Below are 228,045 nucleotides of genomic sequence, written 5' to 3' on the forward strand. Positions count from 1 at the left end.
CCGCGCCCGGACCCGCACCCGGAGCCACCCCCGCTGCCGCGCCCACCCTGCCGCCCGGCCGCGGCGAAGAGGGCAGCCCCGCCGCCACGGGCCGGGCTACGGAGCAGCCCTCAGCCCCCGGCGACGCCACCAGCGACGCCCCCGGACCCACCCCCGGACCCACCCCCGGCCCAACCGCCGGGCCAACCGCCGGACCCACGCTCGCCGACCTCTTCGCCGAGGCCGCCCGCCGCCACCCGGGCCGCATCGCGCTGCGCGACGGCGCGCTGAGCCTGACCTACGCCGAGCTCGACGCCGAGACCAACCGCCTCGCCCACCACCTGATCGCCGAGGCGGCGACCAGAAACCTCGCCCCCCGCACCCTCGGCCCCGACCATATCGTCGCCCTCGCCGCCGACCGCTCCGCCGCGATGATCACCGGCCTCCTCGCCATCCTCAAGACCGGCGCCGCCTACCTGCCCCTCGACCCCGACCATCCCGACGAACGGCTCGCGATGATGATCGAGGACGCCAACCCAACCCTCATCCTCGCCGACGCAAAAACCGCATCCCGCCTCGAACCAATCACAAAAACCCCCATCACCACCCTCACAACCAACACATCCCACCACCCAAACACTCACCCCAAAACCCGAACCACAAACCAGAACCTCGCCTACCTCATCTACACCTCAGGCTCGACAGGAAGACCAAAGGGCACGATGGTCAGTCATCAGTCCGTCGTCCGGCTGTTCTCGGCCACCGATCACTGGTTCGGCTTCGGGCCCGGCGATGTCTGGACGCTTTTCCACTCCTTCGCCTTCGATTTCTCGGTCTGGGAGATTTTCGGCGCGCTCTCGCACGGAGGTACGCTTGTGGTGGTGCCCTGGGCCACCTCGCGCGATCCCGCCGCCTTCGAGCGGCTTTTGGTCGAGGAAGGCGTGACGATCCTCAACCAGACGCCTTCGGCCTTCCAGCAGCTCGTCGCCCACCGGACGGGCCGCGCGGCGCCGAAGCTTGCGCTGCGCCGCGTGATCTTCGGCGGCGAGGCGCTGAACCGGGCGGCGCTTTCGCCCTGGTTCGCGGCCGAGGGCGACACAGGCCCGCAGCTTGTGAACATGTACGGGATCACCGAGACCACCGTCCATGTCACCTATCAGCCGCTGACCGCCAACGAGACCGCGCCGAACGCCATCGGCGGGCCGATCCCCGATCTGGAAATCCGCGTCCTCGACACCGCGCTGGAGCCCCTGCCGCCCGGCATCCCCGGCGAGATCTACGTCGCGGGTCCGGGGCTGGCGCGCGGCTATCTGAACCGGCCCGACCTGACGGCGGAACGGTTCCTGCCCGACCCCTACGGCCCGCCCGGATCGCGTATGTACCGCAGCGGCGACCTTGCCCGTCGCCGCCGGGATGGCGGATATGACTATGTCGGGCGCGCCGATCAGCAGGTGAAGGTGCGCGGCTTCCGGATCGAGCTTGGCGAGGTCGAGGCGGCGCTCGCCGCCATTCCGGGCGTCCGGGCCGCACATGCGGCGGCGCGCGACGGGCGGCTTCTGGCCTGGCATGTCTCGGACCTTGGCGCCGACGATCTGCGGGCGGCGCTTGCCGACCGGCTGCCCGCCTATATGGTGCCGCAGGCCTTCATCGCGGTCGAGGCGCTGCCGCTGACTGTGAACGGCAAGGTCGACCGCACGGCCCTGCCCGACCCGTCCGGCGCCGAACCGGCGGCGGAAATCGTGCCGCCGCGCACGCCGACCGAGGCGGCGCTCGCGCGTATCTGGGCCGAGGTTCTCGACCGGCCGGCGGTTGGCGTGACCGAGAATTTCTTCGCCGCGGGCGGGGATTCGATGCGCGCGGTCACGGTCGCAGCCCGGGCACGCGAGGCGGGCCTTTCGCTGAGCGTCGAGGCGATCTTCCGCCATCAGACCGTTGCGGCGCTGGCGACGCTGGCGGCTGCGGCGCCCGCCGCCACCGCACCGACCCTGTCCAGAGAGGATCGCGCCCGTCTGCCCCAGGGAGCGGAGACCGCCTGGCCAATGACCCGGCTGCAGCTTGGCATGCTCTTCCATGGCGCCGCCGAGGCGGCGTCTGGCCTCTATCACGATGTCTTTTCCTTCCGGCTGCGCCTTGGCTGGAACGAGGCGCATTTCCGGTCCGCGCTGAGGCTTCTCGTCGCGCGCCATCCGGTGCTGCGATCCTCATTCGACCTGCAGCGTTTCGCGCGCCCGATGCAGCTCGTCTGGGCGGACGTACCGCTGCCGGTCGAGGTCGCCGACCTGACGGCGCAGCCACCTGAGGCCCGGCAGGCGCGGATCGAGCGTGATCTGCAGGCCGAGCGTGCGCGCCCCTTCGTGGCCGAAGAGGCGCCGCTTCTGCGCGTGATCGTCCATGTGCTGGATGCTGACGATGTGCAGATCACCCTGAGCTTCCACCACGCGATCCTCGATGGCTGGAGCGTCGCGGCCCTGCAGGCGGAACTTCTCGATCTCTGGGCCCGGATCGGGCGCGGCGAAAACCCCGCGCCGCTGCCCCTGGCCAATGACCCGTCGGTCGCGGCCCATGCCGAAGAGGCCGCACTCGCCTCGGGCGCGGCCCGCGCCTTCTGGGCCGATGCGCTCGAGGGGCATCGGCTGCTTGAACTGCCGCCTGCCCAACCGGCCGCAGCGGGCGCGCCGCGTCACGGCTCGCTGCCCGTCGCGCTTGATGCGGGCCTCGCGGCCGGGCTGGAAGCGCGTGCCAGAGAACTTGGCGTACCGGTCCGGACGCTGCTGCTTGCCGCACATATGAAGATGCTGTCGGTCTGGGGCGGCGCAAGCGATGTCACCACCGGCCTTGTTACCCACACGCGCCCCGAATGCACCGATGGCGAGCGGATGCTGGGGCTCTTCCTCAACAGCCTGCCGCTCAGGCTGACACTCGGCACCGACAGCTGGCGCCTGTTCGCCGCGCGCCTGTTCGAGGCGGAGCTTGGCCTTGCCGCGCACCGTTTCTATCCGCTCGCCCAGATCGTCGAGGACCATGGCCGCGCCATGCTCTTTGATGTGGTCTTCAACTTCATCAACTTCCATGTTCTGGACCGCGCGCTCACCGCAGCCGGGACCGACGCACCCGATCTGGTCGATCATTCCTCTTTCGAGGCCACGAATTTCGCGCTGACGCTGCATGCGGTGCAGCGCGGCAGCACCTTGTCGCTCAACTTCGCCTTCGACCGCGCCCGGATCGACGAGACGACCGTCCGGCGTATGGCCGACACCTGCCTCGCCGCGCTGCGGATGGTCGCCGAGACGCCCGACAGTTCGGTCGCCGACATGCCTGCGCTTTCCGGCACGGATCGCAAGCTGCTCGAAGGCTGGAACGCCACGCAGACCGTCTATGCCGACGCCGACACGACCCTCACAGCGCTGATTGAGCGGGCGGCGGCGGGCCACCCCGACCGGACAGCCCTGCGGTTTGGAGGCGGGGCGATGGATTTCGCCACCCTGAACGCCCGCGCCAACCGGCTGGCGCATGCCCTGCGCGCGCGCGGTGTCGGGCCCGACACGCCCGTCGGCCTGGCGGTCGAGCGGTCGTTCGAGATGATCGTGGCCATCCTCGCCATCCTCAAGGCGGGCGGCGCCTGGATGCCGCTGCCGCCCGATTATCCCGCCGAGCGTCGCGCGATGATGATCGAGGATGCCCGGCCCGCTTTGATCCTCGCCCAGCCGCATCTCGCCGGTATCCCGGGCGCCGAGGTGATGCTTCTGGGGCCGGATCACGAGCCGCAGGACCAGCCCGACACCAACCCCGATCCGGTCGCCGGGCCTGATCATACCGCCTATGTGATCTTCACCTCCGGCTCGACCGGCCGCCCGAAAGGCGTGGCGGTTCCCCACCGGGCCATCGTCAACCGGCTGCTGTGGATGGGCGAGGCCTATGGCTTCGGCCCCGACGACCGGGTGATGCAGAAGACGCCCATCGGCTTCGACGTATCGGTCTGGGAACTGATCCTGCCGCTGATGTGCGGCGCCACGATGGTGATCGCCGCCCCCGAAGGCCACCGCGACACTGCCTACCTGTCGCGCCTGATCCGGGAGGAGGCGGTGACGGTGCTGCATTTCGTGCCGCCCTTGCTCGACGTCTTCCTCGACGCCGGGGATGCGGGCGCCGCGGGTTCGCTCCGCGCGGTCTTCTGTTCGGGCCAGGCGCTGCCACGGGCGACCGTCCGCCGCTTCCACAAGCTGCTGCCGCAAGCCGCGCTTCACAACCTTTACGGCCCGACCGAGGCCGCCGTGGATGTCACCGCCTGGACCTGCACGCCATCGGAGCGCGATGAAAGCGTGCCGATCGGCCGGGCCATCGCGAATGTGACGATGCATGTACTGGACGAAGGGCTATCGCCGGTGCCGCCCGGCGTCGCGGGCGAGGTCTATATCGGCGGCGTCGCCCTCGCGCGCGGTTACCTGAACCGGCCCGACCTGACGGCGGCGGCTTTCCTGCCCGACCCGTTCGGCCCGGCCGGATCGCGCCTTTACCGCACCGGCGATATCGGCCGCTTCCGGCCCGACGGCGCCATCGATTATCTCGGCCGCGCCGACGACCAGATCAAGATCCGCGGCATGCGGATCGAACCGGCCGAGGTCGAGGCCGCGCTTCTTGCCGAAGGCGCGGCGCAGGCGGTGGTGATGGCGCGCCCGGGCGCAGACGGTGCGGCGGAGCTTCTGGCCTGGGTCGTCGGCGGCCCGGATGCGGCACAGCTGCGCGCGGGCCTCGCCCGCCGCCTTGCACCGGCGATGATGCCCGCCCGTATCGTCGCGCTCGCCGCCCTGCCGCTGACCGCGAACGGCAAGGTCGACCGCCGCGCCCTGCCCTCTCCAACCCGGGAACAACGCCTTGTCGTCACCCCGCGCAGCCCGACCGAGGCGAGGGTCGCGGCAATCTGGGCCGCAATCCTCGCGCAGCCGGATGTCGGCGCGACCGACGATTTCTTCCGCCTCGGCGGCCATTCGATCGCGGCGCTGCGGATGCTTGCCGAGCTGCAGCGCGAGACCGGCATTGCCGTCTCGCTGCGCACCTTCCTCGCCGAGCCGAGCGTCGAGGCGCTCGCCGCCGCGCTCGACGCCATCGCCATGACCGCCGCCCCCGACAACGCCACCGAAACGGAGACGATCCTGATATGACCATCGCCGACATCATTCGCGAGGCCAGCGGCGCGGGCGTCAGGCTCTGGCTGAAGGACGGCCAGCTTGCGGTTTCCGGCAAGGGGCCGGTGCCGGACGGCCTTCTGGACCGGATCCGGACCGAGAAACCGGCGATCACCGCCTGGCTCGCCGCGCTGGCCGAGGATGCGGCGGCGCAGGCCGACCCGATCCTGCCGGGCGTGGCACCCGAGGGGGGCGAGCCGCTCTCCTTCTCGCAAAAGCGTCTCTGGGTGATCGAGGAGATGGAGGCAGCGGCGGGCCTTTATACCGTGCCGATCGTCCTGTCGGTGCAGGGCGCGCTCGACATACCCGCGCTTGAACGCGCCCTGACCGCGCTTGTGGCGCGGCACGACATCCTGCGCACCGTGGTCCGCCCGACGGCTGAGGGCGCGGTGCAGCATGTACTGCCGCCCGCGCCCGTGATCCTCGACCTTGCCGATCTCTCGGCCGAGGCTGATCCCGCCGCCGCTCTGACGGCCCTTGGCCGCGCCGAGGCGATGGCCCGTTTCGACCTCGCCAATGGCCCGATGCTGCGCGCGCGCCTGGCCCGGACCGGCCCGGCGGCGCACTGCCTCTTCCTCACGCTTCACCATATCTCGACTGACGGCTGGTCGAACGGCGTGCTCTTGGACGAACTCGCGCGGCTTTATGCGGGCGAGGAGCTGCCCGCGCCGCGCCTGCAATTTGCCGATTTCGCCCGCTGGCAGCGCCAGCTGGTGGAGCGGCGCGGCGCCGCGCTCGCCGACTGGTGGGCACGCGAACTCAAGGGCGTGCCCGACGTTCACGACCTGCCGACCGACCGGCCCCGCCCGCCGGTCCTGACATCGGCAGGCGGCAGCCTGCGCGGCGCGATCCCGGCCGACACCACCGCGCTGCTGCGTGACCTCGCGCGGCTCAGGGGTGTCAGCCTCTTCACGCTCCTCTTCACCGCCTACGCCGCCCTTCTGCACCGATGGTCGGGCGCCCGTGATCTGGTGGTGGGCTGCCCGGTCGCGGGGCGCGAGCGCGACGAGCTGAAGGAAATGGTGGGCTTCCTTGTCAACACCCTGCCCCTGCGCGCCACCCCCGACCCCGAGGAAAGCTTCACCGATTTCCTCTCTGCCTGCGCGCGGCGCACGGCGGACGCCTTCTCGCATCAGGACCTGCCGTTCGAGATGATCGTCGAACGGCTGAACCCCACGCGCAGCCTCAGCCACACGCCGCTGGTGCAGATCGCCTTCTCGCTGGCCCAGGCCGAGGAGAGGGGCTTTTCCTTTCCCGGCCTCACCTTCACCGGCGTCGAACCGATGGTAGCACCCGCGAAGTTCGAACTGTCGCTCGCCATCGCCGACCGGGGCGAGGCGGGGCTCGACCTCGACTGGTCCTACGCCACCGACCTTTTCGAGGCGCCGGGGATCGCAAGGCTGAACCGCGGGTTCCTGTCGCTGCTCGATGCCGTAGCGCGCGATCCGCGCACACGGGTCGGCGACCTGCCGGTCGTTTCGCCCGCCGAGGCGGAGGCGCTTCTGACACTCGGCACCGGCGTCCGGATGGACCATCCCGAGCCCCCGCCAAAACCCTACGAGCAGATCGAAGGCTGGGCGGCGCGCCAGCCCGACGCGGTCGCCGTCGAGGAAGGCGACGGGCGCTGGACCTATGGCGAGATCAACGGGGCGGCCAACCGCCTTGCCCACCACCTGATCGCGCGGGGCCTCCGCACTGGCGACAGCGTCGGCATCGCCACCGGCCGCCATGCCGAGATGGTGATCGCCGTTCTTGCCGCCAACAAGGCGGGCGGGGTCTTCGTGCAGATGCCGGTCGACGTGCCGCCCGAACGGCTGCGGCGCATCCAGGAAGATTGCGGGGCGGAGGTGATCCTGACCACATCGCGCCTGCCCGATGCTGCAGCACTTCCCGGCGCGCTGATGCTCGACCGGCCGGAACCTTGGGCGCACCGCCCCGCCGGAAACCCGCCGCGCCATGCGGGCGAGAACTGCTATATCGTCTATACCTCCGGCACGACCGGCATGCCGAAGGGCGCGATCAACACCCACCGCGGCCTTTACAACCTGTGCCTCTGGCAGACCGGCCTGACCGGCATCACCGACCGCTCGGTCCATACCTGTTCGGCCAATCCCGCCTTCGACGCGGTCGTGTGGGAAATCTGGCCGACCCTCACCGTGGGTGGCCGCCTCGCAATCCTGTCGTCCGAGACATTGTCGGACCGCGACCGGCTGCAGGCCGCCATCGACCGCGCGCGGCCCAGCCATTTCTGGCTTCCGACCGGGCTGATGGAAGCGATGTGCGCGGCGGGCCTTGTCATGCCCGCCTCGGTCGAATGGGTCTGCACCGGCGGCGACCGGCTGCAGACCTATCCGCTGCCGCGCGACCGGGGCCTGCCGCTTCTGAACATCTACGGGCCGTCCGAAGCCTCGGTCTTCACCGTCTATGCCGTCCTCGGCCCCGATCACCACGGCACACCGCCGATCGGACGCCCGGTCGGCAATACCAACGCCTATGTGCTCGACGACCGGCTGCATCTGGTGCCTGAGGGCGCCGTCGGCGAACTCTGCATCTCCGGCCCCTTCCTCGGACCGGGCTATATCAACCGCCCCGAACTGACGGCCGAGAAATATGTGGCGAACCCGTTCGCCACACCGGGGCACGACACGCTCTACCGCACCGGCGACATCGCGCGCTGGCGGCCTGACGGGCAGCTCGACTGCCTCGGGCGCAGCGATTTCCAAGTCAAGATCCGCGGCTACCGGATCGAGCCGCAGGAGGTCGCAGCCGAGATCCTGCGCCAGCCCGGGGTGAGGGCCGCCTTCGTCGACGTGGCCGAACGCGGCGACAAACGGCTCGTGGCCTATGCGGTCGCGGCCGAGGCACAGACCGACACCCACCGCCTGCAGGAACGGATCGCCGAGGCGCTTGCCCGCGTCCTGCCCAGCTACATGCTGCCTGACCGGTTCGTCTGGCTGGGCGAGCTGCCGCTGACCGAACGCGGCAAGATCGACCGCCGCGCGCTTGCCGCGCTCGACGCGGGCGGGCCCCAGCAGGTCAATACCGCAAGCCCCCGCGACGCGATCGAACATCGGCTCTACGACATCTGGTCCTCGATCCTTCTGCATCCCGAGATCGGGGTGAAGGACAATTTCTTCGACATCGGCGGCAATTCCCTGTCGGCGATCAAGACGATCTACCGGATCAACGAGGCCTTCGGCACCCGCTTCGCCACGACCGAGATCGTCGCCCATCCGACGATCGAGGCGATGGGCGGGCTGATCCGCGCGGGCGAAGGCCGCAGGCCCTCGGCCAACCCGGTCTGTTTCCGGCAGGGCGACGGCGCGGCCAATGTGATCTGCATCCATCCCGCAGGCGGCACCGCCTATGGCTATCTCTCGCTCGCCAAGGCGCTGCCCGCCCATATCGGCGTCTGGGGGGTGCAGTCGGTCGGCGTCGAGCCGGACGAGGCCTTCCTGCCCGACATAGGCGCGATGGCCGACCTTTACCTGACGCTGGTCGAACCGCTCCTTGACCGGCCCTGCGTGCTGACCGGTGCCTCGTTCGGCGGGTTCGTCGCTTATGAAATGGCGCGGCGGCTGGCCGAGCGCGGCATCACCCATGTGACCGCGGTCCTGCTGGATTCGATGGGCAGCGACGATCCTGCCTTGCGGGCCGACGAGACGACCGCCGATGCCGCGACCTTCCGCCAGAAGCTCGTGACCTACAACGGCATGTATCCCGGCATCGAGGACGGGCAGATCGCCCAATATCACGCGCTTTACAATCACAACACGCTCGCCTCGCGCCGCTGGGATTTCCGTGCCAGCCGGGGCCGCACCGTGCTGATCCAGGCCATCGCCGGGCGCAGCCGCCTGCAGCTTCTGGCACTGCGCTTCTTCTGGCGACTGCGCGCCAAGGGGCCGTTCCTCTTCAAGGTCACCGGCGGCGACCATTCGACCATGCTCGAAGGTGCCGACGTGACCCGCATCGGCCGGATTATCGAGAAGATTCTCACCGGGCGGCTGCTGCCGCCGAAGGACAGACCATGACGTCGCTTGTCTCCCTCTTTCAGGATCAGGTCCGCCAGCGTCCGGATCACCCGGCGCTGCTTGGCGCGCTGAGTTACAGCGCGCTCGACGCCGCGTCGGACCGCGCCGCGCGCCAGCTGATCGCACGGGGCGCGGCACCCGGCGATGTCGTGGCGCTCGCGCTTCCCCGCTCGGCCGACCTTCTGATCGCCATCCTCGGCACGTTGAAGGCCGGGTGCAGCTTCTTCCCGCTCGGCACCAAGCTGCCCGCCGCGCGCCTCGCCTCGCTCCTGCGGACCAGCGCGGCCCGGCTTCTGGTGACGGAAGAGGAGCGTGGCCTCGCCCCCGGTATCTGCCCGACGCTTCCCGCAGCGCTGTTGACCGCCGGGGCCAACGCAGTCGCCCTGCCCTCCCTCGACGACGACCCCGCCCGCCCCGTCTGCCTGTTCCATACGTCGGGCACCACCGGTCACCCGAAAGTCATGCCGGTCTTCGCACGCGGCATCCTGCGCATCGCGCTCGTGCCCGACTATATCCGGCTCGGCACGGACGCCCGCATCGCCCATATGGCCAACCCCGCCTTCGACGCGCTGAGTTTCGAGGTCTGGGGCGCGCTTCTGAACGGCGCGACGCTGGTCGGTTTCTCCGACGAGGAGATGCTCGATCTCGACCGCGCCGCCGAACGGCTGCGTGTCACGGAAGTGACCGACGCCTTCATGACGACGGCCTATTTCAACCTCCTGGCCAGCGAGAAGCCCGGGGTCCTTCGGGGGCTGCGCCAGGTGCTCTTCGGCGGAGAACAGGCCAATCCGGCGATCCTGCACCGTCTATGCGCCGATCACCCCGGCATGAGCTGCCGGATCAGCAATATCTATGGTCCGACCGAATGCACGACCTTCGCGCTTGCCCATCCGATTGATCCGTCGGTCTGGGCGCGCGCCGACCACCCGGCCACCATCCCGGTCGGCCAGCCGCTGCGCGAGACCTGCGCCGTCATCACCCGCGACGGCGCACCGGCCGCCGACGGCGAATGGGGGGAAATCTGGCTTGGCGGCGCGGGGCTGACGTCCGGCTATCTCGGCCAGCCCGAGGAAACTGCCGCCCGTTTCGTCACGCCCGACTGGGCCGACGGTGAAAGATATTACCGGACCGGCGACCTCGGGCGCCAGACCGCCGCAGGCATCGAATGCGGCGGGCGGCTTGACCATCAGGTGAAACTGCGCGGCCACCGGATCGAACTGCCAGAGATCGAGACGCGGCTGATGGCCGAGCCGGGCGTAAGGCAGGCGGTGGTGCTGGTGCGCGACGGCCAGATCGTTGCCCATGTCGCGGGCGAGCCCGCGCCCGAGCCCGCGCGGCTTGCCGCAGCGCTGGCCGATAGCCTGCCCGCCTACATGCTGCCGCAGCGCTACGACATCCGCCCGCGCCTGCCGCTGACCCCGAACGGCAAGGCCGACCGGGCCGCGCTGGCACTGACACCGCTGCCGCCCGCCGGGCGCACCTTCGCCGAGATGGGCGGCGACAGCCTGTCGGCCGCGCGTCTGGTGCAGCGGCTCCGTGCCGAGGGGGTCGAAGTAACGGTGGCCGAACTCCTCTCCGGCGCGCCGCTCGCGGACCTTCTCGCCCGCGCGCCGACCGCCCCGGCGCCTGCCGAGCAGCCGACCGATGCGCCGCTCCTGTCCTATCCTGCCGCCGCCGAACAGCGTCGGCTCTGGCTGCTGCAGCAAATGCGACCGGCCTCGACCGCCTATTCCATTCCGCTGCGCTTCGATTTCGAGGATCCGATCGACCGCCCGGCGATGGAAGCCGCGCTGACCCGGCTCTTCGCGCATCATGCGGCACTGCGCTCGGCCTTCGCCGAAGCGCCGGACGGGCGGCTCATGATCACCATCACCCCGCCCCGCCCGATCCCGCTGACCGAGGTATCCGACCCGGATGCCTTCTTCGCGCTGCCGTTCGACCTGGCCGAAGGCCCGCTTCTGCGTGCCGCGCTCAGCGGCCAAAGCCTGCTTCTGAACCTGCATCACGCCGTGGTGGATGGCGCGTCTCTCAATCTGCTTCTCGCCGACCTTGCCCGGCTCTATCGGGGGCAGGACCCGGCGCCCGCAGGCGACTATTCCGGCTATCCGCGCCTGCAGGACGCCACCTTCGCCTCGCCAGCCTACCGCACCCGCCGCCAGAGCCGCGCCGCGCATCTGGCGGCCTTCCCGGCGCCCGAGGCCGATCCCCTGTATGCGCCCGACCAGCCGACCGGACGGCTTTGCCATTTTTCGCTGCCGCGCCCGCTCCTCGACCGGCTGAAAACCCTCGCCGCGCGGCGGAACGAGACGCTCTTTCCGCTGCTCCTCGGCGCCGTTGCGCTCGCCGAATGGCGCATGGGTCTTGGCAGCAACCTGTCCATTGGCGTGCCGGTCGGGCTGCGGCCGGACGGGTTCGACCGGACGGTCGGCATGTTCGTCAACAGCCAGGCCTGCCGATTCAGCATCGACCCGGCGACGCCGATATCCGACTGGCTGGACGCTGTCGCCCGCGAAACCGCCGCGATGCTGGCGAGCCATGACGTGGCCTATGACCATATGCTGGAGGACCGCCGCGCGACGGGCAGCTACGGCGGGCTTTTCGACACGATGTTCGTGCTGGAAAACACCGATCACCGCCTGCCGGGCCTGAAGGCGCGCTTCCGCCATCCCGAACGGACCGTGCCGCGTTTCCCGCTGACGCTTTTCGCCACAGTGACCGACGAAGGGCTGGTCTGCCAGATCGAACATGACCTGACCCGCCATGACGCGGCCTTCGCCGCCCGCCTCGCGGCCCGTTTCACCGAGGCGCTGACCGCCATCGCCGACGGGGCAGGCAGGATCGCCGATCTCTCTCCGCTGCCCGACCCGCTCGCGCGGCTTGCCCTTCATGCGCAGGACCGGCCTGACTTTCCCGCCGTGCGCCAGGGCCGCCGGACGATGAGCTTCGCCGCGCTTGACCGTGCCGCCGATGCGATCGCGGCCCGCCTTCTGGCCGAGGGTCAGGGGCAGGGCGCGCTCGTCGGCATCGCACTGCGCCCGACGCCCGAAATGGTGGCGTCAGTCTTCGGCATCCTGCGCGCGGGCGCGGCTTATGTGCCGCTCGACCCCGCCTATCCGGCCGCCCGGCTTGCCGGAATGATCGAGGACGCGCGCCTCACCCATGTCATCTCCGACGGCAGCGCGCCACTGCCAGCGGGGGTAACGGCCGTCTCGCCCGTGGGCGCTGACCAGACGCTGCCAGCAGCCGTGCCGCAGGGCGATCTTGCCTATGTCATATTCACCTCGGGTTCGACCGGCCGCCCGAAGGGCGTGCCGATCCGGCGCGCCTGCCTTGCCCATTATCTTTCCCATGTCGAAACCGCCTATCTCGGCGCGACCGGCCTGACGGGCGGCGTCGTCAGCACATCGCTCAGCTTCGACGCCACGGTTACCTCGCTCTTCGGTCCGCTTCTCGCGGGCCTCCCGGTCATCCTGCCCGACGGCGACGGCACCGACACAATGATCGCTGCCCTCGCGCGCGAGGCGCTCGGCCTCGAGCCGCGGCTCTTCAAGCTCACCCCCTCGCATTTGGCTGCCCTCATCGCCTATGCCGGTGGCGCCACCGGCCCCGCCGCGCATCTTTTCGTCGTCGGCGGCGAGCAGCTTCCCGCGCCGCTCGTATCCCAGGCGCTGGCGCGCTTCCCCGCCGCGCAGATCGTCAACGAATACGGGCCGACCGAGACCACCGTCGGCTGTGCCACCGCCTGGGCACGGGCGGGCGCGCTACCGCAGGCAGAGGGCGCCATGCTGATCGGTCGCGCGATCGCGGGCATGCGCCTCACGCTCCGCCGCGCCGACGGCAGCCTCGCGGGCCCGGACGAGGAGGCAGAGATCTTCATCGGCGGCGCCGGCCTCTCGTCCGGCTATCTCCACCGTCCCGACCTGACGGCCGATCGCTTCCTGCCCGACCCGGCGGGCGGGCTGCACTACCGGACCGGCGACCGCGCGCGGCGCCTCGCATCGGGCGACCTCCTCTTCCTCGGTCGTACCGACGACCAGATCAAGCTGAACGGTTTTCGCATCGAACCCGGAGAGATCGAGGCCGCGCTCCGCGCCTGTCCGGGCGTCACCGGCGCTGCCGTTCTGGCCGAGGGCGAGACGCTCGTCGCCCATGTCACGCCCGAAACCCTCGATCCCGGAAAGGTCGCCGCAGCCGTGGCGGAGGTTCTACCCGCCCATCTGCGCCCCGCCCGCATCCTGCCGCGCGCCCGCCTGCCGCTTTCGCCCGCAGGCAAGCTCGACCGCGCGCAGTTGCGCTCGACGGGGCCAGGTGCGCCCCCGTCGCCCCGCGCCATGTCTGGCCACCCGGGCGACCGCCTGATGGCGGTTTTCGCCGAAGTGCTTGGCCACCCGGTCGCGCCCGGCCAGCATTTCTTCGATGCGGGCGCGGGATCGCTGGCGCTGATGAAGGTCCATGCCCGGCTGAAGACCGAGCTGCCCGGCCTTCAGCTCGTCGACTTCTTCACTTACCCGACCATCGCCGATCTTGCCGCACATCTGTCCGCCACCGGTCCGGTGCTGCCAACGAGCGCAGCCGTTGCAACCCCTCTCGGCACTAGCTCCGATACCGCCGCCGACCGGCGCGTCGCGATCATCGGCATGGCGGCCAGTGTGCCTGGCGCCAGCGATCTCGGCGCCTTCTGGGACCTGATCCGCAGCGGCCGCGAGGCAATCCGGCACGGCGCCTCGCGGGGTGCGGACCATGTGAACGCGGTCGCGATGCTCGACCGTCCGCTCGGCTTCGATCCCGCCTTCTTCGGCCTCACCGACCGTGACGCGGCGCTGATGGACCCCCAGCAGCGCCATCTTCTGATGGGCGCGGTGCAGGCACTCGACCATGCGGGCCTGTCGCCCGGGCGCCAGCCGCGCATCGGCCTTGCGCTGTCGAGCAGCGAGAACACCTATCACCGCGCGCTCCTGCGGGCGGGCGAAGCGGCGGGGGCCAGCGACTACGGGCTCGCCGTGGTCCATGAAAAGGACTTCCTCGCCACCCGTATCGCCCATCTGCTAGGCCTCGAGGGCCCGGCACTGACGGTGCAGACCGCCTGTTCCGGCTCGCTCGTCGCCGTCCATCAGGCCTGCCGGATGCTCCTCGCGGACGAGGCCGATGCCTGCCTTGCCGGGGGCGTGGCGCTGGATATCGCCACGGCAGACGGCTACCGCCACCAGCCTGGCCACATCTTTTCCGCCGACGGCCATTGCGCCCCCTTCTCGGACCGGGCGCAGGGCACGGTGCCCGCAAACGGCTGGGGCATCGTCGTGCTGAAACGGCTCGACCGGGCAATGGCCGACGGCGACCGTATCCTTGCGGTGATCGAGGCGAGCGCGGTCAACAATGACGGCAACCGCAAGGTCGGCTTCACCGCCCCCTCGGTCGCCGGACAGCGCGGCGTGATCGCGGCGGCTCTGGCACAGGCAGGCCGCCGCCCCGCCGAAGTAGGCTATGTCGAGGCGCATGGCACCGCGACCGAACTTGGCGATCCGATCGAGGTCGAGGCCCTGTCGTCGGTCTATGGTCAGGAACCCGTGGGCGCGGTGGCGCTTGGCTCGGTCAAAAGCCAGATCGGCCATTTGGGCGCGGGCGCCGGCATCGCCGGGTTGATCCGCACGGTTCTCTCGCTTCTGAACAGCAGCCTGCCGCCGACTTTCGGCTTCGATCGCGCCCATCCCGCGCTCGACTTCAACCGACTTCCGTTCCGCGTCCTGACGCGGGCCGAGCCCTGGCCCGACGCAAGGCCGCTCGCCGCCGTGTCGAGCTTTGGCATGGGCGGGACGAACGCCCACCTGCTGCTCTCGCCCGCGGCGACCGAGAGCCAAGCGGCGCCGCACGGCAAACTCGTCTTCCCCTTCGCCGCCCATAGCGAAAGCGCGCTGCGCGCGCGGCTGGCGTCTGTCGCCGACCGGCTGGCCGCCGGGGCCGACCCGGCCGCTCTCGCGGCCGCGCTCGCGCGCGGCCTCGACGACCGCCTGCCGGTCCGGGCCGCTGTCGCGGCCACCGGCGCAGAGGAGGCCGTCGCAGGGCTCGACACCGCGCGCGCCCACCGGCCGACGGGCTGGTCGGGCAGCGCACCGGCCGGGGCTGATGCGCTTGCGAAGGCCTGGTGCGAGGGCCTTCCCGCCGCCGCCCTGCCGCAAACGCCCGGCACGCGCCCCGCCTGGGACCTGCCGCCTTACGGGTTCGACCTCACCGACCATCTGCACCCGGCCCTTGCAAGGCAGGTCGCTGGCGATGCCGCACCCGTGCGGCGACCGCTCGAGGACTGGTTGCTGCAACCGGTCTGGCAGCGGATCGGGATGAGGCATGCGCCTGCCGACGCAGCCGTATGGCTGACGGACGACAGGCAACTGCAAGATCTCTCGCCCGGCGCGCATGTCGGCCTCGACCTTTCGGCAGCCTCCGATCCGGTGAGCCAGGCACTCGCGCTGCTGCGCGGTCACGGCGGCCGCCTGCGCGACCTCGGCGCGCATGTGACTTTCTTCACCTCCGGTTCGTTCGGCCCGGAAGGCATGACCGAGCCCGCCGCCGCCCTCGTCGCGGCGCTCGCCCGCGTTGCGGCGGCCGAGCTTCCGGGCCTGCGCCTCAGGCTCATCGACGGCAGCGACCGTGACACCCTTCCGCCCGCCGGTCCAGAGCGGCCCTTCGACTGGCTCGCGCTCCGCGCGGGGCGGCTCTTCCGCCGCGATCTCGCACCTGTCGGCACCGCCACTACAGCGCCGCCGCTGCCCAACGGCACCTACCTGATCACCGGCGGCAGCGGCGGCATCGCCGCCGCGATGACCGAGGCGCTGCTGGCAGACCCCGCGAACCGCGTGATCCTTCTGTCGCGCAGCGGCCGCGGCCCCGTTCACCCCCGCGTGACGCTCTGGCAGGGCGACGTGACCGATGGCCGGCGGATGGCGGCACATGCCGAAACCCTGCGCCTCTCGGGCATCCGGCTTGCAGGCGCGATCCATGCGGCCGGGCTGCCGGGCGGCGGCGCGCTCGCGCTTCTCTCCGACCGCGCCCTTGCCGCGACCCTCGCGCCAAAGCGCGACGGCGCCCGCCTGATCCTCGACCATTTCGCGCCGCTGACCGAGGAGTTCGTCCTCTTCTGTTCATCGCTCTCGGCCGAAACCGGCATCGCGGGCCAGGCCGATTATGCCGCCACCAACGCCTGGCTCGACGCGCTGGCCGAGGGCGCGACCGGCCCCGGCCCCCGCATCCTGTCGCTGTCCTGGCCCGCCTGGCAGGGTGTCGGCATGGCGGCGCAGGTCCGCGCCTCCGGTGGCCGGATGGCCGCGCTTGCCGAAAGGCTCGACGCGATGGCGATCTCTGCCGGGGAAGGGATGGAGGTCCTGCGCCGCGCGCTGTCGCTCGGGCGGCCGCATCTTGTTGTGTCCCCGCTGCCGCATGAAACCGTGCTGCGGTTCGATGCGCCTGAGATGCCCCCTGCGAGAGGGACCGACAATGGAGACCTGGCAACGCTCTTCGCCAGCCTTCTCGGCCGCAGCGAGGTCGATCCCGACGCGTCCTTCTTCGATCTCGGCGGCGATTCCCTTCTGGCGCTCGATCTCTTCGACGCGGTCGCGAAGGCGACCGGGCAGCGCCCGCCTGCCCGGCTTCTCTCCGGTCGGCTGAGCCTTTCCGACCTCACGGCCGCACTTGAGGCGCCGGAAGGTCCGGCCAAATCCGGCGCACAACCCGTGACTCTGCGCCCCGGTACCGCCCCGCCGCTTGTCTTCCTGCACCCGATCGGCGGCGACCTGCCTGCCTACCGGGCGCTGATCGCCGCCCTGCCGGAAGGCCCCGCGATCCTTGGGGTCGAGGACCCGGCCCTTACCGACCCGGGCGCGCCCGAGGAAAGCCTGACCGGCAAGGCGCGCGCCTATCTCGCCGCCCTGCCGCCAGGGCCCTTGCGCCTCGCGGGCTGGTCCTTCGGCGGCCTTCTCGCCTACGAAATGGCACGCCTCGCGCCGGGCCGGATCCTCGACCTGACCCTGATCGACCCGCCGCTTCCGCGCACCCGCAAGGCCGAGGCAGAGACGGAAGCCGCCTTCCTGAGCGAGCTTGACGAACGTCGCGCAGGGCGGATCGGCGGGCGGATCGGCGGCGAGCGGGACGGCGCGCGCGGCCAACCCTACCTCTACAAGGTGGCGGCGGTGTGGAAGCGCAACGCCCGCGCCCTCGCGGCCTATGAACCGGCGGGCCCGGTGGAACTGCCCGCCCGCCTGTGGCTCGCCCGCGATCAGGGGCTTCTTGACGAACGCACCGCCGACTGGCGCGGGCTTCTGCCGCGCGTCCGGACCGAGCGGCTGGAGGCAGACCATTTCGCGATCCTCGAAGGGCAGCAGGCCGCCCGCATCGCGGCCGCACTGGCCACGCCGCCCTCCCGCTCGACCGCCGTCGCCCCCCAACCCGAAGAAACGCCAGCCGAATGACCGACTATCTTTCCTTCAATGCCGCCGAAGATCTCGATGCGGCCGAGATCGACCGGATCAACCGCGATTTCTACGGCCGCTTCAACTACCCTTGGCGCCCGCTCAGCCTGACGGCGCTGGCCGATCCTGCCTTCCAGGCGCGCTTCCTCTGTCAGGAGGCGGGCGATTTCGACGGGACCGCCGTGCCCGCCGATGGCGACATCTGGGTCGCGGGCTGCGGCACCAACCAGGCGGTGATCACCGCCCTGCGCTTCCCCGGCGCCCGCGTCCTCGGCACCGACATCTCGACCCGCTCGCTCGAGGTCGCGGCCGAGACCGCGCGCCAGCTTGGCCTGACGAACCTCACGCTCGAAGAGGCGAGCCTGAACGAGCCGCGCCACGAGGCGGCCTTCGACCATGTGATCTGCACCGGTGTCATCCATCACAATGCCGACCCCGAAGTGCCGCTTGGCACCCTTGCCCGCGCGCTGCGACCGTGCGGCGTGATGGAGCTGATGGTCTACAATTACTACCACCGCACCCACACGACCGCCTTCCAGAAGGCGATCCGCACCCTGTCGCGTGCCAGCGGACGCGGCGGCGATATCGCGGCAGAGCTGCCGATGACGATGCAGATGGTCGCGACCTTTCCGCAGGCGGGCTCGATGGCGGATTTCCTTGCGCTGCAGCGCGACCTGCCGGAACCGGCGGTGGCGGATTCGCTCCTGCAGCCGGTCGAATATTCCTACACGGTCGAAACGCTCGCCGCACTTGCCGCCCGCGCGGGCCTCGCCCTCGGCCAGCCCTGCGTCAACCAGTTCGACCGGCTCTCGGGCCAGTTTTCCTGGGACCTCGCGCTGACCGGACCGGCGGGCGAGGCCTTCGCCGCGCTAGATGACATGCGCCGCTGGCAGGTGGCCAACCTCCTGATGGTCGAGAAGTCGCCGATGCTCTGGTTCTATCTCGGCCATGGGCCGGGAAGGCGAACCCGGGCCGAGGTCAATGCCGAATTCCTCGCGCGCCCCTTCTGCCCCGCGACCTGCGAGACGCGCACCTACATTCTGGGCGAGGACGGGCATTACAGCCTGTCGCCGCGCGCCGCACGCCTGCCCGCCCCGGCCGAGCCCGCCGATCCGCAGGCGCGCGCGCTGTTTGCCGCGTCGGACGGCACGGCGCCGATGCGCGCGCTCTTCGACCGACTCGGCCTCGCCACAGACGAAGCAATGGTGACGCGGCTGCGCACGCACCTCACGACACCAGCCTTTCCCTATCTGGTGGCGGCATGATCGACGGCGCGCTCGACATCTCGGCCCCCTTCGACCTGCCCGACCTCGTCTGGGCCGGGGTGCGGCTGCAGGCCGATCCAGCGGACGAGGCTGCAACCGGGCTCGCCCATGAAGATGCCGAGACTGGCGCCTATGCCATCGCCCTGCCCGACACGCTGGGCCGCGCGGTGGGCAAGCGGCGGCGGGAATATCTGGCGGGCAGGCTATGCGCTGCCCATGCGCTCCGCCGCCTCGCTGCACCCGAGGCGCTTGGCCAGAACGGCCGCGCGCCGGTCTGGCCCGCAGGCACGGTGGGCTCGATCACCCATACCGACCGGCGGGCGCTGGCCATCGCCTCGCGGCGCCATGCACGGCTCGGTCTCGATTGTGAAGAGGTCATGGGCGCCGAACAGGCCGAACGGCTCGCGCCTGCGATCCTTGCACCGGGCGACGCGGCCGTTCGGCCCGCAAGCCTTGGCTTTGCGGCCTTCGTCACGCTGGTCTTTTCCGCCAAGGAAGCCTTCTACAAGGCCCATTCGGCCGCCATCGGCCGGGTGGCAGACTTCACCGAGGCCCGGATCACCGGCCTTGCGCCCGACCGGCTGCACCTGGCCTTCGAGGGCCGCGACCATATGCTGCGCTGGCGCCTCTCTGGCAGCGACTGCCTCACCCTTCTTGCGGAGCCCGCGCCATGAAACGCCTGATTGCCACCCTCTTTCAGGCCGACCCGCGCGCCGCGCTCGTCGCCATCGCCGCCAGCATGCTGAGCGGGATCAGCGCCGCCGCCATGGCGGTGATCCTGACCCGCGCCCTGCAGGCCGAGACCCGGGGCGCGGCCCTCGCCGCCGCCTTCTTCGCCGCCGCCATCAGCCATTTCGCGCTGAGGGTCTTTTCCGAAAACCGGCTGATCGCACTGACCCAGGATGTTCTCCTCGGGCTGCGCCTCTCGCTTGCCCGCCGCCTCTTGGCCACGCCGCACCGGCGCCTGCAGGAGATCGGCCGCCAGCCGCTGCACACGATCCTGACCCGCGACATGGACACGTTCGTGGGCGCGGTGCAGCTCATCCCGCTTCTGATCGGCAATCTCCTCTTGATCCTCGGCTGTTTCGCCTATCTCGCCTGGGTCAGCTGGCAGGTCTGCGCGGTGGTTCTTCTCTGCCTTCTCGCCGGGGCAAGCCTCTTCAAGGCGGCCGAACGCCGCCCGATCCGCCGCATCCACGCGCTGCGCGAAGAGATCGACCGGCTTTACACCGCCCAGCGCGCGCTGGTCGACGGATCGAAGGAACTGCAACTGAACGCCGCGCGCGGCAGCGATTATGTGGACGGGGTGATCGGCCGGGCAGCGGCGGGCGTCGCGCGGGAATATGTCGGCGCCATGTCCGGCTATATCCGCGTGATAAATTTCGGCAACAGCCTGTTCTATCTGGTGATCGGCGCGGTCCTGTTCCTGCCCTGGCTCGGCGGAGCCGACGCGCTGCCCGCCGTCCTCGTCATGCTGTATCTCGTCCGTCCGGTGGCCGAGGCGATGATCAGCCTGCCCGCGCTCCGCCAGTCGGCGGTCGCGCTCAAGCGGATCGACGGGCTCGCGGACAGCCTCGCCCCTGACGCCCGCCCGCCCGTAGCCTTGCCGATGACGCGCGAGATCACGCTCGCGGGCGTCACCCACAGCTACCGGACCGACAGCGACGACCGCATGTTCACCCTCGGCCCGGTCGATCTGGCGATCCGCCCCGGCGAAATCCTGCTCCTCGCGGGCGGCAATGGCAGCGGCAAGACCACGCTCGCGCTGCTCCTCGCCGGGCTCTATGCGCCGGAAAGCGGCCGGATCGAGGTGGACGGCGCGCCGGTCCGCCACGAGGAGCGCGCGCGCTACCGCCAGATCTTCTCGGCGATCTTCGCCGATTTTCACCTTTTTGCCGAATTGCCGGGCAGTGACGATCCGGAAACCGAGGCCCGCGCCCGCCATTATATCGACCGGCTCGGCCTTGGCCGGAAGGTCACCGTCTCGGGCGGCAGGCTCTCGACCACCGATCTCTCGACCGGCCAGCGCAAGCGGCTGGCGCTCGTCTCGGCCTGGCTCGAGGACCGGCCGGTCTATCTGTTCGACGAATGGGCGGCCGATCAGGACCCGGCGTTCAAGGCGGTGTTCTACCGCGAGCTGCTGCCGGAGCTGAAAGCACGCGGCAAGGCGGTGATCGCCATCACCCATGACGATGCCTATTACAGTACGGCCGACCGGGTGATCACATTGGCCGAAGGAAAGATCGAGGTGCGCTACGACCGGTCGGAGGCGGCCGAATGACAACGGGCGCCACACTCCAGGGCGACTGGCTTGCCCATGTGCCGAAACCCGGCGCCACGCGGCGGCTCGTGGTCTTTCCCTACGCGGGCGGCAATCCGTCCGCCTTCCTCGGCTGGTCGGCGGCACTCGGGCCGGAAACCGCGCTTTCTGTCGTCACCCTGCCCGGCCGGGGCCCCCGGCGGCGCGAACCGCAGCCCCAGGACCTGCGCGCCGAGGCCCGCCAGATCGCCGCCGCCCTCTCGCGCCTCGGCGGGCCGGAGCCCTGCCATGTCTTCGGCCATTCGATGGGCGCGGTTCTCGCCTTCGAGACGCTGCGCGCCATGACACTCATGCATCTGCCGCTGCCGCGCCTCTTCGTCGCCTCCGGCTGCCGCTGGCCTGCCGCAATGGAAAAGGACGATCTGCATCTTCTGCCCGAGCCCCAGTTCCGCGACAGGCTGCGCACCCTCGGCGGCACACCCGCCGAGGTTCTGGCGCATGAGGAGCTGATGGCACTCGTCACGCCCGTCCTGCGCGCCGATTTCGCCATGCTGAACCGGTACGACTACCGCCCCTCGATCCGGCTTCCTGTGCCGCTGCACCTCTTCGCCGGGCGCAGGGATGAACGTGTGCCCGCAAGCGACGTCGAGGGGTGGTTCGGCGAAAGCAGCGCCCCGGGGCAACTTCACTGGTTCGACGGCGGACATTTCTTCCTGCACGAGGAACAGGATCTTCTGATCGCCCGCCTGAAGGCGCTGATGGGATGAGTGCGCGCCTGTCCAGCCTCGCCGAAGAGGCCCGCGCGGCGGGCGACCGCTTGCTGCATGCCCGGCGGCTGTTGGAACGCTGGCCCGAGGCGCGTGAGTTGAACGCGATTGCAACGCCCGCCCCCCTGTCGGCCGACGGGCCGGACGGGCCGCTCTACGGCGTTCCGGTCACGGTGAAGGACAGTTATGAAACCGCCGGGCTGCGCACGACCGCAAGCCATCCTCCCCTTGCCGACCATGTGCCCGGTGAAGACGCGTCGCTCGTCGCGCGCCTGAAGGCCACCGGCGCGGTGATCCTTGGCAAGACCAACCTCGCGCCCCTCTGCGGCGATGCGCAAAGCATGAGCCCGCTCTTCGGCACGGTCCTGAACCCGTGGAATCCGGCCTACACGCCCGGCGGCAGTGGCGGCGGCGGAGCGGCGGCGGTCGCGGCAGGCCTCTCGCGGCTCGATCTCGGCAGCGATCTTGGCGGGTCGGTGCGCCTGCCTGCCCATTATTGCGGCGTGGCCGCGCTGAAGATGACCGAGGGGCGCTTCGACCTGACGGGCCACATCCCGCCCTTCGGCGGTGCCCCTGCCCCGCCCTTCCAGTCGGCGGGCCTGATCGCGCGCGACTGCGCCGATCTCGCCGAGGCTTTCGCAGCACTTGCGGGCGAACCGGCCGCCCACGCCGCGCCGGGGCGGCTGACCGTCGCGCAGATCACCGACACGCCCTTGCCGCTCTGCCCCCGGACCCGCGCGGCACTGGCGCAGGCATCGGCCTGGATCGCCGAGGCCGGTCATCGCCTTGAGCCATGCGCCTTCGACATGCGCCGCGCCTGGCGGGCCTATGGCGCGATCCTGACCGGCGACACATCGCGCCGCCTGCCTCTCTGGCGCAGGCGCCTTCTGGGTGCGCTTGCGCTCACTTCCGGTCGCCGTCCGGTCCGGCAGGCACTTCTGCGCGGCCTTGCCGGGCAGACTGCCGCAGGCGCCGAGGCCGACCGTGGCGCGGCACGGGCCGAGGTCAGCGGCGCACTCGAAACCGCGGACCTGATCCTGCTTCCGGTATCGGCCACCGCCGCCTTCCGTCACCTGCCGAAACCCCCGAGCCCGCTCAGCGTGCGCCGCATTCCGGCGGGAAGGCTGCGTCTGCCTTACATGGAAGCGACAATCGGCCTGACCATCCCCTTCTCGCTCACCGGCCATCCGGTCATCGTCCTGCCGGTCGATTGCATCGACGGGCTGCCGGTGGGCGTGCAGCTCGTCGGGCGCCCCGGCGAGGAACAGGCGCTTCTTGCGGCCGCCCAGCGGCTCGAAGCCGATTTCGCCCGCCACCGTCCCCCCCTCTGGCAGACGCTTCGCGCCCGCCTTACCCTTTCATCGTCCCCAGACCAGGAGAAAGACATGTCCGAAGAGCCGCTTTTCACCGTCGTCCTGAACGGCGAGGAACAATATTCGATCTGGCCCGAGGGCAAGCCGCTTCCCGCTGGCTGGACCGCCGAGGGGTTCCTTGGCCCCAAGTCCGCCTGCCTCGACCATATCGCCACGGTCTGGACAGACATGCGCCCCGCATCGCTTCGTCGCCAGATGGCTGAGGACTGAACTCGCCCGGCCCCTACCATCGGCGAGCCGCTGCGGAAACGATGGTTCCCGCTGCCTGCCCGCAGACCGCCGCGAAAGATGGTCCCATGCACGCCCCGCACGTCAGGCCCTTTCCCTGCCGCCCGAAGCGCCTGCTCGCCTGTCTGGCGCTTGCCGGGCTGCCGTCACATGCCGCCCTCGCCGCCTGCACCCTGCCCGCTTTCGTCCGCAGCGAGGTGCCCGGTGCGTCGGCGATCCTTGCGGCGCCGACGACGGGCGCCGCGCAGATCGGCAACGTGCCGATGGTCGACGATCCTGATCACGGCAGGATGGGCGGCGAAGTTACCATCACCGACATCCGTGACGGCTATGCCGCGATCACCGACGTGCATGCCTGGGGCGATCCCGACCGGACCGCGCTCTGGCTCGCGGACCAAAGGACCGAGGCGCCCATCTGGGTGCGCGGCATCTGCGGCGCCCAGGAAACCACCTGCGACGGCGTCACCGGCAACGAATGAATGTCCGCCTGACGCCCTCAGTCGCTGCCCGCAGATGGATCGCGGACCAGCAGGACGCTAACCACATCGCAGACACCAGCGTTAGTGCTGATATGCATTGAGTCTTTACACGGGCCGCCGGGTGGGGAAGTGGCGGCAATAGTGCCGGTCAAGCCTGCCCTCATGCCTTAGCGTGCGCGGCCCGCGAAGTCGTAATAACCGATGACGGAACCGCTCACGCCAGCCACCAGCCCGCCGATGATCGCTCCGGCCACTTGGCCGATACCCGGGAAGAGCGAACCGATTCCTGCTCCAACACCCGCACCTTCGATCCCTGATTGCGCATCGTGCGCGATCACCAGCACGGCCGTCTCGAGTGGAAAATTGGCAAGGCGTTCCCTTGCATAGTCAGCACTGTCGGCGATCACCGCGGCGATCATCTTGGCGACATCACCAAGGCTTTCTATGACCTCCTCGTAGAGCGCCAGTACCGCTTCTATCAATTCGGGAAGGCCCGGTGCGCCGAATATCGTATCGAGAAATCGGCGCAGTGCCTCAAGATCGCTGCCGCCGATCACTTCTCGCTGCGCCAACGCCTCGAGCGTCTTGTTGAGACCCGCCTGCGACAGTGCCAGATCCTCGCCCAGCACGGCTCCTGCCTCGGCGAGGCCAGCGCCATGAAAGACGCGGACCGCCGTGGCATCGACCAAAAGCTCCAACGTTTCTTGGGCATTGCCGATGGCTGCCGCACCCGAGCCCAGCACGAGCCCAGCAACGACATGGCGACGTGAAGTCTTGATAGTGTGCATGTCAGCCCCCCGGTTGATCACATGGCGAATACTATCATAGGATTCTGGTTGATTCCACTTTTCACTTCAGGATTGTATCCAACCGCTTTCCTTGACTCCCGCCCCCAAGCGGCGTAAGCGCCCACCCAAACCCCCGGAAGTTTGCGCTTCCGGTCCTGAGGCCAAAGGCCGGGATCGCCATCTGTCAGCGCGTTGCGCCCACAGGTGTCATTCTGCTTTGGCGCGGGGCGCAAGGGCGAAGCTGGACTATATCACCCGGGCAACCGGCGAAGGAGTGAGAGAATGTTCGAGAGCCTGTCAGAACGCCTTGGCGGTGTTTTCGAGCGCCTCACCAAACAGGGCGCGCTCTCGGAAGCCGACGTGAAGGCGGCGCTGCGCGAGGTCCGCGTGGCGCTTCTCGAAGCCGACGTTTCGCTGCCCGTCGTGCAGGATTTCGTGAAACGGGTCGAGGCGGGCGCCACCGGCCAGGCGGTGACGAAATCCGTCACCCCCGGCCAGCAGGTGGTGAAGATCGTCCATGACGAGCTTGTGCGCGTCCTGGCGGGCGACGGCGAGCCCGAGGCGCTGAAGATCGACAACCCGCCCTCGGCCCTCCTGATGGTCGGCCTGCAGGGCTCGGGCAAGACCACGACCACGGCGAAGCTGGCCAAGCGCCTGACCGAGAAGAACGGCAAGCGCGTGCTGATGGCCTCGCTCGACACCAACCGCCCCGCCGCGATGGAACAGCTTCAGATCCTCGGGACCCAGATCGGCGTCGATACCCTGCCGATCGTGAAAGGCGAAAGCGCCGTCCAGATCGCGAAACGCGCCAAGAGCCAGGCGACACTCGGCGGCTATGACGTCTACATGCTCGACACTGCCGGGCGCCTTCATATCGACGAAGCGCTGATGGCCGAGGTCCAGGCCGTCCGCGACATCGCCCAGCCCCGCGAAACCCTTCTGGTCGTCGACGGCCTCACGGGGCAGGACGCCGTGAACGTCGCGACCGAGTTCGAGGCCAAGGTCGGCATCTCCGGCGTCGTCCTCACAAGGATGGACGGCGACGGCCGCGGCGGCGCCGCGCTTTCCATGCGCGCCGTGACCGGCAAGCCCATCCGCTTCGTGGGCCTCGGCGAAAAGATGGACGCGATCGACGCCTTCGACGCCGAACGGATCGCGGGCCGCATCCTCGGCATGGGCGACATCGTCGCGCTGGTCGAGAAAGCCCGCGAGACGATGGAGATCGCCGAGGCGGAGCGCATGGCCAAGCGCTTTGCCAAGGGCCTGTTCAACATGAACGACCTCAAGGGCCAGCTCGAGCAGATGCTCAAGATGGGCGGCATGCAGGGGCTGATGGGCATGATGCCCGGCATGGGCAAGATGGCCAAGCAGGCCGAGCAGGCCGGTTTCGACGACCGCATGCTGCGCCGCCAGATCGCGCTCATCAACTCGATGACGAAAAAGGAACGCGCCAACCCCGACCTGATGGCCGCCTCGCGCAAGCGCCGGGTGGCGGCGGGCGCCGGTCTCGACGTTGCCGAACTGAACCGCCTTCTGAAACAGCACCGGCAGATGGCCGACATGATGAAGAAGATGGGCAAGATGGGCAAGGGCGGCATGATGAAGGCCGCGATGCAGATGATGGGCGGCAAGGGTCTCGGGGGCGGCGCCGACATGCCCAAGGACCTCGCCTCGATGAGCCCCGCCGAAATGGAGGCCATGGCCAAGGGCATGCAGGAAGGCATGGGCGGCAAGCTGCCGGGCCTCGGCGGCCTCGGCGGGCTGAAACTCCCGGGCGGGCTTTCCGGCCTCGGCGGGCTGGGGTTCGGGAAGAAGAAGTGAACCTGACGCGGACATTCGGGCGCGTGGCGGGACGATCCCCCCACCCTCTCCCTCCCCACAAGGGGGAGGGAAGCGCCCTTCTGTCGTCCGCTATGCATGCGGATAACACCACGCCCGCAATCCTCGCGCTTCCCTCCCCCTCGTGGGGAGGGAGAGGGTGGGGGGCGCCGACATGACCACGCTGCACACCGCGCGCCTCACCCTGCGCGTCCCCACCATGGCCGACCTCGACGCCAGCGCCCGTTTCTGGGCCTCGGACCGCTCACAGATGGTGGGCGGCCCCTGGACTTACGAGAAAACCCGCGACAGCCTCGCCGACGTCATCGACCAATGGCGCCGCCACGGCTTCGGCCTCTTCACCGTCACCTTCCGCGACACCGGCGAAGCCATCGGCGGCATCGGCCCCTATTTCCCGCAAACCCACCCCGAACCCGAACTCGGATGGAGCCTCTGGTCGGCCGACCTCGAAGGCAGGGGCCTCGCACTCGAGGGCGCCACCGCCGCCCGCGACTGGTTCTTCGCAGCGAGCGGCCACCGGACCGCCGTCAGCTACACCGACCCCGCCAACCACCGCTCGCACCGCCTCTGCGAACGGATGGGCGCAACGCCCGATCCCGACGCCCCCCACCCCTACGGCGACGAACCGACGCTGACCTGGCGCCACCATGCCGGGGGTCGCGCATGATCCCCACCCTCCACACCCGGCGCCTCATCCTCCGCGCCCCCAAACTCGCCGATTTCGAACATTGGGCGGCGTTCTTCGCCTCCCCCCGCTCGATCCACGAACGGGGCATGATGAGCCGCATCGACGCCTGGCGCACCTGGGCCGCCGACGTGGCGATCTGGCAACTGAAGGGCTACGGCCCCTTCGGCATGGATGACCGCGCGACCGGCGCCTATCTGGGCGAGGTCGGCATCTATCACGGCGACGATTTCCCCGGCCCGGAACTGGGCTGGTTCGTCGTGCCCGAGGCCGAGGGCAAGGGCTATGCGGCCGAGGCCGCCCGCGCCGTCCTCGACTGGGTGCGTGCCAGCTTCGACTGGCCCCATGTCACCAACATCATCGACCCCGCGAACGCCCGCTCCATCGCCCTCGGCCTCCGCCTCGGCGGCGTGATCGACCCGACGCTTCCCGGCGTCGACCCCGGCGACGTGGTGATCCGCCACGATCTCGGAGGGCGGCCATGAGGTTCCACAACGGCGCCCCCACGCTGCAATCCGGCCGGCTGACCCTCGGCCCGGTCAATGACGCCCATTGCGCCGCCTTCATCGCCTTCTGCGCCACCGATACCTCGCGCTTTCTCGGCGGCCCTTCGGACAGCGAGGACGCCTGGGTCGGGGTCGCGATGCAGGCCGGGCAATGGACGCTGCGCGGCTATGGCACCTTCTGGGTCAGCGAGACGGCGACGGCCACGCCGGTCGGCCGCGTCGGCATCTTCCACCCGGGCTGGCGTAGCGAGCCTGAACTGAGCTGGGTGATCTATCCCGCCTTCCAGGGGCGCGGCTTTGCGACCGAGGCCGCGTTGGCGGCGCGCGACTGGGCATACGAGACATGTGGGTTCGGCCCGCTGATGAGCCTCATCGACCCGGCAAATTCCGCATCCGAGCGCGTGGCACGGCGCCTTGGCGCGGCGAACCAAGGCCCCCACCGCACCGACGTGCCCCACAGTGTGAACCGCTGGCGCCACCCCGGCCGCGAGGCGCGCGCATGATCCGCCCCGTTTCTTCTTTGTCGAAATACTCCGGGGTCCGGGGCAGCGCCCCGGAAGCGGGGGCCGGGTCATGATCCGCCCCTGGGAACAGCCCGCACCGGATGGACCGGCCGCCGCCCTCGCCGCGGCGCTGGCCGCCCTTGTCCCGACGATCGAAACCGCGCGCCTCAGGCTGCGCGCGCCGCGGCTCGCGGATTTCGACACCTGGGCCGAGATCGAATGTTCCGAACGCGCCACCTTCATCGGCGGGCCGATGACGCGCGACGACGGCTGGCGCGACTTCACCCAGGCGACGGCGACCTGGCTCCTGCGCGGCCATGGCCTCTGGTCGGTCGAAAGCCGCGACGGCGCGGACCTTCTCGGCTTCGTCCTGATCGGATTCGAGCCGGGCGACCAGGAACCGGAACTGGGCTATCTCTTCACCGCCGCCGCCGAGGGCCGGGGCCTCGCCGTCGAGGCGGCCGGGGCGGCGCGGGACCATGCCTTCCGCGGCCTCGGCCTGCAATCGCTGGTCAGCTATGTCGATCGGGGTAACGACCGGTCCGCCCGGCTGGCGGAACGGCTCGGCGCCCGTCGCGACCGTTCGGCCGAAACCGCCGTCGGACCGGATTGCCGCGTCTACCGCCACCCCGGCCCGGAGGCGCGCGCATGACCTTGACACCCCCGCCCAGCGCGCGCCTGCGTTTCTGCATGCCGGCCGAAAGGCATCTCGACGCCATGACCGCCTTTCAGACCGGCCCGCGCGCGGCCGAACGCGGCTGGTCCTGCCGCCCGCACGAGGCCTGGCGCCACTGGGCCGCGATCATCGGCCATCATGCGCTGCGCGGCTTCGGCCCCTTCGTCGGCGAGCGGCTGGACGACGGCCAGCCGGTCGGCCTCTTCGGCCCCTGGCACCCGGGCGGCCAGGCTGAGCGCGAGATCAAATGGACGCTCTGGGACGGTGCGGACGAGGGCAGAGGCCTTGCACGCGAGGCGGCGGAAACGATGATCTCCTTCGCGTTCAGGCAGCTCGGCTGGGACCGAGCCGTCAGCTACATCGAGCCGGGCAACGCCCGCTCGGCGGCGCTGGCATCACGGCTGGGCGCGCGCAAGGACGGGCAGTGGCAGACGCCGTCCGGGAAATGCGTCGATGTCTGGCGCCATCCATCACCGGGGGATCGGCTATGAAATGGTTACTGCGTGTCGGGACGGATGCGGGACGGGTGCGGGACGCAAGACCGACGCCTGCCAGCCTTTTGGGAAGGGGCCTATGATGGACACGGCAACCCGCGCGGCAGCGCTTCTGAGCGAACATCGCGACGCCATCGACCGGCTGGACGCGATCCTTGTCTATACGCTCGCCGAGCGGTTCAAGCAGACCCAGGCGGTCGGGCGGCTGAAGGCCGCGCACGAGCTGCCGCCCGCCGATCCGGTACGCGAGGCGACCCAGATGGCGCGGCTGGAGGCCCTGGCACGAGAGGCCGACCTCGACCCCGAACTCGCGAAGAAATTCCTGACCTTCATCATCTCCGAAGTCATCAGGCATCACGAGAAACTACAGAAATAGCAACCCGGTAGGATGGGCAATATTGCCCATCCTACGAAGCCATCCAAAGGAGAAAACACATGGCTATGAAAATCCGTCTGGCGCGCGGCGGTTCCAAGAAGCGCCCGTTCTATTCGATCGTTGCATCCGACAGCCGCATGCCGCGCGACGGCCGCTTCATCGAGAAGCTCGGCACCTACAACCCGCTGCTCGCCAAGGATGACGAGAAGCGCGTTGTGATGAACATGGAACGCGTGAACCACTGGCTCGCCCAAGGCGCCCAGCCGACCGACCGCGTCGCCCGCTTCCTCGAAGCTTCTGGCGCCAAGCCCAAGACCACCCGCGCCAACATGAAGAAGGCCGAACCCGGCGACAAGGCCAAGAAGCGCGCCGAGGAAAAGGCCGCGAAATCCGAAGCGGCGGCCGAGTAAGCCACCATGTTCGTTGGCTTTTTCCTGCGCCGTATCGTGACCGTCACGCTGTGCGCGGCGGCCTTCTGGGCGGGCGTGAAGGCCGACAACCTGTTCGCCGGGGAACCTGCCCCGGCGGCCGACTGCGCGGGGGGCTGACATGGCGGATCGCATCTGCGTCGGCGCCATCGCGGGGGCATTCGGGGTCAAGGGCGAAGTGCGGCTGAAAAGCTTCTGCGCCCAGCCCGAGGCCATCGCCGCCTATGCGCCGCTCTGGTCCAAGGACGGCAGCCGCAGCTTCACGCTGCGCCTGACCCGCGGCTCCGGCGGCGGCCTCACCGCCCGGCTCTCGGGCATCAATACCAAGGAAGAGGCGGATGCGCTGCGCGGCTTCGAGCTTTACGCCGACCGCGACAAGCTGCCCAACCTTCCCGACGATGAATTCTATCATGCCGACCTCATCGGGCTTGAGGTGCTGGACACGTCCGGCCGCCCGCTCGGCCGGGTGAAGGCGGTCCACAACCACGGCGCGGGCGACTTTCTGGAGATCACGGCGCCGGGCGGCGGGCTCCTTGTGCCCTTCACCAGGGCGGCCGTTCCGACCGTCGATCTGACGGCCCGCCGCATCATCGCCGATCCGCCTGATGACTTGGGGTCCGAGGATCAGGGCGATGAGTGATGAAAAGCCCAAATCTCACGGTCGCCTTGCCATTTCCGCAGCGCTGCGCCCGCGCGAACTGTTGACCGACAGGCCGCGCCTCAAGGACGCCTGGACCGCACGGATCATCACGCTCTTTCCCGAGGCTTTTCCCGGCACGCTTGGCCTCAGCCTGACCGGCAAGGCCCTGGCCGAAGGCAAGTGGGCGCTTGAAACCATCGACCTGCGCCCCTTCGGCGAGGGGCGCCACCGCAATGTCGACGACACCCCCGCGGGCGGCGGGGCGGGCATGGTCCTGCGCCCCGATGTCGTCTCACGCGCGCTCGACGAGGCGGCGCGCGGCGCGCCGGACGACCGGGCGCGCTGGCCGCTCCTCTACCTCTCCCCGCGCGGGCGACCGTTCGATCAGGCCATGGCCCGCCGCTTTGCCGCGGCAGAGGGCCTGACCCTTCTCTGCGGCAGGTTCGAGGGCGTGGATGAACGGGTGATCGAGGCCTTCGGGATCGAGGAAGTGAGCCTTGGCGATTTCGTCCTGACCGGTGGAGAGATCGCCGCGCAGGCGCTGATCGACGCGACCGTCAGGCTTCTGCCCGGCGTCCTCGGCAACGCCGCCTCGACCGAGGAGGAAAGCTTCTCGGCGGGGCTTCTGGAATATCCCCAATATACAAGACCGCAGGTCTGGCAGGGTCGCGAAATCCCGGCCGTCCTCATGTCCGGCCATCACGGCGAGATCGCGAGGTGGCGGCGGGCGGAGGCCGAGCGGATCACGCGGGAACGCCGCCCCGACCTCTGGGCAAGACATACGGACAAGACAGGTCGCGCCGGCTGACGCCCAAAATCCTTCGCGAAGGATTTTGGCAAATTTTTTCGCGAAAAAATTTGCACCGCCCCCGGCCGCACCGCGCAATCCTTGACCGCGCGCGAAGGCCGGGCGAGAACCCGGATCATGCTCTGGATCACCGACACACTCACGATCGCCGACTGGGAGCTTTCGGAAAGCTTTTCCCGCTCTTCCGGGCCTGGCGGGCAGAATGTGAACAAGGTCTCGACGGCGGTCGATCTGCGGTTCGAGGCGGAACGCAGCCCGCATCTGCCCGCAGCCGTCAAGGCAAGGCTGAAGCGGCTTGCCGGGCGGCGCTGGACCACCGACGGCGCCATCCTGATCCAGGTCGAGGAGACCCGCAGCCAGGCGCGCAATCGCGAGATCGCGCGCGAACGGCTGTCGGACCTGATCCGCGCGGCGCTGGTGGCGCCGAAGCGGCGGGTGGCGACCAAGCCGACCTATGGCAGCCAGCAGCGGCGCTTGAAGTCCAAGGCGGAAAGGTCCGAGGTCAAGGCCATGCGGGGGAAGGTCGAGGATGAGTGATCTTCTTGAGCGGCGGGCAGCACTTCTTGGCCCCAATGTCCCGACCTTCTACCGCGAGCCGGTGCATATCGTGCGCGGCGACGGGGTCTGGCTTCATGACGCCGAAGGCCGCCGCTATCTCGACTGCTACAACAATGTGCCGCACGTCGGCCATTGCCACCCGAAGGTGGTTGAGGCGATCGCCCGGCAATCGGCGCTCTTGAACACCCATACCCGCTATCTGCACGCCGGAATACTCGACTATCTGGAACGGCTGACGGCGACCTTCGGCCATGGCCTTTCCCAGGCGATCATGGTCTGCACCGGGTCCGAGGCGAACGATATAGCCCTTCGCATGGCGCAGGCGGCGACCGGCAGGACCGGGCTGATTGCGACCGACAATACCTATCATGGCAATACGGCCGCCGTGTCGGCGCTGAATACGCGCCGTCCGCCCATCGGCGGCTGGCCGCCCCATGTCCGGCGCGTCCCCGCGCCGGACGGGCTGGTGCCGGGCGGCTGCGATGGTGCGGCTTTCGGGGTCAATGTCGCCCGCGCGATCAGGGAACTGGAGGAGGCGGGCTTCGGCTGCGCCGCCCTGATCCTCTGCCCGATCTTTGCAAACGAAGGCCTGCCGGATGTGGCGCCGGGGTTCCTCGACCAGGCGGCGGCGGCGGTGCGCAAGGCGGGTGGGCTGATCATTTCGGATGAGGTGCAGCCGGGGTTCGGGCGGCTCGGGCGGCAGTGGTGGGGGCATGACTGGCTGGGCTTCGCGCCCGATGTGGCGACGATGGGCAAGCCGATGGGCAACGGCTATCCGGTCGCGGGCGTGGTCGCGCGACCGGATGTGATGGCGGCTTTCCGCGAGGCATTTGGATATTTCAACACATTCGGCGGCAATCCGGTGGCCTGCGCCGCCGCCATGGCGGTTCTCGACGTGATCGAGGAAGAGGGGTTGATGGACCATGCGGCGCGGGTGAGCGACCGGATGGCAGGACACCTCGCGGCCCTCTCGCATCCGCTGATCGCGGGCGTCCGGGCGCGGGGCCTTTTCTTCGCGGTCGAACTGGCGCGGGACGGCATGCCCGCACCGGAGGCGGCCGAGGCGGTCGTCGAGACGATGAAGGCGCGCGGCATCCTGATCGGACGGATCGGACGCGCCCAGCATATCCTGAAACTGCGTCCGCCCATGCCGTTCGGGACGGCAGAGGCCGATTTCGCGGCCGAGGCGCTTGCCGACAGTCTGCAAGAGGTTGCGGTGTGACCGCCGAAGATACAACCGAGATCGCGGCCGAAGCCGCCCGGCTTTGGGGGGCGGTCGCCACACCCGAACTGATCGTCGCGCGCGAGAACATCGTCTACAGGATGGAGCTTTCCAGAGGGCGTCGCGCCGCGCTTAGGCTGCACCGCGTGGGCTACCAGAGCCGCAAGGCGATAGAGGCGGAGCTGCTGTGGACAGGCGCGCTCGCCGCGCGCGGTTTTCCGACGCCGGGGCCGGTTCCCCTTCCGGGCGGCAAGGTGACGGCCGAAGTCGGCGGCCGCATTGTCAGCGCGACCGAATGGATTGCGGGCGAACCGGTCGGCTGCGCCGCCCTGCCGCTTGGCGGAAGCCGTGCCGAACAGGCCGACCTGCATCGCGATATCGGCAGGCTGATTGCCCGGCTGCACAGTCTGACGGACGGTCTGGACCTGTCGCCCACGCTGCCGCGACCACGATGGGATGCGGAAGGTCTATTGGGTGCCACGCCGCTTTGGGGCGCGTTCTGGCGGCACCCTGGCCTCGACAGCGAGGCGAGTGCGCTGCTTCATCGGCTGCGGGCATCCCTTCACGAGAGGTTGGCGCGTGGAGACGGATTTGCCGCCGATTTCGGCCTGATCCATGCCGATGTCCTGCGGGAAAACCTGCTTGCCGCCGATGGGACTCTGTCGCTCATCGACTTTGACGACAGCGGTTATGGCTACCGCATCTATGATCTCGGCACCGCGCTCGTGCAAAGTCTTGAAGAAACGACGCTTCCCGACCTCGCCCGCGCGCTACTTGAAGGCTACAACGGCGAACGCGGGCAGGCGCTCGTTTTCACCGAAGATGACCTCAGGATCGGCGTCCTTCTGCGCGCGCTTGCCTCCTGCGGCTGGATCCAGAGCCGGGCCGCGCCGGACGACCCGCGCCAGCGCCTCTATGTCGCGCGTGCTGTCCGGCTAGCCGGTCTGGTCGAGCGGGGCCTGCCGGGCTGGACCTGACGATTGTTCGCGGCAAAGGCCTCAAGCGTGCCTTTTCGGCAAGTCTTTGCACAAATGTGAAAAAGTCGCGCGCGCGCCCGCGTTCCGCGCTTGCGATCAGGGCCGAATGCGTTGAAAACCATTGGCAACCCCGATGACACAAAGGCCCCACCCCCGATCATGCTGAAGAAAGCAATCATGGTGGTGTCGGGCAATGCCTTTGCCTCGATCTTCCTTCTCTTGCGCAACCTGATCGTCGCGCGGCTGATGAGCCCGGAGAATTACGGCATCGCCTCGACCTATGCGATCTCGATGTCGGTGGTGGAGATGCTGTCCTACCTCGGGCTCAACCAGCTGATGGTGGTCGACAAGGACGGCGACAATCCGCGTTTCCAGGCGGCGATGCAGGGTTTTCAGGTGCTGCGGGGCACGTTTTCCGCCATCGTCCTCTTCCTCATCGCATACCCTTATGCGCAGTTTCTCGGTGTCGAGCGGGTGGCTTGGAGCTATGAGATCCTGGCGCTGATCCCGTTCATCAACGGCTTTCAGCACTACGATGTGCACCGCGAACGGCGGCATATGAATTTCACGCCGACGGTGCTGGTGAACTCGATCCCGGCCTTCGTCTCGGTCCTGTCGCTCTGGCCGCTGGCGCTGATGTTCGGCGATTACCGGATCATGCTCTTTGCGTTGTTCGCCCAGGCGATTGCCATGGTCGCGACAACGCATCTGACGGCGAAACGACCCTACCGGCTGACGCTCGATTTCGGTCTGATGAAACATGCGGCCCTTTTCGGCTGGCCGCTGCTTCTGGACGGCGCGCTGATCTTCGGCGCTTTCAACGGCGAGCGGCTGATCGTGCTCAGGGAGCTGGGCGTGACGCAGTTCGCCTTTTTCTCGATGGCCTTCACGCTGACGCTGACCCCGACAGTCGTTCTGTTCAATTCCTTTCAGTCGCTGTTCCTGCCACAGTTGACCGCAGCGCGCGCGGACCCTGCCGCATTCCAGCGCCTGTCGGTCGCGGCAATCGAGTCGAACCTCGCGATCGCCGTTCTATTGATGATGGGGACAGCGATCGTCGGTGGGCCGCTGACCTATCTGCTTTTAGGGCCCAAATACCTGTCGATCCTGGGCGTGCTTGTGCCCATCGCCGCGCTACAGGCAATCCGCATCGCCAAGAGCGGCGCGAACATCGTCGCCTTGGCCATAGGGAAATCGCAAAGTTCGATGTGGTGCAACCTGATCCGGGTCGCTTCGCTGCCTTTCTCCTGGTGGGTGGCGATCCGGACCGGGGACATATTCACCATCATCTGGATCGTCTGCGTGGCAGAGGGCCTGGCCTTCGCGCTTTCCATGGTGCTCGCGAAGAAATGGGCTGGCATTCAGCTGAGACCGTTGATCCTGCCGGTCGGCCTGACTGCCGCACTGACCGGCTTTGCCGTCTATGACAGCTTTGCCCATCCGCCGGTGCAATCCATGCTGGACCATCTGCATTGGGGGCTGCTGTTGATCTTCGCGCTCGGGATGGTTTCCCTGCTGACCATGACAGGGATGCGGCATTTCGCGACCGAATGGTGGCGGGGGCGCCGATGAGCGGGTCAGGTGAACAGAACCGCCGGGGGTCGCCGACGATTGGTGTGGTGATCGTCACTTTCAACGCCGCCGATGTGATCGGCGAATGCCTCACGAGCCTTTTGTCGCAGACGGGTGAGCGACCAGGCATAGTCGTCGTGGACAACCAGTCGACCGACGGCACGGTCGGCGCGATCCGCGACTGGGCGGCCGCGCCCGGGCGGCCATGCCTGAGCGAGCAAAATTGGCCTTCGGCGGCCACTCCGGCCGACGGGCTTTGCCTGATCCATTCCGGCGCCAACCGGGGGTTCGCGGGCGGGGTGAATATCGGGCTCGCGGCCCTCGCCGACCGGCCGGAGATCGGGCATTTCTGGGTGCTCAACCCCGATGCCTTCGCCGATCCCGGCGCGACGGACGCGATCCTGGCCGCCGCCGCGCGCTGGCCGGGCTACGGCATTATGGGCGGGCGGGTGCAATATGCAGAGCCGCCCTGCAACATCCAGATCGACGGCGGCACGATCAACCGCTGGACCGGCGTGACCGGCAATATCAACCTCGGCCGCCCGGCGAGCATGCCGCAGCCCGAGGCGCAGGAGGTGGACTTCGTCACCGGCGCCAATCTGGTCGTTTCGCGGCGCTTCTACGAGAAGGTCGGGCCGATGCGCGAGGATTACTTCCTCTATTACGAAGAGGTGGACTGGGCGCTGAGGCGCGGCGATCTGGCACTGGTGGTGGCACCGGGTTTTCTTGTCCACCATCACGCGGGAACGGCGATCGGTTCGCCCACGCTGAACCGCCTCGCCTCGCCTTTCTCGATCTGGTTCAAATACCGGGGCCGGATGAAGTTCGTGCGCCGCTTCCTGCCCCTGTCCTGGCCGCTGGCGATGGCGCACGCGACCGCGAAGGCGATGCAGCTGGCGCTGAAAGGCGCCTGGCCGCAGGCGCTGACCATCCTTGCAGCGGTCTACGGCCTGCCCGCGCCGCGCATGGTGCGCGACCGGCTGACGCCGGACGCGCAGGAGATCGCCTTTGGCAAGCGCGGGCGCTAGGCGCGGCCTCCTCGCTTTGCTCGCGACGGCCGCGGCGGCTGGCGCCGCCTGGGCCGATGGCCCCGGGCAGGCGCGGCTGCTGGGGTCCGTGATCTGGGAGGATCAGTCGGCCGAGTTCGGCGGTCTTTCCGGTTTCACCTTCACAGAGCCGGGCGGCGCGTTCTATGCAGTCAGCGATCATGGCCTGTTGCTGAGCGGCCTTATCCTGCGCGACGCGGCGGGCGTGATCTCTGGCGTCGAGGCGACAGGCGCCGCGCGCTTTATCGACAACAAGGGCGAACCGGCACGGGGCTTCCATGGCGATGCCGAAGCAGTGCGGGTCGCGCCGGACGGCGCTATCCTTGTCGCATTCGAAAGCTATGCGCGTGTCGCGCGCTTCCGCCCGCCCGGGATGCAGCCCGAACCAATGCAGGACTGGGACCGGTTCCGCGCGATCTGGGGCAATGAGGGGATGGAATCGCTTGCCCTGAGCGACGACGGCCGCGTAATGACCCTTCGGGAAGCGCCCGGCCCCGACGGCTATGCGAGCTTTCTCTATCGCGGCGGGCGGACATGGGTGACGGGCCCGAGCCTTGTCACCGACGGCAGTTTCGCTGCGGTGGATGCCGACTTCGGCCCCGACGGGCGGCTTTATGTGCTCGAACGTTCCTATTCGATCCTGTCCGGCTATCAGACGCGCATTTCCGCCTACAGGGCAGAGGGCGAGGGGTTCGGCGCGCCCGACGTGCTTTTGCAGACCGAGGCAGGCGCCTTCGGCGATTTCGAAGGAATGGATGTCTGGCGCGATCCGGCGGGGCGCATGATTGCCACGCTGATTTCCGACAACAATTTCGTCTCCTTGATCCCGACCGTCATCGCGGAGTTCGAATTGCCCGCCGGGGCTTTGCAGGAGCAGAGCCCGTGAGATACTGCGTTGGACCAGTGAAACCGGAGCCCTTGAGATGATGTCACCGACCGGGCGGCGCATTCTGATCGTCGTCGAGAACCTGCCCGTGCCGCTCGACCGCCGAGTCTGGCTGGAAGCTACAACGCTGAAGGCGGCGGGCTATGAGGTGAGCGTGATCTGCCCAACCGGGCGCGGCTGGGACAAGCACTACGAGGAAATCGAGGGCATCCATATCTACCGCTACCCCGAACCGGTCGAGGCCCATTCCGGCGCCATAGCCTATGCGCGGGAATATCTGCATTCGCTGGTCCATTGGTTCCGGCTGGCCCGCAAGGTGCGGCGCGAACGTGGCTTCGACGTGATCCAGGGCTGCAACCCGCCCGACCTGATCTTCCTTCTGGCCTGGTGGTACCGGCTGCGGGGCGTGCGCTACCTTTTCGACCATCACGATGTCTGCCCGGAACTGTTCGAAGCCAAGTTCGGCAGGAAGGGCCTCCTTTACAAGATCATGCTGATCTGGGAGCGGATGACCTTCGCCACCGCCTCCGTCTCGATCGCCACCAATGAAAGCTTCCGCGAGATCGCCCTGCGGCGTGGAAAGATGCGGCCCGAGGATGTGTTCGTCGTCCGCTCCGCCCCCAAGATCGAGAAGTTCGAGATCCGCCCCGCCGATCCGGCGATGCGCAAGGGCGCGGGCACGGTTCTGGGCTATGTCGGCGTGATCGGCCAGCAGGAGGGGATGGATCTTCTGGTCGCCGCCGCCGATCACCTGATCCGGGTCATCGGGCGCGGCGATGTGCATTTCCTGATCGTCGGCTTCGGGCCGGAATTGCCGAATGTCGAGGCGGATGTGGCCGCCCGGGGCCTGTCGGACCACTTCACCTTCACCGGGCCGCTTTATGGCGGCGACCTGTTGAGGGCGCTCAATTCCTGCGACATCGGCGTCAGCCCCGACCCGAAGAATGCGATGAACGACATTTCCACCATGAACAAGGTCATGGAATATATGACGCTGGAAAAGCCGGTGGTGCAGTTCGACCTGAAGGAGGGCCGGGCCTCGGCGGGCGAAGCGTCGGTCTATGCCAGTGCCAACGACCCGGTCGATTTCGCGGCGAAGATCGCCCTTCTGATGGACGCGCCAGAGCGGCGGCGCGAGATGGGGCGGATCGGGCGGGAACGGGTGTTGCGGGAGCTGAGCTGGGCCCATTCGGCGCCGAAGCTTCTGGCGGCCTACGACCGGGTCTTCGCCAAGCTTGGACGCTGAGGCGGCAAGACCCACGCCAAGAGGAGACCGCCGAGGAACCCGCCAAGATGGGTCTGCCAGGCGATCGTGTCGGGAATCGCCAGCATCAGCCCGCCGTTAAGGACGACGAGAAGAACCAACTGCTGCCCGGCCCAGCGAACGGCGCGGCGCCGGTCAGCGAAGAGGCGGAAGCGCCAGCCGAGGACGAGCGCGTAGAGACCGAACAAGGCGCCCGAGGCGCCGACCATCGGCTGGCCGTCCCGCTGAAGAAGCGCATAGCCAAGCCCACCTGCCACCGCGAGCGCGAGATAGAGGAGGAGGAAGCGCAAGGCGCCGAGCCGCGCTGCGGGCCAGCGGCCCAGCGGGAAGAGCGCCAGCATGTTCATCAGGAAGTGCGCGGGGTTCGCGTGCAGGAAGGCATAGGTGAGATACATCAGGAAGATCTGGCCCGGATAGGCAGCCCAGTGCGGCGGCACGGGCCAGAAGGCGAACCGGTCGGCGAGGGTCAGGCGCAGGTAGCGAAGCGGGATGAGACCGTAGTCAGAGGCGCTGGCCAAAAGTTCAGGCACCAGGCAAAGGATCAGGACAAGCCACAGCGTGCCCTGACCACGCCGCATGGACTGCCCCCTGCCCCGCCCGGTTACAGGAACCCGGACCAAATCAGAACGGCACGTATTTCGGCAGAGATTTCAAACTCTCGGCCATGAAGCGTATAAGCCGCGCCTCGGCCTCCGCCTCGGTCTCGCCCGGATTGATCGGCGTGACGTAGCGGACGAGCGCGCCGTCGGTCCGCCCCTTGGCAAGGCTGTCGTAAAGCACGTTCAGCTTGGCGCGGAAATCGTTGGTCTCGCGCGTGCCACGCCCTTCGAACCAGTAATAGACCAGCTGCTTCATCAGCCCTTTCTGGATGATCGCGCGGTTGGCGGCGAAGGTGCCGTAACCCGCCGCTGTCATGTCGACCGGCACCGATTGCAGGCTGAAGATTTCCCAGCCGCCCGACGGCAGGCAGACCTCGGGCGAATGGATGCCCTGGCCTTCGGTCTGCTTGCGATAATAGGCGACGAAGAGCGCCACTACATCCTTCTCTGCGGGCGCCTTGTAAACCGTGTTCACGTAATCGTCGGCGGCGAGCACTTTCTCGATTTCCGGCTCAAGCCGCTGGCTGTAGCCCGACCAGCCCGCGATCTCGCGCGGGTAAAGCGTCAGGTTGGTGCGCGCGGGCTCGATCACCGCCTTGGCGGGGGCGAAGTGCCAGGCGCCCGATACGGCACCGGTGAGCATCACCGCGCCGGCAAGGAACAAGGTTGGGCGCAGCGTCAGCACGCGGGCGAGGATGCGGCCGAACCCCTCGAAATCAAGGTCGATCGCCTCGGACAGGGGTTTGGGATTGGGCGTCAGCCGCTGCAGCGCGATGGCCATGGCAAAAAGGATGAGGACGCACAGGAGGAAGACCACCCAGCCTTCGAAGAAATGCAGGAAGCCCTCGGCCTGCTTAATCCCGTAGCGGTCGACAAGGATGCCGATCACGCCGATCCGGAAGGAATTCATCAAGACGGTGATCGGCGCGGCGGACAGAAGAAGCACGATCTTGTGCCAAAGCGGACCGCGATAGAGGATCGAGAAGAGGTAGGAGAAGCTGAGGATCGGGAAGAGGTAGCGCAGGCCCGAGCAAGCCTCGGCCACCTGGAGCTTGTAGACCCCGAGGTCGATCACATTGCCTTCCAGATAGACGGCAACGCCCGCGAGACTGACGAACCAGACCCCGATCGCCGAGGATATCCATTGCAGGAAGATCGTGAGCTTCCAGTAGAGGATCTGCGGCAGGGGCAGCATGAAGACCAGATGGAAGACCGGCAACTGGTGGCGCCGCCCGCGCCGCCAGCCAAAGATCGCGATCACCACGCCGGAGACCCAGAAGATGTACGCATAGGTCACGATGTCGGGCACGCGCATGAAATTGCCCAGAAGCGCCACGAGGAGCGACGCACCGATCAGAAGAAGACCCTGCCAGCCATCACGCACCTGCGCAACCGGCCAAGGCTCGCGCCGCATCTCGCGCAGGAAGAGATAGAGCGAGATCAGCGGGATAAGCGGGCCGTGGCTGTATTCGGCCGTGGACCAGGCGGCCGCAAGCGAGCGGAAGCCGATCCAGAAGATCGGCAGTGACGCAAGACAGAGAAGCGCAAACAGGCCAAAGCCCGCCGGGCTCAGCGCAAGCGCCGAGCCGGTGGTGGATGTCTGGCCTCGAACTCTGCTGGTCTCTGTCATCATTTTCCGCAGGTTACCTGACCCTTATAGGTCAAAGTCCGGCGCCGGCGTAATCAAATAAGCGCAGGTTCTTCGTCTGGTCCGGGTCACGCCCGCCCCGGAAACAATGGGCCGGGGCAAAGCGCGCCGTTTCACGGACGATAGCTGAAATTCCGCCCGAGCGTCACGAAGAGCGAGGTCGAATCCGCGTCGGCCAGACCGGTTTCCTTGCGTTGCCGGTATTCGACGCCGCCTGTCAGGTTCCAGTCGGCAGTCAGGTCGCGGCTGTAGGTCGCCTGAAGCGTCGTCAGTTCGACCGTGTCGCCCGGCGCGAAAATGCTGGTGCTGGTGTCCTGCTCGCCCCAATCGAGGCTGAGCCTGAGCCGCGAGATCGTGTCGATCGGGTGGGTGTAGTCGACACCGATCCTGGTATCGACCACTTCCTGGTCGTTGTTGTTGGTCGAGGCGCTGCGATCAAGCGACAGGGTCAGCGTGTCGGACGGCAGCTGGATATTATAGGCAATCGAGGCGATCCAGCCCATGTCGCCGATATCGGCGTCCGTGACACCGAGCGAGGCGCGCAGATTGCCGCGCGGCAGCTGCAGGTCGCGACCAAAGGTCAGGGTCGAGCGGCGGCCGTTCTGGTTGACCGAGGATTTGAAGGCCCCGAAAGCAGAGCCGTTCGGCAAGGCTTTGGTCAGCCGAAGATCGGACGACAGGCCATCCCGGTTTGTCGTGCCGGTGTTGCGGACGGTTTCCACATCGGTCAGGCCGATCTGGCCGTCGAAAGTCAGGACCGAATTGATCTCGTAGGCGAGGCCCACCGAAAGGTCCTGCGTTGTCCGCCTGGTCTGGAATGCGTCATTCGCCTCATACCGCGACAGGCCAGCGACAAGGCGCGCGGTCGCAACCGGGCTCAGCCGGAACTTGAGCGTGCCGGTCGCGCTGTTTGTCTCGGTATCGAAGATGCGCGGATTGAGGACGTTGCTGTAATCCTTCTCGGCATGCTTCAGGTCGATCGTGAAGCCAAGCGGCGCGGTCAGGCCCACCTCGTATTTCAGGCCGAGGTTGGTGTCGCGCAAGGTGCCGCCATTGCCGACCAATGTCCCGAACTGCTGTTCTTCCCGTTCCACCTGGAACGGGTTGAGGAACTCGCGATCGACGTCGCGGTAGCTGCCCGTCAGCGTCAGGCGGCTGTTCACGCTGTCGGTGACATAGCGAAGTTTCAACGTCGGATCTTCAAGTCCGCTGACCGAACGGCCGGGAATATCGGCAAAGCGCAGGACGCCTGTCGCAAGGATCGACAGATCGTGCGCCGAATTCCTGCTGGTGAGGCCGAAGCTCAGATTGGTGTCTGAGATCATGGTATCGCCGGCGCCGCCGCCGGGCGTCAGGGCGAAATTGTCATCGTACTTCAGCGTCGTGCTGACGCCTATGTCGACCTGAAGCCCTCCGGATGCACCTGTGCCTCCCTGTTGAGGGGAGGCGTAGGTCGGCCAGAGTGTTGCGAGTGCGGCGATGACCGCCAGTCTGCTCGTCGTTGATCCCACCCGATATCCTGCCTGTTATTCGAAGAGGCGGCGCTCCGGTACCACGATCACATCGCCCTGACGCAGAACGATGACCGGCGCACTCGCACCCTGCTGCACTGCCTTGTAGTTATAGTTATATACCGTTTCCTTGCCGGATTTGGAATCCGCCCGGCGCAGCTGAATGCGCTTTGTTGCCGCAAAGCGCGTCAGGCCGCCGTTCTCGGCCAGGAACTGCAGAAGCGTGGTGCCGGGAACCACGTCCAGACGGCCGGGCTTGTTGAATTCGCCCATCGCATAGACCGACATCATGCCCGACTGCGTGACATTCTGCGCCGCAAGACCCGCGGCCGCGTTGGCCACCGCCTGCGTCGTCGGGTTGAGCTGTCCGACTGACAGGAACACCGTGGGCGGAGCGGCGAATTTCGAGGCGAGCGCAGCCGAGATCGACGAACGCATGCTGTCGATCGACTGGCCGCTGGCCTTGATCGCGCCGACAAGCGGCAGGCTGACCGTGCCGTCGGGCAGGACGAGGAGGTTCCGGTTGAGGCTCGGGTCTTCGAGGATTTCCATGTTCAGCACATCGCCGGACTGAATCCTGTAGGTCTGGGCAAGCGCCATGGGCGCGAGCATGAGGGCCAGCATGAGGCCGAGGAGGGTTCTGAGCATTTTGGCACCCTATCTATTGATCGGACCCAGATTAGAAGCGGCCCGTTCTTTTTCAAAACATTAACAAGACTCGAAACGGTTCGTAAACTCGATCGCAACGTTCGTGCCCGCGCGGCAACACCTTTATGGCTAATCGGCGACAAATCCGGCAGCTTTGAGCCTTTCCAGCTCTTCTTTCGCCGAAATCACGAATTCCCGCGAATCGTCTTCCGCAACAAGCGCCAGGGCTGCGGCGAATCTTTTCGCCGCGTCGGCACTGGCGCCGGATGCCTTGTAGGCCATCGCCAGATGATATTGGACCATCGGATCGTTGGGGAGGCCGTTCGCAGCCCGTTCAAGTTCGCTGAGCGCATCGCCGTAATTGCCATTGAGATAGGCGATCCAGCCGTAGGTGTCCTGATAGGCGGGCACGTCGCTGGCGCGCAGGCGCCGCGCGATGATTTCGGCACGCCGCAAACTGTCGGCGTCCTTGCGGTAACTGGATAGGAGGCTCGCAAGGTTGTTCGCGACGATCGGGTTCGCCGAATTTTCTTGATAGAGAACCTCGTAGATGGCGATCGCGCCCTCGATATCGCCCTGACCCTCGAGGATGCCCGCCTTGGCCCAGCGCAACTCGCCCGAGGTCGGGTTGATGGTCAGCGCCTGATCCAGAAGTGTCAGCGCCTCGGCCCGGCGCGCCGGGTCGAGCGCCACCGCCCGGACCAGGGCCATCCAGATGTCGGTGCGGTCGGGCGACTGGACGAGCAGCGCGCGATATTCGTTCTCTGCCCCTTTCTGATCGCCGGTCAGCGCCAGAACCGTGGCATGGATGAACTGCACATCCCTGTTGTCGGGATCCTCGGCGAGTATCTTCGCCGCATAGGCCAGCGCCTCGGCATTGCGCCCGTTGGCCAGATGGTTGCGCAGAACCGCCACCTTCGCATCCGTACGGGTGCCTTCGGCATTGGCCAGCCGTTCCAGATAGTCAAGGGCATCGCCCGCCTTCTGCTGGCCTTCGAGGATCGAGGCCCGGAGCGCGCCGATGTCATTTGCGAGCCGCTGATCCTTCTGCGTCTCCAGCTCCCTTACAACCGTCTCGGCTCTCGGCCAGTCCTGCAGCGCGACATAGAGCTGACCGAGCGGCACCAGCAAAGCGTCATTTCCCGGCGACAGGCGCAGCGCCTCGACCAGAACGCCCTCGGCCGGCAATAGCTTGTTCTCCGAGGCGAGCAGTTGGGCGTAGCGCAAGGATTCCGCCGGCGCCCGGCCGGAGGCTTCGACCGCCTGAGCGAGCGTGTCGCGCATCAGGTCGCGCTGGCCGTCACGCTCGTAGGCCTGCGCCATCAGGGTCAGAAGCGACGCATCGCGCGGGTTCTGGTCGACCGCGTCCCTGAGGATGGCGACCGCGTCGCTGGCATCGTCATCCATGATTTGCCAGGTGGCCCTCAGCTTGATCGCCTCGACATTGCCGGAATCCTCGGACAGGACATCATCGACCAGCGCCCGGGCGCCGTCGTTGTCGCCGACCGCAAGCTTCATCCGTGCGAGCGCGACCCTGACCGAACGCGCTTCGTCGGCATCGGTCACATCGTCAAGCAGTGCCTCCATCTCGGTGATCGCGCCCTCGCGGTCACCCTGATCGAAATGGAAACCGGCACGGGCAGAGCGGAAGACTGTCGCCTGCTGGCCGCTCTCGATCAGCCGGTCAATCTCTGCAAGGGCCGCATCCGCACCGCGATATTCCCCGAGGAACCGCACCAGCGACGTCAGGTTCTGCATGTCATCGGGCACATCCGTCGCCCGCTGGCGCAGGAAGGCTTCCGCCTTGTCATATTCCTTGCGCGACAGATACCAGCGCAGCAGCGCCTCTGGCATCTCGGGAGCGTCGGGAAAGGCCTCGATCATCTCGATCAGGCCGCGCTCGACCGCCGCATTGTCCTGCAGTGCGGCATTGACCGACAGACGTTGCGCATAGAACAGCTTCTCGGTCGGCGCGACAGCGATGGCCCGGTTCAGCTCATCCAGCGCTTCAGTCAGCGACTGCCCGCGGATCAGGTCGTCGATGATGACCTTATAAAGCGTCAGATTGTCGGGGACCTTTTCGCGCAGCGCGCGCGCCGCGTCGACCGACTTGAGGATCGCCGCACTGTCGCTGCGTTCGACCGCTTGTCCGTAGGTCACGAGAAGCCGCGTCGCCTGAAGGGAAGGGTCGTCCGGGGCGACCGCAAGGGCTCGCGTGACGAATGTCTCGGCATCCGCCCATTCGCCGCTGTCGGCCGCCATCTCGGACAGCGCCTTCAGCCCTGCCACGTCATTGGGATATTGTTCGATCAGGCGCAGATACTGGCTGTAGGCCTCGCGCAGGTTGCCGCGCCCGCGCTCGGCCTCGGCATAGGCGAGACGCGCATCGTGATGTTCGCCGTTGAGCTTGAAGACATTGCGGAATTCGACGAGCGCGCGATCAATGTCGCCCGCCTGCAAATACTCGAGACCGGAATTGAAATGCCGCTCAGCCCGCTGTTCGGCCGTGTCACATGCAGCAAGAAAACCCATTGTCAGGACAAGGGCAAGGGTCAGGGACAGGCGTTGTCTCATCACGGGTTCAGCTCACCTTGCCAGCGCGACTGCCCGCGCCGAAAACACACTCAGCAGCATCACGCAAGGGCATAGCGTGCTCTGCCGGCAGATAACAGGTTTGAACTAGTACCCAGTCCCCTTCGCAACCGCGCCGAAAGTCTTCAACAGGATCATCAGATCGGTGCGGAAAGACAAGACGTGGTCATAATCATTGTCGAATTCCGCACGCTTGGCGAACGTGCAACTGTTACGGTCGGAAATCTGCCAGAGGCCGGAGATGCCCGGACGCAGGCCATAATAGGAAAGGCCGGGATAAAGCGCGCGCTGTTCCGGCATCATCGGCCGCGGCCCGACCAGGGACATGTGGCCCATCAGCACGTTCCACAGTTGCGGCAACTCATCGAGCGAGGATTTGCGCAGGAAGCGGCCAAGCATGGTGACACGCGGGTCGTACTTGAGCTTCTGCGTCGCGTCCCATTCGCGGCGTGCGTCCGGGTTTGCCGCCAGATAACCCTCAAGCCGCTTGTCCGCGCCCGCGACCATGGTCCTGAGCTTGATCATGCGGAAATTGCGTCCGCCCTTGCCAACACGGTCACTGGTATAGAACGGGTTCTCGCCATCCATCATCACGATCAGCGCAAGAAGCGTCACGACCGGCGCCACGACGACAGCCGCAGCCAACACGACGGCCACGTCCAGAAAGCGTTTGAAAAACTTGCGATAGACGCCCTGCCGCGCCGGGAGAGCGACCTGCCCCAGCGGCGCCGAGGCCGAATGAATTTCGTCGGTCATGTCATTAAACTGCATGGTCATAAAGTCGAACCGATTCCCAGCTTGGTCGAAACAATATCTTTCGCGGCCCGAGGGCCGTGGAAATTCCAAAACTTGCGGGAGAGCCCCCTCCCACGTTCCTGATACACCTTCGCCGCCACCGACAAAAGAAGATTTGGCCATGTTTAACAGGCCCCGGAGGATTCCCGCCAATACAGATGGACTTTGCCAGCGTCAGAGCGCAAAACGCCGTCGCCCGGCATGAATAGGCAGCAAAACTGAAACAATGGCGGCAGCAATGTGGCTTCTTGCGCCCGGAAGGGCCGGAAAGCCGGCAAAGATGGCCGAATCAAGCAGCGCTCGCCATATGTCCCGGCAGGCTTGCATAGGATCGCCATCAAGTTGACGAACTGGTGTGAGCAGTGAGGTGTAAGCCCTTCTGTGACCTTGCTTTGCGGGGTTACAGCGCGCAGGGTGGTTGCGGCGACGGTGGAAGAGCGGATGAACAAGGTCGTGGAGACCAGAGCAGAAGATACGGGCAGCATCGGCTTCTACATGGATTTCTTCGGATTCCGGGAAAGGCCGTTCACGCTCGTCCCCGACCCGGACTTCCTGTTCTGGTCGGCCCAGCACCGGCGTGCCTATTCCGTCCTTGAATTCGGCATCCTGTCGCGCGCGCCGATCACGCTGGTCACGGGCGGTGTCGGCTGCGGCAAGACCACCCTGTTGCGCGAGCTTCTGCGCCAGTTCGGCGCGAAGGTTACGGTCGGCCTGATCTCGAACGCGCAAGGCGGCCGGGGCGAACTGATCCAGTGGGTCCTGAACGCGCTTGGCGTGCGGTTCAACCCGGCGGTCGGATATGTGCAACTGTTCCAGCAATTGCAGGATTTCCTGATCGACGAGTATGCCGCCGGGCGCCGCGTCGTCCTGATCTTCGACGAGGCGCAGAACCTGTCGCCCGAAAGCCTTGAAGAGCTGAGGATGCTGACGAACATCAACTCGGGCAAGGACGAGGTGATCCAGCTCGTGCTGGTCGGACAACCGGAATTGCGCGACATGGTGCTGGACCCTTCCTTGCGCCAGTTGGCGCAAAGGATCGCGGCGAGTTTCCATCTGATGCCGCTCGATGAAAAGGCCGTGGGAGAACTGATCTCCTACCGGCTGCGCGCTGCGGGCGGAACCGGGGCGGAGATAACGCCCGAAGCGGCAGCCGTGATCCACAAGGCGACGCGCGGCGTGCCGCGGCTCATCAATCAATTGTGCGACATGGCATTGCTTTACGCCTGGAGTACGGACCATCATCACGTCGATGCGCAGGTCGTGCAATCTGTGCTGGATGATGGCGTGTTTTTCGCCGCGCAGATCGCGGCCGAGGAAGAGAAACGGAAATGAACTTCGATCTGTCCTTCTATTTCGCGGTTTTCCTCCGCCGGATTCACTATTTCATCATCATCACCGCCCTGGTGTCAGCCACCGCGATTGCCGCCGCGTTCCTTCTGCCCTCGGTCTACCAGGCGACCTCGCTGCTCGTGCTTGAATCCTCGACCATCCCCGGCGCGCTGGCCGCACCGACCGTACAGGCGGCCGCCCTCGAAAAGCTGCAGCTGATCGAGAACAAGCTGATGACGCGGCAGAACCTGATCGACATCGCCAACCGCCTGAATGTCTTCAAGGACATCAAGAAGATGACGCCGGACGAGGTGGTCAAGGCGATGCGTCAGGCGACCACGATCAAGAAAAGCGCCAACAAGGGCGAAGCGACGATCATGAACCTGACTTTCTCGGCCGATACCGGCAGGATTGCTGCGGCCGTGGTCAATGAATATGTCACGCAGATCCTGAAAGAGGACGTCGATCAGCGCACCAAGAGCGCCGAGGCGACCGTCGATTTCTTTGAACAGGAAGTGAAGCGGCTGAGCGCCGAGCTTGACCAGCTAAGCGCCAAGATCCTCGACTTCCAGAACAAGAATTCCGACGCGCTGCCCTCGACACTGGCCTTCCGGCTCAGCCAGCAGACGACGCTGCAAGGCAAGCTCGACACGGCGGAACAGAATATCCGCCAGTTGCAGGACCAGCGGGAGCGTCTGAAGGCGCTGTATGAATCGACGGGCCAGGTTGGCAATGCCGTGGCGCCGCAGACGCCCGAGGCCAAGCAGCTCGCCGCGCTGAACGATCAGCTGCGCCAGACGCTTGCGGTGCTGGCGCCCGACCATCCGAAGGTGAAGCTGCTGCAAGTGCAGATCGCGCAGCTCGAAGAGATCGTGAAGAACCAGACGGCACCGCCCGCCGATGCCGCGAATCCGACAGCCACGATGTTCGACGTCCAACTTGCCGACATCGATTCAAAGATCGCGTTAGAGACCCAGAACCGCGACCAGATCGCCGAACAGATGACGGCCCTGCAGGAGACGATCGACCGGACGCCCGCCAACCAGATCGCGCTTGACGCGCTGAACCGCGATTATTCGAACATCCAGCAGCAATATAACGCCGCGGTCGGCAACCTGTCGAAAGCCTCGGCCGGTGAACGGATCGAGATCCTGTCGAAGGGCGAGAAGCTTTCGGTGCTTGACGCCGCGACTGTCCCCAACCGCCCGGCCAAGCCGAACCGGCCGCTCATCGCGGTGGGCGGCATGGCGATGGGCATGTTCCTCGGGCTCGGCACCATCTTCCTGACCGAGCTTCTGAACCGCGCTGTGCGCCGCCCGAAGGATATCGTTTCGGCCTTCGGCATCACGCCCCTGGTGACGATCCCCTACATGCGCACCCCGGCCGAGACCTTGCAGCGCCGGTCGATGTTCATCGGCATGATGTTCATGGCGGTCGTCGGGATTCCGGCGATGATCTATGCGGTGCATGTATTCTACCAGCCGCTCGATATCCTTCTCGACCGGGTGGCGCGTCAATTTGGTATCCGCCTCTGACAGCAGGGCGGGCAGGTAAGAATTAGCGAGACCCACGATGGAAAAGCTCGAAGCAGCATTGGCCAAGGCCCGCGAGGCGCGAAAGTCATCTCTGGGTGACGAAGAGGTCGCGCCGCGGGCACCCCGGCAGGCAGGGACACAACAGGCCCCGCGCGGCGCTGCCGACTGGTCGGCCCTGCCGGAACTGTCGATCACCGTCGAGCAGGCCCGCGGCAGCCGACTTGCTTCGCTTCTGGGGGGCAAGGAAGCGACCCCCTACGACATGCTCAGGTCACGCACGATCCGGCTGATGAAGGACGCGGGCTGGAGGCGGCTCGCCGTGACCTCGCCCAACGCGGCTTGCGGCAAGACGACCGTGTCGCTGAACCTCGCGCTCAGCCTCGCGCGGCAGCGCGACCTGCGGGTCATGCTCATCGACCTCGACCTCAGACGGCCTGCGCTGCACAAGCTGATCGGCTATCAGCCTGCGCGGTCGTTTCACGAGGTGCTTGAGGAAAAGGCAAACGTGGCCGAAGCCTGCGTCCGTGTCGGCACGAACCTGATCATCGCCATGAATGCAACGCCCTCGCGCCACCCTGCCGAAGTCCTGCACAGCGATCGCAGCCGCGAGGTGCTGAAGGCGGTCGAGGCCGCCTGGCAACCCGACATCATGATCTTCGACATGTCACCGATGCTGGCAAGCGACGACAATGTGGGCTTCCTTGGCAATGTCGATTGCTCGCTTCTCGTGGTGGCAGCTGAAAGCACGACCCTGCCGAACATCGATGTCTGCGAGAAGGAACTGGCGCAACTGACCAATGTGCTTGGTGTTGTGCTGAACAAATGCCGCTACGAAGACCCGTCCGCAGGTTACGGTTACGAAGCCTACGAATAGATCCGTGCACGATTTCCCAGTGATGCGGAATGAAAAGGACAAAGGCCGGGCGAGAGCCCGGCCTTATCGCTATTTCACATGCTGTTGTGAGCGTCAGGCCCGTGCGCGCCGACGGAACATCGCCAGACCGCCAAGACCGCCAAGCAGCATCAGACCTGCCGCAGGCACCGGCACCGGCGCCAGTTCGATCCCGGCAAGCGCACCATCGGCATAGCCGAGGTTGTCGTTGCTGTTCAGCACGGTGAAGCGGATCACAGAGGCGTAGATCGGCTGGAAAGCCGCCGCGACGAAGCCCGCAGCGCCTGTCCCGGCCAGATCGACCGCAACGAGAGACACGGGCGCGCCGCCATCAATGGAAGCCTGGCCGATTTCGAGCGTCCCGCCCGTCCGCGCCTGGAACAGGTCGAGGAAGTAGAAGGCGCTTACCATCACCGGCGAGCTGAAGGCGACTTCGATCCATTCCTGACGCATCGGCGTCGTGGTGATCTCGTCATCGTTCAGACCGACGCCGTAGCCGTCACGCTCGAACGCGAGACCCGTGCCGGTCGGCTTGCTGTTGCCATCGAACAGTTGCGAGTTGTTCAGATAGCCGCTGCCGGTCATCGTCCAGGTAACCGCCCCATTCATGATCGATCCGGACGTACCGGTCGACGCGGCGGTAAAGTCGATAACTGCTGCGTTCGTACCAACCGCACCCAGCGCCATGACGGCGCTTGCGCACAGCCCACGAACCAAATTCTTCAAGTACATCGTGTAAACCCCACGTCTGCCATCCGCACCCTTTGCCATAGTTCTAACACATTTCATCAGGATTGGAACGATGTTTCGCCCAGATTTCGACAAAATATGCCAATGGACGGCAAGGTATAGCTTCGCCCGCTCATAGCGCGCGAATCGGAAACCGTAAGTCGTTTTGCTGGATACAGTTTCTAGAATAGTGACAAAATTGGGAGGCGCAGAGGGCGATACCTCCACGCAGCCTTGAAAAAGACCCTGCCGGGAGAGGCTGGGGCGTCTGCACTGGCGGCCGATAGCCCCGCTCCGGCTCGATCCGCACATGCTGAGGCGAATCGTGCTCCGGCACGATCCGCCACATTTCAAACACAAACCCGCCGGCATCGCTGCCGACGGATCCGTGCGAATTTTGAGGTAGGTGCTACTGGCTCTCGTAGGCACCCGCGTCGGGCGCCGTGCCCTTCGGCCGCGGTGCGCCGAGGATGTCGGAAGGCGTCTGGTACGTCGAGCTGCCCGCATTCGCCGAGAGCGCGCCAGGCATCAAGGTGAAATCCTGACCGCGATAGTCCGTGAACTCGGTCGCGATTTTTCTCACCACGACATTGTTGGACACCACGATATTGTTGGCCGCCTTGGACGTGCTCTGGATCTGGTTGGCCGCATTGTTGCCGATCACGACGTTCTTGGATTGTGTGCCGTTCTTGTGCTTGTTGACAGCGATCCAGGGATAGTTGGTCCCCTGCCCCAGCGCATTGATCACCGTATTCTGGGTGATCTTCGTGTTCAGGGCGCCCGCGATCGTGATGCCATGGTAGGCGGTCACCGAGATCACATTGTTACGGATCTGCGTGCCATCAAACATGCCGTCGAACATGCCGATGCCCTGCAGCTTGCACTTGAGCGCATTCGTGGTGGGCGCGGTCCATTCGAATATCTTGTTGTTCTCGATAACGAGGTTGTAGACTGTTCCCGCCCCGGGCTTTCCGGTCGGTCCGCGCGAGTAGGACTGCAACCCGTCTGCATGGTTGGCGTCGATCTGGAAGCAGTTCTGCACCTTGTTGCCGCGCACGAGAGAATCGTTGCCAAGCGCCCGCATCGCATCGGCCGAGAACCCGTCTACAATATTGTCGATTATCTGGTTCTGCGGCCCTTCGATATGAATGCCATGGTAGATACCCGTGACTCGGTTCCCGACCGCGATGTTGCGCGCGCCCTGAAGCAGGAAGCCCGAACGCTTGTTGGCCCTCCAGGTCGTGAGGTTCCAGGACAGATACTTCGCTGCATCCGGCACCGAGCGCACATCCATGCCATAGAAGGCAATGTCGCTCGAATTGGTGTAAGTCCGGATCAGCGGGCCGGAGCCTGCATTCGCCGACGTCGCCCAGACCTTCAGGTCCCGCATCGTCACATTCGCGGAATTGCCGATCAGGACCGAGTCGACCTGAGCCGTCTGCCCGGGCACGGGCGCGAAGGTAACCGTGCTTGAAAACTTGTAACCGCTGATGTTGATCGGGCCGTGGTAGCCCTCCATCAGGAAGACCCGGTCACCACCCTGCAGCTTGCCTGACTTGAGAAGCGCTGCGACAGACGGATAAGTCGGCCCTGCCGAAGGCGGCGCCGTCGGGCTCGTGGCGGTCGTGGCAGAGCTGGTGGTGGGGCTGGTGGTGGCCGTCTCTGTCGTCGTGCTGAACTGCGGCTCAGCGCTCGTAGGCGTCGATGTGGCCGGCTCGGTCGTCGTCGTGGGCTCTCCGACACTCACCCACTTGCCCGCAGTGTTGCCGCGCTCGTTCACGTTCAGCCTCAGGCGGCTCACCCGTTTGGTGGCCTTGAGCGAAATGGCAGCCAGCGGCGTTCCGGCAACCGGACCTGGCCTTACCGGCATGATATAATAGTCGGCGGCTGACAATGCGGTCGCGCTGACCCCGAGGGCCAGGCTGGCGAGCAGCATGGAACCAAGCAGCTTCATGTAATCGTCCTTCCGGTCGCGAGTGTATCCCCGCCATCAACAATGAATCCGAACATGGCAAAGATGCGGCGCAAATGGAGTTTGGTTATGTCAGTTCAGCCAAATCTGACGCGAATATCCTATCAATCATTAATCATTGTCCGCCATACGGACGGTAACACTATCTAAAAGTTGTAAACAGTCCCTGCGCGCGCAGCATTCCGCCGATCTTAAGACGGGTCGAAAATCATGCCGATGTTAGCCCCGTCGAGGCGCGCACATCCGTGGCGCCCGCCTAGGACGGCATTACCCGGCCACCATGACAGGATCCACTATGGACAAGTTTTCCGAATATCCGACGACGTTGACAGCCCCCGCACGCGATGCGTCGACGGTCGTTCCGCACGACACCAACGATCTGGCGCAGTTGCCGCGCGCGCTTTACATCGGCCAGGGCGGCAATGTGTCGCTCAGGATGCCGGGCGGCGGAACCGTCGTCTTCGCGAACGCCCAGGGCGGCAGTTTCCTGCCGGTGCGCGCCCTCGGCGTCAATGCCACCGGCACCACCGCCGGCGGCATAGTCGCGCTCTGGTAACCCTGTCGCCCGCAACAAACCAAGAAGCGCAGAACCGGACCCCGGTTCTGCGCTTTTCTTCGTCGGGTCTCCAGACTTGCCGTCTTGGCCTCTCAGGTCGCGTTGGAGCCAAGTTTCCAGCTGTCGCCATTCGCCACGGCCGCGGGCCCGGTGATATGCTTGATCGGTGTGGTCGCGGGCTCGGTCGCGCTGCCTGTCACTGAGTACCACATCTTCAGATATTCGATATCGCCGATAAACTGGAGCGTCGCCGACTTCCGTGCCAGGAAACCCGCCGCGCGATTGCTCAGGAAAAGTCCGTTGCCGCTCGCCGAGAAGCCGAGTGTGGAAATGACGACACCGTTCAACGATATCCGCATATTCTGGGCGACCTGATCCGTTGCACAGATCAGGTCGTACCAGACGTTGGCCTGGATACCGGCCGGAACCACGACGTTGTTGATGACTTTGACCGAAAGCCCGTCGCGCGCATTTGCGCGCAGGTTTCCGTTGTTCATGATCTCGATGTCGAACCCCAGATTGTCCTGCGCGAAGATGATCTGGGTCGTCGAGGGCAAGGACGGCAGCCGGAACCTTCCCGAAAAGGTGATCGCCGCGGTGCCGGCCGGGATATTTGTCGGCGAAACGTAATAGGGACCTGTCGCCGAGGTGGTGAACGTCGGTGTCCCGACCGGCAACGTATTGGCAAAGACCGATGTCGCAGGCAGGGGCCGAACCGGAATGCCGCTCACGCCAGCCACCCCGACATCGACGATCGGCAGGTTCTTCCAGATACCGTTCACGTGATCCTCGGGGAACTGGATCTGGCCGCTCGCCCCGCCTTCGCCGAACTGGATCGTGTCGGCCGCGGTGAAATTCCCCCCGCCGTTCTTGAAGATCCGCACCCGCCCCGCGACGATCTGCGCATTCTGCGCCGGCGCCCCGTTGACCTGAAAACCCATGACCGTCGTCCAGTGCGGGAAGGACGCGGGCAGCGCCGCCTCGGCGCGCGCAAGCCTGGTCGTGGTGATCGCGCCGGCCGAGGACCAGGCCTCGACATAGGCGCCGGTCGGTTCCCACAGGCAATTGTCGAAGACGGGCACCGCCCAGGTCGACAGGCCCGCCGCCCGCAGAACCGCATGGGCGGTCAAGCGGGCAAGGGCCTGCACCCCGTCGGTCGTGCCGCCCGCCGGATGGGCAAGGTCGGTCCAGCCGCCCGCGCCATCGTCATAGCCGTTGACGTACGTGGTCGGCTCGATGCCCAGGGGCAGGAACATCGTCGCCGACGGAAGCGCAAGCATCGCGCGCACGCTGTCGCGGACGAGCTGCTTGTTCACGAGGTTGGTGTTCGGTGCGCCTCCCGCATAGTGGGTGGCATCCTGCATGTCGGCGTCGATGTCGAAGCGGTGGGGACCGTAGATCACCCATTTCGTCTTGGTATAGTCGTAGAGTTCCCCGAACCAGTGATCGGCGTGATAGGACTGGCCGGACCCGTAGTTGATCGTCGCCGGGAAAGTCACCGCAGCGCCCGCAGTGTCCTTGCCTGAGAAGAGCGGATAGAGCGCCTGACCATAGCTCGCCGCCAGATTGCCAGGCGAGGCGTACCAGGACATGGCGGCGATGCCGACCTTCTGGCCGTCTGCGGTAGCAAAGTCGTGCAGCGCCTTGTCGGCCGACCACAGGCGGCTCGGGTCGGAATCGTCGACGAGCGCCCTTGGGTCGGTGCCGGCCACCGTCTGGAAGATGACCGCGAACTTTTCGCCCGGGCGCGCGGCGATCAGTGTCGCAGCCATTGCCGCAACCGCCGCCGTGTAGGGCTGGCTGTTCGAGATCAGAATGCGTTGCGGCGTCGATGCGGCACCGATGATGATCTGGACCGCCTCGGGGTCGCTGACCGCAGGCGCGGTCGTGCCATTGTAGAAGCTGTTGATGATCCGCTCCGGCTCCGACTGGCCCCAGATCGCGATCACATGGCCGACGCCGAAACGGTTCGCGCCCTGCGCCACCACGCCCGGCTGGTTCTTCAGCCTGACCTCGGGGCGAAACCACGAGGCGCTGCGCGGCGCGGTGATCTGGCCCGACCAGGTGCCGCCGGACGAGATCGTGCCGACATCGGCCCAGGCAGTGGTTGTCGCGCCACCGTCGTCCAGCGAAACGGCTCGCGCCTCTACCGGCTCGTCCGGGCTTCCGGTACCGCTGATGGCCAGGGTCGCGCTTGCCCCGCCGAAGGCAAAGCTGCTGTCGAACAACGTCTTGTCGCGCGTGAAGGCCGTCATCGTCACGAAACCGCTGGGTGGCCCGGCATTCTGCTGATGACGGTTCATCTGGAAGGACAGGGAAAGATTGAACATTCAGGATCCCGCTCTTTGGGGACAGGGATCCACATTCGCTCCGACCGGTCCGGAGCGGTTCGCGGCGCCTGCCCGGATGACTCGCGCCGCCATGGCGATCGGGCGCAGTACCGGTCCCGCGCATCGCGACAATCGTATTCTGGGAAGTACCACGAACAGCCCCAGAGTTGCGCCCATCGCTGAATCGACGAACGGCCCGGTCACCTTCGCTCAACACGCCAGAGGGCGCCTGCCGACGCCCGATCTGGCCGCAATTGTGATCAGGGGGCGAGAGTAAACGCCAATGTGAAACAATGGCAGCTTCATCCATGTCGGCGACACTCGCCTGTGCTAGGGAATTCCACTATCGTGCCGGAAAAGAGCTGTCGCTCGCCAGACGGAACCACCGCTTGTCGTCTACAACCACATACGCGCGCCAAGCGCCCACAGCAGTGTCAGGCACTAGGTCGCGGATCGGTGCACTCTCGGCAGGCTTGTCACCAGTCGTTTGGCTTTATCTGATTTGCGTCATCACACCGGTGGCCTTCAATATCGGCAGCGTCGCGATGACACCCCTGCGGCTTCTGCTGCTGATCATGGTGCTGCCCCTCAGCGCGCGCCTGTTCTCGGGGGAGTTTGGGCGCGTCCTGGCGGTCGATATTCTCTTCTTCGTGCATATCCTCTGGGCGACGATCGCGATAGCGGTGAACAATCCCAATCGTGTCGTGGAAAACGTCGGATCGGCGGCGGTCGAGTTTCTTGGCGGCTATCTTGTTGCGCGCGCCTATATACGGACACCCGACCAGTTCGAGAAGCTGATCAAGGCGCTCGTCCTTCTGATCATCGTCCTTCTGCCCTTCGGCCTGCCGGAACTGAAGACCGGCAAACCGGTGATCCCCACGCTGATCGAGGCATTGCCGGGCATTGGGTCAGTCGAGGACATCGACAATCCCAAGCGTATGGGGCTCGAACGCGTCCAGAATGTCTTTGCTCATCCGATTCACTATGGGCTCTTCTGTTCGGTCGCTTTCACGCTTCTCCTCCTCGGCTTTCATGGCCGTTTGAGCTTGTTCAAACGCGCTATCGGCTGCGCGATCATCTTTGCGGGCGTCTTCATTTCGCTGTCGAGCGGCGCGCTTCTCGCGGTGTTGCTGCAGGTCGGCCTCCTGACCTGGGCGCTGGCGCTCTGGCGAGTGCCCCGCAAGTGGTTGATCCTCCTGGGCCTGATGGCGCTCGGCTATGTCACGATCGATCTCCTGTCGAACCGGACACCGATGAAGGTGATCATGAGCTACGCGACCTTCTCGGCGCAAACGGCCTACTACCGCGCCGAGATCAATTCCTGGGGCATGTACAATGTCCAGCAGAACCCGATCTTCGGCCTCGGTCTCAGAAACTGGATCCGTCCGGGCTATATGCAGCGGGGCAGCGTGGACAATTTCTGGCTGGTCATGGCGATGCGGTACGGCATCCCGGGCTTCCTTATCTTGGCGATCGGCTATTTCCATGGCCTCTTCAAGGTCGGCCTCGCAAATCTCGACTTCTCCGACCGCGCCCTGCGCCTGCGGCTCGCCTGGATGATCACTTTCTGCGGCCTCAGCTTCACGCTGACCACTGTCCATGTCTGGACAGCGATGTATTCGTTCGTCTTCTTCATCTTCGGGGCGGGCATGTGCATGATCGGCTGGCGGCCCGAGGATTTCGGCTCGGACGAAGCCGCGACCGCCAGGACGGAGGCGGCACGACCGGGCCTCGCCTACAGCCGGAGGCATGCCAAGCCCGCCGAGGCGCAGCCGCGCGGCGGACCCGCCTATACGCGCGAGCCGAGCGCCAGCGGACCCAAGTCCTCACGGGATGGTACCGCGACGGTCTATTCCCGCTTCGGCGCTGGCGGGCCGGACGCAAGACCACGCTACCGGCGAGAGGCGGACGAGGAGTGAGCGCTCGGAGGGTAGACCCGGGTCGATCATTCCGCGGTGTCGGCGCGCGTCGATCGCTGTCCCGATACGGGGCGCACGCATGCTGATCCAGCCCCCGCCATCACCCGGCCCGCACACCACAAGCCCCGCCCGCATCCGGCCCGTCCGCGCCCTGATGAGCATGCCTTGCGCCGATGTGGGCGTCGGTAATACCTGCCGCTCGCTCATGCGGGCGGCGGCATCGCTCGGCCACGAGGTCGACCTCCACACGAGCCGCTCCGACGGCAGGGCCGAGGCGGGCTTTGACCTGCACAGTTTCATCACCGGCCCGTTCGCTCGCCTGCCGCATCGCCTGACCCGCCGCTTCAGCGTGCCGCGCGCGCACCGAGCCTATCTTTCGGTTCTGCGCCCGGGCGACATCGCCTATCTCTGGCCGTCGGTGCCCTGGCGCATCTTCGCCGAACTCCGCGCCCGGGACATGATCATCGTGACCGAGGCTATCAATACGCTGATGAGGCATGCCAAGCCGATCCTCGATGCCGAATACGACCGTCTGGGCCTGCCGCCCACCCACCGGATCACCGACGCCCGCATCGCCGACGAGGAGGAGCGCCTCGCGCTTACCGACGCGATCTTCAGCCCAAGCCCCGCGACCGATCGCAGTCTCTCGTCGCTCGGCGGGGCGCTGCGGATTCTGCCCGCAAGCTATGGCACCAGCCTGCCGCATACTGTGAGGCTTTGCCCGAACAAGCCCGCAGCCGCGCCGGTCCGCTTCCTGTTCGCGGGCCTCTCCTGCGTCCGCAAGGGGCTGCAAGACCTGCTGGAGGCCTGGCGCGACGTCCCCGCAAACGCCCACCTGCGCATCGTCGGCCTGCGCGGGCGCGAGCTTCAGCGCCTGTACCGCGATGTCCTTCAGATGCCCAATGTCAGCGCGTCGGGGTTCATGGCGGACATGGCCGCCGAATATGCGGCGGCCGATGTCTTCGTCCTGCCCTCGCTCGAAGAAGGCGATCCCCTGGTGACCTACGAGGCCGCCGCCGCTGGCCTGCCCATCCTTGCCTCACCTTTCGGGGCCGGTCGCATTGGCGCAGACACCGGCGCGGTCGTGACGTTCGACACGCGCGACATCGGGCAGTTGCGCGACCGCATCGCCGCATTCACCAATGATGTCGACCTGCGCCGCCACTGGGGGGAGCGCGCCTTTGCCGCCGCACAGTCCTACGGCTGGACCGATGTGGCGGAACGGCGTTTCAGCGCGCTTGGGGCAACATTCGGCGGAAGCGCCTAGCCAGGATCGGAATGCGCGCGCCCGGCCCGCGCCGCCGCCGACATCTGCCGGTGCCGCTCGCGGAAACCATCGCGCTGCGCCTCTGAATATTCCCCCGCACACTGGTGACAGGCTGCGCCTTCCTCATAGTCCGGGCGCGCCCGATCCTCCGGCGACAGCGGACGGCGGCAGGCATAGCACATCGCATGATCGCCGGGGGCGAGCCCGTGCGTTACCGACACCCGCTGATCGAAGACGAAACAGGCACCGTTCCACAGGCTTTCCGCCTTTGGCACCTCTTCGAGATATTTCAGGATGCCGCCCTTAAGGTGAAAGACATCCGCCACCCCCTCTCCCAGAAGGAAGTTCGTCGATTTCTCGCAGCGGATACCGCCGGTACAGAACATCGCGACCCTCTTTCCCTCGAACTCGGCGGCGTGGGTGCGCCACCAGTCAGGGAAGTCCCGGAAAGTGCGGATACCGGGATCAACCGCGCCCTCGAATGTGCCGATCGCCACCTCGTAGTCATTGCGCGTGTCGATGACGACCACGTCAGGCGCCGCAATCAGCGCATTCCAGTCCCCGGGCGCGACATAATTGCCGACGCGGGCCCGCGGATCGACATCCGGCTGGCCCATTGTCACGATTTCCCGCTTCAGCCGCACTTTCATCCGGCCGAAGGGCATCACCTCGGCGCGGCTTTCCTTCCACTCGATCCCGGCACAGCCCGGCAAGGCCCGGACATGCGCCAGAACCGCGTCGATCCCGTCGCGCGAGCCCGCGATGGTCCCATTGATCCCCTCGCGCGCCAGAAGAAGCGTCCCCCTGACCCCTGCCGCCTCGCAGGCGGCAAGAAGCGGCCCGCGCAGCGCGGCGGGATCGGGAAATGGCGTGAACTGGTAGAGGGCGGCAACGATGATCATGGCGCCTGCGCTTACGCCCGGCGAGCTCTCGAAGCAAGGCTCAGCATGCCGCAAGCATCCGATCTTCGGCCGCATAGTCGAACGGATCTGCCCGATAGTCGCCAAAGACCGGAAAGGCCGCCCGCCAGTCGGCCTCGTGACCGCGCATCCAGTCGAGGTAGGGCGCGAGCCTGTCGGCGGCATAGCTATCCGGCTTCCAGCCAAGTGCCCGGGCGCGCGCCGTGTCGATGATGATCGGATGTTCTGCCGACCAAGGCGTATGGCCCACATGGGCGCATTCCTCGGGCAGGTCGGAGACAGGAACAAGATCGAACCGGTGGCCGAGCATATCTCCGAGCGTCGCGGCGATCTCCGCCACGGACGGCGACGTTGCATCCGCGACGTTCAGCGCCCCTTCGAACCCGGTTGCCATACAGAGCGCCGCAAGCCGCGCGATTCCCGTAACAGAGCAGGTGTGAAAGACACTCTCGCCACCGAAGGCAATGGGTACACAGGTCCGCCCATCCAGCGCGCGCTTCACGAACCACCACTCGCGCGGATGACGGGCGCCGATGCCCCAGATGGCCGAGGGCCGCAGGATGGACACGCCCGGCCCGGCGATGGCGGCCTCCATCGCCGCCTTGCCGCGCGAATAACCTTCCCCTGGCGGCAGGATGGGTGAGGTCTCGGCAAGCGGACAGGCGAAATGCGGAAAGCCACTCGCGCCGACAGTATCGAGACAGCGGCCCTCGTCATCGCAATAGACCGAAACGGTGGAGATCACGCAGAGCCTGTCAAACCTGTCCCGCGCCTCAAGCAAAGCCTTGCCATCCGCAGCCGTCATCAGGTTGGGCGCGAAGACAGCGTCGAACGACCCTTCCTGCGCAAGAAGCGCTGCCGGGCTGGGCGAGCGGGCGGAGGCGCACCGCAAGATCAGCGTCAATCGCGCGGCCGCCGCGGGCGGCGGCAGACACATCCCAGCCGCGCCCCGACAGCTCCCGGGCCACCGCCCGACCGATCTGCCCCGACGCACCGAAGATCAAGGCGCGCATCCGTCAATCTCCTTGCAGCCGTTGCGCCCAGCATCGTCTTCCCGCACGGCGCGGTAAAGGGGCGCCCTCAGTCCTCGCCTGCCGCCAGCGCCAGCCCGCGCACCACGGCGGTGAAGACGTCCGAACGTTCGAAAGACGCGGCGGGGAACAGCGCCCGCACCTGCCGGTCGACCGCGCCAAGAAGGCTCGATCCGCCGACGAAGATCACCCGCGCCACATCCTTCTGCGCGACACCCGCCCGCTGAAGCGTTTCGCCGATGGCAAGGCCGATCTGCCAGGCGGACGGGGCCAGCACTTCGGCAAGGTCGGCGGCGGCCAGCGCGGGCTGAAGTCCCCGCTCGACCATCGACAGATCGACGATGCCCGACCCCATGTCATTCGCCGCGAGCTTCGCCGCCTCGACGGCGAAGGCGACATCATGGCCCAGCTCATCATCGATCACGCTGACGAGTCGCCCCAATCGGCGAGGGTCAACCGCCTGCCGCGCCCAGAGCCGCACCTCGCGCAGCGTGGCGGGACTGTAGAGGAAGGCGATCTTCTCCCAGCTCGCCAGATCATGGAACAGGGCCTGCGGCACGTCATGCAGGCCCGGGCCCAGTTCATTGCGCAACTGTCCGCCCATGCCGAAGAGAGGCATCACCCGCGCGAGGCTCAGCATCCGATCGAAATCGGTACCACCCAGCCGGATGCCGTGACTGGCGATGACACAAAGCCCCTGCCCCGCTGCCTCGAACAGGGTGAAATCCGACGTGCCCCCGCCGATGTCGACGATAAGGCCAAACCCGGCGCCCACACCGGTCGCCCGCGCGGCGGCTTCCGGTTCGGCCAGGAACCGGACCTCGCGAAACCCCGCCATCGCATAGCATTCGGCAAGGTCTTCGGCGGCCCGCATATTCCTTTCAGGATCGGCGCTGTGAAACCGCACCGGGCGGCCCGCGACGACGCGGTCGACCGGCCCGCCAAGCGCCGCTTCGGCACGGACCCGGACCTCGGCCAGAAATTCCGCCACGATCTCCAGAAGCGTCAGGCGGCGGTTCAGGAACTGCCGCCGCTCGCGGGCAAGCGGCGTGCCGAGGATCGACTTCAATGCGCGCATGAAGCGGCCGTCCTTGCCATCGATCATCGCGCCGACCGCCGCGCTGCCGATCAGCGTCCTGCGCGCCGCATAATCAAGAAAGATCGCGGTGGGCAGCGTCTCGCGCCCCGGCTCGAGCGGGACCAGCACCGCGCGGCCCTCGCTGAGGACCGCCGCCGCCGAGTTGGACGTGCCGAAATCCACGCCGATCGCTGCCGATGCCATGAGGTCCCCCCGCCGGAAAGGCGCCGCAGGTAGCAGATGCCCGGGCCCACCGCAACCCGGGCCCATTGACCGCACCCTCGCCGCTCCTTACCCATGGGCGGGACACGGAGGTAAGCCATGCGCCCAGAGACCCATGCCCTGATCGTCATCGACGTGCAGAACGATTTCTGCCCGGGCGGCGCGCTTGCGGTTACCGATGGCGATGCGATCATACCGCGCGTGAACGCGCTGATGGACGAATTCACGGTCAGGGTCCTGACCCAGGACTGGCACCCGGCCGACCATTCCTCCTTCGCCGCAAACCACCCCGGCGCCCAGCCCTTCAGCGTCACCGAGATGCCCTACGGGGCCCAGGTCCTCTGGCCCGTCCACTGCGTGCAGGGCACCGAAGGCGCCGCTTTCCACAAGGGCTTGCGCACCGATCCGGCCGATCTGGTGATCCGCAAGGGCTTCCGCGCCGCCATCGACAGCTACTCGGCCTTCTTCGAGAATGACCATAGAACGCCGACGGGCCTTGAGGGCTATCTGAAGACCCGCGGCGTGAGCGATCTCACGCTCGTCGGCCTCGCCACCGACTTCTGCGTCGCCTATTCGGCCATCGACGCGGCTGCCCTTGGCTTCAAGGTCACGGTTCTCGAAGGCGCCTGCCGGGCGATCGACCTCAACGGCTCGCTGGCGCAGGCGCGCGACAAGATGCGCGCGGCGGGCGTGCGGCTGGATGGCTGACATGGTCGATATCGCCACCCGCGTCCATAATCACAACTGGAAGATCGACCCGATCGTCCGGTCACTTCTCGACGACGATTTCTACAAGCTGCTGATGTGCCAGTCGATTTTCCGCAACCGCCCGGACACGACCGTCACTTTCAGCCTGATCAACCGGTCGTCCAAGGTGCGCCTTGCCGAACTGATCGACGAGGGCGAGCTGCGGGAGCAACTTGATCATGTGCGGTCCCTGTCGCTCAGCCGCGGCGAAAGCACCTGGCTGCGCGGCAACACTTTCTACGGCAAGCGCCAGATGTTCCGCTCCGATTTCATGGAATGGTTCGAGGGGCTGCGGTTGCCTGCCTATCACTTGGAAAAGCGCGACGGCCAGTACGAGCTGACCTTCGAAGGCCGCTGGCCCGAAGTGATGATGTGGGAAATCCCCGCGCTTGCCGTGCTGATGGAGTTGCGCTCCCGCGCCGTCCTGCAGGAAATGGGCAAGTTCGAACTGCAGGTTCTCTATGCCCGCGCGATGGCGCGGCTGTGGGAAAAGATCGAACGGCTGAAGAAGATCGAAGGCCTGCGCATCGCCGATTTCGGCACGCGCAGGCGGCATTCCTTCCTCTGGCAGGACTGGTGCGTGCAGGCGATGATCGAGGGGCTTGGCCCTGCCTTCATCGGCACGTCCAACTGCCGCATCGCCATGCGCCGCGACATCGAGGCGATCGGGACGAACGCGCATGAACTGCCCATGGTCTATTCCGCGCTCGCCGACAGCGACGAGGAACTGCGGCAGGCGCCCTACCGGGTGCTGGCCGACTGGCACGAGGAGCATGACGGCAACCTGCGTATCATCCTGCCCGACACCTACGGCACTGCGGGGTTCCTCAAACGCGCGCCCGACTGGCTGGCGCAATGGACCGGCATCCGCATCGATTCCGGCGACCCTGCGGCGGGCGCCGAGACCGCCATCGCCTGGTGGAAGGAACGCGGCGAGGATCCGCGCGAGAAACTGGTGATCTTCTCCGACGGGCTCGATGTCGAGAAGATCGAGGAACTGCACGCCCGCTTTAAGGGCCGCGTCAAGGTCAGCTTCGGCTGGGGCACGCTTCTGACCAACGATTTCCGCGGACTGGCGCGCGCCGACGGCCTCGCGCCCTTCAGCCTCGTCTGCAAGGCGGTCGCCGCGAACGGGCGACCGACCGTCAAGCTTTCCGACAATCCCAACAAGGCGATGGGGCCGCAGGATCAGGTCGCGCGCTATATGCGGGTCTTCGAGGTCGGCGCGCAACAGGCAAGCGAAGTGGTCGTCTGACCCTCATTAGCCCTCCGTTAAGCCGCCTCTGATAGGACGGTTCCCGGGTGAAAGATCAGGGTGGTGGAATGGCCAGGCAGTCGAATGCCGCGCCGGTCATCATCAAACGCAAGAAGGTCAGCGGCGGAGACGGGCACCATGGCGGCGCCTGGAAAGTCGCTTACGCGGACTTCGTGACCGCGATGATGGCCTTCTTCATGTTGATGTGGCTGCTGAACGCGACGACCGAGAAACAGCGCAAGGGCATTGCGGACTATTTCAGCCCGACCATTCCCCTGTCGCGCATCTCGGGCGGCGGCGATGGATCGTTCGGCGGCGAAAGCGTCTTTTCCGAAGATCAGATCGCCCAGAACGGCACCGGCGCCTCCAGCCTGAAACCGACGACAGAGGATCAGGCGCTTGGCCAGACCGGGACCGAATCCCTTGAAGATCCGCCCGACAAGGGCAAGTTCGACGAGGAGGTACGCAAGATCGAAGAGGCGCTGATGGGGATCGGCGGCGAAAGCATGGTCAGCGACGAGGTGATGCGCCATATCACCACCCGCGTCACCGACGAAGGCCTGATCATCGAGTTCTTCGATGTAGAGAACGACCCCTTGTTCGAGGAGGGCACCGCCATCCCCCGCCCCGTCGTGACCGAACTGGCAGGCGTCCTGAACCGCGTCTTCGGCCTTGTGACCAACCAGGTGGCGATCAACGGCCATATCCGCGCCCAGCCCGCCGTCCTGAAGAACAACCCGGCCTGGGACCTGTCGGCCAAACGCGCGATGCAGATGCGCAAGCTGATCGAGGCAACGGGTTTCGCGCCTGCCCGCATCCAGCGCGTCACCGGCTTTGCCGACCGCAAGCCCGCGCTGAAGAACCCGCTCGCCATCCGCAACAGCAGGTTAGAGATCATCCTCCTGCGCAAAGGCAAGTAAGAACCAAGGATTTTATCCGTTAGGGCGATGTTAAGCCGCCGTGCTGCACCTTGGCCGCAATCGACGGACCGAGCAGCAGAAAGGCGGCAATCCGATGTCCATCTCCTCCTCCCTCAACGCAGGGGTGGCCGGGCTCAGCGCGAACGCGACCCGGCTTGCGACCATTTCCGACAATATCGCCAACTCCGGCACCTATGGCTACAAGCGCGTCACGACCGATTTCGAGAATTTCGTGATCAATCAGGCGCGCGGTTCCGGCGTCTACTCGGCGGGCGGCGTGCGCGCCTCGACCTCGCGCCTCATCGACGAACACGGGCCGCTTGTCGGCACCGGCAATGCGCTCGATATCGCGGTCGCGGGGCGCGGCATGCTGCCGGTGACGACGGCGGTCTCGCTGAACGCCACCACCGGCGAGCGGCCGCTGATGATGACCACGACCGGCGCCTTCCGCCCCGACGCCGACGGCATTCTGAGGACGGAATCGGGCCTTGTCCTACTCGGCTGGCCCGCCAATGCCGACGGCTCGATCCCGATCCTGCCACGCGACACGATTGCGGGGCTCCAGCCCGTGGTGATCAACGCCAACCAGACGGCGGGCGACCCCACGACCTCGATGAACCTCGGCCTGAACCTGCCCGCGACCGAAACGGAAGCCGGGCGATCGGGCAGCACGCTGCCGCTTTCCATCGAATATTTCGGCAATCTCGGCACGTCCGAGACGCTCGATATCTCCTTCACCCCGACGATCCCGGGGACCGGGTCATCGAATACATGGACGATGGTCATACGCGATTCCGCCCAGGGCGGCGCCGTCATCGGAGACTACACGCTGGTCTTTGACAGCACCCGTGCCAATGGCGGCACTCTGGCCTCCGTCACGGTGAATGCGGGCGGTGCCTACAACGCCACCACGGGCAATCTCGACCTGACCGTCGCCGGCGGCCCGATCACCATGCATATCGGCAGCCTGGGCGACGCCAACGGCCTGACGCAGCTTTCCGACAGTTTCGCGCCGACCTCGATCACCAAGGACGGCTCGCCGGTGGGTAACCTCACCGCGGTCGAGGTCGATGACAACGGCTATATCACCGCGACCTATGACACGGGCTTCACCCGCCGCATCTACCAGATCCCGGTCGTCGATGTGCCGAACCCCAACGGGCTCATCTCGCTCAACAACCAGACCTTCCAGGTCTCGCCGGATTCCGGTTCCTTCTTCCTGTGGAACGCGGGCGACGGGCCGACCGGGCCGATCCAGGGCTATGCGCGCGAAGGGTCGGCGACCGATGTGGCGGCGGAACTGACGGCGCTGATCCAGACCCAGCGCGCCTATTCCTCGAACGCCAAGGTGATCCAGACCGTCGACGAGATGCTGCAGGAAACCACCAACATCAAACGCTGACCCTGAACCAGGGCGGGGCTGATCCCGCGCGGAAAGGCTTAAAATGGGCCTGACAACCACACTCGCCAACGCCCTCTCGGGCCTCAACGCCGCCTCGCGCGGCGCTGACGTCGTGTCGCAGAACATCTCGAACGCCCGCACCCCCGGCTATGCGCGGCGCGAACTGAACCTCTCGGCGCTCTCGCTCGGCGGTCAGGGCGCGGGCGTCTGGATCGACGGCGTGAGCCGCTCGCTCAACCAGTCGCTCCTGACCGACCGGCGTCTGGCCGACGCCGATGTCGCGGCGGCGGGCACGCGCACATCCTTCCTGACCGCCGCCGAACAGGCGCTTGGCCAGCCCGGCGATGCCGGATCGCTCGGCGGGCTCTATGCCGCCTTCGACGCGGCCCTTGTGCAGGCGGCAAGCCGCCCGGATTCGCAGGCGCGCCTGCAGGCGGTCGTCGATGCGGCAAACGATCTCGCCACAAAATTCAACGGCCTCACCGACATGCTGCAACAGGCGCGGATGGATGCCGACGATGCGATCGCCACGCAGGTGGACGAGCTGAACAAGCTTCTGATCCAGACCGATGAGTTGAACGCCGACATCCTCGCCGCCCGCGCCTCGGGGCGCGACGCGACGGCGCTGATGGATCAGCGGCAGGGCCTCGTCGACCGGATCTCGCAGATTGTTCCGGTGCGCGAGGTCGCGCGCGACCACGACCAGATCGCGCTCTACACCACCGGCGGCGCCATCCTGTTGGAGGGCAACCCCGCTACTGTCGGCTTTTCGCCAGTTGGCGTCATCACCGCCGACATGACGCTCGCCTCCAGCGCGCTCTCCGGCCTGAGCGTCAACGGTCAGCCGGTACCGTCGGGCCCGACCGGCGTCCTGGGCGGCGGCTCGCTCGGCGCTCAGTTCTCGGTCCGCGACGAGCTTGCGCCGGAAATCCAGATGCAGATCGACGCGCTCGCCCGCGACCTGATGGAACGGTTCGAGGCGCCGGGCGTCGACCCGACCCTCGCGCCGGGCCAGCCCGGGCTTTTCACCGACGCGGGCCTGCCCTTCGATCCCCTGATCGAGGAGGGCCTCGCCGGGCGTATCCGCCTCAACACGCTTGTCGATCCGTCGCAGGGCGGCGCGCTCTGGCATCTGCGCGACGGGCTCGGCGCCGTTGCCCCCGGTCAGGTTGGCGATGCCACGCTTCTCAACAGCCTGCGCGACGCATTCGCGGCCCCGCGCATCCCCGCCTCCGGCCCCTTCATCGGTGCCGGGCGCTCGGCCGGCGGGCTCGCGGCCGACGTCCTGTCGCAGGTCGCGAGCAACCGCCAGAACGCGGAAGCGCGAGAGGCCTACACGACCGCGCGCCAGACGAGCCTCACCGACCTGCAGCTGAAGGACGGCGTCGATACCGACGCCGAACTGCAGAACCTTTTGCTGATCGAGCAGGCCTTTTCCGCCAATGCCCGCGTGATCCAGACCGTCGACGACCTCATCAACAAACTGATCGGACTCTGATCCATGACCAGCATCAGCCAGGGCGACATGGCGCAGGCCTTCCTGCTTCGCCGCCAGAATACCGATCTGAAGACCGCGCTGAACCGGCTGACCTACGAGATGAGCTCGGGCAGGCAGCAGGATCTGTCGAAGGCGGTGGGTGGCGATTTCAAGGTGCTCGCCGGCATCGAGCACAGCCTCTCGGTGCTTGCCTCGTTCCGCACGGCGGCAAGCGAGGCGGGCACATTGACCGAAAGCCTGCAGAGCGCCTTCGAAACCGTACAAACCATCACCACCGACCTTGCCCCCTCGCTCAACGCCGCCGGAACCACCGGCGGCGCCACCCATATCGCCACCGCCGCCTACGATGCCCGCCAGAAACTGTTCTCGGCGGTCTCCGCCCTCAACGTCCGGGTCGGCGACCGTTATGCCCTGTCGGGCACCGCGACCGACCAGAGGCCGATCCTCGGCGCGCAGGAGATCCTCGACGAGCTGGCGATTGCCATCACCGGCCAGGTGACGGCGACCGGCGTGATCGGCGCCGTCGATGCCTGGTTCGACGCCCCCCCGGGCGGTGGCGGCTATGTCGATACGATCTACGGCGGGTCCGCCACGCCGCTGCAGCCCTTCCGGATCGGCGAGGGCGAAGAGGCGAGCCTCACGCTGACCGCCACCGACGACACATTGCGCGACACGCTGAAAGGCCTCGCGCTGGCCGCCATCATCGAGGAAGGGGCGCTGCCGGGCGATCTGGTGGGCCAGGGGGTCCTGATGAAGACCGCCGGGCAAAGGCTGATGGGCTCGGGCGGTGATCTTGCCACGCTCCGCGCCAACCTCGGCGCGGTCGAGGCGCAGATCGCCAGCGTCTCGACCAGGAACGAGAGCGAGGCCTCGGCGCTTGAACTCGCACGCAACCGCATCGTCGCCGCCGACCCTTACGAGACGGCGAACGAACTGCAGGCGGTGCAAACCCAGCTTGAAACGCTTTACGCCATCACCGCGCGGCTCTCGCGCCTGACGCTTACGGATTACCTCAGATGAGATATCTTCTCGCCTGCCTGATCGCACTTTGGGCGGCAGGTGCCGCCGCCGGGCCGATCCGCATCAAGGACCTCGTCGAATTCGACGGGGTGCGCGGCAACGATCTGGTGGGCTACGGGCTTGTCGTGGGCCTCAACGGCACCGGCGACGGCATCCGGAACGCGCCCTTCACCGAAGAGATCATGTCGAACCTCCTTGAACGGCTGGGCGTGAACGTCACGGGCGAGACCTTCCGGCCGAAGAACGTGGCCGCCGTCTTCGTCACCGCGACCTTGCCGCCCTTCGCCCGCGCGGGCAGCCAGATCGATGTGACGGTTTCGGCCATAGGCGACGCGAAAAGCCTGCTTGGCGGCACCCTGGTGATGACGCCCCTGAACGCTGCCGATGGCGAGATCTATGCTGTGGCGCAAGGCACGATCATCGCGGGCGGCGTTTCGGCCGAGGGTGAGGCGGCGAGCGTGACCCAGGGCGTGCCCACCGCGGGCACCATCCCCTCGGGCGCGCGGGTCGAACGCGAGATCGCCTTCGACCTGCGCAGCCTCGATACGGTGCGGCTGGCGCTGCGCACGCCCGATTTCACCACCGCGGCGCGGATCGAAGAGGCGATCAATCAGGAATTCCGCAAGCCGGTCGCGCTGATGACCGATCCGGGGACGGTGGCGCTGTCGATCACCGCCACCGGCGTCCGCTCGCCAGCGCATGTGCTGGGCAAGATCGAGAATATCGTGGTCGAGCCCGAACAGCGCGCGCGCGTGGTGATCGACCAGCGCTCGGGCACGATCGTGATGGGGCAGGATGTGCGGATCAGCCGGGTCGCGGTCAGCCAGGGCAACCTGACGCTCAGGGTCGAGGAGGCGCCGAACGCCGTGCAGCCTAATCCCTTCGCCGAAGGCGAAACCGTGGTCGTGCCGCGCACCTCGGCCTCGATCACCGAGGAGCCGGGGATCGGCATGGCCGAGATCCGCGATGGCGCCTCGCTGTCGGAAGTGGTGGCGGGGCTGAACGCGCTCGGCGTCTCGCCGCGCGACATGATCGACATATTGAAAAGCATCAATGCCGCAGGGGCCCTGCATGCGGAATTCGTGGTGCAGTAGGGTCAGCGGCAAGCCCGGATGCGTGAACCCGCCCGCCCCGGATCGGGACCCGCGCACTATCCGCATGACCGACGGCGGGGGAGGCCCCGGCTCAGGGCCGGGGCGGGACTGCTCACATTGATCACGGCGGCTCGCAACCGATCACTCCGGCTTGCGTGCCCTCAGATGCGAGGGGCAATGTTCGCCGCTGTCCAGAACCGGGATCATCCGCGACCAGATGCCGATATTCTCGTCGACGAAATCCTGTCCGACGACCCGGGCAGCTTCAGCCCCCACCTCGCCTTGCAGACGCGCAAGCTCTGTCCGCGCCACCTGCCGGTACCAGTCGTTGCGGCTTGTCACCGAAACCTCGGCAAAGCCCGCATCCGCCATCGCGTCGCGATAGCGCGCGGGCGAGGCCATACCGAAATCGAGCCCCTCGGCGGCGATGTAGGCCGCCATCGCCGCTGAGGGCGGCCCCTCCCGGCCGATCAGCCAGTCAGACGCCATGAACCAGCCGCCGGGTTTCAGGACCCGGAAGACCTCGCTCATCAGAGCGTGCTTGTCAGGGATATGGACGATGGAATCCTTGGAAAAGACCACGTCAAACGTACCGGGCGGAAAGGGCAAGGGGCCGGGCGCCACCTTGACGCAGCCGATCCGGTCCTCAAGCCCCGCTGCCGCGACCAGCGACCGGGCGCGGGCCAGAACGCTGTCCTCGACATCGATCCCCGTCACATAGCCCGCGCCATGGCGCTGCACGAGCGCAAGGTCGATCCCCCCTGCCCCGCAACCGATATCGAGAACGGAGAGCCCGGCGATATCGGCGCCTTCAAGCACCCGCGCCACCTCGTCCCGTCCGCCCGGTGACAGGAACCCTTCGCCCCAGATCGCCTCGAGCATACCGATCATGCGCGCGTGATAGAGTTCCCCGCCTTCGGCATCCATTGCTTCCGCCTCCCCATCCAACCCCTACCCGGCCGCACCTATCCTGAGTGCCTCCAGCTCCGGCCAGTCACCGGAGGCAAGAACCTTTGCGGGGTCACCGACATCGCGGGTCCAGACGAACAGGCAGAGGAACGGCTCAGGCCCGACCTTGGTCAGATGCGGGCGGAAAGGCTCGTTCCAGACCGGCCGGTGGGCGGGCAGGATCGTCAGCGGCCGGTCCACCCCGAACCGCCAGCCATGCGGGCCGGTCAGCGGCGCGTAAAGCTCTGGCGCCTTGTGGCAATGGTCGCGGTAAAGCACATGCGGCGCGATCAGGAAAAGCCCCATGTCCCAATCCTTGGCCGAAACCGGCGACGCTTCTCCGACAATCGAGGCATAGGCGTGCCCCTGCATGAAATCCGCGCCGATCCGGTCGGGATCGTAGAGGTCGTAGGTTATCCACTCGAGGTGCGGCGCGGCCGCGGCGATCGCCGCGGCGAGGCCGGGAAAATCGGCGGAAACCGAGGCGAGCGCCGGGGCCAGCCAACGGCCCACAACCTCATTCGCCGGTCCGGGCCGGGCGCGGGGCACACCCTCGCGCCAGAGGGCAAGGCCGTGGCGCACCTCCGCGAGCCCCGGGCCGTCGAGACCCGCAAGATAATGGTCGGCCTCGACAATCAGGCGCCGGATTGCCAAGGCGCCGTCTGACATGCCCGAAACCGGAACCTCGCCCTGAAGCCCACGCACCTTCAGCAGTTCCGCCGGATCCTCGCCATCCCGCGCCGAGCAGATGCGGTAGATCTCCAGCGCGCCGTCCGACAAAAGGCCCCGCCGGTTGAAATGCATCGCGGCCGCATAGCGACGACGACCCGACCCGGGCTCGCCCAAGGCAGCTGTCAGATGCAGAAACTGCCGCTGATCCTCTTCCGCGTCGCTCATTTTCTCACTCGTTTGCCCGGTAGGCCATCTGCGCATCGAGATCGCGCCGCCGCTCCGCCCGGCTCAGAACAACGCCGGCGATGATCACGCCAAGGCCCACGACACAGACGGTGATCGTGGCGAGCGCGTTGATATCCGGCGTCACGCCGAGCTTGACCTTCGACCAGATGAGGATCGGCAGGGTCGTCGACCCGGGACCGGTGGTGAAGCTGGTGATCACGACATCGTCGAGCGAGATGGTGAAGGCCAGAAGCCAGCCCGACAGGATGGCGGGAGAAATGATCGGCAGGGTGATGTCCTTCATCACCTGCCATGGCCGCGAGCCGAGGTCCATCGCCGCCTCCTCGACCGCGATATCGGCGTCGCGCAGCCGCGACTGGATGATCGCGGTGACGAACGTCAGCGAGAAGGTGATATGGGCGATGGTGATGGTGGTGAAGCCGCGCTGGGTCTTCCAGCCGAATGCGGCCTCCAGAAGATTGGAAATCAGGATGAAGAAGATCAGCGTCGAGATGCCGGTGATGACCTCTGGCATGATCAGGGGCGCGGTCACCAGACCGGAAAAGAAGGTCCGGCCGCGAAAGCGCTTGAAACGGGCAAGGGCAATGCCCGCCATCGTGCCGAGGATCGTGGCCACCGTCGCACTCGTCAACGCAATCCGGACCGAAAGCCAGGCCGCCTCCAGCACCTGATCGTTCGAGAAGAGCTTGGCATACCATTTGGTGGAAAAGCCGCCCCAGACCGTGGCGAGCCGCGCATTGTTGAACGAAAAGACGATCATGGAGAGGATCGGCACATAGAAGAAGGCGAAGCCGAAGGCGAGGACCGACATCAGGAAGACCGGGCGGCGGTTCATGGTTCCATGGCCTTCTTTTCCTGCGCCTTCGCCTCGAAATGCGAATAGAGCATCATCGGTCCGACCATGAGGAAGAGGAGCGCGACCGACACGGCCGAGGCCATCGGCCAGTCCCGCGCGGAGGAGAATTCGTCAGAGATCACCCGCCCGATCATCGGCTGCGAGGGGTTACCGACGAGGCCCGGAATGATCAGCTCGCCGCAGGCCGGGATGAACACGAGCATCGCCCCCGCAATGATCCCCGGGATCGACAGCGGCAGGGTCACGTCCAGGAAGACCCGGAAGGGGCGGGAGCCGAGATCCATCGCGGCCTCGTCAAGTGTCAGGTCGAGCTTTTCGAGGTTGGCGTAGAGCGGCAGGATCATGAAGGGCAGGTAGGAATAGACGGTCACCAGCACCACCGCGAAATTGGTGTGCATCATCTGGATCGACCGGATCGCCCAGTCGTCGGGAACGAGGCCATTGTAGATCGAGGTCAGAAGCCGGTTGAACCAGCTGTTGGTGCCCATGAGCCCCATCCAGGCATAGACCCTGAGCAGGAACGAGGTCCAGAAGGGCAGGATCACAAGCATCAGCAGGATATTGCGCGCCGACCGCGACACACGCGTCAGGCCAAGCGCCATCGGATAACCGATGAGGAGGCACAGAAGCGTCGCAAGGGCCGCGTTCCGGATCGAGATCAGGAAGGCACGGCGATAGAGGTCGTCCTCGAACAGCCGGGCGAAATTCTCGAAATTGAGGAAGCTGTCATGCACCCCGAAGGAAAAGGGCGGCGAGGTGGGCGTGCGAGAGGCAAAGCTCATCGCCGTCACGATCATGAAAGGCAGAAGAAAGAAGATCGTCAGCCAGACATAGGGCGTGGCGATCGTCAGGTCGGCCCAGCCGCGCCGGTTGAACCAGCGCGCCAGGCCCGACCCGCGGCGAGCGGCGGGGGCGGCATCGGCTTCGGCAGTATCGGTCATGCGTTTCCCCTCAGCCGGTCAGAAGGATGGCGGCGGTCGGATCGAAGCACAGCCAGACCTCATCCTCCCAGGTGGCAACCCGCTCCGCCTCTGCAGCGCGCCGGGCATTGGCGGAATGGGCAGAGAGGACCGCACCGGACGGTAGCCGCACCTTGTAAAGCGAATCCTTGCCGAAATAGCCGACATCGCTGACCACCCCCCGCACCGCATTCCCGGCGGCCGGCCGCTCGCGGCTGATCGCCAGCTTCTCGGGCCGGACGGCGAGCGTCAGCGCCTGCCCGGGCGCAAGCCCCGGCACCGCGCGGGCGGTCATACGGCCACCGAATGAAGGAACCTCGACCTCCGCCAGATCGCCCGAGATCGAGGCAACGGTTGCTTCAGCGAAATTGATCGAGCCGATGAAGCCCGCGACGAACCGGTTGGTCGGATATTCATATATCTCGGTCGGCGAGCCGACCTGCCTGACCTCGCCCTTGTCCATCACCGCCATCCGGTCCGACAGGATCATCGCCTCTTCCTGATCGTGGGTGACAACGATGAAGGTCGTGCCGGTCTTGTGCTGGATATCCATCAGCTCGAACTGGGTATGTTCGCGCAGCTTCTTGTCGAGCGCGGCGAGCGGCTCGTCCAGAAGCAGAAGCTTCGGCTGCCGCGCCAGGGCGCGGGCCAGCGCCACGCGCTGCCGCTGGCCGCCGGAAATCTGGTGTGGCTTGCGGTGGGCGAACTGCGAAAGCTGCACCAGTTCCAGCATCTCGCGCACCCGGTCCTTGCGCTCCGCATCGCTCATCCGTTCGTGCTTCAGCCCGTAGCCCACGTTCTTTTCCACGCTCATATGCGGGAAAAGCGCGTAGCTCTGGAACATCATGTTCACCGGCCGGTCGTAAGCGGGCACGCCGGTCATGTCCTGCCCGTCGATGAAGATACGGCCCTTCGTCGGGTCCTCGAACCCGGCAAGCATCCGCAGAAGCGTGGTCTTGCCGCAGCCCGATCCGCCGAGAAGGGCGAATATCTCGCCCTTCCGGATTTCAAGCGACACGTTCTCGACAGCGCGGAACGTGCCGAAATATTTGGAAACCCCGTCGATCCGGATGAAAGGCGCCGGATCGGCGGCACTGGTGCGGACAGGTTCCGCTGGCGCAGTTGCCCGCATGATCGCAGCCGCCCCTCAGCCCGTCTTGATCGCCGCCCAGGCCCGCGTGATGGCGCGGTCCTGATCCTCGCTGAAGGGCTTCGGTGCCCATAGGCGCGATTTCACCGTCTCGTCAGGATAGACGGCCGGGTCGTCCTTCACCCAATCCTCGACGAATTCGAGCGCGGGCAGGTTCGCGTTGGCGTAGCCGGTATAATTGGTACAGGCCGCGATCACTTCGGGCTGCATCAGGAAATCGAGGAACTTGTAGGCATTCTCGACATTCGGCGCGTCCGAGGGGATGGCCATGCAATCGACCCAGATCGGCGCCCCCGACTTCGGCACGAAATAGCCAAGGTTCATCTCGATCCCGGCTTCCGCCGCGCGCGAGGCCGCGACGCTGTAGTCGCCCGACCAGTTGTTGATCGCGCAGAGTTCGCCGTTCGGGATGGAGTTGAGATAGTTGGAATTGTCGAAGGTGCGGATATAGGGCCGGATCGGTTTGAACGCCTCGATCACCTTGTCATAGTCGGCCAGATCGGTCGTGTTGCCATCGAGCCCGAGATAGGTCAGTACCATCAGCATGATGTCGGTCGGGCTGTCGAGGATCGAGATGCCGCAATCGGCCAGCTTCTCGGCATTCTCGGGCTTGAAGATCGTATCCATGCTTTCCAGATCGGCATCCGGCAGCCGTTCCTTCACCATGTCGAGATTGTAGGTAATGCCGACCGAGCCCCACATGTAGGGCATGCCATGCAGGTTACCCGGATCCCAGCCTTCGAGGATCTTCAGGATCGCCGGATCGAGGTTCTTCCAGTTCGGCAGCTTCGACTTGTCAAGCTCGCGGTAGATCCCCGCAGCGATCGCGCGCGGCATGTCGAGACCGGCATGGTCGACCACGTCATAGCCGGTCGACCCCGCCATCATCTTGGCCTGCGCCTCCTCGGGCGAGGAATAGGTGTCATAGACGACGCCGATCCCGGTTGCGGCCTCGAAATCCTCCAGGGTCGTCTCGCCGATGTAATCGGACCAGTTATAGACGTTCACGGTGCCTGCCTGCGCCCAGGACGGCCGGACATAGGGCATGGCAAGCGTGGCACCAAGGGCGGCGAAAGTCTGACGGCGGTTCAGTCTGATCATGGTCATCCCCGTTGGTTTATGCGCCGCGCCATGACGTACGCGGCATTGGTTGGTTTAGTTTGACTGCGATTCGGTCGTCGTTAGAAGCAAATTCTCGTTGATATTGGCCAGCTGATCTTCGGCGGGCGGCTCCGGCAACCGCGTCACTGGCAGGATCCTGCGGAACCCGTCGTGATAGACACGGACGCCATATTCAAGGTCGGAAAGGTGGAAATCCTCGAAGGCCGTCGATTTCATCGATTCGTTCGACCAGATCGCAAGCTGTTGATCTTCCTTTGAAGTTTCCCGATCGATCCGATAGGCAAGATAGCGCGCGATCCGCATTTCGCGTGTCTCGTCAGCGCGGCGGTACATCCGCCCGGTCAGCCGTGTCTTGCCGGGGCTGAGGGGGATATCCTGATAGAATTGTGCGCCTTCAGGCGTAAAGGCGATGACTGCATTCGGGAAGAGCCCGTAATAGGTCCAGGCCTTGCGCAACCGTTCAGGCAGCCAGTCCTGCTCCGGCGCGAGACCGACATAGGCCTTGACCGACCAGAGCCGCCCCGGCTGATCGCCGAATTCCGCGTAGGAACTGACAAGGTTGCCCGGATGCACCCGGTCGACATAGCTGCGGCCATAAAGGTCCTGCAGTGCCGGATGCGCCATCGGCACGTGATAGCCCTCGTTGTCGACGTCGCGCACCGACTTCCAGTTGACGGGCAACTCGCTGTCCCAGAAGGCCGCGTCGGCGGGCAAAAGCTCATCTGCGCGATAGGCCGCGAAGTCGGCCTCGTAGGGCGCGAGCCAGTCGGCCACCGACGGCTGCGGGCCGGGATGGAAGCGCAGGAAGATGAAGCCGTGCCAAATCTCCATCTCGACCGGCTTCAGGCCGAACTGGCTGCGATCCATGTCGCCGAAGGTTTCAGGCCGCGCGGCACCGCGGAGCGTGCCGTCGAGATTATAGACCCAGCCGTGGAAGGGGCAGACCATCGCGCCCTTGCAATGGCCCGACGCGCCATCCACCACCCGCGCGCCGCGATGGCGGCAGAGGTTGTGGAAGGCGCGCACCACCCCGTCCCGGCCGCGCATGATCACGGCGCGTTCACCGAGAAGATCGAAGGTTATCCAGTCGCCCGGCGCGGGCAGATCGCCGACATGGCCCGCAAGTTGCCAATGGGTCAGGAACAGGTCGGATCGCTCCAGCTCGAACAAGGCCCTGGAATGGTAGGTCCAGCCCGGCAATCCCCGCCGGTCCCAATCCTTGGGAATGTTCAGTGTTCCGGGTGCGATCTGGTTCATGCCCCCTCCTCTTTCATCTGGTCGAGTACCCATTGATGGAAATCGCGGATCGCATATTCCTCGGGCATCAGCCGCCCGCGGTCGTAGGCAGGCGAGCGCAGGCCGCGCTGGTTCAGCTCCGCCACCTCGCAATCCTGCGCCATCACGATCTTTGCAAACGCCGCGACCTCTGCCGCATCGAACCCCGGCTGATCCAGCGTTTCCTGCGAAAAATACCATTCAGCGGTCAGGCGCGTCGTCTCCGGCCCGGTGGGCTCGAGGAAAACCGCGCGAACGTAATCGACATGGGCGACGACGAACATCGTGGGATAGACCGTCACGAAATTATAGCCGTTCTGCCGTTCTTCCGGCGTCAGGTCCGGAAACGCCGGCCCGCAGGCCTTGCCCGAAGCGGTCCAGGTCGCGGCACCTTCCTTCAAGGGCGAGCGGAGCGGTTCTTCCGGCGTCCAGTCGGGTCTTTCATTGTCGCCCATGATCCCAGTGCCGTAGATCGGCACCATGTCGCACAGTTCGGGATGAACGCCCGGGCAATGCAGGCATTCGTTGTAATTCTCCCAGAAAACCTTCCAGTTGCAGGCAAGGTCCTTCACCATCCGATGACCGGTGACAAGGTCATCCATCGGCCAGTTCTTCAGGTAGTCGCGGCCCATGTCCGGCGCGATCTCGCCAGGCGCCTCAGAGAGATTTACGAACACGAACCCGGCCCAGAGCTTCACCGCGACCTTGAGAAGTCCGTGATCCTCCTTCCGGAAATCGTCGCTTGGATGGGCATGGCCGGTCGCGACCAGCCGCCCGTCCTTCGCCGCATAGGCAAAGGCGTGATAGCGGCAGGTCACAAGCTTGCCCATCGGTTGCTCGTCATGGCTGCAGAGCTCCGCCCCGCGATGACGGCAGACATTGTGGAAGGCCGACAGCGCACCGTCGGGCGCACGGCACAGAATGACGCTCGCGCTGCCGACCTGCAGCCGCTTCATCGTCCCGGGCTTCAGATCGTTCAGGCGCCCCGCCACTACCCAGTTCCGCGCCCAGATCGTGCGCTGTTCGCGCGCATACCAGTCGGGGTCGTGGTAGGCGCGGGCAGGCAGTGTCGTGGGGCAGTGGTCCATGATCGGCGAGGCGGGATGATGGTGCAGGCTCATGTCAATGCTCCTCAGAAAAGCCCGGGCGGCGTCGCGGTGCGACGCGCGGGCTTGAAGAACGGCCGCTCGCAGATCCGCGCCTTCAGCATCAGCTTCACATATTGAAGCTCTCGCATCGCATAGATTTCAACCCAGAGATTTCCCGACTTTTCAGCATGATAGGGCCGCTTCACATGGGCCAGCGCGATATTGCGCTTCACCGTCGGCGACCAACAGGCGGCCGTGATCTGGCCTACCTCATGCTTCTTGTCATGGTAGATGATCGCATGTTCGGCCGAGACATTGCCCTCGATGTCGAGCCCGACGAAGGCCCATTCCGAACCTTTCTCGCGCTCAGCCAAGAGCGCCCGGCGGCCGTTGAAATGGCCCTTCTCCCAGTCGATCATCCAGTCGAGCGACATGTCGAAGGGCGAGCGCACGCGATCCTCGCGCACGGCCTGATGGGCGGGGATGAAATCGAGGTTTGTGATGATGAACCCGGCCTCGGTCCGCGCCATGTCAAGCGCAGCCGACCCTATCGGGCGGATGCCGTAAAGCGCGCCCGCCTCGAACAGGCGGTCCCAGAGTGCCAGCGCACGGTCGGGCGAGGTCCAGAGTTCGTAGCCGAGATCGCCGGTGAAGCCGGTGCGGGAGATCATCAGCTCGCCCCCGTCGACGGGGAAAGTGGCAATTCGGAAGGGTTTCAGCGTCTCTACATCGAAACCCGCGGCCTTCAGAACGGCATAGGAACAAGGCCCCTGCAGAGACAAGGCGGCGATCTCTTCCGTCACCTCCTCGATGGTCACATCGAAGCCATGCGCGCTGTCGAGAAGCCAGGGCAGGTGCCGTTCCTGACAGCAGATGCGATAGTCATCGTCCGCCAGCCGGAACAGCGTGCCGTCATCGACGATCTTGCCCGCATCATCGCACCAGATCGTGTAATGCACTGATCCAACTTGCAATTTCGCGACATTGCGAACGGTCAGCCGGTTCAGATAGGCCGCCGCCTCGCGCCCCCGGACCCGGTATTTCACCATCGGGCAGAGGTCGTAGACCGTCGCCGCATTGCGGATCGCCGAATGTTCCATCGCCAGGTCCTCGAATTCGAGAACCGTGCTGTAGCCGCCCCAGGGAACCCAGGCGTTCAGCCGGTTCGCGGCGGAGGTGCGGGGGTGGAAGGGGGTTTCCAGAAGCGGGGCCTGGAAATGCAGGCGGGGGTCGGGTTTCATTGCGGTCTTCGCCCTCATGACCTGACCTCCCGCACGATCCGTTCGGCGGCGTTCCAGCCTGCGGCGCCGGATATGCCGCCGCCCGGGTGACAGCCCGCGCCGGCGAGCCAGAGACCGGCTATAGGCCCTTGATATTGCGCGATTCCCGGTACCGGGCGCAGGAACAACATCTGTTCGACCGACAATTCGCCATGGTGCCAGTTGCCGCCTACCATGCCATGGCGCGCCTCGATATCGGCGGGCAGCATCAGCTCCTCGCCGACGATCAGATCGGCGAGGCCGGGAGCGTGTTGCTCCAGTACCGCAAGCGTCTGGTTTCTGTACCGCTCGCGTATGGCATCCGTCCCGACAGCCTGCCCACAGGGCGCGAACTGGACGATGGCGGACAGCACATGATGGCCATCCGGCGCATGGCCGCCCTCGAAGGCCGAGGGCACAAGGATTTCCATCACCGGCCGGTCGGGCGCCTCGCCGTATTTGACGGCGTTGAAGGCCAGCTCGACGGCATGTTCGTCGGGCGCGATCACCAGACGCGAGCGCAGGTCCGCGCCCCGGAAATCCGGCCTGCCCTTCAGCGCCAGATTGAGCTTCGCCGCGCCGCCGCGCGATTTCATATGGCGGATGCGGTTCACGAAACCGGTGTCCAGATGGCGGGGGCCGAGAAGCTTGAGGAACGTGGTCTTGGGCGAGATGGCCGAGATGATGGTGGCGGCGCGCAGGTCCTCGCCGGAGGCGAGCGTCACGCCGACGGTCCGGTCGCCCTCGACGATCAGCGCGGCGACGGCGGCGCCGGTGCGGATGGTCACGCCCGACGCCGTGGCAGAAGCCGCCATCGCGGCGGCGACCGCACCCATGCCGCCCGCAGGCACGGCGAGGGACGCACGCTTGCCCGCAACCTGGCCCGCGAAGCGGTTCAGAAGGTGGATCAGCGAATTGGGCGAGCGGGGGCCGAGCCAGGTGCCCAGCACCGCATCATGGGCGAGAAGTCCCTTGAGGCGCGGGTCGGTCAGTTCGTCATTCAGCACGTCATGGACGTTGATCAGAAGCATCCGCAGGAATTCGCGGAACCGGTCCTTGCCCATCATCCTCGTCTTGAGGCCGAGCTTGCCCAACTGCCAGACGTCATTGCCCACGCCCTTGGCCAGACGCGGTGGCGTCAGTTCCTTGAAAGGGGCAAGCACATCGGCGAAAGCCATCAGTTCGGTGCGCAAGGCGGCCCAGGCCCGCCGCTCCTCCGCGCTGACTGAGCCTGTCAGCCGCTCGCCCGCCGCGCCTTCCATGACCAGATGGTCGCCCGTGGCGCTGAGCGCGGTCGAGGGAAGATCGGTCGCGGCCCAGCTCAGACCGTGGCGGGCGAGGTCCATGTCCGTCTCGACCCGGGCGTCCAGCATGTGAACCAGATGCGCGAGGCCCGGCGCGCGGTAGCCCGGCGCGAAGTCGGCGCCCAAGGCTCCGCCGCCCGGCGCGCTGCCGCTTTCCAGCACCAGAACCTTGCGTCCGGATTTCTGCAGCCGCGCGGCGCAGGCGAGCCCGTTGGTGCCGCCGCCGATGATGATGGCGTCAAAGGACGGCATAGGCATCGCTCATGTCTTTGGAAGGTTTCGCCATGTCGCGCAGGATTTCCGAGGCCGCATTGCGCCCCGGCGCGCCCATGACCCCGCCGCCCGGATGGGTCGAGGAACCGCAGATCCACAGGTCGCGGATCGGTGAGCGGTATTGGGCATAGCCCGGAACGGGCCGGTTGAAGAGAAGCTGGTCGAACGTCAGTTCGCCCTGGAAGATATTGCCCTCGGTCAGGCCGACTTCCTTTTCCAGTTCGCGGGGGGTGCGCACCTCGTAATGCAGGACCGACGATTTGAAGCCCGGCGCATGGGCCTCGATCTGGTTCAGCACGGTTTCGGCGAAGGCGTCGCGATCCTGGTCGGTCCAGTCGTTGCCTTCGATCTTCGGCGGCGCATACTGGATGAAACAGGACATGAAATGCTTGCCCGGGGGCGTCATCGTCGGGTCGATCATCGTGGGGATCATCATGTCCTGGAACGGATCGCGGCTGAAATGGCCGGCCTTCCAGTCGTCATAGGCGCGTTCCATCTTCTCGATGGAATCGGTGAAATGCATGTCGCCCTTCATGTAGGGCGAGCCTTCGGGAAGTGCGGTGAACTTCGGCGCCCGGTCGAGCGCGATGTTCAGCTTGCCCGAGGAGCCGCGGATCTTGAAGTTGCGGACCCGCTTGAGGAAGGTGCCGGGCAGCTCCGCCTCGTCGACATGTTTGAGGAAGGTGCGTTTCACATCCATGTTCGACACGACGCGCTTGCCGTGGACTTCATCGCCGTTTTCCAGAACGACGCCGGTGGCGCGACCGTTCCTGACGAGGATCTTCGCGACACCTGATCCGGTGCGCACCTCGCCGCCCGCCGCCGTCAGCGAGGCGGTCAGCGCCTTGGTGATCGAGCCCATGCCGCCGCGCGCGAACCCCCAGGCGCCGACATTGCCGTCGACATCGCCCATCGCGTGATGGAGGAGGACATAGGCCGTGCCGGGCGACATCGGCCCGAGTGCGGTACCGATGATCGAGGCGACGGCCTGATAGGCCTTCACCACGCCGTTTTCGAAATATTCGTCAAGGAAATCGGCGATCGACATGGTCCAGAAACGGATCATGTCATACATCGCCATCTCCGAGAGTCCGAACATCTGTTTGCCGAGCCAGGCCAGCTCCGCCATGTCGCGCGGGCGGAAGCTGGCGGGGTCGGCGGCGGTGCGCAGAAGCATCGGGCGGATGAAGCGGCAGTGGCGCAGGACGTCGCGCGCATAGCGGTCATAGGCCTCGGCATCGCGGGGCGAATGGCGGGCGATCTCGCGCCGGTTGGCATCATGGTTGCGGTGCATGCCCAGATAACCGTCACCTTCGGTGAAGACCGCGCCACCCTCGTAGGGCAGGATCTGCAGGCCATGCTTCGGCAGTTCGAGGTCTCGCATGATCTCGGGCCGGAAGAGCGAGGAGACATAGGAGCAGTTCGAATAGGTGAAGCCGGGGTAAAGCTCGCGGCTGACGGCGGCGCCACCGACCCAGTCGTTCTTCTCGACCACCATGACCTTCAGCCCCGCGCGGGCGAGGTAGGCGGCGGTGACGAGCCCGTTGTGGCCCGCGCCGATGATGACCGCATCGTAGATCATGCGCGTTTCGCTTCTTCCTCGAACTGTTCGAGCGTGAGGTCGACCGCGGTTTCCACCGCCTTCAGCGTGTCGGTCAGGCAGGTCTCGTCCAGACCATGCGCCTCGCACATGAACCACGGTTCGCGGCTGTCGGGTTCGCAGATGACGCCAAGGTCGTGCAGATAATGAGCCATCTGGTCGTAGAAGGAATAATCCGACGTCTTCCAGGCGCGGTAATTGTCCGGGGGCGTTTCGGCGAAGAAGAGGCCGAACATCGAGGGGTGGCCGGTGTAGCTGTGGGTGATCTTGCGGGCGTCGAGGATCCCGGAAATGCCCTTCTTCAGCCGTTCGCCGTAACTGGCGAGGGTTTCGAGGGCGGGCGTTTCGTCAAGGATGCGCAGCGTCTCCTCGGCGGCGGCGAGCGAGACGGAATGAGCCGTGTAGGTGCCGCCGTGGCTGGCGCCGCCATATTTGAAGGTGCGCATCACCTCTTCGCGGCCAGCGACGACCGAGATCGGATAGCCGTTCGCGACGGCCTTGGCGAAGGTGGTGATGTCGGGCGTGACGCCCATCAGGCCCTGGATGCCCGACTTGCCGACGCGGAAGCCCGACTTCACCTCGTCGATGATCAGCATCACGCCGTATTTCGTGCAGAGATCGCGGGCGAGCTTCACATATTCGGGCTCGGCCATGATCGAGCAGCAGTTGCCCTGAATGGGTTCGATCAGCATGGCGGCGAGCTTGTCACCATGGCGGCGGAACATGTCTTCCAGCCGCTGGAAGTCGTTCATCGGCGTGATATGGGCGAGTTTCTTCACGGTGGGCGGAATGCCCGCGCCATAGGGCACAAGTTCGGGGTCCTCGTTCGAGCCGAGATCCCAGTCGTCCATGTTGGCCATCCACATGGCCGCGTCGAAAAGCCCGTGATAGCCGCCCTCGACGAGCAGATAGCTTTCGCGCCCGGTATAGGCGCGGGCGAGGCGCAGGGCGGCCATCACCGCCTCGGTCCCCGAATTCGAGAAGCGGACAAGCTCGGCCGCAGGCACCATCTTCGCGATCCGGTCGGCGACGATCAGTTCCTTTTCGGTCGAAAGGGCAAAGACCCCGCCGACCTCCATGCCCTTGCGGGCCGCGGCGTCCACGCGGTCGTCGGCGTAACCGAGGATCGCGGGGCCATAGCCCAGCCGGTAGTCGACGTAATTGTTGCCGTCGATATCCCAAGTCCGCCCGCCCTTGCCGTGGCTGACATAGATCGTCCGGTCGTCGCCCCAGTAGCGGAAAGTGGAGGACACGCCGAGTGGCAGGCGTTTGACCGCGCGCTGGAACTGGGCATTGGAACGGGTGAGCGTGCGCTTGGGAGCGGCGGTCATGAGGATCTCGGGATTGTTGACGTTGCCCGAAGCTCGCATCGTTTTGACTGGTCTGTCAATCAGAATATTGACTGACCATCCAAAATCCCGCAATCTGCTTGCGCTGTGCGCCCGAGGTCTTATCTATGCGCACGGGACGGCCGGAACCCATGGGCCCTACCGGTCCGGAGACAGGATGGAACAGAGCCTCGCGAAATCGGAAGTGCCGCCTCAACCGCGCAAGGCGAGCCGCGAGGCACGCCGCCTGCAGCTGATCGAGGCGACGATCGAGACGATCGCCGTCCGGGGCTATGCCCGCACCACCCTGACCGAGGTCGCCAACCAGGCGGGCCTGTCGCACGGGCTGGTGAATTTCCATTTCGAGACCAAGGAAAAGCTGCTGACCGAGACGCTGAACTATCTGGCCGAGGAATATAGCCAGAACTGGAAGTCAGCGCTTGAGGCAGCGGGCAAGGCTCCGGCCGAACAGCTCGATGCGATGATCCGCGCCGATTTCAATCCGGCGATCTGCACGACGGCGCGGCTCTCGGCCTGGTGCGCCTTCTGGGGCGAGGCGCAATGCCGGCCGATGTATCAGGAACATTGCGGCGCGAATGACGATGCCTATTTCGCGCAATTGGTCACGCTCTGCACGGCGATACAGGTGGAAGGTTCCTACGGCTGCGATCCGAAGCTGGCCGCCCGCGTGCTCAGGGTGACGCTCGAAGGGGTGTGGCTCGAGATGATGACGATGAACACGCCCTACAGCCTCGCGGAGGCCCTGAGCACCGCCTATGCCTGCGCGGCGGCCTTCTTTCCGCGCCATTTCGGGCCGGACGGTCTGGTCGGGTGAGATGATTTCGTCCGGGCTTCGCCCGGCCGACCCGCCGGGAGGGCTCTGCCCTCCCGGACCCTCCCGGAGTATTTCGGGACAGAAAGTGGGGTCAGGCGGAGATGCGTTTCAGGACGGCATCAAGGCCGTCATGCCAGGCATTGAGCGCGCCCTTGCCGTTCAGGAAATCGAGCAATTGCAGTGTGATGCCGCCGGGCGTGGTGACACCTTTGGCGATGTCGGCGAGCGGGCGGTCTTCCTGGAGGAGCACTTCGGCATTGCCGCGCAGCGTACCTGCAACGAGCGCGCGGGCGGTTTCAGGCGGCAGGCCTTTCGCGGCAAACCAGTCTGCAAGATGCGCCATCCACCAGACGCTGGCACCGGAGAGAGCGCCGAAGGTGGCGGCGGCGGTGAATTGCGCCTCGGTATCGAGAACATGGATGGGGCCGACATGGGCGAGGAAGGCATGCCAGAAATCGTCCTGCGGGTGGAGGATCGACGGCCCGACCCGGTAGGCATTGGCATAGCCGGGCATCATGGCGATTGCCGCTTTCGCGGGGCCGATGACCTCGGCGAGGCGGGCAAGCCCCGTACCTGCCATGGCCGAAAGGACCGGCTGGCCGGGGCGGAAGGTCAGGCGCGAGAGGTCCTCGGCGCCGGTCGCGGCGGGCAGCGCGACGAAGATCGCGTCGGAGCGGTCGACGAGGTCCTGGTTGCTGGCGGCGATCTCATACCCGAAGTCGGCTGAGAGGCGTGCTGCCGCTTCGGCGCCGCGCGGTGACAGGAGAAATCTGTACGGCGCGCCCTGAAGGCCGCGCAGCATCAGGCCCGCAAGTCCGCCGACCCCGAGAAAGCCGACGGTGGTCATGGCATTTCCTCCAGCACTTCGGTGATGGCCTGCGCGGTCCGGGCGATATCTTCGTCGGTATGGACGATCGACGAGAGCGAATGCAGTGTCGCCGAGGGGTTCATGTAGATGCCCTTGTCCATCAGCCGGACGGCGAAATCGCGGAATTTCACCCGGTCGACATGGGCACAGAAGTCGCGGTAATCGGCGATTTCGTCGGCCTCGGTGAAGAAGATCTGGAACATCGAGTTGACGCCCTGGCAGATCATCCGATGGCGGTTGGAATGTTTCGCCACCTTGCGGATCTCGTCCGCCATCGCCTTGCCGAGGTTCTTGATGCGGCGGAAGCCGGACTGGTCATCCTCCAGCATCGTCTCCAGCATGACCTTCGTCACATGGAGCGCGAGGCGCCCGGCATTATGGGTGCCGAAATGCAGGACCTTGCCCCATTCGAGACCGGCCATCACGTCATCCCGCCCGCCGATCATCGCCATGGGCAGGCCGCCGCCCAAGGCCTTGCCGTAGGTGACGATGTCGGGCGACAGGCCGTAGAGTTCCGCGCAGCCGCCGGCGGCGAGGCGGAAGCCGGTGACGGTTTCGTCGAGGTAGAAGAGCGCGCCATACTGGCGGCACAGTTCCTGCATGCGGTTGAGGTAGCCGGGCTTGGGCGGGATCACCCCCATGTTCGACATCACCCCTTCGGTGACGACACAGGCCGCCTCGGCCCCATGCAGCGCCATCGCGCGTTCCAGCGCCTCGATATCGTTCCAGCGGACGACGATCGTGTCCTTCCAGGCCTCTTCGGGGATGCCCGACGAGTCCGGAATGCGGATCGGGTCGTTCGGATGGCCGAGAAGTGTCGGCGGATAGGGGTTGGTGTTGATCAGGACCGCATCCCACCAGCCATGATAATGGCCTTCGAACTTGATGATCTTGCGCCGCCCGGTATGGCCGCGCGCGAGCCGGAAAGCGCCCATCGCGGCTTCCGTCCCGGTGTTGGCGAAGCGGACCTTGTCGACATGGGGAAGGAGGTTCACCAGCAGTTCGGCCACTTCGACCTCGACCTCCAGCGCGGTGGCGAAATGGCTGCCGCGCGCGCCTTCGCGGGCCAGCACCTCGGCCACTTTGGGATGGGCATGGCCAAGGGGCAGCGCGCCGAAGGCCATCATCCAGTCGATATATTCGCGCCCGTCCACGTCATAGAGCCGTGCACCCTGGCCATGGGACATGTAGCGCGGCGTGGTGCCGAAGGCGGCGGGCCCGCGCGAGGCCGAGGAGACGCCTTCGACCAGCACCTTCCGGCCGCGTTCGAAGAGCGCTTCTGACTTGGGTCCGGCCATGTTCGCCTCCTGCCTTGTCATCTATCGGAACGGAATGTTATTATAGGAACATCAGGGAGTCAAACATGGCGCCAATGACGGAAAGACCGAGGCAGGCCGAGGCGCATGAGGCGCTGGCGGGGCGCATCCGCCGCTGGCGCGAGGCGCGGGGCTGGAACCAGCAGGCGCTGGCCGACCGGGCGGGGTTCGCGCGATCGACACTGTCGAAGATCGAGAACGGGCTTTTGTCACCGACATTCGAGGTGCTTCTGAAGATCGCCCGCGGATTTGGCTGCGACCTTGCCGATCTGGTCCGCGCCGAAGGCCCGCGGCTTGCGGGCCGGATGGTCATCGACCGCGGGATGCAGGGGGCGCCGGTCGAGGATGCGCACAACCGGCTGTGGCCACTGGGCGCCCAGATCAAGGGACGGGGATTTCAGGCGATGCTGGTGGAGTTTTGCGAAACCGACATCGCCGCCTTCGGCCCGTGGAACCGGCACGAGACCGACGACATGCTGCATGTGCTGTCGGGCCGGCTGGCGCTGCATACCGAAGGCTATGAGACGGCGGTGCTTGCCCCAGGCGATACGGTGCATTTCGACGGGGCGATGCCGCATGCCTGCCTGAGCGCGGGACCGGGGATCTGCCGGTGCCTGTATGTCTTCTGTCTTCGCGACGGGGCTGACCCCGGTTCGGAGCCGGGCACCAGGATAGCAGGCTAAGATTCGTCGCGGGCCGAAGAAAACGCTAGTTATTGGAAATATAAACGATTACATTTTGTCGAGAACGCGCGAATCACGCTGCCGCGCCGATTGGGGGATTGCGACCTTTGGCTGGCCTCAGGATTGAAAATCTGCGCAAGTCGTTCGGGGCCGTCGATGTGCTGAAGGGCATCGACCTGGACATCCGCGATGGCGAATTCGTGTCGTTCCTTGGCCCCTCGGGCTGCGGGAAGTCCACCCTTTTGCGCTCGATCGCAGGACTGGAGGAGCTGACGGACGGGGCGATCCATCTGGGCGATCGCGAGATCACCGATCTGCCCTCGGCCAAGCGCGACATTGCGATGGTCTTCCAGAATTACGCGCTTTATCCGCATATGAACGTGCGCAAGAACATGTCGTTCGGCCTGTCGTTGAACGGGATGAAGGCGGACGAGATCGACCGGCGGGTGAAGGACGCCGCCGAAACGCTGCGCATCACCGAGCTGCTGGACCGCAAGCCGAAGCAGCTTTCGGGCGGCCAGCGTCAGCGCGTGGCGATCGGACGCGCGATCGTGCGCAAGCCGCAATTGTTCCTGCTGGACGAGCCCTTGTCGAACCTCGATGCGGGCTTGCGCGTGACGATGCGGGCGGAGCTGGCGGCGCTGCATGAACGGCTGGGCGTGACGATGGTCTATGTCACCCATGACCAGGTCGAGGCGATGACCTTGTCGAGCCGCGTCGTCGTGCTGGACAAGGGCCGCGTCAGCCAGTTCGGCAGCCCGCTGGAATTGTTCCACCGGCCGGCGAACCTGTTCGTGGCGGGGTTCATCGGCAGCCCGAAGATGAATTTCCTGCCCGTGCGGGCAAGCGGGGCCGACGGTGCGCGGGTGACGGTTTCCGGCGCGGGCTTCCGGCAGCCGCTGGCGGTGGAGCTGGCTGCGCAGGCGGCGGCGGTAGACGATCTGACGCTGGGCATCCGCCCCGATCAGATGAGGATCGGCGCGCCGGAGACGGGCCACCTGACCGGAACCGTCCGGCTGGTGGAGCGCCTCGGCACCGAAAGCCATGTCCATGTCGCGCTGGAGGACGGCACGGCGCTGGTGATCATCACCGACGGCACGCATCCCGGCCGTGCCCATGACCGGGTGGGCCTGACCATTCCGGCCGAAGCCGCGCATCTGTTCGCGCCGACGGGCGAAGCGCTGCCGCGCAAGCTCGACCCCGATACCGAACGATTGCTTCAAGTCTAACCGGGCCCGGAACGGCCCATTCTCTGGGAGGAGAAAAGATGAAGAGACGTCACCTGATCATCGCCCCGGCCGTGCTGACGGCTGTTTTCTGGGGCGGCATGGGGCTTGCCCAGGACAAGGTTCTGCGCTTTGCGACCTGGGACAGCGACGAAAGCCTTGCGATCCAGGAAGCGATTGCCAAGAAATTCGAAGAGGCCAACCCGGGCGTGAAGGTCCAGGTCGAGGCCTATGGCGACGGCTATGATGACAAGCTGACCGCCGCGATGGGCGCGGGCAGCCCGCCGGACGTGATGTATATGTGGAACTTCCCATCCTACAAGGAAGCGCTCTTGCCGCTGAACGATTTCATCGCCCGCGACGGCGAGGCGATGAACCTCGCTGACATTCCCGAAGGGCTGATGAACATTTCGAAGATCGACGGCAATATCTACGGCATGCCCGCGGGCTTCACCACTCAGGTCGTTTTCTATAACAAGGACATGTTTGCCGCGGCGGGCGTGCCCGAGCCGCAGGCGGGCTGGACCTGGGCGGACCTGCGCGCCGGTGCCGCGAAGTTCCGCAATGCCGATGAGAAGGTCTATGGCTTTGCCGTCGATGCCAAACCCGACCCATACGACTTCGAACAGTTCCTCTGGTCGAACGGCACCCGGTATATCTCGGACGATGGCAAGACCATCGACGGGCTGATGAACAGCCCCGAGGCGGCCGAAGTGCTGAACATGTTCGCCGACATGATCAAGACCGAGGAAGCGGTGGCGCTGAACATCGGCGACGATACCTCGGGTTCGGCGCTTTTCAAGGCGGGCAAGATCGCGATGTTCCAGTCGGCCATGTGGTCGAAATCGGGGATCGACGAATCCGGCGTCAACTATGGCGTCGTGATGCTGCCCTCGTTCGGCGGCAAGCCGGTGCATTCGGCTATCGGCGCCTCGGCGGTGTCGATCGCCAAGGACAGTGCCGATCCAGAACTGGCCTGGGAGTTCGTGAAATTCTTCTCCTCGCCGGAAGCGGTCGCGATGCGCACGAACGACCTGCCGGTCCGCACCTCGGTCGCCGAAGCGCAGGGGATGCAGGATGACCCGATCTTCAAGCCCTTCTTCGACATGCTCGCCGTGTCGAACAAGGAAATCCACGCCTTCCTGAAGAACGCCGAATGGGGCCGCATCCAGGAAAACCTGGCCGTGGCGATCGAGGCGACGATGATCGACCAGGGCAATGCCCAGGCGCATCTGGACGAGGCGGTCGCAGCCTCGGCCCGCTTCCTCAAGTAACCCCGGAATTCACGGAGAGATGGGAACCATGGCCACCGCAACCGCAACCCGGCGTCCCTCCCGGCGCAAGGCGCGCGGCGCTGGCATCACGCCCTGGCTCTTCATCTCTCCGTGGATACTTGGATTTCTGTTCTTCACCCTCGGCCCCCTGGTCTTTTCCTTCGTCATGAGCCTCCATGACTGGCCGGTGGTGGGCACGCGGACCTTCATCGGGTTCGAGAATTACACCACGATGGTGCAAGACGACCCGCAATTCTGGAAAAGCCTCTGGATCACGGTAAAGTTCGGCGCGCTGTTCGTGCCCTTGAACATCGTGCTGTCGTTCCTGCTGGCCGTGCTTTTGAACCTGAACCTCAGGGGCACGGCGATCTACCGGACGGCCTTTTACCTGCCCTCGGTCATTTCGGGCGTGGCGCTCGTCACGATCTGGGCCTGGATCTATTCCAAGGAATACGGGCTTCTGAACTATCTGCTGTCGTTCGCGGGCATCGACGGGCCGAACTGGCTGGGTGACCGGACCTGGGCCATTGTCGCCATCACGGTCGCGAGTCTTTGGGGGCTGGGCGGGTCGATGCTGATCTTCCTGGCCGGGCTGCAATCGATCCCGAAGGAGCTTTACGAGGCGGCGCGTGTGTCGGGCGTGCCGCCCTGGGCGCAGATCACCTTCATCACCCTGCCGATGCTGTCGCCGATGATCCTGTTTACGCTGATCACCTCGATCATCTCGGCCTTCCAGCAACTGACCATCGCGCTTTTGCTGACCGACGGCGGGCCGGTCAATTCGACCTATTTCTTTGCCATGTACATCTACAAGACGGCCTTCCGCTTCCACGACATGGGCTATGCCGCCGCGATGAGCTGGGTGATGTTCCTGATCATCCTGGCGCTGTCCATGCTGGTCATGCGCTGGTCGGCGGCCTGGGTCTATTACGAAGGTCAGGCGAGGAAGGACGATGCCGATGCGTAGGACATTGGGTTATGGCGCGCTGATCTTCCTGACCGCGCTGTTCGTGGCACCTTTCCTGTGGACGCTGATCACCGCCTTGAAGTCCGAGGCGGAGCTTTACGCCTATCCGCCGGTCTTCTGGCCGGAAAGACTGCGGTGGGAAAATTTCTCGAACGCCTGGACCGCGTTGCCCTTCACCACCTTCCTGAAGAATTCGATGATCGTGGTGGTCCTGTCGACGCTTGGCCAGCTCGCTTCCTCGTCGCTGGTGGCCTACGGGTTCGCGCGCTTCCAGTTTCCCGGCCGAGACCCGCTGTTCATCCTGCTTCTGGCGACGATGATGATCCCCTGGGACGTGAAGATGATCCCCCTTTACATGGAGTTCAATTATCTGGGCTGGATCAACACGCTGAAGCCGCTAATCGTGCCGGCATGGTTCGGCGAGGCGTTCTTCATCTTCCTCCTCCGCCAATACATCATGACCATCCCGATGGAGATCGACGAGGCCGCGCGGATGGACGGGGCGAATGCCTGGCAGATCTACTGGCGGATCCACCTGCCCCTGATGGCGCCCGCGCTGGTTCTGGTGGGGACGTTCCATTTCATGAATGCCTGGAACGATTACCTTGGGCCGCTGATCTATCTGAACGACCAGACGACCTATACGCTGCCGCTGGGGTTGGCGCTGTTCAAGGGTCTGCACGAGGTCGATTACATCTCGATCGCGGCGATCACCGTGATCCTGTGCCTGCCGCCTTTGGCGCTCTTCTTCTACGCCCAGCGCTATATCATGGACAATGCGCTCGGCTCGTCGGTGAAGGGCTAGATGCTGTTCGATTTCGCCCATGTCCCCTTCAGCCGGCGGGGCCGGTTCCTGACTTTGTCCACGATGGAGGGCGCGGTCTGGCTGCGGTCGGTGAAGGGCGGCGATCTGAAACATTCGCTCGGGCGGCTCTGCCGGGTGTCGTTCTTCGGGCCGGACGGCAAGGGGCGAGAGGTCGCGTGGCATCTTGCGCCCGAAAGGCTGGTGGCCGAGGCCGCGGACGGGCGGGTCGAGTTCTGCATCGGCGCGGGCGAGCGGTTGCACCTGCGAGGCGCGGGACTGGGCGTTGCCTTCGATCTGGAAGGTTCGCGCTACGACTATGCCTACAAGACGCCGCAGGGCGATCATTGCGTCGTGGCGGCCTATGAGAACACCCGCCTGCTGCCGCGCGCGACGCGGGGCGATCTGGACGTCACAGGCGACTGGCGGCGCGACCGGGCGGACAATGTCGCGATGGTCTTTTCGGGCGCGGCGGGGTTCGAGGGCACGATCGACCTGTTTCCGGCGATTCCGCCCGCGCCTGCGAGCGAAGGGTTCGAGGACGCGCGCGCCGGTGCGGCGTCTGAGTTCGCGGACTGGCTGGCGAAGGCGCCGCATGGGACGGATGAGGCGCGCCGGCTTGCGGCCTATCTGCTGTGGGCAAATACCGTGCCCGCCGAAGGCGCGCTGACCCGGCCGGCGGTCTATATGTCGAAGAACGACATGATCAATATCTGGTCGTGGGACAATGCCTTCTCGGCGCTCGGTGTTGCCGCGATGGACGGCGGGCTGGCCTTCGACCAGTTCGGCGCGATCTTCGACCATCAGCATGCGTCGGGCCTGCTGCCCGACTTCGTCAATGACCGCGATGTCAGTTTCGCCTTCACCAAGCCGCCGGTGCATGGCTGGGCGATCCTGAGACTGATCGACCGCCACCCCGGCTGGCTGACCGAGGACCGGCGGCAGGCGCTGGTGCCCTGGCTCTCGGCGCAGGTCGGTTATTGGCTGACCCATGCCCGCAAGGGTGCCTCAAACCTGCCCACCTATTTCCACGGCAATGATTCCGGCTGGGACAATGCCACTTTCTTCGCCGAGGGCGGGCCGGTCATGACACCCGACCTGCCGACCTTCCTGATCCTTACCTGCGACTGCCTCGCGCGGCTTGATCCTGAACGATCCGCAGCCTGGCAGGCACAGGCAGGCCAGCTTTACAGCCAGCTGATCGCCAGCCTCTGGACCGGCGAGACCTTCGGCTCGCGGCGGGCCGCCGACCCCGCACGGCTGAGAACCGATGAAAGCCTGATCGGTTTCATGCCCCTTCTGCTCGGCCCCCGCCTGCCGCGCGAGATGGCGGCAGCTCTGGTGAGCGGTCTGAAATCCGGCGGCTGGATCACCGATTGGGGACCGGCGACGGAAAGCACGGGAAGCCCGCTGTACGAGGCCAATGGATACTGGCGCGGGCCGATCTGGGCGCCGACGACGCTGCTTTTGTGGGACGGGCTGATGCAGCAGGGCGACGTGCAACTGGCCCGCGACATTGCCCGCCGCTTCTGCCGCCTGTGCGAAACATCGGGCATGGCCGAGAATTTCGACGCGCTTTCCGGCGCGGGCCTGCACGACAGGGCCTTTGCCTGGACATCTGCGGTTTACCTGTGGCTTGCCGCCTCGCTAGAAGAGGGCGGGGAAACGCGCGGGGGACGGCCATGAACGGCGGACAGGCGAGGCCGACGATCAAGACGATCTGCGCGATGACCGGTCTCTCGACGGCGACCGTGTCGAAGGCCCTGCGTCAGTCGCCCGAGGTCCGCCCCGAGACCCGCGCCATCGTCGAGGAGGCGGCGCGCAAGGTCGGCTATTCGACGAACCTGCATGGCGTGCAGCTGAGGACCGGCAAGACCTATCAGGTGGCGATCCTGATGACGACGCCCACGAGCGATCTGGTCGAATGGGAGGGCGTCGAATATGCCCAGCTGCTGTCGGGCATTTCGCATGCGATGGAGGGCACGCGCTACCGCGTGGCGCTTTACCCGGTCCGCGACTATGACGAGGCGCAGGACACGGTGCGCCGCATCATCCGCAACCGGCTGGCCGACGGCGTGATCTTTTCCGGCACAAGGCCTGACGACGGGCGGGTGCGGCTGCTGCAGGAGGCGGATTTTCCCTTCGTCACCTATGGCACGACCGAGGCCCATGCGCCCCATGCCTTTGTCGACAGCGACAATGACGGGATCATCCGCACCGCGATGCGGCGGCTTCTTGACCGGGGCCACCGGCGCATCGCGCTGATCAACCCGGGTGAGCATCTGAGCTATGGACGCACCCGCCTCGCGACCTATCGGGACATGCTGCAATCGGCTGGAATAGAGTATGATCCGGCGCTGGTGGCGCATGGCATCCTGACCCCCAGTTTCGGGCGGGAACAGGTGATGATCATGCATGCGCTGAAAGACCCGCCCACCGCCTATGTCTGCGCCAACGAAGCCTCGGCGCTGGGGGCGCTGTCGGGTTTTGCGGCCTGCGGGCTGGTGCATGGCCGCGACGCGGTGATCAACGCGACCGACGATCTGAACGTCTCGGCCTATTTCACCCCGCCGCTGACCACCTTCTACCTGCCCATCACCCGGCCCGCGGAACTTTTGGGCCGCCATATCCTCGGCGCCATCGACGGTGTGGCGCCCGAACGCCTGCAGACGCTCCTGATGCCCGACCTGATCGAGCGCAGCGACGACCGGCTGCGCGCCAGTGCGGGCTGATCCTTCCTCCGACCCGAAAGACCAAAGATGTCCGCCTTCGTCTCTGCCCCCCCTGCCCTGACTTCCGACGCGCTCGCGGCGCTGGCCGAGACCCATTTCGGCAAGAGCGGCGCGATCCGCCCACTGGTGTCGGAGCGCGACCAGAACGCGCGCCTGACTGCGGGCGGGGAAAGCTTCGTCCTGAAGATCGCCAATGCGGGCGAGGACCCGGGTCAGATCGCGCTGCAGAATGCGACGATGCTGCATCTGGAACAGGCAGGCGTCGCGGGCCTGCCCCGGCTGGTGCCCACGCGCGATCACGCGGACGGCGCGCGGATCGCAGAGGGCGGGCAGGAACATCTGATGCGGCTCGTGACCTGGATCGACGGGCGGCCGATGTCAGAGGCGCCGCGCAGCCTCGCCCAGCTTTCTGCCCTCGGCGCCTTCATGGGGCGGGTGAGCCGGGGCCTGCAGGGCTTTGGTCATCCTGCCGCCTTCCGGCCGGAGTTTCCCTGGTCGCTCGACCATGTGGCACGGCTGGAACCGTGGGTCGCGGAGATCGCCGATCCGTCGCGGCGGGCGCTGGTCGGGCGGCTCTTCGCGCGCTATCACGCACTCATCGCCGGGCGTCTGCCCGGCTTGCGCGCCTCGGTCCTGCATCAGGATGCGAACGACAATAACGTCATCGTCAACGCGAACGACCCTGACCGGATCGCCGGGCTGATCGACTTCGGCGACATGTGTTTCGGCCGCACGGTCAACGAGCTCGCCATCACGCTCGCCTATGCGCTTCTGGACGCGCCGGACCTCTATGCGGCCGCGCGGGCGCTCATTGAAGGCTATGTCGCGGAATTCCCGCTGACCGAGGGTGAGGCGGATGTGCTGTTCGACCTGATGCGCATGCGGCTCGTCTGCTCCGTCTGCATCTCGTCGCACCAGTCGCGGCTTTACCCCGAGAACGACTATCTGCTGATCTCGCAAGGCCCCGCCTTCGCGCTTCTGGAACGGCTGGAAAAGATCGACCCGGAATTCATGGTGGCGCTGTTCCGCCGCGCTGCCGGATTTGCGGCGACCCGCGCCGAGGCGGCCGTGCGGGCCTATCTGGACGGGGCGGAAACGCAGCCCCTGTTCCGGCCCGACCTGCGCACCTCGGCGCGGATGGCGCTTCTGACCAATGGCGAGCATCCTGACATGCCCGCCTTTTCCGACCGCGCCTTCGATGGCTGGTTCGCGCGACAGCGCCCGGCATCCCTGCCCGAGACAGAGGCCTTCTACGGCTTCGGCAGCTATGGCGAGAAGCGGTCGGTCTATGCGACCGACCAGTTTGCCGATGCGGCAAGCCCCGAACGCCGCACGCGGCATCTGGGCATCGATGTCTTCGCCCCGGCGGGCACGCCGGTCCATGCGCCGCTGGCGGGCACGGTCGCCTTTGTTACCTACAATGCCGATCCGCTTGACTATGGCCATACGCTGATCCTCAGGCATGAAACGCAGGGCGGCGTGCCGTTCTGGACGCTTTACGGCCATCTCGGCGACTCGCTGCCGGGGCTGTGCCAGGTGGGCGACCGGATCGAGGCGGGCCAGCTGATCGCCCACCTTGGCGACTGGCACGAAAACGGCGGCTGGGCGCCGCACATCCACTTCCAGATCATGACCGACATGCTGGCCCAGACCGAGGGCAATTTCTTCGGCGTCGGGCACGACAGTCTGTGGGATGTCTGGTCGGGCATCTGCGTCGACCCGAACCTGATCCTGAGGCTGCAGCCCGAAAGCTTCACCATCGATCCCGAGCCTCCCGAGGCGCTTCTCCAGCGCCGCGCCGAAAGGATCGGGCCGTCGCTGTCGGTCTCCTACCGCGACAAGCTGAAGATCGTGCGCGGGCGCGGGGCATATCTGATCGACCATACGGGGCGGGAATATCTGGATGCGGTGAACAACATCACCCATGTCGGCCATTGCCATCCGCATGTGACCGAGGCGATCGCCCGGCAGGCGGGCATACTGAACACCAATTCGCGCTATCTGAACGGTCTGATGCTGGACCTTGCCGACCGGATCACCGCGAAACTGCCCGGCGATCTGAAGGTCGCCTATTTCGTCAATTCCGGGACCGAGGCGAACGAGCTGGCGCTGCGCATCGCGCGCACCGCGCTCGGCCGGAAGAACACCATCGTGCTCGACTGGGCCTATCACGGCAATTCCGGCGGCATGGTCGAGATCAGCCCCTACAAGTTCAAAAGGAAGGGCGGCTTCCCGCAGCCGGACTTCGTGGAAATCGCGACCTTTCCCGACCCCTACCGGGGCCCTCACAAGGGCATGAGCGAGGCGGCGGGTCGCGCCTATGCCGAAGATGTGGGCCAGGCGCTTGAACGGGTGCGCGCCAAGACCGACGACCCGTCGGCGACCTTCATCGCGGAATCGATCTCGGGCGTCGGCGGGCAGGTGATCTATCCGCCGGGCTATCTGCAATCTGTCTATGAACAGATGCGCCGGGCGGGCGGGATCGTGATTGCCGACGAGGTGCAATGCGGTTTCGGGCGCGTCGGGTCGCAGTTCTGGGGGTTCGAGCTGCAGGGCGTCATCCCCGACATCGTCGTGATGGGCAAGCCGATCGGCAATGGCCATCCGCTGGCCTGCGTCGTCACCACGCCCGACCTCGCCCGGCGCTTTGCGAACGGGATGGAATATTTCAACTCGTTCGGCGGCAACCCGGTGTCGATGGCGGTGGGCCATGCCGTGCTGGATGTGATCGAGGCCGAGGGGCTGCAGGCGAAGGCGCTGGAGACCGGCGCCTACCTGCTGGAGCGGTGCCGCGAAATGCAGGCCCGCTTTCCGATCATCGGCGACGTGCGCGGCGCGGGCCTGTTCCTGGGCGTCGAACTGGTACGCGACCGCGCCACGCTGGAGCCTGCGACCGATGAGGCCGGGCTGGTCGTCAATCACATGCGTCAGTTGGGGGTTCTCGCCTCGACCGACGGCCCCTTCGACAATGTCCTGAAATTCAAGCCGCCCATGGTCTTCGGCCGGGCCGAGGCCGACCGGCTTCTGGCCGCGACCGAGGCTGCGCTGATCGCGCTTGGGCAAGGAAAGCTGAGATGAGTGATTTCACGCGCGGCCCCGACCTCGGGGTCTGCTATTACCCCGAGCAATGGCCCGAGGCGAAATGGGCCGAGGATGCGACGCGCATGGTGGCGCTTGGCCTGACATGGGTGAGGATCGCAGAATTCGCCTGGGCAAAGATCGAACCAAGGCCCGGGCATTTCGACTGGGGCTGGCTCGACCGGGCCGTCGAGACGCTGGGATCGGCGGGCCTGAAGGTGATCCTCTGCACACCCACCGCCGCGCCGCCCAAATGGCTCGTGGACCTTTATCCCGAAATCCTGCCGGTGGCCGAGGATGGCACCGTCCGCAAGTTCGGCGCGCGGCGGCACTACTGCTTTTCCTCGATCCGCTACCGCGAAGAGGCCGCGCGCATCACCGGCGAGGTCGCCGGGCGCTACGGCCAGAACCCGCATGTCCACGCCTGGCAGACCGACAACGAATATGGCGATCACGATACGATCCATTCCTATTCGCCCTCGGCCGAGGCTGCCTTCCGGCACTGGCTGGAACAGCGATATGGCACGATCGATGCGCTGAACGCCGCCTGGGGCACCAGCTTCTGGTCGATGACCTATCAGGGTTTCGACCAGATCGAGCTGCCGAACAACCTGGTCGAGGAACCGAGCCCGACCCATCGCGTCGACTTCATGCGCTTTTCCTCCGATCAGGTGAAAAGCTTCAACAAGGCGCAGGTCGAGATCATCCGGGCGCTGTCGCCCGGCCGCCCGGTCACCCACAATTACATGAACCAGCACACGGCCTTCGACCATTTCGCGGTGGGCGAAGACCTCGATATCGCCTCGTGGGACGTCTATCCGCTGGGCGGTCTGGTGCATGGCCGCCTGGGCGAGGCGGAAAAGGCGCGCTATCTGCGGGTGGGCGACCCCGACCAGACAAGCTTCAACCACGATCTCTATCGGGCCGTCGGCCGGGGCCGGATGTGGGTGATGGAACAGCAGCCCGGGCCGGTCAACTGGGCCGTGAACAATCAGGCGCCCGCCGACGGGATGGTGCGGCTCTGGACCTGGCTTGCCTATGCGCACGGCTGCGAGATGGTCAGCTATTTCCGCTGGCGGCAGGCGCCCTTCGCGCAGGAACAGTTCCACGCGGCCCTTCTGCACCCCGACAGCAGCCCCGACCAGGCCTATGTGGAAATCGCGCAGGTCGTGGCCGAAGCCGCCGCCCTGCCCGCGTGCGGGCCGCGTGCGCAGGCGCCGGTCGCGTTTGTCTTCGATTATCCGTCCCGCTGGGCGACCGAGACCCTGCCGCAGGGCCAGAACTACCGCGCAGCCCATGTGGCGCTGGACTGGTACAGCGCGGTGCGGCGGCTGGGCGTCGATGTCGATATCTTGGGCCAGCAGTCCGACCTTGCGGGTTACAGGCTGGTGGTGGCGCCCGATCTGGTGATCGCCGACCCGGCCTTCATCGACCGGATCGCGGCCTCGGGCGCGAAGGCCCTGTTCGGCCCGCGGTCGGGGTCGAAGACCGAGGAGATGCAGACGCCCGCGACCCTCGCGCCCGGCTGTCTGACGCGGCTGATCGACATGCGGGTGACGCGGGTCGAAAGCCTGCCCGACTACCACGAGGAGGCGATCCAGATCGGCAACCGCCGTCTGGTCGCCCGGCGCTGGCGCGAGACGGTCGAGACCCGTGAACAGGTCTTGGCGACCTTCGCAGGCGACTACCGCGACGGTTTCCCGGCGCTCTTGGGCAATGACCGCGCCCGCTATCTTGCCACCCTGCCCGCCTCCGAGGCGCTCTGCGAGATCATGGCCGATGCGCTCGACTGGGCGGGCATCCCGCATATGCCCGATCTCGGCGACCTGCGCCTGACGCGGCGCGGCGCCCTGACCTTTGCCTTCAACTACGGGCCCGAACCGGTCGATCTGCCTGCGCCCCCCGGCGCGGAGTTCCTGATCGGGGGCGGCCCGTTGCCGCAGGCGAGCGTGGCCGTCTGGAAGGGTTAGCCGCCTGATCGGCGGCCGCCCGCCGCCGCCCGGCACGGCCGCGAGACCAATGGGAAGAGACGGCAGGGACGCGCTGTCCATGCCGCCTCTCGACCCCGGGAGCCCCGAAGGGCGTCAGGCGTGACGGCTGCGGTGGCCGACGTTGTAGTAGTTGCCGGTCCGGGTCCTGAGATAGGGCTCCAGCGGGATTTCCTCCTGCTTGAGGAAACCCTGTCGCGGCAGCTGCCCGTCGCGCACCATCTCGATCACCGCGACGACCGAGGCGGAGGTCGTCCAGGCGATGGCGGTGCGATGCTTGCCCCCGATTTCGATCGGGTAATAGGCGCGGACGAATTCGCGGCGGCGGAGCTGGCCGTTCTGCCAGCCTTCGGCGGCGACATGGACATAGACCACATCCTCGTCCACGGGCGGCTTGGCGTTCGTCAGGATGCGGCCGGCCTCGGCCCGGTTCTCGCGCATCAAAAGCTCGTGGAAGAAGAAATTCATCAGCTTGACATGGCCGGGGTAGCGCATCGTTTTGTAATCGAGGTTCTCGATCCGGTCGGCGTAGGTTTCGCACATGGTGCCGAGGCCGCCCGAGGTGGTGAAGGCCTCGAGCTGCATGCCGTCGATATAGAGGGTTTCCAGCCATTCCATCGCCGAGACGTTTTTCAGGACGCCTTCCTCGATCACTTCGCAGTCGTTGAGATATTCGTTCACCACGCCCTCAGGCGACCAGTTGAACGCATAGCCGAGAAGCCCCGTCGGATTCTGCGGCAGGGCGCCGACACGCAGGCGGATCGAGCGGACCTTGTCGAACTGGTCGGCAAGGTGGGCGCCGACGATGCCGACGAAGCCCGGCGCAAGGCCGCATTGCGGGGCCATGATGCCCTTGGAGGTCCTGGCAAGCTCGCGGATGTGCTTGGTGGTGGGCACATCCTCGGTCAGGTCGAAATAATGGAGCCCGAGCGCATGGGCGACGGTCGAGACGCCGATATTGAGGTGGTAGGGCAGGCAGGAGAGGATCGCTTCCTGCCCCGCCAGCACATCCTTGAGCCCGGCCGTGTCGTTGAGGTCGGCCGTGCGGGTCGCGAAGGGGGCGCCGGTCACGGGGCGCGCGTCGATGCCGGTGACATCGAAACCCGATTCCGTCAGGAGTTCGGCGGCGAGATGGCCGACCTTGCCAAGGCCCAGAACGGCGACTTTCTTGAACGACATGATCTTTCCTTTTCTTGTTGGTCTTGGCCCCGAAGGCGCCTGTCGCGGGCGCACCCGCGTTTGCACGCAATCTGCCGCGCGGGGCTGGCGAAATCTTCCGGCATATCGACCGAAATGACGAAGAAAAGATGAATTGTGGAGTGTCGTCTGGCGAAATGGCAGGTGACGCCGGGTCGCCCGGAAAGGCCGGGGCCGGAGCCCCTGGAAGGCTCCGGCCCCTTGATTTCGTCCAGGCTTTGCCTGGCCGACCCGTGCGAGAGGGGCGCTGCCCCTCTCGCGCTCTCCCCGGGATATTTGGAAACGAAAGAAAGGTGACTCAGATGTCGAACTTGACACCCTGGGCGAGGGGAAGTTTCGACGAGTAGTTCAGCGTGTTGGTCTGGCGGCGCATGTAGCCTTTCCAGGCGTCCGAGCCGCTTTCGCGGCCGCCGCCGGTTTCCTTCTCGCCGCCGAAGGCGCCGCCGATCTCGGCACCCGAGGGGCCGATGTTCACGTTGGCGATGCCGCAGTCGGAGCCGGAGGCGGAGAGGAAGGTTTCGGCCTCGCGCATGTTGAGGGTGAAGATGCAGGAGGAAAGGCCCTGGGGCACGTCGTTCTGCAGGTCGATGGCTTCTTCGAGCGTGTCATAGCCGAGGACATAGAGGATGGGCGCGAAGGTTTCCTCGCGCACCGTGTCGGTCTGGGCCGGCATTTCGACGATGGCGGGGGAGACATAGGCACCGCCCGGGACGCCATCGCTCACGGACTGGCCGCCGTGGACCTTGCCGCCTTCGGATTTCGCCTGATCGAGCATCTTCAGCATCTTGTCGCGGGCCTGGATATCGATCAGCGGACCGACGAGCTTGCCCGCTTCGCGCGGGTCGCCCACCGGGAGCGAGGCATAGGCCTTGGACAGTTTCGCGACGAGATCGTCCTTGATCGAATTGTGGGCGATGAGGCGGCGGAGCGAGGTGCAGCGCTGGCCGGCGGTGCCGACGGCGGAAAAGACGATGGCGCGGACGGCCATGTCCATGTCAGCCGAGGGCGCGACGATCATCGCGTTGTTGCCGCCGAGTTCGAGGATCGGGCGGCCCCAGCGGGCCGAGACCTTGGGGCCGACGATGCCGCCCATCCGGGTCGAGCCGGTGGCGGAGACGATGGGGACGTCCTTCGAATTCACCAGCGCCTCGCCGATGGCGGGGCCGCCGATCACGAGCTGGCAGAGGCCCTCGGGCGCGTCGTCTCCGAAGCGTTTCAGGGCGCGGTCCATGATCTTTTGCGTGGCGATGGCGGTGAGCGGGGTTTTTTCCGACGGTTTCCAGATGACGGGATCGCCGCACACAAGCGCAAGCGCCGCGTTCCAGGACCAGACGGCCACGGGGAAGTTGAAGGCGGTGATGATGGCGCAGGGGCCAAGCGGGTGCCAGGTTTCCATCATCCGGTGGCCGGGGCGTTCGGACGCGATGGTCAGGCCGTAGATCTGGCGGGAGAGGCCGACGGCGAAATCGCAGATGTCGATCATCTCCTGCACTTCGCCGAGACCCTCGGAGGTGATCTTGCCCACTTCGAGCGTCACCAGTGCGCCAAGCTCGGCTTTGGCGGCGCGCAGTTCCTCGCCGAGAAGGCGGACCAGCTCGCCACGGCGGGGCGCGGGAATGTCGCGCCATTTCTTGAAGGCAGCCTGCGATCTGGCGATGACGGCACCCATGTCGGCGGGGTTCGTCTCGTGCACGCGGGCGACCTCAGTGCCGTCGATGGGCGAGCGGACGGTGAGCGTGCCGCCGGTCAGGTCGGCGGATGTAAGGCCCGCGGCCTTGAGGATCTGATCGTGGGTCATGTCTATCTCCCTTAAAGGACGGTGGCGCGCTGGTCTTCCATGCCCATCGAGGCAAGAAGCGGCGCGGTCTGCTGCAGCGACTGGAAGTCGGCCTTGGAGGCCATGTTACGCCAGTTCGCGAGGATGAGCGACTGGGCGACGGCACCGCCCAATGTGGTGCCCGGGCCGGTGATGATGAAGAGGTCGGGCGCGAATTCGCGGGCGGCGACGCGGATCGCATGGGTGAAGTCGTAGGGCTCGGTGACCTGATGGCCGAGGGTATAGTCCCAAAGCTTTTCGGTGTCCGTTGCCCCCGGCCACCAGATGGTGCCGCGCCCGTCGATCATCGGCAGGTCGGGCTGGGTGAAGAGCGCGGGCGGCAATTGCGCCCGGCCCTTTTCTGCGACCGGCGCCTGAAGGTGGGAATGGAAGGCCGCGTGATTGGCGAGCCGCATGGGAAAGCGGCCCTGAACGGGGGGGACGGAGGTTTCAAATGCCTTCAGCCCTTCCTCGTTGCCCGCCAGAACCAGCATGCCGCCGAGGTCGATGGAGAGGGTCAGCACATGGCCCGGGCGGGCGCCGATCTCGGCCACCAGCGCCATGAGGCCCGCTTTTTGGGCCGGATCGTTCTGCCAGTCATCCGCCACGAAGGGATAGAGCGTCTGGCCGCCGATCAGCGCCTCTTGCATCAGCGTGCCCATCGTGTTGACCACGGTGAAGCCGTTTTCGGCGGTGAGCGCCCCGCCGCAGGCCAGCGTCGAATACCAGCCCATGGAATTGCCGGTGACGGCGACGACCTCGATCCTGTCTCGGTTGATCGTGCGGAAATCGCCGAGGGTGGCGGCATAGATCAGGCCCGACGCATTATCGCCGCGGGTGTGTTTGGCGACGGAATAGCTGGCGGCGCTGTCAAGCGCCGTCAGCGTCTCTTGCCCCAGCGAGGAGCGCGCTTCATCGAAGCGGGCGAGGAGCGGCCTGTCGGCGAAGAACCGGCCGAGGTAGCCGAGTTCCGTCTTGGTATAGGTGCCCCGACCGGGGCAGATGACGACGGCGGTCTTGCGGGTCATTTCTTCACCCCGAGCAGGTCTTTGGCGGCCAGGTAGATGCCGTCGGCGGAGGGCATGGTCGCGGCATAGGCGGGGCCGGTGGCGATGAAGCTGTCTTCGGCGGTGATACGGGCGAGGGGAACGTCCGTGCGTTCGGTGAAAAGCGCCATCAGCGCCTCGGCCACGCCGCCCGATCGGCGGGTTTCATCGACGATCAGGATGCGCTCGCAGCCCTCGACGGCCCTTGTCAGGGCCTCCTCGGGCAGGGGCGATAGCCAGCGGGTGTCGATCACCCGGGCCTTGACGCCTTCGGCGGCAAGCCGCGCCTCGGCCTGACGAGACAGGTAGGTGCCGTTGCCGAAGGTCACGATGGCGAGGTCGGTTCCGTCGCCATGCAAGCCGACCTCGCCAAGTGCGATGGTTTCCGAAGGGTCGGGATAGCGGCACATCCAGCCGCCGTCCTTGTCGGCATGCAGATCGCGCATCGGGTAAAGTGCGATCGGTTCGAGGAAGACCACCACCCGCTGCTCCTCGCGCGCCAGCCGCACGCATTCGCGGACCATCTTCGCGGCATCCGCCCCGTTCGAGGGGACGGCGAGGATCAGACCGGGAATGTCGCGCAGGACGGCAACGGAATTGTCATTGTGGAAATGGCCGCCGAAGCCCTTCTGGTAGCCCAGACCGGCAATGCGCAGGACCATCGGGTTGGTATACTGGCCGTTCGAGAAGAAGGACAAGGTCGCCGCCTCGCCCCTGAGCTGGTCCTCGGCATTGTGGAGATAGGCGAGGAACTGGATCTCGGGCATCGGCACGAAGCCGTTCTGCGCCATGCCGATCGCAAGGCCGAGGATGGATTGCTCGTCCAGAAGCGTGTCGATCATCCGGTCGGGGCCGAAGCGGGCGTGAAGCTTCTGGGTGACGCCATAGACGCCACCCTTGCGGCCCACATCCTCGCCCATCATGACGATCTCGCCATGTTCCAGCATCAGGTCGGTCAGCGCCCAGTTGATGAGGCGCGACATGATCTGCGGCTCGTCCATCTGCTTCATGTCGGCGCCAAAAGCGGCGGCGCGGGCCTCGGCGGTGGGGCCGTTCGTCGGTTTGCAGGCGCGTTTCGGCGGGATGATCGAGGCCGTGACCTGAGGCGCGGTCTTCAGCCTTGGCCGGGTGATGGCCTCGCCCGCGACGCGGGCGACGCGGGCGTTGGTTTCGTTGTAGATCGCCAGCGCCTGATCGGGCGTGAGCGCGCCCGCCTGGTCAAGAAGGCGCACGGAATGGAGAAGCGGATCCATCGCCTCCTCGGCCTCGACCTCCTCGCGCGGCAGGTAGGTGGTGGGAACGTCGGCACCGGCGTGGCCATAAAGGCGGATGGTCTTCACATGCAGGAAGGCGGGCTTGCGGCGGGTGCGGACATAGTGGGCGGCCTCTTGGGCCACGCGGAAGGTCTCGAAGATGTCGAGGCCGTTGCAATGGAAATACTTCAGGCCCGGGCGGTTCTGGAAGCTTGACGCGATCCAGCCGGTGGGGGTCTTGGTCGAGATGCCGATGCCGTTGTCTTCGCAGACGAAGAGGAGGGGGAGCGGGATCGACTGGTACGAAGTCCACTGCGCGGTGTTGAAGGCGCCCTGCGAGGTCGAATGGTTGGCCGAGGCGTCGCCGAAGGAACAATAGACGATCGCGTCGTCGGGCAGGTCCTGATGTTCGGGCCGGTGGCGGCGGGCGGCGCCGATGGAATAGGCCGCCCCCACGGCCTTCGGCAGGTGCGAGGCGATGGTCGAGGTCTGGGGCGGGATGTTCAACGCCTTCGAGCCGAGCACCTTGTGCCGCCCGCCCGAGATCGGGTCTTCGGAGGAGGAGGCGAAGGAAAGGAGCATATCCCAGGTGATCGACTGGCCGTCGACCTGCCCAGCGCGGGCAATCTGGAAGGCCGCGTCGCGGTAGTGAAGGAAGGCCATGTCGGTGGGCCGGAGTGCGGCGGCGATGGCCGCGAGCCCCTCGTGCCCCGAAGAGCCGATCGTGTAGAACCCCTGCCCCGCCCGCTGCATGACGCGGCTTTGCCGGTCGAGCGCGCGCGTGAGACAGCCCGCGCGAAAGATGCGCACGGCCTCGGGGCCTGCCAGCGGCCCGGCGGGCGGCGCGCCCGGCGGCAGGTCGCGGGCGGCGACGCGGCGCAGGAAATTGTCGTGTACGATGTCGGCGCGGTCCATGGTCGGTCCTGAAATGGGGCCGCTCCTCCCTCCCTGCCGGTCGGTCCTCGCTTATGCGAAGAGCGACCTTCCAGGGAGCGATGAGCAGCTCAGAAAAACGCCTGAAGGCCGGTGATCGCCCGGCCGAGGATCAGCGCATGGACGTCATGCGTGCCCTCGTAGGTGTTCACGGTTTCGAGGTTCACCATATGGCGCATGACATGGAAATCCTCCTGAATGCCGTTGCCGCCGTGCATGTCGCGGGCGTGGCGGGCGATTTCCAAGGCCTTGCCGCAATTGTTGCGCTTGATGATCGAGATCATTTCGGGCGCGGCATTGGCCTCGTCCATCAGGCGGCCGACGCGGAGCGAGGCCTGCAGGCCGAGGGTGATGTCGGTCAGCATGTTGGCGAGCTTCAATTGGAAGATCTGGGTCTGGGCCAGCGGCCGGTTGAACTGCTTGCGGTCGAGACCGTACTGGCGGGCAGCGTGGAAGCAGGCCTCGGCCGCACCCATCACGCCCCAGGAAATGCCGTAGCGGGCGCGGTTGAGGCAGCCGAACGGGCCTTTCAGCCCTTCGACGTTCGGCAGAAGTGCGTCTTCGCCCACCTCGACATTGTCCATCACGATCTCGCCGGTGATCGAGGCGCGCAAGGAAAGCTTGCCGCCGATCTTGGGGGCGGAAAGGCCCTTCATGCCCTTGTCCAGCACGAAGCCGCGGATCTTGCCGCCATGCGCCTCGGACTTGGCCCAAACGACGAAGACATCGGCGATGGGCGCGTTCGAGATCCACATTTTGGAACCGTTCAGCACATAGCCGTTCGCGGTCTTCACCGCGCGGGTCTTCATGCCCGCGGGGTCGGAACCGGCGTCGGGTTCGGTCAGGCCGAAGCAACCGATGAATTCGCCCGAGGCGAGTTTGGGCAGGTATTTCCGGCGCTGCTCTTCCGAGCCGTAGGCATAGATCGGATACATGACGAGCGAGGATTGCACCGACATCATCGAGCGGTAGCCCGAGTCCACGCGCTCGACCTCGCGCGCGATGAGGCCGTAGGCGACGTAGGAGGCGCCGAGCCCGCCGTATTCCTCAGGCACCGTGACGCCCAGAAGCCCCATCTCGCCCATCTCGCGGAAGATGGCGGGGTCGGTCTTTTCGTCGCGGTAGGCTTCGGTCACGCGGGGCAGGAGCTTTTCCTGCGCATAGGCGCGGGCGCCGTCGCGCAGCATCCGCTCTTCCTCGGTCAGCTGGTCTTCCATGCGGAAGGCATCTTCCCAGTCGAAGCGCGACAGGTCGGGGGCGTCTTTGGGTTTCAGGGCCATGATGATCCTCACTTAAGAGCGGCGCAGAAGCGCGCGATGCGGTGGCAGGCCTCGGTCAGCGAGGCGCGGGAATAGGCGTAGGAGAGGCGGAAATGGCCGGGCACGCCGAAGGCGCGGCCGGGGACGAGGGCGACGCCTTCGCAGTCAAGAAGCGCGCGGCAGAAATCGGCGTCCTTTTCGATTTGCACACCGTTCGGGGCGGTCTTGCCGAAGGTCGCGGTGCAGTCGGGGAAGAGGTAGAAGGCGCCATCGGCCGAACCGCAACGGATGAGGCCGGTGGCATTCAGCGCCGCCTGCACCATGTCGCGGCGGGCGCGGAAATCGTCGTTGCGCTCGGCCAGCATCTGCTGGTCGCCGGTCAGGGCGGCAAGTGCGGCTGCCTGAGAGACCGAGGAGGCGCCCGAAGTGATCTGGCCCTGCACGGCGATCATCGCGTCGATGAGGCGTTTGGGCGCGATTCCCCAGCCGATGCGCCAGCCGGTCATGGCATAGCTTTTCGACACGCCATTCACGATCAGCGTGCGCTCGGCGAGGTCGGGGGCGACGGCGCGGAACGAGGTGTAGGGCACGTAGCAGATATGCTGGTAGATCTCGTCGGCGATCACGCCGACATGGGGGTGGTCGCGCAGCACTTCGGCAAGCGCCTGAAGCTGCGCGGCGGTATAGACCGCGCCCGAGGGGTTGCCGGGCGAATTGAGGAGGAGCCAGCGGGTTTTCGGCGTGATGGCTGCCGAAAGCTGGTCGGCGGTGATGGCGAAGCCGGTGTCGGCCGTCGTGGGCAGGATGACGGGCCGACCGCCGCAGACGCCGACCATGTCGGGGTACGAGGTCCAGTAGGGCGCGCCGATGATCACTTCCTCGCCCGGTTCGAGCGTGGCGAAGAAGGCGTTGAAGATCACCTGCTTTGCGCCGGTGCAGACGATGACCTCGGCGGTCGCGGGCCGGTAGCCGTTCACCCGTTCGCAGTCGGCGGCGATGGCCGCGCGCAGTTCCGCCGTGCCGGCGGTGGCGGTGTAAGTGGTCTGGCCGGCCTGCGCGGCCTGGTAGGCGGCGTCGATGACGGGGGCGGGCGTCGGAAAGTCGGGCTCGCCTGTCCCGAGCGAGATCACGTCGCGCCCCGCCTTCTTGAGCGCGGCGGCGGCTTCGGAAATCTGCAGGATTTCCGACAGTTCGACGGTGGCGATGCGCGCGGCGCGGCGGAACGGGTCGGTCATGGCACCCTCAGGATTCGGTCGGCTATGCAGATAGGCCATTGTTCGGGGCGCAAATAACCCTATTCTGGCGTTATCCTATGTATGGAGCGCATATATGGCGACGCCCCGCCGTTTTCTGCCCTCGATCAGCCTGTTGTCGGCTTTCGAATCTGTCTGCCGCACCGGATCGACGCTTGCCGCCGCGCGCGACCTTGACCTGACGCAGGGGGCGGTCAGCCGGCTGATCCAGAACCTCGAGGCACAGCTGGGCGTCACGCTTTTCCTGCGCGAGGGGCGCCGGCTGGTGCCGACCGATCCGGCGCTGGCCTATGCGCGGGATGTGGTGAAGGCGCTCGACCTCATATCGCGCGGCTCGATGCGGGTCAGGTCGGCGACGGGCGGTGGCACGCTGTCGCTGGCGATCCTGCCGACCTTCGGCACGCGCTGGCTGGCGCCGCGCCTGCCGCGCTTTCTGGCGGCCCATCCGGGCGTGACGCTGAACCTTGGCACCCGCATGCGGCCCTTCGACTTCGAGGAGGAAGGGTTCGACGCGGCGATCCATTTCGGCGAGGAAAACTGGCCAAACGCGGGCTTTCAGAAACTGTTCGACGAGCGGCTGGTCGCCTGTTGCGCGCCGGGCTTTCTGGCGGGCCATCCGGTCGATGGCCCGGAAGGCCTGTTGACCCTGCCGCTGTTGCAGCTGGAAACCCGGCCCACCGCCTGGGTCACCTGGTTCCGCCAGCACGGGGTCGAGGGGCGGGTACCGTCGGGGATGCTGTTCGACCAGTTCGGCACGATGATCCAGTCGACGATCTACGGGCTGGGCGTGGCGCTTTTGCCGGAGTTTCTGGCGCGCGGCGAACTGGCGGACGGAAGGCTGGTCTCGGCCTGGGGCGACGCGACGCCGGGGGACGGCAGCTACTACCTTGTCTGGCCGCGCACGGGCGAGCGTTATCCGCCGTTGCAGGCGTTCCGGGGCTGGATCGCCGGGGAGGCCGCCGATCCCGATGGCACGGCCAATCTGCCCGGTTGACCGCCGGGTCGAGAAAAAGCACTCTGCCGGGATCATGAACACACGCCCCGATATCCACGACCGCCTGGCCGCATCGCTGAAGACTGCCCGCAAGTCGAAGGGGCTGAGCCTGGATGCCATCGCCAAACTGTCGGGCGTCAGCCGGTCGATGGTCAGCCAGATCGAGCGGGGGGAGAGCAGCCCGACGGTCGCGACCCTGTGGAACCTGACCCAGGCGCTGCAGGTCGATTTTGCCGGGCTTCTGGAAGGCAAGACCGCGCCGGGGATCGAGGTGATCCGCGCCGAACATGCACCGACGATCGACGGGCGCGGCCAGGGGGTGCGCATCCGCATCCTGTCGCCTGCCGAGGCGGCGGGCGAGCATGAGGTCTATGACCTGACATTTTCGCCGGGCGGGGTCCTGCAATCGGACCCGCACAGCCCGGGTTGCCGCGAGCATCTGACGGTGCTGGAGGGTGTCGTGACCGTGCAGTCGGGCGAGGATGAGCGGCGGCTGATGGCGGGCGACACCGCGCGCTATTTCGCCGACCGGCCGCACCGGATCGGCGCCGACGGACCGGCACGGGCGATTCTGATCGTACAGAACAGTTGACGGGACGGAGCGAGGGGGTTTTGCACCCCCTCGCGCTCCCCCGCAGGATATTTCGAAACGAAAGAGGGTGGATTTCCGGTTTTCCGGATACATCTCCGTCATATTGACATATGCTCTGGTCGAGGGCATTATTTCCGCAATAATGGAGGATATGTCATCATGTCGGACAGTTCAGCCTTTCTCGATCACATGACCGAAACCCTCAAGGGCATCGAGGCCGAAGGCCTTCTGAAGCGCGAGCGGCTGATCACCTCGGCCCAGGGCGCGCATGTGAAGGTCGCGGGGCGCGAGATGCTGAACCTGTGCGCCAACAATTACCTCGGGCTTGCCGACGATCCCCGGCTGGTGGCGGCGGCGAAGGCGGTGATGGACGATCACGGCTATGGCATGGCCTCGGTCCGCTTCATCTGCGGCACACAGGACCTGCACCGGTCGCTGGAACGCCGGATCGCGGATTTCCTGGGGCACGAGGATTCGATCCTGTTCGCCGCCTGTTTCGACGCGAACGGCGGGCTGTTCGAGCCGCTGCTCGGGCCAGAGGATGCGGTCATCTCGGACGCGCTGAACCATGCCTCGATCATCGATGGCATACGGCTCTGCAAGGCGCAGCGCTATCGTTACGCCAATTCCGATATGGGCGAGCTGGAGGAGCGGTTGAAGGAAGCGCGGGCGAAGGGCGCACGGTTCATCATGATCGCGACGGATGGCGTGTTTTCGATGGACGGCTATCTGGCGAAGCTGGGCGAAATTCGTGCGCTCGCCGATCGCTACGGGGCGCTTGTCATGGTGGATGACTGCCACGCGACTGGGTTCATGGGGCCGCAAGGCAGGGGTACGCCCGCCCATGCCGGGGTCAGGGCCGATGTAATGACCGGTACGCTCGGGAAGGCTCTGGGCGGCGCGCTCGGCGGCTATATCGCCGGGGCGCAGCCGGTCATCGACCTGTTGCGCCAGCGGGCGCGGCCTTACCTGTTCTCGAACGCGCTGCCGCCGGCGGTGGTGGCGGCAGGGCTGGCGGCGCTGGACATCGTCGAGGCGGCGGATGACCTGAGGGCGCAGCTTTTCGATAATGCACGCTACTGGCGCGCGGGGCTGGAGGAGGCGGGATTCCGGCTGCTGGCGGGCCAACATCCGATCGTGCCGGTGATGCTGAGCGATGCGGCGCTGTCGCAGCGGATGGCGGCGGAACTGTACGAGCGCGGCGTCTATGTCGCCGGCTTTTTCTTTCCGGTTGTGCCGAAGGGCCAGGCCCGCATCCGCACGCAGATGAACGCCCGGCTGACGCGCAAGGATCTGGATTTCGCGCTCGATGCCTTCCGGGCGGCGGGCAAGGCAGTGGGGGCGATCTGATGTCGAACGAAATGAAGGCTCTCGTGAAGGCCAAGCCCGAAGAGGGGCTGTGGATGGAGCGCCGTCCGGTGCCCGAGATCGGGCCGGACGATGTGCTGATCCGCATCAACAAGACCGGGATCTGCGGCACCGACATTCATATCTGGAACTGGGACGACTGGGCGAAGCGCACGGTGCCGGTGCCGTTGGTGACGGGCCATGAGTTCGCGGGCGAGATCGTGGAACTGGGTCGCGATGTGCGCGACCTGAAGATCGGCCAGCGCTGTTCGGGCGAGGGCCATCTGATCGGCCACCAGAGCCGACAGTCGCGGTCTGGCCGCTTTCACCTTGACCCCGAGACGCGCGGCATTGGGGTCAATGAACAGGGCGCTTTCGCCGAATATCTGCGGCTGCCCGCCTTCAACGTCGTGCCCCTGCCCGACGAGATCGACGACGAGATCGGGGCGATCCTCGACCCCCTGGGCAATGCCGTCCATACCGCCCTGTCCTTCGACCTGATCGGCGAGGACGTGCTAATCACCGGCGCGGGGCCGATCGGCATCATGGCGGCGGCTGTTGCCCGCCATGTCGGCGCGCGCCATGTCGTCATCACCGACGTCAATCAGGCACGGCTGGATCTGGCGACCGAGGTCACGGATGTCGTGCCGGTGAATATCGCCAAGCAGGACCTGAAAGAGGTCGAAGGCAAGCTGAAGATGCAGCAGGGCTTCGATGTCGGGATGGAGATGTCGGGCAATCAGGTGGCCCTCGACCAGATGGTCGAGAACATGGTGATGGGCGGACGGATCGCGATGCTGGGCATTCCGCCCGGCAAGTCGCCGGTCGACTGGTCCCGCATCGTCTTCAAGGCGCTCACCATCAAGGGCGTCTATGGCCGCGAGATTTTCGAGACCTGGTATAAGATGATCGCGATGCTGCAGAACGGGCTGGATATCCGCAAGGTCATCACCCATCGCTTCAAGGTCGACGCGTTCGAGGACGGGTTCGCGGCGATGAAATCGGGGCTCTCGGGCAAGGTCGTGCTGGACTGGCGTTAGGCGGATCGGGACTGCCAGGCCAAATTCCTTCGAAGGAATTTGGCAAATCTTTTCGAAAAGATTTGCCCTTACCCGACAGCGATGCGCGGGCGGCCCTGCGCAGTCACGCGCAGGCGCGCCTCGATGAACATCGGCTGGCCCTCGACCTCGATCTCGGACAGATCGCGTGTGACCGATAGGCGCACTTCCTCGACGCCTGCGGCGCGCGCCCGCGCCTCGGCGTCCATCGAAAGCGCGCGTTCCAGCGCCTGAACTGCGATGTCGCGGTCATTGAATCGTTTCGGCCCCTCGGGCAGGTGGGCCGCAAAGACCCCCGGTCCGGGCGCCGTCACGATCCCTTCGGCGTGCATGGCCACCTGCCCCACCACCGCGCCGATCGCATTCGCCACGCCCGCATGTTCGGGCAGGATCATCCGCGTGCCCAGCCGGGGCCCGAGCGGCGGGTAGTAACTGGGCGCCGAGGCGCCGAGGCCGATGACCGGCACACCGAGCGACAGGTTCAGCCGCACCACCCCCTGATGACGATCGAGGCCCGCGCGCGTCAGACCGTGGCGCGCGAGCGCCTCGGGCGCCTCACGGCCCCAGTCGCGTGCATCCTCGCCGAAAGCGGCTTCCAGCAGGCATTCCTCTGTCTGGCGTTCCAGTTGCGTGATGATCTGTGCGGCCAGCGCCTCGGGTCCCGCGGCGATCCGGTCGCCGCGCCCGTTCCGGCGCCGGGCCATCAGCGTCACCGCCTTGCGCGCGGCTTCCGCGTCCCAGCTGTCGAGACGGCCAAGGACATGGCTCGCGTCCGAGGGCGTGACCCCCGCGATCATCACCGCGCCGCGCGCGACGAGCTTCATCAGCGCGGGCAGTTCCAGCCGGGTGTGGACGGCGTCGGCGACCTTGAGCGGGCCCGACATCAGCCGTGCGGCGACTGCCTCTTCGCGGGGCGCGAGACCGGGCGGCGGCGCGACATGCCAGAGCGGCACGGCGAAACGGCCGTGATGCTCGCCGACCGCATCCATCGCCAGCCACTGATCCAGCGCCTGATGCACAAGGTCCGGATAGTCGCGCGCGGCGAGCGCCACCGGCATCAGGCGGCGCGGTCCGAGGCGGAAGCCGGTTTCCAGCCCTTCGAGCAGATGCACCTCACTGTCACCGCCAAGGCCTGTCGTCCGCATCGCCACCGCCTCGACCATGGTGCGGAAGGCACCGACGCGGGCGCCTTCGGGGTCGATGGCAGGCTTGCCATCCTTCAGAAGGCAGACGTCGGTCGTGGTGCCGCCGATGTCGGAGACCAGAGCATCCCGTTCGCCGGTCAGCCAGCTGGCCCCGGCGATCGAGGCGGCGGGGCCGGAAAGGATGGTCTCGATCGGCCGCTCGCGGGCAAGGTCTGCGGACACGAGGGCCCCGTCGCCGCGGACGACCATCAGCGGCGCCTGAATGCCGATGACCGTCATGTGATGTTCGCAGGCGCTGATCAGCCGGTCGATCATGCCGATCAACCGCGCATTCAGCACCGCCGTCAGCGCCCGGCGCGGGCCGTTCAGCCCGGCGGACAGTTCGTGCGAGCAGGTGACCGGCAGGTGGGCGATGCGACGGATCGCCTCGCGCGCCGCGTTCTCGTGCGCGGGGTTGCGGGTGGCGAAGGCCGCGGCCACGGCAAAACCCGTGACCTCGGGCGCAAGGCGCGCCACCTCGGCCTCGATGAGCGCGAAGTCGAGGGGCCGCAGTTCGCCGCCGCCGTGATTGTGGCCGCCCGCGACCATCACGACCGGGTCGCCCTTCATCGCCTCGATGAGGCCCGCGCGGCCCAGTTCCGCCTCGTCGAAACCGATGAAGATCAGCGCGACGCGTCCACCCTGCCCTTCGACGAGCGCATTCGTGGCAAGCGTGGTCGAAAGCGACACCATCGCGATGTCGGCAGCGGCCACGCCCGCCGTCTCGATGGCGGCGTCGATGGCGCGGCCGACGCCCAGCGCCAGATCGGGGCGCGTGGTCAGCGATTTCGCGGACGCGACCACCCGGTCGGCTGCTTCGTCCAGCACGACAGCGTCAGTGTAGGTGCCGCCCGTGTCGACGCCCAGAAGATAGGCCATTCCAGTTCCCTTCCCATCCCCGGGGTATTACGCCCCTTGAAGGATCCGTGCCGCGCCCATCCAGCCCACCAGGATGGACGGCGCATTGGTATTACCCCCGATCAGCGTTGGAAAGACCGAAGCGTCGCAGACGCGCAGGCCTTCCAGTCCATGCACCTTCAGATCGGCATCCACGACCGAGGTCGCCGGGTCCGGCCCCATGCGCGCCGTGCAGGACGGATGATAGACGGTGCCTGACCGCGCCCGGAAATCGGCGATCAGATCTTCATCGCTCTGCACCTGAGCCCCGGGGCGCAGTTCCTCGGCGATCAGCGAGCGGATCGGCTCCTCTGCCGCGATCCGGCGCAGGTATTTGACCGCCAGAAGCATCTCGGCAACGTCATGGTCGGTCGAGAAGGCGTTCGCGGTGATCTTCGGATGGGCAAAGGGATCGGCCGAGTTGAGCATGATCTCGCCCCGGCTGGTCGGACGGCAGTTGGAAAGCCCGATGGACAGGCCCGAGAACGGGTCCGGCGTCAGAAGCGGCCGTTCACCCGGGCGCGGCAGCAGCGTCGAGAAGGCCTGGAAATAAAGCTGCATGTTGGGGCGGGCAAGGTCCGGCGAGGTGCGGAAGAAGCCGCCCGCATGGTTGATCGATTTCGCCAGCGGCCCTTTGCCGCCCAGGAAATATTGCATGCCGACCAGGAGCTTGCCCCACCAGGGGCGCAGGAGGTCATTGTAGGTCGGCACCTTCATGCGCCAGGTGTAGTTGATGCCCTGATGGTCGTTCAGATGCTGGCCGACGTTGGAATTTTCCTGGACGACTGCGATCCCGTGGCCCTGAAGATGCGCCCCCGGCCCGATCCCCGACAGCATCAGCAGTTGCGGCGTGTTGATCGCGCCGCCCGACAGGATCACCTCGCGCCCGGCGCGCACCGTGTGGGTCTGGCCAGCGCGCACATATTCGACGCCCACGGCACGGCGGCCTTCGAACAGAACCCGCGTGACATGAGCATGGGTCACGACCGTCACATTCGGCCGCTTCATCGCCGGACGCAGGAAAGCCCGCGCCGCCGAATTGCGCCGCGCGCCCTTGATCGTCATCTGATAGAAGCCGACGCCTTCCTGTTCCGCGCCGTTGAAATCGGAATTGCGCTTCAACCCCGTCGCTTCTGCTGACGCCACGAATGTCTCGACCAGCGGATGCAGGTCGCGGCGGTTGGCCGAGATGAAGAGCGGCCCGCCCGCGCCCCGCCAATCGTCGCCGCCCGCCTCGTTGTCCTCGATCGCCCGGTAGGCCGCGCGCGCCGACTGCCAGCCCCAGCCGGGGTTCCCGGCGGCCTCCCAATCGTCATAGTCGCTCGCATGGCCCCGGATCCAGACCATCGCGTTGATCGAGGACGAGCCGCCGAGCAGCTTTCCGCGCGGCCAGTGATCGCGGTTGCCGGCAAGCCCCGGATCGGGCTCGGCCGCATACAACCAGTTCACGGACGGGTCATAGAACAGCTTGCCATAACCCAACGGCAGTTGGACGTAGAACCGCCGGTCGCTGCCGCCCGCCTCGAGCACCAGCACCGAATGCCGCCCGCTGGTCGACAGGCGCTCGGCCAGCACACTACCCGCCGAGCCTGCCCCGACGATGATGAAATCGAATTGTCTGGCCTGCATGTTCTTCCCCTTTTCAACGACCTTACTGGGACACGGCGACGGGCTGGTCCGTTCGCAAAACGACAAAGCCCGTCGCTTTCGGGTTACGCGAAATGACATTGGGCACAGAGTCGGACCTGCCTGACGTTCCGCAGGCCACCAATCCCGCCGACACACCACGCTCAGCCAAGAACCCGCCGAAGGCCCTTCCGGCCGCGCACCTTTCGCGATGGAGCAGCGAAGCGGGACGCTAGGCGGTTGACGCCTTCGATCACCGTGCCATTGTCGCGACGATCAAATCGGGAAGCCAGATGACATCTCAGGAAGAACCGGCAGGTTTCGCCACCATGCCAGCGGTCGCCGCCACGACAGTGGTCATTTCCGGCGCAGGATCGGGCATCGGTCGCGCGGCGGCCCGACTGCTTGCGGCAGAAGGCCACAGTGTGGTCGCGGTTGGCCGACGCGGCGAGGCCCTCGCCGAAACCGCTTCGGCGGCGCCGGAGCGCATCCGGTCCTGCCGTGTCGATGTGGTCGATGCGGGAGCGCTTGCCACGGCGCTGGCCGACGCCACGACCGGTCTGCCACCCGTCGGCTATTGTATCGCGGCAGCCGCACAATATGCGCGCGGCCACTTCCTCGACATGCGCCCCGAAACCTTCTCCGCCATGATCCGCGCCAATGTCGAGGGCGTGGCCAACCTGCTGAGACTGATATTGCCCGGCATGATCGAACGGCGCTTCGGGCGCATCGTGGTCGTGGGATCACTCGCCGACATGAATCCGATCCCCGGGGCCGCCGGCTATTCGGCGTCCAAGGGCGCCCTGCATGCGCTCGTCCGGGGAATAGCTGGCGAGATTGACCCCACGCGCCATCCCAACGTCCTTATCAACGAACTATCGCCCGGCGCGACCCGTACGGCAATGAGCGACCGGGGCAAGGAACCGCAGGATGTCTTTCCCGACATTCGCAGGCTTCTTCACCTGCCAGAGGGCGGGCCAACCGGTCGGTTCTATCTGGAAAACCGCGAAATCCGGCTGGGGGAAAGCTGGAAACAGGCGCTTCGGCGCCGCATTGGCCTCTGATCCCGCCCGGCGCGAACGGGGAGGCTCAGCGCCAGATCTCGTCCTCGAGCCGGTCAGCCAGGTCGAGGGCGAGCGCCACCACCGTGAGACTGGGGTTTGTCGAGCCCGACGAGGGAAAGGCGGACGCATCCGCAACCCATAGCCCCGCAACGCCCCGCACAGCGAGCTCGGACGTGGTAACCGACTGACCGGGGTCCTCGCCCATCCGGCAGGTGCCGCAGGGATGACCCCAATTCGGTCGCAAACGTCGGTTAAGGAAGCGAACGCGTGCGCCCGCGAACAGGCTTAGCACCCGCTCTCGCAGGGCCGCATTGCGGCGTTCGAGTTCCGCGCTGACCCCGTAGGTCACGCGGATCGGATCGCTGGCCGCAGGGCCTTGCGGCGGCAGAACCCGATTTTCCCTGTAGGGCAGATCCTGAAGGATCGTGGCGAAGATCGCGTCGTGGCGAAGCGCGCGCGCGACAATACGCGCGGGAAGACGCAACAGAAGCAGCGCCGGGCCAAGCCATCCGAACCCCGCCCGCCGGACGACATCGGCAAGATATCCCGCGACCATCCCGGTCTGCACCGGAAAGCCCAGCGACTGTATCTCGCCGCCCGGCGCATTGCCCAGACGCCACGCGGCACGAGAGGCGATGGTCTTCATCGGCCCGCTGCCCGCCAAGGCGCCGGGCTCACGCACGGTGAAAATGTCGCTCGCATGGAACATCAGCCCGCGCCCCAGGAGGCTGGGCGGACCGTCGGACCACAGGCTACCCGAGGCCATGAGGATCCGGGGCGTGTTGAGCGCACCGGCCGCCAGAACCACATGGCGCGCCCTGAAGCGCCTCGGCCCAGCGCGCCCTGTCGCCGTCACCTCCAGCATCCCGTCTTCCGCCCGGCCGATTCTCTCCACATGGAGGTCGGTTTCAAGGCGAACCGATCCATCTGCGATCACTTCGGCAAGACCGCGGCTCCAGCTGTCTGCCTTGCAACCCCGGACACATCGCACACCTTGACACTCGCCGCAGCCGGGACGGTATTCGATGCCCACCGGAAGGCGGAAGGGCGCGCCGCCATTCGCCGCCAGACGCCGTGCAAGCCGCGCATCCCGGTCAGAGACCACAGGCCCCGCCGGCAAAGGCGGACCCGGGTCGGGATCAAGCGGGTCGCGGCCACCGCGCACGCCCATAAGTCGCTCGGCCCGGTCATAGAGCGCCGCCATCCGCGCGGCCGGCCATGGCCAGCGCGTGGACAACGCCCCCTGACCGCTGTCCTCACGCCCGAAATCCTCGGCGCGGAACCGCTCCAGCACCCCGCCGTAAAGCGCCGCGGATCCTCCCACCCCATGGCCGAGCGCGAGCCCCTCCGGCCGGAACCGGCCTTCCTCACCGGAAGAGACCAGGAAGGCCGTCGGCCATCGGCCGGGCACCGGCGCACCGCCGATCTTGCGCTTGAGCCGCGCCAGCAAACCGCCGGACTGAGGGGGCGGCGAAAGCGGCCCGGATTCGATCACCCGTATCCGCCGGGACCCGTCCGCCCGTCCGACCGCCGCTGCGACGGTCCCTCCTCCGAGCCCGGCCCCCACGATCAGCAGATCATCGGCCACTTCTGCGGTATCCTGGAATGCCACTGATTTCTCCCGCCAGCACCGTCGCCAACTCACCCCATCCCCGGCGAGAAATCAACCGGCAGAGGCGGCCCTCCACCCATGGTGCAGCGGCTGCCTGGCGGGCGGAGCGCGGCGTCTTCCAGTGCACGCGAAGCGACGCGATCTCGCAGTCAGCGTCAACGGCGGGATGAGTTCGGCGGCTCAGGCGGCGCGGGGCGCCCCGTCGGGATGGCGCGGCGGACCCACACTTGCGGGAAGCGCGCAGGACAGGTGACCGGGAAAATCCGCCCGGAACCTGAGCGCGAGATCGGCGAAGTCAAGCCCCACGGCGGAAGCGGCCATCAGCGGCCGGTCCTCGGGCCAGAGGCAAAGCACCAGCCGGTCATCACCTGAAAGCCGCAGGACAAAACCCACCGCGCGCAGCCTGTGCTGAAGGTCGAACCAGTCGCTTGCCTCGCGCGCCGCAAGGCGGATACGCGCACCGGCGGGCAGGTCGGACCGGCCGGCGACTCCAGCCGCCTCGGCCAGGACCGACGCCACGTAATCCGCCGCGCCAAGACCCGCGCGCCGCGCCGACTGTCCGACGAGCAGAAGAAGCTCCTTCGGCAGATCGACATAGATGCGCGCATGTTCAGCCATGCATCAAGCTTACGCGCGCTTGGTTAACGCGGCCTTATCGGCAGCGGGGTGTCAGAGCGGGACGAAGCTGCCCGCCGCCCCGTCATACTGCTGCAGGCCACCGTCACCTATGTCGTTCCACAGGCCGTGCAGCGACAGTTCTCCGGCTTCGACGGCCGCGCGGACGAAGGGGAAGGTCATGAGGTTTTCGAGGCTCACCACAACCGCCTGCTTTTCAAGCGCGGTCACCCGTTCTGCCTCGTCGGCGATATCCTTGATGCGCTCATAGCCGGGGCGCAGGATGTCCATCCAGCGGCCGACATAACTTGCCTTGTCCTCAAGCTGCGGCGCGTCACCGCAGCACATGTCATGGCAGCCCCGCGCGCCGCCGCAGCCCGAATGGCCCATCACCACCAGATGCGCGACCCTGAGCGCGGTCACGCCATATTCCAGCGCCGCCGAGGTGCCGTGATGCTCGCCGTCGGGTTTGTGCGGCGGCACCAGATTGGCAATGTTGCGATGGATGAAGAACTCGCCCTGATCGGCGCCGAAGATCGAGGTGACATGGACCCGGCTGTCGCAGCAGGAAATCACCATGGCGCGCGGATGCTGGCCGCCCTGGGCGAGGCGCTTGTACCAGGCCTTGTTCTCCTCCCAGGTCGTGGCCTTCCAGCCGTGATAGCGCTGGACAAGGTAGGAGGGCAGCGGTTTGGCGTGGCTCGTCATCACGTCTCCCTGATCTGTTGGCGCCCGGACAGGCGATCCGGCTTTCCTTACGGTGCCGTTCGTTCGAATTCGAGCGTTTTTCGTGACCGCCATCAACCTTTTCTTGAACGGCAGGCGCGAGGCTCATGCCCGCATTTGGGGTGCGGTTGAAGGAGGGTCAAGATGCCGGTGCTGGCAGTCTTGCGCCATGAGGAAGGGGTCCGGCTGGATCCCGATCCGCTGGTGGCGCTGTTCGCGGAGCTTGGAGAGGGCGGGGCGGAACGGGTGGTGCGCCGGGCGCTACTGGAACTGTCCGAGCAGCTCTCCGAGGTCGCGGCCCATTTCGCGGCGGGCCGGACGGACGATTTGATCCGCAGCGCGCGGATGCTGGCGAAAGTCGCCGAACAGGTGGGAATGGCGACACTGGCGCGCGTGGCGCGCGACGTGGTCCGGACCGGCGCGGCGGGGGACCTGACCGCACGGGCGGCAACCGTGGCCCGGCTTGGCCGCATCGGAGAACGCTCGCTCGCGGCATTGTGGGACCTGAGCGAAGCGGGTGGCTGAGGCGCCATCCCGGGCCGCTCCTCCGGCGCGGACCGCGCCGTCCTCGCGAAGAGAGCGGTCACGCTCGATGAGCGACCTGTCGCGACGCGCCCCCGGTGCATGGGCCTTGCGGGCGCCGCGCGAGGGCTTAGGGTGGCCGCGACCAGAACCGGAGCGCCCATGACAGACCCTGCAACGCCTGAACGGACCGCCCTGCCGCTGCATGTGGTCGAAGAGGCCGCTCTCGACAATTTCATGCAGGGGCTTGCCCCCGCCCACCGCACCTGGGCGGAGGCCAGCCACTTTACCGGCGCCCTCGGTCAGGTGCTGGTGCTGCCCGGCGCTTCCGGCCGTCCGGCCGCCGCCGCCGCAGGTTACGGCAGCAGCACCTCCCGGGCGCGCGGGCGGTTTCACCTTGCGGCCGTGGCCGCTGCACTGCCCGAGGCCAATTGGCGGCTTGAGGGCCTCGCCGATCCGCGCGCGCTGGAGGAAGAGGCGCTCGGCTGGCGCCTCGCCCGCTACCGGTTCGACCGCTACAAGGCAGCGAAACCGCCGCGCGCGCGCCTGATCACGCCGCCGTCTGTTGATGGTGCACGGCTTGACGCCATCGCGACAGGCGAGTTCCTGACGCGCGACCTGATCAACACGCCCGCGGCCGACATGGGCCCGGCGGAACTGGAAGCCGCCGCGCGTGCCCTGGCGGCACGGCATGGCGCCTCGGTCGAGGTGACGGCCGGCGACAATCTTCAGACCGCAGATTTCCCGATGATCCATGCCGTCGGCCGCGCCAGCCCCCGCGCGCCGCGCCTGATCGACCTGCGCTGGGGCAGCGATGGTCCGGCCCTGACGCTCGTCGGCAAGGGCGTCTGTTTCGACACCGGCGGGCTCAATATCAAGACCGGCGGCTCGATGAGCCTGATGAAGAAGGATATGGGCGGGGCGGCGACGGTTCTGGGCCTTGCCTCGATGATCATGGCTCTTGGGTTGAAGCTGCGCCTGCGGGTGCTGATCCCGGCGGTCGAGAATGTGATCTCCGGCAATGCGCTGAAACCGAAGGACATATTGAAAAGCCGCAAGGGCCTGTCGGTCGAGGTCAACGACACCGACGCCGAGGGGCGGCTGGTTCTTGCCGATGCACTGGCGCTTGCCGATGAGGAAAAGCCCGATATGATCGTGTCGATGGCCACCCTGACCGGCGCGGCGCGGGTGGCCGTCGGCCCCGACCTCGCGCCCTTCTACACCGATGACGAGCCGCTTGCCGCCGCCCTGTCGGCGGCTGGCGCGCGGGTCGCCGACCCGGTCTGGCGCCTGCCCTTCTGGACGCCCTATGACAGCGTGATCGAGCCCGATGTCGCCGATCTGGACAATGCCCCGGGCTTCGGTTTCGCCGGGTCGATCACCGCGGCGCTGTTCCTGCGCCGCTTCGTGACCGCCAGCCCGCGCTATGCGCATTTCGACATATACGGCTGGCAGCCGACCGCCGCGCCCGCCCGGCCCAAGGGCGGCGTCGGCCAAGGCGCGCGGGCCCTGCTCGACGCGCTGCCGATGGTGCTGGGTCTATGACGGACCGGCGGCTCCTGCCCACGAATGGACGGGTCGCCCATGTCTCGCTGCGGGGTGAGGTCGCGGCCGCCCGCTTCACCGAGGGCGACTGGGCGCGTCTGAGGCCGCCGCTGACCGACCTTCTCGCCCGGCCCGACGGGCCGCGCGACCGTCAGCTGCTGCGCGGCGAGCGGGTTCTGGTTCTGGAACGGTCGGGACGACATGCCTTCATCCAGTCCGGGAAGGACGGCTATTGCGGCTATGTCGATGAGGCGGCCCTCGGCCCGGATCACCCGGTCACCCATTGGGTCGCCGCGCCCGCGACCCATCTCTACGCCACCGCCACGATCAAACGGCGCGAAGTCGCGAGCCTGTCTTTCGGTGCCTGTCTTTCGATCACCGGCGAAGAGGGTCGCTTCGCGCTGACCCATGATGGGCTCTACGTGCCGCGCACACATCTGAACCCCGTCGGTGTGCGAATGGCCGACCCTGCGGCCGTGGCAGCGCTGTTTCTCGGCACGCCCTATCTCTGGGGCGGCAATTCGCGCGGCGGGATCGATTGTTCGGGTCTCGTGCAGGCCGCCCTTCTCGCCTGTGGTCATCAGTGCCCGGGCGACAGCGACCTGCAATGGCGAGCCGTCGGTCAGCGGCTGGACGAGGGCACGCCGGTTCGGCGTGGCGACCTCCTGTTCTGGAAGGGCCATGTCGCGATGGCAATCGACGGCGATACGATGATCCATGCCAACGCCCATGCGATGGCCGTCGCCCTGGAGCCGATCCTGCTCGCCAAAGACCGTATCCGCGCGGCCGAAGGCGACAGCTGGCTGGGCGTCCGGCGGCCCTGACGGGCCGCTCATCGGGCTCTTGCGCGCCCTCTTCGCAGGAAGCGCGCGCCCCCGCGAGGAGCCCCGTCCGGGGCGAGGAGCGGCGCGCCCGGCAGTCCTGGTCAGACCGAACGAATGAGCTTCCGTTCCAGGGGGCTCAGAACGCCCGGCAGGTCATGACCGCGTTTCAGAACCTGCCCGGTCATCCCTATCAGCGCATACATGCCCTGCCGGTTCCTGAGCCTTGGATGTTTCTCGATCCGGTAAAGCGGCGTCTCGGCTGTGTGCCGGAAGACCGCGAACACCGCGCAGTCGCGCAGAAAGGACATGGCATAATCCCGCCATTCCCCCGCCGCCACCATCCGCCCATAGAGCGACAGGATAGTCGACAGCTCCGCCCGATCAAAAGCGACCTGCTGAGGCAAGGCCGCGGAAAAGTGTAGGGGCGTCGGTTCCTGAACCGTCATGTAGCGATGCTACCTGACCTGCCGGGCAAATCAAGCCTTGCCGGCGAACTCACGTGGGGACAGTCGGGCTTTGCCGGAAGCCGCCGCCCGATTTCGGCCATGAAATGACCCGATGGCGGCCGCTTTCCCTCCCGCGAATCGCCGCGTTCGGGCACGAATTTGTGAACAGCGAGAAACGCTAGGTTCCGGCGGAGCGGCCAACAGCCCCCACCCAGTTCGCCCCGTCGGAACCGTCCTCGCCCAGACCCCGCTTCGGCGGGGTCTTGATTTTCATCCGGACCGATGATCAGCCGCATTCGACAGCGCGGATCAGGCCATCGCCGTCGATGGCGATATTGAGCCGCGTGGCGCTGAAATCCATCGTCACCGCCATGCCCGGCTTCAGGAACCGCGTGCCCGCCGGGAAGGTCATCGCGGCCAGCGCGCTTTCGGGCTGGCCCACCAGATGCTGCAGCCCGTCGGCGCCGCAACTCGCCGTATCGGCCCGGCCCGGCATCGGGTCGGTATGTCTCTTCGGCTCCTCAGCCATGCAGGCCCCCATCGGTATCAAAAGTGCGGCGGCGAAAATGACGCGCATCTGTCGTTCCTTTCCTTGCGCGAGCCTCCGGTTTGCGGGAGAGTCGCGGCAACGAGAATATCAGGGAGGCTGAGAATGAGAACCCGTGCCGCCGTCGCCGTTGCCGCCGGAAAACCGCTGGAAGTCATGGAGGTGAACCTCGAAGGGCCAAAGGCCGGCGAGGTGATGGTCGAGATCAAGGCCACCGGCATCTGCCATACCGACGAATTCACGCTCTCGGGCGCCGATCCCGAAGGGATGTTCCCCGCGATCCTCGGCCATGAAGGCGCGGGCGTCGTGGTCGAGGTCGGCCCCGGCGTTACCAGCGTGAAACCGGGCGACCATGTGATCCCGCTCTACACCCCGGAATGCCGGACCTGCCCGTCGTGCCTTAGCCGCAAGACCAACCTCTGCACCTCGATCCGTGCCACGCAGGGGCAAGGGCTGATGCCCGACGGCACCTCGCGCTTTTCGATGCTCGATGGCACGCCGATCCTGCATTATATGGGTTGCTCGACCTTCTCGAACTATACCGTCCTGCCGGAGATCGCCGTCGCCAAGGTCCGCGAGGACGCGCCCTTCGACAAGATCTGCTATATCGGTTGCGGGGTCACGACCGGTATCGGCGCGGTGATCAACACCGCGAAGGTCGAGATCGGTGCCAAGGCCGTGGTCTTCGGCCTCGGCGGCATCGGGCTCAATGTCATCCAGGGCCTCAGGCTTGCGGGCGCCGACATGATCATCGGGGTCGATCTGAACCCGGCCAAGAAGCCGATGGCCGAACGGTTCGGCATGACCCATTTCGTCAATCCGGCGGAGGTCGAGGGCGATCTGGTCGCCCATCTCGTGAACATGACCAAGACGCCCTTCGACCAGATCGGCGGGGCGGATTATTCCTTCGACTGCACCGGCAATGTGAAGGTGATGCGCGCGGCCTTGGAATGCACCCACCGTGGCTGGGGCCAGTCGATCATCATCGGCGTCGCGCCCGCCGGTGCGACGATCGAGACGCGGCCCTTCCAGCTGGTGACGGGGCGCGTCTGGAAAGGCACTGCCTTTGGTGGTGCGCGCGGACGCACCGACGTGCCGAAGATCGTCGACTGGTACATGGAGGGCAAGATCGAGATCGACCCGATGATCACCCACACGCTGACGCTGGACAGCATCAACGAGGGCTTCGACCTCATGCATGCAGGCAAGTCGATACGGTCGGTGGTGGTTTACTGATTGCCACCCCGGCCGTTTTCCCTGACAAGTGCCCAATCCTGTCGGCCCGTCGCACGCGCGGCAGGCCGACGCTGCCTGACAGGGATCCCCCATGGCTTCTACCCCCCGCGACACACCTTTCCTTGCCGTCCTGATCGACGCGGACAACATTCCGGCGCGACATGCGGCGGCGATCCTTGATGAGATCGCCTCATACGGCGAGCCGTCGCTCCGTCGGGTCTATGGCGACTGGTCAAGCTCGGCGCTCTCGCAATGGAAGGAACAGGCGCGGGATCTGGGGCTGGTCATGCATCAGCAGTCCGCCAACACGAAGGGCAAGAACGCCAGCGACATCGGCCTCGTCATCGACGCGATGGATATACTGCATGCGGGCAAGGTCGACGGGTTCGTGCTTGTGTCGTCCGACAGCGATTTCACCCGGCTTGCCAGCCGCATCCGCGAGGACGGGTTGCAGGTGATCGGCATCGGCGAGGGCAAGACGCCGGAATCGCTCCGCAAGGTCTGCAACCGCTTCGTGCTGATCGAAAATATCGTCTCGAGCGCGCCTGCGGTTGCGGCGAACGCCGGGGCGCGGCCGGAAAAGACGTCCGAGACGCCTGCAAGCGTCAAGGAGCCGCCGATGCTGGCCATCCCGCTGATCCGCAATGCGATGAAGAAGATCGACCCCGATCAGGACGATTACGGGCTCGGCCAGATCGGTCAGGCGCTGAGCCAGCTTTATCCCGATTTCGACAGCCGCACCTATGGGGTGGCGAAGCTGAAGGATCTGCTGGGAAAGACCGGCGCATTCGAACTGTTCCAGGACGAACGGAAAGTCTGGCGGGTGCGCGACAAGGCCTGAAAATCCCGCCTCAACCGCCCCTATGGCGATAGGCGATCAGGCTCTCTTCTTTCATCTCGATCGAATAGCCGGGCCGTTCGGGCGGCATGTAGGCCGCATTCCGGATCACGCAGGGGTCGAGGAAATGTTCGTGCAGATGGTCGACATATTCGATCACCCGCCCCTCGCGCGTACCTGCGATGCAGAGGTAATCGATCATGGCGAGATGCTGGACATATTCGCATAGTCCCACACCGCCTGCATGCGGGCAGACCTTCAGCCCGTATTTCGCGGCCATCAGAAGGACCGCCAGCACCTCGTTCACGCCCCCCAAACGGCAGGCGTCGATCTGCACCACGTCGATGGCGCCCTGCATGATCAGCTGCTTGAAGATCACGCGGTTCTGGCACATCTCGCCCGTGGCCACCTGAACCGGTGCGACGCCCTCCCGAATGCGCCGGTGGCTTTCGATATCGTCGGGGCTGGTGGGCTCCTCGATGAACCAGGGCTTCGCGAAGGCGAGCTTGCGGACCCAGTCGATCGCCTCGTCCACTTCCCAGACCTGATTGGCGTCGATCATCAGATGGACGTCCGGCCCGACCGCCTCTCGCGCGATGGTCAGGCGGCGGATATCGTCCTGAAGGTCGCGCCCGACCTTCATCTTGATATGGCGGAACCCCGCATCCACCGCCTCGCGGCACAGGCGACGGAGTTTCTCGTCATCGTAGCCAAGCCAACCTGCCGAGGTCGTGTAACAGGGATACCCCTCGCGTTTCAGCGTGGCGATCCGGTCGGCCTTGCCTTCGGCCTGCTTCGTCAGGAAATCCAGTGCCCATTCGGGAGTGATGCAATCGGTCAGGTAGCGGAAGTCGATGCAACGGACGAGGTCTTCGGGCGACATGTCGGCCACCATCTGCCAGACCGGCTTGCCTTCGACCTTCGCCCAAAGGTCCCAGACCGCGTTGACGACCGCCGCCGTCGCCAGATGGATCGCGCCCTTGTCCGGCCCGATCCAGCGAAGCTGGCTGTCACCGGTGACATGGCGCCAGAACCGGCCCATGTCCTCGGCGATCCAGCCCATGTCCAGACCCACCACCAGATGCTCCATCGCCCTGATGGCCGCGCAGCAGACCTCGTTGCCGCGCCCGATGGTGAAGGTCAGGCCATGGCCCTCGTGCGCCCCGTCGGTCGCAAGGATCACATAGGCCGCCGAATAGTCCGGGTCGGGGTTCATCGCGTCCGATCCGTCCAGATGCCGCGAGGTCGGAAAGCGGATGTCGAGAACCCTGAGCCCGGTGATTTTCATGCGCGGACGACCTTCTGAGTCTGGACCCCCAGCCCTTCGATCCCCAGCCGCATCACCTCGCCGCCCTTCAGATAGACCGGCGGCTTCTGCCCCATGCCGACACCCGGCGGCGTGCCGGTCGAGATCACGTCGCCCGGCTGCAGAGACATGAACTGGCTGACGTAATGGATGAGGAACGGCACGTTGTAGACCATGGTCGCGGTCGAGCCGTTCTGGAAGCGGCGGCCGTCGACCTCGAGCCACATCTTCAGCGCGTCGATGTCGCCCGCCTCGTCGGGCGTGACCAGCCAGGGGCCAAGCGGCCCGAACGTGTCGCAGCCCTTGCCCTTGTCCCATGTGCCCGCGCGGTTCATCTGGTAATCGCGTTCGCTGACGTCATTGGCCACGCAATAGCCCGCGACATGCGACAGCGCGTCGGCCTCGTCGATATAGCGCCCACCCTTGCCGATCACGACGGCAAGCTCCACCTCCCAGTCGGTCTTTTCCGATCCGCGCGGAATCTCTACATCATCGTCCGGTCCGACGATGGCCGAGGTCCATTTGTTGAAGATCACCGGCTCCGGCGGCACCTGAAGGCCGCTTTCGGCAGCATGGTCGGCATAGTTCAAGCCGATGCAGATGAACTTTCCCACCGCGCCCACGCAGGGGCCAAGGCGCAAGTCCTGCTGCGGCGTACCCGCAACATGCGGCAGCGCCGCAGGGTCGAGCGCCGCGAGTTTCGCAAGCCCCGCAGGCAAGAGCGCCGGACCGGCGATATCGGCCACATGCGCCGACAGGTCGCGCACCCGGCCCTCATCATCCAGAAGCCCCGGTCTTTCCTGCCCCTTCGGGCCGTATCGCAGCAGTTTCATGTCTTTCCCCTCAGATCGTGACGCCGCCATCCACCAGCGATGCCTGCCCGGTGACGAAACGCGATTCCGCCGACAGAAGGAAGACCACGAGCGGTGTGATATCCTCGACCGTCGCAAGCCGCCCCATCGGCTGACGGGCGATGAAATCCTTCTCTGCGGCGACCGGATCGGCGGCCTGCGCGATCCGGCCGCGCAAGGACGGCGTATCGACCGTGCCGGGGCAGAGCGCGTTGCAGCGCAGCCCCTGTTTCACGAAATCGGCGGCGACGGACTTCGTCAGCCCGATCACCGCCGCCTTGGTCGTGCCATAGACGCAGCGGTTGGGGAAACCTTTGATCGACGAGGCCATCGAAGCCATGTTGAGGATCGATGCGTCGCCGGTTTCACGGGCGCGGTCCAGCATTCCGGGCAGGAAAGCGCGGATCATGCGGAACATCGAGGTCACGTTCAGGTCGACCGAAAAGTCCCAGTCGGCATCGGAGATCTCCATAACCGTCCCATGGTGAACGAAACCCGCGCAGTTGAAGAGCCCGTCGAGCGCGGGCAGCCGCGCTGCCAGCGCCCGCACCTGACCATCGTCGCGCACGTCGAGGACGGCGGTCTCGATCCCCGGCACCTCGGCGCCCAGCGTGCCGATCGTCCCGGCATTCACGTCGGTCGCGATCACCCGCGCGCCTTCGCGGGCGCAGGCGATGGCGCTGGCGCGGCCGATCCCCTGCCCCGCCGCGGTGATCAGGATGGTTCGGTTCTGAAGGCGCATGGAATCGGGCTCCCGCAGCTGGCATGTTAGTTGGCACCCTGACCACATGCCGCCGGGGGGCGCAAGTCGAAACTAACATGTTAGTTTCACATACTGCCGCCGGAACCGCACGAACCTGCCTTGCCGCCGCGCGGGCTTTGTGCAACCCCTTGGCGAAACCACCCATCAGGTGCCCCATGATCCCGGTATTCGACGGCCATAACGATCTTCTCCTGCGCTTCCATCGCGACCCGGGCGGGCGCGACGCGATCTGGTCGGGCGCCGAGGGCAAGGGCCATCTCGACCTGCCGCGGATGAAGGCGGGCGGGTTCGCGGGCGGATTCTTCGCCGTTTATGTCCCTTCGCCCGCAGACGCCGACGCGCTCGACTGGGCCGCTATGGACCGGTTGATGGAGAACCCGCCCTTCGTGCTTCCCTTGCCTGCACCGATTCCCTGTGCCGCCGCGCAGCCGGTCGCACTCGACATGGCGGGCCATCTGATGGCGCTGGAACGGACCGGCACGCTGCAGGTCTGCCGCACCGTCGCCGATATCCGCGCGGCTATGGCCGCGGGCCGGATCGCGGCGATCCTGCATATGGAGGGTGCCGAGGCGATCGACGAAGACCTCGTGACGCTCGACCTGTGGCATGCGGCGGGGCTGCGCTCCATCGGTCCGGTCTGGTCGCGCCCGACGGCCTTCGGCCATGGCGTGCCCTTCAAGTTCCCCGGCTCGCCCGATACCGGCCCCGGCCTGACCGAGGCGGGCAAGCGGCTTGTGCGCGAATGCAACCGGCTGAAGATCATGATCGACCTCAGCCACATGAACGAGGCGGGCTTCAACGATGTGGCGGCGCTGTCGGACGCACCGCTGGTCGCCACCCATTCGAACGCCCATGCCGTGACGCCCTCGACCCGCAACCTCACCGACCGGCAGCTGGCGATGATCGCCGACAGCGACGGGATGGTCGGCTTGAACTATGCCACCGTCTTCCTGAACCCCGAGGGGCGGCGCACGCCCTTCACCGGCTGGGACCCGATCTTGCGCCATCTCGACCATCTTCTCGAAAAACTCGGCGAGGATCGCGTCGGGCTCGGATCGGATTTCGACGGGGCGGAGATGCCCGCCGATCTGGGCGATGTGGCGGGCCTGCCGCGGCTGCTGGAGGCACTTAGCGCCCATGGTTATGGCGAAGCGCTCGTGAGAAAGATCGCGCACGAGAACTGGCTCGCGCTCCTGACCCGCACCTGGGGCGGCTGATGGCTCTGGCGCGGATCGACAACCGCGCGGCCCGGCGCCTGTTTCTCGACCGCCACGCGCTGGCCGAACAACCGACCGGCCCTGCCAAGGGCGCCGACCTTCTGACGCTGATCCGGCGGCTTGGCTTCGTACAGGTCGACAGTATCAATACGGTCGAACGCGCCCATCACATGATCCTCTGGGCGCGGCGGCAGAGCTACCGGCCCCGGAACCTCAAGCCGCTTCTGGAACGCGACCGGCTGCTCTTCGAACATTGGACGCATGATGCCTCGGTGATCCCGACCGAGTTCCTGCCGCACTGGCACCACCGTTTCGCACATAATTACGTCACCATCCCCGAACGCTGGAAGGACTGGCAGGGCACGGCCTTCCGCGAGAAGGTCGATGATGTGCTCAAGCAGATCGAGACGCGCGGCGCGGTGTCCACGGCTGACGTCGGCGAGGGCGAAGCGCGCAGTTCCGGCGGCTGGTGGGACTGGAACCCCACAAAGGCGGCGCTGGAATATCTGTGGCATTCGGGGCGGCTTGCCGTCTGCCGCCGCGACGGGTTCACCAAGCATTATGACCTTGCCGAACGGGTATATCCCGCCTGCCCCGGGCCACCGCGTGCCGAGACCGTGGATTGGGCCTGCCGCGCGGCGCTCGACCGGCTCGGCTTTGCGACAAGCGGCGAGATCGCGGCCTTCTGGGCGAAGGTCTCGCCCGAGGAGGCGAAGGACTGGTGCGCCCAGGCGCTGAAGCGCGGCGAGATCGAGGAGGTGCTGATCGATTGTGCCGACGGCACCGCGCGCCGGTCGTTCGCGTTTCCGGGCCTCGCCGAATCTGCCGCTACGGCACCCGAACCGCCCGACCGGCTGCGCGTTCTGTCGCCCTTCGATCCGGCGCTGCGCGACCGCAAGCGGGCGGTCCGGCTCTTCGATTTCGACTATCGGATCGAGGTGTTCGTTCCGGCCGCGAAACGGCGCTACGGCTATTATGTCTTTCCGCTTCTGGAAGGCGACAGACTGGTCGGCCGGATTGACATGAAATGCGCGCGCGCCGAAGAAACTCTTGTTGTTTCAGCGCTTTGGCCCGAGAAGGGCGTCCGTTTCGGCAAGGGCCGCCTTGCGCGGCTCGAGGCAGAGCTTGAGCGGCTCGGCCGTTTCACCGGCTGCCCATCCATCCGCTTTCAGGACGGCTGGCTCAGGGATGAAAAGGTTTTGTAACAGAAATGTAACAGCCCCGTTGCAAGTCGCCCGAAACCGGGGTTAGGTAGGTCAGCTTTTCTCCGGCGCTTCGCAAATCTGTCATGCGGGACCGGTAAGGCGAACGGGAGTCCGATTAACGGACCCAGACCTCACAACGGGAGCACATATGATGTCCAAGAAGATGGTCCTTTCGGCGAGCATCGCCGCGCTTCTCGCCTCGACGGCGGTGGTGCAGGCCGATGCGATGGCCGATCTGGAGGCCGCCGCCAAGGCCGAAGGCATGCTGACGACGATCGCCCTGCCGCACAGCTGGTGCGGCTATGGCGATGTGATCGCCGGCTTCAAGGCCAAATATCCCGAAATCGCCGTCAACGAACTGAACCCCGACGCAGGGTCTGCCGATGAGGTTGAGGCGATCAAGGCGAACAAGGGCAATACCGGCCCGCAGGCGCCCGACGTCGTCGATGTCGGCCTCGCGTTCGGCCCGTCGATGAAGGAAGAAGGCCTTCTGCAGCCCTACAAGGTCTCGACCTGGGACGAGATCCCCGACAGCATCAAGGATGCCGACGGTTACTGGTATGGCGACTATTACGGCGTGATGTCCTTCATCGTGAACAAGGATCTCGTCGCCAACACGCCCGCCGACTGGGCTGACCTGATGAAGCCGGAATATGCCGGTCAGGTCGCGCTTGCGGGCGATCCGCGCGCCTCGAACCAGGCGATCCTCGGCGTTCTTGCCGCGGGCCTGTCGAAAGGCGCCGCCGCCGGTGAAGCCGCGGGCAATGCCGGTCTTGAATATTTCGCCGAACTGAACAAGGCGGGCAACTTCGTTCCGGTCATCGGCAAGGCGGGCACGATCGCCCAGGGCGCGACCCCGATCACCATCGCCTGGGACTATAACGCGCTTGCCTGGGCCGACGAACTTGCCGGCAACCCGCCGGTCGAGATCGTCGTTCCCTCGACCGGCGTCCTTGCGGGCGTCTACGTGCAGGGCATCTCGGCCTATGCGCCGCATCCGAACGCGGCGAAGCTGTGGATGGAGTATCTCTATTCGGACGAAGGCCAGAACCTGTGGCTGAAGGGCTATTGCCACCCGGCGCGCTTCAACGCCATGTCGGCCGCGGGCAAGCTTGACGCCGACGCGATGGCCAAGCTGCCGCCTGCCGCGTCGTACGAGGCCGCCTACTTCCCGACGCTCGACGAGGTGAACGCCAACAAGGCCGCCGTCACCGGTGGCTGGGATAGCGTCGTCGGCGCCAACGTCCAGTAACAGGCCATAGCCTGACAGTCGCCCCGGCCCGGACCACACCGGGCCGGGGTTGCCATAACAAGAATTCCGACCAGCTCGGACCTCACCTCGACCGGGACATATCCTTCATGACCGATACCGCCCCCGCCAGACCAGCGCGGCCGCGGCGCCTGCCCCTGACATGGGTGGGTCTTGCGCCCTTCGTGATCTTCGCGCTTCTGTTCCTGATCCTGCCCACGATGAATATCGTGATCGGCGCCTTCCAGACGCGCGACGGGTCGTTCACCCTGCAGAACCTGCGCGACCTCGGCACCGGCACGATCCCCTCGTCCTACTGGATCTCGGTGAAGATCTCGCTCGCCTCGTCGCTTCTGGGCTGCCTGATCGGTTTCGGCATGGCGGCGGCGGTGACCTTCGGCGCGGTGCCCCGCTTCATCCGCGGCCCGCTGATGACCTTTTCCGGCGTCGCCTCGAACTTCGCGGGCGTGCCCTTGGCCTTCGCTTTCCTCGCAACCTTCGGGCCGGTCGGCCTGATCACGCTGTTTCTGAAGAACAATTTCGGCATCGTCCTGCAGCGTGACCTTGGGTTCTCTATCCTCAGCTTCTGGGGCCTGACGGTCACCTACCTCTTCTTCCAGATCCCGCTGATGATCCTGATCATCACCCCGGCGCTGGAGGGGCTGAAGAAGGAATGGCGCGAGGCAGCTTCGGTTCTTGGCGCCACGAGCCTGCAATATTGGCGCATGGTCGCGCTGCCCATTCTCTTCCCCTCGCTTCTGGGCACGTTCGCGCTTCTCTTCGCCAACGCCTTCGGCGCCGTGGCGACCGCCATCGCGCTGACGGGGTCGGCCCTCAACATAGTGCCGATCCAGCTTTTCGCGCAGATCAGGGGCGATGTCCTTGGCAACCCCAACCTCGGCTATGCGCTGGCCTTCGGCATGATCGTCGTCACCGGCATCGCCAATGTCCTTTACATCTGGCTGCGCATTCGCGCCGAGAGGTGGCTGAAATGAGCCTTTATGCCCGCCTCACCGGCTGGATCGTCCTCATCTTCGGCCTGCTTTACTTTTTTCTGCCGCTGCTTGGCCTCTTCGAATTCTCGCTGAAGGCCCGCCGTGGCGTCTATTCGCTCGACGCCTATACCAAGATCATCGGCGATGCGGAGTTTCAGGCGACCTTCGGCTATTCGGTGGTGATGGCGCTGGTCACCATCGCCATGGGCGTGCTGCTCGTCGTGCCCACGGCCTTCTGGGTCAGGCTGAAGATGCCCTGGGCACGCCCCTATGTGGAGTTCATCACGCTCTTGCCGCTGGTCATCCCCGCAATCGTCATCGTCTTTGGCTATATCCGGCTTTACAACACGTCGAGCTGGCTGCCGATGACAGGTACGACCATGGGCACCAACCTGCTGCTGGCCTTCGGTTATACAACGCTGGCGCTGCCCTACATGTACCGCGCGGTCGATACCGGGCTTCGCACGATCGACGTGGCCACCCTGACCGAGGCGGCGCAATCGCTCGGCGCCGGTTGGATCACGATCCTGTCGCGCGTCATCCTGCCGAACGTGCTGGTCGCGGTCCTGTCGGGCGCCTTCCTGACCTTCGCCATCGTCATCGGCGAATTCACGCTCGCCGCCCTTCTCGACCGCCCGGCCTTCGGCCCCTACCTGCAACGCATCGGGGCCAACAAGCCCTATGAGCCCTTCGCGCTTTCGGTGATCGCCTTCGCCATCACCTGGGTCTGCATGGGGCTCATCCAGCTTGTCACCCGGTTCTCCAAACATACGAAAGCTGCACGCTGATGGCCTTCCTCGAAATCGAACATCTGGAAAAGAGCTTCGGCGCCACCCGCGTCGTGAAGGATTTCAACCTGTCCGTCGAGAAGGGAGAGTTCATCTCGCTTCTCGGTCCGTCGGGCTGCGGCAAGACCACGGTCCTGAGGATGGTCGCGGGGTTCGAGGTGCCGACATCGGGCAATATCCGCATCGACGGCAAGGATGTGGTGAACCTCAAGCCCAACCAGCGCAATATCGGCATGGTCTTCCAGGCCTATGCGCTCTTCCCGAACCTGACCGTGGCCCAGAACGTGGCGTTCGGGCTGAAGGTCGCGGGTGTCGACCGGGCAGAAAGCGACAAGCGCGTGACAGAGATGCTGACGCTGATCGGCCTGCCCGAGCTTGGCAACCGCTATCCGTTCCAGCTGTCGGGCGGCCAGCAGCAGCGCGTGGCGCTGGCCCGGGCGCTTGCGCCGCGTCCGCGTGTCCTTTTGCTCGACGAGCCGCTCTCGGCGCTCGACGCCAAGATCCGCGTCTCCTTGCGCGAAGAGATGCGCGCGATCCAGCAGCGACTGGGGATCACCACGATCTTCGTGACACACGATCAGGAAGAGGCGCTGTCGATGTCGGACCGGGTGGTGGTGATGCATCAGGGCATCGCCGATCAGGTCGGCACGCCGCTCGACATCTACAACCGCCCCGCCACGCGGTTCGTGGCCAATTTCGTTGGCACGTTGAACGTGATGGAAGCCGATGTCGTCGACCCCTCGACCGGGCGCGTGAAGATTGGCGGGCAGGAGATCACGCTGGGCCGAGCGGTGCCGCCGGGCAAGATCACCCTCGGCTCGCGGCCCGAGATGATCAGCCTCGGCGCCCGTACCGGCCGGGAGACCGCGTTGAAAGGCACGATCACCGAGGTCCATTTCCTCGGCTCGGTCATTCGCGGCCGGGCCTCGGTCGGCAAGGATGTGGTTTCCTTCGATATGTTCAACGATACCGGTCGCGCGCCGCCGAAGGTGGGCGAAGAGGTTTCGCTGTCGGTCGCGGGTCAGGATCTTCTGGTTATCGGCGACTGAGCCCATTTGCGACATGAAGCGCCGCCGACGGATCAGATATCCGCTCTGGCGGCGCCGATCCTGCCCCGAAGGGTAATCCGGGGGGACATGTGTCGGGGCTGACCTACAGACAGGGCGTTCTTCTGGTCGTCGGTGCCGGATTCATCTGGTCGCTCAACGGCCTTCTTCTGCGCATCGTCGGCGATGCGGGCACCTGGCAGGTACTTTTCTACCGCTCGCTCGGCATGGTGCCCGTCCTGTTCCTCTGGATCCATCGGCGATCCGGTGGCCGCCCGTTCGCCTTGATCCGCGCCGGGGGGCTGGCGGTCCTTATCGGCGGACTCGGCCTCGTCGTCGCTTTCTCCGGCGCGATTTTTTCGATGCAGACCACCACCATCGCCAATGCGGTCTTCCTGTTCGCCGCCGCGCCGCTTCTGACCGCGGCACTCGCCTGGCCTGTCCTGGGCGAGCGGGTGGGCCCCGGCACCTGGGTCGCCATCGCAGTCGCCTCGGTCGGGGTTTTCGTGATGGTGCGCGAGGGGCTCGCACTTGGCGAGGGGATGGGCAATATCGCGGCCCTGGGTTCCGCCGCCGGTTTTTCCGCCTTTACGCTCACGCTCCGCAAGGCGCGGCTGAGCGAGATGACACCGGCGGTCCTCACGGGCGCGCTCCTGTCCATCCTCGTTGCGGCGGCGGTTGTTTCATTGCGGGGCGAAAGCCTCGCCCTGCCCCTGCGCGGCTGGTCGGTCTCGATGCTGATGGGCGCCGTCACGATCTGCGGTGGCATGATCCTTTTCACCGCCGGGACCCGCGCCATCCCGGCCGCCGACGCGGGCCTTCTGGCGCTGGTCGAGGTAGTCCTCGCCCCGGTCTGGGTCTGGCTCTTCTGGAACGAGACCGTCAGCGCAGACACCGCGCTTGGCGGGGCGATCCTTCTGGCGGCGCTTGTCCTGAACACCGTTGCCGCCCGGCGCCAGCGTTACTTGCCCCTCCGGAAGAACCGCGAACGGGCATAAAGCTCTTCCAGTCGCCGCATCCGGGCCTGCGTCTCGTCCCAGGTCAGGTTCTCGGTCGCGGCCAGAAGGGTTTCCAGAAGCAGTTGGATCGCCACGGTCGAATCCCAGGCCGATGGCGCCTCGACATGGGCAGACAGCCGGTGGCGGGCATGGGCGGCGGCGGGCGAGACCCATTGATCGGTGATCAGCACGACCTCCGCCCCCTGCGCGGCGGCGGCCTCGATCAGTTGCAAGACGTTGTTCTCGTAGCGCCGAATGTCCAGCGCCAGGAGCACATCGCCCGGCGCCATGTCGATGATCGCGGGCAACCAGGCATTGGCGCGGTCCGAGATCAGGCTCACATCGCGGCGGATGACCTTCATATGGGTCACGAAATAGTCGGCCAAAGCATGGGTGATCCGCCCGCCCATCGCAAAGATGCGACGGTCCGGGTCGGCCATCAGCGCCGCGATCGCGTCGAACTCCGTCTGGTCGATCTGCGCGAGCGTCGCCTGAAGGTTCGCCACGACCGCATCGGCGAAACGGTTGAGCATATGGGTCTGCGGTACACCGCCCGCCCAACGGTCATGCTTCATCAGGGGCGAGATCAGCCGTTCCTCGACCTCGGCGCGCACAGTGATCTGAAAGTCGGGATAGCCCTTGAAGCCGAGCTTCTGCGTCAGGCGCACCACGGTCGGCGTCGATACTTCCGCTGCCTTGGCAAGCGTGGTGATCGAGCCAAGCACCGCCACCGGATAATTGCGCATGATATGGCTGGCGAGTTGCCTCTCGGCCCGGGTCAGCTCGTCGAAGGCCGCCTTGATCTGCTGCTCAATCGTTTGCTTCATTCGCCCGCCACCCTTCCGCAATCGTCTTAGAAAAGATCGTAACAGAAAATTTCTGCCGGGAAACATATTGACAGTCCTGTGCCAACATATGACCGTGGCGGCCAAGACCCGGGGGACTTCTGCCGCACATGAGTGTTTCGCACAACAGATTTGACGCGCCGGTCGCCGTTGAGACCCCCGGCGGCGAAAGCGATGTTCTGATCGTCTGCGAACATGCCTCGAACCATTTTCCCGATACGTTCGGCACCTTGGGACTGAGTGAAGCGGAGTGCGCGGCCCATATCGCCTGGGACCCGGGCGCGCTTGGCCTTGCCCGCGCCCTGTCCTCGCGACTTGATGCGACGCTGGTGCGTGCGACCGCCTCGCGGCTGATCTATGACCTCAATCGCCCGCCGGATGCGCCGGGCGCGATGCCCGCCAGAAGCGAGATTTTCGATATCCCCGGCAATGCGGCGCTGGATGCCGCCGAGCGGCTCCGGCGAACGCAAGCGATCTATCTGCCTTTCCACGCCCGACTTCATGCCGAGATAGCGGCGCGAATCGCTGCCGGGCGCCCGCCAGTCATCGTCACGATCCACTCCTTCACGCCGGTCTATTTCGGCAAGCAGCGCGCGGTCGAATTCGGCGTCATCCATGACGCCGACCCCTCGCTTGCCCTCGCCACGGTCGAGGCCGCGCGCGCCCTGACGGATTTGCGCGTCGAACTGAACGAACCCTATTCCGCTGCCGATCAGGTCACGCATACACTGCGCCTGCAGGCCACCCCCTACGGGCTGAGGAACGTGATGCTGGAAATTCGCAACGACCTGATCGCCACACCCGGCGCCGAAGCGGCGATGGCCGACAGGCTCGTCCCCGTCCTCAGGCGCGCCATGGGCGAATTGCAGCGAGGCCGTCATCGAAGCGCCTGAGCAAGGCTTGACTTCGACATGACGCAATACATTCGGACGAAGCAACGCCAGAAGGCGGCTTCGCCAGAGAAGGGGAGAAACTGGTTATGGCAGGAAATCTGACGCTCGACGGCTTGAAGAAAGCCGTCAAGGCGGGCGAGATCGACACGGTTCTGGTGGCGGGCATCGATATGCAGGGCCGTCTGATGGGCAAGCGCTTCCATGCCCAATTCTTCATCGACGGCGGCTGGGAGGAGACGCATTGCTGCAACTACCTCCTTGCCGTCGACATGGAGATGAACACCGTCCCCGGCTACAAGACCTCAAGCTGGGAAAAGGGCTATGGCGATTATGTGATGAAGCCCGACCTTTCGACGCTGCGGGTCATCCCATGGCTGCCCGCAACGGCGATGGTTCTGTGCGACCTTCTGGACCATCACACGCATGAAGAGGTCGCCCAGTCGCCCCGCGCCATCCTGAAACGCCAGGTCGCCCGCGCCCGCGCGCTGGGGTTCGAGCCGATGATGGCGACGGAACTGGAATTCTACCTGTTCGAAAACAGCTACGAGGCGCTCCGCGACACGAACTTCACCGGCCTGAAGCCGATCAGCGCCTATAACGAGGATTACCACATCTTCCAGACCACCAAGGAAGAGGATGTGATGCGCGCCATCCGCAATGGCCTTTACGGCGCGGGCATCCCGATCGAAAATTCCAAGGGCGAGGCGGATGCCGGTCAGGAAGAGGTCAACTACCGCTATTCCGACGCGCTCGACACTGCCGACAACCATACGATCGTGAAGGCCGGCGTGAAGGAGATCGCCTGGTCCAAGGGCCGGTCCGTCACCTTCATGGCCAAGTACGACCACCGCAAGGCCGGATCGTCGAGCCATATCCACCAGTCGCTCTGGACCAGGGACGGCAAGCCCGTCTTCATGGACAAGGACGATGCCCACGGCATGTCGGCCACGATGAAGCACTATGTCGCGGGCCAGCTAACCTATGCGCGCGAGATCACCGCCTTTCTTGCGCCTTACGTGAACAGCTACAAGCGCTTCACCATCGGCATGTTCGCGCCCACCAAGGCGGTCTGGTCAGCCGACAACCGCACTGCGGGCTTCCGGGTCTGCGGCGAACACACGAAAGGCGTGCGCGTCGAATGCCGCATCCCGGGCTCGGACGTGAACCCCTACCTTGCCTGCGCCGCGCTTCTGGCGGCGGGCCTTGCCGGGATAGAACAGAAGCTGGAGCTGGAACCGGAACTCCGCGGCGACATGTACAACACCAAGGGCATCCGCGAGATACCTCACACCCTGCGCGAGGCAGCCGATCTGCTTCTCGGCTCCGACATGCTGCGCAAGGCGTTCGGCGATGAGGTGGTCGAACATTACCACCATGCCGCCCAGTGGGAGATTTCGGAAACCGACCGCGTGGTCACTGACTTTGAAATCCAGCGCCTGCTGGAACGTGCCTGACCCCCTGCGGCGAGGATGGGCAGATTGCCCATCCTACGCCCGCCTCCCCGTAGGATGGGCAATCTGCCCATCCTCGCCGTTAAAGGATGAATCCATGAAACCCATCCAACTCATCTCGCCCGTCGACGGTTCGGTCTATGCCGAACGCACGCCGCTGACCCCTGACGCCGCGCTTGTCGCCGTCGCCGCCGCCCGCGCCGCGCAAAAGGGCTGGGCCGCCCGCCCGCTCGCCGAGCGCATCGCGCTGGTGAACGCCGGTGTCGAGCGTCTGAACGCGATGCAGGCCCCGATCGTCGAGGAGATCGCCTGGCAGATGGGCCGCCCGACCCGCTATGGCGGCGAGTTCGGCGGCGTGAACGCCCGCACCGCCTATATGTCGGAGATCGCCGAAAAGACCCTTGCGCCCCTGATGGTCGAGGATTCGAACGCCTTCCGCCGCTATCTCGCACGCGAACCGGTGGGCGTCGTCTTCATCGTGGCGCCCTGGAACTATCCCTACCTCACCACGATCAACACGCTTGTCCCGGCGCTGATCGCGGGCAATACCGTCGTGCTGAAACATGCGTCCCAGACGATGCTCGTCGGCGAACGGCTGGCCGAGGCCTTCCATGCTGCAGGCATCCCTGAAGACGTCTTCCAGAATGTCGTCCTCGACCATGCCACGACCGAATTGCTGATCAAAGAGCGCTCCTTCGGCTTCGTGAACTTCACCGGCTCCGTCGGCGGCGGTCAGGCGATGGAACGCGCGGCGGCTGGCACCTTCACGCCCCTTGGCCTCGAACTCGGCGGCAAGGACCCGGGTTACGTGCGCGAGGACGCGAACGTCGACGCGGCCATCGACACGCTGATGGACGGCGCGATGTACAACGCGGGCCAGTGCTGCTGCGGGATCGAGCGTATCTATGTGCACGAGCGCCACTATGACCGCTTCGTCGAGGGCGCCGTCGCCTGGGCCAGCGGATTGAAGCTCGGCAACCCATTCGACGCGGCCACCACCATCGGCCCGATGGCCAACAAGCGCTTCGCCGCCACCGTCCGCGGCCAGATCGCCGAGGCGGTTGCCGCCGGGGCCAAACCGCTGATCGACCCCAAGCTCTTCCCCGCCGATGATGGCGGCGCCTATCTGGCCCCGCAGGTCCTCGTGAATGTCGACCATTCGATGCGCGTGATGATGGAGGAAAGCTTCGGCCCTGTCGTCGGCATCATGAAGGTCTCGGGCGACGAGGAGGCAATCGGGCTGATGAACGACAGCCCCTATGGCCTCACCGCCTCGATCTGGACCGAGGATTACGACAAGGCCGCCGAAATCGGCGCCCGGATCGAAACCGGCACGATCTTCATGAACCGCGCCGACTATCTCGACCCCGCGCTTTGCTGGACCGGCTGCAAGGACACCGGCCGCGGCGGCTCGCTGTCCTACCTCGGGTTCCATTCGGTGACCCGCCCGAAATCCTACCATCTGAAGAAGGTCTGAGGCCATGAGCCACCCCATCTCCCATGCGGTTCCCAAGCGCAACTGGTCCTATCCGACCGCGATCAAGTTCGGCGTCGGCAGGATTTCTGAACTCGCCGAACACTGCGCATCGGTCGGGCTGAAGAAGCCCCTCCTCGTCACCGACAAGGCGCTGGCCTCGCTGCCGATTACCGCAGCGGCGCTGGATGTGCTGGAAGCCGCCGGCCTCGGACGCGCGGTCTTTTCCGAAGTCGACCCGAACCCGAACGAGATGAACATGGCCGACGGGATCGCCGTCTACAAGGCGGGCGGCCATGACGGCGTGATCTGCTTTGGCGGCGGCTCGGCACTGGACCTCGGCAAGATGATCGCGCTGATGGCCGACCAGCCGAAGACCCTCTCGGTCTGGAAGCTCGAGGATATCGATGACTGGTGGACCCGCGCCGACGCCTCGAAGATCGCCCCGATCATCGCGGTACCGACGACCGCCGGGACAGGTTCCGAAGTCGGTCGCGCGGGCGTGCTGACCAATAGCCAGACCCACAAGAAGAAGATCATCTTCCATCCCAAACTGATGCCCGCCGTCACCATCTGCGACCCGGCCCTGACCGTCGGCATGCCGAAGTTCATCACCGCGGGCACCGGCATGGACGCGCTCGCCCATTGCCTCGAGGCCTACTCATCGCCCTTCTACCACCCGATGTCCCAGGGCATCGCGCTTGAAGGCATGCGTCTGGTGTTCGAGAACCTGCCCAAGGCCTATGCAGACCCCGGCAACCTCGAGGCCCGCGCCCATATGATGTCGGCCGCCGCCATGGGCGCCGTCGCCTTCCAGAAGGGCCTCGGCGCGATCCATTCGCTCAGCCACCCGATCGGCGCGGTCTATAACACGCATCACGGCACGACGAATGCGGTCGTTATGCCGATGGTTCTCGACTTCAACCGCAAGGCGGTGAAGGACAGGCTTGCGGCGGCGGCGGCCTATTGCGGCATCAAGGGCGGCTACAAGGGCTTCTACCAGCGCATCATGGATTTGCGCGCCGAGTTGAACATCCCGGAAAACCTCACGAAACTCGGCGTGACAAACCCCGACCTCGACATGCTGACCAAGATGGCGCTGGAAGATCCGTCCTGCGGCGGCAACCCGGTCAAGATGACCAGGCGCAATACCCGCGCCCTCTTCGAGGCCTGCCTCTGACCGAAGCGGGGGGCTGCCTGCCCCCCGCACCCCCCGGGGATATTTGGACCAGAATGAAAGAGACACATTTTCATTCTGGAAAAAGTATCCCGGGGTGAATTTGGCCGTGAGGCCAAAGAGGGGCAGCGCCCCTCCGCATGGAGGCCGGATGAGCGAGACCACCGAAATTGCCGTGATCGGCGCGGGCGTCATCGGCCTTGCCATCGCTCACCGGCTGGCGCTGGCAGGCCGCGAGGTGCTGCTGATCGACCCCAATGATCCGGGTTCGGGCGCCTCCCATGGCAATGCGGGCACCATCGCCGACTATGCCGTCCAGCCCGTCGGCACGCCCGAGGTCTTGCGTAACCTCCCGTCCCTCCTCTTCGATCGCAGCTCCCCCCTTGCGATCCGGCGCGCCGCGCTGCCGACACTCGCCCCCTGGCTCCTGCGCTTCGCCCGCCAGTCGCTGCCGAACGCCGCGCGCCGCAACGCGATGGTGCTGGCGGACCTTCTGGCCGACGCAACGCCACGCTGGCATGCCCTGGCGGCCCAGATCGGCGGCACGGACCTCCTGCAGGACTGCGGCTGCCTTTACTGGTATCAGACCGATGCCGCCTACCGGGCGGCCAAGGCGGACATCTCCTTTCGCCAGAGCGTCGGCGTCTCGGTCGAGCTGATCGGCGCGGCAGCACTGCAATCCCTCGAACCCGCCCTGCCTGTGACGGGCGGCGGCGCGGCCTTCTTCCCGAACGCCCGTTTCATGACCGACCCCGGCCAGATGGTCACCCGTCTCGCCCGCGCCACCGAGGCGGCTGGCGCCAGCTTCCGCCGCGCCAGGGTCGCCAGCCTGATCATTCAAGGCACCTCGATGCGCCTGCAGGGCGATAGGCTCGACCTTCTGGCCCGCCATGTCATCCTCGCCGCCGGTGCCCATTCCCGCGCCCTCGCCGTTCAGGCCGGCGACCGCGTGCCGCTCGACACCGAACGCGGCTATCACCTCGAATGGGACATGGCGACGCCGCGTCTGACCCGCCCGACCTGCCCGACCGCGCGCGGCTTCTACCTTTGCCCGATGCAGGGGCGGCTGCGCGTGGCCGGAACCGTCGAACTCGGCGGCCTGACCGCGCCGCCCTCGCCCCACCGGCTCGCAAGGCTGGAGGAGGGCGCCCGCGCGATCTTCCCCGACCTGCCCGAGCCGTCGCGCAGCTGGATGGGCTTGCGCCCCTCGATACCCGACTCGCTGCCGGTTGTCGGCCCGGGCCGTCTGGGCAACCGGATGATCCATGCCTACGGCCATGGCCATATCGGCCTGACCCTCGCGCCCATCACCGCCGAACTGGTCGCGCGCTGCCTCATCGCCAACGCGGGCGACCCGCGCCTCTCCAGCCTCTCGCCCGCCCGGTTCTGAAGCCGCGCAGGTCGCTTCCCGGCCGCGCGGACTGTCCCTTTCCGGCAAACAATCGCCCGGCCGGCCGCCGGTTCCTCGCCTCGACCGTTGACACCCGCCCGCCCGGAGCGGCATGTCGGACGCATTGATTTGAAGAGGTTCGCTGATGAAGATCGCAATGATCGGCACTGGATATGTCGGACTGGTGTCCGGGGTCTGCTTTTCCGACTTCGGGCACGAGGTCATTTGCGTCGACAAGGACCCCCGCAAGGTCGAGATGCTGAGGGCGGGCCAGGTCCCGATCTACGAGCCGGGGCTTGAAGCCCTGATGGCCAAGAACGTCGCCGCCGGTCGCCTGACCTTCACCGGCGATCTCGCCGCCGCCGTCGATGGCGCCGACGCGGTCTTCATCGCTGTCGGAACGCCCACCCGCCGCGGCGACGGCCATGCCGACCTGACCTATGTCTTCGCCGCCGCCGAGGAGATTGGCCGCGCCCTGACCGGCCCTGCCGTCGTGGTCACCAAATCGACCGTGCCGGTCGGCACCAACAGCAAGGTGGCCGAAGTGATCCGCAAGGCCGCACCGGATGCGGATTTCGACGTGGCCTCGAACCCGGAATTCCTGCGCGAGGGCGCGGCGATCGACGATTTCATGCGCCCCGACCGCGTCGTCGTGGGCGTCACCTCGGACCGGGCGAAACAGGTGATGGGCGAGATCTACCGCCCGCTTTTCCTGCGCGACTTCCCGATCCTCTACACCGACCTCGAAACCGCCGAGATGATCAAATATGCGGCGAACGCCTTCCTCGCCACCAAGATCACCTTCATCAACGAGATCGCGACCTTGTGCGAAAAGGTCGGCGCCGACGTGAAGCAGGTCTCGAAAGGCATCGGCCTAGACGGCCGCATCGGCAACAAGTTCCTGCATGCGGGCCCGGGCTACGGCGGCTCCTGCTTCCCAAAGGACACCCAGGCACTGGCCCGCACCGCACAGGAATATGCCGCTCCCATGCAGATCGTCGAGACGGTCATCAAGGTGAACGAGGAGATCAAGCGCCGCATGGTGACGAAGATCCTCGACCTCTGCGATGGCTCGGTGAACGGCAAGACGGTCGCGATCCTCGGCGTGACCTTCAAGCCCAACACCGACGACATGCGCGACGCCCCCTCGCTGACCATCGTCCCGGCCCTCGTCGGCGGCGGCGCAAAGGTCCGCGCCGTCGATCCGCAAGGCCAGCGCGAAGGCCGCCACCTCCTGCCCGGCGTCGACTGGATGGAGGATGCCTACCAGGCAGCCAGGGGCGCCGACATCGTGGTGATCTTGACCGAATGGAACGAATTCCGCGCCCTCGACCTCAGGCGGCTCGCCAAGAACATGGCCCATGCCCGCATGGCCGACCTCAGGAATGTCTATTCGCCCTCGGATGCCCGGACAGCGGGCTTCAAGGCCTATGCGGGCGTCGGGCGCTGACGGGCGGGGCACGCCGCACGTCACCCCTTCGGTGCGGGCGCGGACAGGACCGGAGCTTTTCCCACTTTCTGTCCGAAAATACTCCGGGAGGGTCCGGGAGGGCGGAGCCCTCCCGGCGGATCGGCCCGCCGCAGGCGGGACGAAATCTCAGGCCGAAAACTTGCGCCGCGCGGCCGAAAGACTCGCGGGTTCGGGCCCCGACGCCGGCGTGAACCCGTCCGGCACGCCGCGGCCGATGGCCACGCCGATCGGCAGGACCCCGCTCCAGACATCCAGCGCCTGATCCTCCGGCTCGTCGACCGGCGGACCGGACCGCACCTTGACCGTCATCGCCTCGATCTCGATCGCCAGAACCCCGGTCGCCTTCTCCTCCTGCGCGGTCGAGGCGCGAACCTCGCCGCTCCGCCCCGGCATCAGATGGTCGGTAATAAGCCAAAGTGCCCTGTCGAACTCCGCCCGGTCCGTCACCGCCCGCGCCGTGCCATGCACCACGCAGGACCGGTAATTGACCGAGGAATTGAACCCCGATTTCGCCACCACCAGACCGTCGACATGGGTCACCGTCAGGCAGACCGGCAGGCCCGCCGTCTTCGCGATTGCCCGCGTCTTGCGCGCGCCGTGGATATAGATCCGGTTGCCATCGCGGGCATAGGCCATGGGGATCACCATCGGCCGGCCCTCGGCCACGAAGCCCACATGCGCGACCAGCCCCTGATCGAGGATCGCCTGCGCAACCGCCTCGTCCTCGACCTTGCGCTTCACATAGCGGATTTTCGCATAGTCCTGCGGATCGCCCATCACCTTCTCCTTCGCTTTCCGCCGGTTCTAGGCAATCATATGGCTCCCTGAAAGCTCCAGTTCGTATACTCTTGATGGAACCACTTTTTCTCTGCCCACTCCCGCCGCTTGATCGAAACGCGGATCAGACGCTCGCCGTCCAGCTCTATCGCGCCCTTCTGGCCGCGATCCGCGCAGGCGATCTTCCCGGCCGCCTCCCCTCGTCTCGCGCCGCCGCAAAGGTGCTCGGTGTCGCCCGCAACACGGTCAACGCCGCCTATGACCTGCTTGCAGCGGAAGGCGCGATTGCGATCCGCCGGGGCGCGGCGCCGACGATCCTGAGCCCCGCCGCCCCGCGACCCACCCCGGCGGCACGAAACGACCTGCCGCGCCTGTCCGGACGCGGCCGGGCGATCGCCTCTCTGGGAGAGGATCGCGACCGGCCGGGCCCGATGGCGCCGGGACAGCCCGACCCCGATCTCTTCCCGCGCGACCTCTGGGCGCGCCTTCTGCGCCGGGCCGCGCGGCTCACGTCGGGCGCAGCATTGGGATATCGTCACTATGCAGGCCTTCCCGCGCTGCGAGAGACGCTTGCCCGGCGTCTCGCGGCAGACCGCGGCATGGTGGTGACGGCGGATCAGATCCTCATTACCCCCGGCGCGCAGGCCTCGCTCACCCTTCTGGCGATGACACTCGGCGACCCGGGCGAGACCGCGCTGATCGAGGATCCCGGATATTCCGGCGCGAAGGCGGCCTTCCGCACGGCTGGCCTCGCTCTCCACCCCCTGCCGGTCGATACTGACGGCGCCGATTGCGGACAGGCGCCCGCCGCCCGTCTCATCTATCTGACGCCCGCGAACCAGTATCCGCTCGGCACCCGCCTCTCACTCGCCCGCCGTGCGGCCGTCCTTGCCCATGCGCGCCGCCACGACGCCGTGATCATCGAGGATGATTATGACAGCGAGTTCCTCTGGCACGGCCGCCCGATCGCCGCCTTCCAGCCTGAGGCGCCCGAGCGGATCGTCACCATCGGCACGGCCGCCAAGGCGCTCGCCCCGGGGCTGCGGCTCGGCTGGATCGTTGCGCCGCCCGGCCTTGCCCCGGCGCTCGCCGCCGCCCAGCGCACCTTGGGTCTTGCGGCAAACGTGCATGCGCAGTCGGCGCTGGCCGCCCTGATCGAGGACGGGCGCTACCGCGCGCATCTGTCGCGGATCGCCGCAACCTATGGCGAGCGCGGGCGGGCTTTCGCCCGCGCGCTCCGCGCGATCCCCGGGGTCGAGGTCGCCGAGCCGTCAGGTGGCGTGCAACTCGCCATCCGCCTGACGCCCGGGACCGAGGCAAGGGCCCATACCGCCCTCATCAAGGCAGGCTTCGCACCCGCAGCCCTTTCGACCTTCTGCATTGGCTCAGGACAGGAGGGCCTTGTCGCAGGCTTTGGCGACGCCACGCCGGAGCGGATCGCGGATTTCTCAGCGGTTCTGGCGCGTGCGCTCAGCTGCTGAACAGGTCTTTCAACTCGGCCCGCAGCAGCGCCTTCTGCACCTTCCCCATCGTATTGCGCGGCAGGTCCGCGCGCATCTCGATATGCTTGGGCTGCTTGAACTTCGCCAACTGTCCCTGAAGCGCTCTGCGGATCGCCTCGGCCGTCGTACCTTCCCGCGCCTCGCCAACCACGACCGCCACCACCGCCTCGCCGAAATCGGGGTGCGGCACGCCGATGACGGCGCTCTCCACGACCCCCGGCAGCGCGTCGATCAGTTCCTCGACTTCCTTCGGATAGACATTGAAGCCGCCCGATATCACCAGATCCTTCGCCCGACCGACGATGGTGAGATAGCCATCCGCGCTCATCGTGCCGAGATCGCCGGTGATGAAGAACCCGTCGTCGCGCAATTCCTCGCGGGTCTTTTCCGGCATCCGCCAATAGCCCTGAAAGACATTCGGGCCCCTCACCTCGATCACGCCAACCTCGCCGCGCGGCAGCTCCCTGCCTGATGTGTCACAGACCTTGACCTCAACTCCGGGCAGCGCCGTCCCCACCGTTCCCGCACGGCGGTCGCCCTCATAGGGGTTGGAGGTATTCATGTTGGTCTCGGTCATCCCGTAGCGTTCCAGAACCCGGTGCCCGGTCCGCGCCTCCCACTCCCGGTGCGTCTCGGCAAGAAGCGGCGCGGAGCCCGAGACGAAGAGGCGCATATGCGCGGTGAGCGCCCGGTCGAGGCGCGGATCGGCCAGAAGGCGGGTGTAGAAGGTCGGCACGCCCATCATAGCTGTGGCCTTCGGCAGGAGGCGGATCACCTCGTCCGCATCGAACTTCGGCAGGAAGATCATCGGCGCCCCGGCGATGAGGGCCACGTTCGTGGCCACGAAGAGCCCGTGCGTATGGAAGATCGGCAAGGCATGCAGCAGGACGTCCGCGCGCGTGAAGCGCCATTCCCGCGCCAGCACTTCGGCATTGGACAGAAGGTTGCCGTGGCTGAGCATGGCGCCCTTGGACCGGCCGGTTGTGCCGGAGGTGTAGAGAAAGGCCGCGAGGTCCCCCTCGGCGCGCGGTTCGGTCGCGAACCGATCCGACTGCGCTGCGGCAAGCGCTCCGAACGCGCCGCCGTCGTCGGTGCCGAGCGACATGAGCGACACGCCTGCTGCAGAAGCAACGTCCGCCAGCGCGCCGATGCGCCCCGGATCGGCGAGCAAGAGCCGCGCCTCGGCATCGGTGATGAAATAGGACAGTTCGGCAGGCGTATAGGCTGTGTTGAGCGGCAGGAAGATCACACCGGCCTGAATGGCGCCCGCAATCACCGCAAGCATCTCGACGCTCTTGTCCAGTTGCAGCGCCACCCGGTCGCCGGGGCGAAGGCCCGCCGCGCGCAGGGCGTGGGCCATCCGCGCGGCATGCGCCAGAAAGGCGGCATGGCTGATCTCGCGCCCGTCCGGCAGGATCAGGAACGGGGTCGCCTGCCCTTCATGCGGGGCGAAGAGCGCATCGTAAAGGTGATTGGACATGAAAGCTCCCTTAGGCCCCGCCCAGAGATAACGGGCGAACCTCCGGGCAGTAAAGAGCGGCGCTCCTCGTCGGCCTTCGGCCGCTCGTCGTGAGTGCGCCAGAGCGAAGAGCGCCGAAGGCGACGATGAGCGGCCCGGTCATGGCCGGCTTCGCCGCAAGGCGGAGAGGAGGAACAGGCCGAAGGCCGCCACGACCACCGAGGGTCCGGCGGGCGTATCGAAACGAAGCGAGGCGCCAAGACCCGCAACCACCGCCACCGCGCCGCCGAGCGTTGCGAGAAGCGCCATCCGTTCCGGCGTCGCGGCGAAGGCGCGGGCGGCGGCGGGCGGGATGATCAGCATGGCCGCGATCAGAAGTGCGCCCACGATCTTGATCGACAGTGCCACCGTGAGGCCCAGCGCCAGTGTCAGCGCCAGCCGCTCGCGGCCCGGATCGACACCCGAGGCCTGCGCCAGTTCCTCGTTCACCGTCGCCGTCACCAGTCCGTCCCAGCGCCAGAGAAGTAGGCCCAGCACCAATGCGCTGCCGACCCAGACCCAGATCACATCGCCCCAGCCCACGGTCAGGATGTCGCCGAAGAGATAGGCCGACAAATCGACCCGGACCGAGGGCAAGAAGGAAACCGCGACCAGCCCGAGTGCCAGCGCGGAATGAGCCATCACCCCCAGTAGCGTATCGGCCTGATGGCCGCGCCCGCTGAGGCTCGCCACCGTCAGCGCGACCGAGAGGGCCACGGCAAGGATGCCGAGATAGAGCGGCAGGTGGAAGGCGAAGGCAAGCGCCACGCCGAGGATCGCGGCATGCGAGGTCGCGTCGCCGAAATAGGCCATCCGCCGCCAGACCACGAAAGACCCAAGCGGCCCAGCCGCGACTGTCAGGCCGACCCCGGCGAGGAGCGCGCGCAGCAGGAATTCGTCAAACATCCGCCTGCTCCGCCCCACGGGTTTCGGTCCGGTCGCCGCGGCCATTGTCATGGTCATGCGCGTGATGATGGTGGTGGCCGTGACCGTCCTCGCCGTGATCATGATCATGATCATGATCATGGTCGTGGTGATGGCGGTAGAGCGCAAGAACCCCGTCCTGATCGAAGCCGAACAGCGCCCGGTAGGCGGGCGCGGCAGAGACGGCTTCGGGCGCGCCCTCGCAGCAGACATGGCCGTTGAGGCAGATCACCCGGTCCGAGGCCCGCATCACGACATTGAGGTCATGGCTGACCAGCAGCACCGCAACCCCGGTCTCCCGCCGCAAGTCCTCCAGCAACCGGTAGAAGGCGGCGATCCCCGGCTGGTCCAGCCCCTGCGTCGGCTCGTCAAGGATCAGGATATCCGGTCTCGACAGAAGTGCGCGGGCCAGAAGGACGCGCTGGAACTGCCCACCCGACAGCGCCAGCAGCTGGCGCGGGCCAAGACCCGCGGCACCGGTGCGGGCGAGCGCCTGCTCCGCGTCGATGTCGCTGACACGGCGCGGCAGCGACAGAAAGCGGCGGACGGTCAGCGGCAGGCCCGCCTCGACCCTCAGCCGCTGCGGCACATAGCCGATCCTGAGCCCCGCCTTGCGCTCGATCGATCCGGCCGAGGCGGGCGCCAGTCCGATCAAGGCCCGGATCAATGTCGATTTTCCCGACCCGTTCGGCCCGACGATGGTGACGATCTCGCCTTTCGAGACCGCAAGCGTGACATCGCTCAATACCGGCAGCTCGCCGTGCCGCACCGAAAGGTTCTGCGCCGCGATCAGCATTCAGCCTTCCCCGCGCGCCAGGCAGGCCGAACAGAGACCCAGCGCCTCCACCACCGTGCCCTCGACTGCGAAACCCGCCGCCGCCGCCGACCCTTCGACTGCCGCCGCGACCGGTTCAGCCGGTGCCTCGGCGACCGACCGGCAAGCGCGGCAGATCATCACCATCGGCGTATGATCGTCGCCGGGATGCATGCAGGCCATGAAGGCATTGAGCCGCGCGATCCGGTGCGCCATGCCGTTCTCGACCAGAAAATCGAGCGCCCGGTAGGCGACGGGGGGCTTGTTGCCGAACCCCTCGCCTGCCAGCCGCTCCAGTACCTCGTAAGCCCCGACCGCCCGATGCTCCTCCAGCAATATCTCTAGCGCGCGCCGCCGCACAGGCGTCAGCTTCAGCCCGCGCTCCGCCGCAAGCGCGTCCGCCCTCGCGATCAGTCCGCCGCAACAATGGCTGTGGTCGTGCCGCCGGAACGCGAGGCCCGCATCGGTAGCCGACTTGCCGGGATCTCCGCCCGCAGAAGCGTGGTTCATGTTATAGTATCACATTTCTCTTGACTGTTACTTTATAACATATGATATCGCCCTGCCGACCACAACAGGACTTGTCATGCACCTCCCCGCCGCGCGCCTTGCCGTTGCCCTCGCCGCCCTTTCGGCTGCTTCTCCCCTGCACGCCGAGGCACTGCAGGTTGTCACCGACATTGCACCCATCCAATCTCTGGTGGCGCAGGTGATGGGCGACACCGGCACGCCGATGCTTCTGGTCGCGCAGGGCGCCGACCCGCACGAATATCAACTCCGCCCGTCAGAGGCCCGCGCCCTTGCCTCTGCCGACCTCATCTTCTGGATAGGCCCTGAGATGACGCCCTGGCTTGACCGGGCGATTGCGACCGCCCGCGCCGACGCGCCGCTCGCGCTCCTGACCACGCCGGGCACCGAATTGCGCCCTTTCGCGAGCGGCGGCGCAGATGAGGATGAAACGCATGAAGAGGGCGACCATGAGGGCAATCACGACCATGCGCACGACGGCACCGATCCGCATGCCTGGCTCGATCCGGCCAATGCCCGTGCCTGGATCGCCGCGATCCGCGACCGGCTGAGCGCCGCCGATCCCGCCCATGCCGCCGACTATCAGAAGAACGCGGCCGAAGCGATAACGCGCCTCAACGAACTGGAACAGGAGATTGGCACGACCCTGCGGGCCGCAAGGGGCAAGCCCTTGATCATGGGCCATGACGCCTATGGGTATTTCGCCGGCGCTTTCGATCTGACCATTGCCGCCAGCCTTGCCGAAGGCGATGCGGCGAGCCCCGGCGCCCAGCATGTAAGCGCCGTGACCGAGACAGCGCGCGCAGCGCCGGACGGCTGCATCTTTCCTGAGGCCGGTCACGACCCCGCCCCGGTCGACCGGATAGCGGCCGATACGGGCATGAGGCGCGGCGCGGCGCTTGACCCCGAAGGGCTTGCGCTTGCACCCGGCGCCGATCTCTATGCCCAGCTCCTGCGCGGGCTTGCCTCAACGATCGTCGGCTGTCTCGCCTCTGGCGAGTAGGACGTCGGCGCTATATCTTTCCTGGACAAGAGCGCCGCAAAGGCCACCATCCGGGGAGACATATGAGCGTGATCTTTGACGACCGCCCCTGCGACCTTGGCGAGGGGCCGCTCTGGCATCCCGGGCGGAGCCAGCTTTTCTGGTTCGACATAACCGGGCGGCGGCTTCTGTCGCGCGACGGGACCGGCCCGCTGGACTGGAGCCTGCCGGAAATGTGCTCGGCCGCGGGCTGGATCGACGACGACCGGCTGCTAATGGCGTCCGAGACCGGCCTTTGGGTCTTCGACATCGAAAGCGGTGCGCGCGACCTGGTCACAGCGCTTGAGGCCGACAATCCGGTGACCCGCTCGAACGACGGCCGTGCCGATCCCTGGGGCGGCTTCTGGATCGGCACGATGGGCAAGGCGGCGGAGCCCGAAGCCGGGTCGATCTGGCGCTATTACCGGGGCGAGCTGCGGCGCCTCTTCCCGAAGATCACCATTTCGAACGCTATCGCCTTCGCCCCCAACCGGCAGTTCGCGACCTTCGCCGACACCGCGCGCGGGATTGTATGGCGCACGGCGCTCGACCCGCTGCATGGCTGGCCGAAGGGAGAGCCGGAACCCTTCCTGCGTGCCCGATCAGGCGGAATGGCTAATCCCGACGGCGCGGTCTTCGATGCCGACGGCACCTTCTGGCTGGCGGAATGGGGTGCGGCGCGGGTCGCGGCCTATGGGCCGGATGGGCAGTTCTTGCGCGCGGTACCGGTCGGAGGGCGCCACTCCTCCTGCCCCGCTTTCGGCGGCAGCGATCTACGCACCCTCTTCACCACGACTGCACGGCAGGGCCTGTCGCCGGATATTCTCGCCGCCGAACCGCTGAACGGCGCGACCATCCGCTGCGACGATGTCGCCCAGGGCCTGCCGGAGCCGAGGGTCATCCTCTGATCGCACCCCGCCGGAGCTCGGCACAACCGGGATCCGAGGTGCCGGGGCCCCGCCCCGGCACCGAGACACGGCTTGATCTCGTGCGCCGCAAGGCGCGCGAGATCGCATCTTGAAAGAAGCCGTTGCACCCGGACGCGCGAACGGTGATCCTGCCGCCATGCCAGAGACAGACCGGACGCTCGCCCCCCTCTTCGCCGACATAGCCGATGCCTTCGGCCTCTCCCGCCCCGCCGGGCACTGTTTCGCCGCGATCTGGCGCGCGGCGCAGCCGCCCTGCGCCGACGATCTGGTGGCGGACCTCGGCCTTGCCCGCTCCAACATCTCGACCGCGCTGAAAGACCTGCGCGGCGCGGGCCTTGTCAGCGTTGCCCGCACACCCGGCGACCGGAAGGAATATTTCACCGCGCCCGCCGACCCTTGGGAACTGCTGCGCCTTCTGGCCGCCCACCGGCAACGCAGCCTGATCCTGCCGCTGCTCGACCGGCTGATGCAGGCCGAGGCTGTCCTGCCCGACGCGCGCCTCGCGGCGCTGCACGACACATTGTCGACCGCCTCGGCGGCAATGGCCGCCCTCGCGACGCTCGACGCGGGCGGTTTCGCCAAGCGGATCGGCGCGATGGCGGACCCGTCCGAAAAGCCCAAGAAGAAAAAGAAGAAGCGCTGAGCCCCGCACCGGCGCCCGCCGCAAGCCTACTGCGGGTCGGAAAGGCTCAGTTCGCGCGGCAGGTGCGCCATGAATTCCGTGCCATTCCCGTCGGACCGCACAAGCTCGAGCCTCCCGCCATGGCCCCTGATCAGTTCCGCCGCGATGGCAAGGCCAAGACCCGTCCCGCCCTTGCGGTTGCCCGCATGGAACGGCTCAAAGAGATGCTCGCGGGTCTTCTGCGGCAGGCCGGGGCCAGTATCGCCTACCCGGATCCACCAGCCGCCCTCCTCCTCGCCCGCGCCGATCTCGATCGTGCCGGGCTGGCCCGTCGCCTCGATCGCCTGACGCGCATTGCGCGTGAGGTTCGACAGAACCCGGTAAAGCTGCTCGCGGTCTGCGCGCAGGGTCAGCGCAGGCGCGATATCTGTCACATATTCGACGAGCCCGTTGCCCGCGATCCGCTCGCCGTCGAGGATATCCTCGACCAGCCCCGACAACATGAAGCGCGCCAGGGTCGGCGGCGGTTCCTCGGCCTTGCCGAAGGCCAGCGTCGATTCGCACAGCGCCACCGCCCGTCCGATCGCCCCGATCAGCTTCGGCGCGGCGCGGGCAACTGTCGGGTCCTTGCTCATCTCGATCCGGTCGCTCATCAGTTGCGCCGTCGTCAGGATATTGCGCAGATCGTGACTGATCCGCGCCACCGCCCCGCCAAGCTGGGCAAGGCGTTCCTTCTGGCGAAGCGCCGACGTAAGCTGCTTCTGCAGGTCCTGCAGGGCTTCCTCGGCCTCGCGCAGCTCGACCACATCCGACTGCGGTTCGATGACGCGCCGCGCATCCTCCGGCGCCTCGGCATAGGCCGACATATTGCCGACCACCCGCCGGATAGGCGCGACCAGAAGCCGCCCGACCGCGAGGAACAGAAGACCTGCCGTCAGGATCGAGATCACCGCCGACAGCCCGAGAATACGCACGCCGTAATCGATCATCGCGGCCCGCAGGGGCGCGGTGTCCATTGTCGCCTCGATCAGCATCCCCGCCTGTTTCACCGGATCGCCGATCACCCGCATCACCCGGTTTTCGGGCAGAAGCAGACAGTGGATCGCATCGCGGATCAGTTGCCAGGCGGAGGGATCGCGCATGTCGTAGGTCGCCTCGATCGGCTGGCGGACCGGCGAGGACAGGACAAGCTGGCGCGCCTCGTCCCGCCTCAGGACGACGTTGTAGACCTCGGCATTGGCCAGAAGCTCACGCTCGACCTTTTCGTCGATCATGTCGCCCGCCGCCAGAAGCGACAGCGAGGCGATCTGGGCGCGTTCGAGGCGCGAGCGGATGTAATCTTCGCGGAACCGCGCGACCGAGGGCACGAAGATCAGCACCTCCGCCAGCATGACGAAAAGCGCGGTCAGGATGAGGAAACGCCCCGAAAGGGTCTTGAGGAACATGATCGGCCCTTCGCGGCCCCAGCTTTTCCGGCGCGGAATGCGACGGGTTGGCCAGAGGATAGTCATGCCAGCGCGACACTGCAAATCGCTCGGGGCCGGAAGCCGTGAAAAATCCCCGGGGGCCGAGTTGACTTGGGCCAGTCATGCGTCTATGGACCGGGCTTCGAATGACAGGCCTTCGAATCCCTTCCGGGTTTGGGCCCGATGAGCCGGAGCAAGAAAGATGAAACGCACCTATCAACCGTCGAACCTGGTTCGCGCCCGCCGCCACGGCTTCCGCGCGCGCATGGCGACCAAGGGCGGCCGCAAGGTGCTGAACGCCCGCCGCGCCCGTGGCCGCAAGGTCCTGTCGGCGTAAGCACGACCGTATACGGCATGACACCGCCGGAGGCTCCCGCGACTGGCCCTGACAGGCCGGAGGCGGCAAAGCCCCCGGCGGTTTCCGTTCGTCTGGAGGGTCTGAAGAACCGGTCGGAATTCCTCAAGGCGGCGCAGGCCCGGCGGCAGTCGGCGGGGAGCTTCCTTCTGCAGGCCCGGCGCCGGGGTGAAGGCGAACCGGACGGCGCGCTGATCCGCGTGGGCTTCACCTGTTCGAAGAAGGTCGGCAACGCCGTCGCCCGCAACCGCGCCAAGCGGCGCCTGCGCGAGATCGCGCGGGCCGTGCTGCCGGAGGCCGGTCGCCCGGGCTGGGACTATGTGCTCGTCGGCCGTCCAGCAGTGACGGCCAGTCGCGAGTTCGCGCTGCTCCTCTCCGATCTGCGCACCGCGCTTGCGCAGGTCCACCGCAAGTCATGAGCCCGCTCGCCCATATCCTCGCCCTGCCGGTCCGGGCCTACAGGCTGGTTCTCAGCCCCTGGGTCGGGCACAATTGCCGCTACCAGCCCACCTGCTCGGCCTACGCACTGGAGGCACTAGGCCGCTACGGCGCGCTCAGGGGCGGCTGGCTCGCGCTTCGCCGGATCGGCCGTTGCCATCCCTGGGGTGGATCGGGGCATGATCCGGTGCCGCCCGGGCGGGACTGAGGGGCGGCTCTTCGCCCCTTGCAGGGCTCATCGCCGGTCGCCCGGGCGAAGAAAGCCGGGGCCGGCTTGATGAGCGCCCCTTCGGGGGCGATTGCGGAAGAGGCCCGCATCTGCGATAGCCATCCCATGCTCGACGATCTTGACGATATCCATCCGCTGTTCCACGGCGCGCCTTCCTCGACCGAGTTCAGGAAGTTGCGCAAGCGCATCGTGCGCGAGGTGCGCGAGGCGATCGAGACCTATGGCATGGTGGAGCGCGGCGCGCGCTGGCTCGTCTGCCTGTCGGGCGGCAAGGACAGCTACACGCTTCTGGCCGCGCTGACCGAACTCAAATGGCGGGGCCTCCTGCCGGTCGATCTTCTGGCCTGCAACCTCGATCAGGGCCAGCCGGGTTTTCCGGCGACCGTGCTGCCCGAATTCCTGACCAGGATGGGCGTCCCCCATCGCATCGAATATCAGGATACCTATTCGGTCGTGACCTCGAAAATCGCGCCCGGCGGCACGATGTGTTCGCTCTGCTCGCGGCTGAGGCGCGGCAACCTCTACCGGATCGCACGGGAAGAGGGATGTAGCGCGGTAGTGCTTGGGCATCACCGGGACGATATTCTGGAAACCTTCTTCATGAACCTTTTCCATGGCGGGCGTCTGGCCACGATGCCGCCGAAGCTTCTGAACGAGGATGGCGATCTGTTCGTCTACCGCCCGCTGGCCTTCGTGGCCGAGGCGGACTGCGAGCGCTTCGCAAAGGCGATGAACTATCCGATCATCCCTTGCGACCTTTGCGGCAGTCAGGAAGGCTTGCAACGTGCGCAGGTCAAGAAACTGCTGACCGACTGGGAGACGCGCAGCCCCGGCCGCCGCCAGGTGATGTTCCGGGCGCTTCTGAACGCGCGGCCCTCGCATCTGCCCGATCCGAAGCTCTTCGATTTCCTCGGCCTTGCGCCCGGCAGAGCGCAAAGTTCCGCCCCCGACGCGCCGCCGCGGCTTTCGGACAGCGATTAACTTCGTGGTCACTTCGTTCTGGTTAGGTTCTCCTCAAGGCCGGGCTGGCCTGAGAGGAAAGGGACCCCATGCTGCGATCGTTGCTGCCGACGCGTGATGGGATGGCGGGCTGGCTGAAGCGCCTGTGGCATCCCGCCTATCTCGGCCTGACGCCTGCCGCCCTGCTGGCCTGGCTGTGGTTCGGCGCGGAAGGGGCGATCATCCTTCTTGTCGCCACGCTTCCCATCGCGCTCGCCACGAAAGCCGACGCCCGCCCCGAAATCCGGGCCACCGCGCCTGACGAACAGGAACCGCGTGATGCGCTGAGCGGTCTTGTCCTGCGCGCCCGCGCCGAACAGGCGCTGCACACCGTCCTGACCCATGCGGCCACGACCGGCAAAAGTACCGCCTGCCTCGTCCTGGTCCTCGATGATGCCCGCCTGATTGTCGAGCGTCACGGTCAGGCGGCGCATGATCAGGCGATCCGCCGGGTCGCAGAGCGACTGCTGGTGACCATGCGCCAGCATGACACGGTGGCGCGCCTTGAAGGCGACCGGTTCGCGCTGGCCCTCGGGCCGATGCGGCGGGCCGATCTTGAGACCCTGATCCAGATCGCGGCGCGCGCCCAGGCGGCGGTGCAGGAGCCGATGTCGATCGATGCGATGACGCTTTATGTCTCCTGCTCGATCGGCTTCTGCCTGCCCGGTCGAATCGCCGAACCGACCGGCGCGGCGCTGCTGACGGCGGCGGAACTTGCCGCCGACGACGCCTGGCGCAACGGTCCCTCGGCGATCCGCGCCTTTTCGCAGGAAATCGCGGCCCATGCCGAACACCGCCAGTCGCTGCGCGACCAGATCGAGTTCGCGCTCGACAATGGCCAGATCATCGCCCATTTCCAGCCCCAGCTGTCGACGGACACCGGCGAGGTCTCAGGCTTCGAGGCGCTCGCGCGCTGGAAACATCCCGAACGCGGCCTCTTGCCGCCGGGCGAGTTTCTTCCCGCGCTGACGTCCAGCGGCCTTGCCGCGCGGCTGGGCGAGGTGATCCTTTTTCAGGCGCTGAACGCGCTGCGCGCCTGGCACCGGGCAGGATACCGCGTGCCGAATGTCGCCGTCAATTTCTGCCGCGAGGAGCTGCGAAACCCCAAGCTCGTCGAAAAGCTGAAATGGGAACTCGACCGGTTCGATCTTGCGCCCGCGCGCCTGACGATCGAGATCCTTGAAACCGTGGTGGCCGAGACCGAGAATGACATGGTCGTTCGCAATATCGCCGCGCTCGCCAGCCTCGGCTGCGGCATTGACCTGGACGATTTTGGTACCGGTCACGCCTCGATCACCTCGATCCGCCGTTTCACCGTCAGCCGGTTGAAGATCGATCGTTCCTTCGTCACGCGCGTCGATTGCGACCCGACGCAGCAGCGGATGGTCGCGGCAATCCTGTCGATGGCCGAGCAGCTGTCGCTGGAAACGCTCGCCGAGGGGGTCGAGACGGTGGGCGAACATGCGATGCTGGCGCAACTTGGCTGCGGCCATGTGCAAGGCTATGCCATCGCGCGACCTATGCCGTTCGAAGAGACGATTGCCTGGCTGGAGCGGCACCGGTCGAAGCTTGAGGCGACGCCAAATCTCGGACGCAGGACCGGCTAGCCCTAGGTTGCAAAACTTGCAAGCTGATCGCGCAGAAACCGCGAGTGAGTAGTGTTTCGGCCTGTGCGCCTCGGCAATTCCAGCTGCCCCGACGTTTCGCGCGCCATCGCGGGTCTCGATTACCGCAAAAGACCTTGACCTTTCGCCGCCCCTTCTGTTGAACCGGCCTGATCTTGGTTTCGACGGGTGGTAGGTCCTGATGGACGATCAGAACAAGAATCTCATTCTGGCGACGGTGCTCTCCTTTCTGGTGATCCTCGTCTGGTACACGGTCTTCGCCCCGCCGCCGGGCGCCGACCTGACCGCACCGCCCCCCGCCGCGAGCCAGCAGGCGACCCCCGACCAGCCCGCCGCGCCGGCCGAGACGGCGCCTGCCGCTGCGACCGGCCAGATCGACCCCAAGACCGCGCCCCGCGTCGCCATCGACACGCCGCGCCTTCTGGGCACCATCTCGCTTGCCGGTGGCCGGATCGACGACCTGTCGCTGAAGGATTATCGTGAAACGCTCGATGCGGATTCGCCCATCGTCAGGCTGTTGAGCTACCCCGGCGCTGAAAACATCGTCGATGCCGAAAGCTACTATGCGACCTGGGGCTGGCAGGGCGCCGAAGGCAGCGGGCAGGTCGCTCTGCCCGGCGATGCGACGATCTGGACCCTCGAGAAGGGCACTACACTGACGCCCGACACGCCGGTGACGCTGGCCTGGGACAATGGCGCGGGCCTCGTTTTCCGCCGCGAGATCGCCATCGACGCCGACTACATGTTCTCTGTCACTCAATCTGTTGAGAACAATACCGGCGCCGCCGTTCGGCTCGCGCCCTATGGCCTTGTCCTGCGAGAGGGCGCGCCGAAGACCCCCACGACCTATGTCCTGCACCAAGGCTCGATCGGCATGGCCGACGGCCAGTTGCATGACCTGACCTTCAAGAAGATGACCAAGCTCGATGCCGACCCGGTCGCCGGGCAGGCCGAGATCGTCGATGTGGCATCCGGTGGCTGGATCGGGCTTACCGACAAATACTGGATGACGACGATCATCCCCGAACCGGGCCAACCTTTCCGGCTTCTGGCGAAATATGCGGCGAACAGGGACGATTACATCACCTCCGCCCAGCTTCCGGTGATCGAGATCGCCCCGGGCGCGACCGGCACGTCAGCGACCCGGCTTTTCGCGGGCGCCAAGGAATGGGAGACGATCCGCACCTATGAGAAGAACCTGAACATCGCGGGTTTCATCGATTCGATCGACTGGGGCTGGTTCTTCTTCCTGACGAAGCCGATGTTCTGGCTTCTGCATCACCTGCATGGCCTCATTGGCAACATGGGCTTTGCGATCATCGCCCTGACCTTCGTCATCAAGACCCTCGTCTTCCCGCTGGCGCGAAAATCCTACATCTCGATGGCCAAGATGAAGGAACTTCAGCCAGAGATGGAGAAGCTGAAGGCCGAGGCCGGTGAAGACCGCCAGAAGATGCAGCAGGGCATGATGGCGCTCTACAAGAAGGAAAAGGTCAATCCTGCCTCGGGCTGCCTGCCGATCCTGATCCAGATCCCGATCTTCTATTCGCTCTACAAGGTGATCTATGTGACGCTTGAACTGCGGCATGCGCCGTTCGTCGGCTGGCTGCGCGACCTGTCGGCACCCGATCCCTCGTCGATCCTCAATCTCTTCGGCCTCCTGCCCTGGGCGACGCCCGAACCTGGCAGCCTCTTCTTCCTCTTCTCGCTCGGCGTTCTGCCGATCCTTCTCGGGATCTCGATGTGGTTCCAGCAGAAGCTGAACCCCGCGCCGACCGATCCGACCCAGGCCACCGTCTTCGCCTGGATGCCCTGGATCTTCATGTTCATGCTCGGCTCCTTCGCCTCGGGCCTCGTGCTTTACTGGATCACCAACAACGCGATCACCTTCATCCAGCAGTACACGATCATGGCCATGCACGGGAAACGGCCGGATATATTCGGCAACATCCGCGCGGGCTTCAGGCGGAACGGCGCGGCGGAGAAATGACCGCGACAGTCGCCGCCCTGCAGCGCCACCCGCTGAAATCGCACGGACGCGAGACGCTCGCGTCCGTTGCGCTGTCAGCCGGGAAAGGTTTGCCCTGGGACCGCCATTGGGCGGTGGCGCATGAGGCGGCGAAGATCGCCGAGGGAGAATGGGCGCCCTGCCAGAATTTCTCGCGCGGATCGAAAGCGCCGAAGCTGATGGCGATCGAGGCACGATTTGACGAGACGACCGGGGCGTTGACCCTGACCCACCCTGAACGCCCGACGATCCGCTTCAGGCCGGATGTCGCGGACGAGGCCGCGCGTTTCGTCGACTGGGTGATGCCGATCTCGCCCGCCGACCGCGCGCTTCCCGCCCGGCTCTATTCGGTCGCGGGGCGCGGCATGACCGATACCGACTATCCTTCGGTTTCCATCATCTCGCTCGCCTCGAACCGGGCGCTCGGCGCGGCGATGGGCACCGAGCTGTCGCCGAAGCGCTGGCGTGCCAATATCTGGATTGAAGGGCTGGAGCCCTTCGGCGAGCCCGATCTCGTCGGTCGTCGTCTGCGGGCAGGCGACGTGTTGCTCGATGTTGTCGAACCGATCGAACGCTGCCTTGCGACCACGGCCAACCCAGATACCGGCATCCGCGACGCCGATACGCTCGGCGCGCTGCGCGCGCGCTTCGGCCATCAGAACTTCGGCCTCTATGCGAGGGTGGTTCAGGGCGGCACGATCCGGGCGGGCGATCAGATTGCGGTGCTGCCATGATTCAGCCCTTTCCCTTCACTCCGGAACCGGACGCAGAGGCCCGCGAGCGCGGCCGCCTTCTCTTGACCGGCCAGATCGAGTTCCTGAAGGGCGCCGTCGACATGAGCCACCTGCCGCCCGCCGACCGGGTGGAGATATGTTTCGCCGGCCGTTCGAACGTCGGAAAATCCAGCCTGATCAACGCCCTGACCGGCCGTCGCAACCTCGCGCGCGCATCGAACACGCCAGGCCGGACGCAGGAAATCAACTATTTCACCGCGGGCGAGAGCCATTACCTCGTCGACCTGCCCGGCTACGGCTTTGCCGAGGCGCCGAAGCCAATCGTGGAAAAATGGCAGCGGCTTCTGAAGGCCTATCTCGCCGGGCGCCCGACCTTGAGGCGCGTCTTCGTGCTGATCGACTGCCGCCATGGCATCAAATCGGTCGACGAAGAAATCCTGACGCTTCTCGACCGCTCCGCCGTAACCTTCCAGACGGTGCTGACCAAGGCCGACAAGGTCAAGGCCTCGGACCGCGACGCGATCTTTGCTCAGGTGCGCGCGGCGCTGCAGAAGCATCCTGCCGCCTTTCCCGAGATCATCCTGACCTCTTCGGAGAAGGGCGAGGGGATCGAGACGCTGCGCGCGGTCATCGCCGACCTCGGTTGACGCAGAAGAATTTTCGCGAAAATTCTTCTGCCCCGGCGACGCCCCCCGCTGAAAATCCTTCACGAAGGATTTTCAGCCTCAGACGTGTTGTCCGCCGTTCACCTCGATTTCCGTCCCGGTGACGTAGGAAGAGGCCTCGGAGCAGAGAAACCAGATGACGTCGGCCACTTCCGACGGCTGGCCGAGGCGGCGAAGCGGCAAGCCCTCCACGATCTTCTCGGTGCCGGGCGAGAGGATCGAGGTCTCTATCTCTCCCGGCGCGATGGCATTGACCCGCACGCCGAGGGGCCCGAAATCATGCGCCATCTCGCGCGTCAGAGCCTTCAGGGCCGCCTTCGACGTCGCATAGGCCGCACCGGCGAACGGATGAACATGGCTGCCGGCGATAGACGTGACATTGACGACCGCCCCCTTGGTCGCGGACAGTTCATCCCGTAGCCCACGCGCGAGCACGATGGGCGCGAAGAAATTCACGTGAAAGACCTTGCCCCAGTCGCGCAGGTCGGTATCGATCGAGTTCAATCGGCTGCCACACGGCCCTTTCGGAGAGATGCCCGCATTGTTGACGAGCGCATCCAGCCGACCCATCAGCTTGGCCCGGATCACCTGAAGTGCTGCCATCGTGGCAGTCGGATCGGCAAGGTCGATCTGGATATGGTTCTCCTCGCCGCCGGGCCAGGGGCAGCGCGGATCGAACGGCTGGCGCGAGCAGGTCAGAACCCGCCAGCCCTCGCGTCCAAAGCGCTTGACCGTCGCATGTCCGATCCCGCGCGACGCGCCGGTCAAAAGAAGCGTCTTCTGCCCATCGCTCATGGTCACCTTCCTTTTCCGCGCCACCCTAGGCGAAATTCGGCCAATCGCAAGGCGACCCTTGGCAGGGGGGCACAGGGCAGCTAACACAACGGCAACCCCGCGAGGACAAAGATGAGAAAGCAGACGATGGACCGGGACTGGATCGCCACCGCAAGAACCTTGTCCGAAGCACTGCCCTATCTGCAGCGTTTCTCGGGCGCGGTCGTCGTGGTGAAGTTCGGCGGCAATGCGATGGGCGATGACGCGGCGATGGCGGAATTCGCCCGCGATGTCGTCCTCATGCGGCAGGTGGGCGTCAATCCGGTCGTCGTCCATGGCGGCGGGCCGATGATCAACGAGATGCTGACGAAACTCGGGATCAAGTCGGAATTCGTGCGCGGCAAGAGAGTGACGGATCGCGCGACCGTCCAGGTGGTCGAGATGATCCTCTCGGGCCTCGTCAACAAGCGCATCGTGCAGGCGATCATGGATGCGGGCGGGCGGGCGGTCGGTATCTCGGGCAAGGATGACGATCTGATGGTCTGCGTCGCCGACGACCCGGAACTGGGCTTCGTCGGCCGCCCCGTCGAGATGAACGTGCAGGTGATCCGCGATCTTTACAGCGCAGGGATCATCCCGGTGATTGCCCCTGTCGCCACCGGCATGGCCGACAACGAGACGTTCAACGTGAACGGCGACACGGCAGCAGGCGCCATCGCCGGGGCACTGCAGGCCGATCGCCTGCTTCTCCTGACCGACGTGGCGGGGGTGAAGAATGCGGCCGGAGAGGTGATGACCCAGATCACACCCGAGGAAGTGCGCCAGATGACCAGGGATGGCGTGATCGCCGGTGGGATGATCCCCAAGACTGAAACCGCTCTGATGGCGCTGGACGAGGGCGTGCGCGCGGTGACGATCATGGATGGCCGCACCCCGAACGCCTGCCTCCTCGAACTCTTCACCGACCATGGCGCGGGCAGCCAGATCCGCTCGACCGAGCCGCGGGTCAAGCCGCGGGTCCGGTGACCCCGCTTCACGACATCACCGCCCGGGCGGCGCCTCATCGGCTGGGCCTCTTCGGCGCGCTCCGCCTGACGGCGGAAGACGGGCTGTCGCCCGAATGGCGATCACTCGTTCTCCTCGGGCCGGAGGAGCCGGGTTTCTGGGCTCATGTGACGGCAGAGCCGGAATGGTCCGACGGCAAGGACGATCCGATCGACCGCTGGTCGGCGCGTGTCATCGGCGAGATCGCCGATGCCCTCGGCGCCCTGGCCGTCTATCCCTTCGGCGGGCCGCCCCACCGTCCCTTCTTCAACTGGGCGCTCCGCTCCGGTCGCGCCTTCGCCTCGCCGGTGACCCTGCTCGTCCACGACCGCGCGGGGCTTTTCGTCTCCTACCGGGGGGCGCTTGCGCTCGCCCAGGACATCGATCTGCCGCCGCCCGCCGCCAACCCCTGCGAAACCTGCGCCGACAAGCCCTGCCTGACAGCCTGCCCGGCCGGTGCGCTCGGCGCGACGGGCTATGACGTCCCTGCCTGCCACGATTTTCTCGACCTGCCAGAGGGACAAGATTGCCTCAGTCGCGGCTGCGCTGTTCGTCGCGCTTGCCCCCTCTCGAAAGCCTATGGCAGGGTGGAGGAACAATCCGCCTATCACATGAGGCTCTTTCACAAATGATCCCAGCCGGACACCGCCGCCTGATCCTGACGCGCCACGCCAAGTCCGCCTGGGACGATCCGATGATGGAGGATCACGACCGCCCCCTGAACCGCAGGGGCCGCCGCTCGGCGCTGGAACTCGGCGACTGGCTGCATTCGCGCGGCTACGAGCCCGACCAGGTCCTCTGCTCGACCGCCACGCGCACGCGCGAAACCTGGGCGGTCGCCGCCGCGGCTCCGCTGGAAGTGACGCCACGGGTCGATTTCCTCGATGCGCTCTACCACGCCTCGCCCGATGTGATGCTCGCTGCCCTGGGGCGCGCGACTGGCGAAACGGTGATGATGATCGGCCACAACCCGGGCATCGGCGAACTTGCCCGCCGCCTTGCCGCCCGCGCCCCGACCCATCCCGATTTCGGCCGCTACCCGACGGCCGCGACCACGGTCTATGATTTCCAGATCGAAGGCTGGCAGGGGCTGAAGTTCGGCGCAGGCTCGGTTCTCGACTTCTTCATCCCGTCCGGGCGGGACTGACCGCCTCGTCTTCCGTTCCGAAATATCCTCGGGGGGAAACGCGCGACAGCGCGTAGGGGGGCAGACAGCCCCCCTTCCCTTTTTCGCGATGAGCGCACGCAGTGCGACGAAGAGCGACCCGTCAGTGGCCGAGAATCTGGCTGAGGAACAGTTTCGTCCGGTCCGACTGCGGATTGTTGAAAAACTCCTTCGGCTCGTTCTGTTCGACGATCTGACCCTGGTCCATGAAGATCACGCGGTTGGCCACCGCCTGGGCAAAACCCATCTCGTGGGTCACGCACAGCATCGTCATGCCTTCCTCGGCAAGCTCGATCATCGTGTCGAGCACTTCCTTGATCATCTCGGGGTCCAGAGCCGAGGTCGGCTCGTCGAAAAGCATGATCCGCGGCTTCATGCACAGCGAGCGGGCGATCGCCACGCGCTGCTGCTGACCGCCCGAGAGCTGGCCGGGATATTTGTGGGCCTGTTCGGGGATCTTCACCTTCGACAGGTAGTGCATCGCCACTTCCTCGGCCTCGCGCTTGGGTGTCTTGCGGACCCAGATCGGCGCAAGCGTGCAGTTCTCGAGGATTGTCAGATGCGGGAAGAGGTTGAAGTGCTGGAACACCATCCCGACCTCCGACCTCACTTTGTCGATGTTCTTGAGGTCCGAGGTCAGTTCCGTGCCGTCCACCACGATCTTCCCGGACTGATGCTCTTCCAACCGGTTGATGCAGCGGATGAGTGTCGACTTGCCCGACCCCGAGGGTCCGCAGATGACGATCCGTTCGCCCCGGTTCACCGTCATGTTAATGTCACGGAGCACATGGAAGGCCCCGTACCATTTGTTCATGCTGGTGATCTGGATCGCGACCTCGTCCGAAATCTGCATGTGGCTGCGGTCGATCTGGCGGGTGATTGCTTCCGACATTGGGATGCTCCTTAACGGTGGTCGCGCTTCAGCTTGCGCTCGAGATACATCGAATAGCGCGACATGCTGAAACAGACGGCAAAGAAGATGAGGCCGACGAAGAGGTAGGGTTCCCAGTAGATGCCCTTCCAGTTGATGTCGGCCCGGACGATCTTGGTGATGCCCTGCAGCGGGTCAGCAAGGCCGACGAGCGCCACAAGCGTGGTGTCCTTGAAGAGCCCGATGAAGGACGAGACGATCCCGGGGATCGATATCTTCAGGGCCTGCGGCATGATGATCAGCCGCTGTGCCTGCCAGTAATCGAGCCCGAGTGCGTCGGCCGCCTCGTACTGACCGCGCGGCAGGGCCGCGAGGCCGCCCCGGATCACCTCGGCGATATAGGCGGCCGAGAAGAGGGTGACGAGGATGATGACGCGCAGGATCAGGTCGAAGTTCGTCTGCGGCGGCAGGAAGTACTGCAGGAGCAGCGAGGCGACGAAAAGCATGGTGATCAAGGGCACGCCCCGGACGAATTCGATGAACCCGACGGAAAGGGTCTTGATCAGGAACATGTCCGATCGCCGACCGAGCGCCAGCAGGATGCCGATCGGCAAGGACGCCGAAATCGCAGCAACACCAATGACGAAGGCCAGTAGGAAGCCGCCGAACTGATCCGACCGCTCGTAGAGAAGGCCGAGAGGGATGGCATTGTTCAGCTTGTCCGTTACCGCCGACTGAACCCAGATCCACCAGACAGCCGCAGTGACAAGTCCGGCACCGCCAGCCACAACCACGCCAACCTGCCGCTGAAGCCCGTACCAGACCAGCGCGAGGATCACGAAGCCCACAAGCGTACCAATGGGCGCCCAGACCGACCCTCCCCAGAGCAGATAGAAACCGATGAGCGGATAGAGGATCGAGAACCAGACAAGCTTTTGCGGCCGCAACTTCGCGACAACGCCCAGCAAAGCGAAGATGACGACCGCGATCACAAGGACCATGGGATTGTCGCTGAGGATCGCGTCCGACGGCGGATTGGCCTTGGCCACGAAATGCCGCACGCCCAGAAGCGCACCCAGCGTTAGAAGGCCGGAGGCGCCTACGATGCGCAGGTTGTTCCCGCTTTGGCCGAAATAGAGGATCGGCCCGAGCGCACAGAAAAGAAGCCCGAAGGCAAGGACCGGCCGCCAGTAGAGATCAAGCGGATAGAAGCCGAAGATGAACTGCTGCCAGCGCTCGCCGATTACCGCCCAGCAAGCCGCATGGCTGTCGGGACCGAGCGTCTCGGCGATGATCTGGCGGCATTCGCCCAGCGAACTGGCCGACCAGACGCCGTTCCAGGCCCATGGCACGACCGTCCTCAACACAAGATAGGCGAAGGCCAGGCCCAGGAGGGTCAGGAGCGAGTTCAGGGGCGTGGAGAACAGGTTCTCACGAAGCCACTTCACTGCGCCGCTTTGCGAGATCGGCGGCTCTTGCGGGCCGAGCATCTCCGTGCGAACGAAAGTAGGTGTCGGGGTCGCCATCTTAACGTTCCTTCAACTTCACGGACGCGTTGAACGCGTTCATGAGGGACGAGATGATGAGGCTGAGGATCAGATAGATCGCCATCATCAGCATCATGCACTCAAGTTCCCGGCCGGTCTGGTTCAGCGTGATGCCGCCCAGCGTGCCCTTGAGGTCGAGATAGCTGATCGCCATCCCCAGCGTCGTGTTCTTGGTCAGGTTCAGATACTGGCTGATCAGCGGCGGGATGATGACCCTGAGAGCCTGCGGCAGGACCACCAGTCGCATGGTCCGGCCCGGCCGGATACCGAGTGCATAGGCCGCCTCGGTCTGACCTTTGGAGATCGCCAGAATGCCGGCGCGCACCGCCTCGGCGATGAAGGCCCCGGTATAGAGCGAGAGGGCGATCAGAAGCGCCGTGAAGGAATGCGCGATGGACAGGCCGCCGCGGAAGTTGAAACCCTTGAGTTCGGGATATTCCAGATGGAACCCGCGCCATGCAAGGAAGGCCGCCACGGGCAGAACGACGACCAGAAGGTTCTGCCACCAGACGACGGGCCGCTCGCCGGTTTCCTCCTGGGTCTTGCGGGCTCGCTGGCTGTTGCGCCGTGCGACATAGAAGGAGGCAGCGAGCAAGAGAAGCGACACGACAACCGCATAATTGATCGGCACACCGGCCATATCCGCGCCACCCAGCGGTCGTTCGAGCAGCGGCCAGGGAATGTCTGAGCCACGGTTGGTGATCGCCACCGACTCGTTCAGAAGCATGCTGGCGGCGGGCGCTTGCCCGCTCGCGATCATTTCGTCGGTCACCCGGAAAGCATTCGGGGGCGGCGTGACCTCTGACAGGATCGTGAACGAGAGGATGATCCACAGCAGGAGGGGAACGTTGCGGAACGTCTCGACATAGACCGTCATGATTCGGCTGACGATCCAGTTGTTCGAAAGCCGGAGAACACCAGCGAAGACACCGAGGATCGTCGCAAAGATGCAGCCGAAGAAGGCCACGACCAGCGTATTGAGAAGCCCGACCACAGCTGCCCGCGAATGCGTGCTGTCGTTTGTGTAGGGAATGAGCTGCTGGCCGATGTCATAGCCCGCGCGGTTCCACAGGAAGCTGAAGTTGATGTCCTTGTCCTTGGCGGCAAGGTTCTTGATCGTATTGTCAGCCAACCAGCCGACGAACAGAAGCGCGAGGATCAGCACGATCACCTGGATGGTGATCGAACGATACCGCGTGTCATAGATAAGCATGCTGAGCCGAAAGTTTTCTTTCGGCGCGTCGGCGACATAGGCCATTGGCTCCCCCCTGCGATCGACCGCGCGCCCGTGAATGGGCGTCATATGGGGTCTAGCGCCCCGGCGATCGTCGCGTTGCTACTGGTAGAAAAAGAGCGCGCCGATAGGGCGCGCTCTCGAAGTCAGGCGATCAGCGGAAGGGCGGCGAGTACTGCAGCCCGCCGTTGGTCCACAGTTCGTTCAGGCCGCGGGCCAGACCGATCGGGGTGGATTCGCCAATGTTGGCGGCGAAGATTTCGCCATAGTTGCCGTTGGCCATGATGGCGCGCTTGAACGCATCCTTGTCGAGGCCGGTCATGGCGCCCATGTCGCCTTCGACGCCGAGCAGGCGGCGCACTTCCGGGTCGGTCGAGGAAGATGCCATCTCTTCGGCATTGGCCTTGGTGACGCCCTTTTCTTCGGCCGTCAGCAGCGCGTTGAGCGTCCAGCGAACGACATCACCCCACTGGTTGTCGCCATGACGGACGACCGGGCCGAGCGGCTCTTTCGAGATGATCTCGGGCAGGATGATGTGGCTGTCCGGATCGGGCAGCGTCGCGCGGGTCGCCGCAAGGCCCGAGGCGTCGGTGGTGAAGGCGTCGCAGGCGCCCGCCATGTACTGGCGCTGCGCTTCGGCGTCATCAGCAACCGTGACCGGGGTGTAGCTGATGTTGTTCGACTTGAAGAAGTCGGCGAGGTTCAGTTCGGTGGTGGTGCCGGTCTGGATGCAGACCGTGGCGCCGTCGAGCTCCTTGGCCGACAGGATGCCGAGATCCTTCTTCACCATGAAGCCCTGACCGTCATAGTAGTTCACGCCGACGAAATCGAGCTTGAGGTCGGTGTCGCGCGAATAGGTCCAGGTCGAGTTGCGGACGAGAAGGTCCACCTCGCCCGAGGCGAGCGCGGTGAAGCGGGTCTCGCCGGTGGTCGGAACGAACTTCACCTTCGACGGGTCGCCCAGAACGGCGGCGCCGATCGCACGGCAGAGATCGACATCGAAGCCGGTCCAGTTGTTGTTTGCATCCGGCGCACCGAAGCCCGTCAGGCCGGTGTTCGAACCGCAGATCAGCTCGCCCCGGGCCTTCACGTCATCAAGCGTGCCGGCCGAGGCAAAACCGGCCATAAGGGCCGACGCTGCCAGCGTTCCGAGAAATACGGATTTTTTCATGAGTACCTCTTCCTGAGTTGCCGCCCGGGCCACGAGCGGTCTGTTATCGCCAGTTGTCCTGGCAAGTTCGTTGGGGCTCCCCAGCGGGGGCAGTTTCGACAGATGGGCGTGCTGCGTCAAGGTTACATTCCGCCATTTTGCCGGTCGAAGTGCATTTCTTGGCGGTCAGAAAGAAAACGAAATCGTCGGCGGCTTGCCTCGACAGAATATTTCATCGCCTAGCAACAGAGTTCCCAGAAATGTCGCGCCCGCAGAAAATCTGTCCGCTTCTTCTCCGCTATGACGGACGCTTCTTCATCTTCGCCCCATTGTTGCGCCTGCCAGTCCTCATCGAATCGCGACATTTGCCAGAGATTGGCGACATCGAAATCGTCGGTCGTCGCCGCCAGCCCGAGGATCAATGAGCCGCTCAGCGACACCAGATCGTGCAGCGCCGTCAGCTGAAACGACGTCATTTCATGCACTTTTTGCGAGAGTTTCTGCAGCGCGCCGCCCGGCTGTGGAACCGGCACGACGCCAATAGTCGTCACCAGCCGCGCATCAAGCGCCCCCGCCGCCCAGTCGAGCATCGGGTCCCAGACCTGCGCCTGCGCGCGGCGGAGCGCTTCGGGTGCCTCGGCGCGATAGCACAGAAGGTCGGAGGCACCATAGGCCGCGATCATCGCCGCCACCTCGTCGAACTGATGCGCTACCTTGTCGATTGCCGCATTGGCGGCGCGCGTCACAGGCATGAGACCGGGATCGACCGTTTCCTCAACCGCCCGCCATTCGGCTGCGACCGCCTCGGCCATCGCGTTGGTGGGCAGGCGAAGTGCGGCCTTCGCCGGTGTCTTCAACACCCGCCCATCGGCGCTTACCTCAAACCCGCCGTCCACCGCCACAACCGTGACGTCCTTCCAGAACCGCTTTGCCTTCCAGCCGCTCATGCCCGTTCCCAAGTCTCCTCAAGCGCCGCCGCCAGCGCCCCGAATGTGTCGACCAGCCGGTCGGCGGCCGCAAGTGCCGTCAGCGGATGGTAGCCCCAGGTGACGCCGATGGTGGTCACGCGCGCCGCGCGCCCCATTTCCATGTCAAAGCTCGTGTCGCCGATCATCACGGCATCTGCCGTGGCAACCCCGGTCTCGGCAAGGGCCGCCAGAACCATCGAAGGGTGGGGCTTCGAGGGATGATCGTCAGCCACCTGAACACTGTCGAACATACCTTCGAGCCCATGCGCCGAAAGGACATGCCGCAGGCCGCGCCGTGACTTGCCGGTCGCGACGGCAAGCCGGACATGCGGGTCGGCCGCAAGCCGCCGCAAGAGCGGGGCAGCGCCTTCGAAAAGCGGCGAATGCGTCCGCTCGCGCAGCTGGCCGAAGGATCCCTTGTAGGCTTCAACGATCCGTCCCTGCACATCGTCAGGGCAATGCGGCACGAGCCGCCGGACCGCTTCGGGCAGCGAAAGGCCCACGATGCCCAGCACCCGATCGCGTGGCGGCAGCGGTTGATCCACAGATGCGAAACCGGTGGCCATCGCGGCGAGAATATGATCCTGACTGTCGACGAGCGTGCCGTCGACATCGAAGATGACGAGCCGCGGTGCGCTCATTCCGTATCCCGGAACGGGTCGGCGGGCACATCCTGCTCGACCCAGCCAAGCGTCTTCCACGTCCGCGTCATATGGTCGGGCAAAGGCGCCGTCAGGGTGATGCGTTTGCCGGTGATCGGATGGTCGAAGGCGATCGAGCGGGCATGGAGATGCAGCTTGCGGCTGATGTCGCCACCGAGTTGCGCCCCCCAGCCGTCGCCCAGGTTTTCCTGCCCCGACCCGCCATATTTGCCGTCGCCAACGATCGGATGGCCAAGTTCGGCCATATGGGCGCGCAGTTGGTGGGTGCGCCCGGTGATCGGCACCATTGCCACCCACGAAGCGCGCGTGCCAAGCGCGTCAAGGACGGCATAATCGGTGGTGGCACGCTTCGCGCCCTCGGTCTGATCGACCTTCGAAGGGTGGATGGCGACCATCTTCTCGCCCTCGCCCGCGCCGCCGCGCCCCGGCGCCTTTACCAGCCCGAAGCGGATCGTGCCCATCTTCGGGTTCGGCACGCCTGCGACCGCCGCCCAGTATATCTTGCGGGTGGTCCGCTGGCGAAACGCTTCCGACAAAGCCCGCGCGATCCGGTCGGCGCGGGCCAGAAGCAAGATGCCCGAAGTGTCCTTGTCCAGCCGGTGGACAAGCTTCGGCCGGTCCTTGTAGCCGAACATCAGCGCCGCCGTCAGCCCGTCGACATGGCGGTTGCCCTGCCCCGACCCGCCCTGCGAGGGCAGGCCCGGCGGCTTGTTTAGCGCGATGATATGCTCGTCCTTCCACAGGACGGCCGCCTGGATCATCCGCGCGTCGGCCTCGGGCACGCCGGGGGTCAGCGCGGGCCTTGGTGCTTCGGGGTCGGCCTTCGGCATCGGCGGCACGCGGATCTCCGCCCCCGGGCCGACGCGGGTCGAAGCCTTGGCACGCGCGCCATCGACCCGGACCTGACCGGTGCGGCACCATTTCTCGACCTGGCCTTGCGTGACCTCGGGCAGGCGCTTCTTCAGCCAGCGGTCAAGGCGGCTTTCGCCGTCGGCCTCGGCCACCGTCATCATCCTGACCCCGCTCATGCCAACACCCCCCGCGCCACGCTCATGCCTACAAAGAGCGCGGCGAGCGACAGAGCAACCGATGCGCCGACGTAGAACGTCGCGCCAGTCGTATCCCCGCCTTGCCAGAGACTGACCGCGTCGAGCGAAAAGGCCGAGAAGGTGGTGAACCCGCCGAGGAGGCCGGTCATCAGTAAAGGCGCCAGGCGCGTGAGGTCACGGTGCCCGAACCAGATCACCAGCACCCCCATGAGAAACGAGCCCGCCACATTGACGAATAGCGTGGCCCAGGGAAAACCCGTGCCGATCAGCCGCAGGGCGGCAACGCCGGTGAGATACCGGGCCGAGGCGCCGAGGGCGCCGCCGAGAGCCACCTGGAGAAGGGTTGCAAACATGCGCCTTCCTCCTCGCTTGTGCGCGCGATGTCAACAGAGGCTCCAAGGGCTCCTCGTCGCCATCGGCGCTCGTCGCAGCCCCGACGAGAAGCCGAAGGCGCACGAGGAGGCCGGGCCTGGAGGTCAGGTCTGGCGCTTGTCCCTGAGTTTCGCGAACCACTCGACCCGCTTCTTCAGATCGCGCTCGAACCCCCGCTCGACCGGCTGATAGAGGACCGGCCGCCGCATCGTTTCGGGAAAATAGTTCTGCCCCGAAAACCCGTCCTCGGCATCGTGGTCGTAGGCATAGCCCGCACCGTAGCCTTCGTCCTTCATCAGCCGGGTGGGCGCATTCAGGATATGTTTCGGCGGCGGCTCCGACCCGGTCCGCCGCGCCTCGGCGCGGGCAGCCTTGTAGGCCGTGTAGGCAGCGTTCGACTTGGGTGCCAGCGCCAGATAGATCACGGCCTGCGCCAAGGCCAGTTCGCCTTCGGGCGACCCCAGCCGCTCATAGACCTCCCAGGCGTGCAGACAGATCGTCTGGGCCTGCGGATCGGCGAGGCCGATATCCTCGACCGACATGCGGGTGATGCGGCGGGCAAGAAAGCGCGGGTCCTCGCCCCCTTCCAGCATCCGTGAGAGCCAGTAGAGCGCCGCATCCGGGTCCGAGCCGCGCACCGATTTGTGCAGCGCCGAGATCAGGTTGTAATGCTCGTCCCCCGACTTGTCGTACTTGGCGGCGCGGCGCATCAGCCGCTGCGACAGCTGATCGCGGTCCAGGGGGCCGTCCACTTTCCAGGCAGCGACCTGCTCGACGAGATTGAGAAGCGCCCGCCCGTCACCATCGGCCATTTCCAAGAGCGCCTCGCGCGCCTCGGGGCGAAGCGGCAGGGCGCGGTTCAGTTCCTTTTCCGCCCGTTGTGCCAGCCGCTCCAGTTCTGCAAGCGACAGGCGCGCAAGGACGATCACCTGCGCACGGCTCAGAACGGCTGCGTTCAGCTCGAACGACGGATTCTCGGTCGTGGCGCCGACGAGGAGGATGGTGCCATCCTCCATGTGCGGCAGGAAACTGTCCTGCTGGGCCTTGTTGAAGCGGTGGATTTCATCGACGAAGAGAAGCGTCCCCCTGCCCTGCCGGGCGCGCAGCTTGGCCGCGTCGAAGACCTTTCGCAGTTCCGGCACACCTGAAAAGATCGCACTGATCTGCACGAATTCCCGGTCCGTCGCATCGGCCAAAAGACGCGCGATGGTGGTTTTGCCCACCCCGGGCGGCCCCCAGAAGATGACCGAAGACAGGCTTCCCGCCGCCAGCATCGCGCCAAGCGGGCCTTCGGGCCCGAGAACCTTTTCCTGCCCGATGACCTCGGAAAGCGAACGCGGTCTGATCCGGTCAGCCAACGGCCGCGCGGGCGCGGGCGCGCCATCCTTGCCTGCGATGTCGAACAGATCGGCCATAGGCCGACATTAGCCGCCGCGCGGCGGCACCGGAAGGGCCGAGTGGCGCGTCAGTTCAGCTGGCGAGAAAAGTCCATCGAGACGACCTGGCAATCCTCGCCGTCGATCTCCATCACCGGCCCCATCGCCGTCATGTCGACATGGACGCGCGGCGCCCAGCGCGGCCAGGTGGCGGCGAGAAGCGTGAGGCAGGTGGCCGCGCCGAGCCGGCGCGAGGTCTTGCCGATCTCTGCAATGAGGATCGCATGGACCTTGCGGCGGATGCCCGCGGGCACGTCGTGCGACACGAAAAGGCGCGAACTTTCCCAGATATGATCCGATACCGGCGCCTCGTCATAGAGCAGGTCGAACGGGATCGAATCGATCAGCCCGCGCTGCGCGTCGCGGATCATGTAGGAATAAAGCCCGCAGCGCGCCGTCGTCGGCGTCAGCCGGTTCCCGGCGAGCACGCGGCCAAACTCGTCATGCACGACCACCCACCGGCTCGCCGGTGTGTCATACTGGTCATATTCCATCCCCAGCGCTTCGGGCAGCGCCCAGCGCTTGAGGCTGATGAACGATTGCTTCCGCTGGCGGAAGTAATTGCCGAACAATTCGCCATGGGCATGGATATTCTCGAACGACAGGGTCGTGGTGAGGATTTCCGATCCGACGCTTTCGGCCGGGTGAGCGGGCAGCAGGGTTTCCTGATCCAGAATCCGGGTCACAGCAGTTTGTACTCCTTGGCTCTCTGCAAGGCCTCTGCGGTGGTCCGGGCAAGAAGCTTTTGCCGGGCGGAATTCAGCCGCGCCTTGAACGCACTTTCCGATATGCCAAGCGTGGCTGCGGCCTTGGCATGGCGCATCCCCTTGGCGACGCAATTCAGCGCCTCAATCTGCGAACGGGAAAGGCTTTCGGGCGGCTCTGTAATGTCGTGAAGCCTCAGGACGATTGCCGCGATCGTTTCGATTTCCTGATCTTCGAACTCCCGGTCAGACCGGGCAAAACTCGCAATGGTACGGGAACTGATCGGGCCGCAGGCAACCGTGCAGCCATATTTGAGGCCGTAGGTCGCCGCTTCCTTGAAAAGGCCGAACGGATCCAGGAGCTTGGGATCGCTCCAGCGGATCGAGCCCGTGGTGGAAAACCCCCAGGCCGTCATCGGATCGCGCAGGACATAGCCGTTGTTGGTGTAATGGTCGAGCCAGGCCTGATCGTAGGTCTGGAACGACAGAAGCGGCGACGTAAAGCGGATGTGCAGGCCGACAAAATACCCGGCCGACGCCATAAGCGCCAGTTTCCGCAGCTCGAAGTCTAGGCCTGTATTTACCGACATGTCCAAAATGGTAACTTGCCCCGCACAGACACAACCAATAATTGATGAAGTTTGATGTTATTTTGAGGGACTTTACAACTGGTTACGCGCAATCCTGTGCTTTTTGCAAGAAACTTGCACCCTTTTCCTGTGACGATCCGCGTACAATTACCCCGGTTTGGGGGCGTTTCTGTGGCGGAATAGCAACGATTTGAAGAGTCGGGCACGCAACTCGGCGATTCGCCGCGCATCGGCGGGGCGCAATCCAACCTCCGATTGATTCGGGGGCGACCCGCCCCTGAAAACGAAAACCCCGCCGGTTCCGGCGGGGTTTTCGTTTCTTTGCCGTGCGGCGGATCAGCCTTCCGCGGCTTCCTCGGCCTCGACGCGCGCGCGGTCGCCAGCGCCCTTGGCGCTGGTGTCGCGGTCGACGAGCTCGATGATCGCCATCGGCGCCATGTCGCCATAGCGGAAGCCCGCCTTCAGCACACGCACGCAGCCGCCGTTGCGGTCCTTGTAGCGCGGGCCGAGAATTTCGAACAGGCGCGCGACATGCTTGTCCTGCTTGAGCTGGGCAGCGGCCTGACGGCGGGCATGCAGGTCCCCGCGCTTGGCGAGCGTGATCAGCTTCTCGACGATCGGCTTCAGTTCCTTCGCCTTCGGCAGCGTGGTCTTGATCTGCTCATGCTCAATGAGCGATCCGGCCATGTTCGCGAACAACGCCTTGCGGTGTTCGTGGGTCCGGTTCAGGCGGCGGTAGCCAGCACCATGGTTCATTTCTCTCTCCTAACCTTCGTTTGCTTTGTCCGGCAGGGCTCTCGTCTCCCTGCTCACCTTGGGGCTTTCGCCCGTGCTTTCCCCGGCCATCCGGGCATTTTCGTAGGATGGGCAATATTGCCCATCCTACCGATCAGAATTGATCCTCGAAGCGCTTGGCAAGGTCTTCGATATTCTCCGGCGGCCAGTCCTCGACATCCATCCCCAGATGCAGGCCCATGCCGGAAAGCACTTCCTTGATCTCGTTCAGCGACTTGCGGCCGAAGTTCGGGGTGCGCAGCATCTCGGCTTCGGTTTTCTGGATCAGGTCGCCGATATAGACGATATTGTCGTTCTTCAGGCAGTTGGCCGAACGGACCGACAGTTCCAGTTCGTCGACCTTCTTCAGCAGCAGCGGGTTGAACTCCAGCCCGTCGTCCGCATCCGCCTTCGAGGCCGCTTCCGGCTCGTCGAAGTTGACGAAGATGCCCAGCTGGTCCTGCAGGATGCGCGCGGCATAGGCCACCGCATCCTCGGGCGTCAGCGAGCCGTCGGTGTCGATCTTCATCGTCAGCTTGTCATAATCCAGCACCTGGCCCTCGCGGGTCGGCTGAACCTCGTAGCTCACACGCTTGACCGGCGAATAGATCGCATCGATCGGGATAAGGCCGATCGGCGCATCCTCGGGGCGGTTCTTGTCGGCCGAGACATATCCCTTGCCGGTCTCGACGGTCAGTTCCATGAAGAGATCCGCACCATCGTCGAGGTGGCAGATCACATGGTCCTTGTTCAGAACCTCGATTCCGTTCGATTCCGAAATTTCCGCAGCCGTCACGACGCCCGGGCCCTTGGCAGAGATCGACAGGCGCTTCGGCCCCTCGACTTCCATCTTCAGGCTGACGCCTTTCAGGTTCAGAACGATGTCGGTGACATCTTCGCGCACGCCTGCGACGGACGAGAACTCATGCAGAACGTTGTCGATCTGGACGCTGGTGATCGCAGCGCCCTGCAGCGACGACATCAGAACGCGGCGCAGCGCGTTGCCGAGCGTCAGGCCAAAGCCCCGCTCCAGCGGTTCGGCGACCAGCGTCGCCTGACGGGCCGGATCCTTGCCAGGCCGCACGTCGAGTTGCGCGGGCTTGATCAGGTTTTCCCAATTCTTGTGGATCATGCGTTTCGCCTCCATTCTTGCCCGTCACCCATGTCCAGAGGTGAAGGACGCCCGAGGGATCAAACAAATAGTCCGGGCCGCGAGAAATCCCGCGACCCGGTTCTTTCCGAATGCGTCAGACGCGGCGCCGCTTCGGCGGGCGGCAGCCATTGTGGGCGATCGGCGTCACGTCGCGGATCGACGTGATGTTGAAGCCCACGGCGGCCAGCGCGCGGAGCGCCGATTCACGGCCCGAACCGGGGCCCTGAACTTCGACTTCCAGCGTCTTCAGACCATGTTCCTGCGCCTTCTTGCCTGCGTCTTCGGCGGCCATCTGGGCGGCATAGGGGGTCGATTTGCGCGATCCCTTGAAGCCCATGGTGCCGGCCGACGACCAGGCAATTGCATTGCCCTGCACGTCCGAGATCAGGATCTTGGTGTTGTTGAAGGAAGAATTCACATGAGCAACGCCAGCGGCGATGTTCTTGCGCTCTTTCCGCTTCATGCGGGTCGCTTTGGTATCACGTGCCATCTTCGAGCGCTCCCCTTACTTCTTCTTGCCGGCGATCGGCTTCGCCGGGCCCTTGCGGGTGCGGGCGTTGGTGTGGGTGCGCTGGCCGCGAACCGGCAGGTTCTTGCGGTGACGGAGGCCGCGGTAGCAGCCGAGGTCCATCAGACGCTTGATGTTCATCGTGACTTCGCGGCGAAGGTCGCCTTCGACGGTCAGGTTCGCGTCGATATATTCGCGGATCGCCAGAACCTCGGCGTCGGCAAGCTCGTTCACGCGACGCGCGCGGTCGATCTTGAGAGATGCGCAGATCTGTTCGGCGAACATCGGGCCGATGCCATGGATATACTGAAGGGCGATGGGGACGCGTTTCCCCGTCGGAATGTTGACGCCAGCAATACGTGCCACGCGTATGTCCTTTCGTTGCGGTTCCGTCGTACCAGAACCTTTTTTCACAACCATGGGCCCGGAGGTGCGAACCTTCGGACCCGCTTGTCCGCCTTGCGGCGGAAATCCGCCAAATCTAGGCGATTCTCGTTAGAGACGCCGTGAACTAGTGGGTTTAGCGGTGAAGGTCAAGCCGCCGATTGCTGATCCAGAATCTCGGCCAATGCACCAGCGACCGCGCCGATCTCCGCCAGCCCGTCCACGGTGAAAAGATCGCCGAGCGCATAGTAATAGCCGATCAGCGGCGAGGTCTTCTTGTAGTACTCCATCAGCCTGACCTTCAGGCTTTCCGCATTGTCGTCGGCCCGGCGCTTCATGTCGGTCGAACCGCAGACATCGCAGGTGCCCGCGACCTTCGTGGGCCTGGTCTCGTCGTGATAGACCTCGCCGCAATTGCCGCAGGTGAAGCGGCCCGAAATGCGGCGGACGAGTGCCTCGTCATCCACCCGCATCTCGATCACGGCGCTCAGATCCTGCCCCGACCGCCGGAGCATGGCGCCAAGGGCGTCTGCCTGGCCGAGCGTGCGGGGAAAACCGTCGAAGATGAAGCCGGTACCGCCCGCGCCCCTCATCTTCTCCTCGATCAGGCCGATGACGATCTCGTCGGTGACCAGGTCGCCGCGGTCCATGACCTCGGCGACCCTCTTTCCCATCTCCGTCCCACTGGTACGCGCCTCGCGCAGCATGTCGCCCGTCGACAGCTGCACCATGCCGCGTTCTTCCACGAGTTTGCGGGCTTGCGTTCCCTTGCCCGCGCCCGGCGGTCCCAGCAGGATGATGTTCTTCATTAAGACCTCAGCGAAGTGCAGGAGCTTTCTTTGCGCCATTGCGGCGTTTGCCGCGAAGCTGCGACTTTTCGATCAGACCCTCGTACTGATGCGCCAGAAGGTGCGACTGGATCTGGTTGATCGTGTCCATCGTGACCGACACGACGATCAGCACCGAAGTGCCGCCGAAATAGAACGGGATCGCAAGCTGCGCCCGCAGAACCTCTGGCAGCAGGCAGACTGCCGCCAGATAGCCCGAACCGACGACCAGAACCCGTGCCACGACGTAATCGAGGTAATCCTCGGTCTTCTTGCCCGGCCGGATGCCCGGAATGAAGCCGCCCTGGTTCTTCAGATTGTCCGCGACCTCGTCGGATTTGAACGACACGTTCGCGGTGTAGAAATAGGCGAAGAACACGATCATGGCCGCGTAGAACAGCATGTGCAGCGGCTGGCCTGGCCCGAGATAGGCGAGGATCGTCGAGAGGATCGAGTTGGTTTGCCCGCCCGAGAATGTCGAGATTGTGGTCGGCAGCAGCAGAAGAGAAGAGGCGAAGATCGCCGGGATCACGCCCGCCGGATTGACCTTGATAGGCAGGTGGCTCGACGATCCGTCATAGACCTTCATGCCGACCTGACGGCGGGGATACTGGATATGGATCTTCCTCAGCGCCCTCTCCATGAAGACGACAAAGGCGATGACCGCGACAACCATCAGGATCACGCCGACGATCACCGGGGCAGACAGCGCGCCGATCCGGCCCTGTTCGAAGAAATGCGCAAGCGCCTGCGGGATGTTCGCGACAATGCCCACGAAGATGATCAGCGAGATGCCGTTGCCGATGCCGCGGGCGGTGATCTGTTCGCCGAGCCACATCAGGAACATCGTGCCGCCGACGAGCGTCACGACACAGGACACATAGAAGAAAAGGCTCGGATCATGGGCAAGCCCGCCATTGGCGATCGAGGCCGCGAGGCCCCAGGCCTGGAAGGTCGCCAGGCCGACCGTGCCATAGCGGGTGTATTGGTTGATCTTCTTGCGGCCCTGCTCGCCCTCTTTCTTCAGCTGCTCCAGCGCGGGCACCATCGCCGTCATCAGCTGCACGATGATCGAGGCCGAGATATAGGGCATGATGCCGAGCGCGAAGATCCCCATCCGGCCAAGCGCGCCGCCGGTGAACATCTGCAGCATGCCGCCGATGCCCTGGGTCGCCTTGTCCATGAATTTCGCAAGTTCCGCCGCGTCGATCCCCGGCACCGGGATATAGGTGCCAAGCCGGTAGACGACCAGCAGACCGATGGTGAAGAAGATGCGGCTCCGGAGGTCCGTCGCCTTGCCGAGGGTGCCCCAGCTCAGGTTCGCCGCCATTTGCTCTGCAGCAGATGCCATTTTCGTCTCTTTCAAGTCAGCGCCGCCGAACCGGTCTCCGGTCGGCGGCGCCTGGAAAAACCTTGACCTATGTAAGCGGCAGGACCGCCGCCCGCAACGGCTTATTCGGCCGCAGCTGCCGCAACTTTCAGCGAGCCGCCGGCTTTCTCGACCGCCGCGACCGCCGAGGCGGAGGCACCGGTGACCGAAAGGGTGAGCTTCGCCTTGATCTCGCCCTTGGCGAGGATGCGGATGCCGTCGAACTTGCGCGAGGTCAGGCCGGCGGCGACCAGGATGTCCTCGGTGATCTCCGATTTCGCGTCGAGCTTGCCTGCGTCGACGAACTTCTGGATCAGGCCGAGGTTGATGACGGCGAATTTCTTCTGGTTGGGCTTGTTGAAGCCCCGCTTCGGCAGGCGCCGGTAGAGCGGCATCTGGCCGCCTTCATAGCCACCGAGTGCCACGCCCGAACGCGAGGTCTGGCCCTTGATACCGCGGCCGGCGGTCTTGCCCTTGCCCGAACCCGGACCACGCGCGACGCGCTTGGATTTCTTGGCGGCACCGGGATTGTCCCGGAGTTCATTCAGTTTCATGTCGCTTCTCCTTGCCGGATGCGGCCCCCGAGCGACGGGAGTGGGCCGAACACGGCGTTTCTTGGTGTTGAGTCGGGGCCCGATGGCCCGACCGGGGGGCTATAGACGCTTGGGCAGCGTGTGGCAAGTCCGCGGAACTCGTCGAGCACTTCGTGCACTCCTCGGGCTCCGACGAGAGCACGAAGTGCCCGAGGAGGATCGGATAGCGCCTTACGCCCCCTTCGGCCAGACGAAACTGGGCTGAAGCCCCGAATAGACCGGACGCCCGTCTTTCGGCGCGGGATAGCCCTTCGTCTCGTCCCAGAAGGCGTGGTAGCTGGCCTTCGGGAATTTCGCATCGTCATAGCCCATGACGTTCGGCACGGCGACGCGTATGCGGCCCTCTTTGTCGTCGAGCATCAGGACGGCGTTGCACTTTTCGCACAGGCAGATTTCCAAGGGGCCGTTCGGATTGTCGGCATTGAAGGGCACCCGTTTCATCGCCGCTTCATTGCTGGTCCTGATGTCGCCATGGTTGAAGAAGGCGACATGGGTCACCTGCTGGCCCGTCACCTTCTTGCAGACATTGCAATGGCATTCGTGATTGTCGATCGGTTCGGCGGACGCGCTGACCGGATGGTGTTCGCAGCCGCCCGCATATTTCGCTGGCATGGTCTTCCTCCCTGCGGGCTCTCGGGCCCCCGTCGGGCCAGACGAGTCGCTGCCGTAGCGTAACATCGCTTCGCAGGAACGCGAAATTCCGGCAGCGACAGGCGATGTCTCGTTCGTGCCGAGGAAGGCCGCGGCCGGGACTTAGGCCAGGTGAGGAAGGGCGCGACCCGGGGCCAAAAGAAAGGGCGGGGCCGAAGCCCCGCCTTCCTGTTCCGTAGGATGGGCAATATTGCCCATCCTACCGTTTAGCCGCGCTCTTCGACGATGCGCACCAGATGGCTGATCTTGTTGACCATGCCACGGACGGCGGGCGTGTCTTCCAGTTCGCGCTGACGGCGGATCTTGTTCAGGCCGAGACCCTTGAGGGTCGCGGTCTGGATCGCCGGGCGGCGGGCGGCCGAGGCATATTGCTCGACGACGATGGTTTTCTTCTTCGCCATGGTCTCAGGCCTCCGCCGCTTCAGCCGCTTCCGGCTTCTTCAGGATGTCGGCCACCTTCTTGCCACGACGCTGCGCGACCATGCGGGGGCTGGCTTCCTTCTTCAGACCGTCCATCGTGGCGCGGATCATGTTGTAGGGGTTCTGCGAGCCGAGCGACTTCGCCACCACGTCCTGGATGCCCAGCATTTCGAACACGGCGCGCATCGGACCGCCGGCGATGATGCCGGTACCGGCTACCGCGGTGCGGATCACGACCTTGCCCGCGCCATGACGGCCTTCGACGTCATGGTGAACGGTGCGGCCGTCGCGCAGCGGAATGCGCACGAGCGAGCGCTTCGCCTGCTCGGTCGCCTTGCGGATCGCTTCCGGCACTTCCTTGGCCTTGCCCTTGCCGAAGCCCACACGGCCGCGCTGATCACCGACCACCACGAGGGCCGCGAAGCCAAAGCGCTTGCCGCCCTTGACGGTCTTCGACACGCGGTTGATCGCGACGAGGCGATCGGCGAATTCCGGGGTTTCCTCGCGGTCGCGACGGTCTTCGCGACGCTCCCGGCGGTTTTCTCTCTCTGCCATCAGGCATTCCTTCATGGTGGCGCAGCATGGCGCCGTTTGGGCCAATCCTGGTGTCCCCGCCCGAAGCGAGGACCCGGATCATCGGGGTGGCACGCCCATTCGAGGGGGCGCCACCCGCCTTGTCAGAACTTCAGACCGCCCTCGCGGGCCGCGTCTGCAAGTGCCTTGATCTTGCCGTGGAAGAGGAAGCCGCCACGGTCGAAGTAGCAAACTTCGACACCGGCCTTCTTCGCCCGTTCGGCAATCGCCGCGCCGACTTTCGCCGCCGCTTCGACATTGTTCTTGCCGATCACGCCCAGATCCTTTTCGAGGCTCGAGGCGGCGGCAAGGGTGACGCCCTTCACATCGTCGATCAGCTGAACGCTGATGTTCTTCGAAGAGCGATGGACAGACAGGCGCGCACGCCCGTCAGCCATCTTGCGAAGCTTGTTCCGAACGCGCAGGCGGCGCTTGAGGAACAGTTCCCTTTTGCTGTTAGCCATTTTTTCGCGTCCTTACTTCTTCTTGCCTTCCTTGCGGAAGATGAACTCGCCCTTGTACTTGATCCCCTTGCCCTTGTAGGGCTCGGGCGCACGCCATTCGCGGATATTGGCCGCGACCTGGCCGACGAGCTGCGGGTCGATCCCTTCCACGACGATCTCGGTCTGCTTCGGGGTCGTGACGGTCACGCCCTTCGGCACTTCGAAATTCACTTCGTGGCTGTAACCGAGCGACAGTTTCAGGACGTTGCCCTGGATCGCCGCACGGTAACCGACGCCGCTGATCTCGAGCTCTTTCTTGAAACCGCTGGTAACGCCGGTCACGAGATTCTCGATCATCGACCGCGACATGCCCCATTGCTGACGGGCACGCTTCGAGGTGCCACGGGGGGCAACCGAAACGCTGCCGTCCGCGATCGTGATGGTCACGTCGTCAGTGGCGGTGAAGCTCAGCGTGCCCTTGGGGCCCTTCACTTCGACGGTCTGGCCGCTCAGGTTGGCGGTGACGCCGGCCGGAACGGGAACGGGTTTCTTGCCGATACGAGACATTGACCCCTCCTTAGAACACGGTGCAGAGCACTTCGCCGCCGACATTGGCGGTCCGTGCTGCTGCATCCGACATCACGCCGCGCGGCGTGGAGACGATCGAAAGGCCGAGGCCATTGCGGACCGACGGGATGTCCTTGACCGAGGCATAGACGCGACGGCCAGGCTTGGACACGCGCTTCAGCTCGCGGATGACCGGGGTGCCTTCGAAGTACTTCAGGCTGATTTCCAGTTCCGGCATGCCATTGGCCGCCTCGACCTTCTCATAGCCACGGATGAAACCTTCATCCTTCAGCACGTCAAGAACCCAGGCGCGCAGCTTGGAAGCGGGCGACCGGACGGTGGATTTGCCACGCATCTGCGCGTTGCGGATACGGGTCAGCATATCGCCGAGAGGATCGTTCATCGACATGTCTCGACCTCCTTACCAGCTCGACTTGACCATGCCGGGGATCTGGCCGAACGAGGCCAGGTCGCGCAGCATGATCCGCGAGAGCTTGAGTTTGCGGTAGTAGGCGTGCGGGCGGCCAGTGAGCTGGCAGCGATTGTGGATCCGCGTCGCCGACGAGTTGCGGGGCATTTCAGCCAGTTTCAGGGTCGCCTTGAAGCGCTCTTCCATCGGCTTGGACTGGTCTGCGATCACCGCTTTCAGCGCGGCGCGCTTGGCAGCATGCTGCTTGACAAGCTTGGCGCGCTTCACTTCGCGGTTCACCATGGATTTCTTAGCCATATATCGTTCCTCCGCGATCAGCTGTTGAAGGGCATGTTGAACTGCTTCAACAGGCTCTTCGCTTCCGCGTCGGTCGGCGCGGTGGTGCAGATGATGATGTCCATGCCGAGAACTTCGTCGACCTTGTCGAAGTCGATCTCGGGGAACACGATATGTTCCTTGAGGCCCATCGCGTAGTTGCCGCGGCCATCGAACGCCGTGCCCTTCACGCCGCGGAAGTCGCGGACGCGCGGCAGGGCGACGTTGATCAGACGGTCGAGGAATTCGTACATCCGGTCGCCACGCAGCGTGACCTTGCAGCCCAGCGGCATGTCTTCACGGACGCGGAAGCCCGCGATCGAATTCTTGGCCTTGGTGATGACAGCCTTCTGGCCGGCGATCGCGGAGAGTTCCTCAGCCGCGTTCTTGACCTTCTTGGTGTCCTTCACCGCTTCGCCGACGCCCATGTTCAGGACGATCTTGTCCAGACGCGGGATCTGCATGTCGTTCTTGTAGCCGAACTCTTCCTTGAGCGCGGCACGGATTTGACCCTTGTAGTGCGCCTTGAGGCGCGGGGTATAGGTTTGCGCGTCCAGCATCAGATCGCCTCCCCGGTGGTCTTGGCGAAGCGGACCTTCTTGTCACCTTCCATGCGGAAGCCGACGCGGGTGGCCTTGCCGTTCTTGTCCATGAGCGCGAGGTTCGACAGGTCGATCGGCATCGCCTTCGGCTGGCGGCCGCCCTGGCTCGTCTGGGTCTGGCGCGTATGGCGGATCGCGACGTTCACGCCATCGACCACGGCCTTGCCGGCCTTGGGGTCAACGGACTGGATCTCGCCCTTCTTGCCCTTGTCCTTGCCGGTGAGCACGACGACATTGTCGCCTTTGCGGAGTTTCGCGGCCATCACAGCACCTCCGGCGCAAGCGAGATGATCTTCATGAAGTTCTTGGCGCGCAGCTCGCGCACGACCGGCCCGAAGATACGGGTGCCGACCGGTTCGCCCTGGTTGTTCAGGATGACGGCGGCGTTACGGTCGAAGCGGATCGACGTGCCGTCTTCACGACGGACTTCTTTGGCGGTGCGCACGACGACGGCCTTGCGGACGTCACCTTTCTTCACGCGACCGCGCGGGATGGCTTCCTTGACCGACACCACGATGATGTCGCCGACGCTGGCGTAGCGGCGGTGGGAACCACCCAGAACCTTGATGCACTGCACCCGGCGTGCGCCGGAGTTGTCAGCAACATCCAGATTGGTCTGCATCTGGATCATTTGGTTTCTCCCGACCTTTGGAGACTAGGCTGCAGCGCCAAGCCCCAGGGTTTCGATTGACGAAAGACAGCTTCGCCGGGGCCTCAGGCCTCGACAACCACCGTCCAGCGCTTGGTTTTCGAGATCGGCGCACATTCTTCGATACGAACCGTATCGCCGACCTTGAACTTGTTGTCCGCGTCATGGGCGCGGTATTTCTTGGTTTTCCGCACCGTCTTTTGCAGCAGCGGATGCTTGAAGCGGCGCTCGACCAGAACGGTGATCGTCTGCTCGTTCTTGTCCGAGGTCACGACGCCTTGCAGGATACGTTTGGGCATTTCGTCGGTCCCTTACTTCGCAGCTTCTTGGGCTTTTTGGTTCAGCACCGTCTTGATGCGCGCCGCGTCCTTGCGGACGGCGTTCATGCGGGCGGTGTTCTCGATCTGGCCGGTGGCCTGACGGAAGCGCAGGTTGAAGGCTTCCTTCTTGAGCGCGACCAGGTCCTCACGGAGCTGATCGGGGGTCTTCGAACGCAGTTCAGCGGCTTTCATGCCGGTCTTTCCTTTTCACAATCGCCAGTCGGCCCCACGAGAGGGTCACCGAGGACCTGGCGGATCAATGACAATCCACCGATTCCGAGTCACCCCGGAGCCGTGGATGCGGTCGTATAGGGGGGAAGAGCGGGGAGGGCAAGGGGGAAGATTGATGGCGTTCGCGCTCGACAGTCGGTTCGTGTTGAAGTCGACAATGGGCGAAACATGGCGTGGACAGCCCACCTCGACACCGCAAGGTCGGGCAAACTGGCGATATCGGTTGAATTTAGTTGCGGCCTCGGCCCAAGGTCTGCGCAAGGAGTCACTACTAGCGATGAGCTGATTGCAGCATCCACTATCTAAATAGAGATTTCGAATCATGTCAGCCTAAGCACCAATTGGAACGAGACTGGCTCACTTGGAACTCTCGCTTCGGTGCTCCGGCCGAGTTACCACCCGGTGCGCTGAAAACACCGCGCGGAGGCTTCAGCCCTTTGCATTCCTCACCCGCGCGCGTCAGTCTGCGCCTGACCCAAACGAAGGTGCGTCCCATGCCCCCGACCTATCACGGTTCCTGCCACTGCGGCGCGGTGCGCTTTGAGGTGACGGGTGAGATCACCGACATTGCCACATGCGACTGTTCGCTCTGTCGGAAGAAGAATGCGCTGATGGGCAAGGTGCCCGAGGCGCAGCTCAGGCTCTTGACCGACTGGTCGGAGCTTGGGCTTTACGAATGGAACAAACGGGTCGCCAAGCACTATTTCTGCAAGACCTGCGGCATCTATACCTTTCACCGCAAGCGCGCCCAGCCGGACTGGTTCAGCTTCAACATCCATTGCCTCGACGATTTCGACCCCGCCAACATGACCGTGCGCGCCGCAAGCGGCAAGGACATGACGGTTGAGGCGCCGGACCCCAGACCCGAATGGCCCGGGCCGAGGGTCACCCCGCCCCAGCCTGAATCGGGCCGCGCCATGTCTTATCGGCTCAACCCGCCCGCTACCGTCGGCATGTCGAGCGCGCTGAAGCCATAGTGCCTCAGCCACCTCAGGTCGCTCTCGAAGAAGGCCCGCAGATCGGGGATGCCGTATTTCAGCATCGCGATCCGGTCGATGCCCATGCCGAAGGCGAAGCCCTGCCATTCGGTCGGGTCCACCCCGGCCGCCGCCAGCACCTTGGGATGGACCATGCCGGAGCCGAGGATCTCCATCCATGAATTCCCCTCGCCGATCTTCAATTGCCCGCCTTCCCAGGAACAGCGGATATCGACCTCGGCCGAGGGTTCGGTGAAGGGGAAGTGCGAGGCGCGGAAGCGCAGTTCGACCTGATCCACCTCGAAATAGGCGCGGCAGAATTCTTCCAGCACCCATTTCAGGTTCGCCATCGAGATATCGCGGTCGATCGCCAGCCCCTCGACCTGATGGAACATCGGCGTATGGGTCTGGTCCATGTCCATCCGGTAGACGCGGCCCGGCGCGATCACCCGGATCGGCGCGCCCTGATCGGTCATCGCGCGGATTTGCACCGGCGAGGTATGGGTGCGCAGCACATGCGGCGGTCGGTTGTCGCCTGCCGCGCGCGCCATGAAGAACGTGTCATGTTCCTGCCGGGCGGGATGTTCGGGCGGGATGTTCAGCGCGTCGAAATTGTACCAGTCGCTTTCGATCTGCGGCCCCTCGGCCACGGCGAACCCCATGTCGGCGAAGATCGCCGTCACTTCTTCGGTGACCTGCGAAACAGGGTGGATCGTGCCCTGACGGCGCGGACGGCCCGGCAGCGTCACATCCAGCCATTCCGCCTTCAGCCGTTCGTCCAGCGCCGCGTCCGACAGCGCGGACTTCTTCGCCCGGAGCGCCGCGTCGATCTCGTCCTTCAGCCGGTTCAGCGCCGCGCCCGCCGCCTGCCGTTCCTCGGGCGCCATCTGGCCCAGTTCGCGCATCTTGAGCGAAATCTCGCCCTTCTTGCCAAGGGCCGCGACGCGCAATTCCTCCAACGCCGCCTCGTCGGCCGCGAGCGAAATGGCGGAGAGGTATTTCCCGCTCAGATCGTCCATGGTCATGTCCTTTCGTCGTGGCGGCGGCTGCCGGTCAATCGGGGGAAGGCGGGCCTTCCGGAATCGCCCCCCTATAGCCCGATCCGGCGGCAGACTGCAAAGGCCCGTTGCACGCGCGCAGCCACCCGACCCGGAGGGATTGTCGCAAAGCCGCGAACGATCCCGCCGCCGCGCTTGCGACCGCCTGCAACCGGCGGCTAGAGTTGCGCGCGACCCCGGAGGTGCTTCCTTGTCTTCCCCTGAGACCCAGCTGCCAGAACGGCCCCGGATATCGGTCGTCATCCCCCATCTGAACCAGCCCGCCATGCTCGACCGCTGCCTTGCCTCGCTCGCCTCCGGTGTGCGCGCGCCCGACGAGGTGGTGGTGGCCGACAATGGCTCGCAGGAGATGCCCGAGGCGATCTGCGCCCGCTATCCGTTCGTGCGGCTGATCCGCGAAACGACGCCCGGCCCCGGCCCCGCCCGCAATGCCGGGATCGTGCAGACCTCGGGCGAAGTCCTTGCCTTCATCGATGCTGACTGCGTCGCCGACCCCGACTGGCTCGCTGCCGCCGAGGCCGAGATGGCGAAGCCCGGCGCGACGGTTCTGGGGGGAGATGTCCGCATTCTCTATGTCGATCCAACCCGCCTGACGATGCTGGAGGCCTACGAAAGCATCTACGCCTACCGGATGGACCGCTACATCGCCCGCAAGAACTTCACCGGCACCGGCAATCTGGTGATGGCGCGCGCGGTCTTTGACGATGTTGGCCCGTTCGCGGGCCTGTCGGTGGCGGAAGATACCGACTGGGGGCAGCGCGCCACGGCCAAGGGCTACCGCATCCGTTTTGTGGCGGGGATGCGCGTCTATCACCCCGCGCGCGAAAGGTTCAGCGAGCTTCGGACCAAGTGGGACCGGCATACCGCGCACTTTTTCGACGGGGTGCGCGGCAATTTCAGGCGGACGGTTCTTTGGGCACTCAAATGCGGGGCGATGGCTGTCTCGCCGCTCGCCGAACTGCCGCAGATCGCGACATCCGACAGGGTGTCGGGCATCAGGAACCGGCTGCTCGCTTTCGCCGGACTGATCCGCATTCGCCTCTACCGGGCGCGGATCATGGCCTGGCTCCTGTTCGGCGGCGATCCCGACCGGTTGTCGGGCCGCTGGAACCGGCCCACGGCGGCAGCAGCGACAAAGCCGGACTGATCCGAATCCCTGCTTGGGTGGCTGCGGGTTCCCGACACTTTGGCGATCACATTCTCTCGTCAGATAGGCAGGGGCATCGGCTGGCGCCGAAATCTTGCAAAGATTTCGGACCGGATTTCGTATCGAAATCCGGCTGCCCGGCAGCCAAAGAGAAACCCCGCGAAGCGGTTCGCTCGCGGGGTTCCAAACTTGCGGCTCTGCGGCCGGTCAGGCCATCGCGGCCTTGGCCTTTTCGACGATGGCGCCGAAGGCCGCCGGTTCGCTGACGGCGAGGTCGGCCAGAACCTTGCGGTCCACCTCGATCCCCGCCTTCGAGAGCGCATTGATGAAGCGCGAATAGGTCAGCGATTCGTCGATGGCGCGGCAGGCGGCGTTGATCCGCTGGATCCAGAGCGCGCGGAAATTGCGCTTGCGGGTCTTGCGGTCGCGGGTCGCATATTGATTGGCCTTGTCGACGGCCTGGGTCGCGGTGCGGAAATTGGTGGAACGGGCGGCGTAGTAGCCTTTCGCAGCCTTCAGCACCTTCTTGTGGCGGGCGTGCGTGACCTTGCCGGATTTAACGCGAGACATGGGTCATTCTCCTCAGCGGTCGTAGGGCATGTATTTCTTGACGATCTTCGCGTCGGCATCGGCCAAGAGCATCGTGCCGGTTGCCTGACGGGTGAAGGTCGTCGAGCGTTTGATCATGCCGTGACGCTTTCCGGCGACACCAGCCTTGACGTGCCCGTTGGCCGTCATCTTGAACCGCTTCTTCGCAGCGGATTTGGTCTTCATCTTGGGCATTTCCATCTCCTCGTCAGAGTGAACGCGCGACTCGGCAATGCCACTTGGCCGGACGCGCGGATATCGAGAGGCGCCCTATAGCCGGGGAAAGGCGTGAATGCAAGCGGTCCGGGCCGCTCATCCGGCCTTGCGGCCCTCTTCGCTCCTTCGCCGCCGGTTCACCCGCCGAAGAGCGCCCGGTCCGGGCGCGATGAGGCGCCCGGCCGGTTTCGGCTCAGCTTCGCCGTCCGGTCCTGGCCGGGATCAGGCCGTCCGGCCGCCAGAGCAGGAGCAGGACCACGAAGCCGAGGACGAAGGCGTCGCGGAAGGGCAAGGCCGCATCCGGCAGATAGGCCTGGAACAGCACTTCGGCGATCCCGAGGGCAAAACCGCCTGCGACCGCCCCGGAAAGGCTGCCAAGCCCGCCGATCACCGAGGCGACGAACGCCTTCAGGACCGGCACGAAGCCCATCAGAGGGTCGACCGATCCCCTTTGCGCCACCCAAAGCGCCGCCGAGATGCCCGCCAGCATGCCCGACAGCGCGAAGGCAGCGGCGATCACCCGGTTCGCGCGGATGCCCATCAGCCGCAGCACCTGGAAATCCTCGGCGGCGGCCCGCATCGCCTTGCCCATCACAGTGCGCTTCAGGAAGAGAGTGAGCGCGAAGAGCGAGAGGCAGGTGACGAGGATCGAGGCGAGCGGCACTGTCCCGAGCCGCACCGGCCCGAATGTCAACGTGCCCGACAGGTCCGGCGGCAGGGGCACGGGTTTGGGGCGCGCCGAGATGCCATTTTGGAAAAGGACCTTGAGGATCGCCGACACGGCGAAACTCGTCAGCATCAGCGAGGTCGGGTCAGCCCGCCGCATGGGCCGGAAGGCCAGCCGCTCGGTCGCCGCCGCCGCAACCGCCGCCGCCGCAATGGCCGCGACCACCGCTATCGGCAAGGGAACAGCGTAAAGGATGCAGACGAAAAGCACATAGCCCGCCACCGTCATCAGCTCGCCATGGGCGAAGTTGATCAGTGCGACGATCGAGAAGACGACGGCGAGGCCAAGCGCGAGGAGCGCATAGATGCCGCCGAGGCTTACCGCATTCAGAAGCTGTTGAAGGAAAAAGTCCATCCTCACCCCGCAAGATAGGCGTCACGGATCAGCGGGCTTTCGGCCAGCTCCCGCCCGCTGCCGGAAAGGACCAGTGCGCCGGATTGAAGCACATAGCCATGGTCCGCGATCTCAAGCGCGCGTTCGGCATTCTGTTCGACCAGAAGGATGGTGATGCCCTGGGTCCGCAAGCCGGATATCAGGCCGAAAACCTGCTCCACCACCTTCGGCGCAAGGCCAAGCGACGGCTCGTCGAGCAGAAGAAGCCTCGGCGCCGACATCAGGGCGCGCGCCACGGCGAGCATCTGCTGTTCACCCCCCGACAGAAGCCCCGCCTTCTGGTGATAGCGTTCGCGCAGGATCGGGAAACGGTCGAGTTCCGCTTCGGTTCGCCGCGCGAGTTCTTCGCCCTTCGCGTGGACGGCCCCACCCAGATGCAGGTTGTCTGCCACGGAAAGCGAAGGGAAGACCCGCCGCCCCTCGGGGCAAAGCGCAACACCCCTGCGCACGATCTCTTCAGGCGGCAGTCCGCCAAGTTCTGCGCCATTCAGCGCAATCCGGCCGCGCGAGGGCGCGAGGCCGGATATGGCGTTCAGGGTCGAGCTCTTGCCCGCGCCGTTTGCGCCGAGGAGAACGGTGATCGAGCCCTTGGGCACGGTGAACCCGAGGTTGCCCACCGCTTCCACGGCGCCGTAGCGCACCGACAGGCCTTCGATCTCCAGCATGTCAGGGTGCCGGAACCAGCGCCGGATCGGGCGTGGCTGTCTCGACCGGCACCCGCGCGCCCCCCTGGATCTCGACCAGCGTGATCGCGCGGAGCGGCATGCGGTTGGTGCCTTTGTAGGTCACCGATCCCGTCAGCACCGGCACATTCTCAAGGTTCGCCAGCGCATCGCGCAGGGCGGGCCCGTCCATCGTTCCCGCCGCCGTCACCGCCGCGTCGAGGATATAGGGGATCTCATATCCGGTCGCGACATAGACGGTTTCCGGCGCGGCGCCCGTCACCGCCTCGTACTTCGCATAGAACTCGCCCAGCGGCGAGCCGTCGGTCGGGAAACCGGCGGTGGTATGAACGATGCCATTGGCAATGTCGCCAAGGCCGGTCGTCGTCGGACTGTCGATCCCGTCGGAACCGAGAATGGGCGCGGTCACGCCCGCCCCGCGCAGCGCCTTGAGAAAGGCGGGGAAGTCCGGCTCGTAGGCGGCCGTCATGATGACATCGGGCTGCGGGTCGAGCGCGGCGATCTTCGTCACCTCGGCCGCGAAATCCTGTTGGCCGAGCGAATAGCTTCCCTCGCCCGCGACCGTGCCGCCGAGTTTCTGGAACACTTCGGCGAAATATTCCGGCAGGCGCAGCGTATAGGCGCTGTCGGGGGATTTCAGGATATAGGCGCTCTTGTAGCCCTTGGCGATCGCATGCTGGGCCAGAAGCGTCGCCTGACCATTGTCGGCCGGGTAGGAGCCGAACATATAGTCGCCGACCGCATCGGTGATGGTGGGTGTCGTGCCGCAAAAGGTCATTGTGGGGATCTGCGCGGCCTGGCTGATCTGGCCCGCCGCGATCGAGGGATCGGCGTCGCAGGGCGTGATCAGGAACTTGACGCCCGCGGCGACCAGTTCCTGTGCGGCCTGAACGGTGGCGCCGGTATCCGACCTCGTGTCCTTGATATCGAGCGTCACCATGTATGTGCCGCCGAGCCCGCCGCGGGCATTGATCTCGTCCATGGCCATCCGGAACCCGGCAAGCGAGGGTTGATCGAAGGGCGCGAGCCCGCCGGTCTGGCCGGTCGCGAGCCCGATCGTCACCTCTTCGGCCCCCGCCGCGCCCACAGCCGCCCAACCGCACAGAGCCATTGCCGTGCAAAGCGTCAGCATGCGTCTTGTCCGTGTCATTTCATCTCTCCCCGTTGGTTGTGGTCAGGTCTTTTCGTTCCGATATAGGCCTCGATCACCGCCGGATCGTTGCGGATTGCCTCGGGCGTGCCTTCGGCGATCTTCTGGCCCTTGTTCAGGACGACCATCCGGTCCGAGAGCCGCATGATCAGCCGCATGTCATGTTCGATCACCAGGATGCCGATGGGTCGTTCACGGCGCAGCTCTTCCAGCATGGCGATCAGCCGGTCGGTTTCGGCGGGGTTCATCCCGGCCGCCGGTTCGTCGAGAAGTAGGAATTCGGGATCGAGCGCGAGCGCCCGCGCGATCTCGAGCCGCCGCCGGTCGCCATAGGCGAAAGCCTCTGCCAGTTCGTTCCACCGGTTCGCAAGCCCGACACGCTCCAGCTCTGACATCGCCAGCTGTTCTGCTTCTGCGCGCCCGTGACCGGCGGCCTGCGCGGCGATCGTGACATTCTCCAACGCCGTCAACCTGTCGAAGAGGCGGATATTTTGAAAGGTTCTGGCCAGACCGGCGCGGGCAACCTCGTGCGGCGCCAGCTCGGAGAGCCGCAGGTCATCGAGCAGGACCGCGCCGGAGGTCGGGCGCTGCTGACCGCAGATCACGTTGACGAGCGTGGTCTTGCCCGCGCCGTTCGGGCCGATGAGGCCGGTGACCTGCCCGGTCGGCACCGTGAAGCTGACGCCCTCGAGTGCCGCGAGCCCGCCGAAGCGCACGGTTACATCGCATATGGCGAGGGGGCGCGCCGCACGCGCGCCGCGCCGTGCCGCGACCGCAACAGGTGGCGGATCGGCGAGTTTCGGCGCGAAAGTTGCGGGTGCAAGTTCCGAAAGCCCGACCATCCCGACAGGGCGCGCCCAGATCGTCAAGAGCAATGCAAGGCCAAGGCCGAGCTGTGGCAGGCCGAAGACCGGCGGCAATGCGAAGAGGCCAAGGTCAAGCCCCGCCTCGCCCTGCCTGAGGATCTGCACCACCGCCGTCAGCATCACCACACCGGCCAGCGCACCGGTCACGCTGTAACGGCCGCCGACGATCAGCATCGCGATCAGAAGAAAAGTCAGGTCGAAATAGAAGTCCTTGGGTGAAAAGGCTCCAAGATAGTGGCCATAAAGCGCGCCCGCGACACAGGCGAGCGTGATGCTCAGCGCCCACCCGATCAGCCGCATCCGGCCGACGCTCACCCCAAGCGCCGCCGCAGCCACCTCGTTCTCGCGCGACGCACGGAGCGCGAGGCCAACGCGGCTTTCCCGGAAGAGCCGGGCGATGAAGGTGAAAAGAACCGCCGCCACCAGCGCGACGCCGAACCCGGTCAGTCGCGGCACGCCATAGAAGGTCTGGCTGCCGCGCGTGATGTCGCGCGCGCCCACGAGGCAGACATGCAGGATGATCAGGAAGGCCAGCGTGCCGATCGCCGCCGATCCGGTCGAAAGCCGCGCCATCACCGCGCCGCTCGCCACACCGACGATGACCCCGACCAACGCCGCCACCCCGAGTGCGGCGAGAAGCCCCAGTTCGTGCCCCTGCAGCCAGCCGGGCAGGCCGGGCAGCGCGGTTTTCTGCACCGCCGCCGGCATGGTCATCAGCGCGGCCGCATAGGCGCCAAGCCCCATGAAGGCCGAATGGCCAAAGGACGTGATGCCTGAATTGCCGCTGAAGACCGCAAGCGCCAGGACGGCGGCGGCCTGCAACAGCATCAGCGTCGCGATATTGTCGCCCCCCGCCCCCATGAGCGCGCGCATGAGAAATGCGACGAGAGCAAGTGCCGCCGACAGCAGCCCCGCGCTCAGCCACGCAGTCCTCGGCAGGGCAAACCAAAGGCGCATCCGTCACTCGCTCGTTGTTCCCCCGAGCATTCCGTCGCGCTTCCCTCGCTGTCAAGAAAAAATTTCATGTTGATTGGTCTAAGCGAATGCGTGTAATGAATGCTACATTGTCGGAGCTGCAATGACCGATTTCGCATCGCACGCACACACACCGCACGAATCCGTCCGCGACCGCCTTCTGGGCGCCGCGACGGGGTTTTCGAATGCCGAACTCAAGGTGATCCGCGTGCTGCTTGCGAATTATCCGGCCGCAGGCCTGACAACGGTCTCGCGGCTGGCGCGCGAGGCTGGTGTCAGCGATCCCACAGTGATCCGGCTGGCAAACCGTCTGGGCTTTGAAGGCTATGCAGAGATGCAGGCGACCCTGATCGCCGAGGTCGAGCTGCACATGCGCTCCCCCCTCACGCTGCCGCCGCAGGCGCCGACCGAGGGCGCGAATGTCTATCAGGACTTCCTGCGCGAAACCGTCGGCCGTTGCGAGGAACTGGCACGCAGTACCGCGACCGCCGACTTCGAGCGGATGGTCGCGCTTCTTTCCGACCCGAAACTGCGCGTCCTTTGCCTTGGAGGCCGGTTCTCGCGCTTCGTCGCGGGTATTCTCCAGCGCTGCCTTCACCATCTGCGCCCCGGCACCGAGCATCTGGACGGTTCGGGCGCGGACATTTCCGACCGGCTGGCCGACATGGACAAGCGGCACCTGCTCGTCCTGTTCGACTATCGTCGCTATCAGAACGATACGGTGGGCTTCGCCCGTCAGGCGCGGGCGCGCGGCGCGCAGATCGCGCTGTTCACCGACGTCTGGCGTTCACCTGTTGCCGACATCGCCGACGCGGTCCTCATGGCGCCGACCGAAACCGCCTCGCCCTTCGATACGCTCGTGACACCGGTTCTGCAGGTCGAGGCGGTCGTCGCGGGTGTGGCAGAGCGGCTTGCGCCTGACTGGCGCGACCGGGTCCGGGCGATGGAAGCGATCCGCACCGAAAACCACATCACGATTGCGACAGGTCAGGGTTCGCCAGATCCCGGCGCAGGAGATCCAGCATGACCAATCCACGCGAAACCCGTTTCCGGGCCGGAGAAAGCGCGTTGCTCTTCGTCGACATGCAGAAGATCTTCTGCACGCCGGGCCTCGACCCCGCGCACCCCGAGTTGGGACCGGACCACTATTATCACCGGCGCCTGCGCGACATGGTGATCCCGAACCAGTCGCGGCTTCTCGCCCGGGCGCGTGCCCGTGGCATCCAGGTCATGCATACGATCATCGAGGCGCTGACAGAGGATTGCCGCGACGTCTCGCTCGATCACCGCCTGTCCAACCTGATGATCCCCAAAGGGCATCCGATGGCCGGGCCGATCGACGAGCTGGCCCCCATCGCCAACGAGATCGTCCTGCCCAAGACCTCGTCGGGTGTCTTCAACTCGACCAACATAGATTACGTCTTGCGCAATCTCGGGGTCAGGACGCTGATCGTCGCCGGGGTCGTCACCGATCAATGTGTCGACATGGCTGTGCGGGACGCGGCCGACCGGGGCTATCTGGTCGCCGTGCCCGGGGACGCCTGCGCGACCTACACGCAGGATAGGCACGACGGCGCGCTTCGCGCCTATGGCGGCTATTGCTGGGTCACCGACACCGACACGATCCTGTCGCGGATGGAGGCGAGATGACCGAACTTCTGACCTTCGTGACGACGGATTACGCCGGGATTACCCGCGGACGGTCCATCCCGGCGGAAAGTTTCACGCCGGGCCGGGCAAAGTCGGTGGGTTGGGTGCCCGCCAACATGTCGCTGACCCCCTTCGACCAGATCGCCGACCCCAACCCCTGGGGCTCGTCCGGCGACCTGCGGCTTCTGGGCGACGAGGGGGCCCGCTACCGCGTCACCCTGCCCGGCGCGGCAACACCGACCGACATGATGATGAGCGATATCGTTGAGCTTGACGGAACGCCCTGGCCGCTCTGCCCCCGCACCTTCCTGCGCAGCGCGCTTGCGGAACTGAAATCGCTGACCGGGCTGACACTGCAGGTCAGTTTCGAGCATGAGTTCCAGCTGTTCGGCACCGGATGGGCGCAAGCCCCGGCCTTCTCGCTGCGCGCACTGCGCCAGTCCGATCCGTTCGGACCCGATCTGATGGCGGCGCTCGACGCGCTCGGGCTGAAGCCCGAAGTGTTCATCGCCGAATATGGCCGCGATCAGTTCGAAGTGACGATGGCCCCGACCGACGGCCTCGCCGCCGCCGACCGCGCCGTTGTCCTGCGCGAGATTACCCGGGAACTGGCATCGCTCAGGGGCTGGCAGGCGAGCTTCGCGCCGAAAACGGCGATCGAGGGCGTGGGCAATGGCGTCCATATCCATTTCTCGTTCGCCGACGACAAGGGCACGAATGCGACTTTCGACGCCGCGCGTCCCGGTCGTGTCTCGGCCGTTGCGGGAAGCTTCGCGGCGGGCATAATCCGCCATCTGCCCGCCCTTGCCGCCTTCACCGCACCAAGCGCGATATCCTATCTCAGGCTCAGGCCGCACAACTGGTCATCAAGCTATACCTGGTTCGGCGACCGCGACCGCGAGGCGAGCCTCAGGATCTGCCCGGTCACGACCCTTGGCGGCACCGATCCTGCGCGTGCCTTCAATCTCGAATACCGTGCCGCCGATGCCTGTGCCTGCCCGCACCTCGCGCTTGCCGTGATCGTCCGCGCCGGGATCGAGGGGCTGAAGCGGCGTCTGCCCGACCCGCCCCTCTTCTCCGGCGACCCCGAGACGCTGCCACCCGCCGAACGGGCGGCGCTCGGCCTCGAACGGCTGCCGCAGTCGCTGGAGGCGGCGCTCGAACGGTTCCTCGGCGATCCGGTGGCGACGGGATGGTTCGCGCCGCTCGCCTCCGAGACCTATGTCGGCATGAAGCGGACCGAGATCGCGCTTGCCGGACCATCACTCGACGACGATCTCTGCCGACGCTACGCAGGCATCTACTGATGGCAGAAGAGCGCGCCGCGGTCGAGATCGTCAACCCAGCGGGCATCGCGCCCTATGTGCTTCTCTGCGAACATGCGTCGAACTGGATGCCGCCCGACTATGACGGCCTCGGGCTTGGCTGCGCCGACCTTGAGCGCCACATCGCATGGGATATCGGCGCGGCCTCTGTCGCCCGGAGACTGGCAGCGAAGCTCGACGCGCCGCTTGTGCTGGGCGGCGCCTCGCGACTGCTGATCGACCTCAACCGCCCGCTGTCCAGCCCGACGTCGATCCCCGAGCGCAGCGAGGCGACCGACATTCCCGGCAACCTGAACCTTGGCGAGGGGGAGCGGCAGCGCCGCGCCGCCCGGTGGTTCCATCCGTTTCAGGAAGCCGTCGGTGCACTGCTCGACGAACGGCAGCGCGCGCGCAGGCCAACGCGCATCGTCGCCATCCATTCCTTCACCCCGGTCTTCCTCGGCGTCGCACGACCCTGGCGCGCGGGCATCCTCTATCGCCATGCCTCGGCCTTCGCCTCGGCGCTGGTCGATGCCTTGGGCGGCGCGGCGGCGGGCATAGCCCACAACGAACCCTACCGGATCGAGGACGGCGGCGACTATACGGTTCCGGTGCATGGCGAGGCGCGCGGCCTGGACGCCGTTCTGGTCGAGATCCGCCATGACCTGATCGCCGCCCCGAAGGGACAGGCGGACTGGGCCGACGCACTGGCACGCGCACTGGCACGCGCGCTGACCGCCATCTGAACCGCCGCGACCGGAAAAGCAAAACCCGCCCGGAAGACCGGGCGGGCGTTCTTTGCAGGCGGACCCTCAGCGGTAGGGGTAGCCCGCCTTTTCCATGTTCGAGGCATAGGTCTTGAACGCCTCCACCACCTTGCCCGCGCGCGGGCTCGAGGCCGCGACCTCATCCCAGAAGCCGTTCGCGTCAGAGACGACTTGCGCCCATTCCTCGTCGGGAAGCTGGGTCAGTTCCATCTTCTCGCCCTCGACGCGCAGTTTCGCCTCGCCGCCCCAGTACCAGCCAAGCCGGTAATAGTGCGACTGGTCGATCGACATGCGGAACAGTTCCTGCAGGTGCGGCGGCACCTTCTGCCAGCTGGCGGTGTTGGTGAAATAGCTGCCGAACCAGGCGCCGGTGACGGCGTTGTTCAGCGCATATTTGCACACGTCGGCCCAGCCGACCTCGTAGGCTTCGGTGAAGCCGCACCAGGCGACGCCGTCGATCTCGCCGGTCTGCATCGCGACCTCGACATTGTCCCACGGGATCGTCACCGGGATGAGGCCGTATTTCGCCAGGAACTTGCCCGCCGTCGGCACGCCGAAGACGCGCAGGCCGTTCATGTCGGCAAGGCTGCGGATCGGCTTGTCGACGGTGAAGATGTGAAGCGGGTCCCAGGAGCCGGTCGAGAGCCAGGTGACATTCTCGACTTCGGAATAGGCCTCTTCCCAGATTTCCTTCAGCCCGTAGTAGCGGAAGAGCGCCGTCACATCGAGCGGGTAGCGGGTGGCGAAGGGGAAGTAGCCGCCGAAGACCGCGATATCGACCGGCGAGGCCATCGTCGCCTCGTCCGACTGCACCGCGTCAAGCGCGCCCGACTGGAGCGCGCGGAAGAGGTCGGCGGTGGGCACGAGCTGGTCGGCATAGTAAAGCTCGATCTCCATCTCGCCGTTTGCGGCGGCGTTGAACGCCTCGATCTGCGGCTTGATCACATGGGCGCCGAGAGGAGCGCCGGAGTAGGTCTGCAGGCGCCATTTGATCGGGCCGGACTGGGCGTTGACGTAAGGCGCGGCGAGCGTCGAGCCTGCAAGGGCAGTCCCGGCGGCCAGACCCGACCGTTTCAGGAAGTTCCGGCGGCTCGACATGATCGCTTCCGACGGGCTTTGAGGTTTGATCTTATCTGTCATCTTTCACTCCTTGTTGCGATGGCGGCCTCTTCCTGGGCCTTGGGTTTGGGTCAGCCTCTGACATTCATATGTTCAGGCAGCCAGAGCGCCAGTTGCGGCCAGATCATCAGCATGATGATTGTCAGAACCATCATTGCGACAAAGGGCCAAATCGAACGGTAGATATCGACGAGTGTGATTTCCTTCGGCGCAAGCGAGCGCATGAGGAAGAGGTTATAGCCGAAGGGCGGCGTGATATAGGCGATCTGGCAAGTGATCGTGTAGAGGACGCCGAACCAGATCAACTGGTTGTCGAAGCCAAGATCGAGCGCTTTGACCAGCGGGATGTAAAGCGGCGCGACGATGACCAGCATCGCCGTGTCGTCGAGGAACATGCCCATCACCACGAAGCTGATCTGCATCATGATGATGACGGCCCAGGGCGACAGATCCCACTGGTTGATGAACAGGTTTTCAACCGCCTTCACCGCGCCGATCCCGTCGAAGACCGCGCCGAAGGCCAGCGCCGCGAGGATCAGCCACAGGAACATGCACGAAACGCCCAGCGTCTTCATCGCGGTGTCGCGCATCAGCCGCCAGCTCATCCTGCCTTTCAGGATCGCCGCGGCGGTGGCCGAGAAGGCGCCGACCGCCGAACTTTCGACAAGGCTCGTGTAGCCCGAAACGAAAAGGCCGGTCATCAGGAAGAAGATGACGAAGGGCACGATGCCCGCACGCGCCAGCGCGAGTTTCTCGCGCAGCGGCATGTTCAGTTCCTCGTCATCGACGACGGGGGCAAGCGAGGGATTCAGCCGGGCGCGGACCAGCACGTAGATGACGAACATCGCCGCCATGATCAGCCCGGGAACGAGCCCCGCGAACCAGAGCTTGGACACCGGCTGGCGCGCGATCATGCCGTAAAGGACCAGCACCACCGACGGCGGGATGAGGATGCCCAGCGATGAGCCGCCCTGCACCACGCCCGAGATCAGCACCTTGTCATAGCCGCGCCTCAGCATTTCCGGCAGCGCGATGGTGGCGCCGATCGCCATGCCCGCGACCGAAAGCCCGTTCATGGCCGAGATGATGACCATGAGGAAGATCGTGCCTACGGCAAGCCCGCCGCGCACCCGGCCGAACCAGACATGCAGCATCCGGTAGAGGTCTTCGGCGATCCCCGCCTCGGACAAGATGTAGCCCATGTAGATGAACATGGGCAGCGTGAGCATCGGGAACCAGTTGAACAGCTTGAAAACCTGGTTGAACGGCAGGTCAGCCGCGCCGGGGCCGTAGAGCAGAAGCGCGGCACCGGAAGCCACGAAACCGATGGCGGCAAAGACCCGCTGGCCGGACACCAGCAGAAGCACCATCGAGGCGAACATCAGAAGAGCGATCGTCTCGTAGCTCATTCAAGGCTCTCCCCGCGGAGGGTCCCGACATGCTTGAACACAAGTGCAACGGCCTGCAGGAGCATGAGGACGAGACACACCACCATGAGCGCCTTGATCGGGATGACCGACGGGTTCCACATAGAGAACCGTCGCTCGCCGGTCTCGATGGCATATTCGAGGCTGGAGACCGAGCCCCAGAGCATCACGCCAAGGAAGAAGATCAGACAGCCGATCGTCACGAGGTCGATCTTGGCCTTCCCGCGTTCGGAAAGATGCGAATACCACAGGTCCATCCGGACGTGATCGTTGTTCTTCAGCGTCATCGGCCCGCCCATGAAGTAGTAGGCCGTCAGCGTGAACTGCGTCATCTCGATCGCCCAGGACACGGGCATCTTGATCACGTTGCGGGTGAAGGCGTCGAAGATCAGCACCGCGCCCATGTAGAAGATCAGCGCGGCGGCGGCGTATCCGACATAGTCCGAGACCCGGTCCGTCACCCGCACATAGGTTCTAATCGCTGCCCACACGTCGCCATCCCTGTTGCTGCTTCTTATCGTTCGTTGCCGCACCAGACCTGGACGCCCGCCTCGGTCAGAAGCTCGCGGTGGGTCCAGCCAAGCGCCTCGTCACTGATCAAAACACCGATGTTTGTACATTTGCAGACGGAAAATGCCGCGCGGCGGCCAAATTTGCTGCTGTCGGCCAGAATGATGACGTTGCGCGCATTCTCGACCATCGCGCGGGCGACCTGCGCCTCCTCGAAACTCGCGTCGGTCACGCCAAACTCAGGATCGACGGCCGCGACCGTCAGGACCGCGTGATCGGCCTGAAAGGCCGCGATCTGGGCGATGGCCAGCGGGCCGGTCGTTTCGGCATTATCCTCGTGATAGCGCCCGCCAAGCAGATAGATTGCCGCGTCGGAACCGAACTGGCACAGCCGGTCGGCAAGGCGGGCGGAATTGGTGATGATCGTCAGACCCGGAATGCGCGCCAGCCGGTCGGCGGCCGCAAGTGTCGTGGAACCGGTGTCGATGAACAAAGTCTCGCCGGGCTGGATGATGCCGGCCAGCGTTTCGGCAATCGCCGTCTTGGCATCGGATTCGCGGCCGAGCCGTTCGGCAAAGCTGCCTTCGCTTTGCAGACGCGCCACGCGCGCGCCGCCGTGGATCTTCTGGATCTTCCCGGTTTCGGCCAGCTGCGCGAGGTCGCGGCGGATCGTTTCGGTCGACAGGCCGAAATGCCCGGCAAGCGCATCGACCGACGCCTCGCCCTGGCGACGGATCATCTCCGCAATCTTCAGCTGTCTTTGAATTGGCTTCATCGACCTTCCCCTGAGTGAAAGATGCGGGAGCCTGCCTCTTTGTCAACTCCATTTCAGAACATATGTGAAAATCCACAAAACTTGGCTGCTATTTCCAACATATTGACCACTCAGTCATTCCATGGAAAGAATGTTTCAGCCTGATAGGGGGATGGCAGCGCTTGGCAGGGGCCCGGACATATGACGTGGCGGTGATCGGCGGCGGGGTTGTCGGCTGCGCGCTCGCGCGGCGCTTCACGCTCGACGGCGCCCGCGTCGTGCTGCTGGAAAAGGCGGCCGATGTTCTCGATGGTGCGTCGAAGGGCAACAGCGCGATTCTGCACACGGGCTTTGACGCGCCGGAGGGTTCGCTGGAGCTGCAGTGCATCCGCGAGGGCCATGCGGAATATCTGGATATCCACGCCCGGCTGAACCTGCCGCTGATCCGATCCGGCGCGATGGTCCTCGCCTGGACGCCGGAGGAACTGGATCAGCTGCCCGAACTGCTCGATCAGGCGCAGAGGAACGGCGTCGCCGATGTCGAACCCCTGAGCGCGGCCGACATCCGGCAGCTGGAACCGGCACTCGCCGCAAACGTCCTGGGCGGCTTCCGCATCCCCGGCGAAAGCCTGATCGACCCATGGTCGGCGGCGCATGCCTATCTGCGGCAGGCGCTGGACAATGGTGCAACGCTCATGCGGCAGGCAGAGGTGCGAAGGGGTCGGCGCGTGGGTGGTCAGTGGGAGATGGAGACCACTGCCGGCCCTGTCCGCGCCGCGCTGGTGATCAATGCCGCAGGCCTCTGGGGCGACGAGGTCGACCGGCGCCTCACCGGCGAAAGCTGGTTCACGATCAAGCCTCGCAAGGGCCAGTTCGTGGTCTACGACAAACCCGCGGCGGCGCTTCTTGGCCACATCCTTCTGCCGGTGCCGAACAAGATCACCAAGGGCGTCGTCGTCTGCCGTACCGCCTTCGGCAACCTGCTCGTCGGCCCGACGGCCGAGGAACAGGACGACCGCATCCACGCGACGATGGACCGCGCGGCGCTGGAAGCCTTACGCAAGCGCGGCGAGGAGATCCTGCCCGCCCTGCGGGATCAGGAGATCACGGCGATCTATGCGGGCCTGCGCCCGGCCACCGAGGAAAAGCACTACCGCATCCGTGCCGACCAAGCCGAGAACTATATCACCGTGGGCGGCATCCGCTCGACCGGCCTGTCGGCAGCGCTCGGCATCGCCGCGCATGTCGCGCGGCTCGCGGGGAGGCGCGAGCAGACGCTCTCCGATCCGGTCTGGCCCTGCATGCCCGCGCTTTCCGATGAAGTGCGGCGCGACTGGCAGCAGTCGGGCAATGGCGGCATCGTCTGTCATTGCGAACGGGTGACACGGCGCGAGATCGAGGCGGCCCTGACCGGCCCGATGGCGGCGGGAAACATGGGCGGGCTGAAACGCCGAACCCGCGTCACAATGGGCCGCTGTCAGGGCTTCTATTGTTCCGCCGAACTGGCGCGCCTGACCGAAGGGCGTCTGTCGGAACCGATGCTCGCGGGGACGCGCCGCGATGAGTGAGCGGGTCGAAGAGGTCGACGTCGCCATCGTCGGCGGCGGCCCGGCGGGGCTGGCGGCAGCAGCCGAACTGCGGCGGCTTGGTGTGGCACGCGTCGCGATTCTGGAACGCGAGGCGCAGGCAGGTGGGATCCCGCGCCATTGCGGCCATTATCCGTTCGGGATGCGCGAATTCCACCGGCTTCTGCGCGGGCCCGACTATGCGGCGCGGCTGGTCAGGCGCGCCGAAGCGGCCGGAGTGGTCATCCGCACCGGAACGACGGTGACCGCGCTTGGGCCCGGCGGGCGTCTCACCATCTCCGACGATCGCGGCCTGGCCACGATCCGGGCACGCGCCGTCCTGCTGGCGACCGGTGTCCGCGAAACCAGCCGTGCCGCCCGCATGATCGGTGGCGAGAAGCCGGGCGGCATCCTGCCAACCGGCGCGCTGCAGGGGCTCGTCTACCTGAACCAACAGAAACCGTTCGAACGCCCCGTCATCATCGGATCGGAGCTGGTGGCCTTCTCGGCACTTCTTACCTGCCGCCATGCCGGAATCCGCCCCGTCGCGATGATCGAGGAGGGCGATCGTGCCACGGCACGGTGGCCGGTCCCGCTTCTCGCGCGCCTTTTCGGCATTCCTTTTCTCGCCAGAACGCGACTGGAGACCATTCGCGGTACCCGACGCGTCGAAGGCGTCGAGATAGCCGGGGCGGCCGGCCAGCGCAGCCTGCAAACCGACGGGGTGATCGTCACCGGCCAGTTCCGCCCGGAAGCGAGCCTCCTGCGCGAGGCCGGGCTTGCCGTCGACCCGGCGACTGGCGGACCCGAGGTCGATGGCTGGGGCCGCCTGTCCGACCCGGCCTATTTCGCCGCCGGGAACCTGTTGCGCGGGGTCGAGACCGCTGGCTGGAGCTGGGCCGAGGGCCGCCGCGCCGCCCATGCCATTGCGGCGAGCCTGAGGGGCGATCTGCGTGCCGGTGACCGGCCGCGGCCGATCGCTCTCGACCATGCCGCGCTGAAGTTTGCGATGCCGCAGGTCCTGCCGATGGCGCCGGCAGAGGGGCGGGGCCTCGCCCCGTCTCTGCAGATCAGGCTCGCGACCCCTGCCAGAGGCCGACTTTGCCTCTGGCAGGGGGACCGGCTGATCGCCTACCGTCGGCTGAACCACCGGCCGGAACAACGGATTCTGATGCGCCTGCCGACCATCGAGCCGAACGCACCGCCCCCGAGGCTGACGATAGAATGACCCAGACGCCGATCCTCGCCATCGACCAGGGAACCACCAGCACCCGCGCGCTCCTTCTCTCCGGGGATGGCGCGCTCCAACCGGTCGCGAGCATCGAGCATCGCCAGTCCTATCCGCAGTCGGGCTGGGTCGAGCACGACGGCGCGGAACTGCTGGCCAATGTCGTGCAGTGCCTTGAGGCATCGGACGGCGCCGCCCACGTCGCGGGTCTCGACAATCAGGGCGAAAGCTGCCTCGCCTGGGACGCCCGCGATGGCCGCCCCGTCGGCCCGGTCATCGTCTGGCAGGACGACCGGACAACGCCCGAGGTCGCCGCGCTTGACGCATCCGGCGCGGCGCCTGAGGTCATGGCGCGGGCCGGCCTACCGCTCGACCCCTATTTCTCGGCCTCGAAGCTTGGCTGGATCGTCCGGGAAAACCCGGTCGCCGCCGAACTGGCGCGGCAAGGCCACCTGCGGCTTGGCACCACGGACGCCTTCTTCCGCGACCGGCTGACCGGGCGGTTTCAGACCGATATCGCCACCGCCTCGCGCACCTCGCTTCTTAATCTGGAGACGGGGCACTGGGACCCTGACCTCTGCCGCCTCTTCGGCGTGCCCCTCGATGCCCTGCCAGAGATCGGACCGACGAGCGGCGCGCTTGGCACGCTACCCGGCGGCACCGCCCTCTGCGCCAGCATCGTCGATCAGCAGGCCGCCCTTTACGGCCACGGCTGCCGGGCGCCCGGAGAAGCAAAGATCACCTTCGGCACCGGCGCCTTCGTGCAATGCGTGACCGGCGCGCTCCTGCGCCCCCAAAAGCCGGGACCGCTTCCCACGGTCGCCTGGCAGCGGGAAGGCGAGGCGCCAACCTATGCGCTTGATGGCGGGGTCTATGCGGCGGCGGCGGCAGTGAACTGGGCGCGGGGGCTCGGGCTTTTCGCCTGCTACGAAGAGATCGACCGGTTCCCTGCCGCCCCCGCCATCGACCGGGGGCTCGCCTTCGTTCCGGCCCTCGCGGGTCTTGGCTGCCCGCACTGGTCGCGGACGGCGCGCGGGGCATGGCTTGGCATGGCGCTGGACACGGGCCGCGCCGATCTGTTGCAGGCGCTTCTGGAAGGAATTGCGCTCCGCACGGCGGAGGTCCTTGATGCCTTCGCGGCGCTTCGGCCACTCAAGGGCGCAATCTCGGTCGATGGCGGCCTGTCGCGCAACCGCTATTTCACCCGCTTTCTGGCTGATGCGACTGGGCTGAGCCTCAACCTGTCGGATGAACCGGAACTGACCGCGAAGGGCCTGGCGCTGATGGCGGCAGAGGCGGCGGGCATCGAGGTCAGGCTGCAATCGGGCGGCACTATGCTGAAGCCGGATCCGGGTGCACCCAGGGCAGCCTGGCGGCAGCGGTTCGAAAGCGCGCGGCGGGCGATCGACGCGGTGCGCCTCACCTGAGCCTCGCGCCGTCGGCCGAGGCAGGGCTCGTCGATGCACTTCGTGCACTCCTCGCGAAACGCGCGCCCGACGAGTGCGCGAAGCGCTTCGAGGAGGCGCGCTCGTCAGTTCAGGTCCTTCAACAGCCGCCTGTGCCGCGCCACCTCGGCGATCACCGCCCCGAAAGTCTCGAACCCGCGCCCCTTCAGCATCTGGACCATCTTCAGAAACACATCCGCCGTCGCGACGGCATCGCCTAGCGCCGTGTGCCGGTCCTCCTCGGCGATGGAAACGCCCAACCGGTGGGCCAGCGCGTCGAGCGTATGGACCTCGTGCTGGCCCCAGAGCACTGCAGACAGCAACACGGTATCGAACACCGGGTGATCGAACCTCAGGCCCGTCGCGCCCTCGGTCCGGCGCAGGAATTCCATGTCGAAGGGCGCATTGTGGGCGACGAGAACCGCCCCCTCGGCGAAGCGGTGAAAGCGCGCGACCGCCTCGGCGACGGGCGGCGCATCCGCAACCATCGCGTCGGTGATGCCATGGACAGCGGTCGAGGCGGGCGGGATCGGGCGGGCGGGGTTGACCAGAAGGTCGAAGACCTCGCCCGCCACGCGCCTGCCGTTGACGATGCGTATGGCAGCAAGCTGCACGATCTCGTCACCTTCATGCGGCAGAAGGCCGGTCGTTTCGCTGTCGAAGACGACATAGGTCAGGTCGGCCAGCCGCGCCTCGCCCGCGGGTGCATTCCGCGCGCGGGCGAGAAGATCGAAGTCGTAGGTTACCCGTCGCGCGACAGGCGCGGGCCGCGCCTCGGCCCGGCGCGCCGACAGGATCGGCAGACAGAGCGACTGGCGTCCGGCCGCGGCCGGCTCGGGCCAGATGTCGGTCCCATGCGCGATGAGGACGCTGCGCCGCGATGGAAGCGGATGGCCGGGATCGAGCGGCCGGTCGAGCCAGCCTTCCAGCCGCCCGACCGGCAGCGGATCGCCTGACCAGGACAGCCGAAGTGCCGCGCCGCTGCCTTCCTCGGCGATCACAAGCCCGACCTCGCTGGCAAAGGCGGCTTCATGCAGCTCCTCGGCCAGACCGGAGAGCAGCGCGATCAGATCGAACCCGTTGCAGCGCAGAAGCAGCGCTGCCGCCTCGCCCCCGGCCGCCAGACCCGCGGCCTCGGAGCGCGCGCGCCAGCCATCCATCAGATCCGAGGCCCGCGTCATCGGCAGGATCCCGGCGCCGCGGTCCGCCCCCCCGTCCCGCGCATGAAGGGAAACCGCCGCCGAAAGCTTCGCCGCCTCGTCGCGCAGCGCGCCCATCAGCGGCGGCGCGGTATCGTCCGCGATCACCGCCTCGGCGAGTGCCGACAGGTTTGCCGAAGCGCGGCGCACCCCATCGGTGAATGCCGCCTCGCGCGCCGCGCGCTCAGCCGCTGCGGCCTGTTCCTGCGTGATATCGCGCAGGCTGAGTGCATAGGCAGGCGCCGCGCCACCGCCCGGCGTGAGCCGCATGCGGGCCGCCAGAACATGCGCACCCTCGCGCGTCACGCACAGAAGGTCAGACGCAACATCGCTGTCCCCTTCCGCCACGAGCCTGTCATAGGCATGCCGGATCGGACCGGCGCGCAGATAGTCGAACAGCTTGCGATCAAGGCCGGGTCCGGCGAAATCCGCGCCGAGATAGTCGGCCGCGGGCGCGTTGTAGAAGGCGATCTGATGGTCGGACGTGCAAAGGATCAGCCCGAAGGGAATGTCCGCCATCATCGCCTCGAGCCGTGCCTTTTCGTTCGCGATGCGTGTCGTCTCGCGCGCCACGGTTTCTGCCAGCGCACTGCGCGCTTCCTCAAGGCTGCGGGCGGCGGCGGCGGCGGCGGGCGCCAGATCGCCCAGATGTCGCGCAATGGCCGCATCCAGTTCCTGGCCGCCTTCGGCATGCGCGCGGGCGCGCAGCTCGCCCGACAGACGGTCGATCGGCTTGGCCACGTTCAGATCGAAGAGGTACCAGATCCAGGCGACCAGCCCGATGGTCAGAAAGACCGCAATGAGGGCGGACTGGGTGAACCCGTCCCTCGCCTCGGTCAGGCCCAGACGATGGTAGCCCGCGACTGCGCCCGAAGTGATCGCGAACGCCGCCCCGAGGCCGAGCAAGAAGAAGAACAGAAGCACCCGCGTGCGAAGCGACAGGCGCGCGAACATCTACTCAGCCTTGTCCAGCAGTCGGTGCATCTCGCTGCGCAGCTCCTTCAGTTCGAAGGGCTTGGCGATGAACCCGTCGGCCCCAAGCGCCAGCCCCTTGCGCCGTTCGACTGCTGATCCGCGCGCGGTCATCATCAGGATGGGGATATGTTTCAGTTCGGGATCAAGCCGAACCGCCTGACAAATCTCGTATCCCGACATTTCCGGCAGCATCACGTCCAGAAGCACGAGGTCGGGGTGGCTGGCGCGGATGCGCTCCATCGCCTCGGCACCGTTCGAAACCCGCTCGGGTTCCAGCCCCTCGCGGCGGATCAGATAGTCGAGCGCGATGGCGATATTGTCCTCGTCCTCGACCACGAGCACTCTTGGGATACTCGCCTGTGCCGGTTGTGTCACATCAGCCTCCCGACGGCGCGGCCCCGCAGGCCGCCTTCAGCACCGGGTCGTCAGCGGCTGGCACTGTCCAGTCTGCGCCCGACAAGGTGCCTTCTGCCGTGACTTCCGCCCCCGCCGTCAGCAGCGCATGACGCCCCCCGGCGCAATCAAAGACCATGAGAGCCGCCTGCACCGGCCGCCAGCGGCCGAAATCATAAACCTGCGCCATGCGCAGCTCCGGCCGAACCGGATGCGCCGCCATCTCGCGCCGATCGAGCGCCACGAAATGCGTCGTCAGCGGGAAGAGGTAGGTCCATGGCCTGAGCGGCATCGCGCCTCTGTCTTGCCAGACCACCGTCACACCCTCGGGCAGGTCGGCGGTGGCGCGGTGGTACCAGTCATATTCCGACCAGATGGTGAAGCCGATGAGCCCGATCCCGGCGGCGGCCGGAACGATCCATCTGGGCATGCGCCCGCCGGACAGGCGCCGGGCGAGCATGGCGATGCCTGCAAGGGCGAAGGCGGCGGCAAGGGCGGCGATCAGTTCAAGGGCCATTCTGTCATCCCGGGGCGCCGCGGGACTGTCCCACGGCGGATTGCATGGTGCGCACGACGACGAAGGCGTCGCGCAGGTGGCTGCGGTCGAAATCCGCCAGGTCGTAGGGCGCTAGGAAATTGTCGGGCTTTGCCCCTGCGCGCACGAGGCGCATCTGATGGACAAGCCGCATCTCGGCGATCAGGTCATAGGCCGCGATCAGATCGCGCGCGCCCGAGGCCGAGATCACGCCTGCCGCCTCTGCCGCCTCCAGCCGGGCGCGGGTGTTCACGGCCTCGATCCGCCCGATCAGCGCATAGACGCGCGCAAGGTCGGTGACCGGCACAACGCCATTATGCTTCATGTCGATCCTGTCCTTGTGCTCGCCCGAGCGGATGGTGGCAAAGCCTCTCAGGAGCCCCAGCGGCGGGGCGTGTTTCAGGCTGTTGGCGACCATATGGGCGACGAAGATCGAATTCTTCGCGGCCCGTTCCAGCGTCTCGCGCTGCAGATCGGCGAACAGGCCCACCGTGCCACCAATCGGGCGCAGGTCGAACATCACGCTCGCCAGCATCTGCGCCATCGGATCGGGCGTGGCGATCCAGCCGCGGAAATAGTCGCGCCAGACCGCGACGCGCTGGCACCATTTGGGATTGGTGGCCATCATGTCGCCAGGGCAATAAACATAGCCGCAGTCGTTCAGCCCGTCCGACACGATGCGGGCGAGCGCCGCGAAATAGTCCATGTCCGCCTCGGTCGCGGCATCCTCGATCATCAGGCAATTGTCCTGATCGCTGACGCCCGTCTGTTCCTGCCGCCCCTGGCTGCCGCAGGCGAGCCAGAGGTAGAGCACGGGCGGGGGGCCAAGCTTTTCCTCGGCCATGGCCAGCAGCCGGCGCGTCACCGTATCGGCGACATCGGTGATGAGGCGGGTGGTGACCTCATGCGGCGTGTTCGCGCCGACGAGCTGCGCCAGAAGCTGCGGGATGCGCGCGGTTGCCGCCGCCATCTCGGCGACCGTGGCCGCCGCCGCCACATCGCGGACAATCTGGCCGGAGCCCACCGCCTGAAAGCGGGTGAGATCGGTCTGGGTGACCATGCCGACGAGCCGCCCGCCGTCGACCACCGGCAGATGGCCGATGCGGCGTTCGTACATCAGATGCAGCACATCCGAGCCGAGTGCTTCAGGCCCCAGCGACACCGGATCGCGTGTCATGACCGCCCCGACCGGCGTCGCGCCCGGCAGGCCCGCCGCCAGCACGCGCCCGGTCATGTCGCGCGTCGTGAGGATGCCCACGAGCCGTTCGCCCTCGACGACCCCGACCGAAGAGACGCCCGCATCGCGCATCCGCCGCGCAGCCTCCTCGACCGTATCGACGGGCGTCACCGTGACCGACGCCTGCGCCATCAGGTCCGCCACCTTGCGGGTGGCGATCCCGGCGCTGCGCGGCTCGCTCGCGCGGCCACGACCAAAGAACCGCTCGAACGCCGCACTTGTGCCCAGCAGCCTGCGATATTCGGCAGGCGGCAGGACGAGTATCTCGCTGTCGTCTGTCGCCGATGCCGATGTAACGGCCAGTCCGTCCCGTGCGAGGCCGCGCTCGCCGAAAGAGTTGCGGGGGCCGAGAAGCGATATGGTCTGGCCGAGGCTGTCCTTCACCTCGACCGCGCCCGCGCGGATCAGGTAGAGCCCGTCAAGCGGCTGGCCGATCTGATAGATCGCCGCGCCTTTCGCGTAGGTTCTGCGGCTGAAGGAACCGGCGACGCGCGCCAGCTCGTCCCGCGGCAGACTGTCGTAGGGATGGACCGCGTCCAGAAAGCCGGTGACTGTATCCAACCCTTCGCTCATTTGGAATGCCTGTCAAAAGGGAACGCCCCCGACCTTGGGCCGGGGGCGCATCTGTCATCAGTGGGCCTGAGCCGCGCCCGCCCCTTTCGGGATGCGGATCGACTCGACCAGCTCGACCACCTCTTGCGGCGGGGCCTTCGTCATGCCCGTCACCACATAGGCAACGACGAAGTTCACCAGGGCGCCGACCGTCCCGATCGACAAGGGCGAGATCCCGAAGAAGTAGTTCGCCGCGGTGTTTTCGTAGACGTTCGTACCCGGGATGAAGAACCAGCCGAGGTAGAGGAAGATGTAGACCGATGTGAACGCCAGACCGGCCAGCATGCCCGAGATCGCCCCTTCCTTGTTGATGCGGGTCGAGAAGATCCCCATCATCAGCGCCGGGAAGATCGTGGCAGCTGCCAGACCGAAGGCCAGAGCGACCACCTGCGCGGCAAAGCCGGGCGGGTTGAGGCCAAGCCAGGTCGCCACCGCGATGGCGACACCCATCGAGATACGGGCGGCAAGAAGTTCGCCCTTCTCAGAGATCTGCGGGTTCAGCGAACCCTTGATCAGGTCGTGGCTGATGGCCGACGAGATGGCCAGCAGAAGCCCCGCCGCCGTCGAGAGCGCGGCAGCAAGGCCACCGGCGGCGACAAGCGCGATCACCCAACCCGGAAGCTTGGCGATCTCGGGGTTGGCAAGGACCATGATGTCATTGTCGATCTTGGTCACTTCGTTGCCGACGAGCCCGCGTTCGGCCAGCGACTTGCCGCCGAGCGTGGCTTCGGCCAGTGCCGCATCGACCGCCGCCTTGGCTTCCGCCACCTTGGCTTCCAGGGCCGACTTGTCGGCTTCGGTCGAGTCCGCCAGCGCCTTGGAGGCATCGGCGAGCGCCTTGTTGGCAGCAGTCACCGCCTTCGGTTCGTTGAAGTACTGGATCTTGCCGTCGCCGTTGAGATCGCTGAACTCAAGCAGTTTCGTCGCCTTCCAGGTATTGATCCAGGCCAGTTCCGGCTTGCTGTCGATGTCGGCAAGCGCAATCGCGTCGCCGTCAAGGGCATTGCCGGTCACCGCGTTCGGCCAGAAGGTCGTGGTCAGGTTCAGCCGCGCCATCGAGCCTACCGCCGGGGCGACGGTATAGAGAAGCGCGATGAACACCAGCGCCCAGCCCGCGGACGACCGCGCGTCCGAAACCTTGGGAACGGTGAAGAAGCGGATGATGACGTGCGGCAGACCGGCGGTCCCGATCATGAGCGACATGGTGAAGAGAACCATGTTGAACATGTTCGACGTGTCGGCCGTGTAGGCGGTGAAGCCCAGTTCCGTCACGACCTGATCAAGCTTCTCGAGCATCGCCACTTCGCCGCCCTGCGGCGCGTAGCTGCCGATCAGGCCAAGCTGGGGCAGGAAGCTGCCGGTCAGCTGCAGCGAGATGAAGATCGCCGGGATCGTGTAGGCGATGATCAGCACGACATATTGCGCCACCTGTGTATAGGTGATGCCCTTCATGCCGCCGAGGACCGCGTAGGCAAACACGATCGCCGCGCCGATATAAAGGCCGTTGTCCGTCGACACTTCGAGGAAGCGCGAGAAAGTCACGCCGACGCCGCGCATCTGGCCGATAACATAGGTGACCGAGATGACGATCAGGCAGACGACGGCCACAAGCCGCGCCGTGCCCGAATAGAAGCGGTCGCCGATGAACTCAGGCACGGTGAACTTGCCGAACTTGCGCAGATAGGGCGCAAGCAGAAGGGCAAGCAGCACATAACCGCCCGTCCAGCCCATCAGGAAGGCCGATTGCTGGTAGCCGCCAGCCGGCGACAGGGCGATGATGCCCGCCATCGAGATGAACGAGGCCGCCGACATCCAGTCGGCGCCCGTGGCCATGCCGTTCATCACCGGATGAACGCCGCGACCGGCTGCATAGAATTCTGCGGTCGAGCCCGCACGGGCCCAGATCGCGATCCCGATGTAGAGGGCGAAAGTCATGCCCACCACAATCAGGTTGAGGGTAAACTGATCCATCTGTCCCCGTCCCCTTACTCTTCCACGCCGTATTCTTTGTCGAGCTTGTTCATCTTCGCGGCGTAGGCGAAGATCAGCACAAGAAAGACATAGATCGACCCGTTCTGGGCGAACCAGAAGCCAAGGTCGGCGCCGCCGATGTGAATGCCCGAAAGCGCCGGGCGAAGAATGATGCCAAGCCCGAACGAACAGACGAACCAGATCGCAAGCGAGATCAGGATCACCCGGACGTTCGCAGCCCAGTAGGCGTTGGACGTCGATTTGTCCGCCATGTCTGCTACTCCCTTTGTTGTCATTGCCAACCGGCGCCCCTCCTCCCGGGGCGCTGGCCCCTCCTCAGGCTGACACGCGGCCTACGACGGCTTGAAGCGCGCGGCGGACCTCTGCGATGGAAGCCATCGCATCGACCCGGTCCTGCACGCCCTTGCCTTCGTAATAGGCGATCAGCGGTGCCGTCTGGGCGTGATAGGCTTTCAGCCTTTCCCGCACCGTTTCGGCCTTGTCGTCGGCCCGGCGCTTGAACGCCGTGCCGCCGCATCTGTCACAAGTGCCCGCCCGGGCGGGTTGCTTGTGGGTATCGTGATATCCTTCGCCGCAATCGGAGCAGGTAAACCGCCCTGCGATGCGGTCGATCATGGCCTCGTCCTCGACTTCCAGGCTGATCGCGGTGTCGACCTTCTGCCCCCGCGCGGAGAGCATGCGATCAAGCGCCTCGGCCTGCGCGGTGGTGCGGGGGAAGCCATCGAGGATGACGCCAGCACCCGTATCGGGTGCGGCCATCCGGTCGGCAAGGATGTCGAGCACGATCTCGTCCGATACGAGCCCGCCCGCCTCCATTACCGCCTTGGCCGCAAGACCGGCGGGCGTTCCCGCAGCAACCGCCGCACGCAGAAGATCGCCGGTCGAAAGCTGGACGAGGCCGAAAGCCTCTTCCAGCATACGCGCCTGCGTGCCCTTGCCGGCACCCGGAGGCCCGAGCAGGACGACGACCGGCGACCGGGTAAGAACCTCGTTCGCCATCGTCACGCCCGGTTCATGCGGTTGTTGATCAGGTCCTCGACCACCGACGGATCGGCGAGCGTCGAGATATCGCCAAGCGCGCCGTAATCGTTCTCGGCGATCTTCCTCAGGATCCGGCGCATGATCTTGCCCGACCGGGTCTTGGGCAGGCCCGGCGCCCACTGGATCAGGTCAGGGCTGGCGATCGGGCCGATCTCTGTCCGGACCCATTTCACCAGTTCCTTGCGCAGGTCGTCGGTGGCCTCCACGCCTTTCATCAGCGTCACATAGGCATAGATGCCCTGTCCCTTGATTTCGTGCGGGTAGCCGACGACGGCGGCCTCGGCCACCTGCGCATGGGCGACGAGCGCGCTTTCGACCTCGGCCGTGCCCATGCGGTGGCCCGAGACGTTGATCACGTCATCGACGCGGCCGGTGATCCAGTAATAGCCGTCCTCATCCCGGCGGCAGCCGTCGCCGGTGAAGTAGTAGCCCTTGTACTGTTGGAAATAGGTTTCCTGGAACCGCTGGTGATCGCCCCAGACGGTGCGCATCTGGCCCGGCCATGAATCGGCGATGCAGAGAACGCCGTCGACGCCATTGCCTTCCTGCACCTTGCCACTCTCCGCGTTCAGCACCTCTGGCCGGATGCCGAAGAAGGGCAGCGTGGCCGAACCGGGCTTCGTCGGGATCGCGCCCGGCAGGGGCGTGATCAGATGGCCACCGGTTTCGGTCTGCCACCATGTGTCGACGATCGGGCAGCGGCCCTTGCCAACGTACTTGTCATACCAGACCCAGGCTTCGGGATTGATCGGCTCGCCCACGGTGCCGAGCAGGCGCAGGGACGACAGGTCGTGCTTTTCCACCCATTCCGGCCCCTGCCCCATCAGCGCACGGATCGCGGTCGGCGCGGTATAGAACTGCGTGACCTTGTGCTTGGCGCAGACCTCCCAGAACCGGCCCGCGTCGGGCCAGGTCGGCACGCCTTCGAACATCAGCGTGGTCGCGCCGTTCGCCAGCGGGCCATAGACGATATAGCTGTGGCCGGTGACCCAGCCCACATCCGCCGTGCACCAGTAGACGTCGCCCTCGTGGTAATCGAAGGTCAGCTCATGCGTCATCGCCGCATAGACGAGATAGCCGCCCGAGGTATGCACGACGCCCTTCGGCTTGCCGGTGGAGCCGGAGGTATAAAGGATGAAGAGCGGGTCTTCCGCATCCATCGCCTCTGCCGGGCAATCGGGGCTGGCCTTGGCCATTTCCGCCAGCACGTCCACGTCGCGCCCCTCGACCCAGGTGGTCTGGTCGCCGGTATGTTTGACGACAAGGCATTTCACCTTGTCCGAACAATGCAGAAGCGCCGCGTCGGCGTTGGCCTTCAGGGGCGTCCGCTTGCCGCCGCGTGGCGCGGTGTCGGCGGTGATCACCACTTTTGCCTCGCAATCGTTCACGCGGTTGGCAAGCGCGTCAGGGGAAAAGCCGCCGAACACCACCGAATGGATCGCGCCGATCCGGGCCGAGGCGAGCATCGCATAGGCCGCCTCGGGGATCATCGGCATGTAGATGATCACCCGGTCGCCGCGCTTGACGCCCTGCGCCTTCAGCACGTTCGCCATGCGCCCGACCTTGTCGGCCAGTTCCTTGTACGAGATATGGCGGGCAGGCGTTGCCGGATCGTCCGGCTCCCAGATGATCGCTGTCTGGCCGCCACGTTTGGCGAGGTGGCGGTCGATGCAATTGGCCGCCACGTTCAGCTGGCCATCCTCGAACCATTTGATCGAGACCTGGCCGAAGGTGAAGTCGGTATTCTTGACCCGGCTGAAGGGCTTGATCCAGTCCACGCGCTTGCCATGCGCGCCCCAGAAGGCCGCCGGGTCATCGACCGAGGCGCGGTACATGTCGTCGTACTTGGCGCGGTCCACATGGGCGCGCGCGACGAATTCCTCAGGCGCAGGGTGAAGGTGCTGGGCAGAACCGGTCTCGGACATGCTTTTCTCCTCATCGGCGGGCCGGCCGGACCCGCATTTCCCCCGGGGCGCTGCGGGAAGGGGCAGCGCCAGTTGATGACGAGCATAGCGCAATATTAATTCCTTGATAACCCACTTTAACGAAAGGATTTTTTTGTAAATTTCTTCACATATCAGCAGAGTTTCCTGTTAATGACCGTCGCCACAGGCCCATTTCCGCAAATGTTTCAACAGGCTGCCGGTTGACGCGGCGACAGGCTGGGCCAAGACCGCCGCATCCAGCCGGAACAGACGGGGCGCGCGCGAACAAAACCGGCCGCCGGTTTCCCGGCGGCCGGTCGAATCACGCGCGCGTGAACGCGTCAGGCGGCGCGCTTGCGCTCAAGCCGGGCGCGGATGCTTTCCACATCGGCGCGCGGGGTGGCGGCGAAAAGCATGCGGGTATAGTCGTGCTGCGGGTTGGCGAAGACCTCTTCGCGCGGCCCGTATTCGACAACCTCGCCCTTGAACATCACCATCACCGTGTCGGCGATGTATTTCACCACCGACAGGTCATGGCTGATGAAGACATAGGTCAGACCGAACTCGTCCTGCAGATCGGCCAGAAGGTTCAGGACCTGCGCCTGCACCGACAGGTCCAGCGCCGAGACGGGTTCGTCCAGCACGAGTATCTTCGGGCGGACCATAAGCGCCCGCGCAATCGCCAGCCGCTGGCGCTGACCGCCGGAGAACATGTGCGGATAGCGGTTGAAATGCTCGCGCTTCAGCCCGACCTTGGCGAGCATCGCATAGGCTTCTGCCCGCCGCTCCTCGGCGGTGTGGTCGGTGTTGAGATAGAGCTGCTCCATCAGCATGTCGCCGACCTTCTGGCGCGGGTTGAGCGAGCCATAGGGGTTCTGGAACACGATCTGGACCTTGCGGCGCAGGTCGCGCGGCGGGCTGGCGCGGCTGACGTCGACCGCCTGGCCATCCATCGTCAGCGTGCCGCCCGAGGCCGGGTCAATGAGCGTGATGATCCGGGCAAGCGTCGACTTGCCGCAACCGCTCTCGCCGACGATGGCAAGCGTCTTGCCTTCCTCGACCGCGAAACTGATGCCATGCAGCGCCCTTACCGACTTGGCGCGTCCGAACAGGCCACCACCAGAGACATAATCCCGGGTCAGGCCCTTGGCTTCCAGCATCATCTTCATTGGGCCGTCTCCATCATCTCGCCGACCGTGGGCAGCCGGTCGCCCGTGGCATTTTCCGGCAGCGCCGACAGAAGCGCCTTCGTATAGGGATGCTGCGGGCGCTCAAAGAGGTCGAGCACACCCGCCTCCTCCATCTTCTTGCCGCGGTACTGGACGATCACGCGGTCTGCGGTTTCGGCCACGACGCCCATGTCGTGCGTGATCATGATCAGCCCCATCCCGTGCTTTTCCTGCAGACCCATGATCAGGTCGAGGATCTGCTTCTGGATCGTCACGTCGAGCGCGGTCGTCGGCTCATCCGCGATCAGAAGCTTCGGATTGCAGGCAATCGCCATGGCGATCATCACCCGCTGGCATTGGCCACCCGACATCTGGTGCGGAAAGGCCGACAGCCGCTCTTCGGGGTTCGGGATGCCGACCTGGGTCAGAAGCTCGATGGACCGCGCGCGCGCTTCCCTGTTCGACATGCCCAGATGTTCGCGCAGGGTCTCTGCCAGCTGGAAACCCACGGTGAAGCAGGGATTGAGGCTGGCGATCGGTTCCTGGAAGATCATCGAGATGTCGCGGCCGATGATCTTGCGGCGTTCTTTCGGCGACAGGCCCAGAAGGTCCTTGCCCGCGAACTTCATCACATCGGCCGTCACCGTCGCGGTCGGCGGCAGAAGGCCCATGACGGCGAGCATCCCGACCGACTTGCCCGATCCGCTTTCGCCGACGATTGCCAGAACCTCGCGCTCGCTCAGGGTCAGGTCGATCCCGTCGACCGCCTTGAAAGGCCCGGCGGCGGTATCGAAGCTGACCGAGAGATTGCGGATTTCAAGAAGAAGTCCCATGGATCAGCTCCGCTTCAGTTTGGGGTCGAGCGCATCGCGCAAACCGTCGCCCATCAGGTTGATCGCCAGAACGGTGATCAGGATGGCGAGGCCCGGGAAGGTCACGACCCACCAGGCGGCCAGGATGAACTCCCGCGCCTCGGCCAGCATCGTACCCCATTCCGGTGTCGGGCGCTGCGCGCCCATGCCAAGGAAACCAAGCGCGGCGGCATCGAGGATCGCGCCCGAGAAGGAGAGCGTCGCCTGCACGATCAGGGGGGCGAGGCAGTTGGGCAGGATGGTGCGGAACATCAGCCGCATCTTGCCCGCGCCCGCGACCCGCGAGGCCATCACATATTCGCGCGGCAGTTCGGCCATCACGGCGGCGCGGGTCAGCCGCGCGAAGTGGGGTTGCAGCACCAAAGCGATGGCGATCATCGCGTTCGTCAGACCGGGCCCGAGGATCGCCACCAGCACCAGCGCGAGGAGGAGCGACGGAAAGGCGAGGATCACATCCATCACCCGCATGATCACCGTATCGACCCAGCCGCCGAAGAACCCGGCGACAAGGCCGATCAGGATGCCGCCCGACAGGGCCACGACCACGACGACACAGCCGATGAAGAGCGAATAGCGCGCGCCGAAAATGAGCCGCGACAGGATATCGCGCCCGACCGCATCCGTGCCAAGGAGGAAGCGCGCATCGCCTTTCTCCGCCCAGGCGGGCGGCATGAGGAGCGCATCGCGCACCTGCTCGATCGGGTCATGCGGCGCGATGAGCGGGGCGAAGAGCGCGACCAGAACCAGCGCCACGAAGACCCAAAGCCCGATGACCGCGCCCTTGTTCACGCTGAAGTAATGCCAGAATTCCGACAGTTGGGCGCGCAGCCCGGTTGCGGCCATCGGCTCGATTTCGGTTGTTGTTGTCATGATGTCACCGATGCCGGATGCGGGGGTTGATGAGGCCGTAGAGCAGATCGACCAGAAGATTCACCGTCATGACGAGGGCCGCGATGATCAGAAGCCCGCCCTGCACCGACGGATAGTCCCGGCGCGAGATCGAATCGACCATCGCCTTGCCGATGCCGGGCCAGGAGAAAATTGTCTCGGTCAGAATGGCGCCGCCCATCAGCGTGCCGACCTGCAGGCCGATGGTGGTGATGACCGGGATAAGCGCATTGCGGAGCGCATGGAGCCCCACGACGCGCCAGGCCGACAGGCCCTTCGCGCGGGCGGTACGCACATAATCTTCGCCCAGAACCTCAAGCATCGCCGACCGCGCCTGCCGCGCGATGACCGCCATCGGGATCGTGGCCAGCACGATCGTTGGCAGGATCAGGTGCGAGAGGGCCGAGGTGAAGGCGCCGTCCTGACCGGACAGGAGGCTGTCGATCGTCATGAAGCCGGTCACGGTCGGGAAGTAGAACATGAGCGATATGCGGCCCGAAACCGGGGTCCAGCCCAGGACGCCCGAGAAGAAGATGATGAGGAGGAGGCCCCACCAGAAGATCGGCATCGAATAGCCGACGAGGGCCGAGGACATCGAGACCTGGTCGAACCACGATCCCCGCCGGATCGCCGCGAAGATGCCAAGCGGCAGGCCGACGGCGGTGGCCAGAAGGATCGCGCAGAGGCTCAGCTCCAGCGTTGCAGGGAAGAGCGTGAAGAACTCCGTCAGCACCGGCTTTTTCGTCACCAGCGACGTGCCGAAATCGCCCTGGAACAAGCGCCCGAGGAAATCGAGATACTGCTGCCAGATCGGCCGGTCGAAACCCAGCTGCGCCGACAGTTCGGCATGGCGCTCGGGCGTCAGGCCGCGTTCGCCCGCCATCAGAAGGACCGGATCGCCGGGCAGCACGCGCACGAAACCGAAGGCGACGATGGTGATGCCGATGAAGGTCGGCACCAGATAGGCAAGCTTGCCCAGAAGGAAGCGAAACATGGGGTCCCCCAGAATGAAAGCGCGCCGGATGAACCGGCGCGCTTCATGTCAGTTGTTATTATTCAGCGATGTCGACGCCTTCGAAGTCATGCGAGCCAAGCGGGTCCATGACATAGCCCGAGACCTTCGTGGACATCGGCATGAAGACGGTCGAATGGCCGAGCGTCGCCCAGGGCGCCTCGCGCTTGAAGACGACCTGCGCTTCTTCATATAGCTTGGTGCGTTCGGCCTGATCGGCGGTGACCTTTGCCTTCTGGATCAGCCCGTCGAACTCTTCGTTGCACCACTGGGCGCGGTTGGAGCCGCCATCGACAGCACCGGCGCAGCCGAGAAGCACGCCCATGAAGTTGTCCGGGTCGCCATTGTCGCCGGTCCAGCCGAGGATGACCGCGCCGTCACGGTTCTTCTCGGTCGACTTCTTCAGGTACTCGCCCCATTCGTACGAGACGATCTCGACATTCACGCCCACGGCAGCGAAGTCGGCCTGGATCAGTTCGGCCGCGCGCTGCGCGTTCGGCATGTAGGGACGCTGCACCGGCATCGCCCAGACCTTCATCGACAGGTCCTTGACGCCCGCTTCCTCGAGCATCTTCTTGGCCGCTTCCGGATCGTAGCCGTCATCCGCGACGCTGTCGTTGTAGGACCACATCGTCGGCGGGATCGGGTTCTTCGCGGGCTGGCCGGTGCCCTGATAGACGGCGTCCATCAGCGCCTGCTCGTTGATCGCCATGTTCAGCGCCTTGCGAACGTTGGCATTGTCGAACGGTGCGACCGAGGTGTTGTAGGCGAGGTAGGCGACGTTCAGGCCAGCCTGTTCCATCACGGTCAGATCGGCATTGCCCTTCAGGCCCGCGATGTCGGCCGGCGCCGGATAGGGTGCCACGTGGCATTCACCCGCCTGCAGCTTCTGGACCCGCACCGCCGCATCCGGCGTGATCGCGAAGATCAGGTCGTCGATCGCCTGCTTGCCGCCCCAGTAGTCGGGGTTGGCCTTGTAGCGGATCACCGCATCCTTCTGGTAGGCGACGAACTGGTAGGGCCCGGTGCCGATCGGCGCCTGGTTGAAGTCGGCCTGCTTGCCGTCGGCGGCGAGCTTGTCGGCATATTCCTTCGAGGTGATCGAGGCGAATGCCATCGCGAGGTTCGCCAGGAACGGCGCCTCGGGGCGGGTCAGCACGAACTTCACCGTCAGGTCATCGACCTTCTGCACTTCCTTGATGACGACATTCATCTCCATGCCGCCGTAATATTCGTAGGTGATGCCTTCGATGTAGGAGAAGTAGGGGTTGTCTTCCTTGCCCTGACGCTCGAACGAGAAGACCACGTCATCGGCGTTGAAGTCGCGCGACGGGGTGTAGAATTCGGTCGAATGGAATTTCACGCCCGGACGCAGGTGGAACGTATATTCCATGCCGTCGGCCGAGACGTCCCAGCTTTCCGCCAGGCCGGGAATGACGTTGGTCGTGCCTTTCTCGAACTCGACGAGACGGTTGTAGAGCGGCACGGCCGAGGCGTCGAAGGTGGTTCCGGCGGTGTAGGGCGCCGGGTCGAAGCCTTCGGGCGATCCTTCCGAGCAATAGACGAGCGTCTTCGCGGCCGCCGCACCGCCGAGAAGGCCGGCCATGACCATGCCGGTTGCCAAACGGGTCAAAAGTTTCATTTCCCTGTTTCCTTTCAGGTTATGGTTGAACCCGGCCGGGCCTGGCCGGGGCATTGCCGACCCTCCGGGGAGGGCCGGGAATTCCTAGCCCCGGATCACCGGGGTGCGCGGCATCTCGCTCAAGACCTCCGCGCCCTCGGGCCTGAGGAAGACGACCTCCTCGAGCCTGACGCCGAACCGGTCGGCCAGATAGACGCCCGGTTCGATCGAATAGACATTGCCGGGGCCGAGCGGGCGTTCGGAGGCGCCGCTGATGTAGGGTTCCTCATGCAGTTCGATCCCCAGCCCGTGGCCGGTCCGGTGCAGGAAGTTCGGGCCATAGCCCGCTTCGGTGATCACGCCACGCGCCGCGCGGTCGACCTCGCGCGCCGCCACGCCCGGCTTCGACGCGGCAAGCGCCGCCTGAACCGCGCCCTCGACCACGCCCGCGACCGTCAGGAACTCCGCATCCGGGTTTGTGCCGAACCAGCCCGCCCGCGTCATGTCGGACGGATAGCCCATGAAACGGCAGCCCGCGTCGATCAGCACCGCTGTTTCGCGCGTCAGCCGCGTTTCGCCGGTGTGATGGTGACAGAAGGCGCCGTTCGCCCCGAAACAGACCGAGATGAACTCGGTCCTTGCCCCTTCCGAGGCGTAATGGGCCGCGATCACCTCGGCCACGTCCTTTTCCGTCATCCCCTCGCGCAGTGCATCGAACCCTGCCATCACCGCCCGGTCGTTGATGAGCGCGCTGGCCTTCAGCGCGCGATATTCCGTGTCTTCCTTCTCTGACCGCAGCGCGCTGACGGTCCCGTGGGTGAAGGTCCGCCGCGCACCCGGCAGGGCATCGAGGACGCGCAAGGCGAAATCGGCGCGCATGCCTTCGTCCAGCGCGACATTCAGGTTCGCCGGATCGACGCCGGTGGCGGCGATCAGATCGCCAAGCGCGACCGCAGGCCCTTCGTCATCGCGCCAGGTGTGGAACGGAAGGTCGGTATGCTGGCGCACGCTGGCGGCATTCAGCACCGGCATCAGCATGCCCGCATAGGCCTGCGAGATGAACAGCATCACCGGCCGCTCGTCGCCATGCGGGTCGAGACCCGCAAGCCAGCGCAGATGGTTGGTCGGGCCGAGAACGGTCAGGTCGACGCCTTCTTCCTGCATCCTCTGCCTCAGTCGCGCAAGCCGCGCATCGGTCACGTTGGCCAAGGTTTGTGCCGTCATCTTCAGGTCTTCCGTCTCTTGTCTGTGCCATTGTCCGGCGGCGAAAAGGCGCCCGCGCCCGGTGTGTGGAAAAGGGTAAGCGTGCCCGACCAGAAGATCCGGGCCGGGTCGGCGCCATCGTTGCGATAGGAATGCGGGCTGGTGCCGCGATAATGCAGGCTGTCGCCGACGCCGAGGGTGAACTCGGTCGCATCGACGACCTGCACGATCTCGCCGTCCATCACATAGACGATCTCCTCGCCTTCATGGCTGACCGTCTCGGATCGGAAGCCGGGCGGCACATGCATGATGAAGGCGGAAAGCTCGTTGCCGGGAAACTCCGCGCCGATCCGTTCATACTGGATCGACGAGCCGTTGATCGAGAACCGCATCCGGTTCCCGGCGCGCGTCACCGAATCGGCGGGACGGGGCGTGGCAATGAAATAATCGACGCCTACACCAAGGGCCTTGGCGACCTGCGCGAGCGTGCCAAGCGTCGGCGTTGCATTGTCGCGTTCAAGCTGGCTGAGATAGCTGAAGGAAACGCCCGAACGCTCGCCAAGCTGCTGCAGCGTCAGATGCAGCTGGCGGCGGCGTTTCCGGATCAGGTGGCCGATCACACCGACCGGCTTTTCACCCGCTTCAGACATTCTCAGCAGTTCCTCCCCAGGGACCGGCTACTGGCTTACACTACAAAAAATTTTTCTCAACCCAAAAACTTTGTCTCTACCTCAAGATGTCGAAGATCGGCGCAGATCGGCCTGTCCTCATCCGCTCTCGTGCCCGTCCGTGCAGCATGGTCGGCGGCGACGACCGTCAACGCCTTTGCAAGGCGACACGGCCGGTATCGCAATCTCACATGGTTCGGTCATGATATCCACAAAAGCCCACATTTCCTGTTGACAGAGGCCGCTCCGCCGCGCGTTACTTTCTCTCAGCGCGCGGTCGCCGGGGGGGGCGGCCAGAAGACGCTGCCAACAGATTTCAGGGAGTTCACAGATGACCGCCAGACCGACCTCACCGCGTGTCGCCCTGACGCGCCTGACACTTGCCATGCTTCTCGGCTCTGCCGCTGCAGCCGGTGCGCAGGAATCGACCGACCCGATCAAGCTGACCCTGCATGACTGGACCGGCCAGCTCATCACCACCGAGCTGATGGGCGAGGTCCTGAAGAAGGCAGGCTACAACGTCGAATATGTGCAGGCCGACTATCTTGCCCAGTTCGCAGGGCTCGAAACCGGCGATCTGCACGTCGCCATGGAAATGTGGGAAACGACGGGGCGCGAGGCGATGGATGCCTCGACCGCCACCGGCAAGACCGAGGTCTTGGGCCCGACCGGCATGAAGGCCAAGGAAGAATGGTGGTACCCCTCCTACATGAAGGAAAAATGCCCGGGCCTGCCGAATTGGGAAGCCTTGAAGGACCCGGCCTGCGCCGAGGCTTTCTCGACCGCCGAAACCGCGCCGAAGGGTCGGTACCTTGGCGGCCCCGTGACCTGGGGCGGGTTCGATGACGAACGGGTCGAGGCGCTGGACCTGCCGTTCGAGGTGATCCATGCCGGGACCGATGCCGCGCTCTTCGCCGAACTGGAAAGCGCCTATCAGCGTCAGGCGCCGATCATGCTGTGGATCTATGCCCCGCACTGGGCGCCCGCGAAATACGAGGGCGAATGGGTCGAATTCCCGGAATATTCGGCCGACTGCTACAATGATCCGGCTGCGGGCCTGAACCCCGACCTCGCCTATGACTGCGGCAAACCGTTCGGCGAGATCTGGAAGGTCGGCTGGGCGGGCCTCAAGGACAAATGGCCCGGCGCGCACAAGGCGATCACCGCCTTCACCATCGACAATGACGAGATGGGCGCGATGATCACCGAGGTCGACCTGAACGGCAAGACAGTCGAAGCCGTGGTCGCCGACTGGATGGGCGCGAACGAGGCGCGCTGGAAGGGCTGGATCGGCCAGTAAGGCCGCTCCGCAACCCCCATCGTCAACCTGACCGGGCGGCAGCCGCTGCCGCCCCCGTTCGAGCTTCGCCCTCATGACCGCGCCCGCCACGCTGATCTGCCGCAATGTCTGGAAACTGTTCGGCGCCGATGCCGAACGGCGGCTCGCCGCGCTCGGGCCCGCGCCGTCGCTTGAGGCGCTGCAGGGCGCGGGCCTCATCCCGGCGGTCAGGGATGCCAATATCGAGGTGCGGGCAGGCGAGATCTTCGTGATCATGGGGCTTTCCGGTTCGGGCAAGTCGACGCTCGTGCGCTGCCTGTCGCGCCTCATCGAACCGACGGCGGGCGAAATCCTCTTCAACGGCCGGAATCTTCTGACCGCGAGCGAGGCGGAGATGATCGACATCCGCCGCCACAAGATGGGGATGGTCTTTCAGCATTTCGCCCTTCTGCCGCACCAGACGGTTCTGGAGAATGTCGCCTTCCCGCTGGCGGTACAGGGCGTGGACCGCGCCAGACGTGAGGCGCGGGCGCGCGAGATGATCGCGCTCGTCGGCCTCACCGGCCGCGAAAGCGCCCTGCCCCGCCATCTGTCGGGCGGCCAGCAACAGCGCGTGGGCATCGCCCGCTCGCTCGCCGTCGAACCGGAACTGTGGTACCTCGACGAGCCCTTCTCGGCGCTCGATCCGCTGATCCGGCGCGAATTGCAGGGCGAGTTCATGCGTCTGCAATCAGTCCTGAAGAAAAGCATCGTCTTCATCACCCATGATTTCGACGAGGCGATCCGGCTGGCAGATCGGATCGCGATCATGAAGGACGGCGCGATCGTGCAATGCGGAACGCCGGAAGAAATCGTCATGAACCCCGCGACCGATTATGTGCGCGAGTTCACCCGTGCGGTGCCGAAGGCCAAGGCGGTGCGCGTCCGCACGGTGATGCAGCCCGGCCCGCCTTCCGATGCGAACGCCCCGACCGTCGCCGCGACCGCGACCGTCGCCGACGCGAGCCCCGCCTTCCTAGCAGGCGCCTCAGAGGTCGCGGTCGTGGATGCAGACGGCGCGCCTGCCGGGCGGCTCAGGCGGGAAGATGTGGTGCAGCTCCTGCTCGGGGGCGGCGAGGGATGAGCGCGGCTGACATATCGCCGGAGGACACCGGCCGAAGATCGGGCGCC

At 65.8% G+C, this 228,045-nt stretch carries 207 protein-coding genes and 1 pseudogene (1 of these 208 only partly in view); 100 read left to right on the top strand and 108 right to left on the bottom strand.

Translation table 11 applies throughout. The annotated features are described in order from the left end of the window. The 9 genes from P0645_RS12010 to P0645_RS12050 form a co-directional block, all read left to right on the top strand. Positions 1–5,138 (top strand): non-ribosomal peptide synthetase (locus P0645_RS12010; protein WP_284164828.1); only part of this gene is annotated, 5,138 nt, incomplete at its 5' end. Next, positions 5,135–9,193 carry a non-ribosomal peptide synthetase gene (locus P0645_RS12015; RefSeq protein ID WP_284164829.1) on the top strand — a complete coding sequence of 1,353 codons (4,059 nt, stop codon included), beginning with the start codon at positions 5,135–5,137 and terminating at the stop codon, positions 9,191–9,193. The genes P0645_RS12010 and P0645_RS12015, both read left to right, overlap by 4 nt. After that, entirely contained in the window at positions 9,190–17,649 is an 8,460-nt protein-coding gene (locus tag P0645_RS12020) for a non-ribosomal peptide synthetase (RefSeq protein WP_284164830.1), read from the top strand. The genes P0645_RS12015 and P0645_RS12020 overlap by 4 nt, the downstream gene beginning before the upstream one ends. Then, a complete protein-coding gene (locus tag P0645_RS12025; RefSeq protein ID WP_284164831.1) occupies positions 17,646–18,914 on the top strand; it encodes a class I SAM-dependent methyltransferase in 1,269 nt (422 codons plus the stop codon). Before P0645_RS12020 ends, P0645_RS12025 begins: the two co-directional genes overlap by 4 nt. Further along, positions 18,911–19,588, top strand: a complete 678-nt coding sequence (locus tag P0645_RS12030; RefSeq protein WP_284164832.1) for a 4'-phosphopantetheinyl transferase family protein — start codon at positions 18,911–18,913, stop codon at positions 19,586–19,588. Before P0645_RS12025 ends, P0645_RS12030 begins: the two co-directional genes overlap by 4 nt. Further along, a complete protein-coding gene (locus tag P0645_RS12035) occupies positions 19,585–21,195 on the top strand; it encodes a cyclic peptide export ABC transporter (protein ID WP_284164833.1) in 1,611 nt (536 codons plus the stop codon). The genes P0645_RS12030 and P0645_RS12035 overlap by 4 nt, the downstream gene beginning before the upstream one ends. Further along, positions 21,192–21,941 (top strand): thioesterase II family protein, encoded by a 750-nt coding sequence (locus tag P0645_RS12040; RefSeq protein WP_284164834.1) that lies wholly within the window; start codon positions 21,192–21,194, stop codon positions 21,939–21,941. The genes P0645_RS12035 and P0645_RS12040 overlap by 4 nt, the downstream gene beginning before the upstream one ends. Beyond that, complete coding sequence (locus P0645_RS12045; RefSeq protein WP_284164835.1) at positions 21,938–23,524, top strand: amidase family protein; 1,587 nt, start codon at positions 21,938–21,940, stop codon at positions 23,522–23,524. Before P0645_RS12040 ends, P0645_RS12045 begins: the two co-directional genes overlap by 4 nt. 86 nt (positions 23,525–23,610) lie before the next feature. Further along, positions 23,611–24,021: a hypothetical protein gene (locus tag P0645_RS12050; RefSeq protein WP_284164836.1), complete on the top strand. Its 411-nt coding sequence runs from the start codon at positions 23,611–23,613 to the stop codon at positions 24,019–24,021. A 167-nt stretch (positions 24,022–24,188) separates the two neighbouring features. On the opposite strand, the gene P0645_RS12055 is transcribed toward P0645_RS12050, so the two are convergent. After that, positions 24,189–24,809, bottom strand: coding sequence for a hypothetical protein (locus P0645_RS12055; RefSeq protein ID WP_284164837.1), 621 nt, complete (start codon positions 24,807–24,809; stop codon positions 24,189–24,191). Between the two features lie 282 nt (positions 24,810–25,091). On the opposite strand from P0645_RS12055, the gene ffh reads away from it, so the two are divergent. The 18 genes from ffh to P0645_RS12145 all read left to right on the top strand — a co-directional run bounded on the left by ffh (position 25,092) and on the right by P0645_RS12145 (position 39,271). Then, positions 25,092–26,630, top strand: coding sequence for a signal recognition particle protein (gene ffh / locus P0645_RS12060; RefSeq protein WP_284164838.1), 1,539 nt, complete (start codon positions 25,092–25,094; stop codon positions 26,628–26,630). Positions 26,631–26,802: 172 nt separating this feature from the next. Next, positions 26,803–27,315 carry a GNAT family N-acetyltransferase gene (locus P0645_RS12065; RefSeq protein WP_284164839.1) on the top strand — a complete coding sequence of 171 codons (513 nt, stop codon included), beginning with the start codon at positions 26,803–26,805 and terminating at the stop codon, positions 27,313–27,315. After that, positions 27,312–27,818 (top strand): GNAT family N-acetyltransferase, encoded by a 507-nt coding sequence (locus tag P0645_RS12070; protein ID WP_284164840.1) that lies wholly within the window; start codon positions 27,312–27,314, stop codon positions 27,816–27,818. Before P0645_RS12065 ends, P0645_RS12070 begins: the two co-directional genes overlap by 4 nt. Continuing rightward, complete coding sequence (locus P0645_RS12075; protein WP_284164841.1) at positions 27,815–28,342, top strand: GNAT family N-acetyltransferase; 528 nt, start codon at positions 27,815–27,817, stop codon at positions 28,340–28,342. The genes P0645_RS12070 and P0645_RS12075 overlap by 4 nt, the downstream gene beginning before the upstream one ends. 70 nt (positions 28,343–28,412) lie before the next feature. Continuing rightward, on the top strand, positions 28,413–28,994 hold the full coding sequence (locus tag P0645_RS12080) for a GNAT family N-acetyltransferase (RefSeq protein ID WP_284164842.1): 582 nt from the start codon (positions 28,413–28,415) through the stop codon (positions 28,992–28,994). Next, entirely contained in the window at positions 28,991–29,509 is a 519-nt protein-coding gene (locus P0645_RS12085) for a GNAT family N-acetyltransferase (RefSeq protein ID WP_284164843.1), read from the top strand. Before P0645_RS12080 ends, P0645_RS12085 begins: the two co-directional genes overlap by 4 nt. A gap of 82 nt (positions 29,510–29,591) precedes the next feature. Further along, on the top strand, positions 29,592–29,888 hold the full coding sequence (locus tag P0645_RS12090) for a chorismate mutase (RefSeq protein WP_284164844.1): 297 nt from the start codon (positions 29,592–29,594) through the stop codon (positions 29,886–29,888). 59 nt (positions 29,889–29,947) lie between these two features. Beyond that, the gene (gene rpsP, locus P0645_RS12095; RefSeq protein WP_284164845.1) at positions 29,948–30,298 is read left to right on the top strand and encodes a 30S ribosomal protein S16; all 351 of its coding nucleotides are present in this window, start codon (positions 29,948–29,950) and stop codon (positions 30,296–30,298) included. Positions 30,299–30,304: 6 nt separating this feature from the next. Then, on the top strand, positions 30,305–30,436 hold the full coding sequence (locus P0645_RS12100; RefSeq protein WP_284164846.1) for a hypothetical protein: 132 nt from the start codon (positions 30,305–30,307) through the stop codon (positions 30,434–30,436). A gap of 1 nt (position 30,437) precedes the next feature. Beyond that, complete coding sequence (rimM, locus tag P0645_RS12105; protein WP_284164847.1) at positions 30,438–30,956, top strand: ribosome maturation factor RimM; 519 nt, start codon at positions 30,438–30,440, stop codon at positions 30,954–30,956. Continuing rightward, a complete protein-coding gene (gene trmD, locus P0645_RS12110) occupies positions 30,949–31,764 on the top strand; it encodes a tRNA (guanosine(37)-N1)-methyltransferase TrmD (RefSeq protein ID WP_284164848.1) in 816 nt (271 codons plus the stop codon). Before rimM ends, trmD begins: the two co-directional genes overlap by 8 nt. A 117-nt stretch (positions 31,765–31,881) precedes the next feature. Next, positions 31,882–32,301 (top strand): alternative ribosome rescue aminoacyl-tRNA hydrolase ArfB, encoded by a 420-nt coding sequence (gene arfB, locus P0645_RS12115; RefSeq protein ID WP_284164849.1) that lies wholly within the window; start codon positions 31,882–31,884, stop codon positions 32,299–32,301. Further along, on the top strand, positions 32,294–33,544 hold the full coding sequence (locus P0645_RS12120; protein WP_284164850.1) for an aspartate aminotransferase family protein: 1,251 nt from the start codon (positions 32,294–32,296) through the stop codon (positions 33,542–33,544). The genes arfB and P0645_RS12120 overlap by 8 nt, the downstream gene beginning before the upstream one ends. Beyond that, positions 33,541–34,521 carry a phosphotransferase enzyme family protein gene (locus P0645_RS12125; RefSeq protein WP_284164851.1) on the top strand — a complete coding sequence of 327 codons (981 nt, stop codon included), beginning with the start codon at positions 33,541–33,543 and terminating at the stop codon, positions 34,519–34,521. Before P0645_RS12120 ends, P0645_RS12125 begins: the two co-directional genes overlap by 4 nt. A gap of 159 nt (positions 34,522–34,680) precedes the next feature. After that, positions 34,681–36,093, top strand: coding sequence for an oligosaccharide flippase family protein (locus tag P0645_RS12130; RefSeq protein WP_284164852.1), 1,413 nt, complete (start codon positions 34,681–34,683; stop codon positions 36,091–36,093). Continuing rightward, positions 36,090–37,121: a glycosyltransferase gene (locus tag P0645_RS12135; RefSeq protein ID WP_284164853.1), complete on the top strand. Its 1,032-nt coding sequence runs from the start codon at positions 36,090–36,092 to the stop codon at positions 37,119–37,121. The genes P0645_RS12130 and P0645_RS12135 overlap by 4 nt, the downstream gene beginning before the upstream one ends. Further along, complete coding sequence (locus tag P0645_RS12140) at positions 37,102–38,025, top strand: esterase-like activity of phytase family protein (RefSeq protein ID WP_284164854.1); 924 nt, start codon at positions 37,102–37,104, stop codon at positions 38,023–38,025. Before P0645_RS12135 ends, P0645_RS12140 begins: the two co-directional genes overlap by 20 nt. Before the next feature lie 37 nt (positions 38,026–38,062). Next, complete coding sequence (locus P0645_RS12145; RefSeq protein WP_284164855.1) at positions 38,063–39,271, top strand: glycosyltransferase family 4 protein; 1,209 nt, start codon at positions 38,063–38,065, stop codon at positions 39,269–39,271. Here P0645_RS12145 and P0645_RS12150 read toward each other — a convergent pair. From P0645_RS12150 to P0645_RS12175, 6 genes are all read right to left on the bottom strand, one after another. Beyond that, entirely contained in the window at positions 39,238–39,867 is a 630-nt protein-coding gene (locus P0645_RS12150) for a rhomboid family intramembrane serine protease (protein WP_284164856.1), read from the bottom strand. The two genes, P0645_RS12145 and P0645_RS12150, sit on opposite strands and share 34 nt — an antisense overlap. Positions 39,868–39,910: 43 nt before the next feature. Then, positions 39,911–41,518 carry a VPLPA-CTERM-specific exosortase XrtD gene (xrtD, locus tag P0645_RS12155; protein WP_284164857.1) on the bottom strand — a complete coding sequence of 536 codons (1,608 nt, stop codon included), beginning with the start codon at positions 41,516–41,518 and terminating at the stop codon, positions 39,911–39,913. Between the two features lie 131 nt (positions 41,519–41,649). After that, positions 41,650–43,047, bottom strand: a complete 1,398-nt coding sequence (locus tag P0645_RS12160) for a hypothetical protein (RefSeq protein WP_284164858.1) — start codon at positions 43,045–43,047, stop codon at positions 41,650–41,652. 15 nt (positions 43,048–43,062) lie between these two features. After that, positions 43,063–43,695: a polysaccharide biosynthesis/export family protein gene (locus P0645_RS12165; RefSeq protein WP_284164859.1), complete on the bottom strand. Its 633-nt coding sequence runs from the start codon at positions 43,693–43,695 to the stop codon at positions 43,063–43,065. Between the two features lie 129 nt (positions 43,696–43,824). Further along, positions 43,825–46,269 (bottom strand): tetratricopeptide repeat protein, encoded by a 2,445-nt coding sequence (locus P0645_RS12170; protein WP_284164860.1) that lies wholly within the window; start codon positions 46,267–46,269, stop codon positions 43,825–43,827. Between the two features lie 105 nt (positions 46,270–46,374). After that, the gene (locus P0645_RS12175; RefSeq protein WP_284164861.1) at positions 46,375–47,205 is read right to left on the bottom strand and encodes a sugar transferase; all 831 of its coding nucleotides are present in this window, start codon (positions 47,203–47,205) and stop codon (positions 46,375–46,377) included. A 318-nt stretch (positions 47,206–47,523) separates the two neighbouring features. Between P0645_RS12175 and P0645_RS12180 the strand changes: the two genes are divergently transcribed. The 3 genes from P0645_RS12180 to P0645_RS12190 are packed head-to-tail and all read left to right on the top strand — an operon-like array spanning position 47,524 to position 50,820. Further along, a complete protein-coding gene (locus tag P0645_RS12180; protein WP_284164862.1) occupies positions 47,524–48,414 on the top strand; it encodes an ExeA family protein in 891 nt (296 codons plus the stop codon). Further along, a complete protein-coding gene (locus P0645_RS12185; RefSeq protein WP_284164863.1) occupies positions 48,411–49,946 on the top strand; it encodes a GumC family protein in 1,536 nt (511 codons plus the stop codon). Before P0645_RS12180 ends, P0645_RS12185 begins: the two co-directional genes overlap by 4 nt. 37 nt (positions 49,947–49,983) lie before the next feature. Continuing rightward, positions 49,984–50,820 carry a CpsD/CapB family tyrosine-protein kinase gene (locus P0645_RS12190; protein WP_284164864.1) on the top strand — a complete coding sequence of 279 codons (837 nt, stop codon included), beginning with the start codon at positions 49,984–49,986 and terminating at the stop codon, positions 50,818–50,820. A gap of 93 nt (positions 50,821–50,913) precedes the next feature. Here the strand turns inward: P0645_RS12190 and P0645_RS12195 are convergent, their stop codons facing one another. Beyond that, positions 50,914–51,447 (bottom strand): VPLPA-CTERM sorting domain-containing protein, encoded by a 534-nt coding sequence (locus P0645_RS12195; RefSeq protein WP_284164865.1) that lies wholly within the window; start codon positions 51,445–51,447, stop codon positions 50,914–50,916. Between the two features lie 529 nt (positions 51,448–51,976). Further along, complete coding sequence (locus tag P0645_RS12200) at positions 51,977–53,521, bottom strand: right-handed parallel beta-helix repeat-containing protein (RefSeq protein ID WP_284164866.1); 1,545 nt, start codon at positions 53,519–53,521, stop codon at positions 51,977–51,979. A 313-nt stretch (positions 53,522–53,834) separates the two neighbouring features. Here P0645_RS12200 and P0645_RS12205 point away from each other — a divergent pair, with 313 nt between their 5' ends. Continuing rightward, complete coding sequence (locus P0645_RS12205; RefSeq protein WP_284164867.1) at positions 53,835–54,095, top strand: spike base protein, RCAP_Rcc01079 family; 261 nt, start codon at positions 53,835–53,837, stop codon at positions 54,093–54,095. Positions 54,096–54,187: 92 nt separating this feature from the next. Here the strand turns inward: P0645_RS12205 and P0645_RS12210 are convergent, their stop codons facing one another. Beyond that, complete coding sequence (locus P0645_RS12210; protein WP_284164868.1) at positions 54,188–56,425, bottom strand: LamG-like jellyroll fold domain-containing protein; 2,238 nt, start codon at positions 56,423–56,425, stop codon at positions 54,188–54,190. 545 nt (positions 56,426–56,970) lie between these two features. Between P0645_RS12210 and P0645_RS12215 the strand changes: the two genes are divergently transcribed. Beyond that, positions 56,971–58,344: an O-antigen ligase family protein gene (locus P0645_RS12215; protein WP_284164869.1), complete on the top strand. Its 1,374-nt coding sequence runs from the start codon at positions 56,971–56,973 to the stop codon at positions 58,342–58,344. Between the two features lie 79 nt (positions 58,345–58,423). Next, complete coding sequence (locus tag P0645_RS12220) at positions 58,424–59,611, top strand: glycosyltransferase family 4 protein (RefSeq protein ID WP_284164870.1); 1,188 nt, start codon at positions 58,424–58,426, stop codon at positions 59,609–59,611. Here the strand turns inward: P0645_RS12220 and trhO are convergent. From trhO to P0645_RS12235, 4 genes and pseudogenes are all read right to left on the bottom strand, one after another. Next, positions 59,608–60,513, bottom strand: coding sequence for an oxygen-dependent tRNA uridine(34) hydroxylase TrhO (trhO, locus tag P0645_RS12225; RefSeq protein ID WP_284164871.1), 906 nt, complete (start codon positions 60,511–60,513; stop codon positions 59,608–59,610). The genes P0645_RS12220 and trhO overlap by 4 nt on opposite strands. A 40-nt stretch (positions 60,514–60,553) precedes the next feature. Next, a complete protein-coding gene (locus tag P0645_RS12230) occupies positions 60,554–61,435 on the bottom strand; it encodes an NAD-dependent epimerase/dehydratase family protein (RefSeq protein ID WP_284164872.1) in 882 nt (293 codons plus the stop codon). 46 nt (positions 61,436–61,481) lie between these two features. Further along, a pseudogene (locus tag P0645_RS19350) lies at positions 61,482–61,544 on the bottom strand (hypothetical protein); the annotation flags it as partial. Positions 61,545–61,611: 67 nt separating this feature from the next. Continuing rightward, the gene (locus tag P0645_RS12235; RefSeq protein ID WP_284164873.1) at positions 61,612–62,844 is read right to left on the bottom strand and encodes an Hsp70 family protein; all 1,233 of its coding nucleotides are present in this window, start codon (positions 62,842–62,844) and stop codon (positions 61,612–61,614) included. 117 nt (positions 62,845–62,961) lie between these two features. On the opposite strand from P0645_RS12235, the gene pncA reads away from it, so the two are divergent. The 7 genes from pncA to P0645_RS12270 all read left to right on the top strand — a co-directional run bounded on the left by pncA (position 62,962) and on the right by P0645_RS12270 (position 70,798). Next, complete coding sequence (gene pncA / locus P0645_RS12240; protein ID WP_284164874.1) at positions 62,962–63,570, top strand: bifunctional nicotinamidase/pyrazinamidase; 609 nt, start codon at positions 62,962–62,964, stop codon at positions 63,568–63,570. Between the two features lies 1 nt (position 63,571). Then, the gene (gene pncB, locus P0645_RS12245) at positions 63,572–64,864 is read left to right on the top strand and encodes a nicotinate phosphoribosyltransferase (protein WP_284164875.1); all 1,293 of its coding nucleotides are present in this window, start codon (positions 63,572–63,574) and stop codon (positions 64,862–64,864) included. Positions 64,865–64,932: 68 nt separating this feature from the next. Then, a complete protein-coding gene (locus P0645_RS12250; protein WP_284164876.1) occupies positions 64,933–65,784 on the top strand; it encodes a flagellar motor protein MotB in 852 nt (283 codons plus the stop codon). 94 nt (positions 65,785–65,878) lie between these two features. Continuing rightward, complete coding sequence (locus P0645_RS12255) at positions 65,879–67,186, top strand: flagellar hook protein FlgE (protein ID WP_284164877.1); 1,308 nt, start codon at positions 65,879–65,881, stop codon at positions 67,184–67,186. A gap of 43 nt (positions 67,187–67,229) precedes the next feature. Then, the gene (gene flgK / locus P0645_RS12260; RefSeq protein ID WP_284164878.1) at positions 67,230–68,684 is read left to right on the top strand and encodes a flagellar hook-associated protein FlgK; all 1,455 of its coding nucleotides are present in this window, start codon (positions 67,230–67,232) and stop codon (positions 68,682–68,684) included. A 3-nt stretch (positions 68,685–68,687) separates the two neighbouring features. After that, positions 68,688–69,704 (top strand): flagellin, encoded by a 1,017-nt coding sequence (locus tag P0645_RS12265; RefSeq protein WP_284164879.1) that lies wholly within the window; start codon positions 68,688–68,690, stop codon positions 69,702–69,704. Next, a complete protein-coding gene (locus P0645_RS12270; protein ID WP_284164880.1) occupies positions 69,701–70,798 on the top strand; it encodes a flagellar basal body P-ring protein FlgI in 1,098 nt (365 codons plus the stop codon). Before P0645_RS12265 ends, P0645_RS12270 begins: the two co-directional genes overlap by 4 nt. 141 nt (positions 70,799–70,939) lie before the next feature. Here the strand turns inward: P0645_RS12270 and P0645_RS12275 are convergent, their stop codons facing one another. Genes P0645_RS12275 through P0645_RS12330 form a run of 12 tightly spaced genes read right to left on the bottom strand, consistent with a single transcriptional unit; the run spans position 70,940 to position 84,881 of the window. Further along, complete coding sequence (locus tag P0645_RS12275) at positions 70,940–71,725, bottom strand: methyltransferase domain-containing protein (RefSeq protein WP_284164881.1); 786 nt, start codon at positions 71,723–71,725, stop codon at positions 70,940–70,942. A gap of 24 nt (positions 71,726–71,749) precedes the next feature. Continuing rightward, a complete protein-coding gene (locus tag P0645_RS12280) occupies positions 71,750–72,643 on the bottom strand; it encodes a dimethylsulfonioproprionate lyase family protein (protein WP_284164882.1) in 894 nt (297 codons plus the stop codon). A gap of 4 nt (positions 72,644–72,647) precedes the next feature. Then, entirely contained in the window at positions 72,648–73,499 is an 852-nt protein-coding gene (locus P0645_RS12285; protein ID WP_284164883.1) for an ABC transporter permease subunit, read from the bottom strand. Then, a complete protein-coding gene (locus P0645_RS12290; RefSeq protein WP_284164884.1) occupies positions 73,496–74,461 on the bottom strand; it encodes an ABC transporter permease in 966 nt (321 codons plus the stop codon). Before P0645_RS12290 ends, P0645_RS12285 begins: the two co-directional genes overlap by 4 nt. A gap of 10 nt (positions 74,462–74,471) precedes the next feature. Then, positions 74,472–75,611, bottom strand: a complete 1,140-nt coding sequence (locus P0645_RS12295) for an ABC transporter ATP-binding protein (protein WP_284164885.1) — start codon at positions 75,609–75,611, stop codon at positions 74,472–74,474. Positions 75,612–75,626: 15 nt separating this feature from the next. Next, the gene (locus tag P0645_RS12300) at positions 75,627–76,730 is read right to left on the bottom strand and encodes a polyamine ABC transporter substrate-binding protein (RefSeq protein ID WP_284164886.1); all 1,104 of its coding nucleotides are present in this window, start codon (positions 76,728–76,730) and stop codon (positions 75,627–75,629) included. Positions 76,731–76,784: 54 nt separating this feature from the next. Then, positions 76,785–78,008 (bottom strand): aromatic ring-hydroxylating oxygenase subunit alpha, encoded by a 1,224-nt coding sequence (locus P0645_RS12305; RefSeq protein WP_284164887.1) that lies wholly within the window; start codon positions 78,006–78,008, stop codon positions 76,785–76,787. Then, a complete protein-coding gene (locus P0645_RS12310) occupies positions 78,005–79,147 on the bottom strand; it encodes an aromatic ring-hydroxylating oxygenase subunit alpha (protein ID WP_284164888.1) in 1,143 nt (380 codons plus the stop codon). Before P0645_RS12310 ends, P0645_RS12305 begins: the two co-directional genes overlap by 4 nt. Positions 79,148–79,158: 11 nt before the next feature. After that, positions 79,159–80,355, bottom strand: coding sequence for an aminomethyl transferase family protein (locus P0645_RS12315; RefSeq protein WP_284164889.1), 1,197 nt, complete (start codon positions 80,353–80,355; stop codon positions 79,159–79,161). A gap of 14 nt (positions 80,356–80,369) precedes the next feature. Beyond that, positions 80,370–81,935, bottom strand: coding sequence for a phytoene desaturase family protein (locus P0645_RS12320; protein ID WP_284164890.1), 1,566 nt, complete (start codon positions 81,933–81,935; stop codon positions 80,370–80,372). Beyond that, positions 81,916–83,532, bottom strand: a complete 1,617-nt coding sequence (locus tag P0645_RS12325) for a phytoene desaturase family protein (RefSeq protein WP_284164891.1) — start codon at positions 83,530–83,532, stop codon at positions 81,916–81,918. Before P0645_RS12325 ends, P0645_RS12320 begins: the two co-directional genes overlap by 20 nt. Further along, the gene (locus P0645_RS12330; RefSeq protein WP_284164892.1) at positions 83,529–84,881 is read right to left on the bottom strand and encodes an aspartate aminotransferase family protein; all 1,353 of its coding nucleotides are present in this window, start codon (positions 84,879–84,881) and stop codon (positions 83,529–83,531) included. Before P0645_RS12330 ends, P0645_RS12325 begins: the two co-directional genes overlap by 4 nt. A gap of 175 nt (positions 84,882–85,056) precedes the next feature. Between P0645_RS12330 and P0645_RS12335 the strand changes: the two genes are divergently transcribed. Next, entirely contained in the window at positions 85,057–85,713 is a 657-nt protein-coding gene (locus P0645_RS12335) for a TetR family transcriptional regulator C-terminal domain-containing protein (protein WP_284164893.1), read from the top strand. A gap of 91 nt (positions 85,714–85,804) precedes the next feature. Here P0645_RS12335 and P0645_RS12340 read toward each other — a convergent pair whose 3' ends face one another. Further along, a complete protein-coding gene (locus P0645_RS12340; RefSeq protein WP_284164894.1) occupies positions 85,805–86,560 on the bottom strand; it encodes a pyrroline-5-carboxylate reductase dimerization domain-containing protein in 756 nt (251 codons plus the stop codon). Beyond that, positions 86,557–87,879, bottom strand: coding sequence for an aspartate aminotransferase family protein (locus P0645_RS12345; RefSeq protein ID WP_284164895.1), 1,323 nt, complete (start codon positions 87,877–87,879; stop codon positions 86,557–86,559). The genes P0645_RS12340 and P0645_RS12345 overlap by 4 nt, the downstream gene beginning before the upstream one ends. 65 nt (positions 87,880–87,944) lie before the next feature. Here P0645_RS12345 and P0645_RS12350 point away from each other — a divergent pair, with 65 nt between their 5' ends. The 9 genes from P0645_RS12350 to P0645_RS12390 all read left to right on the top strand — a co-directional run bounded on the left by P0645_RS12350 (position 87,945) and on the right by P0645_RS12390 (position 100,629). Beyond that, on the top strand, positions 87,945–88,580 hold the full coding sequence (locus tag P0645_RS12350) for a helix-turn-helix domain-containing protein (RefSeq protein ID WP_284164896.1): 636 nt from the start codon (positions 87,945–87,947) through the stop codon (positions 88,578–88,580). 107 nt (positions 88,581–88,687) lie between these two features. Further along, entirely contained in the window at positions 88,688–89,809 is a 1,122-nt protein-coding gene (locus tag P0645_RS12355; RefSeq protein WP_284164897.1) for an ABC transporter ATP-binding protein, read from the top strand. Positions 89,810–89,847: 38 nt separating this feature from the next. Continuing rightward, entirely contained in the window at positions 89,848–91,080 is a 1,233-nt protein-coding gene (locus tag P0645_RS12360; RefSeq protein WP_284164898.1) for an ABC transporter substrate-binding protein, read from the top strand. 28 nt (positions 91,081–91,108) lie between these two features. Continuing rightward, positions 91,109–92,047: a carbohydrate ABC transporter permease gene (locus P0645_RS12365; RefSeq protein WP_284164899.1), complete on the top strand. Its 939-nt coding sequence runs from the start codon at positions 91,109–91,111 to the stop codon at positions 92,045–92,047. After that, positions 92,040–92,852 (top strand): carbohydrate ABC transporter permease, encoded by an 813-nt coding sequence (locus tag P0645_RS12370; protein WP_284164900.1) that lies wholly within the window; start codon positions 92,040–92,042, stop codon positions 92,850–92,852. Before P0645_RS12365 ends, P0645_RS12370 begins: the two co-directional genes overlap by 8 nt. Continuing rightward, positions 92,853–94,535: an amylo-alpha-1,6-glucosidase gene (locus tag P0645_RS12375; protein WP_284164901.1), complete on the top strand. Its 1,683-nt coding sequence runs from the start codon at positions 92,853–92,855 to the stop codon at positions 94,533–94,535. Continuing rightward, positions 94,532–95,581: a LacI family DNA-binding transcriptional regulator gene (locus P0645_RS12380; protein WP_284164902.1), complete on the top strand. Its 1,050-nt coding sequence runs from the start codon at positions 94,532–94,534 to the stop codon at positions 95,579–95,581. The genes P0645_RS12375 and P0645_RS12380 overlap by 4 nt, the downstream gene beginning before the upstream one ends. Before the next feature lie 27 nt (positions 95,582–95,608). After that, the gene (locus P0645_RS12385) at positions 95,609–98,659 is read left to right on the top strand and encodes an aminotransferase class III-fold pyridoxal phosphate-dependent enzyme (protein WP_284164903.1); all 3,051 of its coding nucleotides are present in this window, start codon (positions 95,609–95,611) and stop codon (positions 98,657–98,659) included. Continuing rightward, the gene (locus tag P0645_RS12390) at positions 98,656–100,629 is read left to right on the top strand and encodes a beta-galactosidase (RefSeq protein WP_284164904.1); all 1,974 of its coding nucleotides are present in this window, start codon (positions 98,656–98,658) and stop codon (positions 100,627–100,629) included. The genes P0645_RS12385 and P0645_RS12390 overlap by 4 nt, the downstream gene beginning before the upstream one ends. 114 nt (positions 100,630–100,743) lie before the next feature. On the opposite strand, the gene P0645_RS12395 is transcribed toward P0645_RS12390, so the two are convergent. The 6 genes from P0645_RS12395 to P0645_RS12420 all read right to left on the bottom strand — a co-directional run bounded on the left by P0645_RS12395 (position 100,744) and on the right by P0645_RS12420 (position 109,386). After that, positions 100,744–101,826 (bottom strand): saccharopine dehydrogenase family protein, encoded by a 1,083-nt coding sequence (locus tag P0645_RS12395; RefSeq protein WP_284164905.1) that lies wholly within the window; start codon positions 101,824–101,826, stop codon positions 100,744–100,746. A 316-nt stretch (positions 101,827–102,142) separates the two neighbouring features. After that, entirely contained in the window at positions 102,143–103,642 is a 1,500-nt protein-coding gene (gene amaB, locus P0645_RS12400; protein ID WP_284164906.1) for an L-piperidine-6-carboxylate dehydrogenase, read from the bottom strand. Positions 103,643–103,653: 11 nt separating this feature from the next. Continuing rightward, complete coding sequence (locus P0645_RS12405) at positions 103,654–104,688, bottom strand: ACP S-malonyltransferase (protein ID WP_284164907.1); 1,035 nt, start codon at positions 104,686–104,688, stop codon at positions 103,654–103,656. Continuing rightward, positions 104,685–106,874 carry a dehydrogenase E1 component subunit alpha/beta gene (locus P0645_RS12410; RefSeq protein WP_284164908.1) on the bottom strand — a complete coding sequence of 730 codons (2,190 nt, stop codon included), beginning with the start codon at positions 106,872–106,874 and terminating at the stop codon, positions 104,685–104,687. The genes P0645_RS12405 and P0645_RS12410 overlap by 4 nt, the downstream gene beginning before the upstream one ends. Positions 106,875–106,963: 89 nt before the next feature. Beyond that, complete coding sequence (locus tag P0645_RS12415; RefSeq protein ID WP_284164909.1) at positions 106,964–108,172, bottom strand: acyl-CoA dehydrogenase; 1,209 nt, start codon at positions 108,170–108,172, stop codon at positions 106,964–106,966. Between the two features lie 8 nt (positions 108,173–108,180). Then, a complete protein-coding gene (locus P0645_RS12420; protein WP_284164910.1) occupies positions 108,181–109,386 on the bottom strand; it encodes a pyridoxal phosphate-dependent aminotransferase in 1,206 nt (401 codons plus the stop codon). A gap of 94 nt (positions 109,387–109,480) precedes the next feature. Here P0645_RS12420 and P0645_RS12425 point away from each other — a divergent pair, with 94 nt between their 5' ends. The 4 genes from P0645_RS12425 to tdh all read left to right on the top strand — a co-directional run bounded on the left by P0645_RS12425 (position 109,481) and on the right by tdh (position 113,377). Beyond that, positions 109,481–110,398, top strand: coding sequence for a LysR family transcriptional regulator (locus tag P0645_RS12425; protein WP_284164911.1), 918 nt, complete (start codon positions 109,481–109,483; stop codon positions 110,396–110,398). A gap of 31 nt (positions 110,399–110,429) precedes the next feature. Next, positions 110,430–110,990, top strand: a complete 561-nt coding sequence (locus P0645_RS12430; protein ID WP_502854995.1) for a helix-turn-helix domain-containing protein — start codon at positions 110,430–110,432, stop codon at positions 110,988–110,990. Positions 110,991–111,149: 159 nt separating this feature from the next. Next, positions 111,150–112,340: a glycine C-acetyltransferase gene (locus tag P0645_RS12435; protein WP_284164913.1), complete on the top strand. Its 1,191-nt coding sequence runs from the start codon at positions 111,150–111,152 to the stop codon at positions 112,338–112,340. 11 nt (positions 112,341–112,351) lie between these two features. Continuing rightward, complete coding sequence (gene tdh / locus P0645_RS12440; protein WP_284165103.1) at positions 112,352–113,377, top strand: L-threonine 3-dehydrogenase; 1,026 nt, start codon at positions 112,352–112,354, stop codon at positions 113,375–113,377. A 68-nt stretch (positions 113,378–113,445) separates the two neighbouring features. On the opposite strand, the gene P0645_RS12445 is transcribed toward tdh, so the two are convergent. Beyond that, the gene (locus P0645_RS12445; RefSeq protein ID WP_284164914.1) at positions 113,446–115,458 is read right to left on the bottom strand and encodes a hydantoinase/oxoprolinase N-terminal domain-containing protein; all 2,013 of its coding nucleotides are present in this window, start codon (positions 115,456–115,458) and stop codon (positions 113,446–113,448) included. 27 nt (positions 115,459–115,485) lie between these two features. Continuing rightward, positions 115,486–117,105: a GMC family oxidoreductase gene (locus P0645_RS12450; RefSeq protein ID WP_284164915.1), complete on the bottom strand. Its 1,620-nt coding sequence runs from the start codon at positions 117,103–117,105 to the stop codon at positions 115,486–115,488. Positions 117,106–117,395: 290 nt separating this feature from the next. On the opposite strand from P0645_RS12450, the gene P0645_RS12455 reads away from it, so the two are divergent. Continuing rightward, positions 117,396–118,166: an SDR family oxidoreductase gene (locus tag P0645_RS12455; protein ID WP_284164916.1), complete on the top strand. Its 771-nt coding sequence runs from the start codon at positions 117,396–117,398 to the stop codon at positions 118,164–118,166. A 25-nt stretch (positions 118,167–118,191) separates the two neighbouring features. Here the strand turns inward: P0645_RS12455 and P0645_RS12460 are convergent, their stop codons facing one another. The 3 genes from P0645_RS12460 to P0645_RS12470 all read right to left on the bottom strand — a co-directional run bounded on the left by P0645_RS12460 (position 118,192) and on the right by P0645_RS12470 (position 121,101). Then, positions 118,192–119,778 (bottom strand): GMC oxidoreductase, encoded by a 1,587-nt coding sequence (locus P0645_RS12460; RefSeq protein WP_284164917.1) that lies wholly within the window; start codon positions 119,776–119,778, stop codon positions 118,192–118,194. 180 nt (positions 119,779–119,958) lie between these two features. Continuing rightward, positions 119,959–120,396, bottom strand: coding sequence for a hypothetical protein (locus P0645_RS12465; protein WP_284164918.1), 438 nt, complete (start codon positions 120,394–120,396; stop codon positions 119,959–119,961). A 51-nt stretch (positions 120,397–120,447) separates the two neighbouring features. Then, positions 120,448–121,101: a carbonic anhydrase gene (locus tag P0645_RS12470; RefSeq protein ID WP_284164919.1), complete on the bottom strand. Its 654-nt coding sequence runs from the start codon at positions 121,099–121,101 to the stop codon at positions 120,448–120,450. Positions 121,102–121,263: 162 nt separating this feature from the next. Here P0645_RS12470 and P0645_RS12475 point away from each other — a divergent pair, with 162 nt between their 5' ends. The 3 genes from P0645_RS12475 (at position 121,264) to P0645_RS12485 (ending at position 124,010) form a co-directional block, all read left to right on the top strand. Further along, positions 121,264–121,644: a hypothetical protein gene (locus P0645_RS12475; protein WP_284164920.1), complete on the top strand. Its 381-nt coding sequence runs from the start codon at positions 121,264–121,266 to the stop codon at positions 121,642–121,644. Between the two features lie 159 nt (positions 121,645–121,803). After that, positions 121,804–123,186, top strand: coding sequence for a leucyl aminopeptidase family protein (locus P0645_RS12480; RefSeq protein ID WP_284164921.1), 1,383 nt, complete (start codon positions 121,804–121,806; stop codon positions 123,184–123,186). Beyond that, the gene (locus P0645_RS12485; RefSeq protein ID WP_284164922.1) at positions 123,183–124,010 is read left to right on the top strand and encodes a C40 family peptidase; all 828 of its coding nucleotides are present in this window, start codon (positions 123,183–123,185) and stop codon (positions 124,008–124,010) included. The genes P0645_RS12480 and P0645_RS12485 overlap by 4 nt, the downstream gene beginning before the upstream one ends. A gap of 101 nt (positions 124,011–124,111) precedes the next feature. On the opposite strand, the gene P0645_RS12490 is transcribed toward P0645_RS12485, so the two are convergent. Both P0645_RS12490 and P0645_RS12495 read right to left on the bottom strand, forming a co-directional pair. Beyond that, positions 124,112–124,456, bottom strand: a complete 345-nt coding sequence (locus tag P0645_RS12490; RefSeq protein WP_284164923.1) for a DUF2794 domain-containing protein — start codon at positions 124,454–124,456, stop codon at positions 124,112–124,114. A 286-nt stretch (positions 124,457–124,742) separates the two neighbouring features. Then, positions 124,743–125,033 (bottom strand): I78 family peptidase inhibitor, encoded by a 291-nt coding sequence (locus P0645_RS12495; RefSeq protein ID WP_284164924.1) that lies wholly within the window; start codon positions 125,031–125,033, stop codon positions 124,743–124,745. Positions 125,034–125,108: 75 nt separating this feature from the next. Between P0645_RS12495 and P0645_RS12500 the strand changes: the two genes are divergently transcribed. Next, entirely contained in the window at positions 125,109–126,239 is a 1,131-nt protein-coding gene (locus P0645_RS12500; RefSeq protein WP_284164925.1) for an S-(hydroxymethyl)glutathione dehydrogenase/class III alcohol dehydrogenase, read from the top strand. 91 nt (positions 126,240–126,330) lie between these two features. After that, positions 126,331–127,080, top strand: coding sequence for an NYN domain-containing protein (locus P0645_RS12505; RefSeq protein ID WP_284164926.1), 750 nt, complete (start codon positions 126,331–126,333; stop codon positions 127,078–127,080). Positions 127,081–127,090: 10 nt separating this feature from the next. Here P0645_RS12505 and P0645_RS12510 read toward each other — a convergent pair whose 3' ends face one another. Genes P0645_RS12510 through P0645_RS12520 form a run of 3 tightly spaced genes read right to left on the bottom strand, consistent with a single transcriptional unit; the run spans position 127,091 to position 129,976 of the window. Next, positions 127,091–128,365 (bottom strand): L-fuconate dehydratase, encoded by a 1,275-nt coding sequence (locus tag P0645_RS12510; RefSeq protein ID WP_284164927.1) that lies wholly within the window; start codon positions 128,363–128,365, stop codon positions 127,091–127,093. Continuing rightward, on the bottom strand, positions 128,362–129,216 hold the full coding sequence (locus tag P0645_RS12515) for a fumarylacetoacetate hydrolase family protein (protein WP_284164928.1): 855 nt from the start codon (positions 129,214–129,216) through the stop codon (positions 128,362–128,364). The genes P0645_RS12510 and P0645_RS12515 overlap by 4 nt, the downstream gene beginning before the upstream one ends. A gap of 10 nt (positions 129,217–129,226) precedes the next feature. Then, positions 129,227–129,976, bottom strand: a complete 750-nt coding sequence (locus tag P0645_RS12520; RefSeq protein ID WP_284164929.1) for an SDR family oxidoreductase — start codon at positions 129,974–129,976, stop codon at positions 129,227–129,229. Positions 129,977–130,152: 176 nt separating this feature from the next. On the opposite strand from P0645_RS12520, the gene P0645_RS12525 reads away from it, so the two are divergent. From P0645_RS12525 to P0645_RS12555, 7 genes are all read left to right on the top strand, one after another. Further along, entirely contained in the window at positions 130,153–131,214 is a 1,062-nt protein-coding gene (locus P0645_RS12525) for a dipeptidase (RefSeq protein ID WP_284164930.1), read from the top strand. Beyond that, positions 131,214–132,419, top strand: coding sequence for a winged helix-turn-helix domain-containing protein (locus P0645_RS12530; protein ID WP_284164931.1), 1,206 nt, complete (start codon positions 131,214–131,216; stop codon positions 132,417–132,419). The genes P0645_RS12525 and P0645_RS12530 overlap by 1 nt, the downstream gene beginning before the upstream one ends. A gap of 151 nt (positions 132,420–132,570) precedes the next feature. Next, on the top strand, positions 132,571–133,671 hold the full coding sequence (locus tag P0645_RS12535; RefSeq protein ID WP_284164932.1) for an ABC transporter substrate-binding protein: 1,101 nt from the start codon (positions 132,571–132,573) through the stop codon (positions 133,669–133,671). A 107-nt stretch (positions 133,672–133,778) separates the two neighbouring features. Then, positions 133,779–134,663: an ABC transporter permease gene (locus tag P0645_RS12540; RefSeq protein WP_284164933.1), complete on the top strand. Its 885-nt coding sequence runs from the start codon at positions 133,779–133,781 to the stop codon at positions 134,661–134,663. After that, positions 134,660–135,451, top strand: a complete 792-nt coding sequence (locus tag P0645_RS12545) for an ABC transporter permease (RefSeq protein ID WP_284164934.1) — start codon at positions 134,660–134,662, stop codon at positions 135,449–135,451. Before P0645_RS12540 ends, P0645_RS12545 begins: the two co-directional genes overlap by 4 nt. Continuing rightward, positions 135,451–136,500, top strand: coding sequence for an ABC transporter ATP-binding protein (locus tag P0645_RS12550; protein ID WP_284164935.1), 1,050 nt, complete (start codon positions 135,451–135,453; stop codon positions 136,498–136,500). The genes P0645_RS12545 and P0645_RS12550 overlap by 1 nt, the downstream gene beginning before the upstream one ends. Positions 136,501–136,589: 89 nt before the next feature. Further along, a complete protein-coding gene (locus tag P0645_RS12555) occupies positions 136,590–137,495 on the top strand; it encodes a DMT family transporter (RefSeq protein WP_284164936.1) in 906 nt (301 codons plus the stop codon). Here the strand turns inward: P0645_RS12555 and P0645_RS12560 are convergent. Continuing rightward, positions 137,459–138,322, bottom strand: a complete 864-nt coding sequence (locus P0645_RS12560) for a MurR/RpiR family transcriptional regulator (RefSeq protein ID WP_284164937.1) — start codon at positions 138,320–138,322, stop codon at positions 137,459–137,461. The genes P0645_RS12555 and P0645_RS12560 overlap by 37 nt on opposite strands. Positions 138,323–138,450: 128 nt before the next feature. Between P0645_RS12560 and P0645_RS12565 the strand changes: the two genes are divergently transcribed. The 6 genes from P0645_RS12565 to P0645_RS12590 all read left to right on the top strand — a co-directional run bounded on the left by P0645_RS12565 (position 138,451) and on the right by P0645_RS12590 (position 146,175). After that, positions 138,451–139,233 (top strand): N-formylglutamate amidohydrolase, encoded by a 783-nt coding sequence (locus P0645_RS12565; RefSeq protein ID WP_284164938.1) that lies wholly within the window; start codon positions 138,451–138,453, stop codon positions 139,231–139,233. A gap of 86 nt (positions 139,234–139,319) precedes the next feature. After that, a complete protein-coding gene (locus P0645_RS12570; RefSeq protein ID WP_284164939.1) occupies positions 139,320–140,687 on the top strand; it encodes a glutamine synthetase family protein in 1,368 nt (455 codons plus the stop codon). Positions 140,688–140,781: 94 nt separating this feature from the next. Further along, positions 140,782–142,161, top strand: coding sequence for an aldehyde dehydrogenase family protein (locus P0645_RS12575; protein ID WP_284164940.1), 1,380 nt, complete (start codon positions 140,782–140,784; stop codon positions 142,159–142,161). A 4-nt stretch (positions 142,162–142,165) separates the two neighbouring features. Then, entirely contained in the window at positions 142,166–143,338 is a 1,173-nt protein-coding gene (locus P0645_RS12580) for an iron-containing alcohol dehydrogenase (RefSeq protein ID WP_284164941.1), read from the top strand. Between the two features lie 148 nt (positions 143,339–143,486). Further along, entirely contained in the window at positions 143,487–144,725 is a 1,239-nt protein-coding gene (locus P0645_RS12585) for an NAD(P)/FAD-dependent oxidoreductase (RefSeq protein WP_284164942.1), read from the top strand. Between the two features lie 145 nt (positions 144,726–144,870). Next, the gene (locus P0645_RS12590; protein WP_284164943.1) at positions 144,871–146,175 is read left to right on the top strand and encodes a UDP-glucose dehydrogenase family protein; all 1,305 of its coding nucleotides are present in this window, start codon (positions 144,871–144,873) and stop codon (positions 146,173–146,175) included. A 147-nt stretch (positions 146,176–146,322) separates the two neighbouring features. Here the strand turns inward: P0645_RS12590 and P0645_RS12595 are convergent, their stop codons facing one another. After that, positions 146,323–146,973, bottom strand: a complete 651-nt coding sequence (locus tag P0645_RS12595) for a pyridoxamine 5'-phosphate oxidase family protein (protein WP_284164944.1) — start codon at positions 146,971–146,973, stop codon at positions 146,323–146,325. A 74-nt stretch (positions 146,974–147,047) separates the two neighbouring features. Here P0645_RS12595 and P0645_RS12600 point away from each other — a divergent pair, with 74 nt between their 5' ends. Continuing rightward, on the top strand, positions 147,048–148,454 hold the full coding sequence (locus tag P0645_RS12600; protein ID WP_284164945.1) for an aminotransferase-like domain-containing protein: 1,407 nt from the start codon (positions 147,048–147,050) through the stop codon (positions 148,452–148,454). On the opposite strand, the gene P0645_RS12605 is transcribed toward P0645_RS12600, so the two are convergent. The 4 genes from P0645_RS12605 to P0645_RS12620 form a co-directional block, all read right to left on the bottom strand. Continuing rightward, the gene (locus P0645_RS12605) at positions 148,444–149,955 is read right to left on the bottom strand and encodes a malonate--CoA ligase (protein WP_284164946.1); all 1,512 of its coding nucleotides are present in this window, start codon (positions 149,953–149,955) and stop codon (positions 148,444–148,446) included. The genes P0645_RS12600 and P0645_RS12605 overlap by 11 nt on opposite strands. A gap of 138 nt (positions 149,956–150,093) precedes the next feature. Further along, on the bottom strand, positions 150,094–150,879 hold the full coding sequence (locus P0645_RS12610; RefSeq protein WP_284164947.1) for an iron chelate uptake ABC transporter family permease subunit: 786 nt from the start codon (positions 150,877–150,879) through the stop codon (positions 150,094–150,096). Further along, positions 150,872–151,693, bottom strand: coding sequence for a metal ABC transporter ATP-binding protein (locus P0645_RS12615; RefSeq protein WP_284164948.1), 822 nt, complete (start codon positions 151,691–151,693; stop codon positions 150,872–150,874). The genes P0645_RS12610 and P0645_RS12615 overlap by 8 nt, the downstream gene beginning before the upstream one ends. Further along, positions 151,694–152,221 carry a helix-turn-helix domain-containing protein gene (locus P0645_RS12620; RefSeq protein ID WP_284164949.1) on the bottom strand — a complete coding sequence of 176 codons (528 nt, stop codon included), beginning with the start codon at positions 152,219–152,221 and terminating at the stop codon, positions 151,694–151,696. Positions 152,222–152,297: 76 nt separating this feature from the next. Here P0645_RS12620 and P0645_RS12625 point away from each other — a divergent pair, with 76 nt between their 5' ends. The 3 genes from P0645_RS12625 to P0645_RS12635 all read left to right on the top strand — a co-directional run bounded on the left by P0645_RS12625 (position 152,298) and on the right by P0645_RS12635 (position 154,832). Further along, positions 152,298–153,242, top strand: coding sequence for a zinc ABC transporter substrate-binding protein (locus P0645_RS12625; protein WP_284164950.1), 945 nt, complete (start codon positions 152,298–152,300; stop codon positions 153,240–153,242). 62 nt (positions 153,243–153,304) lie between these two features. Next, positions 153,305–154,168, top strand: a complete 864-nt coding sequence (locus P0645_RS12630) for an SMP-30/gluconolactonase/LRE family protein (RefSeq protein ID WP_284164951.1) — start codon at positions 153,305–153,307, stop codon at positions 154,166–154,168. A gap of 157 nt (positions 154,169–154,325) precedes the next feature. Continuing rightward, positions 154,326–154,832: a GbsR/MarR family transcriptional regulator gene (locus P0645_RS12635; RefSeq protein ID WP_284164952.1), complete on the top strand. Its 507-nt coding sequence runs from the start codon at positions 154,326–154,328 to the stop codon at positions 154,830–154,832. 26 nt (positions 154,833–154,858) lie between these two features. Here P0645_RS12635 and P0645_RS12640 read toward each other — a convergent pair whose 3' ends face one another. Beyond that, positions 154,859–156,256 carry a sensor histidine kinase gene (locus P0645_RS12640; RefSeq protein WP_284164953.1) on the bottom strand — a complete coding sequence of 466 codons (1,398 nt, stop codon included), beginning with the start codon at positions 156,254–156,256 and terminating at the stop codon, positions 154,859–154,861. Positions 156,257–156,479: 223 nt separating this feature from the next. Here P0645_RS12640 and rpmH point away from each other — a divergent pair, with 223 nt between their 5' ends. The 8 genes from rpmH to yihA all read left to right on the top strand — a co-directional run bounded on the left by rpmH (position 156,480) and on the right by yihA (position 163,312). Continuing rightward, on the top strand, positions 156,480–156,614 hold the full coding sequence (rpmH, locus tag P0645_RS12645) for a 50S ribosomal protein L34 (protein ID WP_267634086.1): 135 nt from the start codon (positions 156,480–156,482) through the stop codon (positions 156,612–156,614). 17 nt (positions 156,615–156,631) lie between these two features. Beyond that, positions 156,632–157,051, top strand: coding sequence for a ribonuclease P protein component (gene rnpA / locus P0645_RS12650; protein WP_284164954.1), 420 nt, complete (start codon positions 156,632–156,634; stop codon positions 157,049–157,051). Continuing rightward, positions 157,048–157,278, top strand: coding sequence for a membrane protein insertion efficiency factor YidD (gene yidD / locus P0645_RS12655; protein WP_284164955.1), 231 nt, complete (start codon positions 157,048–157,050; stop codon positions 157,276–157,278). The genes rnpA and yidD overlap by 4 nt, the downstream gene beginning before the upstream one ends. 126 nt (positions 157,279–157,404) lie before the next feature. Further along, entirely contained in the window at positions 157,405–158,280 is an 876-nt protein-coding gene (ttcA, locus tag P0645_RS12660; RefSeq protein ID WP_284165104.1) for a tRNA 2-thiocytidine(32) synthetase TtcA, read from the top strand. 68 nt (positions 158,281–158,348) lie between these two features. Beyond that, positions 158,349–159,905, top strand: a complete 1,557-nt coding sequence (locus P0645_RS12665) for a putative bifunctional diguanylate cyclase/phosphodiesterase (protein WP_284164956.1) — start codon at positions 158,349–158,351, stop codon at positions 159,903–159,905. Between the two features lie 199 nt (positions 159,906–160,104). Next, positions 160,105–161,913 (top strand): membrane protein insertase YidC, encoded by a 1,809-nt coding sequence (yidC, locus tag P0645_RS12670; RefSeq protein ID WP_284164957.1) that lies wholly within the window; start codon positions 160,105–160,107, stop codon positions 161,911–161,913. Continuing rightward, the gene (locus tag P0645_RS12675; RefSeq protein ID WP_284164958.1) at positions 161,910–162,665 is read left to right on the top strand and encodes an MOSC domain-containing protein; all 756 of its coding nucleotides are present in this window, start codon (positions 161,910–161,912) and stop codon (positions 162,663–162,665) included. The genes yidC and P0645_RS12675 overlap by 4 nt, the downstream gene beginning before the upstream one ends. Next, complete coding sequence (gene yihA / locus P0645_RS12680; protein WP_284164959.1) at positions 162,662–163,312, top strand: ribosome biogenesis GTP-binding protein YihA/YsxC; 651 nt, start codon at positions 162,662–162,664, stop codon at positions 163,310–163,312. The genes P0645_RS12675 and yihA overlap by 4 nt, the downstream gene beginning before the upstream one ends. Positions 163,313–163,390: 78 nt before the next feature. On the opposite strand, the gene P0645_RS12685 is transcribed toward yihA, so the two are convergent. Further along, the gene (locus tag P0645_RS12685) at positions 163,391–164,125 is read right to left on the bottom strand and encodes an SDR family NAD(P)-dependent oxidoreductase (protein WP_284164960.1); all 735 of its coding nucleotides are present in this window, start codon (positions 164,123–164,125) and stop codon (positions 163,391–163,393) included. A gap of 126 nt (positions 164,126–164,251) precedes the next feature. Between P0645_RS12685 and argB the strand changes: the two genes are divergently transcribed. Genes argB through P0645_RS12700 form a run of 3 tightly spaced genes read left to right on the top strand, consistent with a single transcriptional unit; the run spans position 164,252 to position 166,295 of the window. Then, entirely contained in the window at positions 164,252–165,130 is an 879-nt protein-coding gene (gene argB / locus P0645_RS12690) for an acetylglutamate kinase (RefSeq protein WP_284165105.1), read from the top strand. Beyond that, positions 165,127–165,780 carry a ferredoxin gene (locus P0645_RS12695; protein ID WP_284164961.1) on the top strand — a complete coding sequence of 218 codons (654 nt, stop codon included), beginning with the start codon at positions 165,127–165,129 and terminating at the stop codon, positions 165,778–165,780. Before argB ends, P0645_RS12695 begins: the two co-directional genes overlap by 4 nt. Next, on the top strand, positions 165,777–166,295 hold the full coding sequence (locus tag P0645_RS12700) for a SixA phosphatase family protein (protein WP_284164962.1): 519 nt from the start codon (positions 165,777–165,779) through the stop codon (positions 166,293–166,295). Before P0645_RS12695 ends, P0645_RS12700 begins: the two co-directional genes overlap by 4 nt. Before the next feature lie 121 nt (positions 166,296–166,416). Here the strand turns inward: P0645_RS12700 and P0645_RS12705 are convergent, their stop codons facing one another. The 30 genes from P0645_RS12705 to rpmC all read right to left on the bottom strand — a co-directional run bounded on the left by P0645_RS12705 (position 166,417) and on the right by rpmC (position 187,666). Beyond that, the gene (locus P0645_RS12705; protein WP_284164963.1) at positions 166,417–167,205 is read right to left on the bottom strand and encodes an amino acid ABC transporter ATP-binding protein; all 789 of its coding nucleotides are present in this window, start codon (positions 167,203–167,205) and stop codon (positions 166,417–166,419) included. Between the two features lie 11 nt (positions 167,206–167,216). After that, complete coding sequence (locus P0645_RS12710; protein ID WP_284164964.1) at positions 167,217–168,710, bottom strand: amino acid ABC transporter permease; 1,494 nt, start codon at positions 168,708–168,710, stop codon at positions 167,217–167,219. 1 nt (position 168,711) lies between these two features. Then, entirely contained in the window at positions 168,712–169,989 is a 1,278-nt protein-coding gene (locus P0645_RS12715) for an amino acid ABC transporter permease (RefSeq protein ID WP_284164965.1), read from the bottom strand. Positions 169,990–170,119: 130 nt separating this feature from the next. After that, positions 170,120–171,136, bottom strand: a complete 1,017-nt coding sequence (locus tag P0645_RS12720) for an amino acid ABC transporter substrate-binding protein (RefSeq protein ID WP_284164966.1) — start codon at positions 171,134–171,136, stop codon at positions 170,120–170,122. Positions 171,137–171,354: 218 nt separating this feature from the next. Continuing rightward, positions 171,355–172,062, bottom strand: coding sequence for an ATP12 family chaperone protein (locus P0645_RS12725; protein ID WP_284164967.1), 708 nt, complete (start codon positions 172,060–172,062; stop codon positions 171,355–171,357). Further along, positions 172,059–172,724: an HAD-IA family hydrolase gene (locus tag P0645_RS12730; RefSeq protein ID WP_284164968.1), complete on the bottom strand. Its 666-nt coding sequence runs from the start codon at positions 172,722–172,724 to the stop codon at positions 172,059–172,061. The genes P0645_RS12725 and P0645_RS12730 overlap by 4 nt, the downstream gene beginning before the upstream one ends. Next, on the bottom strand, positions 172,721–173,773 hold the full coding sequence (locus P0645_RS12735) for an RluA family pseudouridine synthase (protein WP_284164969.1): 1,053 nt from the start codon (positions 173,771–173,773) through the stop codon (positions 172,721–172,723). Before P0645_RS12735 ends, P0645_RS12730 begins: the two co-directional genes overlap by 4 nt. Continuing rightward, positions 173,770–174,147 (bottom strand): fluoride efflux transporter CrcB, encoded by a 378-nt coding sequence (gene crcB, locus P0645_RS12740; protein WP_284164970.1) that lies wholly within the window; start codon positions 174,145–174,147, stop codon positions 173,770–173,772. Before crcB ends, P0645_RS12735 begins: the two co-directional genes overlap by 4 nt. 123 nt (positions 174,148–174,270) lie before the next feature. Further along, a complete protein-coding gene (locus P0645_RS12745; RefSeq protein ID WP_284164971.1) occupies positions 174,271–175,581 on the bottom strand; it encodes a replication-associated recombination protein A in 1,311 nt (436 codons plus the stop codon). 50 nt (positions 175,582–175,631) lie between these two features. Further along, entirely contained in the window at positions 175,632–176,222 is a 591-nt protein-coding gene (locus P0645_RS12750; protein WP_284165106.1) for an acyl-homoserine-lactone synthase, read from the bottom strand. Between the two features lie 62 nt (positions 176,223–176,284). After that, entirely contained in the window at positions 176,285–176,896 is a 612-nt protein-coding gene (locus tag P0645_RS12755; RefSeq protein WP_284164972.1) for a helix-turn-helix transcriptional regulator, read from the bottom strand. Between the two features lie 336 nt (positions 176,897–177,232). Beyond that, complete coding sequence (gene rplQ, locus P0645_RS12760) at positions 177,233–177,652, bottom strand: 50S ribosomal protein L17 (protein ID WP_284164973.1); 420 nt, start codon at positions 177,650–177,652, stop codon at positions 177,233–177,235. 133 nt (positions 177,653–177,785) lie between these two features. Beyond that, complete coding sequence (locus tag P0645_RS12765) at positions 177,786–178,802, bottom strand: DNA-directed RNA polymerase subunit alpha (RefSeq protein ID WP_267634111.1); 1,017 nt, start codon at positions 178,800–178,802, stop codon at positions 177,786–177,788. 115 nt (positions 178,803–178,917) lie between these two features. Then, the gene (gene rpsK, locus P0645_RS12770) at positions 178,918–179,313 is read right to left on the bottom strand and encodes a 30S ribosomal protein S11 (RefSeq protein ID WP_284164974.1); all 396 of its coding nucleotides are present in this window, start codon (positions 179,311–179,313) and stop codon (positions 178,918–178,920) included. A gap of 15 nt (positions 179,314–179,328) precedes the next feature. After that, positions 179,329–179,697, bottom strand: a complete 369-nt coding sequence (gene rpsM / locus P0645_RS12775) for a 30S ribosomal protein S13 (protein ID WP_284164975.1) — start codon at positions 179,695–179,697, stop codon at positions 179,329–179,331. A gap of 167 nt (positions 179,698–179,864) precedes the next feature. Next, on the bottom strand, positions 179,865–180,524 hold the full coding sequence (locus tag P0645_RS12780) for an adenylate kinase (protein WP_284164976.1): 660 nt from the start codon (positions 180,522–180,524) through the stop codon (positions 179,865–179,867). 7 nt (positions 180,525–180,531) lie between these two features. Beyond that, positions 180,532–181,893 carry a preprotein translocase subunit SecY gene (gene secY, locus P0645_RS12785; RefSeq protein ID WP_284164977.1) on the bottom strand — a complete coding sequence of 454 codons (1,362 nt, stop codon included), beginning with the start codon at positions 181,891–181,893 and terminating at the stop codon, positions 180,532–180,534. 101 nt (positions 181,894–181,994) lie between these two features. Next, positions 181,995–182,465 carry a 50S ribosomal protein L15 gene (rplO, locus tag P0645_RS12790; protein ID WP_284164978.1) on the bottom strand — a complete coding sequence of 157 codons (471 nt, stop codon included), beginning with the start codon at positions 182,463–182,465 and terminating at the stop codon, positions 181,995–181,997. A 210-nt stretch (positions 182,466–182,675) separates the two neighbouring features. Beyond that, a complete protein-coding gene (locus tag P0645_RS12795; protein ID WP_284164979.1) occupies positions 182,676–183,116 on the bottom strand; it encodes a GFA family protein in 441 nt (146 codons plus the stop codon). A 245-nt stretch (positions 183,117–183,361) separates the two neighbouring features. Next, positions 183,362–183,556: a 50S ribosomal protein L30 gene (gene rpmD, locus P0645_RS12800; protein WP_284164980.1), complete on the bottom strand. Its 195-nt coding sequence runs from the start codon at positions 183,554–183,556 to the stop codon at positions 183,362–183,364. A 4-nt stretch (positions 183,557–183,560) separates the two neighbouring features. Next, positions 183,561–184,130 (bottom strand): 30S ribosomal protein S5, encoded by a 570-nt coding sequence (gene rpsE, locus P0645_RS12805; RefSeq protein WP_284165107.1) that lies wholly within the window; start codon positions 184,128–184,130, stop codon positions 183,561–183,563. A gap of 122 nt (positions 184,131–184,252) precedes the next feature. Continuing rightward, complete coding sequence (gene rplR / locus P0645_RS12810; protein WP_267634126.1) at positions 184,253–184,612, bottom strand: 50S ribosomal protein L18; 360 nt, start codon at positions 184,610–184,612, stop codon at positions 184,253–184,255. 12 nt (positions 184,613–184,624) lie between these two features. Further along, a complete protein-coding gene (rplF, locus tag P0645_RS12815; RefSeq protein WP_284164981.1) occupies positions 184,625–185,158 on the bottom strand; it encodes a 50S ribosomal protein L6 in 534 nt (177 codons plus the stop codon). A 10-nt stretch (positions 185,159–185,168) separates the two neighbouring features. Further along, positions 185,169–185,567, bottom strand: a complete 399-nt coding sequence (gene rpsH, locus P0645_RS12820) for a 30S ribosomal protein S8 (protein ID WP_267634128.1) — start codon at positions 185,565–185,567, stop codon at positions 185,169–185,171. Between the two features lie 12 nt (positions 185,568–185,579). Beyond that, the gene (gene rpsN, locus P0645_RS12825; protein ID WP_284164982.1) at positions 185,580–185,885 is read right to left on the bottom strand and encodes a 30S ribosomal protein S14; all 306 of its coding nucleotides are present in this window, start codon (positions 185,883–185,885) and stop codon (positions 185,580–185,582) included. A gap of 17 nt (positions 185,886–185,902) precedes the next feature. Beyond that, a complete protein-coding gene (gene rplE / locus P0645_RS12830; protein ID WP_284164983.1) occupies positions 185,903–186,463 on the bottom strand; it encodes a 50S ribosomal protein L5 in 561 nt (186 codons plus the stop codon). After that, complete coding sequence (gene rplX / locus P0645_RS12835; protein ID WP_284164984.1) at positions 186,463–186,768, bottom strand: 50S ribosomal protein L24; 306 nt, start codon at positions 186,766–186,768, stop codon at positions 186,463–186,465. The genes rplE and rplX overlap by 1 nt, the downstream gene beginning before the upstream one ends. Continuing rightward, a complete protein-coding gene (gene rplN / locus P0645_RS12840; RefSeq protein WP_035714274.1) occupies positions 186,768–187,136 on the bottom strand; it encodes a 50S ribosomal protein L14 in 369 nt (122 codons plus the stop codon). The genes rplX and rplN overlap by 1 nt, the downstream gene beginning before the upstream one ends. An 83-nt stretch (positions 187,137–187,219) precedes the next feature. After that, positions 187,220–187,453 carry a 30S ribosomal protein S17 gene (gene rpsQ / locus P0645_RS12845; protein WP_284164985.1) on the bottom strand — a complete coding sequence of 78 codons (234 nt, stop codon included), beginning with the start codon at positions 187,451–187,453 and terminating at the stop codon, positions 187,220–187,222. A 12-nt stretch (positions 187,454–187,465) separates the two neighbouring features. Then, complete coding sequence (rpmC, locus tag P0645_RS12850) at positions 187,466–187,666, bottom strand: 50S ribosomal protein L29 (protein WP_284164986.1); 201 nt, start codon at positions 187,664–187,666, stop codon at positions 187,466–187,468. Positions 187,667–188,199: 533 nt separating this feature from the next. Between rpmC and P0645_RS12855 the strand changes: the two genes are divergently transcribed. Continuing rightward, a complete protein-coding gene (locus tag P0645_RS12855) occupies positions 188,200–188,682 on the top strand; it encodes a GFA family protein (protein ID WP_284164987.1) in 483 nt (160 codons plus the stop codon). Here P0645_RS12855 and pheS read toward each other — a convergent pair. Further along, positions 188,628–189,701, bottom strand: coding sequence for a phenylalanine--tRNA ligase subunit alpha (pheS, locus tag P0645_RS12860; RefSeq protein WP_502854958.1), 1,074 nt, complete (start codon positions 189,699–189,701; stop codon positions 188,628–188,630). The two genes, P0645_RS12855 and pheS, sit on opposite strands and share 55 nt — an antisense overlap. 229 nt (positions 189,702–189,930) lie before the next feature. Here pheS and P0645_RS12865 point away from each other — a divergent pair, with 229 nt between their 5' ends. After that, a complete protein-coding gene (locus P0645_RS12865; protein WP_284164989.1) occupies positions 189,931–190,887 on the top strand; it encodes a glycosyltransferase family 2 protein in 957 nt (318 codons plus the stop codon). A gap of 207 nt (positions 190,888–191,094) precedes the next feature. Here the strand turns inward: P0645_RS12865 and rplT are convergent, their stop codons facing one another. The 6 genes from rplT to P0645_RS12895 form a co-directional block, all read right to left on the bottom strand. Then, the gene (rplT, locus tag P0645_RS12870; RefSeq protein ID WP_284164990.1) at positions 191,095–191,457 is read right to left on the bottom strand and encodes a 50S ribosomal protein L20; all 363 of its coding nucleotides are present in this window, start codon (positions 191,455–191,457) and stop codon (positions 191,095–191,097) included. 12 nt (positions 191,458–191,469) lie between these two features. Then, positions 191,470–191,670 carry a 50S ribosomal protein L35 gene (rpmI, locus tag P0645_RS12875; RefSeq protein WP_284164991.1) on the bottom strand — a complete coding sequence of 67 codons (201 nt, stop codon included), beginning with the start codon at positions 191,668–191,670 and terminating at the stop codon, positions 191,470–191,472. A gap of 214 nt (positions 191,671–191,884) precedes the next feature. Then, entirely contained in the window at positions 191,885–192,772 is an 888-nt protein-coding gene (locus P0645_RS12880) for a branched-chain amino acid ABC transporter permease (RefSeq protein WP_284164992.1), read from the bottom strand. A gap of 2 nt (positions 192,773–192,774) precedes the next feature. Then, a complete protein-coding gene (locus tag P0645_RS12885) occupies positions 192,775–193,476 on the bottom strand; it encodes an ABC transporter ATP-binding protein (RefSeq protein ID WP_284164993.1) in 702 nt (233 codons plus the stop codon). Between the two features lies 1 nt (position 193,477). After that, positions 193,478–194,644: an ABC transporter substrate-binding protein gene (locus P0645_RS12890; protein ID WP_284164994.1), complete on the bottom strand. Its 1,167-nt coding sequence runs from the start codon at positions 194,642–194,644 to the stop codon at positions 193,478–193,480. Then, positions 194,641–196,467: a branched-chain amino acid ABC transporter ATP-binding protein/permease gene (locus P0645_RS12895; protein ID WP_284164995.1), complete on the bottom strand. Its 1,827-nt coding sequence runs from the start codon at positions 196,465–196,467 to the stop codon at positions 194,641–194,643. Before P0645_RS12895 ends, P0645_RS12890 begins: the two co-directional genes overlap by 4 nt. A gap of 121 nt (positions 196,468–196,588) precedes the next feature. Here P0645_RS12895 and P0645_RS12900 point away from each other — a divergent pair, with 121 nt between their 5' ends. Genes P0645_RS12900 through P0645_RS12915 form a run of 4 tightly spaced genes read left to right on the top strand, consistent with a single transcriptional unit; the run spans position 196,589 to position 200,185 of the window. Beyond that, positions 196,589–197,512 (top strand): MurR/RpiR family transcriptional regulator, encoded by a 924-nt coding sequence (locus tag P0645_RS12900; protein ID WP_284164996.1) that lies wholly within the window; start codon positions 196,589–196,591, stop codon positions 197,510–197,512. Next, the gene (locus P0645_RS12905; protein ID WP_284164997.1) at positions 197,509–198,135 is read left to right on the top strand and encodes a cysteine hydrolase family protein; all 627 of its coding nucleotides are present in this window, start codon (positions 197,509–197,511) and stop codon (positions 198,133–198,135) included. The genes P0645_RS12900 and P0645_RS12905 overlap by 4 nt, the downstream gene beginning before the upstream one ends. Beyond that, the gene (locus P0645_RS12910; RefSeq protein ID WP_284164998.1) at positions 198,132–199,442 is read left to right on the top strand and encodes a glutamine synthetase family protein; all 1,311 of its coding nucleotides are present in this window, start codon (positions 198,132–198,134) and stop codon (positions 199,440–199,442) included. Before P0645_RS12905 ends, P0645_RS12910 begins: the two co-directional genes overlap by 4 nt. Then, on the top strand, positions 199,442–200,185 hold the full coding sequence (locus tag P0645_RS12915) for an N-formylglutamate amidohydrolase (RefSeq protein WP_284164999.1): 744 nt from the start codon (positions 199,442–199,444) through the stop codon (positions 200,183–200,185). Before P0645_RS12910 ends, P0645_RS12915 begins: the two co-directional genes overlap by 1 nt. Before the next feature lie 66 nt (positions 200,186–200,251). On the opposite strand, the gene dctP is transcribed toward P0645_RS12915, so the two are convergent. From dctP to P0645_RS12935, 4 genes are all read right to left on the bottom strand, one after another. Beyond that, the gene (gene dctP / locus P0645_RS12920; protein WP_284165108.1) at positions 200,252–201,304 is read right to left on the bottom strand and encodes a TRAP transporter substrate-binding protein DctP; all 1,053 of its coding nucleotides are present in this window, start codon (positions 201,302–201,304) and stop codon (positions 200,252–200,254) included. Between the two features lie 92 nt (positions 201,305–201,396). Continuing rightward, entirely contained in the window at positions 201,397–202,734 is a 1,338-nt protein-coding gene (locus P0645_RS12925) for a TRAP transporter large permease (protein WP_284165000.1), read from the bottom strand. Continuing rightward, positions 202,731–203,243: a TRAP transporter small permease subunit gene (locus tag P0645_RS12930; protein WP_284165001.1), complete on the bottom strand. Its 513-nt coding sequence runs from the start codon at positions 203,241–203,243 to the stop codon at positions 202,731–202,733. The genes P0645_RS12925 and P0645_RS12930 overlap by 4 nt, the downstream gene beginning before the upstream one ends. 23 nt (positions 203,244–203,266) lie before the next feature. Continuing rightward, positions 203,267–204,037, bottom strand: a complete 771-nt coding sequence (locus P0645_RS12935; RefSeq protein ID WP_284165002.1) for a DeoR/GlpR family DNA-binding transcription regulator — start codon at positions 204,035–204,037, stop codon at positions 203,267–203,269. A 161-nt stretch (positions 204,038–204,198) separates the two neighbouring features. Between P0645_RS12935 and P0645_RS12940 the strand changes: the two genes are divergently transcribed. From P0645_RS12940 to P0645_RS12950, 3 genes are read left to right on the top strand one after another with little or no spacing between them, the layout of a single operon-like run. Then, the gene (locus P0645_RS12940; protein WP_284165003.1) at positions 204,199–205,584 is read left to right on the top strand and encodes an NAD(P)/FAD-dependent oxidoreductase; all 1,386 of its coding nucleotides are present in this window, start codon (positions 204,199–204,201) and stop codon (positions 205,582–205,584) included. Next, on the top strand, positions 205,577–206,809 hold the full coding sequence (locus tag P0645_RS12945) for an NAD(P)/FAD-dependent oxidoreductase (protein WP_284165004.1): 1,233 nt from the start codon (positions 205,577–205,579) through the stop codon (positions 206,807–206,809). Before P0645_RS12940 ends, P0645_RS12945 begins: the two co-directional genes overlap by 8 nt. Beyond that, positions 206,806–208,236, top strand: coding sequence for an FGGY family carbohydrate kinase (locus P0645_RS12950; protein WP_284165005.1), 1,431 nt, complete (start codon positions 206,806–206,808; stop codon positions 208,234–208,236). The genes P0645_RS12945 and P0645_RS12950 overlap by 4 nt, the downstream gene beginning before the upstream one ends. A 104-nt stretch (positions 208,237–208,340) precedes the next feature. On the opposite strand, the gene P0645_RS12955 is transcribed toward P0645_RS12950, so the two are convergent. The 15 genes from P0645_RS12955 to P0645_RS13025 all read right to left on the bottom strand — a co-directional run bounded on the left by P0645_RS12955 (position 208,341) and on the right by P0645_RS13025 (position 225,578). Next, positions 208,341–210,407, bottom strand: a complete 2,067-nt coding sequence (locus tag P0645_RS12955; RefSeq protein ID WP_284165006.1) for a 3'-5' exonuclease — start codon at positions 210,405–210,407, stop codon at positions 208,341–208,343. Next, positions 210,408–210,803 carry a response regulator transcription factor gene (locus tag P0645_RS12960; RefSeq protein ID WP_284165007.1) on the bottom strand — a complete coding sequence of 132 codons (396 nt, stop codon included), beginning with the start codon at positions 210,801–210,803 and terminating at the stop codon, positions 210,408–210,410. A 1-nt stretch (position 210,804) separates the two neighbouring features. Continuing rightward, positions 210,805–211,338 carry a hypothetical protein gene (locus P0645_RS12965; protein WP_284165008.1) on the bottom strand — a complete coding sequence of 178 codons (534 nt, stop codon included), beginning with the start codon at positions 211,336–211,338 and terminating at the stop codon, positions 210,805–210,807. 4 nt (positions 211,339–211,342) lie between these two features. After that, a complete protein-coding gene (locus P0645_RS12970) occupies positions 211,343–213,166 on the bottom strand; it encodes a DUF294 nucleotidyltransferase-like domain-containing protein (protein WP_284165009.1) in 1,824 nt (607 codons plus the stop codon). Positions 213,167–213,223: 57 nt separating this feature from the next. Next, the gene (locus tag P0645_RS12975; RefSeq protein WP_284165010.1) at positions 213,224–215,176 is read right to left on the bottom strand and encodes a sodium:solute symporter family protein; all 1,953 of its coding nucleotides are present in this window, start codon (positions 215,174–215,176) and stop codon (positions 213,224–213,226) included. Positions 215,177–215,190: 14 nt separating this feature from the next. Continuing rightward, positions 215,191–215,448 carry a DUF4212 domain-containing protein gene (locus P0645_RS12980; protein ID WP_284165011.1) on the bottom strand — a complete coding sequence of 86 codons (258 nt, stop codon included), beginning with the start codon at positions 215,446–215,448 and terminating at the stop codon, positions 215,191–215,193. A 64-nt stretch (positions 215,449–215,512) separates the two neighbouring features. Beyond that, positions 215,513–216,196, bottom strand: coding sequence for an adenylate kinase (locus tag P0645_RS12985; RefSeq protein ID WP_284165109.1), 684 nt, complete (start codon positions 216,194–216,196; stop codon positions 215,513–215,515). 2 nt (positions 216,197–216,198) lie between these two features. Continuing rightward, a complete protein-coding gene (gene acs / locus P0645_RS12990) occupies positions 216,199–218,163 on the bottom strand; it encodes an acetate--CoA ligase (RefSeq protein WP_284165012.1) in 1,965 nt (654 codons plus the stop codon). 341 nt (positions 218,164–218,504) lie between these two features. Then, on the bottom strand, positions 218,505–219,332 hold the full coding sequence (locus P0645_RS12995; protein ID WP_284165013.1) for an ATP-binding cassette domain-containing protein: 828 nt from the start codon (positions 219,330–219,332) through the stop codon (positions 218,505–218,507). Next, positions 219,329–220,165: an ABC transporter ATP-binding protein gene (locus P0645_RS13000; protein WP_284165014.1), complete on the bottom strand. Its 837-nt coding sequence runs from the start codon at positions 220,163–220,165 to the stop codon at positions 219,329–219,331. The genes P0645_RS12995 and P0645_RS13000 overlap by 4 nt, the downstream gene beginning before the upstream one ends. 3 nt (positions 220,166–220,168) lie before the next feature. Further along, positions 220,169–221,074, bottom strand: coding sequence for an ABC transporter permease subunit (locus P0645_RS13005; protein ID WP_284165015.1), 906 nt, complete (start codon positions 221,072–221,074; stop codon positions 220,169–220,171). A 4-nt stretch (positions 221,075–221,078) separates the two neighbouring features. Then, on the bottom strand, positions 221,079–222,086 hold the full coding sequence (locus P0645_RS13010) for an ABC transporter permease subunit (RefSeq protein ID WP_284165016.1): 1,008 nt from the start codon (positions 222,084–222,086) through the stop codon (positions 221,079–221,081). Positions 222,087–222,144: 58 nt separating this feature from the next. Further along, on the bottom strand, positions 222,145–223,746 hold the full coding sequence (locus tag P0645_RS13015; RefSeq protein WP_284165017.1) for an ABC transporter substrate-binding protein: 1,602 nt from the start codon (positions 223,744–223,746) through the stop codon (positions 222,145–222,147). A gap of 84 nt (positions 223,747–223,830) precedes the next feature. Beyond that, a complete protein-coding gene (locus tag P0645_RS13020; RefSeq protein WP_284165018.1) occupies positions 223,831–224,949 on the bottom strand; it encodes a M24 family metallopeptidase in 1,119 nt (372 codons plus the stop codon). A gap of 2 nt (positions 224,950–224,951) precedes the next feature. Next, positions 224,952–225,578: a helix-turn-helix domain-containing protein gene (locus P0645_RS13025; RefSeq protein WP_284165019.1), complete on the bottom strand. Its 627-nt coding sequence runs from the start codon at positions 225,576–225,578 to the stop codon at positions 224,952–224,954. A gap of 349 nt (positions 225,579–225,927) precedes the next feature. Between P0645_RS13025 and P0645_RS13030 the strand changes: the two genes are divergently transcribed. The 3 genes from P0645_RS13030 to P0645_RS13040 form a co-directional block, all read left to right on the top strand. Beyond that, on the top strand, positions 225,928–226,896 hold the full coding sequence (locus P0645_RS13030) for an ABC transporter substrate-binding protein (RefSeq protein ID WP_284165020.1): 969 nt from the start codon (positions 225,928–225,930) through the stop codon (positions 226,894–226,896). 73 nt (positions 226,897–226,969) lie between these two features. Beyond that, positions 226,970–227,998 carry a quaternary amine ABC transporter ATP-binding protein gene (locus tag P0645_RS13035; RefSeq protein WP_284165021.1) on the top strand — a complete coding sequence of 343 codons (1,029 nt, stop codon included), beginning with the start codon at positions 226,970–226,972 and terminating at the stop codon, positions 227,996–227,998. Beyond that, positions 227,995–228,045 carry the 5' portion of an ABC transporter permease gene (locus P0645_RS13040; RefSeq protein WP_284165022.1) on the top strand. It continues 1,953 nt past the right edge of the window, so the window shows 51 of its 2,004 coding nt (coding positions 1–51); its start codon is at positions 227,995–227,997; the stop codon falls past the right edge of the window. Before P0645_RS13035 ends, P0645_RS13040 begins: the two co-directional genes overlap by 4 nt.

Source organism: Frigidibacter sp. SD6-1 (assembly GCF_030143255.1).
In the GTDB taxonomy this organism is placed as follows: Bacteria; Pseudomonadota; Alphaproteobacteria; order Rhodobacterales; family Rhodobacteraceae; genus TMP-24.

Excerpts from the sequence above, each read along its gene's own strand:
- P0645_RS12015 (WP_284164829.1), top strand. The coding sequence starts at position 5,135 with ATGACCATCGCCGACATCATTCGCGAGGCCAGCGGCGCGGGCGTCAGG.
- P0645_RS12020 (WP_284164830.1), top strand. The coding sequence starts at position 9,190 with ATGACGTCGCTTGTCTCCCTCTTTCAGGATCAGGTCCGCCAGCGTCCG.
- P0645_RS12025 (WP_284164831.1), top strand. The coding sequence starts at position 17,646 with ATGACCGACTATCTTTCCTTCAATGCCGCCGAAGATCTCGATGCGGCC.
- P0645_RS12030 (WP_284164832.1), top strand. The coding sequence starts at position 18,911 with ATGATCGACGGCGCGCTCGACATCTCGGCCCCCTTCGACCTGCCCGAC.
- P0645_RS12035 (WP_284164833.1), top strand. The coding sequence starts at position 19,585 with ATGAAACGCCTGATTGCCACCCTCTTTCAGGCCGACCCGCGCGCCGCG.
- P0645_RS12040 (WP_284164834.1), top strand. The coding sequence starts at position 21,192 with ATGACAACGGGCGCCACACTCCAGGGCGACTGGCTTGCCCATGTGCCG.
- P0645_RS12045 (WP_284164835.1), top strand. The coding sequence starts at position 21,938 with ATGAGTGCGCGCCTGTCCAGCCTCGCCGAAGAGGCCCGCGCGGCGGGC.
- P0645_RS12050 (WP_284164836.1), top strand. The coding sequence starts at position 23,611 with ATGCACGCCCCGCACGTCAGGCCCTTTCCCTGCCGCCCGAAGCGCCTG.
- P0645_RS12055 (WP_284164837.1), bottom strand. The coding sequence starts at position 24,809 with ATGCACACTATCAAGACTTCACGTCGCCATGTCGTTGCTGGGCTCGTG.
- ffh (WP_284164838.1), top strand. The coding sequence starts at position 25,092 with ATGTTCGAGAGCCTGTCAGAACGCCTTGGCGGTGTTTTCGAGCGCCTC.
- P0645_RS12065 (WP_284164839.1), top strand. The coding sequence starts at position 26,803 with ATGACCACGCTGCACACCGCGCGCCTCACCCTGCGCGTCCCCACCATG.
- P0645_RS12070 (WP_284164840.1), top strand. The coding sequence starts at position 27,312 with ATGATCCCCACCCTCCACACCCGGCGCCTCATCCTCCGCGCCCCCAAA.
- P0645_RS12075 (WP_284164841.1), top strand. The coding sequence starts at position 27,815 with ATGAGGTTCCACAACGGCGCCCCCACGCTGCAATCCGGCCGGCTGACC.
- P0645_RS12080 (WP_284164842.1), top strand. The coding sequence starts at position 28,413 with ATGATCCGCCCCTGGGAACAGCCCGCACCGGATGGACCGGCCGCCGCC.
- P0645_RS12085 (WP_284164843.1), top strand. The coding sequence starts at position 28,991 with ATGACCTTGACACCCCCGCCCAGCGCGCGCCTGCGTTTCTGCATGCCG.
- P0645_RS12090 (WP_284164844.1), top strand. The coding sequence starts at position 29,592 with ATGATGGACACGGCAACCCGCGCGGCAGCGCTTCTGAGCGAACATCGC.
- rpsP (WP_284164845.1), top strand. The coding sequence starts at position 29,948 with ATGGCTATGAAAATCCGTCTGGCGCGCGGCGGTTCCAAGAAGCGCCCG.
- P0645_RS12100 (WP_284164846.1), top strand. The coding sequence starts at position 30,305 with ATGTTCGTTGGCTTTTTCCTGCGCCGTATCGTGACCGTCACGCTGTGC.
- rimM (WP_284164847.1), top strand. The coding sequence starts at position 30,438 with ATGGCGGATCGCATCTGCGTCGGCGCCATCGCGGGGGCATTCGGGGTC.
- trmD (WP_284164848.1), top strand. The coding sequence starts at position 30,949 with ATGAGTGATGAAAAGCCCAAATCTCACGGTCGCCTTGCCATTTCCGCA.
- arfB (WP_284164849.1), top strand. The coding sequence starts at position 31,882 with ATGCTCTGGATCACCGACACACTCACGATCGCCGACTGGGAGCTTTCG.
- P0645_RS12120 (WP_284164850.1), top strand. The coding sequence starts at position 32,294 with ATGAGTGATCTTCTTGAGCGGCGGGCAGCACTTCTTGGCCCCAATGTC.
- P0645_RS12130 (WP_284164852.1), top strand. The coding sequence starts at position 34,681 with ATGCTGAAGAAAGCAATCATGGTGGTGTCGGGCAATGCCTTTGCCTCG.
- P0645_RS12135 (WP_284164853.1), top strand. The coding sequence starts at position 36,090 with ATGAGCGGGTCAGGTGAACAGAACCGCCGGGGGTCGCCGACGATTGGT.
- P0645_RS12145 (WP_284164855.1), top strand. The coding sequence starts at position 38,063 with ATGATGTCACCGACCGGGCGGCGCATTCTGATCGTCGTCGAGAACCTG.
- P0645_RS12150 (WP_284164856.1), bottom strand. The coding sequence starts at position 39,867 with ATGCGGCGTGGTCAGGGCACGCTGTGGCTTGTCCTGATCCTTTGCCTG.
- xrtD (WP_284164857.1), bottom strand. The coding sequence starts at position 41,518 with ATGACAGAGACCAGCAGAGTTCGAGGCCAGACATCCACCACCGGCTCG.
- P0645_RS12165 (WP_284164859.1), bottom strand. The coding sequence starts at position 43,695 with ATGCTCAGAACCCTCCTCGGCCTCATGCTGGCCCTCATGCTCGCGCCC.
- P0645_RS12170 (WP_284164860.1), bottom strand. The coding sequence starts at position 46,269 with ATGAGACAACGCCTGTCCCTGACCCTTGCCCTTGTCCTGACAATGGGT.
- P0645_RS12175 (WP_284164861.1), bottom strand. The coding sequence starts at position 47,205 with ATGGCCAAATCTTCTTTTGTCGGTGGCGGCGAAGGTGTATCAGGAACG.
- P0645_RS12180 (WP_284164862.1), top strand. The coding sequence starts at position 47,524 with ATGAACAAGGTCGTGGAGACCAGAGCAGAAGATACGGGCAGCATCGGC.
- P0645_RS12185 (WP_284164863.1), top strand. The coding sequence starts at position 48,411 with ATGAACTTCGATCTGTCCTTCTATTTCGCGGTTTTCCTCCGCCGGATT.
- P0645_RS12190 (WP_284164864.1), top strand. The coding sequence starts at position 49,984 with ATGGAAAAGCTCGAAGCAGCATTGGCCAAGGCCCGCGAGGCGCGAAAG.
- P0645_RS12195 (WP_284164865.1), bottom strand. The coding sequence starts at position 51,447 with ATGAATGGGGCGGTTACCTGGACGATGACCGGCAGCGGCTATCTGAAC.
- P0645_RS12200 (WP_284164866.1), bottom strand. The coding sequence starts at position 53,521 with ATGAAGCTGCTTGGTTCCATGCTGCTCGCCAGCCTGGCCCTCGGGGTC.
- P0645_RS12205 (WP_284164867.1), top strand. The coding sequence starts at position 53,835 with ATGGACAAGTTTTCCGAATATCCGACGACGTTGACAGCCCCCGCACGC.
- P0645_RS12210 (WP_284164868.1), bottom strand. The coding sequence starts at position 56,425 with ATGTTCAATCTTTCCCTGTCCTTCCAGATGAACCGTCATCAGCAGAAT.
- P0645_RS12215 (WP_284164869.1), top strand. The coding sequence starts at position 56,971 with ATGACACCCCTGCGGCTTCTGCTGCTGATCATGGTGCTGCCCCTCAGC.
- P0645_RS12220 (WP_284164870.1), top strand. The coding sequence starts at position 58,424 with ATGCTGATCCAGCCCCCGCCATCACCCGGCCCGCACACCACAAGCCCC.
- trhO (WP_284164871.1), bottom strand. The coding sequence starts at position 60,513 with ATGATCATCGTTGCCGCCCTCTACCAGTTCACGCCATTTCCCGATCCC.
- P0645_RS12235 (WP_284164873.1), bottom strand. The coding sequence starts at position 62,844 with ATGGCATCGGCAGCGATCGGCGTGGATTTCGGCACGTCCAACTCGGCG.
- pncA (WP_284164874.1), top strand. The coding sequence starts at position 62,962 with ATGCGCCCAGAGACCCATGCCCTGATCGTCATCGACGTGCAGAACGAT.
- pncB (WP_284164875.1), top strand. The coding sequence starts at position 63,572 with ATGGTCGATATCGCCACCCGCGTCCATAATCACAACTGGAAGATCGAC.
- P0645_RS12250 (WP_284164876.1), top strand. The coding sequence starts at position 64,933 with ATGGCCAGGCAGTCGAATGCCGCGCCGGTCATCATCAAACGCAAGAAG.
- P0645_RS12255 (WP_284164877.1), top strand. The coding sequence starts at position 65,879 with ATGTCCATCTCCTCCTCCCTCAACGCAGGGGTGGCCGGGCTCAGCGCG.
- flgK (WP_284164878.1), top strand. The coding sequence starts at position 67,230 with ATGGGCCTGACAACCACACTCGCCAACGCCCTCTCGGGCCTCAACGCC.
- P0645_RS12265 (WP_284164879.1), top strand. The coding sequence starts at position 68,688 with ATGACCAGCATCAGCCAGGGCGACATGGCGCAGGCCTTCCTGCTTCGC.
- P0645_RS12270 (WP_284164880.1), top strand. The coding sequence starts at position 69,701 with ATGAGATATCTTCTCGCCTGCCTGATCGCACTTTGGGCGGCAGGTGCC.
- P0645_RS12275 (WP_284164881.1), bottom strand. The coding sequence starts at position 71,725 with ATGGATGCCGAAGGCGGGGAACTCTATCACGCGCGCATGATCGGTATG.
- P0645_RS12280 (WP_284164882.1), bottom strand. The coding sequence starts at position 72,643 with ATGAGCGACGCGGAAGAGGATCAGCGGCAGTTTCTGCATCTGACAGCT.
- P0645_RS12285 (WP_284164883.1), bottom strand. The coding sequence starts at position 73,499 with ATGAACCGCCGCCCGGTCTTCCTGATGTCGGTCCTCGCCTTCGGCTTC.
- P0645_RS12290 (WP_284164884.1), bottom strand. The coding sequence starts at position 74,461 with ATGACCGATACTGCCGAAGCCGATGCCGCCCCCGCCGCTCGCCGCGGG.
- P0645_RS12295 (WP_284164885.1), bottom strand. The coding sequence starts at position 75,611 with ATGCGGGCAACTGCGCCAGCGGAACCTGTCCGCACCAGTGCCGCCGAT.
- P0645_RS12300 (WP_284164886.1), bottom strand. The coding sequence starts at position 76,730 with ATGATCAGACTGAACCGCCGTCAGACTTTCGCCGCCCTTGGTGCCACG.
- P0645_RS12305 (WP_284164887.1), bottom strand. The coding sequence starts at position 78,008 with ATGAACCAGATCGCACCCGGAACACTGAACATTCCCAAGGATTGGGAC.
- P0645_RS12310 (WP_284164888.1), bottom strand. The coding sequence starts at position 79,147 with ATGAGCCTGCACCATCATCCCGCCTCGCCGATCATGGACCACTGCCCC.
- P0645_RS12315 (WP_284164889.1), bottom strand. The coding sequence starts at position 80,355 with ATGAAACCCGACCCCCGCCTGCATTTCCAGGCCCCGCTTCTGGAAACC.
- P0645_RS12320 (WP_284164890.1), bottom strand. The coding sequence starts at position 81,935 with ATGCCTATGCCGTCCTTTGACGCCATCATCATCGGCGGCGGCACCAAC.
- P0645_RS12325 (WP_284164891.1), bottom strand. The coding sequence starts at position 83,532 with ATGATCTACGATGCGGTCATCATCGGCGCGGGCCACAACGGGCTCGTC.
- P0645_RS12330 (WP_284164892.1), bottom strand. The coding sequence starts at position 84,881 with ATGACCGCCGCTCCCAAGCGCACGCTCACCCGTTCCAATGCCCAGTTC.
- P0645_RS12335 (WP_284164893.1), top strand. The coding sequence starts at position 85,057 with ATGGAACAGAGCCTCGCGAAATCGGAAGTGCCGCCTCAACCGCGCAAG.
- P0645_RS12340 (WP_284164894.1), bottom strand. The coding sequence starts at position 86,560 with ATGACCACCGTCGGCTTTCTCGGGGTCGGCGGACTTGCGGGCCTGATG.
- P0645_RS12345 (WP_284164895.1), bottom strand. The coding sequence starts at position 87,879 with ATGGCCGGACCCAAGTCAGAAGCGCTCTTCGAACGCGGCCGGAAGGTG.
- P0645_RS12350 (WP_284164896.1), top strand. The coding sequence starts at position 87,945 with ATGGCGCCAATGACGGAAAGACCGAGGCAGGCCGAGGCGCATGAGGCG.
- P0645_RS12360 (WP_284164898.1), top strand. The coding sequence starts at position 89,848 with ATGAAGAGACGTCACCTGATCATCGCCCCGGCCGTGCTGACGGCTGTT.
- P0645_RS12365 (WP_284164899.1), top strand. The coding sequence starts at position 91,109 with ATGGCCACCGCAACCGCAACCCGGCGTCCCTCCCGGCGCAAGGCGCGC.
- P0645_RS12370 (WP_284164900.1), top strand. The coding sequence starts at position 92,040 with ATGCGTAGGACATTGGGTTATGGCGCGCTGATCTTCCTGACCGCGCTG.
- P0645_RS12375 (WP_284164901.1), top strand. The coding sequence starts at position 92,853 with ATGCTGTTCGATTTCGCCCATGTCCCCTTCAGCCGGCGGGGCCGGTTC.
- P0645_RS12380 (WP_284164902.1), top strand. The coding sequence starts at position 94,532 with ATGAACGGCGGACAGGCGAGGCCGACGATCAAGACGATCTGCGCGATG.
- P0645_RS12385 (WP_284164903.1), top strand. The coding sequence starts at position 95,609 with ATGTCCGCCTTCGTCTCTGCCCCCCCTGCCCTGACTTCCGACGCGCTC.
- P0645_RS12390 (WP_284164904.1), top strand. The coding sequence starts at position 98,656 with ATGAGTGATTTCACGCGCGGCCCCGACCTCGGGGTCTGCTATTACCCC.
- P0645_RS12395 (WP_284164905.1), bottom strand. The coding sequence starts at position 101,826 with ATGTCGTTCAAGAAAGTCGCCGTTCTGGGCCTTGGCAAGGTCGGCCAT.
- amaB (WP_284164906.1), bottom strand. The coding sequence starts at position 103,642 with ATGACCCACGATCAGATCCTCAAGGCCGCGGGCCTTACATCCGCCGAC.
- P0645_RS12405 (WP_284164907.1), bottom strand. The coding sequence starts at position 104,688 with ATGACCCGCAAGACCGCCGTCGTCATCTGCCCCGGTCGGGGCACCTAT.
- P0645_RS12410 (WP_284164908.1), bottom strand. The coding sequence starts at position 106,874 with ATGGACCGCGCCGACATCGTACACGACAATTTCCTGCGCCGCGTCGCC.
- P0645_RS12415 (WP_284164909.1), bottom strand. The coding sequence starts at position 108,172 with ATGGCCCTGAAACCCAAAGACGCCCCCGACCTGTCGCGCTTCGACTGG.
- P0645_RS12420 (WP_284164910.1), bottom strand. The coding sequence starts at position 109,386 with ATGACCGACCCGTTCCGCCGCGCCGCGCGCATCGCCACCGTCGAACTG.
- P0645_RS12425 (WP_284164911.1), top strand. The coding sequence starts at position 109,481 with ATGGCGACGCCCCGCCGTTTTCTGCCCTCGATCAGCCTGTTGTCGGCT.
- P0645_RS12435 (WP_284164913.1), top strand. The coding sequence starts at position 111,150 with ATGTCGGACAGTTCAGCCTTTCTCGATCACATGACCGAAACCCTCAAG.
- tdh (WP_284165103.1), top strand. The coding sequence starts at position 112,352 with ATGAAGGCTCTCGTGAAGGCCAAGCCCGAAGAGGGGCTGTGGATGGAG.
- P0645_RS12445 (WP_284164914.1), bottom strand. The coding sequence starts at position 115,458 with ATGGCCTATCTTCTGGGCGTCGACACGGGCGGCACCTACACTGACGCT.
- P0645_RS12450 (WP_284164915.1), bottom strand. The coding sequence starts at position 117,105 with ATGCAGGCCAGACAATTCGATTTCATCATCGTCGGGGCAGGCTCGGCG.
- P0645_RS12455 (WP_284164916.1), top strand. The coding sequence starts at position 117,396 with ATGACATCTCAGGAAGAACCGGCAGGTTTCGCCACCATGCCAGCGGTC.
- P0645_RS12465 (WP_284164918.1), bottom strand. The coding sequence starts at position 120,396 with ATGGCTGAACATGCGCGCATCTATGTCGATCTGCCGAAGGAGCTTCTT.
- P0645_RS12470 (WP_284164919.1), bottom strand. The coding sequence starts at position 121,101 with ATGACGAGCCACGCCAAACCGCTGCCCTCCTACCTTGTCCAGCGCTAT.
- P0645_RS12475 (WP_284164920.1), top strand. The coding sequence starts at position 121,264 with ATGCCGGTGCTGGCAGTCTTGCGCCATGAGGAAGGGGTCCGGCTGGAT.
- P0645_RS12480 (WP_284164921.1), top strand. The coding sequence starts at position 121,804 with ATGACAGACCCTGCAACGCCTGAACGGACCGCCCTGCCGCTGCATGTG.
- P0645_RS12485 (WP_284164922.1), top strand. The coding sequence starts at position 123,183 with ATGACGGACCGGCGGCTCCTGCCCACGAATGGACGGGTCGCCCATGTC.
- P0645_RS12490 (WP_284164923.1), bottom strand. The coding sequence starts at position 124,456 with ATGACGGTTCAGGAACCGACGCCCCTACACTTTTCCGCGGCCTTGCCT.
- P0645_RS12495 (WP_284164924.1), bottom strand. The coding sequence starts at position 125,033 with ATGCGCGTCATTTTCGCCGCCGCACTTTTGATACCGATGGGGGCCTGC.
- P0645_RS12500 (WP_284164925.1), top strand. The coding sequence starts at position 125,109 with ATGAGAACCCGTGCCGCCGTCGCCGTTGCCGCCGGAAAACCGCTGGAA.
- P0645_RS12505 (WP_284164926.1), top strand. The coding sequence starts at position 126,331 with ATGGCTTCTACCCCCCGCGACACACCTTTCCTTGCCGTCCTGATCGAC.
- P0645_RS12510 (WP_284164927.1), bottom strand. The coding sequence starts at position 128,365 with ATGAAAATCACCGGGCTCAGGGTTCTCGACATCCGCTTTCCGACCTCG.
- P0645_RS12515 (WP_284164928.1), bottom strand. The coding sequence starts at position 129,216 with ATGAAACTGCTGCGATACGGCCCGAAGGGGCAGGAAAGACCGGGGCTT.
- P0645_RS12520 (WP_284164929.1), bottom strand. The coding sequence starts at position 129,976 with ATGCGCCTTCAGAACCGAACCATCCTGATCACCGCGGCGGGGCAGGGG.
- P0645_RS12525 (WP_284164930.1), top strand. The coding sequence starts at position 130,153 with ATGATCCCGGTATTCGACGGCCATAACGATCTTCTCCTGCGCTTCCAT.
- P0645_RS12530 (WP_284164931.1), top strand. The coding sequence starts at position 131,214 with ATGGCTCTGGCGCGGATCGACAACCGCGCGGCCCGGCGCCTGTTTCTC.
- P0645_RS12535 (WP_284164932.1), top strand. The coding sequence starts at position 132,571 with ATGTCCAAGAAGATGGTCCTTTCGGCGAGCATCGCCGCGCTTCTCGCC.
- P0645_RS12540 (WP_284164933.1), top strand. The coding sequence starts at position 133,779 with ATGACCGATACCGCCCCCGCCAGACCAGCGCGGCCGCGGCGCCTGCCC.
- P0645_RS12545 (WP_284164934.1), top strand. The coding sequence starts at position 134,660 with ATGAGCCTTTATGCCCGCCTCACCGGCTGGATCGTCCTCATCTTCGGC.
- P0645_RS12550 (WP_284164935.1), top strand. The coding sequence starts at position 135,451 with ATGGCCTTCCTCGAAATCGAACATCTGGAAAAGAGCTTCGGCGCCACC.
- P0645_RS12560 (WP_284164937.1), bottom strand. The coding sequence starts at position 138,322 with ATGAAGCAAACGATTGAGCAGCAGATCAAGGCGGCCTTCGACGAGCTG.
- P0645_RS12565 (WP_284164938.1), top strand. The coding sequence starts at position 138,451 with ATGAGTGTTTCGCACAACAGATTTGACGCGCCGGTCGCCGTTGAGACC.
- P0645_RS12570 (WP_284164939.1), top strand. The coding sequence starts at position 139,320 with ATGGCAGGAAATCTGACGCTCGACGGCTTGAAGAAAGCCGTCAAGGCG.
- P0645_RS12575 (WP_284164940.1), top strand. The coding sequence starts at position 140,782 with ATGAAACCCATCCAACTCATCTCGCCCGTCGACGGTTCGGTCTATGCC.
- P0645_RS12580 (WP_284164941.1), top strand. The coding sequence starts at position 142,166 with ATGAGCCACCCCATCTCCCATGCGGTTCCCAAGCGCAACTGGTCCTAT.
- P0645_RS12585 (WP_284164942.1), top strand. The coding sequence starts at position 143,487 with ATGAGCGAGACCACCGAAATTGCCGTGATCGGCGCGGGCGTCATCGGC.
- P0645_RS12590 (WP_284164943.1), top strand. The coding sequence starts at position 144,871 with ATGAAGATCGCAATGATCGGCACTGGATATGTCGGACTGGTGTCCGGG.
- P0645_RS12595 (WP_284164944.1), bottom strand. The coding sequence starts at position 146,973 with ATGGGCGATCCGCAGGACTATGCGAAAATCCGCTATGTGAAGCGCAAG.
- P0645_RS12600 (WP_284164945.1), top strand. The coding sequence starts at position 147,048 with ATGGAACCACTTTTTCTCTGCCCACTCCCGCCGCTTGATCGAAACGCG.
- P0645_RS12605 (WP_284164946.1), bottom strand. The coding sequence starts at position 149,955 with ATGTCCAATCACCTTTACGATGCGCTCTTCGCCCCGCATGAAGGGCAG.
- P0645_RS12610 (WP_284164947.1), bottom strand. The coding sequence starts at position 150,879 with ATGTTTGACGAATTCCTGCTGCGCGCGCTCCTCGCCGGGGTCGGCCTG.
- P0645_RS12615 (WP_284164948.1), bottom strand. The coding sequence starts at position 151,693 with ATGCTGATCGCGGCGCAGAACCTTTCGGTGCGGCACGGCGAGCTGCCG.
- P0645_RS12620 (WP_284164949.1), bottom strand. The coding sequence starts at position 152,221 with ATGAACCACGCTTCTGCGGGCGGAGATCCCGGCAAGTCGGCTACCGAT.
- P0645_RS12625 (WP_284164950.1), top strand. The coding sequence starts at position 152,298 with ATGCACCTCCCCGCCGCGCGCCTTGCCGTTGCCCTCGCCGCCCTTTCG.
- P0645_RS12630 (WP_284164951.1), top strand. The coding sequence starts at position 153,305 with ATGAGCGTGATCTTTGACGACCGCCCCTGCGACCTTGGCGAGGGGCCG.
- P0645_RS12635 (WP_284164952.1), top strand. The coding sequence starts at position 154,326 with ATGCCAGAGACAGACCGGACGCTCGCCCCCCTCTTCGCCGACATAGCC.
- P0645_RS12640 (WP_284164953.1), bottom strand. The coding sequence starts at position 156,256 with ATGTTCCTCAAGACCCTTTCGGGGCGTTTCCTCATCCTGACCGCGCTT.
- rpmH (WP_267634086.1), top strand. The coding sequence starts at position 156,480 with ATGAAACGCACCTATCAACCGTCGAACCTGGTTCGCGCCCGCCGCCAC.
- rnpA (WP_284164954.1), top strand. The coding sequence starts at position 156,632 with ATGACACCGCCGGAGGCTCCCGCGACTGGCCCTGACAGGCCGGAGGCG.
- yidD (WP_284164955.1), top strand. The coding sequence starts at position 157,048 with ATGAGCCCGCTCGCCCATATCCTCGCCCTGCCGGTCCGGGCCTACAGG.
- ttcA (WP_284165104.1), top strand. The coding sequence starts at position 157,405 with ATGCTCGACGATCTTGACGATATCCATCCGCTGTTCCACGGCGCGCCT.
- P0645_RS12665 (WP_284164956.1), top strand. The coding sequence starts at position 158,349 with ATGCTGCGATCGTTGCTGCCGACGCGTGATGGGATGGCGGGCTGGCTG.
- yidC (WP_284164957.1), top strand. The coding sequence starts at position 160,105 with ATGGACGATCAGAACAAGAATCTCATTCTGGCGACGGTGCTCTCCTTT.
- P0645_RS12675 (WP_284164958.1), top strand. The coding sequence starts at position 161,910 with ATGACCGCGACAGTCGCCGCCCTGCAGCGCCACCCGCTGAAATCGCAC.
- yihA (WP_284164959.1), top strand. The coding sequence starts at position 162,662 with ATGATTCAGCCCTTTCCCTTCACTCCGGAACCGGACGCAGAGGCCCGC.
- P0645_RS12685 (WP_284164960.1), bottom strand. The coding sequence starts at position 164,125 with ATGAGCGATGGGCAGAAGACGCTTCTTTTGACCGGCGCGTCGCGCGGG.
- argB (WP_284165105.1), top strand. The coding sequence starts at position 164,252 with ATGGACCGGGACTGGATCGCCACCGCAAGAACCTTGTCCGAAGCACTG.
- P0645_RS12700 (WP_284164962.1), top strand. The coding sequence starts at position 165,777 with ATGATCCCAGCCGGACACCGCCGCCTGATCCTGACGCGCCACGCCAAG.
- P0645_RS12705 (WP_284164963.1), bottom strand. The coding sequence starts at position 167,205 with ATGTCGGAAGCAATCACCCGCCAGATCGACCGCAGCCACATGCAGATT.
- P0645_RS12710 (WP_284164964.1), bottom strand. The coding sequence starts at position 168,710 with ATGGCGACCCCGACACCTACTTTCGTTCGCACGGAGATGCTCGGCCCG.
- P0645_RS12715 (WP_284164965.1), bottom strand. The coding sequence starts at position 169,989 with ATGGCCTATGTCGCCGACGCGCCGAAAGAAAACTTTCGGCTCAGCATG.
- P0645_RS12720 (WP_284164966.1), bottom strand. The coding sequence starts at position 171,136 with ATGAAAAAATCCGTATTTCTCGGAACGCTGGCAGCGTCGGCCCTTATG.
- P0645_RS12725 (WP_284164967.1), bottom strand. The coding sequence starts at position 172,062 with ATGAGCGGCTGGAAGGCAAAGCGGTTCTGGAAGGACGTCACGGTTGTG.
- P0645_RS12730 (WP_284164968.1), bottom strand. The coding sequence starts at position 172,724 with ATGAGCGCACCGCGGCTCGTCATCTTCGATGTCGACGGCACGCTCGTC.
- P0645_RS12735 (WP_284164969.1), bottom strand. The coding sequence starts at position 173,773 with ATGAGCGGGGTCAGGATGATGACGGTGGCCGAGGCCGACGGCGAAAGC.
- crcB (WP_284164970.1), bottom strand. The coding sequence starts at position 174,147 with ATGTTTGCAACCCTTCTCCAGGTGGCTCTCGGCGGCGCCCTCGGCGCC.
- P0645_RS12745 (WP_284164971.1), bottom strand. The coding sequence starts at position 175,581 with ATGGCCGATCTGTTCGACATCGCAGGCAAGGATGGCGCGCCCGCGCCC.
- P0645_RS12755 (WP_284164972.1), bottom strand. The coding sequence starts at position 176,896 with ATGTCGGTAAATACAGGCCTAGACTTCGAGCTGCGGAAACTGGCGCTT.
- rplQ (WP_284164973.1), bottom strand. The coding sequence starts at position 177,652 with ATGAACCATGGTGCTGGCTACCGCCGCCTGAACCGGACCCACGAACAC.
- P0645_RS12765 (WP_267634111.1), bottom strand. The coding sequence starts at position 178,802 with ATGATCCACAAGAATTGGGAAAACCTGATCAAGCCCGCGCAACTCGAC.
- rpsK (WP_284164974.1), bottom strand. The coding sequence starts at position 179,313 with ATGGCACGTGATACCAAAGCGACCCGCATGAAGCGGAAAGAGCGCAAG.
- P0645_RS12780 (WP_284164976.1), bottom strand. The coding sequence starts at position 180,524 with ATGAAGAACATCATCCTGCTGGGACCGCCGGGCGCGGGCAAGGGAACG.
- secY (WP_284164977.1), bottom strand. The coding sequence starts at position 181,893 with ATGGCATCTGCTGCAGAGCAAATGGCGGCGAACCTGAGCTGGGGCACC.
- rplO (WP_284164978.1), bottom strand. The coding sequence starts at position 182,465 with ATGAAACTGAATGAACTCCGGGACAATCCCGGTGCCGCCAAGAAATCC.
- P0645_RS12795 (WP_284164979.1), bottom strand. The coding sequence starts at position 183,116 with ATGCCAGCGAAATATGCGGGCGGCTGCGAACACCATCCGGTCAGCGCG.
- rpmD (WP_284164980.1), bottom strand. The coding sequence starts at position 183,556 with ATGGCGAAGAAGAAAACCATCGTCGTCGAGCAATATGCCTCGGCCGCC.
- rpsE (WP_284165107.1), bottom strand. The coding sequence starts at position 184,130 with ATGGCAGAGAGAGAAAACCGCCGGGAGCGTCGCGAAGACCGTCGCGAC.
- rplR (WP_267634126.1), bottom strand. The coding sequence starts at position 184,612 with ATGGCTAACAGCAAAAGGGAACTGTTCCTCAAGCGCCGCCTGCGCGTT.
- rplF (WP_284164981.1), bottom strand. The coding sequence starts at position 185,158 with ATGTCTCGTATCGGCAAGAAACCCGTTCCCGTTCCGGCCGGCGTCACC.
- rpsH (WP_267634128.1), bottom strand. The coding sequence starts at position 185,567 with ATGTCGATGAACGATCCTCTCGGCGATATGCTGACCCGTATCCGCAAC.
- rpsN (WP_284164982.1), bottom strand. The coding sequence starts at position 185,885 with ATGGCTAAGAAATCCATGGTGAACCGCGAAGTGAAGCGCGCCAAGCTT.
- rplE (WP_284164983.1), bottom strand. The coding sequence starts at position 186,463 with ATGCTGGACGCGCAAACCTATACCCCGCGCCTCAAGGCGCACTACAAG.
- rplX (WP_284164984.1), bottom strand. The coding sequence starts at position 186,768 with ATGGCCGCGAAACTCCGCAAAGGCGACAATGTCGTCGTGCTCACCGGC.
- rplN (WP_035714274.1), bottom strand. The coding sequence starts at position 187,136 with ATGATCCAGATGCAGACCAATCTGGATGTTGCTGACAACTCCGGCGCA.
- rpsQ (WP_284164985.1), bottom strand. The coding sequence starts at position 187,453 with ATGCCCAAACGTATCCTGCAAGGCGTCGTGACCTCGGACAAGAACGAG.
- rpmC (WP_284164986.1), bottom strand. The coding sequence starts at position 187,666 with ATGAAAGCCGCTGAACTGCGTTCGAAGACCCCCGATCAGCTCCGTGAG.
- P0645_RS12855 (WP_284164987.1), top strand. The coding sequence starts at position 188,200 with ATGCCCCCGACCTATCACGGTTCCTGCCACTGCGGCGCGGTGCGCTTT.
- pheS (WP_502854958.1), bottom strand. The coding sequence starts at position 189,701 with ATGGACGATCTGAGCGGGAAATACCTCTCCGCCATTTCGCTCGCGGCC.
- rplT (WP_284164990.1), bottom strand. The coding sequence starts at position 191,457 with ATGTCTCGCGTTAAATCCGGCAAGGTCACGCACGCCCGCCACAAGAAG.
- rpmI (WP_284164991.1), bottom strand. The coding sequence starts at position 191,670 with ATGCCCAAGATGAAGACCAAATCCGCTGCGAAGAAGCGGTTCAAGATG.
- P0645_RS12880 (WP_284164992.1), bottom strand. The coding sequence starts at position 192,772 with ATGGACTTTTTCCTTCAACAGCTTCTGAATGCGGTAAGCCTCGGCGGC.
- P0645_RS12885 (WP_284164993.1), bottom strand. The coding sequence starts at position 193,476 with ATGCTGGAGATCGAAGGCCTGTCGGTGCGCTACGGCGCCGTGGAAGCG.
- P0645_RS12890 (WP_284164994.1), bottom strand. The coding sequence starts at position 194,644 with ATGACACGGACAAGACGCATGCTGACGCTTTGCACGGCAATGGCTCTG.
- P0645_RS12895 (WP_284164995.1), bottom strand. The coding sequence starts at position 196,467 with ATGCGCCTTTGGTTTGCCCTGCCGAGGACTGCGTGGCTGAGCGCGGGG.
- P0645_RS12900 (WP_284164996.1), top strand. The coding sequence starts at position 196,589 with ATGACCGATTTCGCATCGCACGCACACACACCGCACGAATCCGTCCGC.
- P0645_RS12905 (WP_284164997.1), top strand. The coding sequence starts at position 197,509 with ATGACCAATCCACGCGAAACCCGTTTCCGGGCCGGAGAAAGCGCGTTG.
- P0645_RS12910 (WP_284164998.1), top strand. The coding sequence starts at position 198,132 with ATGACCGAACTTCTGACCTTCGTGACGACGGATTACGCCGGGATTACC.
- P0645_RS12915 (WP_284164999.1), top strand. The coding sequence starts at position 199,442 with ATGGCAGAAGAGCGCGCCGCGGTCGAGATCGTCAACCCAGCGGGCATC.
- dctP (WP_284165108.1), bottom strand. The coding sequence starts at position 201,304 with ATGTCGAGCCGCCGGAACTTCCTGAAACGGTCGGGTCTGGCCGCCGGG.
- P0645_RS12925 (WP_284165000.1), bottom strand. The coding sequence starts at position 202,734 with ATGAGCTACGAGACGATCGCTCTTCTGATGTTCGCCTCGATGGTGCTT.
- P0645_RS12935 (WP_284165002.1), bottom strand. The coding sequence starts at position 204,037 with ATGAAGCCAATTCAAAGACAGCTGAAGATTGCGGAGATGATCCGTCGC.
- P0645_RS12945 (WP_284165004.1), top strand. The coding sequence starts at position 205,577 with ATGAGTGAGCGGGTCGAAGAGGTCGACGTCGCCATCGTCGGCGGCGGC.
- P0645_RS12950 (WP_284165005.1), top strand. The coding sequence starts at position 206,806 with ATGACCCAGACGCCGATCCTCGCCATCGACCAGGGAACCACCAGCACC.
- P0645_RS12955 (WP_284165006.1), bottom strand. The coding sequence starts at position 210,407 with ATGTTCGCGCGCCTGTCGCTTCGCACGCGGGTGCTTCTGTTCTTCTTC.
- P0645_RS12965 (WP_284165008.1), bottom strand. The coding sequence starts at position 211,338 with ATGGCCCTTGAACTGATCGCCGCCCTTGCCGCCGCCTTCGCCCTTGCA.
- P0645_RS12970 (WP_284165009.1), bottom strand. The coding sequence starts at position 213,166 with ATGAGCGAAGGGTTGGATACAGTCACCGGCTTTCTGGACGCGGTCCAT.
- P0645_RS12975 (WP_284165010.1), bottom strand. The coding sequence starts at position 215,176 with ATGGATCAGTTTACCCTCAACCTGATTGTGGTGGGCATGACTTTCGCC.
- P0645_RS12980 (WP_284165011.1), bottom strand. The coding sequence starts at position 215,448 with ATGGCGGACAAATCGACGTCCAACGCCTACTGGGCTGCGAACGTCCGG.
- P0645_RS12985 (WP_284165109.1), bottom strand. The coding sequence starts at position 216,196 with ATGGCGAACGAGGTTCTTACCCGGTCGCCGGTCGTCGTCCTGCTCGGG.
- acs (WP_284165012.1), bottom strand. The coding sequence starts at position 218,163 with ATGTCCGAGACCGGTTCTGCCCAGCACCTTCACCCTGCGCCTGAGGAA.
- P0645_RS12995 (WP_284165013.1), bottom strand. The coding sequence starts at position 219,332 with ATGAAGATGATGCTGGAAGCCAAGGGCCTGACCCGGGATTATGTCTCT.
- P0645_RS13000 (WP_284165014.1), bottom strand. The coding sequence starts at position 220,165 with ATGGGACTTCTTCTTGAAATCCGCAATCTCTCGGTCAGCTTCGATACC.
- P0645_RS13005 (WP_284165015.1), bottom strand. The coding sequence starts at position 221,074 with ATGACAACAACAACCGAAATCGAGCCGATGGCCGCAACCGGGCTGCGC.
- P0645_RS13010 (WP_284165016.1), bottom strand. The coding sequence starts at position 222,086 with ATGTTTCGCTTCCTTCTGGGCAAGCTTGCCTATCTGGTGCCGACCTTC.
- P0645_RS13015 (WP_284165017.1), bottom strand. The coding sequence starts at position 223,746 with ATGAAACTTTTGACCCGTTTGGCAACCGGCATGGTCATGGCCGGCCTT.
- P0645_RS13020 (WP_284165018.1), bottom strand. The coding sequence starts at position 224,949 with ATGACGGCACAAACCTTGGCCAACGTGACCGATGCGCGGCTTGCGCGA.
- P0645_RS13025 (WP_284165019.1), bottom strand. The coding sequence starts at position 225,578 with ATGTCTGAAGCGGGTGAAAAGCCGGTCGGTGTGATCGGCCACCTGATC.
- P0645_RS13030 (WP_284165020.1), top strand. The coding sequence starts at position 225,928 with ATGACCGCCAGACCGACCTCACCGCGTGTCGCCCTGACGCGCCTGACA.
- P0645_RS13035 (WP_284165021.1), top strand. The coding sequence starts at position 226,970 with ATGACCGCGCCCGCCACGCTGATCTGCCGCAATGTCTGGAAACTGTTC.